At 46.3% G+C, this 230,686-nt stretch carries 167 protein-coding genes and 1 tRNA gene (1 of these 168 cut by a window edge); 68 read left to right on the forward strand and 100 right to left on the reverse strand.

The annotated features are described in order from the left end of the window. From CLV42_RS23755 to CLV42_RS23790, 8 genes are all read right to left on the reverse strand, one after another. The coding region (locus CLV42_RS23755) for an Ig-like domain-containing protein (RefSeq protein WP_170117624.1) at nucleotides 1-3,905 on the reverse strand (3,905 nt) is incomplete at its 3' end. A 369-nt stretch (nucleotides 3,906-4,274) separates the two neighbouring features. Next, nucleotides 4,275-5,765 (reverse strand): calcineurin-like phosphoesterase C-terminal domain-containing protein, encoded by a 1,491-nt coding sequence (locus CLV42_RS23760; RefSeq protein WP_106604427.1) that lies wholly within the window; start codon nucleotides 5,763-5,765, stop codon nucleotides 4,275-4,277. 13 nt (nucleotides 5,766-5,778) lie between these two features. Continuing rightward, a complete protein-coding gene (locus tag CLV42_RS23765; protein WP_106604596.1) occupies nucleotides 5,779-7,293 on the reverse strand; it encodes a DUF5689 domain-containing protein in 1,515 nt (504 codons plus the stop codon). 27 nt (nucleotides 7,294-7,320) lie between these two features. Further along, nucleotides 7,321-8,823, reverse strand: a complete 1,503-nt coding sequence (locus tag CLV42_RS23770; protein ID WP_106604428.1) for a SusD/RagB family nutrient-binding outer membrane lipoprotein — start codon at nucleotides 8,821-8,823, stop codon at nucleotides 7,321-7,323. A gap of 11 nt (nucleotides 8,824-8,834) precedes the next feature. Continuing rightward, complete coding sequence (locus tag CLV42_RS23775; RefSeq protein WP_106604429.1) at nucleotides 8,835-12,329, reverse strand: SusC/RagA family TonB-linked outer membrane protein; 3,495 nt, start codon at nucleotides 12,327-12,329, stop codon at nucleotides 8,835-8,837. 62 nt (nucleotides 12,330-12,391) lie between these two features. Next, the gene (locus tag CLV42_RS23780; protein WP_106604430.1) at nucleotides 12,392-13,384 is read right to left on the reverse strand and encodes a FecR family protein; all 993 of its coding nucleotides are present in this window, start codon (nucleotides 13,382-13,384) and stop codon (nucleotides 12,392-12,394) included. Nucleotides 13,385-13,465: 81 nt separating this feature from the next. Next, complete coding sequence (locus tag CLV42_RS23785; RefSeq protein ID WP_106604431.1) at nucleotides 13,466-14,008, reverse strand: RNA polymerase sigma factor; 543 nt, start codon at nucleotides 14,006-14,008, stop codon at nucleotides 13,466-13,468. Between the two features lie 219 nt (nucleotides 14,009-14,227). Continuing rightward, a complete protein-coding gene (locus tag CLV42_RS23790; protein ID WP_106604432.1) occupies nucleotides 14,228-14,635 on the reverse strand; it encodes a winged helix-turn-helix transcriptional regulator in 408 nt (135 codons plus the stop codon). A 79-nt stretch (nucleotides 14,636-14,714) separates the two neighbouring features. Here CLV42_RS23790 and CLV42_RS23795 point away from each other — a divergent pair, with 79 nt between their 5' ends. Further along, a complete protein-coding gene (locus CLV42_RS23795) occupies nucleotides 14,715-15,605 on the forward strand; it encodes an NAD(P)H-binding protein (protein WP_106604433.1) in 891 nt (296 codons plus the stop codon). 48 nt (nucleotides 15,606-15,653) lie between these two features. On the opposite strand, the gene CLV42_RS23800 is transcribed toward CLV42_RS23795, so the two are convergent. From CLV42_RS23800 to CLV42_RS23845, 10 genes are all read right to left on the reverse strand, one after another. Continuing rightward, nucleotides 15,654-16,670: an MlaD family protein gene (locus tag CLV42_RS23800; protein WP_106604434.1), complete on the reverse strand. Its 1,017-nt coding sequence runs from the start codon at nucleotides 16,668-16,670 to the stop codon at nucleotides 15,654-15,656. Nucleotides 16,671-16,673: 3 nt separating this feature from the next. Beyond that, nucleotides 16,674-17,447 (reverse strand): ABC transporter ATP-binding protein, encoded by a 774-nt coding sequence (locus CLV42_RS23805; protein ID WP_245901723.1) that lies wholly within the window; start codon nucleotides 17,445-17,447, stop codon nucleotides 16,674-16,676. A gap of 3 nt (nucleotides 17,448-17,450) precedes the next feature. Then, nucleotides 17,451-18,245 carry an MlaE family ABC transporter permease gene (locus tag CLV42_RS23810; protein WP_106604435.1) on the reverse strand — a complete coding sequence of 265 codons (795 nt, stop codon included), beginning with the start codon at nucleotides 18,243-18,245 and terminating at the stop codon, nucleotides 17,451-17,453. A gap of 313 nt (nucleotides 18,246-18,558) precedes the next feature. Further along, a complete protein-coding gene (locus CLV42_RS23815) occupies nucleotides 18,559-20,070 on the reverse strand; it encodes an FAD-binding protein (protein ID WP_106604436.1) in 1,512 nt (503 codons plus the stop codon). 36 nt (nucleotides 20,071-20,106) lie between these two features. Beyond that, entirely contained in the window at nucleotides 20,107-20,430 is a 324-nt protein-coding gene (locus CLV42_RS23820; protein WP_146154466.1) for a Bor family protein, read from the reverse strand. A gap of 134 nt (nucleotides 20,431-20,564) precedes the next feature. Next, complete coding sequence (locus CLV42_RS23825) at nucleotides 20,565-22,946, reverse strand: TonB-dependent receptor domain-containing protein (RefSeq protein ID WP_106604437.1); 2,382 nt, start codon at nucleotides 22,944-22,946, stop codon at nucleotides 20,565-20,567. 240 nt (nucleotides 22,947-23,186) lie between these two features. Beyond that, nucleotides 23,187-23,435, reverse strand: coding sequence for a hypothetical protein (locus CLV42_RS23830; RefSeq protein WP_106604438.1), 249 nt, complete (start codon nucleotides 23,433-23,435; stop codon nucleotides 23,187-23,189). A gap of 12 nt (nucleotides 23,436-23,447) precedes the next feature. Next, a complete protein-coding gene (locus CLV42_RS23835; RefSeq protein ID WP_106604439.1) occupies nucleotides 23,448-24,095 on the reverse strand; it encodes a hypothetical protein in 648 nt (215 codons plus the stop codon). A gap of 122 nt (nucleotides 24,096-24,217) precedes the next feature. Next, entirely contained in the window at nucleotides 24,218-24,919 is a 702-nt protein-coding gene (locus CLV42_RS23840; protein WP_106604440.1) for a LytR/AlgR family response regulator transcription factor, read from the reverse strand. Beyond that, nucleotides 24,916-25,944, reverse strand: coding sequence for a sensor histidine kinase (locus CLV42_RS23845; protein WP_106604441.1), 1,029 nt, complete (start codon nucleotides 25,942-25,944; stop codon nucleotides 24,916-24,918). Before CLV42_RS23845 ends, CLV42_RS23840 begins: the two co-directional genes overlap by 4 nt. Before the next feature lie 124 nt (nucleotides 25,945-26,068). Here CLV42_RS23845 and CLV42_RS23850 point away from each other — a divergent pair, with 124 nt between their 5' ends. Next, entirely contained in the window at nucleotides 26,069-26,902 is an 834-nt protein-coding gene (locus CLV42_RS23850) for a hypothetical protein (protein ID WP_106604442.1), read from the forward strand. Between the two features lie 87 nt (nucleotides 26,903-26,989). Then, nucleotides 26,990-29,806, forward strand: a complete 2,817-nt coding sequence (locus tag CLV42_RS23855; RefSeq protein WP_106604443.1) for an outer membrane beta-barrel protein — start codon at nucleotides 26,990-26,992, stop codon at nucleotides 29,804-29,806. A gap of 106 nt (nucleotides 29,807-29,912) precedes the next feature. Here the strand turns inward: CLV42_RS23855 and CLV42_RS23860 are convergent, their stop codons facing one another. After that, entirely contained in the window at nucleotides 29,913-30,965 is a 1,053-nt protein-coding gene (locus CLV42_RS23860; protein ID WP_106604599.1) for an alpha/beta fold hydrolase, read from the reverse strand. Nucleotides 30,966-31,229: 264 nt separating this feature from the next. Further along, nucleotides 31,230-32,024, reverse strand: a complete 795-nt coding sequence (locus CLV42_RS23865) for a GLPGLI family protein (protein ID WP_106604444.1) — start codon at nucleotides 32,022-32,024, stop codon at nucleotides 31,230-31,232. Nucleotides 32,025-32,192: 168 nt separating this feature from the next. Here CLV42_RS23865 and CLV42_RS23870 point away from each other — a divergent pair, with 168 nt between their 5' ends. The 4 genes from CLV42_RS23870 (at nucleotide 32,193) to CLV42_RS23885 (ending at nucleotide 36,514) form a co-directional block, all read left to right on the forward strand. Then, a complete protein-coding gene (locus tag CLV42_RS23870) occupies nucleotides 32,193-33,677 on the forward strand; it encodes a sensor histidine kinase (protein WP_170117625.1) in 1,485 nt (494 codons plus the stop codon). Nucleotide 33,678: 1 nt separating this feature from the next. Continuing rightward, nucleotides 33,679-34,362, forward strand: coding sequence for a response regulator transcription factor (locus CLV42_RS23875; protein ID WP_106604446.1), 684 nt, complete (start codon nucleotides 33,679-33,681; stop codon nucleotides 34,360-34,362). A gap of 147 nt (nucleotides 34,363-34,509) precedes the next feature. Then, nucleotides 34,510-35,502 carry a hypothetical protein gene (locus CLV42_RS23880; RefSeq protein WP_106604447.1) on the forward strand — a complete coding sequence of 331 codons (993 nt, stop codon included), beginning with the start codon at nucleotides 34,510-34,512 and terminating at the stop codon, nucleotides 35,500-35,502. 16 nt (nucleotides 35,503-35,518) lie between these two features. Next, nucleotides 35,519-36,514 carry a hypothetical protein gene (locus tag CLV42_RS23885; protein ID WP_106604448.1) on the forward strand — a complete coding sequence of 332 codons (996 nt, stop codon included), beginning with the start codon at nucleotides 35,519-35,521 and terminating at the stop codon, nucleotides 36,512-36,514. A gap of 76 nt (nucleotides 36,515-36,590) precedes the next feature. On the opposite strand, the gene CLV42_RS23890 is transcribed toward CLV42_RS23885, so the two are convergent. The 7 genes from CLV42_RS23890 to CLV42_RS23920 form a co-directional block, all read right to left on the reverse strand. Further along, the gene (locus CLV42_RS23890; RefSeq protein ID WP_106604449.1) at nucleotides 36,591-39,809 is read right to left on the reverse strand and encodes a GH92 family glycosyl hydrolase; all 3,219 of its coding nucleotides are present in this window, start codon (nucleotides 39,807-39,809) and stop codon (nucleotides 36,591-36,593) included. A gap of 70 nt (nucleotides 39,810-39,879) precedes the next feature. Next, nucleotides 39,880-41,835: a hypothetical protein gene (locus CLV42_RS23895; RefSeq protein ID WP_146154467.1), complete on the reverse strand. Its 1,956-nt coding sequence runs from the start codon at nucleotides 41,833-41,835 to the stop codon at nucleotides 39,880-39,882. Nucleotides 41,836-41,857: 22 nt separating this feature from the next. Further along, nucleotides 41,858-44,134: an FAD-dependent oxidoreductase gene (locus CLV42_RS23900; RefSeq protein ID WP_106604451.1), complete on the reverse strand. Its 2,277-nt coding sequence runs from the start codon at nucleotides 44,132-44,134 to the stop codon at nucleotides 41,858-41,860. Between the two features lie 23 nt (nucleotides 44,135-44,157). Beyond that, nucleotides 44,158-45,903: a sodium:solute symporter family protein gene (locus CLV42_RS23905; RefSeq protein WP_106604452.1), complete on the reverse strand. Its 1,746-nt coding sequence runs from the start codon at nucleotides 45,901-45,903 to the stop codon at nucleotides 44,158-44,160. After that, entirely contained in the window at nucleotides 45,900-48,467 is a 2,568-nt protein-coding gene (locus tag CLV42_RS23910; RefSeq protein ID WP_106604453.1) for a glycerophosphoryl diester phosphodiesterase, read from the reverse strand. Before CLV42_RS23910 ends, CLV42_RS23905 begins: the two co-directional genes overlap by 4 nt. A 13-nt stretch (nucleotides 48,468-48,480) precedes the next feature. After that, a complete protein-coding gene (locus CLV42_RS23915; RefSeq protein WP_106604454.1) occupies nucleotides 48,481-49,980 on the reverse strand; it encodes a RagB/SusD family nutrient uptake outer membrane protein in 1,500 nt (499 codons plus the stop codon). A gap of 25 nt (nucleotides 49,981-50,005) precedes the next feature. Then, complete coding sequence (locus CLV42_RS23920) at nucleotides 50,006-53,026, reverse strand: SusC/RagA family TonB-linked outer membrane protein (protein WP_106604600.1); 3,021 nt, start codon at nucleotides 53,024-53,026, stop codon at nucleotides 50,006-50,008. A 225-nt stretch (nucleotides 53,027-53,251) separates the two neighbouring features. Here CLV42_RS23920 and CLV42_RS23925 point away from each other — a divergent pair, with 225 nt between their 5' ends. After that, on the forward strand, nucleotides 53,252-54,304 hold the full coding sequence (locus CLV42_RS23925; RefSeq protein WP_106604455.1) for a LacI family DNA-binding transcriptional regulator: 1,053 nt from the start codon (nucleotides 53,252-53,254) through the stop codon (nucleotides 54,302-54,304). A 3-nt stretch (nucleotides 54,305-54,307) separates the two neighbouring features. On the opposite strand, the gene CLV42_RS23930 is transcribed toward CLV42_RS23925, so the two are convergent. Beyond that, nucleotides 54,308-54,955: a hypothetical protein gene (locus tag CLV42_RS23930; RefSeq protein ID WP_106604456.1), complete on the reverse strand. Its 648-nt coding sequence runs from the start codon at nucleotides 54,953-54,955 to the stop codon at nucleotides 54,308-54,310. Between the two features lie 108 nt (nucleotides 54,956-55,063). Here CLV42_RS23930 and CLV42_RS23935 point away from each other — a divergent pair, with 108 nt between their 5' ends. The 9 genes from CLV42_RS23935 to CLV42_RS23980 all read left to right on the forward strand — a co-directional run bounded on the left by CLV42_RS23935 (nucleotide 55,064) and on the right by CLV42_RS23980 (nucleotide 69,736). Then, on the forward strand, nucleotides 55,064-55,741 hold the full coding sequence (locus CLV42_RS23935; protein ID WP_106604457.1) for a hypothetical protein: 678 nt from the start codon (nucleotides 55,064-55,066) through the stop codon (nucleotides 55,739-55,741). A 3-nt stretch (nucleotides 55,742-55,744) separates the two neighbouring features. Beyond that, complete coding sequence (locus CLV42_RS23940; protein ID WP_106604458.1) at nucleotides 55,745-57,661, forward strand: hypothetical protein; 1,917 nt, start codon at nucleotides 55,745-55,747, stop codon at nucleotides 57,659-57,661. Between the two features lie 502 nt (nucleotides 57,662-58,163). Next, nucleotides 58,164-58,754 (forward strand): RNA polymerase sigma factor, encoded by a 591-nt coding sequence (locus tag CLV42_RS23950; RefSeq protein WP_170117626.1) that lies wholly within the window; start codon nucleotides 58,164-58,166, stop codon nucleotides 58,752-58,754. 135 nt (nucleotides 58,755-58,889) lie between these two features. Continuing rightward, nucleotides 58,890-60,068, forward strand: a complete 1,179-nt coding sequence (locus tag CLV42_RS23955; RefSeq protein WP_106604461.1) for a FecR family protein — start codon at nucleotides 58,890-58,892, stop codon at nucleotides 60,066-60,068. A 260-nt stretch (nucleotides 60,069-60,328) separates the two neighbouring features. After that, nucleotides 60,329-63,601 carry a TonB-dependent receptor gene (locus CLV42_RS23960; RefSeq protein WP_170117627.1) on the forward strand — a complete coding sequence of 1,091 codons (3,273 nt, stop codon included), beginning with the start codon at nucleotides 60,329-60,331 and terminating at the stop codon, nucleotides 63,599-63,601. 10 nt (nucleotides 63,602-63,611) lie between these two features. Then, nucleotides 63,612-65,075: a RagB/SusD family nutrient uptake outer membrane protein gene (locus CLV42_RS23965; protein ID WP_211303524.1), complete on the forward strand. Its 1,464-nt coding sequence runs from the start codon at nucleotides 63,612-63,614 to the stop codon at nucleotides 65,073-65,075. A 30-nt stretch (nucleotides 65,076-65,105) separates the two neighbouring features. Continuing rightward, nucleotides 65,106-67,622 (forward strand): family 16 glycosylhydrolase, encoded by a 2,517-nt coding sequence (locus tag CLV42_RS23970; RefSeq protein ID WP_106604464.1) that lies wholly within the window; start codon nucleotides 65,106-65,108, stop codon nucleotides 67,620-67,622. 153 nt (nucleotides 67,623-67,775) lie between these two features. Then, nucleotides 67,776-68,387 (forward strand): TetR/AcrR family transcriptional regulator, encoded by a 612-nt coding sequence (locus CLV42_RS23975; protein WP_106604465.1) that lies wholly within the window; start codon nucleotides 67,776-67,778, stop codon nucleotides 68,385-68,387. Nucleotides 68,388-68,458: 71 nt separating this feature from the next. Then, nucleotides 68,459-69,736: an MFS transporter gene (locus CLV42_RS23980; protein ID WP_106604466.1), complete on the forward strand. Its 1,278-nt coding sequence runs from the start codon at nucleotides 68,459-68,461 to the stop codon at nucleotides 69,734-69,736. Nucleotides 69,737-70,244: 508 nt separating this feature from the next. On the opposite strand, the gene CLV42_RS23985 is transcribed toward CLV42_RS23980, so the two are convergent. From CLV42_RS23985 to CLV42_RS24000, 4 genes are all read right to left on the reverse strand, one after another. Next, nucleotides 70,245-71,495 carry a PQQ-dependent sugar dehydrogenase gene (locus CLV42_RS23985; protein WP_106604467.1) on the reverse strand — a complete coding sequence of 417 codons (1,251 nt, stop codon included), beginning with the start codon at nucleotides 71,493-71,495 and terminating at the stop codon, nucleotides 70,245-70,247. Between the two features lie 79 nt (nucleotides 71,496-71,574). Further along, complete coding sequence (locus tag CLV42_RS23990; protein WP_106604468.1) at nucleotides 71,575-73,752, reverse strand: PAS domain-containing protein; 2,178 nt, start codon at nucleotides 73,750-73,752, stop codon at nucleotides 71,575-71,577. Between the two features lie 46 nt (nucleotides 73,753-73,798). Next, nucleotides 73,799-74,206 (reverse strand): response regulator, encoded by a 408-nt coding sequence (locus CLV42_RS23995; protein ID WP_106604469.1) that lies wholly within the window; start codon nucleotides 74,204-74,206, stop codon nucleotides 73,799-73,801. A 10-nt stretch (nucleotides 74,207-74,216) separates the two neighbouring features. Next, the gene (locus CLV42_RS24000) at nucleotides 74,217-76,391 is read right to left on the reverse strand and encodes a PAS domain-containing sensor histidine kinase (protein WP_106604470.1); all 2,175 of its coding nucleotides are present in this window, start codon (nucleotides 76,389-76,391) and stop codon (nucleotides 74,217-74,219) included. A 295-nt stretch (nucleotides 76,392-76,686) separates the two neighbouring features. On the opposite strand from CLV42_RS24000, the gene zwf reads away from it, so the two are divergent. After that, nucleotides 76,687-78,216, forward strand: coding sequence for a glucose-6-phosphate dehydrogenase (gene zwf / locus CLV42_RS24005; protein ID WP_106604471.1), 1,530 nt, complete (start codon nucleotides 76,687-76,689; stop codon nucleotides 78,214-78,216). A gap of 20 nt (nucleotides 78,217-78,236) precedes the next feature. Here the strand turns inward: zwf and CLV42_RS24010 are convergent, their stop codons facing one another. Beyond that, the gene (locus CLV42_RS24010; protein WP_106604472.1) at nucleotides 78,237-79,421 is read right to left on the reverse strand and encodes an acyltransferase family protein; all 1,185 of its coding nucleotides are present in this window, start codon (nucleotides 79,419-79,421) and stop codon (nucleotides 78,237-78,239) included. Between the two features lie 269 nt (nucleotides 79,422-79,690). On the opposite strand from CLV42_RS24010, the gene CLV42_RS24015 reads away from it, so the two are divergent. From CLV42_RS24015 to CLV42_RS24040, 6 genes are all read left to right on the forward strand, one after another. Then, the gene (locus tag CLV42_RS24015; RefSeq protein ID WP_106604473.1) at nucleotides 79,691-80,263 is read left to right on the forward strand and encodes an RNA polymerase sigma-70 factor; all 573 of its coding nucleotides are present in this window, start codon (nucleotides 79,691-79,693) and stop codon (nucleotides 80,261-80,263) included. A 75-nt stretch (nucleotides 80,264-80,338) separates the two neighbouring features. Further along, nucleotides 80,339-81,358 (forward strand): FecR family protein, encoded by a 1,020-nt coding sequence (locus CLV42_RS24020; protein WP_146154468.1) that lies wholly within the window; start codon nucleotides 80,339-80,341, stop codon nucleotides 81,356-81,358. A 236-nt stretch (nucleotides 81,359-81,594) separates the two neighbouring features. After that, entirely contained in the window at nucleotides 81,595-84,897 is a 3,303-nt protein-coding gene (locus tag CLV42_RS24025; protein ID WP_170117628.1) for a TonB-dependent receptor, read from the forward strand. An 11-nt stretch (nucleotides 84,898-84,908) separates the two neighbouring features. Next, the gene (locus CLV42_RS24030) at nucleotides 84,909-86,285 is read left to right on the forward strand and encodes a RagB/SusD family nutrient uptake outer membrane protein (RefSeq protein WP_106604476.1); all 1,377 of its coding nucleotides are present in this window, start codon (nucleotides 84,909-84,911) and stop codon (nucleotides 86,283-86,285) included. A 27-nt stretch (nucleotides 86,286-86,312) separates the two neighbouring features. Beyond that, on the forward strand, nucleotides 86,313-87,656 hold the full coding sequence (locus CLV42_RS24035; RefSeq protein ID WP_106604477.1) for a redoxin domain-containing protein: 1,344 nt from the start codon (nucleotides 86,313-86,315) through the stop codon (nucleotides 87,654-87,656). A 148-nt stretch (nucleotides 87,657-87,804) separates the two neighbouring features. Then, nucleotides 87,805-88,692 (forward strand): alpha/beta fold hydrolase, encoded by an 888-nt coding sequence (locus tag CLV42_RS24040; protein ID WP_211303525.1) that lies wholly within the window; start codon nucleotides 87,805-87,807, stop codon nucleotides 88,690-88,692. Nucleotides 88,693-88,727: 35 nt separating this feature from the next. Here CLV42_RS24040 and CLV42_RS24045 read toward each other — a convergent pair whose 3' ends face one another. Continuing rightward, a complete protein-coding gene (locus CLV42_RS24045) occupies nucleotides 88,728-89,822 on the reverse strand; it encodes an acyltransferase family protein (RefSeq protein WP_106604478.1) in 1,095 nt (364 codons plus the stop codon). Between the two features lie 190 nt (nucleotides 89,823-90,012). Here CLV42_RS24045 and CLV42_RS24050 point away from each other — a divergent pair, with 190 nt between their 5' ends. After that, a complete protein-coding gene (locus CLV42_RS24050) occupies nucleotides 90,013-90,681 on the forward strand; it encodes a dihydrofolate reductase family protein (protein WP_106604479.1) in 669 nt (222 codons plus the stop codon). 20 nt (nucleotides 90,682-90,701) lie between these two features. Here the strand turns inward: CLV42_RS24050 and CLV42_RS24055 are convergent, their stop codons facing one another. Beyond that, complete coding sequence (locus CLV42_RS24055) at nucleotides 90,702-91,646, reverse strand: Ppx/GppA phosphatase family protein (protein WP_245901724.1); 945 nt, start codon at nucleotides 91,644-91,646, stop codon at nucleotides 90,702-90,704. Between the two features lie 1,112 nt (nucleotides 91,647-92,758). Between CLV42_RS24055 and CLV42_RS24065 the strand changes: the two genes are divergently transcribed. Together CLV42_RS24065 and CLV42_RS24070 are read left to right on the forward strand one after the other, a co-directional pair. Beyond that, a complete protein-coding gene (locus tag CLV42_RS24065) occupies nucleotides 92,759-94,639 on the forward strand; it encodes a GDSL-type esterase/lipase family protein (RefSeq protein ID WP_170117629.1) in 1,881 nt (626 codons plus the stop codon). A 219-nt stretch (nucleotides 94,640-94,858) separates the two neighbouring features. Continuing rightward, on the forward strand, nucleotides 94,859-96,367 hold the full coding sequence (locus CLV42_RS24070; protein WP_170117630.1) for a S41 family peptidase: 1,509 nt from the start codon (nucleotides 94,859-94,861) through the stop codon (nucleotides 96,365-96,367). Between the two features lie 7 nt (nucleotides 96,368-96,374). Here CLV42_RS24070 and CLV42_RS24075 read toward each other — a convergent pair whose 3' ends face one another. Then, a complete protein-coding gene (locus CLV42_RS24075) occupies nucleotides 96,375-97,136 on the reverse strand; it encodes a hypothetical protein (protein WP_106604484.1) in 762 nt (253 codons plus the stop codon). A gap of 443 nt (nucleotides 97,137-97,579) precedes the next feature. Here CLV42_RS24075 and CLV42_RS24080 point away from each other — a divergent pair, with 443 nt between their 5' ends. Then, complete coding sequence (locus tag CLV42_RS24080; RefSeq protein WP_106604485.1) at nucleotides 97,580-98,554, forward strand: hypothetical protein; 975 nt, start codon at nucleotides 97,580-97,582, stop codon at nucleotides 98,552-98,554. A 235-nt stretch (nucleotides 98,555-98,789) separates the two neighbouring features. Here the strand turns inward: CLV42_RS24080 and CLV42_RS24085 are convergent, their stop codons facing one another. Both CLV42_RS24085 and CLV42_RS24090 read right to left on the reverse strand, forming a co-directional pair. Beyond that, nucleotides 98,790-99,686: a DUF6263 family protein gene (locus CLV42_RS24085; protein WP_106604486.1), complete on the reverse strand. Its 897-nt coding sequence runs from the start codon at nucleotides 99,684-99,686 to the stop codon at nucleotides 98,790-98,792. Between the two features lie 86 nt (nucleotides 99,687-99,772). Further along, on the reverse strand, nucleotides 99,773-100,075 hold the full coding sequence (locus CLV42_RS24090) for a hypothetical protein (protein WP_106604487.1): 303 nt from the start codon (nucleotides 100,073-100,075) through the stop codon (nucleotides 99,773-99,775). 182 nt (nucleotides 100,076-100,257) lie between these two features. On the opposite strand from CLV42_RS24090, the gene CLV42_RS24095 reads away from it, so the two are divergent. After that, a complete protein-coding gene (locus CLV42_RS24095; protein WP_106604488.1) occupies nucleotides 100,258-100,605 on the forward strand; it encodes a DUF488 domain-containing protein in 348 nt (115 codons plus the stop codon). Between the two features lie 139 nt (nucleotides 100,606-100,744). Here the strand turns inward: CLV42_RS24095 and CLV42_RS24100 are convergent, their stop codons facing one another. The 6 genes from CLV42_RS24100 to CLV42_RS24140 form a co-directional block, all read right to left on the reverse strand. Further along, on the reverse strand, nucleotides 100,745-101,110 hold the full coding sequence (locus CLV42_RS24100; RefSeq protein ID WP_106604489.1) for a hypothetical protein: 366 nt from the start codon (nucleotides 101,108-101,110) through the stop codon (nucleotides 100,745-100,747). A 633-nt stretch (nucleotides 101,111-101,743) separates the two neighbouring features. After that, nucleotides 101,744-102,157: a hypothetical protein gene (locus tag CLV42_RS24110; protein WP_146154470.1), complete on the reverse strand. Its 414-nt coding sequence runs from the start codon at nucleotides 102,155-102,157 to the stop codon at nucleotides 101,744-101,746. 108 nt (nucleotides 102,158-102,265) lie between these two features. Then, nucleotides 102,266-102,820, reverse strand: coding sequence for a hypothetical protein (locus CLV42_RS24115; protein WP_106604492.1), 555 nt, complete (start codon nucleotides 102,818-102,820; stop codon nucleotides 102,266-102,268). Between the two features lie 190 nt (nucleotides 102,821-103,010). Further along, complete coding sequence (locus tag CLV42_RS24120; RefSeq protein WP_106604493.1) at nucleotides 103,011-103,418, reverse strand: hypothetical protein; 408 nt, start codon at nucleotides 103,416-103,418, stop codon at nucleotides 103,011-103,013. 1,408 nt (nucleotides 103,419-104,826) lie between these two features. Next, a complete protein-coding gene (locus tag CLV42_RS24135; protein ID WP_106604496.1) occupies nucleotides 104,827-109,236 on the reverse strand; it encodes a DUF6443 domain-containing protein in 4,410 nt (1,469 codons plus the stop codon). 23 nt (nucleotides 109,237-109,259) lie between these two features. After that, nucleotides 109,260-113,501 (reverse strand): DUF5977 domain-containing protein, encoded by a 4,242-nt coding sequence (locus CLV42_RS24140; protein WP_106604497.1) that lies wholly within the window; start codon nucleotides 113,499-113,501, stop codon nucleotides 109,260-109,262. 549 nt (nucleotides 113,502-114,050) lie between these two features. Between CLV42_RS24140 and CLV42_RS24145 the strand changes: the two genes are divergently transcribed. Continuing rightward, nucleotides 114,051-114,812 carry a hypothetical protein gene (locus CLV42_RS24145; RefSeq protein WP_106604498.1) on the forward strand — a complete coding sequence of 254 codons (762 nt, stop codon included), beginning with the start codon at nucleotides 114,051-114,053 and terminating at the stop codon, nucleotides 114,810-114,812. 65 nt (nucleotides 114,813-114,877) lie between these two features. Here the strand turns inward: CLV42_RS24145 and CLV42_RS24150 are convergent, their stop codons facing one another. Then, nucleotides 114,878-115,825 (reverse strand): hypothetical protein, encoded by a 948-nt coding sequence (locus CLV42_RS24150; protein ID WP_106604499.1) that lies wholly within the window; start codon nucleotides 115,823-115,825, stop codon nucleotides 114,878-114,880. 453 nt (nucleotides 115,826-116,278) lie between these two features. Between CLV42_RS24150 and CLV42_RS24155 the strand changes: the two genes are divergently transcribed. Both CLV42_RS24155 and CLV42_RS24160 read left to right on the forward strand, forming a co-directional pair. Then, nucleotides 116,279-117,298 (forward strand): endo alpha-1,4 polygalactosaminidase, encoded by a 1,020-nt coding sequence (locus tag CLV42_RS24155; protein WP_211303526.1) that lies wholly within the window; start codon nucleotides 116,279-116,281, stop codon nucleotides 117,296-117,298. A gap of 212 nt (nucleotides 117,299-117,510) precedes the next feature. Next, nucleotides 117,511-118,242 (forward strand): AAA family ATPase, encoded by a 732-nt coding sequence (locus tag CLV42_RS24160; RefSeq protein ID WP_106604500.1) that lies wholly within the window; start codon nucleotides 117,511-117,513, stop codon nucleotides 118,240-118,242. 2 nt (nucleotides 118,243-118,244) lie between these two features. Here CLV42_RS24160 and CLV42_RS24165 read toward each other — a convergent pair whose 3' ends face one another. Beyond that, on the reverse strand, nucleotides 118,245-120,029 hold the full coding sequence (locus tag CLV42_RS24165) for a c-type cytochrome (RefSeq protein WP_106604501.1): 1,785 nt from the start codon (nucleotides 120,027-120,029) through the stop codon (nucleotides 118,245-118,247). Between the two features lie 270 nt (nucleotides 120,030-120,299). On the opposite strand from CLV42_RS24165, the gene CLV42_RS24170 reads away from it, so the two are divergent. Then, a complete protein-coding gene (locus CLV42_RS24170) occupies nucleotides 120,300-122,552 on the forward strand; it encodes an ATP-binding cassette domain-containing protein (protein ID WP_106604502.1) in 2,253 nt (750 codons plus the stop codon). Between the two features lie 103 nt (nucleotides 122,553-122,655). Here CLV42_RS24170 and CLV42_RS24175 read toward each other — a convergent pair whose 3' ends face one another. Together CLV42_RS24175 and CLV42_RS24180 are read right to left on the reverse strand one after the other, a co-directional pair. Then, nucleotides 122,656-123,327 (reverse strand): hypothetical protein, encoded by a 672-nt coding sequence (locus tag CLV42_RS24175; protein ID WP_106604503.1) that lies wholly within the window; start codon nucleotides 123,325-123,327, stop codon nucleotides 122,656-122,658. A 459-nt stretch (nucleotides 123,328-123,786) separates the two neighbouring features. Then, nucleotides 123,787-124,386, reverse strand: coding sequence for a short chain dehydrogenase (locus tag CLV42_RS24180; protein ID WP_106604504.1), 600 nt, complete (start codon nucleotides 124,384-124,386; stop codon nucleotides 123,787-123,789). A gap of 107 nt (nucleotides 124,387-124,493) precedes the next feature. On the opposite strand from CLV42_RS24180, the gene CLV42_RS24185 reads away from it, so the two are divergent. Both CLV42_RS24185 and CLV42_RS24190 read left to right on the forward strand, forming a co-directional pair. Next, nucleotides 124,494-124,850, forward strand: a complete 357-nt coding sequence (locus CLV42_RS24185; protein WP_106604505.1) for a winged helix-turn-helix transcriptional regulator — start codon at nucleotides 124,494-124,496, stop codon at nucleotides 124,848-124,850. A gap of 264 nt (nucleotides 124,851-125,114) precedes the next feature. Then, nucleotides 125,115-125,714, forward strand: coding sequence for a hypothetical protein (locus tag CLV42_RS24190; RefSeq protein WP_106604506.1), 600 nt, complete (start codon nucleotides 125,115-125,117; stop codon nucleotides 125,712-125,714). Between the two features lie 85 nt (nucleotides 125,715-125,799). Here the strand turns inward: CLV42_RS24190 and CLV42_RS24195 are convergent, their stop codons facing one another. The 11 genes from CLV42_RS24195 to CLV42_RS24245 all read right to left on the reverse strand — a co-directional run bounded on the left by CLV42_RS24195 (nucleotide 125,800) and on the right by CLV42_RS24245 (nucleotide 136,784). Further along, nucleotides 125,800-126,570 (reverse strand): DJ-1/PfpI family protein, encoded by a 771-nt coding sequence (locus CLV42_RS24195; RefSeq protein ID WP_106604507.1) that lies wholly within the window; start codon nucleotides 126,568-126,570, stop codon nucleotides 125,800-125,802. 65 nt (nucleotides 126,571-126,635) lie between these two features. Beyond that, on the reverse strand, nucleotides 126,636-127,568 hold the full coding sequence (locus CLV42_RS24200) for a GlxA family transcriptional regulator (RefSeq protein ID WP_106604508.1): 933 nt from the start codon (nucleotides 127,566-127,568) through the stop codon (nucleotides 126,636-126,638). Nucleotides 127,569-127,659: 91 nt separating this feature from the next. Then, the gene (locus CLV42_RS24205) at nucleotides 127,660-128,493 is read right to left on the reverse strand and encodes a polysaccharide deacetylase family protein (RefSeq protein WP_211303527.1); all 834 of its coding nucleotides are present in this window, start codon (nucleotides 128,491-128,493) and stop codon (nucleotides 127,660-127,662) included. Between the two features lie 158 nt (nucleotides 128,494-128,651). After that, on the reverse strand, nucleotides 128,652-129,686 hold the full coding sequence (locus CLV42_RS24210; RefSeq protein ID WP_106604510.1) for a hypothetical protein: 1,035 nt from the start codon (nucleotides 129,684-129,686) through the stop codon (nucleotides 128,652-128,654). Between the two features lie 12 nt (nucleotides 129,687-129,698). Further along, a complete protein-coding gene (locus CLV42_RS24215) occupies nucleotides 129,699-130,415 on the reverse strand; it encodes an SDR family NAD(P)-dependent oxidoreductase (protein ID WP_106604511.1) in 717 nt (238 codons plus the stop codon). Further along, entirely contained in the window at nucleotides 130,412-130,804 is a 393-nt protein-coding gene (locus tag CLV42_RS24220; RefSeq protein ID WP_106604512.1) for a MaoC/PaaZ C-terminal domain-containing protein, read from the reverse strand. The genes CLV42_RS24215 and CLV42_RS24220 overlap by 4 nt, the downstream gene beginning before the upstream one ends. Further along, nucleotides 130,804-131,040: an acyl carrier protein gene (locus CLV42_RS24225; protein ID WP_106604513.1), complete on the reverse strand. Its 237-nt coding sequence runs from the start codon at nucleotides 131,038-131,040 to the stop codon at nucleotides 130,804-130,806. The genes CLV42_RS24220 and CLV42_RS24225 overlap by 1 nt, the downstream gene beginning before the upstream one ends. A 6-nt stretch (nucleotides 131,041-131,046) precedes the next feature. Then, nucleotides 131,047-132,771 carry an HAD-IIIC family phosphatase gene (locus tag CLV42_RS24230; RefSeq protein WP_106604514.1) on the reverse strand — a complete coding sequence of 575 codons (1,725 nt, stop codon included), beginning with the start codon at nucleotides 132,769-132,771 and terminating at the stop codon, nucleotides 131,047-131,049. A 282-nt stretch (nucleotides 132,772-133,053) separates the two neighbouring features. Further along, nucleotides 133,054-133,126 (reverse strand) — tRNA-Lys (locus tag CLV42_RS24235). Nucleotides 133,127-133,199: 73 nt separating this feature from the next. Continuing rightward, nucleotides 133,200-135,623, reverse strand: coding sequence for a penicillin acylase family protein (locus CLV42_RS24240; RefSeq protein ID WP_106604515.1), 2,424 nt, complete (start codon nucleotides 135,621-135,623; stop codon nucleotides 133,200-133,202). 51 nt (nucleotides 135,624-135,674) lie between these two features. Then, entirely contained in the window at nucleotides 135,675-136,784 is a 1,110-nt protein-coding gene (locus CLV42_RS24245; protein ID WP_106604516.1) for an aminotransferase class I/II-fold pyridoxal phosphate-dependent enzyme, read from the reverse strand. A 26-nt stretch (nucleotides 136,785-136,810) separates the two neighbouring features. On the opposite strand from CLV42_RS24245, the gene miaE reads away from it, so the two are divergent. Further along, the gene (gene miaE / locus CLV42_RS24250) at nucleotides 136,811-137,407 is read left to right on the forward strand and encodes a tRNA-(ms[2]io[6]A)-hydroxylase (RefSeq protein WP_106604517.1); all 597 of its coding nucleotides are present in this window, start codon (nucleotides 136,811-136,813) and stop codon (nucleotides 137,405-137,407) included. On the opposite strand, the gene CLV42_RS24255 is transcribed toward miaE, so the two are convergent. After that, complete coding sequence (locus CLV42_RS24255) at nucleotides 137,404-139,644, reverse strand: patatin-like phospholipase family protein (protein WP_106604518.1); 2,241 nt, start codon at nucleotides 139,642-139,644, stop codon at nucleotides 137,404-137,406. The two genes, miaE and CLV42_RS24255, sit on opposite strands and share 4 nt — an antisense overlap. Nucleotides 139,645-139,810: 166 nt before the next feature. On the opposite strand from CLV42_RS24255, the gene CLV42_RS24260 reads away from it, so the two are divergent. After that, complete coding sequence (locus CLV42_RS24260) at nucleotides 139,811-141,295, forward strand: MFS transporter (protein WP_106604519.1); 1,485 nt, start codon at nucleotides 139,811-139,813, stop codon at nucleotides 141,293-141,295. An 80-nt stretch (nucleotides 141,296-141,375) separates the two neighbouring features. Here CLV42_RS24260 and CLV42_RS24265 read toward each other — a convergent pair whose 3' ends face one another. The 10 genes from CLV42_RS24265 to CLV42_RS24310 all read right to left on the reverse strand — a co-directional run bounded on the left by CLV42_RS24265 (nucleotide 141,376) and on the right by CLV42_RS24310 (nucleotide 151,199). Continuing rightward, nucleotides 141,376-142,356: a GSCFA domain-containing protein gene (locus CLV42_RS24265; RefSeq protein WP_106604520.1), complete on the reverse strand. Its 981-nt coding sequence runs from the start codon at nucleotides 142,354-142,356 to the stop codon at nucleotides 141,376-141,378. A 3-nt stretch (nucleotides 142,357-142,359) separates the two neighbouring features. Then, nucleotides 142,360-143,205 carry a hydroxymethylglutaryl-CoA lyase gene (locus CLV42_RS24270; protein WP_106604521.1) on the reverse strand — a complete coding sequence of 282 codons (846 nt, stop codon included), beginning with the start codon at nucleotides 143,203-143,205 and terminating at the stop codon, nucleotides 142,360-142,362. A gap of 13 nt (nucleotides 143,206-143,218) precedes the next feature. After that, nucleotides 143,219-144,010: a 23S rRNA (guanosine(2251)-2'-O)-methyltransferase RlmB gene (gene rlmB / locus CLV42_RS24275; protein WP_106604603.1), complete on the reverse strand. Its 792-nt coding sequence runs from the start codon at nucleotides 144,008-144,010 to the stop codon at nucleotides 143,219-143,221. Nucleotides 144,011-144,048: 38 nt separating this feature from the next. Next, nucleotides 144,049-144,606: an NUDIX domain-containing protein gene (locus CLV42_RS24280; protein WP_106604522.1), complete on the reverse strand. Its 558-nt coding sequence runs from the start codon at nucleotides 144,604-144,606 to the stop codon at nucleotides 144,049-144,051. A gap of 108 nt (nucleotides 144,607-144,714) precedes the next feature. Further along, nucleotides 144,715-145,650: a GNAT family N-acetyltransferase gene (locus CLV42_RS24285; RefSeq protein ID WP_106604523.1), complete on the reverse strand. Its 936-nt coding sequence runs from the start codon at nucleotides 145,648-145,650 to the stop codon at nucleotides 144,715-144,717. After that, entirely contained in the window at nucleotides 145,631-146,548 is a 918-nt protein-coding gene (locus CLV42_RS24290; RefSeq protein WP_106604524.1) for an EamA family transporter, read from the reverse strand. Before CLV42_RS24290 ends, CLV42_RS24285 begins: the two co-directional genes overlap by 20 nt. A 41-nt stretch (nucleotides 146,549-146,589) precedes the next feature. Beyond that, nucleotides 146,590-147,996: a pyridoxal phosphate-dependent decarboxylase family protein gene (locus CLV42_RS24295; protein WP_106604525.1), complete on the reverse strand. Its 1,407-nt coding sequence runs from the start codon at nucleotides 147,994-147,996 to the stop codon at nucleotides 146,590-146,592. A 709-nt stretch (nucleotides 147,997-148,705) separates the two neighbouring features. After that, nucleotides 148,706-149,242 carry a methylated-DNA--[protein]-cysteine S-methyltransferase gene (locus CLV42_RS24300; RefSeq protein WP_106604526.1) on the reverse strand — a complete coding sequence of 179 codons (537 nt, stop codon included), beginning with the start codon at nucleotides 149,240-149,242 and terminating at the stop codon, nucleotides 148,706-148,708. A gap of 179 nt (nucleotides 149,243-149,421) precedes the next feature. Further along, nucleotides 149,422-150,417, reverse strand: coding sequence for a DNA-3-methyladenine glycosylase family protein (locus CLV42_RS24305; RefSeq protein WP_106604527.1), 996 nt, complete (start codon nucleotides 150,415-150,417; stop codon nucleotides 149,422-149,424). A gap of 251 nt (nucleotides 150,418-150,668) precedes the next feature. Then, nucleotides 150,669-151,199, reverse strand: a complete 531-nt coding sequence (locus CLV42_RS24310; protein WP_170117631.1) for an ArsR/SmtB family transcription factor — start codon at nucleotides 151,197-151,199, stop codon at nucleotides 150,669-150,671. Nucleotides 151,200-151,844: 645 nt separating this feature from the next. Between CLV42_RS24310 and CLV42_RS24315 the strand changes: the two genes are divergently transcribed. Beyond that, nucleotides 151,845-153,272 carry an aminotransferase-like domain-containing protein gene (locus CLV42_RS24315; protein WP_106604529.1) on the forward strand — a complete coding sequence of 476 codons (1,428 nt, stop codon included), beginning with the start codon at nucleotides 151,845-151,847 and terminating at the stop codon, nucleotides 153,270-153,272. A 72-nt stretch (nucleotides 153,273-153,344) separates the two neighbouring features. On the opposite strand, the gene CLV42_RS24320 is transcribed toward CLV42_RS24315, so the two are convergent. The 8 genes from CLV42_RS24320 to CLV42_RS24355 form a co-directional block, all read right to left on the reverse strand. Further along, complete coding sequence (locus tag CLV42_RS24320) at nucleotides 153,345-154,460, reverse strand: ABC transporter permease (protein WP_106604530.1); 1,116 nt, start codon at nucleotides 154,458-154,460, stop codon at nucleotides 153,345-153,347. Beyond that, entirely contained in the window at nucleotides 154,457-155,563 is a 1,107-nt protein-coding gene (locus tag CLV42_RS24325) for an ABC transporter permease (RefSeq protein WP_106604531.1), read from the reverse strand. The genes CLV42_RS24320 and CLV42_RS24325 overlap by 4 nt, the downstream gene beginning before the upstream one ends. An 11-nt stretch (nucleotides 155,564-155,574) precedes the next feature. After that, nucleotides 155,575-156,318 (reverse strand): ABC transporter ATP-binding protein, encoded by a 744-nt coding sequence (locus CLV42_RS24330; RefSeq protein WP_106604532.1) that lies wholly within the window; start codon nucleotides 156,316-156,318, stop codon nucleotides 155,575-155,577. After that, nucleotides 156,311-157,234, reverse strand: a complete 924-nt coding sequence (locus CLV42_RS24335; RefSeq protein ID WP_106604533.1) for an ABC transporter ATP-binding protein — start codon at nucleotides 157,232-157,234, stop codon at nucleotides 156,311-156,313. Before CLV42_RS24335 ends, CLV42_RS24330 begins: the two co-directional genes overlap by 8 nt. Nucleotides 157,235-157,236: 2 nt before the next feature. Beyond that, nucleotides 157,237-158,169 (reverse strand): HlyD family secretion protein, encoded by a 933-nt coding sequence (locus CLV42_RS24340; RefSeq protein WP_106604534.1) that lies wholly within the window; start codon nucleotides 158,167-158,169, stop codon nucleotides 157,237-157,239. A gap of 18 nt (nucleotides 158,170-158,187) precedes the next feature. Further along, nucleotides 158,188-159,429: a TolC family protein gene (locus tag CLV42_RS24345; protein ID WP_245901725.1), complete on the reverse strand. Its 1,242-nt coding sequence runs from the start codon at nucleotides 159,427-159,429 to the stop codon at nucleotides 158,188-158,190. Between the two features lie 52 nt (nucleotides 159,430-159,481). Then, nucleotides 159,482-160,090 carry a TetR/AcrR family transcriptional regulator gene (locus CLV42_RS24350; protein WP_106604535.1) on the reverse strand — a complete coding sequence of 203 codons (609 nt, stop codon included), beginning with the start codon at nucleotides 160,088-160,090 and terminating at the stop codon, nucleotides 159,482-159,484. A 75-nt stretch (nucleotides 160,091-160,165) separates the two neighbouring features. Next, nucleotides 160,166-160,435 carry an ArsR/SmtB family transcription factor gene (locus CLV42_RS24355; protein WP_106604536.1) on the reverse strand — a complete coding sequence of 90 codons (270 nt, stop codon included), beginning with the start codon at nucleotides 160,433-160,435 and terminating at the stop codon, nucleotides 160,166-160,168. Between the two features lie 146 nt (nucleotides 160,436-160,581). On the opposite strand from CLV42_RS24355, the gene CLV42_RS24360 reads away from it, so the two are divergent. Next, a complete protein-coding gene (locus CLV42_RS24360) occupies nucleotides 160,582-162,039 on the forward strand; it encodes an aminotransferase-like domain-containing protein (RefSeq protein WP_106604537.1) in 1,458 nt (485 codons plus the stop codon). 44 nt (nucleotides 162,040-162,083) lie between these two features. On the opposite strand, the gene CLV42_RS24365 is transcribed toward CLV42_RS24360, so the two are convergent. Further along, complete coding sequence (locus CLV42_RS24365; RefSeq protein ID WP_106604538.1) at nucleotides 162,084-162,692, reverse strand: MarR family winged helix-turn-helix transcriptional regulator; 609 nt, start codon at nucleotides 162,690-162,692, stop codon at nucleotides 162,084-162,086. Between the two features lie 282 nt (nucleotides 162,693-162,974). Between CLV42_RS24365 and CLV42_RS24370 the strand changes: the two genes are divergently transcribed. The 15 genes from CLV42_RS24370 (at nucleotide 162,975) to CLV42_RS24440 (ending at nucleotide 175,928) form a co-directional block, all read left to right on the forward strand. Further along, complete coding sequence (locus tag CLV42_RS24370; RefSeq protein ID WP_106604539.1) at nucleotides 162,975-163,484, forward strand: hypothetical protein; 510 nt, start codon at nucleotides 162,975-162,977, stop codon at nucleotides 163,482-163,484. A 23-nt stretch (nucleotides 163,485-163,507) separates the two neighbouring features. Next, nucleotides 163,508-164,170, forward strand: a complete 663-nt coding sequence (locus CLV42_RS24375; protein ID WP_106604540.1) for a hypothetical protein — start codon at nucleotides 163,508-163,510, stop codon at nucleotides 164,168-164,170. Between the two features lie 38 nt (nucleotides 164,171-164,208). Beyond that, the gene (locus CLV42_RS24380; RefSeq protein WP_106604541.1) at nucleotides 164,209-164,949 is read left to right on the forward strand and encodes a sensor histidine kinase; all 741 of its coding nucleotides are present in this window, start codon (nucleotides 164,209-164,211) and stop codon (nucleotides 164,947-164,949) included. Between the two features lie 58 nt (nucleotides 164,950-165,007). Further along, a complete protein-coding gene (locus CLV42_RS24385) occupies nucleotides 165,008-165,676 on the forward strand; it encodes a response regulator transcription factor (protein ID WP_106604542.1) in 669 nt (222 codons plus the stop codon). 59 nt (nucleotides 165,677-165,735) lie between these two features. Further along, entirely contained in the window at nucleotides 165,736-166,317 is a 582-nt protein-coding gene (locus CLV42_RS24390; protein ID WP_106604543.1) for a histidine phosphatase family protein, read from the forward strand. Nucleotides 166,318-166,670: 353 nt separating this feature from the next. Then, complete coding sequence (locus CLV42_RS24395; protein ID WP_106604544.1) at nucleotides 166,671-167,543, forward strand: sensor histidine kinase; 873 nt, start codon at nucleotides 166,671-166,673, stop codon at nucleotides 167,541-167,543. Next, entirely contained in the window at nucleotides 167,527-168,153 is a 627-nt protein-coding gene (locus tag CLV42_RS24400) for a response regulator transcription factor (protein ID WP_106604545.1), read from the forward strand. Before CLV42_RS24395 ends, CLV42_RS24400 begins: the two co-directional genes overlap by 17 nt. Nucleotides 168,154-168,237: 84 nt before the next feature. Further along, nucleotides 168,238-169,659: a tRNA (N6-isopentenyl adenosine(37)-C2)-methylthiotransferase MiaB gene (gene miaB, locus CLV42_RS24405; RefSeq protein WP_106604546.1), complete on the forward strand. Its 1,422-nt coding sequence runs from the start codon at nucleotides 168,238-168,240 to the stop codon at nucleotides 169,657-169,659. 67 nt (nucleotides 169,660-169,726) lie between these two features. After that, complete coding sequence (locus CLV42_RS24410; protein WP_106604547.1) at nucleotides 169,727-170,980, forward strand: sigma-54 interaction domain-containing protein; 1,254 nt, start codon at nucleotides 169,727-169,729, stop codon at nucleotides 170,978-170,980. A 55-nt stretch (nucleotides 170,981-171,035) separates the two neighbouring features. After that, the gene (lptE, locus tag CLV42_RS24415) at nucleotides 171,036-171,551 is read left to right on the forward strand and encodes an LPS assembly lipoprotein LptE (protein WP_170117632.1); all 516 of its coding nucleotides are present in this window, start codon (nucleotides 171,036-171,038) and stop codon (nucleotides 171,549-171,551) included. A gap of 47 nt (nucleotides 171,552-171,598) precedes the next feature. After that, nucleotides 171,599-172,726 carry a hypothetical protein gene (locus CLV42_RS24420; protein ID WP_106604549.1) on the forward strand — a complete coding sequence of 376 codons (1,128 nt, stop codon included), beginning with the start codon at nucleotides 171,599-171,601 and terminating at the stop codon, nucleotides 172,724-172,726. 11 nt (nucleotides 172,727-172,737) lie between these two features. Beyond that, entirely contained in the window at nucleotides 172,738-173,091 is a 354-nt protein-coding gene (gene secG, locus CLV42_RS24425) for a preprotein translocase subunit SecG (RefSeq protein ID WP_106604550.1), read from the forward strand. 69 nt (nucleotides 173,092-173,160) lie between these two features. Beyond that, nucleotides 173,161-174,219 carry an endolytic transglycosylase MltG gene (mltG, locus tag CLV42_RS24430; protein WP_106604551.1) on the forward strand — a complete coding sequence of 353 codons (1,059 nt, stop codon included), beginning with the start codon at nucleotides 173,161-173,163 and terminating at the stop codon, nucleotides 174,217-174,219. An 11-nt stretch (nucleotides 174,220-174,230) separates the two neighbouring features. Next, a complete protein-coding gene (locus CLV42_RS24435) occupies nucleotides 174,231-175,202 on the forward strand; it encodes a YihY/virulence factor BrkB family protein (protein WP_106604552.1) in 972 nt (323 codons plus the stop codon). Nucleotides 175,203-175,325: 123 nt separating this feature from the next. After that, a complete protein-coding gene (locus CLV42_RS24440; RefSeq protein WP_245901726.1) occupies nucleotides 175,326-175,928 on the forward strand; it encodes a redoxin domain-containing protein in 603 nt (200 codons plus the stop codon). Between the two features lie 14 nt (nucleotides 175,929-175,942). Here the strand turns inward: CLV42_RS24440 and CLV42_RS24445 are convergent, their stop codons facing one another. The 3 genes from CLV42_RS24445 to CLV42_RS24455 form a co-directional block, all read right to left on the reverse strand. Continuing rightward, nucleotides 175,943-178,456 (reverse strand): M14 metallopeptidase family protein, encoded by a 2,514-nt coding sequence (locus tag CLV42_RS24445; RefSeq protein WP_106604554.1) that lies wholly within the window; start codon nucleotides 178,454-178,456, stop codon nucleotides 175,943-175,945. Between the two features lie 50 nt (nucleotides 178,457-178,506). Further along, a complete protein-coding gene (locus CLV42_RS24450) occupies nucleotides 178,507-178,929 on the reverse strand; it encodes a toxin-antitoxin system YwqK family antitoxin (protein WP_106604555.1) in 423 nt (140 codons plus the stop codon). A gap of 143 nt (nucleotides 178,930-179,072) precedes the next feature. After that, entirely contained in the window at nucleotides 179,073-181,850 is a 2,778-nt protein-coding gene (locus CLV42_RS24455) for a TonB-dependent receptor (protein WP_106604556.1), read from the reverse strand. A 161-nt stretch (nucleotides 181,851-182,011) separates the two neighbouring features. Between CLV42_RS24455 and ggt the strand changes: the two genes are divergently transcribed. The 6 genes from ggt (at nucleotide 182,012) to CLV42_RS24485 (ending at nucleotide 191,887) form a co-directional block, all read left to right on the forward strand. After that, on the forward strand, nucleotides 182,012-183,709 hold the full coding sequence (gene ggt / locus CLV42_RS24460) for a gamma-glutamyltransferase (protein WP_106604557.1): 1,698 nt from the start codon (nucleotides 182,012-182,014) through the stop codon (nucleotides 183,707-183,709). Nucleotides 183,710-183,729: 20 nt separating this feature from the next. Beyond that, nucleotides 183,730-184,260: a DUF1572 family protein gene (locus tag CLV42_RS24465; RefSeq protein WP_106604558.1), complete on the forward strand. Its 531-nt coding sequence runs from the start codon at nucleotides 183,730-183,732 to the stop codon at nucleotides 184,258-184,260. 9 nt (nucleotides 184,261-184,269) lie between these two features. Continuing rightward, nucleotides 184,270-184,698: a hypothetical protein gene (locus CLV42_RS24470; protein ID WP_106604559.1), complete on the forward strand. Its 429-nt coding sequence runs from the start codon at nucleotides 184,270-184,272 to the stop codon at nucleotides 184,696-184,698. A 337-nt stretch (nucleotides 184,699-185,035) separates the two neighbouring features. Further along, nucleotides 185,036-186,082 carry an aminotransferase class I/II-fold pyridoxal phosphate-dependent enzyme gene (locus CLV42_RS24475; RefSeq protein ID WP_170117633.1) on the forward strand — a complete coding sequence of 349 codons (1,047 nt, stop codon included), beginning with the start codon at nucleotides 185,036-185,038 and terminating at the stop codon, nucleotides 186,080-186,082. 2 nt (nucleotides 186,083-186,084) lie between these two features. Next, a complete protein-coding gene (locus CLV42_RS24480; RefSeq protein WP_106604561.1) occupies nucleotides 186,085-186,963 on the forward strand; it encodes a TraB/GumN family protein in 879 nt (292 codons plus the stop codon). Nucleotides 186,964-187,153: 190 nt separating this feature from the next. After that, nucleotides 187,154-191,887, forward strand: a complete 4,734-nt coding sequence (locus CLV42_RS24485; protein ID WP_106604562.1) for a translocation/assembly module TamB domain-containing protein — start codon at nucleotides 187,154-187,156, stop codon at nucleotides 191,885-191,887. A gap of 76 nt (nucleotides 191,888-191,963) precedes the next feature. On the opposite strand, the gene CLV42_RS24490 is transcribed toward CLV42_RS24485, so the two are convergent. Further along, entirely contained in the window at nucleotides 191,964-193,166 is a 1,203-nt protein-coding gene (locus CLV42_RS24490; protein WP_106604563.1) for a bifunctional 3,4-dihydroxy-2-butanone-4-phosphate synthase/GTP cyclohydrolase II, read from the reverse strand. A 368-nt stretch (nucleotides 193,167-193,534) separates the two neighbouring features. Here CLV42_RS24490 and CLV42_RS24495 point away from each other — a divergent pair, with 368 nt between their 5' ends. From CLV42_RS24495 to CLV42_RS24520, 6 genes are all read left to right on the forward strand, one after another. Further along, entirely contained in the window at nucleotides 193,535-196,831 is a 3,297-nt protein-coding gene (locus tag CLV42_RS24495) for a TonB-dependent receptor (RefSeq protein ID WP_106604564.1), read from the forward strand. Between the two features lie 132 nt (nucleotides 196,832-196,963). Then, entirely contained in the window at nucleotides 196,964-197,671 is a 708-nt protein-coding gene (locus CLV42_RS24500) for an alpha/beta hydrolase-fold protein (RefSeq protein WP_106604565.1), read from the forward strand. Between the two features lie 114 nt (nucleotides 197,672-197,785). Then, nucleotides 197,786-198,892, forward strand: coding sequence for an ATP-grasp domain-containing protein (locus tag CLV42_RS24505; protein WP_106604566.1), 1,107 nt, complete (start codon nucleotides 197,786-197,788; stop codon nucleotides 198,890-198,892). A gap of 77 nt (nucleotides 198,893-198,969) precedes the next feature. Continuing rightward, nucleotides 198,970-200,070, forward strand: a complete 1,101-nt coding sequence (locus CLV42_RS24510) for a carboxylate-amine ligase (RefSeq protein WP_106604567.1) — start codon at nucleotides 198,970-198,972, stop codon at nucleotides 200,068-200,070. Nucleotides 200,071-200,086: 16 nt separating this feature from the next. Beyond that, entirely contained in the window at nucleotides 200,087-200,920 is an 834-nt protein-coding gene (locus CLV42_RS24515) for a type 1 glutamine amidotransferase (protein WP_106604568.1), read from the forward strand. Next, entirely contained in the window at nucleotides 200,917-202,116 is a 1,200-nt protein-coding gene (locus CLV42_RS24520; protein ID WP_106604569.1) for a hypothetical protein, read from the forward strand. The genes CLV42_RS24515 and CLV42_RS24520 overlap by 4 nt, the downstream gene beginning before the upstream one ends. A gap of 58 nt (nucleotides 202,117-202,174) precedes the next feature. Here CLV42_RS24520 and CLV42_RS24525 read toward each other — a convergent pair whose 3' ends face one another. The 14 genes from CLV42_RS24525 to CLV42_RS24590 all read right to left on the reverse strand — a co-directional run bounded on the left by CLV42_RS24525 (nucleotide 202,175) and on the right by CLV42_RS24590 (nucleotide 221,557). Then, complete coding sequence (locus CLV42_RS24525) at nucleotides 202,175-203,503, reverse strand: histidine-type phosphatase (RefSeq protein WP_106604570.1); 1,329 nt, start codon at nucleotides 203,501-203,503, stop codon at nucleotides 202,175-202,177. Between the two features lie 52 nt (nucleotides 203,504-203,555). Then, entirely contained in the window at nucleotides 203,556-204,911 is a 1,356-nt protein-coding gene (locus CLV42_RS24530) for a right-handed parallel beta-helix repeat-containing protein (RefSeq protein WP_106604571.1), read from the reverse strand. 18 nt (nucleotides 204,912-204,929) lie between these two features. Next, entirely contained in the window at nucleotides 204,930-207,695 is a 2,766-nt protein-coding gene (locus CLV42_RS24535; RefSeq protein WP_170117634.1) for a TonB-dependent receptor, read from the reverse strand. A 215-nt stretch (nucleotides 207,696-207,910) separates the two neighbouring features. After that, nucleotides 207,911-209,533, reverse strand: coding sequence for a tetratricopeptide repeat protein (locus CLV42_RS24540; RefSeq protein WP_106604573.1), 1,623 nt, complete (start codon nucleotides 209,531-209,533; stop codon nucleotides 207,911-207,913). Between the two features lie 96 nt (nucleotides 209,534-209,629). Continuing rightward, nucleotides 209,630-211,261, reverse strand: coding sequence for an FAD-dependent oxidoreductase (locus tag CLV42_RS24545; protein WP_106604574.1), 1,632 nt, complete (start codon nucleotides 211,259-211,261; stop codon nucleotides 209,630-209,632). A gap of 21 nt (nucleotides 211,262-211,282) precedes the next feature. Then, the gene (locus tag CLV42_RS24550) at nucleotides 211,283-212,035 is read right to left on the reverse strand and encodes an SGNH/GDSL hydrolase family protein (RefSeq protein WP_106604575.1); all 753 of its coding nucleotides are present in this window, start codon (nucleotides 212,033-212,035) and stop codon (nucleotides 211,283-211,285) included. 16 nt (nucleotides 212,036-212,051) lie between these two features. Next, nucleotides 212,052-213,476 (reverse strand): RagB/SusD family nutrient uptake outer membrane protein, encoded by a 1,425-nt coding sequence (locus CLV42_RS24555; protein WP_106604576.1) that lies wholly within the window; start codon nucleotides 213,474-213,476, stop codon nucleotides 212,052-212,054. Between the two features lie 17 nt (nucleotides 213,477-213,493). Beyond that, nucleotides 213,494-216,829: a TonB-dependent receptor gene (locus CLV42_RS24560; protein ID WP_106604577.1), complete on the reverse strand. Its 3,336-nt coding sequence runs from the start codon at nucleotides 216,827-216,829 to the stop codon at nucleotides 213,494-213,496. Nucleotides 216,830-216,876: 47 nt separating this feature from the next. After that, a complete protein-coding gene (locus CLV42_RS24565) occupies nucleotides 216,877-218,040 on the reverse strand; it encodes a FecR family protein (protein ID WP_106604578.1) in 1,164 nt (387 codons plus the stop codon). 98 nt (nucleotides 218,041-218,138) lie between these two features. Next, nucleotides 218,139-218,696 carry an RNA polymerase sigma factor gene (locus CLV42_RS24570; RefSeq protein WP_106604579.1) on the reverse strand — a complete coding sequence of 186 codons (558 nt, stop codon included), beginning with the start codon at nucleotides 218,694-218,696 and terminating at the stop codon, nucleotides 218,139-218,141. Between the two features lie 102 nt (nucleotides 218,697-218,798). After that, entirely contained in the window at nucleotides 218,799-219,107 is a 309-nt protein-coding gene (locus tag CLV42_RS24575; protein ID WP_106604580.1) for a rhodanese-like domain-containing protein, read from the reverse strand. Between the two features lie 67 nt (nucleotides 219,108-219,174). Continuing rightward, nucleotides 219,175-220,002 (reverse strand): PASTA domain-containing protein, encoded by an 828-nt coding sequence (locus tag CLV42_RS24580; RefSeq protein ID WP_106604581.1) that lies wholly within the window; start codon nucleotides 220,000-220,002, stop codon nucleotides 219,175-219,177. 37 nt (nucleotides 220,003-220,039) lie between these two features. Beyond that, nucleotides 220,040-221,029, reverse strand: a complete 990-nt coding sequence (locus CLV42_RS24585) for a D-alanine--D-alanine ligase (RefSeq protein WP_106604582.1) — start codon at nucleotides 221,027-221,029, stop codon at nucleotides 220,040-220,042. Nucleotides 221,030-221,209: 180 nt separating this feature from the next. Next, nucleotides 221,210-221,557 carry a 4Fe-4S dicluster domain-containing protein gene (locus CLV42_RS24590; protein WP_106604583.1) on the reverse strand — a complete coding sequence of 116 codons (348 nt, stop codon included), beginning with the start codon at nucleotides 221,555-221,557 and terminating at the stop codon, nucleotides 221,210-221,212. Nucleotides 221,558-221,649: 92 nt separating this feature from the next. Here CLV42_RS24590 and CLV42_RS24595 point away from each other — a divergent pair, with 92 nt between their 5' ends. Continuing rightward, nucleotides 221,650-222,642 (forward strand): acyl-CoA reductase, encoded by a 993-nt coding sequence (locus CLV42_RS24595; RefSeq protein ID WP_106604584.1) that lies wholly within the window; start codon nucleotides 221,650-221,652, stop codon nucleotides 222,640-222,642. Between the two features lie 227 nt (nucleotides 222,643-222,869). Beyond that, nucleotides 222,870-224,408: a trypsin-like peptidase domain-containing protein gene (locus tag CLV42_RS24600; RefSeq protein ID WP_106604585.1), complete on the forward strand. Its 1,539-nt coding sequence runs from the start codon at nucleotides 222,870-222,872 to the stop codon at nucleotides 224,406-224,408. A gap of 1,095 nt (nucleotides 224,409-225,503) precedes the next feature. Here CLV42_RS24600 and CLV42_RS24605 read toward each other — a convergent pair. The 3 genes from CLV42_RS24605 to proS form a co-directional block, all read right to left on the reverse strand. Next, nucleotides 225,504-226,265, reverse strand: a complete 762-nt coding sequence (locus tag CLV42_RS24605; RefSeq protein ID WP_012793534.1) for a LytR/AlgR family response regulator transcription factor — start codon at nucleotides 226,263-226,265, stop codon at nucleotides 225,504-225,506. After that, complete coding sequence (locus CLV42_RS24610) at nucleotides 226,262-229,189, reverse strand: sensor histidine kinase (protein ID WP_106604586.1); 2,928 nt, start codon at nucleotides 229,187-229,189, stop codon at nucleotides 226,262-226,264. Before CLV42_RS24610 ends, CLV42_RS24605 begins: the two co-directional genes overlap by 4 nt. 76 nt (nucleotides 229,190-229,265) lie before the next feature. After that, on the reverse strand, nucleotides 229,266-230,686 hold the 3' portion of the coding sequence (proS, locus tag CLV42_RS24615) for a proline--tRNA ligase (protein WP_106604587.1). 55 nt of this gene lie beyond the right edge of the window; only the last 1,421 of its 1,476 coding nucleotides appear in the window; its start codon lies off the right edge, out of view; the stop codon is at nucleotides 229,266-229,268.

The following is a 230,686-nucleotide window of genomic DNA, read 5'->3' on the forward strand; positions in this document are numbered from 1 at the left end:
TACGTATAAGTTCCATCCGCATTTACCACTACTGAGCCATGAGCCGGATCAGTAGCTTTCGTGAAGGTCAATGCGTCTCCATCAGGATCTGTACCAGACACTGAACCATTTACCGGAGTATCCTGGATAGTAGTCTTACTATCACCGGTACCAGTTGGCGGATTGTTTGGAGGTGGATTTACGGTGATGTTTACAGTAACGGTTGTAGTTCCGCCCTGTCCGTCGCTGATGGTAATAGTGAAACTATCTGTACCCTCATAACCCGTGGCTGGCGTATAGGTATAAGTACCATCTGTATTTACCACTACGGAACCATGAGCAGGATCAGTAGCTTTTGTAAAGGTCAATGCATCTCCATCAGGATCGGTACCAGATACCGAACCATTTACCGGCACATCCCGGGTAGTAACCTTGGTATCGCCGGTACCGGTCGGAGGAGTATTTACAGCTGTGATCAGTATCGGGAATGTCTTCGTATCCTGCAATGCTCCACCTGTACCGGTATTACCATTATCAGAAACATTTACTGTTGCTGTAACAGAAGCTGGTGGGTTATGTACTGAGGTATAGTTGAGATTATTGCCCGAAATAAATGCATTGATAGCTGTTAATGTACCCTGCAACACCAATGCATCAGGTGTACCACTCACGGTTACACCACCACCGGAGGTAGCGCTGAAACCACCTGATGGCACACTAATGGTAACAGTGATGTTACCCGTTCCTGCGTCAATATCAGCAACAGATATACCCGGAATAGGTGTCGCCGTTTCTTCTGTAACAGTAGCACCTGCTGGCACCGTCAATACTGGCGCATCGTTCACCGGATTAATATTGATCGTCATAGTGGCCGGTGTAGCCGCATATCCTGTGCCGTCACTCGCTACCCAGTCAAAACCGGTGCTGCCATTCCAGTCTGCATCCGGTACAAACGTAATGTTGCCCAGATCAGCAGCAGCTATTTCCTGTCCGACAGTCACTGCAGAGCCATTCAGCATCAGTGTACCATGCAGTGGCAGGGAAACGATCTTTATCTTATCCAGCGGAGATGCATCTGCATCGGTATAATGGCTGGTGAAATCAGTATTCTTGAAAGCCAGTGTATTATCCTCATCCCCCGATACGCTATTATCAGTCACCGTTGGCAGTCGGTTTGTGCCGACAGAAACAACAAATGTATAATTAGCTTTATCAGCGTCTGCATCGCTATTTTTAATAGTGATAGTAGCATTATAGATACCTGCTGAGTGAGATGCCGGATTGAAAGTAATTTCAAAAGTCGTATTGGCGCCACCATTCAGTGAGCTGGTAGCTGGTTGCGCGGTCACCGTAAAACCGGGATCTCCGCTAATGCTTACCAGCGGGGTACCTGTCAACGTCAGGATACCAGTACCACTATTCTGAATAGTGAAACTGTGTGCGATGGTAGCGCCGGTGGTCTGACCAAAGTCAGTGCCGTCAGCAGTGTTGGAAGTAGTACTATTATCCGGGATTGTAATGGTATTACCTGTTACATTAATACCCGGATTGGTCAGTATCTTAATCGTAGTCGTCGCAACCTGCCCGCTTTCAGTACCATCGTTGAGGGTCGTTGTGATAATGCGGTCAGTAGTATTAGGAGTACTATTCGTGTTTTTATACCCGAGCATCTTTATGGCGGCGATATAATCAGCCTGTGATGCCCGTCCTGACAGGGTTACTACACCTGTACCATCACCGGAAATAGTGATGCCTGCTGGTAATGTTCCTGTCAGATAGATACCTTCCTGCCCTGCGTCCAGTATATTAGTCAGTGTAATAGTAGCCCCATAAATATCGCTGGCGTCAGGAGATATGATAGTCAGGTCAGCATCTGCGATCTTCGCAGGTGTAGCGCTGCCTGCTGTAAAAGAGTTCAGGTAAGTATACTTACCGGTGGCACCTGAACTCTTATCCGGATCAGGATCTATAACAGGACAATTGTTTACATTAATTGTCTTTTTAAAGATATTATTATCGTAATAACACTCTCTGTAATAAGGATTCCGGGTATCCAGCGCCGACAGGGCGAATGGCGTACCTACCGCATGTCCGACACTACCCGGTACAAAAGTACCTTCATCGTTAAGGATCATGGTCAGGTCCAGCGTCGGAGTACTGATACTACTGAGGTCTAAGTCAAAAGTGAAATTCTTACATTCGCCCGACTTTATCGGTTGTTCAAGTGTATCGATGTGAATGAGTACTGCAGCCGGATTCACCGTTGGATCTCCGTTGTAAAAGGAAATCGGCATTCCACCGGTAGCATTACCTGCACCCGGATTACAAACGTTCACGGTCACTTTTAACTGGTTGCAGGTGGCTCCCTTTGAAAAAGTAATATTGGATGGATTAAAGGCCAGATCCGGACGCTGACCAAAGAAGTCGGCCGACAACAGGAACTGGTAAGTCTGATTGGCCAATCGCGTCTGGTTGGTTACAATCAGCTCGCTTTTGTCTTTAGACAGGGTGAACCTCAGATCATAAGAACTGCCTACCGGTGCATTTGCCCTAAACCCGACGGTATTAATATGATCATGCGTACTTGTGCTGTCCAGCGGCACATCTTTAAAAGCATAGTTGTCCTCACGTCTTCCGGTACCTGAATTAGATCCCACCATCTGGTAATAATATCCGGTGGCGGTTTCGTTCAACAGGTCTATATATCCATATGCAGCCAGCGAGTTCTCATTGCTCTCTACACTCAGATTGATCGCATTCGCCGTTTCATTGAAATAAATGAAGTGCGTACCGCTAGGTATTTTAAATGTCCTGGTCACACCTGCGGCAGGATATGAGTTGGCGGGAACAGATCTGATATCATTATCAATAAATTCGGCGCTCATTCCCTGCCCTACCCTTTTATAAAATTCGATGGTGTATGCATCATCAAAATCCCGGGCATAGGCCGCATCTCTTTTGATAATGAGATTAGATCCGGAAACATAGATCTGCGGATTATACAATCCTACAGCGCCAGCACTGGTATTCTTAGCTGTATAATCTCCCATGATGGCACCAGAGCTCACCATATCACTCGTAGAGGTGCTGCTAAGATTGCTGACCACATATGTAGATCTCCTGTCAACCGTACCTCCGTTTGCCAGGGTAACAAATCCATTTGTTAAGCCTGCATCCAGATCGATCGTGATATGCAGATTAGAATATCCTTCCTCTGTACCATTAGTACTGTTAAGGTCCGCGTTACTGGAGTTAATGCCTTTTGACGAAAGCGTAATGAGACTGGCTCCTGCTGGTATGGGCACCACGAGATCGGTGTTAAGAGATGTTGCACCATGCAAAAGCGCCCGGATCTCCGTAGGTAAAGGATCAAAGGAATTCGTAGCAGGTGAAAGATATTCTACATAATAGGAAGAATGGGTACCTGTTGCATTCTCAGCAATCTTCAATGTCGAACCAGAAATAGAAAAATTTACGTTATTGAGATCCGGCGTCTTATCTCCCAGCTTACTGCCATCAGGGATTTGGCCGCCCAGGATAACATCTCTCCAGCCATATACGTTCGTACCCGAACCATTTGTGAACGTGTTCTTTGCATAGTTCAGAAAACCGGAAGATGTGGATGAGGGTATATCAATAATAGCATTGATCGTGATAAAATCCTCGTCCCCCCTTTCAGGCTCAATCCCCGTTGACAGATCCCCCGTTTCAGAAGATACAAATACCACAATTGATTTGGTACCTGCAGGAATAGTAAAGGTCGGGGCTCCTCCACCGGGAGCTCTGTATTTAGTTTCCACTCCTAATATATTCGCCTTTTTTCCTCCCATCGGGCTACAAGGGCTGTAGGGCAACTGACTGAATACAAGGAAAGGAAAGAGCACCATGTTAATACTTAACAGCACTCTGATGAGATGTGGTTTCATAGGTACAACAAAGTTTACAGCTGCAGCAAGCTGCATGTTCACAGATAGAAAGGGATCACGCAATCATTACTTAAATGAGTAATCAAATGCCAATTATAATTTACCGAACAACGTCCAATTAACGTCCCATTAAAATAAAAAATGTCGAAAGTGAACAACTCACACATTCGACAGCACGAAATCCGGGACAAATATAGCTATATATAATAATATATTGGGAAAAAGAAAAGACAAGCCGCTTTCACGACTTGTCCGTAACTAAAATTTAATATCTGTGCTTGTTCTCTCCGTCTTCTCTGCTTCTTCTCTGCTTGTTCTCTCCTTCTTCTCTCCTGACCCCGAATGAGTTCAGATAGCCCTTACTGGAGTCTACAACGATTCCTCGTATACATTACCAAATCTGTCGGTTGCCTTTACAGTGATCTTCTTCGCATCCGGAGAAGGTTTAGCAAAGAACATATGGTCCGTCAGCGTAGGCTCTACGAACTTATGTTTCTTTGGCAACTGCGGACCAAGATACAGTTCCACCGCCCAGGGGTCATACGCCACACGGCGCTCCATCTGGCCTTTCAGCACACCGTCTTCATACCATTCCACCTTCCACTTATTATCCCAGTTCCATACGTTGGCTGAAATCTCATCCGGCGACTCCTGCACTTTTCCTTTTGGATAGACACGGAGCTGCTTTTCTTTGGGCATACCGGTGGATTTATAGTGCCACTTGATATCAGAGCCATCCACATCATACACACCATAGCCACCGGGCGTACCGTCGCCGCAGATAGGGCCCGTCCACCAGGCGCCACAAACAGTACCGTGGTTGTGCTCCATGATATTTCCTTCCTCCCAGTTGTCATTGAAGTGCGTATGCCCACTCATAATGTGCACTTTATAAGGCGCCAACATCTTATAAAGCTGTTTCCTGTTGGCTACAGTTCCTCCACCGATTTCCTCCGGCTTTCCTGCCCTTCTCTGTGCACCTGTAAATGTCGGGATGTGCAGGCTTAACACAATCGTACTGCCGGGTTTTACCATTGCCAGGTCCTGTTCCAGCCATTGCAGCTGATTTTCAGTGATATAGCCAATATAACTTTTAGCAGCGCCCACAAAGAACACATCATCCAGCACTATGTAGTGGATCTCTCCCCTGTTATAGGAATAATAGGTGGGACCAAACTGTTTTTTGAATGTATTCGAAGAGCCCTCATCCGCACGCGCCTCGATATCCATATCATGGTTACCGATCACATTGAAGAATGGAATACCGGAGAGGGCAACCGCCTGCTTATAGTCAGCGAATAATTCGAACTCGTCCCATACCAGATCGCCACAGCCAATACCATGTATCAGCGCATCTTTAGGATAAGATTTCACTACTGCCTGCAGATCAGGTACAGATTCGCTCATTAACAGCTCCACATCCTTCTTTGATTTCATCTGGGGATCCGCCCATACCACAAAGCTATGTTTACGGTCGTCCACCGCCAGTTTCTCCAGGCTGAAATCATTTTTAAATGAGCTGCTGTCTTTGGTAATCGGCCTGAAAAAGGTAGCGATCCCTTTTTCTTCCGGAAAAGCATATCCTGCGGGGACACTGATATAGACAAATTCCGCCGTTGCATTACTCTGCAGTTCATACTGTCCGTTCTTGTCTGTCAGCACGATGTTGATACCATCAGTTACCTGTACGCCCGGAATGCCTTTCCCTTTATTATGTACCTTTCCCTTCAGGGTAATATTGGAAAGATCAATATTACCGCGTCTGAATAATGGCTTTGCGTTCAGCATTGCCGAAGGCAGCGTGAGCAGCGATCCGGTAACACCTAAGTTCTTTAAGAATTTTCGTCTGTTAAGCGTCATAAACTATAAACTGTTATTCGTTTGTTTTGAGTACGGTAGATCCTTCTCCTTCAATCTCAGTGATAGCGGAGGTTTTGGTCAGCAGTACATTCTTCTGTACTCTTCCTTTTACCCATTTCCCCAGGCCTGGATTATAAACGCCACCCAACATATTGAAATAGCCCATGTCAGCGGTATTATAACTAAGGCTGCGTGTATTGGTTCCTTGTCTGTAGAACGGCTGCGATACCTTCGTACGCGGGTTGATTACTTTATAGAAGTCGTTTTTAGCGATACGGTACCCTTTTCCGCCAGAGTATAAGCTACCACCTGTGGCAATAAAGATCGCATCCACAGGCTTTGAATCTACTGTAACGGTAGAATCTTTGAATACCGCGATGCCGAATGCGTTACCACTGTTTGCCAGTAAGCCACCTGTTTTCAAACCGAACCCGTCACCATCATTCTTGGTATAATCAAAAGCCCGCACCCAGTTGCTGTTGCTCATGCTGGTAGAACCGGAACCATTGATCGTTTTACCGGAACCTCCCACATAGAAGAAGGTTCCCCTGGCTGCCTTGCCCTTGCTCAGGCTAAACTTGTAGGTACGCATCTCACCAGTTGCCCAACCTTTGGTCGGATAACCTGTCGGCGTTGATGCATTGGCATTATTAGTAATAACTACTGCAAAAGGCGTAGCCGCAAAATCGATATCAGTTATCGCCATCATCTGCACGTATTCATAGTTACCATCCCCACCCTTTACATCACTCATAAAACCGGTAATGACCGCAGGCGCTACTTCAATCGTAGAGCTGAGTGGCTCCACATCTGCTGCTGTACGTATCCTGAACTGTGGGGCCGTTCCGCCTGTATTAAAGAGAATACCAATGTAGTTAGCGTTAGCGATGGCTTTCTGCTGGGCAAAAGCAGCGTCGGATGCTGTATGCAGGATAATGTTATCATTGCCGTCATTCAGTACCTTATCGCCGGCCAATACATCATCAGGACCGGGCAGCGGATCAAAGCTTCCTTCTACGATCACCGACAATACACTTTCATAAGCGTCCGGATCCGCAAGCATTTCGTTTGATGCGGCCTCCATTGCAACAACAGCATTTCCTGAAGACACTTTTTTAATATCACTGTTTTTGATACCTGTAAGCTGCAGGATACCGTCCACTTTTTTCAGCACCGCTCCTTCCACATGAATGATAACAGAATCGCCAGGTACATAGCTCGCTGCATCTGCTCCCAGAGGAATCGCAATACCTCTGAGCAGCGATAAACGGCGGGCATCCTGTACAATCAGCAGGCCTGCAGGCAGGTTACCACCGGAATGGTCTGACACGACCATCGCTGCGATGCTGGTGCCTCCGCGCATGTTATCTATATTCAGTGTTACATCGCCATGTCCATTATAAAGGTTCCTGACATCATAGATGGCTATATAGGGGCTGATTTCCCCACCAGGATAGGTATCTTTTTTACATCCCCATAAAGAGATCAGAGACGATAAAAAGAAGGCGTATATTAAGATCTTTTTCATGACAGTATTTTTCATAATTAATATCAATTATGGTTTTTGCCACCAAACCTGTGTATAGATCTGATCAGGTCCCTGGCCGGCAACAGCTATTTTATAATTTGTAGGATTGGTAGATTGTACATATACCGGATACACCATTCTCGCCGGCATGACGCCATTGTTCTTCAAACCTGCACCTTTAGGCAATACCGGATGACCGGTACGGCGGTATTCAAACCACTGCTGCAGGTCTACCAGGAACAGCGCATAGTATTTCTGCAAATGGATCCTTTCCATCTTCTCATCAAAGGTTAAGCTGTCCATCCACTGAATATCTGCCTCTGTCAGGAAGTCTGTGATCTTCTTCGGCCATGAAGGCAGCCAGAGGGTAATACTTGCCAGCGCACCATCATTATAAAAAGTTTCCGCAGAACCACTTATCCAACCCTTTAATGCCGCTTCCGCCAGGATGAACTTCAGCTCAGCATAATTCATCATCAGACCTGTCAGTGGTTCTGTCATCAGGGAAGAAGAGGAGGTATTCGAATAGAAATAACATTTCTTTACCGGGTTCTCTCCCGGTGCATAACCGCTTGGTATACCCTGGTAGCTGCCGGAATAGGGAGCGATCCCCCACCTGTTAATACCACCAACACCATAGGTCGGGATATCAATACGAGGGTCATTCCAGTCTGATAGGTGGTCTATGAAGAAACTGGCCAGTCCCGGTTGTCTGAAGTCCTGTTCCCTTACGCTTAATAATGGAGAAGAATATGGCCCCACACCTGTCCATCTCAGGATCGCTGATTCATCATTGCTCGCCATGATAGGAAAGGTTTCCACGATCTGTTTGATCTTGGCCTTGCAGAATTCTGCCATTTCAGCTTTAGCCGATACTCTCATCAGCAGACGCAGATACAGCGAGTTTCCAAACTTGCGCCAGTTAGTCACATTACCACCGTACACAGGATCGCTGGAGGGCAGGATGCCTGTACCTGCCGATAATAGTACGTTTGCAGTATCCAGCCTACTGAAGATATCCGCATAGATATCTTTCTGCGTATCAAACTTCGGTTCGTAGATAGCACTGTCCTTTGCCAGGTTAGATTGAAAGTATGGAATATCACCATAGGTATCGGTCAGTATAGAATAGATCCATGACTGGCAGATCAGCGAAATACCCATATAGGACTTATTGTAGTTCAGCTCCTGGCTTGCTACCTTATAGATGTCCTTAAAGTTGGTCAATTCAGAATACAGGCCGTTATATAACGCATCCGATACACCAGGACGGTAGTCATATCTGAATACCCTTCCTTCCGCATCACTGGGATCTACGGTTACCTGCATCAACTCGTTGTTAAAGCTGCGGTTACGCAACATGGTATTTGTCAGGGCACCTACCAGTGCGGGCGCCAGCAGCTGCTGCGGCAGGGCCGTAGGCGTACCATTCGGATCTGTGTTGATCTCAGTGAAATTTTTCGTACAGGATGAGAGCATGATGCTACTCACCAATACAAGACTTGTTATTGTGTATATAATCTTCTTCATGCTTTCAAAAATTAGAGTACAAGTACCAGGTTGAATCCAATTGTACGGGTGGATGGGAACTGACCTATTTCAAAGCCCTGCATGATATCAGAGCCATTCAGCGTACCAAACTCAGGATCGAATATTGGCCAGTCTGTCCATATGAACAGGTTACGACCATACACACCGAATGTTGCACGCTGGAAACCGATGCGCTTAGCCAGTTTAGGATTCAGTGTATAGTCCAGGCGTGCCTCTCTGAATTTAACGAAGTCAGTACGGAAGGTGCTTCCTTCTGCATTGTCAACACCATAATGAGAGCGGTAATATTCGTCGATGTCAGTCGCTATTACGTCGTTCTTCCTGAATTTACCGTCGCCGTTCCCTACTACACCATTACCAATGATACCGTTATATCTTCCAGGCAATGTATTGGTTGTTTTACCCTGTTCTGCCAGTTTATAGTGTGTCAGTGAATGCGCCACACCACCATATTGTGCATCGAACAGGAGGTTCAGATGAAATTGCTTGAAGTAGAAGTCATTGCTGAAGCCCAGTTTCCATTTAGGATTGGTGTTACCCAGGTATTTCACGCCTTCTGTGATCAATGCCACACCGGTGACACCGTCATAGATCACCTGTCCGTCAGGAGCACGCTGATAACCTCTTCCATACAGGTCACCCATGCTGCCGCCTACCTTCGCTACCAGCTGACCGCCGCCTACCGGGCCATTCTGCAGTACCAGGGAGCTGTCAAGCAGCTTTTCGATCCTGTTACGGTTAGAAGAGAACACTACGTTGGTGTTCCATTTAAATCCACTCTTGGTGGTAACGGGCGTACCGTTCACGGCCAGCTCAATACCTCTGTTGCTTACTTCACCGGCATTGATCAGGATAGTGGTATAACCGGAAGCACGGTCAACGATACGCCTCAGGTGTTGGTCTTTACTGAGACCTCTGTATACGGCCAGATCAAAACCTACACGATTATTAAAGAATTTGGCGGCGGCACCAGCCTCGTAAGAAACTGTTCTCAGTGGCCGCAGATCCGGGTTAGCCAGCAGACTTGGATTTTCCAGGCCACCGGTATAGAGGCTGCCTGCTGATACATAGCTGTAAGCTGTCTGGTAAGCAGTAGTACCACCACTACCTACTCCGGCTGCTGACAGTCTGAGTTTGGCATAGTTCACCGCCTTAGGCAGTTTGAATACTTCTGAAGCAATAAAACTCAGGTTAGCTGATGGATAAAAGAAACCGGCATTGGTTGTACGGCTGGGAGTAGCCAGCGTACTGGTCCAGTCATTACGGCCTGTGAGGTCGAGGAAGAGGTATTCCCTATAACTCATTGCCAGCAAGCCGTAGAAGCTATTAATAGTATAAGTGCTTTTTGCAGGAATGGTTACTAGTGGACCTGCAGCATTTGCCATCGTATAAATGCCCGGATATGTCAGGGAGTCGGCACGTACCTCATCCTTGTTATAGTTGTTCTTCAGGTTACTGCCACCTGCAGTGATAGAGAACTCGAAATCTTTTGACACCTTTTTCTGGTATTTCAGCAGGAAGTCGCTGCTGGCTTCCATTGCGAAGATGCTCTGTGTACGGTAGCTACCTTTAGGCAGTTTGGCACCTGCATCATAAGGGCGTTCCTGTGAACGCTGCTCATAGGCAAAGTCTACGGAAGTTCTTACCTGGAGACTTAATTCTTTAGTGAAATTATAAGTAGCCTGTACGTTACCGGTAATACCATGACGGTTAGTCCGGTTAATGAACTCATAAGAAACCGCATAAGGGTTTTCAGGGAAGGAGCTGAAAGGATATTTGATCACTTTATTCTCCTGACCATTTGCCCAATAGTTTCTCAGCCAGTCCAGGTTTGCGTTCGGCTGCCAGAAAATGTACCAGTACATCAATGACTGGTTACCATAACCTGAACCCGGCAGGTTATCACTCCATTTGTTGGTATAGTTTACTTTGGATGCGATCTGCAGTTTATCGTTTACTTTAGAGTTAACAGACATGGATACGGTGTTACGTTTGTAACCGGTATTAGGTACGATCCAGTCGTTGTACACATTGGTAAAAGAAAAACGGGCAGTTGTTTTATCAGTACCACCATCCAGGCTGATGGTATTGGTAACGGTATTGCCGCTATTGAAGAACTTCTCCATCTGGTGAGGATAAGCCACCCATGGTGTCTTTTCTTTTCCTTGCGCCTGCGTTACAGGATCGTATTGGTAGAACATCTGTCCTTCGAAACGGGGACCGTAAGCGGAGCTTGTACCGCTGGTACTTGCCTTACCATCAGGAGAAGTACCATAGGAGTAATAGGTAGCACCATCCAGACCTTGTCCGTACTCATACTGCAGGGAAGGCCAGCGGTTGACTGTCTCTTTGGATGCATTCGAGTTGAAGGTAACACCAAAACCTTTCCTTTTGTGGCTACCGGACTTTGTTGTAATGATCAAAGCACCGTTCGCACCACGACCACCATACAATGCAGCTGCACCGGGGCCTTTTAATATAGTAATAGACTCAATATCTTCTGGGTTGATATCATTCAGACCGCTACCGTAGTCGGCCGGCATGTTATCACTGCTGGTACCATAGGAAGACTCTCCCGTTACGGCACTACGGCGACCGCTGCTCTGGTTGATCACCACACCATCTACCACGATCAGCGCTTCGTTATCACCACTCAGGTTACTCTCACCGCGCAGAATGATCTTATTGGAACCGGTAGGACCCGCATTGGACCTTACGAGGTTCAGACCAGCCACCTTACCAGACAGCGCGTCTGTCCAGTTGCCTGATATCGCGTCTGTCAGCTGCTCATTCTTTATTACAGACGCAGCATAACCCAGCGCTTTCTCATCACGTTTAATACCCAGCGCGGTAGTTACCACTACTTCGTTCAGGGCTTTGGCATCAGGGATCATCTGCACATTCAGCGACTGTGTTTCTGACACAGGAATACCACGGTTGGTATAACCTAGAAAGGAGAATACCAATGTAGTACCCGGAGAAGGTATTGCAAGCGTGTACTGACCGTAATTGTTGGTAACAGTACCCCTGCCACCATTTTTCGGACGTACGTTCACGCCGATCAATGGATCTCCTTTTTCATCTGTCACTTTACCACTAATAACAAGATCCGGTTGTTTACGCATGATTACAAAAGTGTTCCCATTGCGTACAAACTGATATTCGGTATTGCGCAGCGCTGTCCTCAATATTTCAGGAACAGTAGCGCCTTTCATATTTACGGACACCTTCACATTAGTGTTCACTTCATCCTCGCTATGATTAACGAGGTAGGGGGTGTTCTTCTGAATAAACACGAACACGCTTTTGAGTGGCTGGTTTTCAATTGAAATGTCCAGCTTAGGTTCATTTGATTGTGCGTTGACAGATGGCGCAAATGCTGCTAAAAATAAGAGTACTAACAGCCCCGCAGATCTGATTATTCCTTTCAGTTGCGGACAGCAATTCCCTAGCGGGGCTCCCCGCCTATTTGTACTTTTGTCCATGCATTAAAAAATTTAGCTTTGGTACCGAATTTTTACACCCCGCGTACGGTAGGGTAGTTTTTTTATTGTATTAATATTAGGTTGTCTGTAATAGTGTAGTCAATGTTACTCATCTGCTTCAGCTGCTGCATGATGTTCTGGATACTGTTGTTCCTGAAAGTAGCCGTATACCTGTGCTTCAGCAATGTTGAATCCTTCACATCGAAGCGTACTGCATACTTGTGTTGCAGTACCTGCAATACCTGCTGCAAAGCAGCATCCTGGAAAGCTAACTCTCCCCTTATCCAGGCTGTCGTAGTTGTAGTGTCTATGTCCTGTTTTGTAATTGTCCCTTTATATTTATCTATTACCGAGCCATTGCCTGCTGTGAGTTCGAGCCAGGGCGTTACTGTCAGCAGGTTTTCCAGGGCTATTTTACCGCTGTTAACAGATACGGATGCATGCCTTTCGTCCCTGTAATCTCTGATGGAAAAGGAGGTACCCAATACCCTTACTCTTACCTGTGGCGTTTTGACAATAAATGGATGCGCCACATCTTTTGCTACATCAAAATAAGCCTCCCCCTCTTTGAGGTATACCAGGCGTTCTGTCCCTTCAAAATTCTCAGGATAACGTAATTCACTCCCACCATTGATGGTAATGCGTGTACCGTCTTTTAATATCAGTGTACCCTGGTTGCCATCTGGCACCCTCATTACACGGAAAGCTTGCCCTGCCTTCCTGTTAAAAAGACCCGTCGTCTTTCTCAGGAGAAAAGTGCTGCCTGCTACCAGGACAAGAATCGCAGCATACCGGCTGATCTTTTTCCAGTTAGTCAGCCACATTACCTTACCGGCAGGTTTTACCGTCTGCTTTAAGCGGCTCAGTGCTGCGTTCACTTCTTCTTCAGGCAGCTGGAACTTACCCTTCTGTAAATAGTCCTCTACAGGAAATAACGCCGCATGCTCCTCTTCAGTGAGAGTCGCCAATACATGCTGTAACTCCTCTTTCTCAGCGGAGGTCAATTTACCTGATCTGAAATCTTCCAATCTTTTCCGGATGTCCTGTAGGTCCATTTAGCTGACTTTGTTTTGTGCGTTTATTATAAGAACCACAAAACAATCGTGTTACCGTCAGCTAATCAGGTTAAGGAATTGTTACCAAAGAAAAAAGAAGCTGGCAAGGCGGGTGCGGAGGGTACGGAGCACTCTGCCAATGTAGCGCTCCACGGTTTTTTCAGAGACGCCTTCCAGCAGCGCGATCTCTTTATAGGTAAGGCCTTCTTCCCTGTTCAGCAGATAGAAACGTCGGGCGGCTTCTTCCTGGGTATTAATGGTATGGTCGATAATCTGCTGCTGTTCCTTGACTTCCATATGATTCACAACAGCACTGGTTTCAATAAATACAGTGGCGTAGGCGTCCTGCTGTTTCTTTTCTTTCAGTACCAGTTTAAGATGGTCCAGGAAACAGTTCCGCGATATGATCAATATATAACGCAGCCTTTCCTCCTCCCCTTCGGGCAGCAGGTCCAGTTTCTGCCAGACCTTCAGATAGGCTTCCTGTGCAAGGTCCTGGGCAAGTTCTTTATTATTGCTGATTTTCTCCAGGTATGCGACAATATTAGGATAGGTATCTTTGAATAACCTGTCAAAATACATCTCAGGGTCTGATAAAGCGCTATGTTTGGTATTCGATCGCATCTTATTTAACCTGGTATTTACGAGCAAAATTAAACCGCCATTGTAAAGGCAATGTTAAGACTAGAGAAACACGAGACCCTTTAGCCGGCATGATAGATTCAATATGTTGACAATCTTGACAATACACTAATACCCTGACGGGTACTATTTTTCAGGGCGCTAAAATATAAGAGGAATGTTAAGTTTGTATTAAGTCATTATTAACTTTAGGGCATATTTTTACGCTTCTTCCGATCCCGGAAAGTGTTGCAGGTTCCTGCGGAAAGTAGCGCCATGCTCCACACTATCTTCCACTGCCCATACCGCCATGGCATATAATACCTGCTTTAATCCCATTCCGGCTTTAGTAAGACTATACGTAACGTGTGGGGGTACTACGGGTTTTGCTTCCCTGATGAGCAGGTTTTCCGCTTCCAACTGTTTTAACTGCTGGATCAATACTTTCTCTGTAATGTCAGGAATGCCCTTTTTCAGGTCGCTGTAGCGCTTCGGACCAGATAATAACTGGAACAGGATGATCGGCTTCCAATAGCCGCCAATCTTCTCCATAACATATGTTACAGGGCATTCTTCAAAGGCGGATCGCTTATTGGCCTGTATCGTCGAGTTTTCTTTGATCGTTGTCATAGTTATACATACTATAGGGTAAGTACTTGTACAAAAGTAAGTACAAATCTACTTTTGTCAAACGAAAAATATAAATGACATGAAAATCACTATTACAGGCTCTCTGGGTAACATCGGACAAAGGCTTACCCAACAACTGACCGCCAAAGGACACGAAGTAACCGTCATCAGTCACACCCCTGAAAGGGCCGCTGCTATTACTGCCTTGCAGGCTATTCCGGCTATCGGCCAGGTAAATGACCCTACGTTTCTGCAGCGCGCATTTGCCGATGCAGATGCTGTATTTACCATGATCCCACCTCACTACACAGATGTGATCAATTATATGAAAACAGTAGGCGATCATTATGCGGCCGCTATTGCTGCTGCCGGCGTAAAGTATGTGGTGAACCTGAGCGCCATCGGCGCCCACCTGCCGGATGGCCCCGGCCCTACAAAAGCGAACTATTATGTTGAGCAACTGCTGAATGCATTGCCTGATGTACATGTTTTACATCTGCGTCCCGGTATGTTCTATACTAACTTCTATGGCGCCATTCCCATGATCATGCACCAGCATATTATCGGCAATAATTTCGGTGCCGATGTGAAGATGGTACTCTCCCACCCGCGGGACATTGCAGATGCCGCTGCTGATGCATTGGACACACTTTCGTTTAGTGGCAAGCGTATCCGTTATGTGGCAGGCGACGAGAAGAATGGTGCAGAGATTGCAGGCATTCTGGGCAAGGCCATTGATCAACCGGCATTATCATGGATAGCCTTTCCTGACGAAGCCCTTCTCCAGGGTATGATACAAAGCGGGATGAGTGAGGAGATGGCTACAGTGTATATGATCGAGATCGGGGTTGCACTGAGAGAAGGAAAACTGTTCGACGATTACCGTCGTCATGCAAATGATGCTTATGGCAATACCAGACTGGAGGAGTTTGCCGGTGAGTTTGCGGCGGCTTATGCATCACATCAGTGACCATAAACAAACAAGCCGCGTAATTGATCACGCGGCTTGTTATTCCAATTATTTCTGAGCGTTCTTGATACTGTCCTGTCTGGCCTTTTCTTCGCGTTTGGCCTTTTTCTTGAAGTATCCTCTCAGCAGGAAATTATGTTGCGCTGCCTCCAGGTCTTCGTTCAATTTACCAGTGCTGACGTTCAGATTCTTCAGCATCTGTTTTAGTTCTTCACCTGATTGCTTATCGTTCAGCAATACGCCTACCGGTGAATTGGCACTGTTCAGGTTTTCGTTCAGTCCCTGGGTAGTACTTTTCAGGTTGGCTACTACCTCGTTGGCATTGTTAGCCACAGCATTCATCTGTGTCACCGCCGAACGAAGGTTTCTGAATATAGTCGTATCTGTCACCAGGTCATTGGCAAGTGTACCTTCCTTACGTAGGCTGGCAGCATAAGCAGCCAGATTCTGGGTAAGGCGCTCGGTATTGTTGGCAGACTTCTGCAGGGAAGCAACAGCCAGGGACATATTGCTATACAAGCTTTCATCATTTACCAGCTTGCCAATGGAACCTTCACCATTTAAGATCTTTTTGCTGAGGGCATTCAGATTACCGGTAATGCCCAATAAGTTCTTGTTGTTTTCCTGCAGGGTGGACATAATTTCATCAGGACTGATATTTACAGCTACTTTCAGCTGATCGCCATCCTGGATACCAGGCATATTGTCTGAACCGCCAGACAATGCAATGATCTTGTTACCAACAAGACCATCTGAACCTACTTTCGCTACTACGTCCTTATGTATGAATTTCGCTGAGCTTTCTTCTATATTCAGCGCTACTTCTATCTTATCATGTTCGAGGAAAGTGATCCTCTTCACGTTCCCTACTTTTACGCCGGAGTACCATACATTGTTACCTGTCTGCACACCTCCGATGTCCTTGAAGATGGCCGTAACACGCACCGCCTTTACAAATGCCTTTTTTTGTCCGCCAAGTGTAAGTACGCCTGCTATAACGATCAGCAATCCTATAACTATAAAAAGGCCTACGATAACGGAGCGTCTGTTGCTTGATTCTTTCATATCTTACTGTATAAAATTATAATCATAAAATTCCTTGATGAGGTCATCCTGTGTGCTGAATACCTCTTCAAAATTACCCTGCTTTACAAACTTCCCTTCTTTCATTACCACGATCTTATCGCCCGTCTGTTTAGCACAGGCAAGATCATGCGTAATGATGATGGAACTGGTGTGAAAGCGGCGTTGCACCTCATTGATCAGGTTATTTATTTCAGTGCAGGTAATGGGGTCCAATCCTGCAGTAGGCTCGTCATATAACATAATATCCGGACGCAGGATCAGTGTACGGGCAATGCCGATACGCTTACGCTGTCCGCCCGACAGTTCTGAAGGCATCTGGTCAATGGTCTTTGCCAGACCAACTGCTTCCAGTACCACACTCACCATTCTTTTCACCTGCTCCTGCTTGATATTCGGCGTATTTCTCTTGAGAGGAAAAGCCAGGTTCTCTCCAACGGTCATACTGTCATACAGCGCACCATGCTGGAAGCAGAATCCTACTTTAAGACGCAACTCCCGCAAGGCCACACTATCCAGTTTGTCTACCTCCTGGCCCAGCACATTCACCGTACCAGCGTCAGGTTGCAGTAAACCGGCGATGATCTTGATCAATACTGATTTTCCGGTACCTGAACGTCCCAGTACTACCACATTCTCCCCTTTGTGCACGTCAATGTCAATACCACGCAGCACATGATTGCTTCCAAATGACTTATACAGGTCATGGATGTCAATCACCTTCTCATTCATATTTATTTCCGGCGTAAATGACTTCATATTCTAACGGATAGAGTTGGCTATTTGAACAATAAATACCTCTTCAAGGAAGATCAGGAACATAGATACCACCACAGAGATGTTAGCAGCCTTACCCACTCCCTGTGTACCCTGGGTAGCATTATACCCCTGATAACAGCTTACAACACCAATTGTAAAACCAAATACCACCGCTTTAACGCCTGTGGTAATAAAGTCGAGGAAGTAAATATTCTTCCAGGCTTCCTGAAAGAAGCTGGTGAAAGAGGTCTGTTCATTCAGATGAATATCCAGGAAAGAGCCCAGGAGGCCCACAAGGCCCGTATAGGCTACCAGGATGGGAATAGATATGGTGGTGGCCATTACCCTCGTTACTACCAGGAACTTAAATGGATTGATCGCAGACACTTCCATGGCGTCTATCTGTTCAGTTACCCGCATGGATGCCAGCTCAGCACCTATACCTGATCCTACCTTACCGGCGCAGATCAGAGCCGTTACCAGCGGTGCCAGCGCTCTGATCACAGCGATCGCTATCAGGGAAGGCAACCAGGAAGTAGCCCCAAATTCTGAGAGTGAAGGCCTGGACTGTTTGGTGAATACAAGACCGGTTATAAATCCCGTCATCGTGATCAGGGCGAGGGATTTATATCCCACCTGATAACACTGACGGATTATTTCGCGCGCTTCTATGGGGCGTTTAAAGGCTTCCTTAAAAATCCTGATCAGGAATAAGAAAATGTTGTAAATGTCTTTGAAAAAGCCATCAATACCCTTTGAGATAACTGGTTTCTCCGGTTGTTCAATATTTGAGTCCATTCGCTGTTTTTAAAGAAATTGCTAATATAAGTAGCCCGGTAGCTGTTTACTAAATACAATTTTAGTTCTCGTTTGTTAAACCGGCGCAAAGGTATCAACAATTCACGGTAAAATTCCAAGATACGGACTTATCTGCAATGGGATTGCATATATGACTATTTAATAATAAAAATTTAAATGCAGATGTCATGTAAAGGCAGGGGAAAAGGTAGGATATGTAGTCAAAGTTGCACAATGCAAGTCGTTTTGTGCAACTTTGACTACGGCAGGGATATTGCTTTATCATATTGACAATCAGGAACAATGATACAGATCAGGCCAGCTGATCTATCCCCCATTGCTTCATGATATTATTGCTGAAAATCTTTGCTACAGCGGGTTCAATGATCCTCGACCTGGCTAAGAGGAACTTATCAAGGCTGTTACCATACATCCTGCGAAGCCGGTCGGGGCCAATGGTGCTCATTTTACCCCAGTGGAACGTATAAGGAATGTTCAGCTGTTCCAGTTTATTCCATACCGCATCATAGAAACCCTGTGTCTCCGGAGAGAGGACGGCATCCAATTCCAGCACACAGGTAACCGGTGCAAAGCGGGTGAACGCCATCGTAGCAGGAGACGATTTTACAAAGCGGAAAGCAAATAGTCCTACAAATGGACCTGCCGATTCATTCATCTCCATCAGTACATTCACTACCTGCTCTACAGCCGGCAACGGTAACCCGATAGCGGCGCTGGCCAGTTTGCCATGTAAAGTGGTATTGTTAAAGATCTCACTCAGCCTGCCGAACTGTTTCTCATGCAGGTTGAGGCTTCCTGCCAGTACCTTATTCACCATCACCGGCACCAGTCCGGGTATTACCCCTGCCAGTTTTCCTATGAAGCAGGGCGCATCATCTCCCGGGCCTATTCCCGCCGCATTGGCTGTTGGCGGCGTATAATCACTGCGGTACGGACGTTTATACATGGCGGTCATGTAGGCCCCGTTTTTCATGTCGTACGGATTGATCAGGACCTGCATATGAAAGGGCCTCACACCCGGATAAGGCAGCATGGGATTGCTGAAGTCCAGTGTTTTCATCTGCCGGATCAATGCATCGTCATAGGGCACACGGCGCTGGTAAGATTCCAGCAGAAAATCATCTTCCGCCTCTATCAACGCACCATGTATGAAGCCCATGGCACCGATACCTACCAGCGCAGCATTAAATACCTCATCATCACGTAATAAGGTAGCACCCAGTTTGTCCGGGAAGGTATCTGCCATAACAGGGTAAGACGAGCGCTCCAGCCAGATATGGCTATCCGGACCCGTAATGATGTGCAACGCCACTACGCTTTCCTGTATGGCACCAAAGTCCAGCGCGGCACCATGAGTGCCTGTGGCAATGGCGCCCGCAATGGTTTGTCCGTTACTGGCGCCGCTGGCAGAAAGGGACTGCCCACGGTCGTGCAGGTGTTTACTCAGCTCCCATACCCTGTTGCCACACTGTGCCATACATAGATATTTGGGGTCACGGGTATATTTTGGAGACACACTTTCTGCCGATACCGTAAAACGGATGTTCAGTGGCTTTGTATTAAGAATGATACCATTAGTGGCTGCTATCGGGCTAAACGACCAGCTGCCGCCCAATGCCCGCAACGGGGTATTGGTCTGTATTGCATCTTTGATGATCTGCTGTATGCCCTTGGTGGTATCGTTATAGATATCCAGTCCATTACCAGTTGTCTCATTGGCAAGATCATAGAGATCTTTTATGGGCTGGGAGAACGTACTATGCTCGTTTTGCCAGTTAAAGGCGCCGTTTTTAATAATTTTCATAGTGGATCAGTGTTGGGGTAAAAGAAAGCTTACAAATTACAGCGGATTTGTCTGAGGCTGACATGGTGTAGCACACTTCCATTCCAGCGATAGCGGGCAATAGATCCCAAGTGTGCAGACCGTTAAGAGGGCATTTCCAAAGTTGTTCTTTATACGGACTTCCGCCATACCGTTTACGCCCAGCGAATCGCATATGGGCGTATGAATGATCTGCGGTTTATTAAGTAATCCCCAGAACAGGCTGTAAGTCCTGATCTTATTCATGGGAGTAACACCGGTGGAAGGAAGCGCATGAGTAGCAACGCGATAGGAATAACAGCTACTGGCGCATAATACCATGACGGTCAATATACCAGTCATGGCAAGATTTTGGAATTTGGGGCAACGCATAGCAATATTTTCTACTAAAATAAGAAATAAAGGGGGGGAAAAGAACATATACAACGCGGCCGTTTCAGTTTCCCTGAAACGGCCGCTTCTATGGTATAAATACCTTAAAACTTCAATGCCACACTACCCATAAAACGTGCAGGCGCCTGCGGTGTCAGCCTTACTGACCAGGCCTGCTCACTGGTCAGGTTATCTACCTTAAAACTAACCCTGAACTTAGGCTGATCATAGAAGACACTCGCATCAAACATCGCATATGATGGTATGATCACTTTTGCCGTCTTCGTATTGGTCTGATAAGAGGAACTACCAGTATTGCCACCAGCACCCAGCCCCAGGCCCTTCATCTTCCCGGTCGGAATACGGTAACTGATCCAGAAATTGAACATCTTATCCGGTCCGGATAATGCCGGTCGCAGTCCCTGTACGGTAGAATCAGCCTTTGTATACTTACTGTCGTTGTAAGCAAAGCCTGCAACGATATTCAGTCCCGGTAAGGGATTGGCAGTGATATCCACTTCCACTCCTTTGCTCAGCTGCGTGCCATCCTGAATGGAATAATTGATATCGTTCGGGTCCAGGCGTAAAACATTGGACACCTGGATATCATAATAACTAATAGTACCCACCAGCTTGTGATCCCATACATCTCCCTTCACACCAAATTCAAGCTGTTCGGCATGCTCCGGTTTAAATGGCGTACCATCTGCCGCACTACCACTTTTATTGAAAAAGCCGCTCATGTAATTACCAAATAATGAAACACGGTCTTTCACTACTTCATACACCAACCCTGACTTATGTGATAAGGCGGTCTGTGAATAAGGTCCTGCCTGTACGCCGCCAGCACCCAGACCGCCGGAGGTCTGTCCTGTTGTAATGTTATAAACACCTTTATACTTATAGTGATCTACCCGCAGGCTTGCCATTACCAATAAACGGTCTGTGATATTGAATACATCAGATGCATAGGCGGCATAAGTATCATCTCCATTGGTTTCCTTACGCAGCGTTCCTCCAGTGGTAAGAGAGTCTATCTTAAAACGGCTGATGCGGTAACTGGCGGGCGGATTAATAAAATTGATGGTGGGCGTGTTATTCACCGTCACCCTGTCGAAATCATTGTAATTATTATAATAATCCAATCCCACTACCATACGGTTGCGGAAATCGCCTATTTTAAAGTCCCCGATAAAATTCTGCTGTATATCCGTTGCAATAAAATTAGTATACCCTGCAATCACCTGCGCACGAAGCGTAGTATCTGAACGTCCGTTCAGTGCGGTGATATAACCATTGATAGATGAACGCGCTCTTGAAACGATGGTCTGGGAAGTCCATTTATCAGAGATTTTATAGTTCATCTGAGCGAAGATATTCAACATCTGGGTCTGGTATGCCAGATCATTACTCAGGAACGTCTTCTTATAGGGGAACTTCATATCTACAATAGACTGGGTCTTATTGCTGCCGGTATAAGGATTGAAGCGTACTACAGAGGTACCTTTTGCCTGGCCGAATTCCACATCCAGGAGCAAGGAGAGCCTGTCTGTGATCTGATAGGAGAAACTGGGTGCAAGACTGATGTTATTCGTAAAGCCTACGTCCTGGAAACTCTTCTCAAAAGTGGTAGCTGCATTTAAACGGAATAAGGCTGTTTTATCCGCATTCACCGGGGTGTTCAGATCCACCGTAAGGCGATTGAAATTCCAACTGCCCCCGGAGTAAGACACTTCTCCTCCAAAAGCATTATAAGGTTTCTTGGTAACACGGTTATATAATCCACCATAGCTACTTGAAATACTGGTACCGAACAAAGTGGTAGATGGACCCTTGATCACCTCGATACGCTCCAGGTTCACCGGGTCGATCGATGAAAAAGCTGCGCCGGCTACCCCATTTCTGGCATTAGGTTCTGTTTCGAAACCACGGGAACGGAAGGTAACACGCCCCTGGTTCGCCAGCATGGGAATACCTGCTCCCGGTACATTCTTGGAAATACTTCCCAGGTCCACCGCCATCTGCTCCTTGAACAGCTCTTTAGGAACAGTGGTATATACCTGTGGATTCTCCAGGTTTTTTAATGGCAGACGGGCAATATGTACACTCTCTTTCTGAGAGAACCTGTTCACAGTTCCGGATATGGTCACCTCCTGCAGGGAAAGGATATTCTCCTCTGTTAACCTGAAATTGACAGTCACTGTTTCATTGGCCTTTACATCCACAGCAATATCCTGCTCCTTCAGCCCCAGCATCTGGATGCGGACGGTATAATGACCAGGAATGATATTGCCCATCTCAAAATCTCCCTTCGTATCTGTAAGTGTATTCTTATGCAGTTCTACCAGGGAGACAGACACCCTTTCAATCGGCTCATTTGCTACAGAAGTAATACGACCGGCAACAACACCAGTGTTACTTTGAGCAATGACATGCCCGAAACCGGCAGATAGCACTAAAATAAAAAACAGTAACCTTTTTAACATAAAGTATAGTTTATGAAGCTATTAGATTGCACAACATGACAATATTCCCTACGCTACATGGTTGTTTGCATTCCTTTGAAATTGTCCCTTGCTATTTTTTGCCCCGCAAAGTTGACATTAAGGTTTGAAAAAGGATACTCGAATCGGGAAAAAGATTTCACAGATATGGAATAATATATAGCACAAAAAGAGCAGCCGGACAATATATCGCCCGGCTGCATACACCAGTCCCTTTGGCAACTACCTTCCATATCTTTCTATCTGCTCCTGATGCTCACGGTCTCTGAAACATCCCCGTCCATCCCGGAAGGCAACACGCATGGCCAGCATATTCGCTGCAATGAACAACACGATCACCAATATAGCAGCTACCTTACTCAAACTTGTCAGTAACGGCTTCTTCGAAAATCCTCCGAAAATATACCCGATAATGAACACCATACAGGTAACAAACAGTATCCGTATGATGATAAAAAATGCGACTCCCATATGTTTACAGTTTTATTTGTAATGACTTAATAGTTCCAGATTCTCCGCCTTCCCCCAGTGAGGTGCAGTACCTGCAGTAACGTGCTGTAGCTTTGCAAGACTCTCACTGGCCAGTTGTTTAGCCAGGTTTTTATCTCCGCCCCACATCCCGGGTGTGTAGTACTTTATCAATGCCTCTACATACATTGCTCTTGGGTTTTGCGGATTCAGTTCTTTTGCTTTCTGCAGATACTGTCCTGATAACATTCCAAACTTTCTCCCATATCTCATAGGACTGATGAATATACGGGTACGATACACCATGCTTATCACCGTATACAATTCCGAAAGCTCCCTTTGCTGAGTAACAGTATCCAGCAGCGATCTGGCTTTCAACGCCTGTTCTTCACCTCGCTTACTGTAAGGTTCAATGCGCTCTCCACTATCCCGGTAAAGGAACCCGATCTTTGCGTTACAGTAGGCGGCATAATAGTAAGGCAGCCAATCTGCCTTCCGGGCAGCAATCCCGGAGAATTCCCTTTCCAGCGCCTCATAATCTGCCACGCTGGAGGCCTTATCCAGTCTGATGACTGCGTTTTGTAGTTCGTTGCCGGCAGACTGTGAGAAGCTGGTGTAATAACACAATAGCAGCACCAGCATGGATAACATTATTTTCTTCATGTTCTTTCTTTTTTGGTTACCTGTAGTATTTACAAGCAAAGCTAGGTGCTTATGCAGCGCGGCGTTTTATAGCGTAGATAATAAGGGAAAGTGTTACGACAAAACGGGAAAATGGGTGTGGGTTAGCCTTTGGATAAATTAAGTATGCGGGTTACATTCTCTTTATAGAACTCACTGACAGGTATTTCCTTGTCACCGATCACAACAAGATCTCTTTTAACAGCAGTGATCTTCTTCGCCGCCACAAGGAAAGATTTATGCGTGCGTATAAATGCCGGCGGGGGCAGTTTCTCCTCCATGGCTTTCATGGTCATGCGGGTGAGCACAGGCTTCGTGGAAGATGAAAGGTAAATTTTAATATAGTCCTTCAACCCTTCTATATACTCAATATCTGCTACAACAATCTTCACCTGTACATACTCCACATACACAAAGAAGTCTTTAGGCGTTTCAGCTACTTTATGTTGCAGGCGGAATAATTCATACGCATGATTACAGGCCTTCAGAAAACGTTCAAAGCTAAAGGGCTTTAACAGGTAATCTACCACCCGCAGTTCAAAACCCTCCAGGGCGTACTGTTCGTAGGCCGTCACCAGTATGACCATCGGCGGTTGTGACAGCGATCTTAAAAACTGTAGCCCCGTGAGTTTGGGCATCTGTATATCCAGGAAGATGAGATCTACCGGTTCCTGCTGCATTACCTCCATTGCCTCTATAGCGTTCTTACATGTTTTTACAAGCTGCAGGAAAGGCACCTGCCGGATGCTGTCTTCCAGCAATTCCCGCACCAGCAGTTCATCATCTATGGCAATACAACGCATCATGTAAGCACCAAAGTTAAAGTAATATGGAATATACCATTTTCGTCCCGGATCAGCAATGTATGCTTATGCCTGTAGAGCAGGTCCAGCCGCGTTCTTACATTGGATAAGCCGATACCGGAATTCTCATCCTTCCCTGTGACAGTGTCGGCATCAAACCTGTTCATTACATCAAAAGTAAGCTGCCCCTCCTTTACCGATAGCTGAATATCTATCTGCGGATCTGACAGGTAATTCACACCATGCTTAAATGCATTTTCCACAAAGGGGATCAGCAACATGGGCTCTATGGTATAGTACTCCGTTTCGGCTTCCGTTTCCATCATCACAGTCACCACTACTTCACTACCAAAACGTAATTTCTGTAACTCTATATAACTCTTCAGGTATTCAATTTCTTTGACTACGGATACCTTCCGGCCCTGCGTATCATACAGCATATAACGCATCAGCTCTGACAACATAATAAGGGAAGATTCCAGCTGATCTGATTTCTTCCTGGCCAATGAAACCAGGTTGGTCAGCACGTTAAACAGGAAATGAGGACTGATCTGCGAACGAAGGAATTTCAACTCTGTAGACAGCTGTTCCGTCCGTCTTTTCTCCTTTTCTTTCTCGAACCGGATCTTATCTGCCACCCTGCGGTAAATGACGCTGACAAAGAATATTCCTACGGAAGGCCCAAAGATGAATTTGTAGGCCGTCATATCCTTCAATACATCCGGGAACCAGAAAGCCAGTATATGATACTTCAGCTGGAACGACGCGAACAGGAGCAGCATGGCAGCAGGAATGTACAGCCACCAGTATTGCCGGTTCCACAGCCGGGGATAAAAAAAGAACGCATTACTGTAAAAAATGCCCATATGTATAAACCCGGATATCGTGAAGAACAAACCGGGTATGGGACCTAACTTATAGTCGTTGGCGGAAGTAGAAACGAGATAGGGCAAAAACAGTAACATGGCCCAGATAAGGGCATGAATTCCACCTTCTGTCAATGCATATTTATTACGTATTACCTTCATTGCTAATAGTAACAAAAGTAGCCATTTTAACAGCTATTTAACGAAGGCGTAGACAAAACGGGGATATGTGTAGACTAAGATTACCTGCTATCCCGTATCTTCGCGTCATAATCATCCATTAGCAATGAAGCACCTGCTTTATATATTCATCGCCGTTTGTATCTGCTCCTGCTCACCCAAATTATCCACCCTTACGGGAGATAATCATATTGCACCGCTTCCGGACACTGCTTTTGTAGTAGTCCTTAGTCCGGACGACCGCTACAACGGTAATGGCAAAATAGCTGTTATCAATTCCTCTGACGCCAACATTACCCCAGCCTGCACCTACGATGAGATCATTGCCAGGTTTAAGCAGGTAGCCAGGGCACAGGGCGCCAATCTCGTAAAAATAACCAGCTATAAGAAACCGGCGTTTAAAGGGGACTGTGATAAGATGACCGCAAGGCTATATAAAGTTGATAACGTAAAGGCCTATGAGCAGAAATTTGACTGGAGCGCCGACCGTAAACTGAGCTGGGAAGATTACAAAGGAACACCCGCACCTGACAGGGACACCAACGTAGCTGCCAGAACATCCTGCCGCTTCGGTATACGGATCGACACTATGTATGCATCAGGCATCCGCGTAGTGGTGACCAATGAATTCATCTGTCACCAGAGCAGTGTAAGACCCGGACGGAAAACACCGGCATTGCTGGCACATGAACAATTGCATTTTGACCTGTGTGAAGTATATGCAAGAATGCTGCGGAAACAACTGGCCAATACTGAACTGACCCCAGCCAATATTAACAAAGTATCAACGGATACCTTCCTCGAAACATACAAGATATACAAGGAAAGCCAGTGGGCTTACGATGAAGAAACCCTACATGGGCTGAAGCCCCAGGCCCAGGCGCACTGGAAGGAACGTATAGAGAAAGAACTGGCCGCCCTGGACGAGTATAAATATTAACCTTGTTTAACATTAAAGCAAGGCATATTAACCTGCTTTTGCAGATGGTGGATCTACCTTCATATTATTCACGAAGTACCTACCATCATGCAAAAAAACTACTTACTATTACTTATCGCCTGCTGTTTTACATTCGCTGCTTATGGCCAACGGAACGGCAGCATTAAAGGCACGGTATCCGATACCATTTCCGAACAGCCGGTAGCATCTGCCACCATTACGCTGTTCAGAAAAGCAGATTCTTCCCTGGTCAGCTTTACCATGACCGACAATAAAGGCGCCTTTCGACTGACGGACATTCCCAATGGCAATTACCGCCTGCTGATCACCCATATAAAATACCATAATGCCATCCTGCCTGTTAATATCAATGCCAGCAATCCTCACATTAGCCTCAACAATATCCTGTTGCATGACCTGAGCAGAACACTCAGTGAAGTCGAGGTAAATGCTGAAGCGCCACCTGTTACGCTCCTCGGCGATACCGTTCAATATAACGCAGGATCGTTTAAAACACCGCCTAATGCGAGCGTAGAACAACTGCTAAAGAAAATGCCCGGTATACAGGTGGACAAAGATGGTATCGTAAAAGCCCAGGGACAGAAAGTCAACCGGGTGCTGGTGGATGGCAAGGAATTTTTCGGTACCGATCCTAAAGTGGCTACCAAAAACCTGCCTGCAGATGCTATTGATAAGGTGCAGGTATATGACCGCCTGAGTGATGCTGCCCAGTTAACCGGCTTTGATGATGGCAACAGCGAAAAGACCATTAACCTTAAACTTAAACAGGATAAGAGGAAAGGCATGTTCGGTAAGGCAAATGCAGGTGGGGGTACCAACGACAGGTACGAAGGGCGTTTTAATATCAACTCCTTCAAAGGCGCCAGACAGCTTTCTGTTATTGGCCTGGGCAATAATACCAATGCGGAAGGCTTTTCTTTTATGGACCTTATGAACTTCAGCGGAGAACTGGACCGCATGCGTCAGGGAGGTGGGAATGCCAGCTTCGCTATTAACGCGGATAATCCTGTCAGCGCCTTAACAGGAACAGGCAGCAATAACGGCATCAAAACCATCTGGGGAGGTGGGATCAATTACAATAACATCATCGGTAATAAAACCGACCTTACCGGCAGTTACTTTTACAACCGTTACAATCCTTACAGGGAGAGCAGTGTGCAACGCCAGTATTTTCTGCCCGATTCTTCCTATTTCTATAACCAATATTCTACCAGCGATAACCTGAACAATAGTCACCGTGTGAACCTTGGGGCCGACATCGCCATAGACTCCTTCCATTCACTCAAAATATCGTCTTCCGCCGGTTACCAGGAAGCCCGGAATAAAAGCCACAGCACCTATGAAACGCTTTGGGGAGACAAACAACCGGCGAACCAGGGATTCAGTGATAACTCATCTGCCGGACATGGCACCAACTTCCGTAACGACATACTATTCCGGAAAAGATTTCCGCTACAAGGCAGGACCTTTTCACTGGGGCTGCAAACTAGCCTGAACAACAGCGAAAATAAGGGCAGCCTGTTTTCAGCCAATCATTTCTATAATCATGGTGCCTCTCAGCCGGATTATGACTCTATCAACCAGATCAACAACACGCAAAGCGATCTTAAAAGTTATGCACTCCGCGCAGTCTACACAGAACCGCTTTTCAAACGCTCCCTGCTGGAATTAAGCCTTAGCCGTAGTAATACCAGCAGCAGCTCAGATAAAACAACCTATGACTATAATAGTCAGACGGGGAAATTTGACCGCTTGAATGAAGACCTGACCAATAACTTCGAAAACACGTATGGCTATACCAACGCAGGCATCCGCTTCCGCACGAAACAGAATAAGTTCAGCCTCGCCGCAGGACTTAACTGGCAGTATGCGACCCTGGAAGGAAACATCATCGCAGGTATAAAAGATTCGGTTATCCGTAAGACCTTCACCAACATACTGCCATCACTCCGGTTCAAATACGATTTCACCCGTTACCGGCATCTTGGCATCAACTATGCCGCCCTCACCAATCAGCCAAGTGTATCGCAGTTACAACCCGTTCCTGATATTTCGGACCCCTTGAATATCCGCGATGGTAATCCCTACCTGAAACAGGAATTTACGCATGCGGTACAGCTGAACTATATGTCGGTCGATCCATTCAGGAACAAAAACCTCTTTGCCTTCTTCAACCTGCAGGAAACGCAGAACAAGATAGTGGATGCACATATGGTGGATTCTTCGGGTGTCAAACATACCATGCCGGTGAACGTAAACGGCGCATACAATATGACCGGCTCCATTAATTGGGGATTCCCGCTGCGTGCATTAAAAGGCACCATCAATTTCAACAACAATATGGGATATAGTAAAACGGAACAGTTCATCAATACGGTATCTAACACCATCCGCACCTTTACGCTAGGCCCCGCGATGCGTATGGACCTCTCCCCGACTGACAAACTGGACATCTCCTTCAACGCGGGATTCAATTACTACAACACTGTCTATTCCCTTCAATCTGCCCTCAATACCAACTATTTTTCCCAGCAGTACGAAGGCGAGGTATACTGGCAGCTACCGGCCAATTTTCAGCTGAGTACAAACTTTACGTACACACTCAACAGCCATCGTGCAGCTGGCTTCAACACCAATATTCCATTGTGGAATGCCTCCTTTAGCCGCCAGTTCCCGCGTTTTAACCGGGGAGAACTAAAACTGAGTGTCAATGACCTGCTGAACAGGAACATCGGCGTCAATCGCAGCAGCAACCAGAACTATATTGAAGACAGCCGGACAAAGACCCTGCAACGGTTCTTCCTGCTGAGCTTTACTTACAACCTCACTAAAACATCTACCGCCAGGACAGCACGAGACGGTATACTGATGATGCGGCGCTAGGAATACACTTCCTATACACCAAAAAGGGCTGACCAAAAGGTCAGCCCCCGCCTGTTGAAAGTCCGCCAACTTTCAGGCCAATTCACTGCTCACGCTGTATATCGTACTATTTAGCGAAGTTGTTCACCTCAATAATGGCATCTGCGAATGCCTGCGGCGCTTCCTGCGGAAGATTATGACCTATACCGCCAGTGATGGTATGATGTGCGTATTTGCCTTTAAATTTAGCCGCATATGCAGCAGGATCAGGATGAGGAGCACCATTGGCATCCCCCTCAAGGGTCACACTTGGTATTGTAATAGCAGGACCGGTAGCCAGTTTCTTTTCCAGTTCATCATACTTTGCTTCTCCTTTGGTCAGGCCCAGCCTCCAGCGGTAATTGTCAATAACGATCTGTACATGGTCAGGATTATCAAACGCAGTGGCTGACTGATTGTAAGTGCTATCACTGAAGTGCCATGTTGGGGATGCCAGCTGCCAGATCAGCTTATTAAAATCGCGGGTATTAGCGGCATATCCGGCACGACCACGTTCTGTTGCGAAGTAGAACTGATACCACCATAACAGTTCCGCCTTAGGAGGCAGCGGTGCCTTGTTAGCCTGTTGGCTGCCGATCAGATAACCACTTACAGATACCAGGCCTTTTACGCGTTCAGGCCACAAGGCCGCCATGATATCTGCAGTACGGGCGCCCCAATCGAATCCCCCTACCACTGCTTTCTTAATCTTCAATGCATCCATAAAGGCAATGATATCTACTGCCACTACGGATTGTTGTCCGTTACGGGGTGTTGCTGCAGAAAGGAAACGTGTGGTACCATAACCGCGCAGATAAGGGATTAATACCCTGAAGCCTTTGGCAGCCAGTATGTCTGATACTTCTTTATAGCTATAGATATCATATGGCCAGCCATGGAGAAGGATAACAGGCTCGCCGTCAGCAGGCCCTGCCTCTACATAACCGACGTCAAGTACACCTGCCTTAATTTGTCTGATATGATCAAATGATGTGTTGCTAGCTGTAGTTGCAGTACTGCTCTCAATAGCAGATGCCTGTCTGTGCTGTGCCTGTGCTGTATTTAAATTGCTCAGTCCTAATGCTGCGAAGATCAAAATCGCTCCTAAAAAACGACGGCCAAAGTTTGTTCTCTTGTTCATAGTATTTTCAATTAACGTTGTCAAGTTGTTTACCATTCTACCCATTTGCTTGCCCTGCATAACAAAAGTAGATGGACGCAGGTTCAACGCAAATCACAGATACCGTAAACCAGACATAATCGTCCGTGAATTAGACAAGGCTGGGACCGAAAATTGACTAAAACCAACATATGGGGTCGGAAGTCGGGAGGAACAGGAAATGGGGCTACACAAAAAAAAGCCCCATTTCCTCGCGGAAACGGGGCCGGTTTAATCACCTTTGATTTAGTGATCAAATTCCATTCTTCTCACTCTGCCGCCGTTATTACGTTGCATTTCTGCAAATATTTTATCCCGCTCCCCTTCAAATTCCTTCTCAGTAACCTTTTTACCTTTGGATGGTGGCTTGATGGCTGTCAGCTCCACCTTTTCGGATATTTCCTCCGCTTTATACACAATGCGGCCGTTTTTGATGTCCATACCCAGTATAAGGCCCGGTAACTGTCCGGGGTGTTCGGGACCAGCGGATACCGGAACAGACAGCGTGAACCAGGCAACAATCTCCGACGTATCGGCTTCATCTTTCATTTTCATCTCTCCGTTTTCCAACCTCATCGAGGACCGTTTACCGATCAATTGGGCCACCGCCTGCTGACAAGGATAATTGAGGATAGTAGTCGTTTTTCCGGTCAGTTTCCAGTTCAGTTTATGGACACTATCTGCCACAATATAGTTCTTCGCCCCAAACTCGCGCTGCGCTACTACCTGGCCGGTCATGAGATTCACATAGGTCAGATCGTCTGTCCCTGCTTCCATTGTAACAATCCGCATGCCGCCACCTTCCTCGACCTCTGGCCTGTCTTCCTCCACACTACGGCGCAGGCACTGATCATTCCCGAATAGTACTTCCAGTTTGCTGGTATGTGTACGTGGAAGCAACTGCTGTTCGGGTTCTGATGACGTAAGAATGTCCATCATTATCTGTGTTGTGCGCGTATACAATACCTTACCCTGCTTTTGCTGACCGTTGACTGCTATAACCGCCAGACCCAGGGAGATCGTAAAAATTATCTTTTTCATGCTATGTACTTTTATGGAAATAAAGCTATCCAGATCTTCCCGCAACACAGGTTAACATGACTTGATTTAATGTTAATTTAAGTTAATGTTTCTAACGCGACGGCAAAGGAAATGATACATTTGTTCCATGGTGAGCATCCACTATTCCGTATAACAGCTATATATATCATGCGATATAAACTTTCCATACCAGTCACTATCTTCCTGATCGCACTGACGATACTGGTAATCACGGTATTTCAGGTATACTGGCTGAACAAGAACTACCAGGAAGAGAAAAACTTATTCTCCACCCGTACCAATATACTTTTCCGGGAAACGCTTTTTCACCTGCAGGCCTCCAAGCTCAAGCTCGACTCCGGTATTCGTATCACGGTAGATGACCGGCAGGGAGTCACACGCATCACCAACGTATTGCAGGAACGCCTGAGAGATTCTGCCGGCGTTGCCCGGGCGTCAAATCAGAAAGTACTTATGGCCGTAAAGAGCAATCGCGTTTTTCACGATTCACTCAATGCGACGTACGATGACCGGAGGGTTGTTCCCCGTGTCAGGGTTGTCGACTTTCTGGCCGGCGTAGATTCGCTCCGCGATTCTATTACAGTAAAAGAGATCAGTAACCTTTACAGCCAGACACTGAAGAGAGAGAAAATAAACATGCCATTCACCATTTATACAGTTCCTTTCGATACTCTCCGGGATGAAGTAATGCCCTTTCCGAACGATCCCGATGGTAATATAGTAACCATTGGTTTCACAAAACCAATTAGCTATAAGCTACTTTTTGGTAATAACACCTGGTACCTGCTGCAACGTATCAGCCAGCCTATCCTTATTTCTGTACTCTTACTGGGCATAACAATCCTCTCCTTCCTTTTGCTCTACAGGAACCTGAAGCAGCAACGGAAGCTGGCGCAACTAAAGAATGATTTTATCAGCAATATTACCCATGAACTGAAAACACCCATTGCCACCGTGAGTGTAGCTATCGAAGCTTTAAGGAGCTTTGACGCACTGGAGGACAGGGCAACCACCCACGAATATCTCGAGATATCCGCTAATGAAATGCAGCGCCTGGGATTACTCGTAGATAAAGTGCTGAAACTATCCATGTTCGAAAACCAGGAGATCACTTTAAATAAAGAACAATTTGATCTCAGAACACTGGCTAAAAGTGTCATGGAATCCATGAGACTACAGTTTGAGAAACACCACGCACATACCAGCATCAAAACAAGCGGGCATAATTTCATTATTACGGCAGATAAACTGCACATCACAAGTGTATTATACAACCTGCTGGACAATGCTCTCAAATACAGCGTCAACGATCCGGAGATACTTGTTCATATTCTTGATCATGGCCAATACCTGGAAATATGCATAACAGACAATGGGGTGGGCATTGCAAAAGAGTACAAAGGAAAAATATTTGAGAAGTTCTTCCGTATTCCCAACGGGAACCGGCATAACATTAAAGGTTATGGCCTGGGATTGAGTTATGTATCACATATTGTGCAAAGACATATGGGCTTCATAGAAGTAGAAAGTGAACTGAGTAAGGGTAGCACCTTCTCTGTAAAACTTCCCTTTGTAGAAGCGCCTGTCATTTATTACGATAAAAACCGCCAGATCAGGCGTAAAATGCTCTAAGGTGAAAACAAAGATTCTATACGTTGAAGATGAACCATCGCTAGGCAAGATTGTAAAAGAAAGCCTCCAGCGGAGAGGATTTGAAGTAGTCATGGAAAGTGACGGGGCGAATGTATTGGCTGTATTCAAACAGAGCAATCCCGCCGTATGCGTGCTCGATATCATGCTGCCTAACAAAGACGGGTTTGAAGTTGCAGAAGAGATCCGGGCCATTGACCCGGGCGTTCCTATCCTGTTCCTGACAGCTAAAACGCAGACAGAAGATCTTGTAAAAGGTTTTACGCTGGGCGGTAATGATTATATCCGTAAACCTTTCAGTATGGAAGAACTGATCGTGCGTATTGACAATGTGTTGCGTAAACCTGCAGGAACAACTTCTTCTCCCACTGATCATATTGCTATCGGAAGGTTCCGCTTCTATGCCAATCGCCAGATACTTGCCAGTGGTCGCGAAGAAAAAAAACTGTCGTATAAGGAAAGTGAGCTGCTGAAACTGTTATACGAAAAACGCAATGGCATCATTGACAGGAAAGACATACTGGACCTGCTCTGGGGACATGATTCTTTCTTTAACAGCCGGAATCTGGATGTATATATTACCCGGTTACGGGTGCATCTGAAAGAGGATGAAAATCTACAGATCCTGACGATAAAAGGGGTGGGATACAGGTTTGTATTAGCGTAAATAAATTGACGCTGTTACCAAAAACTTTTTTTCATCAAAAACACAGTATAATCACTCATATATACCAAACGGCTCTACTGAAAGTTGGCCGTTTCAAAAATCCTGTATAGATTAGCGTCGTTAAAATTTAACCCACAAACCTATACAATGAAATGTAGACCCGCACTAATTGTTTGTTGCCTGGCAACTACAATTATTTCCTATTCCTGCAACAAAGCAGCCCTTGATCAAGCCCCGGTGCAGCCCGCACCACTTCCGGCAGGTAAAAAAATTGTCAGCGTCGTCCTCGGTGGAGAACTCAAGACCAGTGAGTCTACCTTACCCGGTGGCAGGCAACTGCACAACTATGTACTGGCTAAAACATTGCGAGATAGTACTATCTATGCGATAGATGTCCGCACGCCCGATTTAACGCCATACGCCTCCGGAATATTTAACAACCCGGATAATATAAAGATCGAATTGCCGACAGATTCGAGCTTTATAATAACAGCCGCCGCATTCAAGAGAGGAACCGGCTTCGGATTGTATTATACCCTGGCCGACGGTTATGGCCAGATCTTCGACAAACCATTATACAGGAGCCTGCAAAACAAAATGAGGCCTGCAACGAATGTGAACTTCCTGGCAGACCTGACCCGCACTGCTCTCTTCGGCGAAGACACTGTCTCAATAACCAGCGCATTCTTTCCAGAGATGGACACTTACATAGGCACAGCCAATGTAAAAGCAGATACTTCCCAACTGCTAACCCTCCCGTTAAAAAGAGCGGTATTTGGTATCAGGTTTAACGCTATTAACTTCACTGATGGTAAACTGATCGTGGCATATGAGAACTCAATGCGAACGCAGACTTTTACACCTGAAGATATCAGCAGCAGCCTGCGCATCTATACTGCTGATGATTTCCGCAGAGGTGATCTGGTTACTTCATGGGAACGGATCTTGTTTGTACTCAAGTGGCAAAGAGCAGATGGCACTGTTATTACCCTGGGTGAAAAGGAATTGCTTCCACCAGCCAGAAACCACATGGTAACGGTAAATGTCACATTACCGACAACCATCAATACAGTCAACAATGGCCTGAATATAACACTCACAGACACTGACTGGACCAGCTCAGAAACCATCAACTTATAACAGGAAACCTTTACCCATGAACTTAAGAAACAAATCAATTATACTTATATGCAGCCTGGCTATCAGCCTGTGCTATTCCTGTAAAAAATCACAGGATACTACCCCTACCCCATCATCACCTGTAGAAACTGTAAAGTTAAGCATACACCTCGGTGGTATCAGTACCGTAGAAACCCCGATGAACGGCAGGAAAGCGGGTATCAATACGGCGACAAGAGATATGTATGACAGCACCATTTATGTGGTAGATGTACGCAATGGTTCAACACCTTATGCACAGGGACTATTCGACAGATTAGGTACAATTACCTTGCAGGTACCTAAAAATTCTACCCAGACCATCAATGTTGCGGTAATGAAAAGAGGAACCGGTCTTGGCCTGTATACAGCTGGCATGGCTGGCGGCTACCAGTACTTTTATTCTCCTTTCAACAGAAGGCTGATGAATGATCTTGAATACGGCGATCAGGTTGCCAATTCACCCTGGGTACTGGACCCCGCTTTTATGTCAGCTATGTCTAATATCACTCTTCGTCGTGATCTCTTTTCAGGAGATCAGGAGAACTACTACTATTCAGAGCTTGACAGTTATTTCTCCACTACGACTCTAACAGTAGGCGATACTGCGACAGCTGTAGATATCCCGATGAAAAGGATCAGTTTCGGTATTCAATACCAGTCAACGAACTTTAAGGAAGGGATGCTGATCGCGGAATATGACAGCCTGATGAAGTCGCAGTATTTCTTCCCTGAAAACATTTCAAGCGGTATGCATGTCTATACGGCTAATGCTTTCAGATTTGGTGATGATCTGGGCAACGAAAAAATACATCTTACCCTGAAGTGGCAGAAGATAAATGGTAGCATCGTTACGCTAGGTGAAAAGTATTTAACACCTAAGCGTAATTCCCTGACCACTATTAATGTCACAATGCCTGAACCAACAATCATAAAACCGCTGATAGAACTGACGGATACTACCTTTGTTGGCAATGAAGACGTTTATTTCTAACGATGGCAGATATTATAATACAAAAGCAGGAAGCCCCGTATTTATACGAGGCTTCCTGCTTTTATGATCAGGGTGATTACTTCTTCCTGTAGGCACTTCCATGATATATCTCCTTTATATCTTCGCCGGATAGTGGTGTAGCAAACACTTTCGCTTCATCCATATACCCATTGAATATCCTTTGAAAAGGAAACTCCTCATTCCTGCCCAGCGTCCATTTATTTGACACAGATAAATTTGCATGCCCTTCAGGTATTGTAAACCCTTTCAGCTCTCCATCGATATATATCTTCAGGCTGTCTCCATCACAAACGCCAGCAATATGATGCCAATGGTCTTTCCAGTTATCAGGCAATGGTACCGTAACATCACCTCTTCCCCAACCGCCTGCAAAGAAGGTCAGTGTTCTGCCATCAGCAACCTGCAGTACATGTGTATCCCCCTTGGTAAAGATATCTACCAGTCCATAAGTTGTAGTTGTAGGATATACCCATGCCATCATGGTAATAGTCGTTCCCATCACATCCAGGCTGCGGGCATTAGACACCTCTACATAACAGTCCTTTCCCAGCAATAATTTACCGGACTCCTTATGACCGCCGTCTCCCAAAATATGTCCGTGATTCCCCAGACCAGAACTATCTGACAAAAGATGGCCAGACAGCCCGGCTGTTGACAGATCCAGCAGGACAGCATCTTTATTTACTGTATATACCTTACATCTTTGCGCTACATCCGCAATACTTACAGTATGCCAGCCTTCCTTCGCCATAGGAAACTCCCGGGAAAGCGTTTTCTCCTGTCCCGGCTCCAGGGTGATCTTTTCCGTCATCAGCACCTGCTTGTCCAGTTTTAGCGGCACCAGGAAAGTACGGGGCATCCAGCCGGTATTCTGTACAGTAAACGCCACCTGCTGCTTGTCTCCTTTCCTGACAAGCGCCTGCAGCATCAGGTCTTTTATCTCAGGACCAGCAGGTAACGCGTGATCAGGCTTGTTCACCTGTACGGTCATCGCATGCTCTCCATTCAATGTAATATGTGCATTGCCCAAACGGTAAAGGCGGCAAGGGATCGAATCAGTTACTGTTTCCCCCTGTCCTGCCATGCAATTCTTAGCCCCATATACTTTTCCATCCACCAGCAGCTCCACCCTTTTAGTGCCGAGACTACCCTTATTCTGCACAGAGAACCGCACATAGAAAGGATCATTCGGTTCCACCTTGCTGACAGCAACTGAGGGATGAAGGATCTCAAAATATGACCGTCCACTGGTATCCCGCACCAGCCACTTATTTGCAGGAGACGCATCCATGTCAAATACCATCTCACCACCCTGCGCGATCAGTGCATGCGGTATGCTAATCTTGCTGTAAGGACGATGATTGATGGTCAGCGATTTTATATAAGGATACTGCACATGTGTACGTTTTATGACGAAGTCCCTGCCGTGCTGCAGGTGAATACGCAGGGTATCAAAAGCAGGCACACCAACGGTATATTCCGGCCATCCGGGACAGACAGGATAAATACCCATGGCACTCAGCACATACCAGCTGGAAGTAGATCCCAGGTCATCATTCCCCGGTAATCCACCAGGTGTTGCCTTAAATCTCGTCTGCATAATATTCCTCACCCATTGCTGTGTTTTATGGGGCGCATTGGCAGCATTAAACAGATAAGGTACATGAAACACCGTCTCGTTGTCAAATGTAATATGACCATGGCTCATGGCTGTATCCAGGCGTTCAGTGAAAAGTTTATCGCCACCCATCAGGTTCACCAGGTCTCTTGTATGCTGCGGTGCAAAATAGGAATACACCCATTTGTCGCCTTCCTTATAACCGGTATTGCCCGGTTCCGTTTTAAACTCATTTCCCTGGCGTGGTAACGTGAACATGTCCTGCGGATGAAATAGATTCCGGTACTGGTAACTCCTCTTCATCAGCAATTGCTGATCATGGTCATTATGCATGATCTGTCCTGCAAACTCCGCCAGCGCCCAGTCGTCATAGGCATATTCCACCGTACGTGTAACAGATTCAGGATAAGAGAAAGGGATATATCCGTTTTGCTGGAACACAGCCAGATCATTTTGTATAAATGGCGTATCCACAATACTCTTCTTCATAGCAGCATATGCCAGCGCACTGTCAATACCAGGTACTCCTTTCAGGTAGGAATCCACGATGATGGGCACCGCATGGTTACCTGTCATGCTCTCTATAGGCAGATAACCTGTCTGCTGATAAATGTCCAGCATAGACAACACCATATCCCGCTGCTTTTCCGGGTACAACAGACTCAATAAAGGATGCAGGGAACGGAAAGTATCCCATGGAGAGAAGCCGCCATATGCCGCACGACCGCTTACCATATGCACCTTTCCATCCCTTTCTCTGTAATTACCATCTACATCAGAGATGATCCATGGCATTAACATGGCATGGTATAAGGCAGTATAGAAGATGGTCTTATTAGCTTCGTTCTTATCAACTATATCCACAACAGACAAGACCTTCGCCCATTTCTGACGGGTATCCTGTCTTAACTGGTCAAAACTAACCGCCCCTTCTGCAGCAATATTCCTTTCTGCACTTTCTTTACTTACATTCGAAACACTTACATGCAGGATGATCTGCTTAGTCTTTTCACCTGCCGCAAACTTCACCAGGTATCCACCGGTTACGGGCTGCTTCTCCAGATAGGGTTCACTAAAATGGAAAGCAGCATTGAACGGATCACCGTCATTTATAAATATTTGTGGTACACTATGCGCAGCGAACGTAAAACGGAACATACCCGTACGCTCACTGGCCGTAACTTCCACAAGGGTATTATTATCCCTGAACAGTACACTATAATATCCCGGGGAAGCCTTTTCATCTGCATGCGAAAATGCCCGTTGATAATCCACCAGCCGGAATGCAGTACCATTGGCAACTGGCATCACCTGCAGTACTCCTGTAGACCCACCGGGGAAACCACTGTTATGCCCCAGACAAGTGAAAAAGCTAATCGCCTTTCTACTGTAATCATACCCTCCGACGTTTCCACTCCGGGTTTCAGGCGTCAGCTGAATATATCCCCAGGGCGCTACTGCACCGGGATAAGTCCCGCCCTCACTTCCCCATTTGGTAAACACACTGCTTTTTGCAGTGCCGATAAAAGGATCTACATAATCAACAGGCGCTTTTTTCTGCGCAGACACCTGACCGCCTGCAAAAAGACTGAATATGATTGTCCACCCGGTAAATACATTGATACGCCTGACGTTGGCAGAGAAGATTACATTCACGATTGTATGACTTGCTTCTCTTAAAAGTAGACATATTTTCCTGTTAAAGAAATATATTTATCCGCAACTATTACCATTTCAATGCCATCTGCCGCTCCAGGAAGCCATAGCCATAACCCACTGTGATACGGTCATCTTTGTGGACAGGCACTGTTCCGCTATCGAGTACCAGCCCTTCCTGGTTTGTACGCAGCTTCCCTTTAAAGGTCATACTATTGTTTTCCGCTACCGCGGATACGATGCCTTTCTTTACGCCGTTCACATACACGGTCAGCGGTAAGGTATTACTGTTCGTCACCGGTGCCTGCCAGCTGATATACAGACCGTCTTTTTTCTTTTCGAAAGACTGCGGGCGATTGTCATACCAGCTCAATACAGCCAGGCTCATATTCCAGGCAGTATTGTGATTCACCCACCCTTCCAGGTGCCTGTCATTCGCCAATGGATTGAAGGGATACATTTCTGTTCCCGGCAGGCAGCTGATAGAACCACGGGAGAGCTCCAGTCTGGCGCAGGCGTCCTCCATATAACCTCTGGGATACCCTTTGGATATACCACTGAATCCATTTTCCGGGTGATGGGCAGCATGTGCGTTCAGCGGATTGCGGCCATACAGATTGTCAAAATGCGCAAAACCTATCTGCTCCAGCCGTTGCTTCTTCGGCATATCTTTAATGATGGCAGCGGCCAGCAGTGCCGATGCAGGAAAACCAGCCACATTCCCTACTTCATTAAATTCCGGCACTGTCCAGTTACTGTCCAGATCATATCTCCTGAAATCCCAGGCATTATTGGACCTGCTGATTACAATGTCCGCCCACTCAGCAATTTTCTTCCGGAGCCCTGCAGGCGCCTGGTCTCCATATTGTAATTGGTACATGGCTATTCCCGACATCAGCATATGTTCACTCATACGCTGTCCCTTTGTTACCAGGGGGTCCTGCAAGGAAAGAGAATCAACCATCCAGGTAGTTTGTTTGTTAGCAGCCTTCTTATAATCCTCCGCTTCCGGCCAATGCTCCCGCTCTGCCACCTCGTACATCAGCAGGTTAGGCAGCACAGAGAAACCCGGTGCATGCCGACCTTTGGAGGTTCCTATTTCCCGTTGAATATCCAGTAATCCTACCTGCGTCCAGTGCTGTCGTACAAATTGAGACACGTTCTCATAAAAGCTATGGGAGAACCATTTATCCAGGTAAGGATAAGCATACAGGAAGAAGGCCAGCTGTGCCAGCGTCTGCGGATGTAACTGGCGAGGCAGCGGGTCCTTACTGGGATCCCTCGTTTCAGGATTCACCATGTAATAACCTACTCCCCAGTGCAGGTCCATGATCACATCTGGTATATGATCGCCGATAGGCTTTTCAATGGTAGTAAAATACTTCCTGGCTGCATCCATCGCTGTTTCATCATTGGGCGATTTCACCAGCTTATAGTCAGGACTCATCACTATTGTCTTCAGACTATCATATGAGATGGTGGCAGGCATCGCATCGTATACTGCCGGATTGGAGAGATACATCCAGATCAGGGAGGGAATCTCATAAGAGTAGTAAGTCCCATCTCTCCACGGACAACCACCATAGGCAGAATGATGCGTTCCTGTAATACTCCTGGTATCGTTCATAAACCAGACGGAAGGATGCAATCCCTCTTTCTCAATCAGGTAAGGCGCTATCTTAAAAGGATAGGACACGCCTTCCGGCAAGGTCCCCCCTTTCACATGCACTACATATGACTGGTGAATATCAGCTGGCTTGAAACCAGTAAAATCTCCCACGCCTTTCACCATTTTCCCTTTGTATAACGGTGTGTTACTTCCTTCGGCTGTAATATAAAAATCAGCCGTTCCCTGCATGGCTGTCGGCGCTGTAAATCTTTTGGGCGCATTACTGTTATAGCCGGTCTGGCTGACGCATACCCAATGTTTGTCGGGATGAAAAGTAGTCTCCTGCGAATAGACAGCTGTTACAGTCAGCAGCTGTATGGTCATTACTCCAAAAACTGATTTGAATAACTTAAGCATAAATATCCGTTAACATGATTCGTTAATAACATCTTACTGCAAACATACCCGCCGGTGTTCCGCCGTGTGTGCCTTTTACATGCACGGTCAGCTTATCTGTTTCCAGTGGCTCTTTTAATACGATGCGTTGTAAAGACTGATGATTGTCTGTCACCTTCACCACCGGTTCATTCCTGTCATTACAGATCACAAAAGTGTCCACACAGAAAGGCATCGCTCTTTCAGGATGATGATAAATGACGTTCTCCATCGGATGATCAAAGTCGGTATCAAACACCAGTTCTATTGTCCGGATGGTTTTCTTTTCCGGCCAGCTAAGGGTCAGCTTAGGATCCGTATCGTTCTTATCGGCCAGCCAGATATTAGGCTGATATGTAGGACGATTGATACCATTCCGCACATTCTCTGCTCCAAACAAAGCAATACCTGCAGGAACATCCATGGCGAGGTTCTTACCCGCAGGGCGCCGTTCCGGGCACCAGAATTCAAATGCTTCCACACCAATATCTTCAGTAGGTGTCTGCGCTCCATAGTTGGACACCGCAGGGTTTGTTTTATTGAATACCGAAAGAAGGCCACTGATCCGTTCACTGCTGCTCCCCAGACTAACAGCTTCATTCTTCATAAAACAGAGAAAGATATAATTGTCATCTGGCAACACCGCATCAAAGGATAATGTCACTGCCTGCGCTCCTTTCTTCAAAGGGATCACCAGTTCCTGCAGAATAAGATCCGGTGTATGATGCACTGGCCTGCTACTGGTGCGAAGGGATACCTGTAAGACAGTGTCTTCTCTTGCATCTGCATACACCGTCATAGAAGGGATATTCCCTGCTTTTAAAGGTAACATCTGCCCCATCGCAGCATGCAAATGAATACTGTCCCCATCAGGATGAAGCTGACGTAATACATACTCACTGCTGGCTGTTATAAGCGCATCCCTTACCAGGTCATGCTGATCGTGAGAAATAACTTCCGGAATATGCTGCCCCGTCCTGATCAGTCTTGATTGCAATTCATGTAGCCATTCCTCGTTTAACAGCTGCCTGGGTTGTATATCATATTGCCGGCACAACACTGCCGCCATTCCCACCGCCTGCGCTCCACAGGCGCCTGTACCCATTACCCTGCTGGACCCAAATGCTACATGCGAAGCACTGATAATGCGCCCTGCCAGGAACAGATTACTGATATTATGACTATAAAAACAACGGTAAGGTATCTGGTAAATGCCTTTACTATGCCACTGATTACAGGAAGGTTTTTCGCTGAACACACCATCCGCAGGATGCAGGTCGATAGACCATCCTCCATACGCCACTGCATCGTAATGCGTACGCTGTTCAATGATGTCCTGCTGCCGCAACATATAATCCCCTTCAAAACGGCGGCTCTCCCGCTTGCCTGGTATCTGCCCCACCCATTCCAGGGTCATGGTTTCCGCTTCCGGAAAATGCCCCGAGTTCTTAATATAATTCCAGATACCATACACTACTTTCCAGAGCTCCCATTTAATGGTCTCCGTTTCATGTATGGTGTCCAACCGTCCGCCATATTCTATCCACCACAGCTGACAACCATGGTCCTGACTATTGATACGTTTATACTTAGGGATGGCTGTAATATCTTTCAGTGCATAGGCAGGAGGAACAAAGACCGTAGGACGTCCCGTATCTTTTGTATAAAAGTATAAGGAATGCCCCAGCAGCTCTCCATATTCGGCACTCGGCGCGAATTTCTCACCGAATTCCTTTTCTCTTTCCGCCCCCATCCGAAAGGCGGCTCCTGCCAGAAAACCAATAATTCCATCGCCGGAAGCATCACAGAAAAGAGGGGCTTTCAGTTCGTATAGGGTGCTATTCTGACTACAGAATGCTCTCACATGATCGATGATAGCAGCATTCTTTTTTGCCACTTCAAATACGGCTGTATTCAGCAATAACCTGATATTCGGTTCACTGGTCACCTTCTCCAGCAGAATGGTATCATAGATCAGCGGATTGCCATCCGGGTTCCGCCACATATTCTCTGTCATGATCTCATCTGCCACACCTCCTTCCCTTGCCCAGCGATTGTTGTTGCCCATATGTGAAGTAGCACCCAGCACCCATAGTCTAACTTCGCTCGAAGAGTTGCCTCCCAGCACGGGCCTGTCCTGTACCAGCACTACACGAATACCTTCCCGGGCAGCCGTAATAGCACAGCATACGCCGGCCAGTCCGCCACCCGTGACTATCAGATCTGCATCATACCGATCTGTTCTTAATTGCCTGCCTTCGCTGGCTTGTTCTTTCATCATACATTTCTTTTTTGATTCCCGGTTTAGCGGGATGACGCCACATCATTGCTTTCTATCGCGTGCGTCCTTTTGAGGATATGTTTTTCCCGGTTATTGAGTTTTCTTATAGCTATTATTGGGATCACAGCTGCAAGCAACACGACCGTTGCGATGCTTCCCACCAGCATTTTTCCGCTGGCCGCCAGTACACACAGGATGTACAGCAGCAGGGCTGTAAATGCCAGCGCAAAAGCGATCACCCGCAATCCAAATAAATTCTGTTTACGGATAGCCGTCACTTCCTCCACCGACTGTTGTGCAGCTTGCTCCTTCTGCTGACGGCGGAAGCCCTGGTACTGCAAATAATCATCCGCAGGTGCCTTACCAGCACACAGTATAAATTCATATACTACCAGCATGATAAAAGGCAGCACAACACCCAGCAGCATTTCCTGCGAACGGCTTAACTTCCCCGTAGTCACAAAAGGCACTACAAACTTGAACAAAAGGTTCACTACCAGGCAAACGACGGATATGATATACGCAGCCTTACCCGTCAGTTTTTTGGAGATCAAAGCCCAGAGCGGTGGCAGTAACGTGGGACCGCCGGTAATGGCGGCAATACTCAGCACCACTTCTATCATCCCACCCGCCGCAGGTACCAGCAGTGCAATGACGATCATGCCCAAACCCAGCAACAACCCTGACATACGCGCCATCCTGATCAGCTGCTTGTCAGAAGCCTGCGGATTGATCACGCCCTTATAAATGTCATTGGTGATCACTGCAGAGGTAACATTCAATGTTGTATTCGCGGTAGCAGAAGTAGAAAAATACATCCCCGTCAGCATCAGTCCCATCAAGCCCGGAGGCAATACCAGCCGGCATACTTCCAGGTACGCATTCTCTGTATTCAGACCACTCAGCGCAGGATTAATACTCTTATAGATCATGGGCGGCAACATCCATATCACAGGACTCACCAGGTAAAGCGCAGCGAATAAAAATGCTACCTTCTTTGCTGCCCTGGGCGATTCCACACTGGTATACCGCTGTACAAACGTCCAGTTTCCGCCGATATAACTAATATGATACAAGGCAAAAGCGGCGATAAACCCAATCGTATATTCCCCGTTGATAACAGAGAAGAAATCTGCCGGTACATTGTGCGTAAACCGTTCCCAACCTCCCGCAGCATCCAGTGATAAGGGCAGCACGATCAATACAGCGGCTGTCAGTATCACGAACTGCAGGATATCCGTTACCATGACCGCCCATAAGCCGCCGATAGCAGTATAAGCGATCATCATCAGTCCCAGCAAGATGGTACAGGCAGTTAAAGGAAAGCCCAGCGATACACTCACCAGCTTTGCGACCGGGTATAACACAGCACCTTTATTGACCAGTGATACGATCAGGAAAGTATAGACATAAAATTTCTGTACCGGTGCGCCCAGTCGCTGGCGGATAAATTCTGCTGCTGTCAGCGCGCCTGTCTTTTTCCATCGCGGCGCGAGTAAGAAAGCCGTAATCAGCCCTCCCAGGCACATCGTCCACTGGATGGTAACAGATACAAACCCGTATTTATAAGCAATACTTCCCCAGGCCACAAACGTGCCTGCAGAAAAGAAACTCATAAAGAGGGACAGCCCCCCGATGAACCAGGGCACTGCTTCCCCTCCTGCAAAAAAGGACTTCATGTTCCTTCCTGTGCGGGCAAACAACAATCCGATAAACAGCACAAAAGCTGAGAAAACGAATATGACGGTAGTATCTATGGTCGACTTCATAATAAACTGATCTCAAGTATTTTTAAGCCAAATGGCGGGATCTGCACCTGCCATTGTGAGCCAGTAAGCGCTGTTGTTTCCGTATTACCCGTTTCATCCAGGATGCTGGCAGTAACATGTTGTACGCTCTTCACCTTAGCGGCGTCAAACTGTACCGCCGTCTGCTGCGCATCATCATCATCATTCAGCAACATGATATATATTTTGTCATTTGTTGTACCTAATGCACTGATATAGTCTACCTGCGGATTCTTTACTCTCAGCATACCGTCCGGCATATACAGGCGGACTGCCTTACCGAATATCTTTCCAGGTGCAAATCCGTAACAGGTATGCGGACCTACCTTGGGCGTAATAAAACCATGAGGAAAGCTGATCCCTCCTTTACTGCGGAGGTTTGTTTCCGATACCAGGTAATCCGTCAGCAATCCCACCTGCCACCATGCATGATGCGGGTAGGGACCTGCGCCGGCGTTCATGGTCGTCCAGTAATAAGAAGCCACACTCGTCGTTTTGTCTATAAAAGCATCACGTCCCCAGATAGCAGCACGCGCCATATTGATAAACAGGGAGTCATGCGTGAGCGCAAACAGGCGTACAAACATACCTGCATGACTGGCCAGCATAATAGGCCCATGCGTATTAGCGGAACCCAGGCTACCACCATGTTCAAAACTCAGCCCTGCCTGGCTGATCTGCCAGTCTTCCCATTCCTGTCCCCTTACCATCTTTTTCGCCCTTGAAGGAATAGGGTGTGTATACACAGATGCGGTGTATATCCGCGCAGCAGCAATAGCGGCGTTTTTATAGCTTTCTTCACCACAGATGTCATACAGGTCCAACAAAGCCTGTACGGTCTGTCCCGTGGCAAAATCAGCCACAAAACGGGCATCTCCGCATACGCCAAGGAAAGCTCCCTTGTCAACACCTTCATGTACCAGCCAGTCTGCCCCCTTGCGGGCCGCTGCCAGGTACTTTTCATCTTTTAGTATGCGATATGCCACCAGGAGCCCATAGAAGGTTGGACGCAGATCGGGAATATCTTTAAAGACAGCCTTCGTTGTAGCGTCGTCATAAGCCACATCCCAATGACCATCCTCATGCTGCCATTGCAGTAGCTTATCCGCGCCCAGTCGTAAGCGTTGCTGTAAAAGCTTATTTTCAGGCTCAAACAGCAGTATATTCCCCATGTCGAGCATGGTATAATAGGTCAATGCGATAGGCTCTACATACGTGCCCCATTCCTCTGTAAAACGTTGCTTTTTCCACAGATAGTACTGCCCTACAGCAGCGCCCTGGAAAAAGCCTGGTTCTGCCTGTTGCTGCGCCAGTTTAAAATTCAACGCTGCCGGCAAACGCTTGTTCAGCAACACACTATCCCCTGTGATATTAGCCAGCATCCACATCGCACCATAATCAGAATTTTTCATAGCATCTTTTCCGGAGCCTACTACACCGCCCAGGTATGCCTGTGCGCCTATTTCCAGTCCCTTATATTTGAACGTATGCCACATAGAAGTACTGTCATTATCCAGGTAATGCAGCATGGCGAAGATCCTGTCAGAAACAGACTGCTTCGTTGTTTTCAGTTTCAGCTGATCCGGGAAACGGTATACATCATTTACTGCGTGATTGTACACCGTGTACCAGTCTGCCGGCTGCGCCGTATACCGGAAGGAGAAAGTGCGTTGCTCTCCCGCCTGCATGTATGAATCTGTTTGTCCCAATACCGGATGATAAGCCACCGGTGTATAATTGCCCGCCCTGTTCATCACCGACAGTCCCAGTTTCCAGACGTTGTGCGTATTCCCGTCTTTCTCCCAGGGATCACGTCCTGTGCCCGGTTCAGGTATCACAGCCATTGTAATACCGTCTTTCGTTACCAGCGGACTTAAAGTACTGGCGGTACGTTCCCGGAAAATGACCGGTTGATCAGGGATGCCCTGCCCATAAGCATAACTCAGTACAAGATCATGTTGTATGGTATTGCTCTGAAAGTAACCGGGTACCATAGCAAAATCAGGCTTATTATCTTTCACCGTTGAAAGTGTAGGTGTGGCAATGGCATAATAACCCGGACGTTTTACTGTTAGTGTAATAGTCACTTTTATATCATGATGGAATTGTTCATCCAGTTGCCACTTCGCGTTCATATCCCAGTCTTTGGCTGTTGCTGAAAACACCAGACCATCTGCTTTCTTTTCTACTTTATCCGGATAAAATTGAATAGGTGTACCAGCGGTATTCATGCTCACAGGCCTCAGATTACTTTCCCAGTTACGCACCAGGTAATTGTATTCCTTTAGCGAAAAGCCACCGGGATGAGTATCTGCATAACGCAGGTCCGGCGTACTGTCGGGCTTACCTGCGCTATACAACAACAGGTACTCGCCCGACAGATTGCCTAATTTTCTGCCATCTATACTCAACCCATTAAGCCGGTATCCATCTTTTGTATGCGACCACTCCAGCAACAACTTGCCATTCTGCAAGCGTTGTTGCGCAGATACACGCTGTCCGCAAAAGAATATGATCACGCTATACAATAGTACTATCCATCTCATGCCTGCTCCATTTTTATTTCCATGCGGAATTCTGTTCCAGCAAATTGTTTGCATTCACTTCCGTTTGCGGAATAGGGAAATACTGATGCTTTGCCTGCGGATTTCTCACACGGAATACATCATTTACAGCCCCTGGAATGACCTGCATAAAGGTATTAGTCCTTGTCAGGTCATACCAGCGGTCGCCTTCTGCAAACAGCTCCCAGCTACGCTCCTGTAATACTGCTGCAATGAAAGCATCCTTGCCAAGTCCTTCAGTCAGTCCGTCAAGCCCTGCACGGGTCCTGACCCTGTTGATGTACAGGTAGGCGTTGGAAGTAGCACCATTCACCCTTGCTTCCGCTTCCGCAGCAATGAGATATACATCTGCCACTCTTAAAATAGGAATATTCGTGCTATGCAACCCGCCTACAGAATTACGGTCCGCATATTTTTTCACCAGCACTCCATGTGTGGTAATCGGTGTAATAGCCGACTGGCGTACCGTTACTCCTTGCTTGTTGACATAATTGGTATCCATCAGCTGTCTCCGTTTATCTTTCGGATCGAATGAATCAAAGAAGGCCTGATAGGCAAACGCTGATCCATAGGAAGTAGCGCCATATGCCGGAGCAGCACTTCCCGGAGGGCCATATAAACTCATGATCTGCGAACTACGTCCATTGGTGACAGACTCCGCCTCGAATGCCCACAGGTTCTCTCTCCTCGCAGCGTCTTCACGGGCAGCATCGTATACATCCATGACATTATCCATCAGTCCAATCCCATTAGCACTATTCAACACCTTCTGCGCTTCACGCAATGATACTGCCCAGTTCTCATTATAAAGCGCGGCCTTGGCATATAAGGCAGCTGCAGCTTCCTTACAGGGACGGCCTTTTATAAGTGATCCGCTATAGTCAGGCAGGTTCGCTTCTGCGGAATCAAGATCTTCGAAGATCTGTTTATATACATCTGCTTTAGCGCTTTTGCCAACATAAGCATCATCTATCGACTGACTGGCTTTAATACGTATCACCACATCACCAAAGTTCTTCGTCAGGAACCAGTGGAAGAATGCCCGCAAAAAGTACGCCTCTCCCAGGATGGCTTTCTTACGCGCTTCATTACTCATTTTGGTATTGGGTACCTTCAGCAATACCCAGTTGGCGTTTTCAATACCCGTGTAACAGTTATTCCATATATCAATGGGTGATTCATTGGCACGGCTATAGCTCACTACCGCACTATACTGTGGATCAAAACTAAAAAGTGTGTACGTATCCCTTCCCACCACCGGACGCGGATACACCTGGTCTGCACTGAAATCGGGCACCAGCAGTGCCGAAGGACCTGAATACAGATCCGCCAGCTCATTATATACCGCCGCCAGTGCTGCCTCTGCATCTTCCGCAGTCTGGTAAAAATTCTCTGTATAAATGGATGAATAAGGCGTCTCTTCCAGCTTGCTACAGGAAAAGCAACATAAGGTGAACAGAGAAACAATACTATATCTGAAAAATATCTTTTGCATGTTGGAAACAGTTTAAAATGAGATATCAGAAACCTACCTGCAATCCCAGCAGGAATGAACGGGCAGTAGGATACACGAGATTGTCCACTCCTATCTGTTTATTGGAGTTGCCAAACGTATTTACTTCCGGATCAAAACCTGTATAGTCAGTGATGGTGAACAGGTTGTTCGCGCTGACATATACCCTTGCAGAACTGATATTTTTGATCTTTGGTAAACGGTATCCCAACGTGATATTCTTGCAACGCAGGAAGGAGCCATCTTCCATGAAACGATCCGTCAGCGGGATACGTCCTCCCTGGAAACCGTTTACATACTCGTTACTGGGGTTGGTAGGCGACCAGCGATTCACCAATTCCTTATACATGTTCCTGCTGCCAAGGGGGTTCTCAAAAGAATAACGGATCAGATTATAAACCTTATTCCCTTGCGTACCGGAAAAGAAAGCACTGAGATCAAAACGTTTGAAGCTCAGATTCGTGGAGAATCCATAGATGAAAGAAGGATTGGCATTACCGACAATTTCCTGGTCGCTGGCACTGATCACCTTATCCTTGTTGAGATCTCTTACCTTCACGCCACCCGTGCGGCTACCGGATCCTTCCAGCACGGTTTCACCTGTCTGATAGATGCCATCGAACACATAGGTTTTGAACAATCCCAGGGGCTCCCCCACTCTCATCACCTGGTAATTGCTCACCGCATACTCTGTGAGGCCCCCGTCAAGTCCCGTCAGTTTATTCCGGTTCAGGGAGATGTTTCCTGCCACAGACCATCTTACAGCTTTATCCAGGATGATTGCATCGGCCGACAGCTCTATCCCCCTGTTTTCCAGGCTTGCAAAGTTGCCGGTCACTTCGGTGTATCCGGAGGAACCAGGCAGTGTCTTCACAAACAGCAGATCGTCAGTTTTCTTATGATAGATATCTGCCGTAACGTTTACGCGATCTTTCCATAGTCCCAGATCAAAGCCGAAATCAGCCTGAAGTGAACGTTCCCATTTCAGGTCCTCATTCGCGATACCAGTAGGCCTGATACCTGTCATTGCTGAGTGATTAAAATAATACATACCCGTAGTACCCTGTAAAGAGAGCGACTTATACGCATCGATAGCGCCCGCATTACCTGTCAAACCATAACTGAACCGGAACTTCAGGTTACTGATGGTGTTGCTGTTTTTCATAAAGGCTTCTTCTGACGCACGCCATGCTATAGCAGCCGCGGGGAAGAAACCATATTTATTATTCTTACCGAACTTCGTAGAGCCGTCCACACGGGCAATCAGGTCAAGCAGGTATTTATCCCGGATACCGTAGTTGATACGTCCCATATAGGAGTCCAGCCTATCCCTTGAACGGCCGCTGCTGACAGTCCTTTCAGTAGCCAGTTGCACCGCTTCATTAAGGGTAGCATCATTGGGAAATTTACTGGCACTGATCGTATTCGAATTGCTGCTGTTGGCTTGTGTAGCGAACAGGCCTGTCACTTTCAATGAATGTTCTTTCGCAATGCGCGTTTCGTATGTAATGATGCTTTCATGCAATAAAACAATGGTGTTTGCATTTGTCTTTCCCGCAGTACCGCCACCGGCAGCCAGATCGCCGCTGTTCATGATAGCACGGGGAGAATAATAATCGTTCAGCGATCCTGACAGCACAGGGTTGAAATTAGCGCGATAGGTCAATCCTTTCAGAGGACTGATCTCTGCATAGATATTTCCCAGTGTCCTGTTGATCTTATCCCTGTTGAGGATCATGGACAATCCGATGGGGTTCGTCACCTCGCGGTAACGGCCATTCTCCTGATCACCGAAAGGCCATATTTTACCGTCTTCCCTGTATGGCTTTAAAGTAGGCGGCGCACCCATAGCAGCACCCAGGATGCTCTGTGTAACCGCTCCGGCATCAATACTGGTGGAACCTGTAGGAATCGCGTTATTCACCACATAACTGGTCAGGATACTCGCCCCTACCCTCAGCAAATCATTGACCCTGTGATCAAAGTTGAGGCGGAAAGAATAACGGGTAAAATCAGAATTGATCACCACACCATCCTGTTTGAAATAGTTGCCAGACAAGGTAAACTGTGTTTTCTCGGAACCTCCCGCTACCGTTACCTGGTGATTTTGCATAGGCGCATTGCGGAAAATAAGGTCCTGCCAGTTCACGCCTTCTCCCAGTGCAGCAGGATTATCATAGATATTTGTTTTGAACACTTCATTTTCCAATGCGGCAAATTCAGCCGCGTTCATCATCTCCATTTTCCGGGTGGTTTTCTGTACGCCGTAATAGCCATCATAGCTCACCACCGTTTTTCCTGCCTTACCGCGTTTAGTGGTGATCAGCACCACACCATTTGCGGCTCTTGCGCCATAAATAGCTGTAGCGGATGCATCTTTCAGCACAGCGACAGATTCAATATCATTCGGATTGATGATGGACAGAGAGCTGATATCGCCCACACCACCCGAGTTAGACAGCTGTACACCATCCACTACATAGAGCGGCTCTGAAGTACCGTTAATAGAGTTCACACCCCTGATACGCATACTGATACTACCTCCCGGGGCAGCAGAGTTCTGTGTGATCTGCACGCCGGATACACGGCCCTGTAATCCCTGTACCACATTGGAAATAGGCGTTTGCTTCAGATCAGCGGTTTTGACGGACGCAATGGCGCCTGCTACATTTGCCTTCTGTTGTGTACCATAACCTACCACCACTACTTCATCGAGGTCTTTTTTACTGGTCTGCAGTACTACATCCAGCTGGCTTTTACCTGCCACTGGCACTTCCTGTGTGACGAAACCTGTGAAAGTGAAGATCAATGAAAGATCTGATTGTTTAAGTGACAGCGAATAGGCGCCATCCGGACCGGAAACCGTTCCTGTAGTTGTCCCCTTTACCCTGACGGTAACTCCTGGCAACGCCTCTCCGTTTTCAGCGCCCGTTACCCTCCCTTTCACAGTCAATTGCTGCGAAAAGGCCATCATTGGGAGCAGTAAAATTGGGAAAATTCCCAGGAAGTGAATAACATGTTTTTTCATAACTGTGGTTCTAGGTTGTGAAGCCGGCATAAAATGAATAAGTACCAGAATGCCGTATTTACCGGCATTTTCTACGTAACATGGAATTAATTGGTTCAAATTTTCACAAACAATTTGATGGATCAAAATATTTTCGTCAGTTTTTTCTGTGGGAACGGTCCCATTTTTTTGGGATAGTTCCCAAAAGTGTACTTTTATATCCTGGTTCACTAAAATCGTCCACGTATGAAGTCGAAGTACACGACCATTATCGATATTGCACGCCAGCTGAACATCTCCAAATCCACAGTTTCCCGTGCACTCACAGGTCATCCCAACGTAAAAGAACCTACCCGTAAAGCGGTGCTTGAACTGGCGGCTTCCATGGAATACCAGCGTAACTCACTGGCATTAGGCTTCAGCAAACACACGACCAATACCATTGGTATCATGGTACCGGAGTTCATGTCTACGTACTTCCCGTCTGTTATTGTAGGTGTGCAGGATGTGATGCAGGCGGCAGGTTATAATGTGGTGATCTGTCAGCAGAATGAATCGTATGAATCAGAAGTATCTAATATGAAGCTCTTGCTGTCTTATCGTGTGGATGGTATTATTGTATCGCATACCAAGGAGACACGCAATTTCGATCACTTTACGCTGGCACAGCGGAGAGGTGTACCACTGGTGTTTTTCAACCGTGTACCGGATGACATGAATGTACCGAATGTAGTGGTCAATGATTATGAAGCAGCCTTCCAGGCAGTGGAACACCTTATTGCTATAGGACGTAAGCGTATTGCCCATCTCGCCGGCCCGGAATCTCTCGTGAATACACGCTTGCGCAGGCAGGGATATCTTGATGCATTGAAGAAACATAACATTCCTTATAATCCTGATCTCGTGCTGTCATATGACCTCACAACAGAAAAGGTGAAGATCTATATGAAACACTTCCTCGATCTGGCTACCCCACCGGACGCCTTGTTCGCCATCAATGATCCTACTGCTATCGCGGCTATGGAAGTGGTAAAAGCGAAGGGATTGAGAATACCGGAAGACATTGCCATTGTCGGCTTCAGTAATGATTTCTCGGCGCAGCTGGTGTATCCCGGTCTTACAACAGTAGCACAACCCACAGCTGATATTGGCCGTACTGCTGCTGAGATGCTGCTGCAGGAATTGAAAGCGAAGGTTAAAAATGATTATAGTATTAAGAAGGCGCCTACGGTGCAATTGCCGACGAAGCTGATCATCAGGGAATCTACGATGGTGAAGGAGAAGATGAAGAAGCGGTAAGGACTACTTATCAATGCCGTATGTAATTCCCGCTTGTTTGAATAGCGCCTTCAGCATATCCAGCTTCCGATCGCACGGCTCTCCTAAAGAAATATCTTCGCTGCTTTGCCTTGTATTTCCGCACCTAAAACATATTTCAATGAATGCTATTACTTTGCCATTGTTGTCGCGAAATAATATCGCATTCCGGGGTATATAACATCCGGATACGCTCTCGATCCAGATATTTCCCCCATGGCCATAATTATATAAAATATCAGTTAATGTATCAATCTGGGCAAGCGTCATTGTCCTGATCTCCCTCATTCCCACAGGAACAGTCTGAATTGTATCAGGATCGCCCGAAAACAGGCCACCATCAATGATCTGCTCCTCTCCCGGGGAGAAACTAAATTCACCATTGTCAGTAATCTTCACTAACCCATTAAAGGATATAAGCTGGATCTGGGAAGACAGGTTAAAAGGATAATGCTTTATTCTTGATGCGAATGAAAGACGGGTTTTCTTTATGCAGCCCTCTACATAGATGTGAGGCGGAGGTAGTGGTTTCTTCTGCGCATACAGCGATGGTGCAATGAAAAGTAATACTGCATATGCAGATAGCTTTAATAGTCTTAAACGAATGCTGGGATAATGGGTTACTTCTTTCATAGTTGAGGGGTAGGTTGAATAATAAATATACTCAATAACCTACAAGAAAAGCAAAAAATACCCAAATACCAGTATACTAATTCTCCCGGCATTAACTAACTTTGCCATATGTTTAAGAACGTGCGTTTTATTATCCCCTTGTTTATTATCTCCGTTTTGTTGTCATCATGTTTCGAGATCATTGAAGATGTAACAGTGAAAAAAGACGGTAGCGGTAGCATGAAGTTGACCCTCAATTTCAGTCAGAGCAAAACAAAGATCGGGGCAATTATGCTGATGGACAGCATTAACGGCTATAAGGTACCCAGTCGCAATGAAATAGAGGACCAGATCGAACAGGCAGCAGCAAAGATCAGAACAATGAAAGGTATCTCCAATGTAAGCCAGACGGTCGACTTCACGAATTTCATTGCCAGCATCAACTTTTCTTTCAGAAATGTAGCAGACGTGAACAATCTTGCCAAGGAACTATTAGCCGAAGCGAACGTCAAGACCAGCATACCCCTTACCTACCGGTACAACAGGGAAGAAGCCCGCTTTTCAAAGGACTATACCTTCTCTCCGGACGTAAAGGAACAGTATAACAAGCTGAAAGAAAGGGACAAGGAAGTTTTCCGTGCTGCTTCTTATATCAGCATCTTACGCTTCGAAAGCACCATTAGCAGCTTTAGTAACCAGGGGGCAAAGATGTCTAAAAATCAGCTGGCCATTATGCAACGCCTTCCGGTGTCAGACCTGGTGAGTGGCAAAGCCGACATATCTAATCAAATACAATTATCACGATAGCACATGAAACGATTATTACAATTGGTAACCCTGGTAACCTGTGCCAGCTATACCGCCACAGCACAGGATCTTGCCTATAAGATCCCTGAAAAAGCATTCAGTGTACTTTCTGTAAAAAGCGATCAGCTGTTCAAGCTGTACCCCGCCGCCGAATTCAATAACAGCACGCTGGGAAAGAAGCTGCTGTCGCAATTGTCCAAAACCACCGAAAAAGATTACAAAAGCATAGAGGACCTGGGCATGAACCTGTCGTCCAATGCGTACTACTATTACCTGACAACAGATAGCCTCAAAATTCACAGTCTGCTGATACCACTTTCCGACAGCAGGAAGGTGGACGCGCTGTTTGCCAAACATGCAGACAGTATCCAAAAAGTGAATGGTGTGAATATACTGCCACGGCCGAATGAGAAAACAGTGATCGCCTGGAATGAGCAGTTCCTGTATCTGACCTATGGCTCCGTAGCTACTTACTTCTTCACTGATTCTGCTAACGCGGCCAGGTATAGTATACCGGTAATGTCCAGCGACGACTATTACCAATACAACGACGAACACACGGACGCTGTTACTGAACCCGCAATAGATTCGGTTGCTATAGAAAATATTCCCCAGGAAGGCGTTCAGGATACAGGCGTTTACCCGGATAGCGTGGTAGTGGAAGCACCTCCTGTTGCATCAGACCCACCTGTAGATGACGCTGCTACTGCTGCTGACGAGACACCTGTTGAGGATGCGCAGCCCTATCTGGAAAGGAAGAGAATGATAGATAGCGTAGCTACCATCTGGCTCACCTCTTCTGCACAACAGATATTCGAAAAACGTAGTTCAGCACCCTCCATTCTGAGCAACCGCGGTTATCAACGCAGCGCCGACAACAACGCTGTTGCTACCTTCTGGATGGCCGGCCTGCAGGACCTTTATGCGTCCTTCCTCCCCTATAAGCTGTTGAGATACGGCAACATCATGCGCGGCTACGGAGACGTCAACGCGAGGCTGTACATGGGGAAAGAAAATATCCGCCTCACCGGCGAAATGGGTCTGGATGCAGAAAAATCAGCCAGCTATGAAAAGATATGTGATCATAAGATCAACAAGAACTTCCTGAAATATATCAAGAGCGACAGCCTGATCGGATTTATGAGCTACTCCTTCAATACGGAGGCTTACATGAACGAAATGCCAAAACTGCTTCTGCAGTCTTACGGTAGTAACAGCTACTCAGAGGAAATGGCGATGGCCGCCGATTTAGTGTCTGTTATGCTGGATGAAAAAGCGATCGCCCAGGTGATCAAAGGTGATGCCTTGTTCCTGCTGACGAACCTCAGCGAGAAACAGGTGACCTACCAGTCTTATAACTACAACGAGGAGACATTTGAATACAAGGACACTGTCATGACCAAAACAGAAACACTGCCCGATTTTCTGTTTATGCTCTCTTCTGACGATACCCACCTGTTTGAAAGACTGTTGAACTATGGTATCAAAAAACAGCGCATCACGCTCAATAACGGTATTTATTCCATTGAACAGTCGAAGAAGAATCCGTTCAGCCTGCATGTGCTCATCAAAGACGGTATCGTATTCCTCGGTACCTCGCTACAGGACCTCACCCAGATCCATGACGGCTCTTTCAAAGGTAGCCTTGACAAACAGCACAAAGAACTGCTGACAAAGAACAACATCGCCCTGTTCTTTAGTCCGAAGAGCCTCAGCGCCAAAATGCCAGCACGCGAGCTGGAAAAGACAAACGAAAAGATCAGCAAACTGCTGGCCGGTTCCGGAAATGTATATCTCACTTCCTCCGGATTGAAAGACGGATATATCTCCGGCGATATAACCATCGATGTGCCGAAAGGAGAGGAAAATGCACTGAAATACTTCCTTAACCTCATTGAGGAGATGGATAGGATTAAATAGTGCAGTTTTGAGATAACCGATAAATCCAATTCACTTCGGTTGAATTTGAGTTGAGGTCTAGCAATTATAAAAATTCATTTCTTAATGCCTTTGGGAAAGTAGTTTCTCAAAGGCATTTTTCTTGCTGAATTTTGTCCTTAACAAAAAAAAAGCGCAGTTATACGTTATGAAATTCTCGTATATTTTTACTTTGAGTGTGCTTTGAATCTCCACCGAATCTCTACTAGAAGGTTTGAATAGGATATGATCAGCATATGACTTGCATATGACTTGCATCTTCCTCCGTTCTTCCTCCGTTTTTAACGGAGGAAGAACGGAGGAAGATGCAAGTCATATGCTGGTTACATCCTGGTTTGATCCATGGATATCTAATCTCAGCACCAGGTAATCCCAGGTCTTGTACTTTACAGACACTCGTAGCCCCATCTACATGCAGATATGTTCTTCTCCTGAATTAAATCCAAAACTTTTGTATTTTCCCCTTCCAGGGGAACTACTTAGCATGCACGCTCATTCATACAGCGATAAAGAATTATTCCGTTTAATCTCGGAAGGCGACGAAAATGCCTTCCGGCAGCTGTTCCATCAATACGTCCCTCAGCTGGAACCTCTGGCCCGGCATATTACCAAAACAGATGCTGTTGCTGAAGACATTATCCAGGAAACATTCCTCAAATTATGGATCAGCCGGGATAAACTCCCTGCCATAGAAAATCCCCGCTCCTGGCTGCTGAAAATCGTTTTTCACCAGTCATTCAGTTATCTGAGGCGGCAGGCTGTGCATGACAAAGCAATAGACAAGTTAAGTGCGACAGAAGAACAGGAATTATTCACCCCTGAAACGAACCTCGCCTACACGACCATGGTGAAGCTGATCGGGGAGGCGGTAGCGCAGTTACCGCCGCAGGCTAAACGCATCTACCTCCTGAGCAGGGAAAAAGGGATGAAAATCCCGGAGATCGCGAAAGAGCTGTCACTATCCCCTAATACGGTAAAAAACTCGCTTGTACGGTCCCTGCAGGCCATCAGGAACTACCTGCAACAGGCAGGACACCTGCTCCCTTTGTTGTTGTTATGGTTGCTGGGGCTGTGACCTGAAATTTTTTTCCACCCCAATAGGTCCTTTTTCCCTACTTACGCGTCTGTTGAAACGAAGGCCAGTTGTTCCGGGGGGAACATACTACCACGTTCATGAGAAAAAACCACGTTTAAAACTGATTATCAGTACATGACCGACCGTTTATCATACCTGGTAAAACAGGTGCTAAAGGATGCTGCTACAGCGGAGGAGCTGCAGGAGCTTTCCGATCTGCTGGAGGCTGATGGAGATGGTACCATTTCACGGCAAATAGAGCTATTATTAAGGCAGGATATCGGAATGGATATGCCCTATGATCATCGTCGCTGGGACAATATAGCCAGCAGCATCCTGGCGGCAGACAGGCCCGCTCCGGCACCATTAGTGCCCATCCATGGCAATGGCAGATGGCGCTTGGGGGTGGCTGCGTGTATAGCCTTATTATTAATGTCAGGCGGTGTCTGGTATATGTTACAGCATAAAGCTGCAAAGCCTGTTGCGAATACTGCACAACGCCCAACAAGACAGGAAGATATTCTACCCGGCGCCGACAGGGCTACGCTTACACTGGCTGACGGTACCGAGATATCCTTAGACAACGCAGCACACAATACACTGGCACAGCAGGGCAATACTACTATCAGTAAGCCCGGCAAAGGCCAGCTGGCATATCAGTCAGGGTCTGTCCTATCCCATGAAATCCCGCAATACAACATCCTGCGTACGCCCAAAGGCGGACAATTCCAGGTGCAACTACCTGACGGCAGCAAGGTATGGCTGAACGCCTCCAGCAGCCTGCGTTATCCTGTGGCTTTTACCGGCAATAGCAGAACGGTGGAACTGAACGGGGAAGCCTACTTCGAGATCGCACCCAATGCCACACAGCCGTTTATGGTGAAAGCAGCACAAACCAATGTACAGGTACTCGGTACACAGTTCAATGTGATGGCCTATGAAGATGAAGCCAGTATCAAAACCACACTGCTTACAGGTGCCGTGAAAGTGAACGATAAACGACTGTATCCCGGTCAGGGCGCAAGCATCGACAGGCAGAACGGTACTCTATCTATGCAGGAACATGTAAATACAGAAGCCGTCATTGCCTGGAAGAATGGTTTATTACAGCTGGAAGGAGAAGACATTCACGCCGTGATGCGGCTGATCACCCGCTGGTATGATGTGAGCGTAACATACAATGCACCTGTTAATGCACACTTCAGAGGTATTATTCCGAGAAATGTACCATTGTCGCAGGTATTAAAAATGCTGGAAATGACAGGAGAAGTACACTTTACAGTAACAGATAAACGGATCATTGTTTCACCATAAATTCCACTTTATAAACAACCTATAGATCGTATGCGTACCTGATATCCTTTTACCACAGATTGTCTGAGAACAAGGAACCGGAAGCGTCTGGACCACCTCCGGTTATGTCCGGGTTCTGCAATACAATCGTTTACAGCAATTATTCTTACTTACCCAAACCATACAAAAGTATGCAATTGATGCCTTTCTCCGAAAGCAATATGTGTTGCTTTGCCCGGAGCCGAACAATTCCACGATTACCAGTAAAACTTTTACCGGCTATGAAACTAAAGCTGCTTTGTATCATGATGATTTTGTTGCAGATACCAGCATGGGCAAATGCACAAACGGTCAGCCTGTCGCTGCGGAATGCGTCATTGAACAAGGTTTTCGACGAGATACGAAAACAAACAGGATACACTTTCCTGTATACAGACGAGCAGTTATTCCAGGGACGTGAAGTCACCATTGATGTGAAAAACGTATCCCTGCAACAAGCGCTGGATGCCTCTTTCAAAAACCAGCCACTCTCCTACACCATCTCCGACAAGACGATCATTGTAAAAAGAAAAACAGTGCAGTCCGCACCTGCCGCACCTGCGCCCGACAAGGAAGTAAAAGGTACTGTTACCAATGAAAAAGGGGAACAAATCCCCGGCGCTACCGTACAGGTGAAAGGTACCGGTAAAGGAGTGATCACCAACGAACGGGGTGAGTTCAGCATCAGTGTACCAAATGATAATGCTGTATTGGTCATCTCTTCACTGGGTTACAACAAAATGGAAATACCCGTACAGGGGAAAACATCGCTGCCCGTTACACTGATCGCATCCTCTTCAAGTATCAACGAACTAGTAGTAGTCGGTTACGGCGAACAGCGAAGAGCTACCATGACTCATTCCATCACTACTGTATCGGCGGCGTCCTTCCAGGATCAGCCGGTGAACCGCCTGGACCAGGTATTACAGGGAAGAGCGGCGGGTGTACAGGTGACCAATGCTGCCGGCTCTCCCGGAGGCGCCGTAAGAATACGTATCAGGGGAGCTAACTCTATCAACGGAGATAACGGTCCGCTGTATGTAGTAGATGGCTTTGTAGGTGCGGAATTCTTCGCTATCAATCCTGATGATATTGAATCTGTACAGGTGTTGAAAGATGCTTCGGCAACTGCCATCTTCGGTAGCAGAGGCGCGAACGGCGTCATTATCATCACTACTAAAAAAGGAAGTAAAGGTGGATTGAAAGTGAACTTCACTACACGTCTTTCTACTGCTACTGTTATCAAAAAAATGGACCTGCTGAATGCAGGCGACTTTGCGGAAACCGCCAATGCACACGCACAGGCAGTAGGCACTGCCCAGCCCTTCACAGCACAACAGATCAGCGATTTCCGTGCGAAAGGAGGCACCAACTGGCAGGATGAAATATTCAGAAGTGCACCGGCACAGGAGTACCTATTAAGTCTTGCCGGTGGCAGCGATAAAACGAGCTACTTCATATCCGGTAATTATCTCGACCAGGATGGGGTGATCAATAATTCCTTTTATAAACGCTATACCTTAAGATCTAATATCAGTTCAACACTGTCTTCCAAAGTCACTGCCTTCCTCAATATCACAGGCTCCTACAGTGAGGCGCAGAATACGGACATCCCTCCCGATGGCCCCAGCAGCCCGCTGGGACAGGCCATCACCTGGTCGCCTACCGTGCCTGTCAGGAAGGGGGATGGTAGCTTCACGCTGACAGATCCTGTAGGTTCTATTTTCTATAACCCGGTAGCGCTGACAGTAGACAGGCTGGCGGTAACAGACAGGATGCTGGCCAATGCTATAGGTGGTTTCAAATTTGATCTGCTGCGTGGACTGACCTTCAATACACAATACGGTGTCAACTACCTGGAATACGAGAACAAGAGTTTTGGCGGTAAAGCCACCAATTCCGGCAGCGCTACCAGCAGTCTTCGATCCAACAAAGAGATAAGATTACAAAGCACCAATACGCTGAATTATCACCGGGTATTCAACAATACCCACAACCTGGATATCACGGCAGTATCAGAGTATCAGCAAACTGCCTACAACTATCTTTCTGCAGGCGCTTCTAACCTGACATATGAATCGTTCCTATGGAATAACCTTGCTTTAGGCACGCCCGGCAGTCCTTCTTCCGGATATTCCAAGTCAGCTTTATTTTCATTAGTAGGTCGTGTGAACTATGGATATAAAGATAAATACCTGCTCTCCGCAGCACTCAGAAGAGACGGCGCCTCTAAATTCCTGGGCAATAACAAGTACAGTTATTTCCCGTCTGTATCTGTCGGCTGGGTCATCACCAATGAACCCTTCATGCAGCAGGCGCGTTTCATCAGCAACCTGAAACTGCGCGGCAGCTGGGGTTCTACTGGTAGTCAGAGCGTCAATGCCTATAGCACCTTTTCTTCTTATTCCAGGATGATCGCGTCGTTTACCAATGCCACTTTCCTCAATGGGATCGTAATGGGTAATATCGGTAATCCTGATCTGAAATGGGAAACCACTGAACAAAAAGACATCGGCCTGGATGTAGGTATCCTTGATGACAGGATCAATATTACTGCGGATTATTTTGTAAAAGATACCCGCGACCTGCTATTGAACGAAAACCTGCCTATGTATCTTGGCGGTAATGCCATTACCCGGAATGTCGGCGCTGTACAGAATAAAGGCTTCGAATTTTCAATAGAAGGTGCTGTCATCAACAAAGGCCCCATCACCTGGACTACCAGCCTGAATGCCTCCTTTATCAAAAACAGGATACAGACACTCGGCGCGGGCAAAAAACTGATCTTTGACCCGACCGATAGAAAGATTGGCGGTGGTATGTCTCCGCAATCAGAATTTGTGATCATGCCAGGACAACCCCTGGGGGCCATCTGGGGACTCACCTACCTGGGTACCTGGAAACCCGGCGATAGTAAAGCACAGGAATTTGGCGCTGTACCAGGCGACTCCCGGTATCTTGACAGGGATAACAACGGCGTGATAGACGCAAACGATTATGGTGTGATCGGCACGGGTATTCCCCGTATATCTGCCGGATGGAACAATACCATCAGTTATAAAGCATTTACCTTGAACCTGCTCTGGCAGGGACTCTTCGGTTTCGATAAACTGAACTATAACAAAGCTGCCGCCATGTATTACGGTGGTGATGCCCGCGAAGCTACTTCCGTAGATATCAAAAACCGTTATATACCTGGTGTGAACGAGACATCAGACATTCCCGGGTTCAGCAGCACCAACAGGAACTTTACACAAAGTACCCGCTTCCTGGAAAAAGCAGACTTCGTGCGACTGAAAAACGTCAGCCTGTCTTATGACATCAGGAAGCAACAACTAAAGAATATGGTAGCGGTAAAGCTGTTCCTGAGCGCCACCAATCTTTTCACCATTACCAGTTATAGCGGTATAGATCCGGAGGCCAACTCCTCTGCCGGCGATATCAGACAGGGTATTGATTTCGGTTCCTATCCCAACGCAAAGACCATCACCGGTGGTGTTACACTGAGCTTTTAAAGAATAATTTATGAAAAGACAATTCCACATGAAAAAAATATACATGGTCATTTGCCTGCTGCTGACAGCAGGATGCAGCAAACAGCTGACAGAAGATCCCCGTGGACTGGTAGGTGGTTCACAGGCTTTAAGCAGCGTAGCGGGGCTGGAATCAGCCCTTACGGGCGCTTATGGCAGCCTGATGGTACCCTGGAACAGCGGCTTCACTACGGTGTCGCAAATCGCTATGACGATGGGCGCTGATGACCTGACCACACATCCCGGCTCCAACAAGGAAGAGTTCAGGGAGTTTGACCGCTTCAACGTATCATCACTCAACAGCAGGATGAACCCCATCTGGCTGGGATGTTACAAAACCATACAATCCACTACCAATATCATCAACAACTACCAGCAGGTGCAGGATGGTACTACCGCTACAGTGAATGCCATCGTAGGTGAAGCCAGCTTCCTGCGGGCGCTGTGTTATTACTGGCTGACAAGGCTATGGGGAGAAGTGCCCATTATTCCTACGGAAAAGTATTCAACCGATCTGCTAAACCTGACTAAAAGCGCTCCTGCTGCTGTTTATAAGCTCATTGAAGAAGATCTGGCCAGAGCAGAGGAAATGATGCCGGATAAGAAACGCGATCCGGGAAGGCCCAATAAAGGCGCTGTAAAGGCATTACTGGCAGATGTATACCTGACAGAAGCCGGCTGGCCTTTGAAAGATCAGTCAAAATATGCACTGGCAGCCGCCAAAGCGAAAGAAGTAATAGACAACAAAGCAGCTTACAGTTTTGATCTCTACCAGGGCGATTATCTGAAGATCTTTGCAGGTGGCACCACAGAAGATGTCTTTACTTTATTCACCCGTGGACAATGGTCTACCTACAACTCATTTTATGGCCTGTCTACCATGCCTGAAAATGAAGGTGGCTGGAGCGATTTCTTTACTGAACTGAAATTCTTCCGTGACTTCCCTGCAGGCAGCAGGAAAGATGCAACCTTCTCCACGGAGTTCGTGGTCAATGGCGATACCATCCCCTGGCAGGAAACAACGACAAAACACCCGTACTATAAGAAGTTCACCATTCAGTCGGGCGCTAAGAATGTCTACATGTCCAACAACCCTGTGATCATGATCCGTTATGCCCATGTATTACTGATCTATGCAGAAGCACAGGCACGTGCTACCGGCACACCTGATGCACAAGCCTATGCCGCGGTAAATGCCGTACGGCAGAGAGCCGGCCTGAGTCCATTGCCCGAAGGTTTGTCAGGAAACGATTTTGCAACAGCAGTAGTACAGGAACGCGCCTGGGAATTTGCCGGGGAATGGAACCGCTGGTTTGATCTCGTAAGACTGGAACAGGTAGCAGCTGCCAATGCTGATAAAGACCCCGGCGACCTGGCGCCTGCGGGAACGATCACCCAAAAACAATACTGGATGCCTGTGCCAGGTGCCGACGCGATCATTAATCCGAATTTATAGAGTATATAACCCACACTTAAAATTTCCGTTATGAAAAACATCTCAACACTGCTCGTGTTGCTGGGGTTACTGCTATGCAATAAACTCAGTGCACAATTTATGTTACTCGACGACATGGAGGGTAATGGTCCCTGTTCAGGCAGATGGACCTATTACGCCGGCAACACCACTACCGGTAAGGTGCAGTTCGGCGTGCCTAACCCTGCCCCCTCCACACTTAATCCCAGTCCACTGGTGGCAAAGTTCATCAAGGATACCAGCTGCTTTGAGTATATGACCGCTGCTTGCTCCCTGACGGATTCCTTTGACCTCAGCACCAACAGCGTGTTTAAAATGCTGGTATACGCCAGCACCAAAGACGAGATCATGTTTAAACTGCAGCCAGGCAGTAACTACGGCAAAGCCGTCTATTTTACCTACAAGGTGAGCCAGGTGAACCACTGGGAAGAAGCCACCTTCAACTTCCAGAGCGTAAAAAACAGAACTGATCTGAACCGCGTGGAAGTACATTTCATTGATGGTAAAAAGGCGAACGGTATTCTGTATTTCGATCTTGTACAGGCGCCTAATCCGACGAATATCATCATCTCCGGCCCCAACATACCCATGGGACAGGAAGATGGAAAAGTCATCACCGCAAAGGTGAACGGCACCACCTTTAAACCTACACTGACACTCACCAACTGGACGGCTGCGAATCTGCCCGTCGGTGTATCTATTGGCAGTGTACAACGCCTCACTGACTCCACCGCCGCTATTACATTGAGTGGTAACTCACCTGACAACTATTCTACCAAAACACTGAAGCTGACCATCGCAGGACAGGAGCTCGCCGTCGCCAATGCCGCTACTTACCCTGCCAAAGGAACCGTTACATTCGACGGTAATCCCGGCTGGACGATGATCTATGCGGACGAATTCGATGTGGCCGGCAAACCCGATGTAACCAAATGGACAGTAGATGCGAAGCCTAAAGGATGGATCAACGGAGAACAGCAGGTCTATACCGATACCACATACGACAATGCGAAGGTCAGGAATGGAGAACTGGTCATCACCGGGAAGAGAGACTACCCTACCGGCGACAGCACAGCGCCCTGGTCGTCTGCCCGTTTGATCTCACAAAACAAAATGGACTTCAGATATGGTAAAGTAGAAGTAAGAGCTAAACTACCCCGTGCACGCGGTTCCTGGCCTGCCATCTGGCTCATGCCTACTACCAGCGCTTATGGCGCATGGCCGAAAAGCGGAGAGCTGGACATCATGGAACATGTCGGGAATAATTTCGGTACCGTCCTCTCCACCGTACATACACAGAATAACAACTGGACCAATGGCAGTCATCTTTCTGCTACGAAAAAGATCATGGATGTAGATACGGTATTCCATGTATATGCACTGGAATGGACTCCGGACTCTTTACGTTTTACGTATGACAGCGTGAAGTGTTATACCTATGTTAATCCGCATACAGACTGGAAAGACTGGCCATTCGATCAGCAATTCCATATCATACTCAATGTCGCTATTGGCGGCGGTATGGGTGGCGCTATTACAGCCGCCGACTTCCCGGACAGCATGACGGTAGATTATGTGCGCGTATACCAGAAAGGACTCGGCACACCGATATTGGATACCATTATGCTCACCCCTGCCGACATAAGATTTATAGCCGGCAAACAACAACAGTATACGGCGAAGGCATATGACCAGAACGGACAGCCGATGACCATCGCACCCACCTGGAGCATTACCGGCAATGGTAATAGTATTACTTCCGGAGGATTAGCCACACTGGACACATCAGGTATTATCACCGTTTCGGCAACAATAAACGGTGTGACAAAATCAACCAGCACCTATGCTAACCTGCGTATACCGAACTATAAGCCCATACCGGTAAAAATAGAAGCAGAGCGCTTTGACAATTCCAACTCCTGTTGTACTGAACCTACGTCCGACACTGGTGGCGGCCAGAACATCAGCTTCATCGGCGGAGGTACCTGGTTTGAATATGACATTGCGGTACCACCAGATAGCGCGGCCTACAGGATAGACTTCAGGGTAGCAGTAAGCACGGCATGCAGCCTGAAGATCCAGATCAACGACAGCACCTTGCAAACAGTTAACCTTCCTGTAAGCGGCGGCTGGCAGAACTGGAGCACTGTCAGCTCCGCGCCTGTCACACTCAGTCCCGGCAACCAGACCATCCGTATCTATTCAAATGCTTCCGGCTGGAACTTCAACTGGCTGAACATTGTACGCGACAGTTCAGCAGCACGTATAGCATATGCGCCGCCTGCTGTTATCCTGAAGGATGAAAAACTGCGTATCTATCCGAATCCTACTTCGGGTCAGTTGACAATAGATATACAGGGAAAGACTTATAAAACACTTACGCTATTGGATATACAAGGTAATGTGATCAGGCAATGGGGTATAAGGGCAGGTGAAAAACAGATCACCCGCGACCTTGGCTTCCTGCCGGCAGGCACTTACTTCCTGCGGTTTGACAGGCAAAAAACACTCAAGTTCATGAAACTCTGATGTCCGACTGTTAATACCTATGAGCAACGAAGGGTGTCCGCGAAAGCGCGACGCCCTTCCTCATTTATGACAACAGTTAAATAGAACTTTTCGACATTTTTTGTTCACGTGTCGAAAATACTATTACCTTTGAATAGCAACTGTACCGTTTTAATGCCAACAAATACTGCACTGAAAGAAGATATTATCCAGCAACAGATCCTGCAGGCCGCCCAGCAGCTATTTCAAAAACATGGTTATCAGAAGGTAACGATGGACGATGTAGCCAAAGCCATCGGCAAGGGCAGGAGTTCCCTCTATTACTACTACAAGAACAAAGACGAAGTATTTGACGCCGTAATGGATGCGGAGATCAGCGACATCATGGCCGGGATCACCCGCGCAGTAACCCAGGCCACTACTGTTGAGCAGCAACTGCGGACGTTTGGTATTACCAAGACAAAGATCTCCGCCAAAAAGAAGGCCTTCTTCGAAGCCCTGGAAACCGGCATGAATGCTGAAGAAATATCACGATATACTAAAAAGAAACAGGCTATTCAAAAGAAGATGAGGAAAGAAGAAGCCACCTTACTGCACCACATCCTGAACGAGGGCGCGTTGAAAGGTGAAATCAAAGTACTGGACCCCGCGGAACAGGATACGCTCATTTTTGTTTTTGCGACCAGCCTCCGCGGATTGAAACGGGAGTTATTGTTTTATAATAACCGTATAGAACCTGCTATCGATATGTTGGTCCGTATGACAATGCAGACTATTAAGCGATAATTTTTTTACCTTATTTTCGACACTTTATCAAAAAATGTCGAATTGTAAAAGAACAGACGATAGATATTCTTATGATACAAACAGAAAAAGGAAATGCCTTCAGGGCATTCCGTAACAGGAACTACGCATTATTCTTCTGTGGGCAATCCATTTCGCAGATCGGCACCTGGATGCAACGTACTGCCGTCAGCTGGGTCATCTACTCCATCACCCATTCCGCCTACATGCTGGGCCTGGCCGTATTTGCACAGCAGTTCCCTTCTTTTTTGTTTTCGCTCTTAGGAGGCATTGTCTCCGACAGATATGATCGTCGCAAAATATTACTGATCACCCAAACCGCTTCGCTGATACAATCGGTATTACTGGCAATACTCACCTTCACCGGTCATTATATTATCTGGGAAATATTAGCACTAAGTATGCTGCTGGGCATTGTGAATGCATTCGACACACCGGCCAGGCAGCCCATGGTACATGACCTGGTCAATAACAAGGAAGATATTACCAATGCCATGGCCCTGAATTCCGCCATGGTAAATATCGCCCGCTTGGTTGGTCCAGCCCTGTCAGGGATTGTATTACAATCCTTCGGGGCCTACACCTGTTTTGCATTGAACGCCTTGAGTTTTCTGGCCGTGATCGCCTCTTTGTTATTAATGCAGCTTCCCCCATTCACCCCACCAGCCATCAAAAAGAAAGTGATGGCAGAATTATCAGAAGGGTTCAGGTATTTACAACAAACACCGCGCATAGCGGTCATCATTCTCCTGATGATGTTTATGAGCCTGCTCGTGTTACCCTACGACACGCTAACGCCAATATTTGCAAAAGTTATTTTCAAAGGCGATGCCCGCACCTTTGGATATATCGCCAGTGCCGCAGGGCTGGGAGCCATAACAGCAAGTTTGTTTCTCGCATCTTTAAAAAAGAATGCCAATCTTATACCCATCCTGCTAATCAGCATCGGTATTCTGGGCCTCGGACTAATAGGGTTTTCCTACTGCACCTCCTTTTACTGGTCTATCCCTTTCGCTGTTATCATCGGACTGACTTCTTTAACTCCCATGACAGTAGGTATTACTATTATACAAATGGAATCAGCCGCACATATGCGCGGTCGGGTAATGAGTTATATGGCCATGGCATACTTTGGTATGATACCATTAGGAAGCTTATTAATTGGTGCTGTATCCCAGAAAATATCAGCACCGCGGGCAATGTTACTGGAAGGCTGTATAGCAATCGTCACTGCATTAATATTCCCCCGCTACCTCAAACACGAACGATTGAATAAAAAGAATATGAAGGACATGCAGGAAGCTGAAAACACTATAGTCAATAAAGTATAATACCTACAATACAATATGGTACTATCATGCATAAATGAAAATTAACGCACTGATACAGGTAAGCTATTATAGCTATTATAGCCATTATAATCCATTATAACTCCTGTCAAAAAACACTCCCGATAGGCAGAACGCACAATACCATTGTAAGACAGCGGAAGTAGCACTGGTTTCAGATGGGAATGGCGGGCCTTCGGCTCTCCGGTGACACGACAGATGCCGCCCAATCGATATCCAAATCCCTATTCGCTTGATAATGTCCAATAGCATTCCAGAGAGGCGCCGACCGCCATCTCCATCTGAAACCAAAGCTACTTAGCGTATAAAAAAAACTATTCGCCTGACAATGTCCAATAGCATTCCAGAGAGGCGCCGACCGCCATCCCATACTGAAACCAAAGCTACTTAGCGTATAAACCCATTCGCCTGACAACGCTCAACCGGAGCCACAAAAAAACAGGGTGTGCCAAAAATATGACACACCCTGTTTCATAAATCGAATGGCGTACTACTTCTTATGAATACTATACAACCTACCATTATCAGTCACCGCATACAACGCCCCATCATTCCCCTCGGTAATATCCCGGAACCGCTGTTCTTCCTTCTCCAGCAGCATCTCCTCACCCACTACTTTATTATTCTCTATCACTAACCGGGCTATATGAATACTACTCAAACCACCAATAAACAGGTTCCCTTTCCATTCAGGAATACCTTTACCAGAATAGAAAGTTATACCACTGGGCGATAACACAGGATCCCAGTAATAAACAGGCTGTTCAAGCCCTTCTTTTTGTTGAATACCTTCTCCTACTTTATCACCTTTATACTCTATACCATAAGTAATGATAGGCCAGCCATAGTTCTTACCAGGCAGGATGCGGTTCAGCTCATCGCCGCCTCTCGGTCCGAACTCTGTTTCCCAGAGGTCGCCTGTGGCAGGATTAAAAGCCAGTCCCTGTACATTACGGTGACCGTAGCTATAGATCTCAGCGCGTTTATCATTCTGACCAATGAACGGATTGCCAGCAGCTGGTTTGCCGTCTTTTGTGATACGCAGTACCTTTCCAAGCGCAGAGTTCAGGAATTGTGCCTGTGGTCTTGTTTCCAGGTCCGAACGTTCACCGGTGCTGATCACGAGATTGCCTTCCTTATCAAAGACAATCCTTCCACCGTAATGCAATGTTCCCTTATATGCAGGAGTCGCACGGTAAATCACCGTGGCACCCTCTATTTTCTTTTCATCTGCGGATAATTTCCCTTTCGCTACAGCAGTTAAATTGCCATCAGGACGTGGTTCGGAAAATACCCAGTATACAATCCTGTTACTACTAAAGTCAGGATCCACACGTACACCCAGCAAGCCACCCTGTCCCTCAGGATTAACCTTCGGAAGACCGGTAATAGGCTCACTCAGTTGTCCGGTAGTAGTGGCGATACGCATAACGCCTTTCTTCTCTGTAATGAGCAGCCGTCCGTCCGGCAGGTTGGTAATACCCCATGGACTTTCCAGTTTATCAGTCAATACGGTTCCCTCATAGGGTGTTTTCGTTTTCACACCTGCAATACGTGTCTGTCCCGGGAATGCGGGTTTATAGCTTGTATTCGGCGCTTTCGTCTCTACAGGAGCCGTTGAGCTGTCAGTGGAAGTTGCGGCGGAATCTGTTCCGTTTTTTTTAGGTTGACCAGATGGTGCGCTACAGGAGGCGAGGGCCAACGTAGCCCCGGTAATAATTGCCTGAATGTATGTTCTCATACGTTCAATTTAATTTAAAAAGTTGATTTATCGTTCGGTGATATGTTGGATGGTTGTTACAGGGATCCGGCGGCAGCTATCAGGGATTGGGGATGTATATCTTAAACTCAGTGCCTACTCCCGGTGTAGAAGTAAACTGAATATCCCCGTTCAGTTTCTCGACGGTTTCCTTCACAAGATAAAGGCCTAATCCCGAGCCTTTTGATTTTTCGGATACCCTGTAGAACATATTGAAAATATACTGGTGATAATCTTTGTGAATACCGATACCATTGTCTTTGACACTTATCAGTGCCCCATCAGCCCGGGCAACAACAGTCACTTCCACATAGGATGCCGGTTTCGCAGGATCAGCATAACGTACGGCATTGGATACAAGGTTATTGAGGATAATGATGATCCGGCTTCTGTCAGAACAGAAAGTGCCATCTTCTTCTATGTTGATCCGGATCTCCACATTGGAGTTGCCGGTACTGATAAATTTCAGGCTGTTCCTGATGTCGGTTAACAGGCTGGAAAAACTGATAGGTGTTCTTTTCACTTCCAGCCTTGCATTCCGGGAATAGTCAAGAATATCGAGGATAAAAATATCCAGCTTCCTGATGCTGTCTTTCATCATCGACAGGTTCTGTTTTATATCCTCGTCATCTGTCTCAGATTCGGTAAATTCGATCAGTCCCAGGATGGAAGCCAGCGGCGCCCTGAGATCGTGAGATACACTGTAAACAAACCTGTCAAGTTCGGTATTTGTTTTCTTCAGTTTATCGTTCGCATCTTCCAGTTCTTTGCGGTAGGCAATCTCGTCGGTAACATCCCTGAAATTGACAATATGTCCGTTTATCACGGCCTCATTCATATAGTTGGTAGCCACACCTTCCAGCCACACCCAGTGACCATCCTTTGCACGGAAACGTACTTCAAACGGCAGTGGCTCCCGGGGCTTCGCATTGAGAGAAAAAAGCGAGTGTGCGATGAAACCCTGGTCTTCTTCATGAATATAATTCAGCATAGAAGTACCTACAAATTCTTCTGTAGCATATCCTATGATACGCCCGATAGACTCTGTTGCAAAAGTATAATCAAGGTGTTCATTGATGATAACGATCGCATCGTTGGAGTTCTCGAGCAGGCTGCGTAGCTTCAGTTCACTGTTGGTCAATGCCAGTTCAGCTTCTTTTCTTTCTGTAATATCAGAGCTGATACCATCAATGCGGATAAGCTTACCAGATACGTTCAATGTTGGCCGCATCCTGACGGACAACCATTTTATCTGACCATTCCTATGACGGATCCTGTACTCTACCTGGGTGTCTTCTCCCTGGCTCAGCTGCAGGTTACTTTCATGCGCCTTCTTCTTGTCTTCATCAATTATTAAGGAGAACCACAAATAAGGATCTTTCATGAACATTTCCGGTGCATAACCATACAGACGCTCGCATGCCGGTGATATCTGCAAGGTCCTGTCCTGTTCAACATTGACAGAAAAGAAGACCTCATTCATGTTATTGAACAGGGTACGCAGTTCTGCATTCGCTTCAACAATAGCTTTTTCAGCCTGTTTGATATCTGTAATGTCCATCGTAACGCCTATCAGGCTTAAGGGTTCTCCGGTCACTTCGTCTTTGATCACCTCAGCTATCTCCCGCACCGTCCGTGGATGTGCTATATCTCCACCGCGGATGATGCGATATTCCGTATCATATCGTCCTGTCTCCGTATAGGCCCGGCTCACCTCTTCCATCATAAATCCCCTGTCTTCGGGATGTACCAGCGCGATATATTGTTCATAAGTTATTTTGTTCGCCGAGGGATCTATTCCCAGCAGGTGGAATAATTCATCAGACCAGTAATTCTGTACGGCAGACAGATCATACGTTGCCGGTACATCCCAGCTACCTGCCTTGGCCACGCCCTGGATTGTTTTCAGATGTACTGTCTCCCGGAGTGTTTGCTGTTCAATGGCGACGATATTCCTGCATCCGGTATACAACATGTCTGCAGCATTGACGATTGAATGCAATGTCTCATCGCCATCCATCATAGGTGATGCCTCGGTGCCCAGTAAATTCAATGTTTCCCATAAAATATGATAGAGTTCTTCCGGTGTTCCTGTTGCGGGGCTCTCCTTGCCTGTCTCCGGCAGGGTAGCCGCAGCTCCGTTCAGTAAGATGTCCAGCTCATGAAACAGATCGGGATGGAAAGGGACATCGTTGCCGGCAAAATGTTTATTTAATAATTGCTCTAGTATAACATTCATATGACTGCTTGTACCGCGGTAGAAATAGATTATTCAGAAATGTCCGTCAGGGATTGGCAACGTCCTTCAGCTTATCCGCCGTCAGCGGTTTATTGAGGAACTGGCAGACATAAGGATTGTTCATGGCCAGTTCCCGGTCTTCAGGAAGCAGGGACGATGAAAGCATCACGATAATGCATTTCTTCTTGACTGATTCCGGCAACTTCTTATATTCTTCCAGGAAGTCGAACCCATTCATCTTAGGCATATTGATATCCAGGAATATGAGATCAGGTAACGCCTCTTTATTCTCCTGGTTTTCGGATAGATAACTGAGCGCATTCATAGCTGACTCCTGTGGCAGTACTTCTTTAGCAAAGGCATGTTTAGTGAGCACTTTTTTTGCAAGAAAACGGTCTATCTCCGCATCATCGACTATCATTACCTTCTCAAAATTAAAGTTGTTAGGATCCATAAGCTACAATTTAAACTAAGCTGGGTAAAAATATATTGAATGTCGTTCCTTCCCCAGGTACCGACTGAAGACTGATCCGGCCTTTCAGTTTATCTATTGTCTCCTTCACCAGATATAATCCCAGACCTGATCCGGTCGATTTTTCAGAGATCCGGTAAAACATGTCGAAGATCTTCTCATGATATTCCGCCGGGATCCCGATGCCGTTATCTCTGACGGCGATATCTGCGCCCTTGGGACCAGACACTATATTCACTTCAACAAAAGGATCTGGCTTTTCCGGATCTGCATAACGCATCGCATTTGATACCAGGTTGTTCAGCAATATAGAGATCCTTCTTTCATCAGAACCGAAGTCGCCGTTCTCCTGGATGTTTACGTCAAACCGCAGCGTTGATCTACCAGTGTGCAGGAATCTAAGATGGTCCTTTATATCTGCCAGTAATTGGTGAAAGTTCACTACATGTACCTTCAATTCCAGCCTTGCATTCCTGGAATAATCCAGGATATCCAGGATGAACCTGTCCAGCTTCTCTATGCTGCCCTTCATCATTCCCAGGTCCTGTAATACTTCTCCATCGTCTGTCTCCGACATGGTATATTCCAGCAGTCCCAGTACGGATGCCAGCGGCGCTCTCAGGTCGTGCGATACACTATATACAAAGCGGTCAAGTTCATTGTTTGTTTTCTTCAGCCTGTTATTAGATGCTTCCAGCGCCTTCCTATATCTGATCTTATAGGTAACATCTCTGAAGTTGCCGATGTACCCCTTTACCACATCGCCATTTAAATGGTTAACAACTGAACCTTCGCACCATATCCACCCCCCATCCTTTACGCGGAATCTTACCTCAAAATGGACCGGCGTATCCGGCTTGTTTGCCATTGCGTCAACAAGACCGTTCACGGTAGCATGGTCATCCGGATGAATCAGATCAAATACCGAAGTACCAACAATCTCTTCCGCCGAGTAACCGATCATATGGCTCAGGGATTGGGTAACAAAAAGGAATTTCAGCTCTTCACTTGTTACAGTGATGGCATCATTTGAATTTTCCAGAAGTGACCGGAATTTCAGTTCACTGTTCGCCAGGGCCAGTTCAGCCTCTCTTCTTTTAGTGACATCGTTGATAATACCATCTAATCTCAGGAGCAGTCCATCCGGTCCTAATGTCGGTGTGATCCTCATTTCTACCCAGCGTAACTCACCGTCTTTGCGACGGATCCTGTATTCCACCTGACTGCCCTCCCCCCTGCTCAGACGCTTGTTATTTTCCAGCACCACCTCCTTATCCTCATCGAGGATCAGCTCAAACCATAGGTCCGGATCCTCAAAAAACTCTTCCATACTGTACCCGTATAATTTCCCGCAGGAGGGCGACATTTGCAATACTCTCTGATCTTCCACGTTGATAGAAAAGAACACATCTTCCATCACATCAAACAGCTTTCTCAGCTCAATATTGGCTTTCACCAACGCCCGCTCTGTATTCCTGATATTGCTGACATCGAAAGTCACACCTATCAGGCGAAGCGCTTTTCCCGTAACCTCATCCCTGACCAGTTCGCCGATTTCCCTTACGTTGCATTCCTGTTTCGGATCTCCTCCACGTTGTATCCGGTATTCAATATCATACCGTCCGGTTTCCCTGATTGCTTTGCTTACCTCGGCACTCACGTATCCACGGTCATCAGGATGTATATAATTTCTATACGACTGTGAGGTAGGTGCTATCGTTCCCGGGCTTATGCCCAATACAGTAAAAAGCTCATCTGACCAGTAACCCGACTGACATAACTCATCGTTTGTTACCGGCAGTTCCCAGCTACCCGCGTTAGTAAGGCTTTGTATTGTTTTCAGATGTTTCATCTCCCGCAGCTGCTTCTGTTGCCGGATAATCCTGTCCGCACATTCCTTCTTTACCCGTTTGGCAACTTGTATCAGGGAAGGAATATCCGTTCCACACTCATCCACATCCTGACTGCTCCCGAATACAGACAGACTATTCTGCAACTTTTGACAGATTGCCTGCAGATCTGCATTTGCCATCGGTGGTGAGGAGCGTTTAGGTGTTGATCTGATTTCGAGTAACTGACTGACTTCATCAAATAATCCGACATACGCCTGAGGGAGATGATCTTCATCAAAATATTTGCTGATCAGATGCTTTACTTCCTTATTCATTGTATCGATAAAATGTCTTAACAGAGGATGATGCTATGCACGCTGTATAATCAAAACATGGAAATCTTTATATATCAGTGCAAATCCCACGCCGGAAAACTACTGTTACCTATAATTTTTTTCTGATATTATCACTGTTATGGTTACATGTTGTAGTAGCAACCTGATACGATAAACAATACCCCGAACATCATATTATCTGATTTAACCGTAAAAAATCCAAGAGAAACAGTGAAATTGGAACCTGACGAATGACTTATTTTGCCTAAATTAATGCTTTAAAGCTCAGCAATATATGAAACAAGTAAAAAAGTACCCCGCGGCTATTACCATCTTCGGGGCGAAAGGCGACCTGACGAAACGAAAGCTCATACCCGCACTGTACAATCTTTTTATAGATAACCATCTGCCAACGGCATTTAACATCATCTGCGTGGATTTCCTTGAAGTAAACCAGGACGAGTTCAGACAGGATATGTTATCAGGCGTAAATGAATTCAGCCGGAACGGCGCTGCGGAAATCGAGAAATGGAATGAATTTGCAGCCAGACTTTTCTACTTGCAGGGCGATTTTCTCAAAAATGAAACTTACGGCAATCTCAATGAAAAGATAAAATCTTTTGAAAAGGAAGCAGGACAGACCATTTCAAGGGTCTTCTACTTTGCCGTTGCGCCCCGCTTCATCGAGACTATCTCAGACGCATTATACCAGCACAACCTATGTAACAAGGAGAACCTGGACCGTATTGTGGTAGAAAAGCCATTCGGTACCGACCTGGAAACTGCCAAAAAACTGAACCGCTTCCTCGGGAAACGATTCTCAGAGAAACAGATCTATCGCATTGACCACTACCTGGGTAAAGAAGCCGTACAGAATATCATGGCTTTCCGTTTTGCGAATTATGTGTTTGAACCACTCTGGAATAAGAAATATATTGACCACATCCAGATCAGTGTTTCGGAACAGGTAGGTGTGGGCAAACGCGGTGGCTATTACGATAGCAGTGGCGCCTTACGTGACATGATCCAGAATCACCTGCTGCAGCTGCTTTGTATCGTAGGAATGGAATGCCCCGGCGCTTATAAATCAGAACAGATCAGGGATGCGAAAACGAAAGTGATGAAGAGTGTAAGACCTTACACCAATGCAGAGGTCTTTAAGAATGTGGTACGCGGCCAGTATACGGCCGGTATGATCAACGACGATCTCAGACCCGCTTACCGCCAGGAAGAACATGTTTCATCTTCCTCTCTCACCGAAACATTTGTAGCTGCGAAACTATTCATCGATAACAAACGCTGGGAAGGAGTACCTTTCTTTCTGCGCACCGGTAAGTCCATGCCTGCACAATCGTCTGTGGTGGTAGTCCAGTTCAAAGACAGCCCACATAAGATATTCAGGGATGATATTGTGCCCAACCGCCTGATCATCAGCATACAACCGGAACTGGAAATCAGCCTGTTGTTTGAAAGCAAGGTACCTGGCCTGCAGATGAAACTGAAACCAGTGGAGATGGACTTCACCTACAAGGAATCATATACAGAAACCATCCCTGAGGCATATGAAGCACTGCTGCTCGATGTATTACATGGCGATGCTACCCTGTTCATGCGTGCAGACCAGATAGAGGCTGCCTGGAAAGTAGTGATGCCAATCCTCGATGCCTGGAAGAAATATCCTCAAAAGGACCTGAATATGTACAAGGCAGGTAGCTGCGGACCCGATGCCGCGCAGAAACTCCTGAAGCCTTATGCGAAGGAATGGTTTGAATTGCCTTTCAGTAAGACAGTAAAAGCGCTGCCTGACCTGAAAAGCGTACAATAATTAGATGAACAGCGGGTCCCTCACACATGTGAAGGCATCCGCTGTTTATTTTCAACCTTCACTGCTTTTTTAAGCAGGAACGGACGTTCAAATAATAAGAAGAATAAGTAAGCAATCCCCACAATCAACGCAGTTCCTCCAAATATTAAAACAACAGTTGCGGTGAACCCGGTTAAGTGAAGCGGAGCAATCACATACAACGCAATCATATGCAGCAAGGGAGCATGAATAAGGTATATGCTATAAGCAAATATCCCCATGGAGGCAAGCGGCTTAAATGAAAACACCTTACCTATAAAAGCCAGCCGGGAGTGTTTATATTTTTCCTTTGAGCAGATAACAAGCAGGCAAAAGCAAATGATCCCGAACAATACGTCTACAATTTCATTTTCTATGTTCCCGTTAACATCGGAGTAAAAACTAACCCTGCTTTTATAAAAAACAAAAGCAATGCCTGCAGCAATCAGCAACAATCCCCATGGCAGCCTGTCAGCAAATCCCGAAAGCTTTGAGTCTGAAAAGGAAATATCCGCAGCAAGCATTCCCATTGTAAATAATATGATATAGGGATTTACGCCCGCTGTAGCCATATCAATACCCGGATAGTCCTGCCTGAGGATCCTCAGTGTTATGAACAACACAACAGCAATACCTATCGATGTAAGTATCGATGCGCCAGGTCCGTACTTTCTCCATACGTACAGTAAAAAAGGGAAGAAAATATAGATCCTGCACTCTACCGGAATAGACCAGAAGGCGTGATTGATCTTATATACCTCTGAAATAAATAAGTCGTTTATTAAAAATATATGGGTGAGAATGCTCTTTGAAGTAACAGGGATACATTGGTCCCATAAGGAACCGGTCTTCTCATCCAGCAAAAAATAAATCGCCAGTAAAGAGAAAGCCATCGCAATATAGTAGGGAGGCAAGATCCTGACGATACGCCTTTTATAAAAGTCCCATACCCCTGTCACCTCGTAATTGCGTCTGATGGCCGGCAGCATCAGAGAAAATCCGGAAATGACAATGAACAGATCTACCGCATAATGCCCCGATTTAAACAAGGAAAGAAATATTTTCTGTAAAGCGCCCTTCGGACTCACCTTATATTCCAGCATCGCATGATGCATTACGACATACAAGGCGGCAATAGCCCTTAACCCATCTATATGCAGCAAATGGGTTTTGTTTTGTGTTTTCATAGGTAAATATGGTCTTATTTCGGCTTACCAGATAGTAGCAAGTCAAAGATACACGGAAAGTTTTATATTTTATATAAACATCATGTATAGGATATCCTTGCTTTAGTCTTCCAGCTTGACTAACTTTAAACCAGGAAAGGAATACTCTACAACTTTAGTAGATTTTATGTAATATTGCGCTCCATATCAATCAGGGGAACAGGGACGATACGGTATAAAGTCATACCAGTAGCTAGCTTGATCATATTTATCATTTTATCAATCAGCAGATGGACAGGAGTTATTTCAGTGAAGAGGAGTTATTGATCTCTATGGCAACAGGAGACCAGGCAGCCTTTACTGAGATATACAACCGTTACTGGCGCAGGCTGTTGGCCATCGCTTACCATCATACCCAGGATGAATCGGCCGCCAAGGAAATTGTACAGGAGGTGCTGATCAACCTGTGGGATCGCCGGGCAGAACTGGAGATCAGGCAGTTGTCCCAATACCTCGCTACCGCCATCAAATTCTCCGTATTTAAGGCTATTACCCGCGAGAAGCGAAGGAATACCATTGCAGCGGATGTTTTCGGGGAAACAACCTCCCAGGACGATGAGCAGATCTATGCCCGCTTCCTCCATGATTACATCAACGGTATTGTAGAACAGCTGCCAGAGAAATGTAAGCAGGTATTTAAAAGTAGCCGCATGGAAGGCAAAGGCACCGCGCAGATAGCCCGGGAACTGAATATTTCGGAAAAAACAGTAGAAGCCCATATCACCAAAGCATTGAAACATATCCGGTTCGGTATCCGGAACGCAGGCCTTTTCTTAGTACTGTTACTCTCCTTCTTTAAATAGTCTCCCCTCTTTCAAAAAAACTTTTATGCCGGCTAAGGGGTACACCCTATGTTATGGTACTTACTATTATAGCGGTTGAAAAGATCTGCTTATACCAGGTCGCCACCATTCAGCACTATCCGGCATATGGACAAAAACAGGTTACATACACTTATTCAGAAATATATTGATCAAACGGCGACTCCTGCCGAGCAGGAAGAGCTGAACAACTGGTACCGGCAACACAATGAGGAAGCTGAATGGAAATACCTATCTGCCGAAGCGGAAGAGCAGGCGGGTAAGGAGATCCTGCAGCACCTGAACCGGCATATCGGCCAAACGGCGCAACCGCCTGTACGCCGGATGCGTCTTTATGCCGGGTTGGCCGCCGCCTGTATAGTGGCAGTAGCCATCACGGCCTGGTGGCTTACGTCCACTGACGCCAGGCATATCAATCGGCCGGTAGCTGACCTGAATATCACCACCTCTGCACAAACGGAAGAGAACAAATTCGTGGTATTGCCGGACAGCAGTACAGTGATCCTGCGTCCTGGCAGCCACATTGTGTATCATGATACCCACAAAACGAGAGAACTGACGCTGGAGGGAGAAGCGTATTTTGATATCCGGCATCGGGCAGCACAGCCCTTTGTGATCCATGCCGGCAAGGTGCAAACCACGGTAATGGGAACAACCTTCAACATCAAGGCGTATTCCTCTGATAGCGTTACCGTATCGGTGATCAGCGGCAGCGTAAAAGTAAGCGACGCACAAAATCATACTGCTGTGCTGCATTCCAGGCAGGAAGCAGTGTACGATATTACAACCAACCTTAGAAAACAAGAACAGCCACTGGCGGAAGGTACTATTGCCTGGACGAAGGCCGACATGCAATTCCAGGACATGCCCTATGCACAACTGGCAGAGCGTCTAAGCAGGAGATATGACGTGACCATTTCGTTTAAAAATCCAGCCCTCGAAAAATGCCCGATCACGGGACGATTCAGCGGAACAGAAACGCTGCGGGAAGTGCTGGATATCTTATCGCAGACAATGGGTACCACCTATACCATGCAGGACCGTCAGGTAGAACTGGATGGCAGTGGCTGTTTCTAACACAACATTTATCAACTTAAATCAGGTACATGAACGCCAGCAAGAGATGAACAATCAACCAAAAACATTGCAGTAGACTGCAAAAAAAACTCCCCAGGCCCTGGTAAGCAGTGAGGAGTTCCGAGTAAAAACTTTTATCATTTTTAAACGTCTGTAAAGTTATGCCAAAAGTCCTGCTTTTGCAAAAGGGGGCGTATTGTCCCATTCGTAAACAGAGAGTCCAACTATTGTTTCTTATGCGTTTAAGTCTGTGTGTGTGTGCATTGTTCGCTTTGAGTCTGAACTTATTTGCAACTGGTCTTGTTTCCGGACAAAGCATCACCAGTAGTATTATCACCTTTGAAGTGCACAATGAAAATCTGAAAGCATCTATCGAAAAGCTGCAACAGGAGTCCGGCTTCAGTATCTTCTATTCCTCTACCCTGCTCAATACAGACAGGAAAGTGACCCTGGAAAAGGCCTCCAGGACCGTAGCACGGACCCTGGACCTGTTACTGCAGGGCACTGACCTGACCTATATTGAAAAAGGCAATAAAGTGATCCTGCAGGAGAAAAAACAGTCCGCTCCCGTTCTGGCACCTGTGTATGCTGCTGATAAGAGACTATCCGGTATTGTTACTGATGAACAGGGCAACCCTATTCCCGGGGTAACCATACGGTTAAAAAATAACAGCAAACATACCGCCACTGATCAGAACGGGCATTATTCCATCGAAGTGGCGGAAAATGATGTCCTCCTGTTCAGCTATATCGGCTATACTACCGAAGAAGTTTTTGCAGGCGATAAAACATCCCTCGTAGTAAGGCTAAAACCGACCTACAGCAACCTGAATGAAGTACAGGTGATCGGTTATGGCAGTACCACCAAAAGAAGCAATACAGGGGCGGTAAGTTCTATTACTGCACAGGAAATATCCCGGCAGACGGTTACCAACCCATTAACAGCCTTACAGGGCCATATCGCAGGTATGCAGATCACCCAGGACAATGGTCTGCCCGGCGGTGGCATCCGTGTACAGATACGGGGTTTAAACACGGCTTCTGCGGGCTTCGTGCCCCTCTACGTAGTAGATGGTGTGCCCTTCACGCTCTTCAATGGCGGCCAGCCTACTTCCGATGCCCTAAACGCATACGGTATCTCCGGTGCCAACGGCAACATCAGCCCTTTCAGCGTGATCAATCCGGAAGATATTGAGCGTATCGATGTACTGAAAGATGCAGACGCTACTGCGATCTACGGTTCAAGAGGCGCCAACGGCGTTGTACTGATCACCACTAAAAGGGGCAGTCAGCGCAAAACACAGCTAAATGTCAATGTCTATCACAGCCTGGGTACTGTGAATCACTATATACCTATGATGAATACGCAGGAGTATCTGCAAATGCGCCGGGACGCTTTCGCTAATTCCGGCGTCACTCCCACTGCCAGCAATGCTAAAGACCTGACCGTATGGGACCAGAACGCTTATACCGACTGGCAGAAATGGGCACTGGGCGGTACTGCGCATACGACTAATGCGACGGCTTCCATTTCCGGCGGTAATGCACAGAACAGCTTCCTGTTTAGCTCTACCTATCGTAAGGAAGGTGCAGTGTTCCCCGGCAACTTTGGTGCGAATAATTACTCCGGAAGATTGAATGCTACCCATAGCAGCCTGAATGGTAAGTTCAGCATCGGCTTCTCCGGAAACTATGCTTACATGGGCAGTAATATGCCTGTAGCAGACATTTCCAGCATCTACAATCTTCCTCCTAACTTACCGCTGTATAACAGTGATGGTAAACTGAACTGGGATATAGGCAGTAATCCGATGGCTTTCCTGATACAAAAGAATAACGCGTCAACCACCAATTTCCTCACTAACCTGAACCTGGGTTATAAACTGACGAAGGAGCTGACGCTGAAAGCGAACCTGGGATACAGTCTGACGAGACTACAACAGACCAATGCCACTCCGGCAAGATCCATCAACTCTACCAGAAGTACCGATAACAAACTGAATTATGCCGACAACCAGAATGGTAACTATATCATCGAGCCATTTGCAGAGTATAATAAAATGATCAGTAAGGGTAAGCTGCTGGTGGTGGCAGGTGCTACTTTCCAACAGAATAAATCCACCGGTATATCCCTCGCAGGCAGCAATTACAGTAACGAGTCGCTGTTAAATTCTATCGGTAGCGCAGGTACCGTAACGGTCTCATACAACAACTATTCCCTGTATAAATACTCTGCCGTATTCGGCAGGGTGAATTATAGCTGGCAGGAGAAATACCTGCTGGACGCTACTTTCAGAAGAGATGGTTCCTCCCGCTTTGGTCCCTCCCACCGCTTCGGTAACTTCGGCGCAATAGGCGCCGCCTGGATCTTTACCCAGGAAGATTTTATGCATGCACTGCCTGTGCTGAGCTTTGGTAAGCTGCGTGCCAGCTACGGTGTAACCGGTAATGACCAGATCAGCAATTACCAGTACAATGCATTGTATAGTGGCGGCGGCTCTTTTTATGCTTACATGGGAACGTCTACCCTGGTACCAAGTACCATCGCCAATCCTAACCTGCACTGGGAAAGTACCCGTAAAACAGACCTCGCGCTGGAACTGGGCTTCTTCAAAGACAGGATACTGCTGAAAACAGATTTCTACAACAACCGTTCTACCGACCTGCTGGTGTACGTAGCAACAGCCGGTCAGACGGGTACTACTTCTTACACCGGCAACCTGCCTGCCGTAGTACAGAACAGGGGCTGGGAATTTGAACTGAACACCATCAATATCAGTACGCGTGATTTCCGGTGGACAAGCTCATTCAACCTCACACTGAATAAGAATAAACTGAAATCATTCCCTGACCTGGCATCTTCCACCTATGCTTCCAGTTATGTGATCGGTGCGCCGATAGACGTAACAAAGCGTTTTCATTTCCAGGGAGTAGATCCGGCAACAGGATTACCTGTTATCCAGGACCAGGATAAAGATGGCACCATTTCCTTTACTACGGATATGATACCGATGAAAACCGGTACGCCTTATTATGGCGGCTTCTCCAATAGCCTTAGCTATAAAGGCTTCAGCCTGGATTTCACCTTCCAGTTCAATCATCGTTATGGCTATATCAACAATACCTTAACCTCTGTTTATAGTCCTTACGGTTCCGGGTATACTAATCAGAGTAAAGCGATACTGGACCGCTGGAAACAGGCAGGTGATAATGCACCGTTCCCGGCAGCAGCTACAACGAATAACAGCGCTTATTCTTACCTGGCCTCTTCTGATTACAACTGGGGCAATGCTTCCTTCATCAAGTTCAAGACCTTAAGTCTTACCTATGCGTTGCCTGCAGATTGGCTGAAGCTGGCGAGGATCTCTTCTGCCTCCATATATGCAAGAGCGCAGAACCTGTTCACATGGGCGAAACAAAAGTATACGCTTGATCCGGAAACCACATTACCTGGCACAGGCTCTAACCTTGGAACAGGCCAGTATATTGCTTTCCCACAGTTACGCACCATTGCAGTCGGACTTAATTTAACATTCTAAAAGAAGCGGACATGAGCGATAAAACAAACACTTTAAAATATATCACGCTGGCATTGCTGCTGAGCAATAGCCTGCTGTTTTCATCCTGCGAAAAATTTGTGGACATAGACAAAGCGCCTAACCAGCTGCCCGCAGGAGATGCTTTTAAGGAAGACGGTACTGCTACCGGCGCCGTACTGGCGATGTATACCTACTACACTACAACCGGTAGCCTGCCCTACTATACATTTGCAGGTGGTGTTGAAGCGGATGATATACAGTATAGTTACACCAGTAGTACGCCTGCTATCAATGAGTTGCAGCAGTCGGCCGTCAGTACCACCAACAGTACTGTGACCAATTATCTCTGGATATACCCATACGCTGTGATCAGGCAGGCCAACCTGGCTATTGAAGGCCTGAAAGCCAGTACTACATTGACATCTTCCGTACAGGCACAGTTGCTTGGAGAGGCTTATTTCTTCCGTGCATTTAATTATTTCTATCTCGTGAATTACTTCGGAGCAGTACCTCTGGTATTGAGTGCTAACGTAATGGAAACAGGTAGCCTGCCACGTACCGGTACTGATTCCGTGTGGACACAGATCATCAGCGACCTGAAAGCAGCAGAAGCATCGCTTCCTGCCGCTTATACCGGCACTTTAAGGACCAGGGTCAACAAGTATGCCGCCAGCGCACTGCTGGCCCGTGCCTACCTGTACAGGGAAGACTGGCAGAATGCAATTACCTATAGCACGGAAGTGATTGGAGCCGGTACTTACAGCCTGCCAACACCCGACAGTGCATTTGTCAATGTCAGCAATGAAGTGATCTTACAATATGGCACGACCACCGGCTATTCCTTCCTGGGTAATAACTACCGCACCAGCAGCAGTGCAGGTATTCCCAACTATTACCTGTACCCGGCTACTGCCAATGCTTTTGAGACCGGCGATAAAAGGAGAACAGCATGGGTAGACAGCGTAATAGCAGGCGGTACGACCACCTATCGTATCAATAAGTATAAACTCGCTACCGCTACTGCGGGTAACGAATACAATGTGATATTACGTCTGGCGGAACAATACCTGATCCGTGCAGAAGCCAACGCACAACTGAAAAACCTGGACGCCGCTGCGGCTGATCTGAATGCAGTACGTACCCGCGCAGGACTGAGCAACACCACTGCCGCTACACAATACGCCCTGCTGGCAGCTATCGCCAAAGAAAGACGCCTTGAGCTGTTTGGAGAATTTGCGCATCGCTGGTTTGATCTTAAACGTACCGGTAAGGTGAATGAAGTGATCGGTGCGATCAAATCCAACTGGGCATCTACCGCAGCACTGTTGCCTATACCAGCTACTGAAATAGCGAAGAACAAGGCGCTCAGACAAAATGATGGTTACTAATCTATTCACTTTCATCTAAACTGTTTTATGCAACTCACTTACAGACTACTATTTACCGGCGCATTATCGCTGTCGGCCGTACTTGCTACGGCGCAGGAGAAAAATGCAATGACAACCGAAAAGGATTACCAGGAAGCCATCAGGGCTGCTTACAAAAACAATAACTCCAATGCAGTAGATTCATTGGTTGAAGTAGCTATTGCCCGTTTTCCCAAAGGCGCCTTTGCCCGCAACGACTTTTACAATAAACAGGTCAACATACAGTTGCCTTCCGCAGAAAAGTTGAAAGCCTATAACAAATGGATCAAGGCATTTCCGGAACCGAAAGACAGTGCTGACATAGTATACGACTATGCCCGTTCAGGCATCTCCTGGGCGTATGCAGAAGAGAACAATCCGAAGCAGAACCAGCTATGGATCAAAAGGATTAAATCGCAGGAATACCGCGCTATCGTAGAAGTGCTCGACGGATCACGCTTCCTGGGCCACAAGGACACTGTTACGGCAGAAAAGCTGATCAGGGCAGGCGTGGCAGATGCGGAGAAGTCCTATCCTGTCAGCAAAAACCCCATGGCGAAGAACGATTATTATCATGCGTTGAATGCGCTCTCTTCTCTTTTGTATAAACGGGGTAAATATGCAGAAGCATTACAATACGCTACCATGATCTACAATAGTGGTAACAAGAACAATGCTGATGTTAAAAAGAACTATGCACTGCTCCTGGCAGCCAATAATAAGCCAGACAGCGCCCTCGCACTATTGTCAGAACTGATCAGCAGCGGCCAGGCAGATAGTGAGGCAAGAGCTAAACTCCCGGCTATCTACGCAGCGGCTAAAGGCAGTGATGCCGGTTATACCGCTTTTGCGGCTGAATTGGAAGCTGCCATGCGCAAACATATACAGGAGCAGGTAAAGAAGGATATCCTCTCCGAAACAGCCCCTGTATTTACCCTGAAGGACCTCGATGGTAACACCGTATCTACGGCAGACCTGAAAGGAAAGATCCTGGTACTCGACTTCTGGGCTACCTGGTGTGGTCCCTGCAAACGCTCCTTCCCTGCCATGCAGAAAACGGTGAATAAGTATAAGAACGATCCGAATGTGAAGTTCCTGTTCATCGATACATGGGAAAGAGTACCCGATCCGTCAACAGGCGTGAGGAAGTTTATCCAGGATAATCACTATACCTTCCAGGTGTTACTGGATGATAAAAGTACCGGTGTAGTAAGTCAGTTCAACGTGCGCGGTATTCCGGCGAAATTTATCATTGACGGCGCAGGCAATACCCGTTTTAAATTAACTGGTTTCAGTGGTGGAGATGATGCAGCAGTAGAAGAGTTATCTGCAATGATAGAGATGATCCGGTAGACAACGTTAAACCTACACATATCTGTCGAAAGGCCGTCCCGTTTATACAGGATGGCCTTTTGCCGTAATACCCCCCCTGTTAGTCTAATTCCCCCACCTTGTCTTTTTATATCCGGGGCTATGTTTGCAATATCAAAAAGATATTCAAATGAAAACAATACACCCTGCCAAAGCTCTTTTGCTGGCCATCCTCATCCTTACCACATTCGTTATGAAAGCCGGCGCACAGCAGGCAAAGGCAACAAGTCCGGCAACCTTGAAATCATCTGGTTATGCGCCTGTTAATGGCCTTAAACTATATTATGAGATACATGGAGAAGGACAGCCGCTGGTGCTGCTGCATGGGGCTTATATGACCATAGATCTTAACTGGTCACAACTCATACCGGAACTGGCAAAGACACACAAGGTAATTGCACTGGAAATGCAGGGACATGGCCACACGGCCGATATTGACCGTCCCATTACCTTCAACGCCCTCGCAGATGATGTAGCCGGCCTGTTGCAATACCTGAAGATAGATAGTGCCGATATACTGGGCTACAGCCTGGGCGGAACGGTTGCTTATGCATTCGCCATACAACACCCTGCTATGGTGAAGAAGCTGGTACTCGTGTCAACAGTATACAGATACCATGGCTGGCTGAAAGAGATAACTGATGTTTTCCAGACTTTCAAACCAGAGATCTTTGATCAGACGCCATTGAAAACTGCTTATGAAAAAGTAGCGCCTGATCCGGGACACTGGAAAGCCTTCCTCACCAAATATATGGAGTATGGTAAACAGGACTTTGACTTTGGCGCAGATAAAGTGAAAGCGATCAAATCACCCACCCTGCTCATCATGGGCGACAACGACGGCGTATCGCTTGAGCATAAAGCGGAAATGTACCGCGCAGCTGGTGGCGGTGTTTCCGGAGATATGGCCGGTTTACCTAAGTCGCAACTAGCCATCTTACCCGGTACTACACATATGAGCCTGATGATGGAAACAGCGAAGCTGCTGGCGATCATCAATCCATTCCTGAGTAAATAATAGTAGCAGGTAAATAGTCCATCGGTAACCGTGGACTATTTCCATTTCGCGGATAAATACTTCCTTACCGGTGTATCAAACAATACCATTACAACGTAGGCAAAAGCCACCAGCACAATAAGACCACCAGTCACTATCCAGGCAATAGTCGTGATATCCGGTTTATATTGCTGGTTATAATTTGAAAACGCCCACATGACAGTATAGTGGGTCATGTACAGCGGATAGGAGATCTTACCCGAAAAATTACATATCCCCTCCATCCGCTGACTCAGTGTTGAACCAGCACCCAGTGCTATCAGCAGGGGAAAGTAAAACACCACAACCAGCACCTCTGCGAGCCAGTTCAGCTTGAACCAGGGCATGAGTAATGCCGCCAGCAGCAGGATAGTAAGTCCTGTAAAACCCAACTTATTTTTAATAATGAAATTGTAACGGTATACCAGCATCCCCGCCAGGAAAGAAAATGAAATACGTGCCGCACCATCCAAGAAACTATCCCTGCCCCAGCCTCCCATTACATTGCCGGCCCTGCTACCTACATAAGCCAGCCATGCCGCGGCCGCTATGGCCATCACCAACAGCATACGTTTATCCAGTTTCCATAAAATGAAGCCGTACACAATATTGGCAACATATTCCCAGAACAGGCTCCATGCAGGAGCGTTTAGGCCAAACAGGTTAAAAAACCTGTCTCCCATTACAGGAAAAGGTATCACCAGTATAGACATCAGAAATATCAGTATGATTTTACCAGCGGAATAAGCGGGCGCTGCTGCCGCAAAAGGATCAAAGAAGAACGATAGTAGCCCGAGCACAGATCCCAGGACCACCAGGGGATGTAAGCGGATAAGCCTTGCACGCAGGAATTTTCCGATGCCCATCTTTTCGATGCGATCATCATAAGCATAGGCAATCACAAAACCGCTCAGGCAAAAGAAGAAGTCTACCGCCAGGAATCCATGCCCTGCAAAGTTCTTACTGTAGTCGGTATATACTATCTCGAGAAAATGAAATATCACTACTACAATAGCAGCAATACCTCTCAGACCATCCAGTAGCTCAAAATGCTGTTTTGTTTTTAATTGTGCTGTCCCTGTTTTCGGTGCCTCGACTGTTGCCGTTTCCATATTGTGAAATTAGTAAGCGGGGAAAATAATCATCAGAAACTATATATACAAGCCATTTTTGTTGGCTGGTAGCATGGGCTGATAATAATGATGACGCCGGTCGTAAAATGCCTGTTTCTTGTCTTAATCACACCTCGCTGGAAACACCACTATCTTTTAGCTTTGTAGTATCACAACAAACAAACACATTATGAGAAAGATCATTGTTTGCACATTTATGACGATGGATGGCGTATTACAGGCGCCGGGCGGACCGGAGGAAGATACTTCCGGCGGATTCAAATGGGGCGGTTGGATGGCTTCTTATACGGACGATCTGACAGATAAAAAGCTGGGACAGATTATGTCCGGACCATTCGATCTCTTGCTGGGCAGGCGCACATATGAAATATTTGCTGCGTACTGGCCCTACCAGAATAGCGACCATCCGATCGCATCATTATTCAACCGTATCAGGAAGTATGTAGTAGCCAGTACACCTGTCAATCTTTCCTGGGAAAATTCAGCGCAGATCACCGGCGATACGGTCAGTGAATTAAAAAAACTAAAAACACAGGATGGACCCGATCTATTGGTACACGGTAGTAGTGTGCTGATACAAACCCTGCTGGCCAATAACCTGATAGATGAATTACATATCTGGACATTTCCTATTACACTGGGTGAAGGAAGGAAGCTGTTTCAGCATGGTACACAAGCGGCTCAATGGAAAGTGACGGATACAGTGATAGCTACCACCGGCGCAATTATTGTCAGCTACGTGCCAAATGGAGATGTTAAACTGGGATCGTTTATATCGGGCGACCCAAGCGAAGCAGAGATAGCCAGAAGAGAGAAATTTGCCAAAGAATCTTATTGAATATCGGTACCAGCAAAGCACTATCCTGCTTTGCTGGTGATCTGCTCTTTGGTGGCATGTAATACGCCCATCTTCAGGTCATACATGGACAAGCTCAATGCATGCAGACCGATATTATCCAGGATATAATTGGTGAGTATAGCTGCTATCACGATCATATCCACACGCAAAGAGATCAGCCCTTTCATTTTCGTCCGCTCTTCATGCGTAGAAGTAAGCAGACGTTCCGCTAATTTTTCATACGCCTTAATATCAAGGCTCATGGACGCGATATCTCCGATATCTTCTCCATTATTCAGCAGTATCGCAAATGACTCAAACGCGCCTGCTGAACCAATAAGCATTTCAGGCTTATATTGCATACAAGCAGCTTTTAAGTCGCCTAACGTTTTATCCAGTACTTCAATAATGGTATTACGCTCAGCATCGCTGATAGGATCAGCATGAAAGTATGCCTGCATTAAACGGGCAGCACCGATATCGTAACTCTTTTTCCAGATAAGACCATCTTCATTGCAGATGATAAATTCCGTGCTACCGCCGCCTATATCCATGATCAGTGAGGTGCGTTGAATAATGCCCAATGCGCTTACTCCCTTAAAAATAAACGCAGCTTCTTCATCTCCTGTGATCAGCTGGATATCGATCCCCATGGCTTGCGCAGCATCAACAAATTCCTGCCCGTTTATAGCACTTCTGACGGCAGACGTTGCGACTGCTCTCACTACCTCCACCTGATGCTCATCTATAATACTTTTGAACGCTTTTAGTGTACGTATGCCTCTTTCAAAAGCCTCGGGAATGATCATGTTCTCGTTGATGCGTCCCTGCCCCAGTAATACGGGTACAGTTGTCTTATAGAGGATCTTCGGATCTTTGTCGGCAAGATCTCCTATGATCAGGTGAAATGTATTTGTGCCAAGGTCTATAACTGCCGCTCTCATGGTATTGGTCGATTTCTGCAAAGCTATCAAATTAGCCGGATCTCTTCAATAACCGCGTCGCGTATTCTTTAAATCTTCCCGGCCATTTCTTAAACCGGTATTCAAATTAACTGTATTGCTTATTCTTAACCCGCTTTGGCCATATCGATTGCAAAAACTTTTTTTGGTTTTCCTGTAAAACAGTTTGACATTTGCATTTGGAATCAGTCCCCGTTATTGTCGAGGACCTCCAAAATGACCAACTTGCTTCTTCACAATTTTTCCAGCTACGTTCTATTAAGATAATCTGTCTGGATGCTATCAAGGAATACGGGAGTGCTTTAAGCGATAAAAACCATCATTACAAACTGTCATTGTGCAAGTGCTTCTATATTTTTAACATGTTATACCTATTTAACCGAAATCAGCTACGATACGCGTTGAAATATGTATTGACGGGAGCTTCGGAGGTTCTATCCACCAACGAAGGCGAAGCCAACTGCAATACATATTGAAACAGCTATTGGAGGAAATGCTGTCCACTAACCAACCTTACTTTAATGCATGCTATACGTTTACTTTTTTGCATTTCGCGGGGTGTTCTATAAAGATCGTAAGCGCCTACTACGCTGGTCTTCCCACTACCGTTATTCTTACAACTAACGGCGTACACTTACTGTTTATTTCGTTAACACCTGGCGAGATGAACTATCTGAAGTCAGTCATTAAAGCCAATATGACTGGCCTGTACCGGAAGTGTACGACATAGTAACCATTTAACCGTTTTCTATAACCCTTAGTAAGAGTGTTTCGGTTCCCGGGCACTCTTTTTCTTGCTCAGCCTGACGGCATTTCCTTCGCAGGAAAACCGGGCTGATGAAGCCTGAAGACTCACCACAGCATTGAGAAACAATGCCGCCTATATGTTTATTATCCTGACCAATTATTTATCGTATTTCTGACCTTTTTTCATTAACTTTAATACAAACCTAATTACTCCGAATACCCCAAAACGTTAGTTCTAGTCTTTCCTTTTCCGGATACCCTGCATACAGCCTTTTCCTTAACGAATACTCTACTTCAGGACGGAGCGTGCCCACCAGTAATTAATGGCCAACCGACATTATTTTTGTTCATCGTTTAACTCCTTAGCTATGCGAACACTATTTTTACTCACATTTCTAACCATTTACAGCAATTTTATCTATCCACAAACCTGCAGCACACCCTACCGTATTGTAGTCCTGGGTTCTTCTACGGCTGCCGGTATGGGCGCCACGCCCAATCACAGCTGGGTCTACCTTTATACGCAATATCTCAAAGGCATCAACACGGGTTACCAGGTATATAACCTGGCAGTAGGCGGTTATACGACCTACGATATTAATCCGACCGGCTATGTTCCACCACCAGACCGCCCATCTCCTGATACAGCCCACAACATCACGAAAGCGCTATCCTTGCAGCCTGATGCTATTATCATCAATCTGCCTACCAACGACGTTGGCCGGGGATATACCATTGCAGAGCAGCAAGCCAACTACCAACGCGTTATCAGTTTAGCTACTGCACAAAATGTGAAAGTCTGGGTATGCTCCACGCAACCACGTAACGATTATTCAGCACAGATGGTTGCCAATCTCAAGACAATGCGTGACTGGACCTTTTCCTACTTCGGCGACAAGTCCATCGATTTCTGGACAGGCATGAACCAACCTAATGATTCTATCAAGTGGGCGTACAGTTATGGCGATGGCATTCACTTCAATGACTCCGGCCACTATGTATTATACACCCGGGCAGTTGCCCGAAACATTCCGCAGGCGCTCTGTAACGGTAATCCGCCGCCACCAACCGTACCCGTCGTACTGAACAGCTTTACTGTTACAAACAGCACCAATAAACTACAGCTGAACTGGAGTACCGCTTATGAAAAGAATGTAAAGCGTTTCCTGGTGCAACGAAGTACAGACTCAGTGAACTTCAGTGCCCTGGCTACAGTTACTGCTACAGGCAATGACAGTACCGCTCGCTCATATACTTATCTGGATACCGTGCTCCGCAAGGTGAAACAGCTCTACAGGCTGGACGTTATCGTAGCAGATACGCATTATATCTACAGCAGCATTAAGTCCGGCATACCGGATACGGCTTACGGCGCCAACACTTACTTCAACATTACCAATCTCCAGGTACAACCAAATAAAGATAAACTGCAGATACTATGGTATAGTAACAACGAAAAGAGCACCAAACAGTTTATCATAGAACACAGCAGCGACTCGCTGCACTGGAACACGGTAGGTACGCTGGCTGCGGCAGGCAACTATTCCGGTTCCCGCTTCTACAATTTCACAGATACCACCACCTATTACCGCCTGCAATATTACCGGCTGAACATGGTCACTACTACCAACCTTCATTTCTTCAGCGCTGTGGTGAAAGGCATGCCTGATACTATGTATACGCAGCCATTCCGGATCGCTACTTTTACAGTCACCTTGCAGCAGTCTAAAGCACAACTCAACTGGACCACAAGCGCAGAAAAGAACACGATGAACTTTAGTATTGAACGCAGCAGAGATACGCTGACATGGCTCGCCATCGGCACTGTCAACGCAGCCGGCAATTCTACCACTACCCGCTCCTACAGCTTCCGGGATACAGCTACACAAACGGGTACCGTTTATTACCGACTCAACATGCTGACACACGATAACAGGCGCTTCTTCAGTAAAGTCGTGAAATTCACTTTCCCGGCGGCGCGTATTAAATCTTCCCCGCAGGCGCCGGTTGTCTCTGATGCAAAGGACGGCCTACTGCTGGCACCTAATCCCATACAGGAAAGCACGCAACTGCTTGGCTTGTCTCCGGGTAATCATGCCGTCAGGATCTTTGACTTTTCCGGCCGGGAGATCTATTTTAATCCGCAATTCCAGCAAGGTAAAAAAATAGATGCCCACCACTGGACAAGAGGTGTGTATATAGTAGTAGTAGATGAGGGGAAATACCGGTTGAAAGTAGTGAAGCAATAATTAAAAGTGATTATAATCTTCCTTTCTGATTATTATGTCCATGTCCGGGAGAGGCGTTCGGGATGAACGCCTCTCCTTTTTTGCGGCGCGGCATAGTATACTTTACCCCTCCTGTCATTCTCTCGCTGGTATATACTCAATTGGAAGATTAATTTGTTGAAATCTGATAAAATCAGCCTATTTTATATCCCGTATCCTAACGTTACCATGCTTTACCTAATGAGAAAGTACACTTTTCACTTTATCCTTGCCTTCATCTTCTTGTCTTGTAAACAAACTTCAAAGCAGGAGAATGCGTTCGCCTCAGCTGCATTTACATCCCTGGCTAAATACCCGGCCAAAGCGCTTCAGGGTGACTTTGATCTGCTGGTTAGCAGTCTGAAAGAGGGACATACCGGCATATACTGTTATACTACCGCCCAATCGTTTGACAGCCTGGTGGCTGCTCAGCGGGCGATGATACAGGATAGTATGAACGGATTCCAGTTCTATAACATCGTCTCCCCGATAGTAGCTGCTACCAAAGAAGATCACTGCGACATCAATCTGTCTGATGAGCTGAAAGGTTTTCTGCGGCAACAAGGAAAGTTTATGCCTCTGTCTGTACTCAATTCCGGTGATGATACTTTTATATTAAATGATACTATCTCGGGGCAGTCTTTCAAGGGAGCCCGTATCATAGCCATCAACGGAATGCCTATTCAGGCCATCAAAGAAAAGATCTATCGGACGTTTGGATCAGACGGTGATATTCTAAGTTCAAAGATCGCCTTCCTGGAAGGGATAAAATTGGCAATTGAATATGCGAAAGTGATTGGGCAGCCGGAAAGCTTTGACATGACGGTAATGAATCCTTCAAACGGCAGTCAGCAAACAGTTTCAGTGAAGTCTGTAACATTCGATGCGCTGAAGACTATTGAAACGAGAGTGGATAGCACCTATCATACAGATACAAATAAGCCACCCGCATCATTTGAGTATCTTGACGGCAATACTGCGCGGTTGACCTTTAATACTTTCAGCAACAGCAGATTTCGCAAGCAGCATATGAATTTCCAGGAGTTTACAGACTCCTGTTTTAATGTCCTGTTAAAAGATAAACCAGAGATCCTGATCATCGATATGCGCGAAAATGGCGGTGGCTCTGAAGGGAATGAGGATTATCTCTTTTCCTGGCTCACAGATCAGCCGTATATCAAATACGATAGTGTAGAACTATCCAGGTTTGAATTCAGTTTCATCAATCATACAGATTATGCTGCAGATAGCGACCGGATAGCATTATATAAGGAGCTTCGTGAAGAAAACGAATTGACTGGTCATGGAAAAATACTCCGCAAGAAAGGGATCTATACTCCTACACCGCCAAGAGCCCATCCTTTCAAAGGCTTCCTGTATATCCTTACGAGTGGCTGGACCTATTCCGGTGGAGCAGAATTCTGTAGTCTCGTACGCGAACATACGAACGCAGTCTTTGTCGGACAGGAAACCGGTGGCGGCTATTATGGCAATACCAGCGGCACTATGCTGGAGCTGACATTGCCGGTTACAAAGCTCAGCATCTCCATTCCTATACTTAAATTTAACCTGGCTGTACATAAGGGTATTCCCGGGCATGGTGTCATCCCGGACTTTGAAGTCAAGCCTTCATTTGAATCTTTTAGCAAAGGAATTGATCAGGAATTAGACAAGGCGCTTTCTGTAACACCTGCAGTAGAAGCCAGATGAATTTTTATCAATCCGCTATGGTAGCAGGTTGAGATAAAATCTCCTTCTCTCCTTTGTAAATGGTCAGCTCCGCGGGTGCATCATCATATTTCCCACCGAGAACTGTAACGGAACAGTTATACACGTAGCCGTTGGTTTTGAATTCATATCGGTGGTTACCACCGCTACCTTCAGGTATATATTGGCCGTTCTCTATGATGAGGTCAGGTTTATCGCTCTGTTTATTTTTCAGCCCCCAGGAAGCGTAGCGGTAATTTCCATTACCCATATCATCGATCCTGATCCTGAACTTACCTGTTTCCAGCAGGGCGACAGGCCGTTTGAATTCTTTCAGGGACGAGTGTACCAGGCTCCTTTCCTTTTCTACCAGGAGGGCTCTTTTTTTGCTTTCAACAGCTGACTGATAATTCACCGCTATCAGCTTGCCTTCTTCATTCAGCCATAACTGTCCGTGACGCAACATCAATCCGCGCCATCCCATTTTAGACCAGTCTTTATCGGGAGCAGAGGTGGTGATCATCTCAACCAATGTGTCATTGAAGATCTCATTATACCTGTTTAAAAACTCCTGTTTATTTTTTATCGCCGGAAGCGGGTATTCCCTTCTTAAAGGGAAAACGATCTTCTTAGATAAGGCTACTTTATCCTGTTGTTTTACACAGGTAATGAAATCGGAAATAACCTTTTGGTATTCATCATTTTCATCCTGACTAAAAGCAGGAAGAAAAGATAACGTTAACAACAGTATGGCAATGAATGACTTTTTCATAATTTAATTAAGCACGTTTAACTGCAAAGATACCAAAACGCTAATGTCTTTACACCGCGGATATTTCTTTCTATTTTATGGCCCCAAAGTCCCTGTAATGCGCATCGAAGCTTAGGGATGGTATGAAACAGCCTTTTAAAAGACGAATAAGAAATTGTACGGCTATTCAAAGAAGAAGGCCTGGGATAGTTTGTCGTAGCTTGGCGATATTGTCTGATTAAGTCCAACTTAAGTCCTATACAACTCCTATTGAAGTTTAGTGATAACAGTTCTTTAAAGGCTGATTATAAGTGCATTACAATACCCTATAGGGATATACAGGTGTACTTTTAATACCCTCATTATGCACGGAAAGAATAAAAGAATATCGCTGACAATAGACTAACTATCAACTTGTTAAAATGCAGGTTTTTCTGTAAATTGAAGAATAAACGATTACATCCATGGCCCAAAACCGAAATATTATTACACAGGGACTCTCCGGCCACGTCGGAGATCTCATCTTTTACGAACGGAACGGCAAGAAATTCTGCCGTAAAATGCCCGAGTATGGCCCGGACAGTATGTCTGTCGCCAGTAAACAAAGTAGCCGCGAGTTCGCCAAGGCCAGTAAGGCCGCAAAATCGATCCGTGCTGCGCTGAATGGTATCTGGCAGCCGGCGAAAGACGAAACGACCGTATACAGGCTAAATAAGGCCGTTTATGCGGCTTTGAGGGAAGACACCCTGCATACCCGTGGTAAACGTGTATTCAGTCCCGCTGCCTTACATCAGCATCTCAAAGATTTCCGCTATAACAAAAAGGCCGTCATGACCATTGGCGGCATTGATACCATACGTCAGGAGGACGGCAGCATTAAGGTACAGCTGCCCGTTAACTGGCAACACTGGCTGAAACCTCCTAAGGATGCACGTTATATACAGCTTCAGGCAGTATCGCTGGACATGGATCTTGAACAGAATAGCTGCCTTGGCACCACGACCGCAGCGAGTTGCGTCCGGCTGGGAGAAAGAGAGCATTCCCTGATGTTACCTGTTGTACCTGTCAGGGCCACGGCTACGATCGTTCTTTTACAGATCCGCTTCCTGCATACTGATACAGGTATTCAATCCACCGGCACCGCCAGTAGCGAGCAGGCATTTGTGACAGCAGTGCTGGAGCCGGTATTACCATTGATAGAAAAGGCCAAAGATCCGCAGCAGCCAGCCAAAACACCCCGGATTGCGAAGAAAAGCCGCTCCGCAGCGGATATGCTGTATGCTGTCAACCAGGAAGGCAGATCAACTACACATTTTAGCGGGGAAGCAATCAGCGAACGGTCAATCCCGAAAAAATCGATCCTCATTGCAGATGTGCCGGAAAAAAGCCCTCCGCTAACGGTCTTCCATCAGTATGACTGTGACCAGTTTCTGGTCTGATCAACTCATATTTTACTTTGACGATACTTACTGATTGTTACATGGCGTAGCAATCCGGGAATGTTATGACATGCACTAATAAGTAAAGCCGCCCATAGAGCGGCCTTACAATCTTTTTGTGACCCCACCGAAAGTATTAGATTCCCCGGTATCCGCTATAACAGCGGTTTTAATATTCCCATAACATGGTCCCGAATATGCAAGTTAACAACATCGCACCCCCATAATACATCTGCTACTTCTTTTGCATCTCATTCTTTACCGTTCTTACCACCAACCTTGTAATATTGCCGGCTCTTGGCTTCATATCATCCTTCACAGAAGATCTCAGTAACAATCCTGTTTTAACATCCACAGTGATCGTTCCCTTCCTGGAATAAGATGCCTGGATATCGTTGTTGATAGAAGTAGCAGATGACACAGCGATCTCCATCTCATTCGCTTCTTCAGACTTCACAATATACTCTGCTCTTAATGGTCCTACGTGGTGATTATCATCTTTGTACCATTTGTCTCCTACCGCTACCTCTTCTTCCGGGACATAAGAGAAGGCGCCGTCAAAGATCTTCCTGATCTCTTCATTATTAACAGTACCCCTGGTTGCCTTACCGAAGCTCTGTGCAACAGCTTGATTTTGTTCTTCCATACCGTCGAGCGCAATGTTGATCAGGGAATCTACGCCGGTTACCTCGTCTACTCTCCAATCAGGGTTGATGTAAACAGTAAATGATTTCCCCAGCATCCCCTCGCCCAGTTTACGCAGCTGGTCATTCTTCGTGTGTAACTCATCGCCTACGCTCTTTACGACGAACTCTTTGAAATCGTCCGAGTTAAAGCCGGTAAGGTCATGCGTAAACAGGTGTTCTGTCCGCTGGTTGATCTTCATGTAAGTAGCCCTGATCATCAGCTTTCCCTGCGCTGTCTTCCCTACTACCCGCAGGACCCAGCTGGTCGAAAAACTCTGATTAATGGCACGTACACCGTCATCATGAATGTCGGAAATGGTAGTATTCTTGAAAATGTATTGCTCTCCTGGAGTCAATACCGGGATAATTGCCCTCTTTACCTGTGCAGATAAGATTGATGAAAAGAAGATAAGGCCCGTCAACAGGACAGTACTCTTAGTGGTCATAGGTATATGCGATTAGTTTAAGAAACAAATATATTAAAATGAATATATAAAGTAAAGGAGCTTGTGACCACCGGTAATTCCGGTCCTTATGAGATCAGGTTAAAAGATACCAGCACAATGGTAACACTTACACAGATCAGCGCCACCAGGAAGACATAATCTGCCACCTTCTCCAGTCGCTCGCTTCTCCGCTCATCTTCGGCCCGCATAGACAGGAATGACAGAAAACAACTGGCCATTAAAAGCAGTGAGGCAATCCCGGTACTGTCATCGATGAGCGTACTATTGTTGAAATGCATGACTTTGATGGAGGTCAGCACAATTAAACAAAATCCCAGCAGGTTGGTAGATGTATTGAGGATGTGTGGTGATTTGCTTCCGTTTGCCATATGCTGTGCTGATTTAAGGTCAAAAGTTAAGTAAAAGCTTGTTTTTAATAGATTTATGGGGAAATTTATAAGGGAAATTTAACAAAGTGGATGAGTGTTAGTACTTCCTGCTCCCTTTAAATGGCGCACTTATTGTGCCCCTTCCGCTTGTAGCTTTATCTTCCAACATCAACAACATCGATATGCAAGTTGCGATTAAAAGAGCTTATGACGCCCCTGATACAAAGGACGGCTACCGCATACTGGTTGATCGCCTATGGCCACGGGGGATTAAAAAAGAGGCTGCCGAAATTGATCAATGGCTGAAGGAAGTGGCTCCTTCTACGAAGTTGAGAACCTGGTTCGGGCATGACCCGGCAAAGTGGAAGGAATTTAAAAAGAGGTACCGGGAGGAGCTAAAGGATAATGAAGCCTGGGATGATCTGCAGGCACTGGCAAAGGCAAAGACGAAGATTACGCTGGTATATGGTGCGAAGGATGAGAAGCATAACCAGGCAGTGGTGTTGGAAGAGTTGTTGGGGGGAGAGTAGTGTTATTTCCATATCATCAAAATAAAACATTAACGACACCAGACATTCTGTGAAAGATCGTTCCATGTCACTCCAGAGCACCCAATGACAGATTTCCCTTGATGGCAGCGAAGGATATCGCAGCGAAACGAAATTGCCCCTATACTTTCATAATTTCTACACCTTCTGCAAGGATTCTTATTTCGCTTCCGGTAGATGATGTTTTTATAACATAGCAGTACAACTTTATGTGATCAAAGGTACCTCCCCATTTTTTATAAAAACCTATTAAATCTTCATCATCCGGTGGCGCTATGTAAGCATCATCAATTGACTCATTGGCAATAATTCCAAAATTCATCGTTGCCTTGAACAAGTAAGATTTCTTGAACACGAGTTTAGATGTTGACTTATCTTCATACCATTTAACAATAATTTCTATGCTGTCATTATTTCCCGGGTCAGTTCGATTAATAGAAATATTTTCGAGTATAGAATCATGCCAGTAATACTCATCAAAATTCATAGTACAATTTTTCATTTCTCCAGCATTTAAATACCATGATCCTTAATTTCTCAGCGTTTATGCATGCATCAACCCCGGAATGGCGTCCAACTATTGAATTTATATCGTCTTCAGGATAAAACTTAAACTTCGCAAAGGAAATTTGATACATCACATACTGATGTATTGAGATCCGCTACGAACACAATTGGCAGCATTACCTATTTATTCAAATCTATCTTACCAAGATAGCAATTCCCTTTAATACTCTCAGTACTGTATAAATCGTAAATTCCTTCTCTAGGTTCAATACAGAATTCCGTCACTTCGTCATACTGATAACATTGAATATCCAAACTATTCATTGGTCGTATTGGTATGCCATTTAAACTTGGCGGATCTTTTTTTCTTGAATGAAGAATCAATTTGTAATATTTCCCAATATTCACTTTTTCTCTGCAGGAAAGGGTATCAGTATTCTCTTTCTGAACTATTATTTTATATACACTATCCTTCTTTGTAGCATAAATGACATACCAGTTGTTTACTGATTTGACCTTTCTAATTAAATAGATATTTCCTTTATAATCACTTAGTTTACTTGAACTTCTACAAGCAGCCAGGCATACAAAAAGCAATAGGTACAGGAAAATATTACGGTAACTTCTCAACAAGATATAATCCTTTTAGGTTTTCTGCGTAAAGTAAATCGAAGATACCTTTATTTCTTTCCAGGCATATCACATCGGCAGTATTGTCAAAATTAAAGCACTTAACTCCGTAAGCAAACATTGCCCCGTAAATCATAGAGTGTAACTTTAAATTATATTTCTCATGCTTTCCAATCTTCATGCCTTCAGCATCGATTTCTTTATGCGACAATATTTTATACCGATATGCTTCATGTTTTACATAAATCAAATTCCATGAACCAATAGAATCAATTTTATATACTTTGTAAACCCAGGTAGGATCATAATCTTTTTTCCGTCCTGTGTCCAAATACGATCTAGAAGCACAAGAGGTTATTAATGTCAATACTAACGATGCTAAAATTAGCCTTTTCATTAATCGAGATAACAGTTTAACTTGTCCCTTCTCTTGTCGCCTCTAAGACACAATAGTTAAAAACCAACTATTAAGATATAAAAGCCCGCTTGTCCAAATTATGAGCATTCAATTTTCACTACATTTTAGTATTGGGGGATTGAAATAACCGACACCCCTATTGGTAATAACGCGTTTATAAATCGCTAAGTTATTTTTACAAAAAAAATAAACGGCCGCTTTCTGAGAATCGTCACGCGAATATTCAGGATATTTCATTTTTAAGCTGTCCATTTCAATTAAATTATATCTTTGAAATGCCCCCAGCGCTTCTCTATTTATAGGATAATTATTATCTCGCCAAAGGAACAATTTTCCATCTCTCTCGTAAAACCTGTTCTCTGATTTCCCCATACTTCCAATTGTATCTTCCGGCTCCAATATTATTTTTCTTCTCAATCCTAATATAGATACAATTAAAAAATCCTTGTGCTGGTTATAATTCCATACCTTAATACGAAAAATACTATCTTCTTGGTAAAGCTTACACTTCTCAGCAAAATCCTCAATCGCAATCTGAATAGCATCCTTGGGAGGATCTCCTTGCTGCACAGTGGTTTTAGAAGTACTACAACTATAACAAGCTATGGCGAAGAATACTGTAAATAAAATATGATTCTTCATAAAAAACTGATTATTAATCTCAATTAGTTAACTATCAACCACTCTCGTATCTTAAACAGGAGGCGTGTATTCACCAAACAGCTACGCTGCAAACAATCCGCTTATACATAACCAGACTATTCTATGAAATGATAGCAGTATTCTACGTCTCCCATATTACCCCAATCCTTTTGGGAAACCCGGGCATTCCCTAATAATAGATCTTACGTTGACACATATTCAATGCCTTATATGGCAATTCCCCTCTTTCCAGCAATTCTCGTCCGTTATAAGCAAATCCTCCTAGTGGTAAAAACATGTTGCTCCCCAATGCGCCTTTTATAATAGAAGTTTTCTTTATCACAAAAGAGTAAGCTTTACCAACTTTTATCTTATAACTATGTCCATTCCCATTCATCAGTGGACTCTTTATACCTAATGGGGACAAAATTGTAAACTTTTCAGCATTATCACCTTTAGCCTTAACAACTATATAATTGTCGATAGGATAAATCTCCGTTACTATTGCTTTTACAACCAGGGTATCACCTATTTTTGCCTGAGTAGATTTGATAAAAAATAAAGGACTCCATAGCAATAAAAATAAAAATCTAATCATTTAGGAATCAATTTTTAAACCGTCTTGTATAAACACTGGCAGATGGATTTATCATATAATATACATTAGGGATAGCGATCGAAAAAGCAGGCATACTATCAATAATAAAAACCTCTCTATCATAATTTCCCTCTAATTTGTTTGGTTACCTTTCACTTTCAGACGCTTATAGGACTCCGCGGTGATATTAAATCTACAATTTGAACCGCCGACTTCATATCCAACGTAGCCAATCCAATTCTCAAAATAAAGAATGGTATATTGCCCATTTGCAATCTTAGACTGAATACCCTTTCTAATTAAATAGACATTTCCTTTATAATCACTTAGTTTATTTGAACTTCTACAAGCAGCCGGGCATACAAAAAGCAATAGGTACAGGAAATTCTACATCTTACGGCAACTTTTCAATAAGATATAATCCTTTTAGGTTTTCTGCATAAAGTAAATCGAAGATACCTTTATTTCTTTCTAGGCATACTACCGTACTAGTATTATCCAAATTAAAGCAACTAACGCCAGAACCAGCTCGTGGCCCGTAAATTCTAGAATGTAATATTAAATTGTATCTCCCGTGCTTTCTGATCATAATACCCCCACCAGCAATTTCTTTATGCGACAATATTTTATATCGACATCCTTCATGTTTCACGTAAATTAAATTCCATGAACCAATAGAATCAACTTTATACACCTTGTAAACCCAGGTAGGATCATAATCTTTTTCCCTCCCAGTGTCCAAATACGTTCTAGAAGCACAAGAGGTTATTAATGTCAATACTAACAATACTAAAACCAGTTCTTTTATTTTATCATGATAACGGTTTAATCTACACATTTTCCATCGGTAAGAATATACAATAGCTACAGGTTAATTAACCTTACTCGATACGTGCAGCAGGGTCACTACTAAAGACAACATAAAAACGAATCGCTACAAATAGTATCGTTAGGATGGAAAAAACTATTAGATGCAAAATAAATACCCTCCGATAAGAATACTTTTCAATCCTCAATAGCCGCTTTCCAAAAATCATAAACAACGCTTGTAGGAGAGAAAAAATCATTGACAAACCAATCCCCAGACCTGACCTCATTACAAAATAATAAATCGGTCTATCATGGAGCATATCATACTCTGTATGTAGAGAAATGTTTCCAAAATTTAATATTACAAACAATAGGCTCGCAAATAAAATCTCCACTACCGAATAAATTAACAAAGCAATTGTTCTTGTTATTCCCTTATTAACTACCATAATAATATTTAAATTAACCAAATGAACATTGAAGAATAATCTATCACCTACGAATCATCAATGAAAAACTAAGCCTTAAGCTAAGACGCAACCAAATTTTTAGAACTAGCATAAATTGAAACTGTAAGAATAAATAATAGTATAACACTTTAATTCCTTTTATAAACCACTCCTTTATCAGTCTCAACTTTTTTCACATCATTAGATTGAATAAATAGGGAGACTATATTTTGTAATTTACGTATCGCATCTGCGGTAACAGTTCCTCCGTGTGAATTGGAGAATCCCATTCCATCCAATTTGAAATAATACTTCACGCCCTGAACTGGCATGGCTGGAGAAACCGGGTCATCAGTGTAGTGTATTTGATAAGAAGTAATATTATCCGGACTCACGAATTCATCCGCTTCATCAGGTGACAGGTATAGTAATGCTTCAACAGGATGATTTTTCGATTCTCTTTCTCCGAATTTCTCACTCAAGTACGACGCAATACCTGCCGCAAAGGCAGCACCTTCACTATGGCCCACTACTTTGAATGTTTCATTTTCTTTCATTCCGCCAACCAACTCTTCATAATGCTCTTCTGCATATCTTCGTCCAAGTGCATAACGGTCCCCGCCGCTTTGATCTCCTCCATATAAAGAAGAGCCGTCAACAAAATGATTTCCTTCAGAACTTGATGCACCCAAAAAGGAGCGCGCAGCGGGTATAAATTTCTTACTAAAAAAGTCCCAATAAGACTGCTTTGGTGCTCCCGGACTTAATCCAACGGAATGAACAATTCTATTCCAATGCCCATTTACAAATATGACCAACTTACCATCAGGGTCGATACTATTTATCGGATTGTTTAGCGTATAATTATAGCTGGAATATCCTTCATACTTTTCAGCCCTTGCATCATGAATTGACCATCTTCCTATTTGTTGGTTATACATTCTAGCCCCATAATCATACCACTCCAACCCACTTCCATCTCCAAATTCCCTACTCTGCAATTCCTTTCCATTATATTTTATCCTATTCTCAGCATAATTCACACCTTTCAACGCATTCGTAGATATCCCCGCCATTGTCAACCCATACGGATAATAATGCGTCTCCTCCAACAACGGCCCGCTATTCACCCCTAAGACCACATTATCAAAGAACACATCCTGTTGACTCTCATTACTCGTATAAACATACAAAAATCCGCTTTCTTCCACCGCCATCTTCTCAACTCCTAGTTCCTGCAGCTCATCCGGGCTCTCCTTCACCCGCCTCACCCCACTATTATCCTCCACTAATTTAAAATCATCATTGAATAAAACAAAGTTCAAATAGGCCTTCGGACGATTTGATTGCCCATTATCCTCATTCTTCTCCTTTAAACGTTGATAATTATTATTATAGAAGTCCGCATTAAAAGGTGTGTTATTAGAAATCACCTCAGAAGCATGTGATCCATTTCCACTTGTAGCGCCTCCAAATGCCTGTACCAAACCTGCGATCAGATCCTCCACCGGGGCCTTTCCATTATTATCATCCGGCCCCTGGGACTTATAAAATGCTTTTGCCTTAATTTGAACCGTATCTCCAGCCATTACCCGTAATACCAAAGAAGGACCGATCTTCTTCCCACCTGCCTTCGCATTCAACTTCGCAGCAAACTTGTTCTCTTCAGTAGTCTGGTCGGCAGGATAACCAGAAGGTATCTCTGCACGGGTCTCCTCCACATTGCTGAACAATGCCACTTCCTGAGCCGCCACCTCCGTTTCCATAGTAGCAGCATACATTGTAAAGTCTGTCTGATCAGTCAATACCGTTCTCACGTTACCCAGGTGATCCTTCTCAAAATAATCATACGCATATTGAATAGGCTGTCCGCTTTTATAAATAGGACGGATACGGCCCTCTTCATGACTAATCAGTTCAAGGCTGTCCTGTTTATATACAAATGGCCCCGCATAGTCAGTTACAGTTGTCTTAGAAGGACTACCGGTATTATCCAGCACCGTCTTGCTCAGCTTATTCCCCATAGCGTCATACTGGTAAGTAATTGTACCCTTACCCACAACAGTAATCACAGAAGGTAGATTCAGATGGTTGTATACAATTGAACTGATATGCTTATTGGAATCAGCGACCATGTTACCATTTCCATCATAGAAATAATCATTGCCGCTATTAGTGCCGTCAATAAAATCTCCCAGTTTGGCAGACGCAGTCTTAGCTGGATTAGGATCAGCTACCGCTGCCAGCTTGTTACTATTAGTTAAGTACGTATAGCTTAAACGGTCAATGGTATCGATGCTTGTTCCGATCATCCCCTTCTGCCACATGGATTTGATATTGCCATTAGCATCATAAGTCAGATTACTCACCGTGAAATCCTTCTTATCCTGTGCCCAGCTGCCACCATTCTTCTGAGTGAAGTATGCACCCGTCAACCGGTTGGCCTTATCGTAGCTATAACCATACGCCCATGCACTATCAGCACGGGTCTTCCACTTCACACCAGTTATATTGCCATTGTACAAACTGGAATCAAATCCATAGTCATAGCTGAGCTCTTGCCCAAACCAGTTCGACGTACTGGTCCCGCTGTTTACAAAGTTCTTGTTGATGCCCTGTAACCAGCCCCGGATATTATAAGTATAGTTCAAGCTATCAATCACACTACCAGAAGAGGCCATTCCTAAACGTTTCAACTTCAACTGTCCCAGTTCATCGTAACTATTTGTCGCTATCACCTTCTCCTGACTTACATCATCATTCAACCGTTTCCTCACTGTAAGCAACCGGCCAGCATTATCATAGGTCATACTTGTCAGCAAGGAACTTTGCAGTGTAATGCTTTGGGGATTCTGATGACGAAGATAACTTGCCAGTACGGCTCCTTTGAAATTGTAAAGTGTTGACAATACATCCTTCCCTCCCAGGTTATTTTCACTTATCACCTGAATAGCACGACCCTTATCATTGTAATAAGTAGTTGTCATCAGCCACGTATTAGTCCCCAGTACCCTTACTTTGGTGCCGGTCACTAATCCTGTAGTCATATTACTTACTGGCAGTTTCTCCGGATATAAAGTATCCGCTGCCAATAATTTGCCAGTATCAGTACCAACAAAAGCCAGTTTACCGGTAAAGTTATAGTTATCGTAAAATGTATAGGTCAGCGGTGTTAATGCCGATGTTGATAGATTAGGTAATGGATTCGTAGCAGTAATTATTGTCGTATCACCGGCAGCAGCAGGATCAATTTTTGCTTCAGTTGCGCCACCAGCACCGGAATCAAACCCATCGAGGATACTAATGCTGTTAGTGGCTGTATACAAAGGACTACCGTCATGCATATACAGTGACAGATCCGCTTTTGCAGGCGCCACATAAGAAATGGATTGAGATGTGGGAGCAGCATTCATGCTCGTCTGTAAAGCCTCCCTGGTAGAAGTTCCCGCATAGATAGCTGTCATAGTTGGACGATTCAGATCGTCATAGAAAGTAACCAGCCATTCCATTGGGGACTTCGTCCGTTGAACAGAGTCCTGTGTGAATACGAGCCTATCCCGCACATCGTACACCATAAATACCCTTCCGGCACCTGGGACCTTTTTCACTACCATACGTTGTCTTGCATCATATTGATACTGGAAGCACAACTCATCAGCAATAGTAGTGCTTATTGTCCAGGTACCTTTTATAGCTTCCACAGCCAATGGCGGTATAACAAAACGAAGGCTTCCCACGTCATCATACACATAATACGTACATAACCAGCCTATATGCCCTGTACCGGGAGTAGCTGCAATCTGTACCTTTTTTAGTACTACCTGACCTTGCTTGTCCTTATACTCAACCACCTGGCTGCCTTGCTCATCTATAGTCACATTCTCTTGTAACTGTCCGGCCGTATAATTGGCTACACTGGTAGGTATCCCTGTCCCGATATTCCATAATCGCACTGAATCAGCCACCGAATTCACCTGATACCGGATTTCTACAGGATGATTCACCCAACTATTGCCCGGTGCATAAGATTTAAGTGGTCTGTTAAGCGGCGACTGCTCAAACTCCTGTTGACTATAGTAAATATTCTCTCCAGCAACACCCGGATTAAGTACTCCATTCTGATAAAATGCTTTCTGTCCATTGAACGGATCAGTCTTAAATTTCCCGTCATTCAGATTACCAGATTGTTGCACATAGGGAAGATATTTGTATTGCTCTCTTCCATAACTATCATATATTACCGGCGCTACCAGATCCTTCCCTTCACTGCTGATCCCCTTTGAAACTGTTTGTATCGGTCTTCCAAGACCATCAAAGTATTGAGTGGATTGTTTTACCTCCCTCACCAGCCTGCTGCCAGATGTAACTGCAGCAGTATCTGTAAAAGGCTTATCCGACTCCCAGGTTCGGACATAGTTGATCGAGGTAGTATTGTACGCAGCCGGAACGGCTACGGCCGTTGCCGTATTACGCGTTCCGCCGGGCTTGTTCTGGGCTGACAAGACGCCCGGAATAATGAATAGTAACACCCAGCAAAATATACGCTGAAATTTCTTCATAAAAAGCAAACTTATATATTCGACTATTTATAGACTTCAATGATAATCGGTGTAGATACATTCCAGGATTTTACGCCCGTCACAACCTGATCAACACCATTTACAACCGCATTAAAAGACTGCTGCCCTTGTATCTTCACCACATAACTGTTACCCGTAGGCAGCAACTCTTTATATGGCAATACAGGATCACCAACTCCTTTAAACTCATACTGATAAAGCACCACTCCGTTGATATTCGTAATAGTCACAGAAAATGTGGATACTCCTGCATTAGGACGTTCACCTACAAAGAAGCTGGCAGTATTATCAGGAATACATGATCCATGTGAGTTAACATAGCTTTGTCCAAACAGGTCTATCTCACGCTGCGCAAGAGAATCGGCAGCCTTCTGACTGCTTTGAACTATGTATTGTCCGGCAGGTACTACATAATTGTAAGGACTACCAACATACCCTAAACTACAGCCAATAGGAGTAAAGACCTTGCTTTTCTGTACGTTATAGAAATTACAGGTTCCATTAGTGTTGGCGTAGTTCTGGCCATTTGCATTGATTTCCGCGTCTGCAAAGCCATCAGCATCCGCCTGACTAACATATGATTTATATTTCTCGGCAGGAACAACGTATGTAAGTACTGACCCATCGCCGATAGTACAATCGTTCTTTTTAAAGGTCGCTACCTTTTGTACATTAAAGAAAATAGAGGTCGTCGGCTGACTTACAGGTCGCACATAGCTATATTCATACCTTTTTAGAATATCACCATATTGATCTTTCACCTGCAACAAACGGTTAAAGCCATCATAGTCGAAATAGGAGATTGTATTATTGGCATCACTCTGAGCCGTCATCCCTATTAATGGGTCATGAACAAAAGTCTGCATTACCGCATTTTGTGGCAGCAGGCGCAGTTCATCAATTACTACAGTACCCTTTACTGTAACAGTTGTTGTTCCGGCAGTCAATTTATGCTGATAGAATGTCCATCCATTAATTGTTCTTCCTGCTACACCCGATTGCCCATTTACAGTAGCTGACGCCCCTTTCGCCCAGTATGAAACCATGTATGTTTTAGCGCCGTCAAGTCCCGTTTTGACAATATCTCCGCTTGACAAAGTATAGGAAGCTTTTCCAGTCAGCGATGTCGTGGTATTTCTTACTGTTGCCATCTGCCAGTTTCCTGTAGAGGATGATTCAAAACCGCTATAGGCAATATCGGTCAGCACCGCATTGGCTGCCTTGGCCACTACCAGACTATTGTTATAATCATATATTAAAGATGTATACAGGCCATTTCTTTCACGATACTGTGTCATGTTACCAAAAGCATCATAAAGCTGAATACTGGCCTTCTCTTCCAGCGGATTACCAAAGACAGATGATTCCAGCTTGGATGGTGCAATTAACGCACTTGTAAATGCTGCATAGTTAATTCGCTCCTTGCTTATCTCCGCAGTATCATTTTTTACGGTCCGTTGTTCTACGACGTTGCCGATCATATTGCGGGAGATCATATCCGAATAAGGTACAGTAGTTCCACCACTCACCATTTCATCAGGATATTTGGTATAGGTAGTAAAAGTCTGATTTTTACTATCGGTCGTTACTGTTCTGGTAACACCGAGGTGCTTATTATTATCATAATAATACCTTGTCAAAGATGTTAACGCTGTCCCATCATCAGGGTTATACATCGTTTCCTCTGTTGAGGTTTTCTGTACCCAGGATGTAACCAGGTTATATATTCCATATCCATAGTCGTTTTTATATTCGTCTGTAGCCGGAATAAAATAACCGTCCTGCTCATTACCACATGGATACAACACAGTTCTCAGCTTTTTAACACGCAACGCTTTCAATCTACGATAAAGATGAGCGGTGTCTCCGTCGTTAAACGCATATTGGTCTTTAACATAACTAACAGGAGTATAACTACCAGCCTTCTTCGCATACACAGTCTTTTCAGACAGGAGTCCCCTTTTATAATCATAGTTATTGACAGGAATAGAATTATTAGCCGCAGCAATATCCAGGTCAGGCCAGTATGTGTGATCGAAGTAGTAGTTATTTGCAGAATCGGCCGTAAACAAATAATTATATTTCGTATAACCATTATCTACCCCACTATTATCTACACTATATTCCCTTACTTCCTGGTATCCGACTGCGGCGCCCTGTGTTACACCAAGTATCACCTGGCTGCTGCTGGTCTCTTCAATGTAATTGGCAAAATTCGTATGACACATATCGTATCCCTGTTCAGAAGCCCCCCACATGTCAACAGCATAATAGTGGATATAAGCAGGATAGGTCAGCAAGACGCCCGGAGAATACTCAAACTTCTTTATTTCTACAGGAGTTGTAACTATATTATCATAGTTCTTTATGCTTCTGATTCTTAAACCACCTGCAATAGGAGGAGGAGGAGTTGGCGCAGTGGAGGTTACCTGCGTCCGGAATGTAATACCAGCCAGGATATGTCCCTTTTGCCATTCCTCCCCACAGTCAAAATAACTACACGTATTATCGACGGTTATTCTATAAGACCCTGCAGGAAGATTAAATGTGGTTTTAGGCACTATAACATTGTAAGAGCCGTCAGGGTTAGCCGGAATATTTCCTCCCGGGAACAGATCAAAAGCATTCCAGTAGTTTGTCTGCACGTAAGTTGAGCCACTCAGCCGTTCCAGCTTAACATATGGTAGCCAGGCACGATCCTTTGTTATTGGCTTGAAATAGTCTGTGAATTCTATCTCTATTGTAGCGTCACTCTGATTTTCAGTCACGACGAAGGTAGCCGTACTATCAAATCCACGGGGCATTTTTGGATTATAATTGCTAAGCCAGATCGTATTTGCCCCAACAACTGTGGTAGGTGCACCAGGAGTAACACTTGCCTGATATTCATGTGCTTCATAGTCAAAATCCGTATATCCTCCTGTAGGATATTTTATCCGCCATAGTGTCCCGGCTTTCATTGCTGATTCGTTTGGCTCTCTGTTTGCAGACAACACTGCCTGCAATTTGCTACTGTTCGGCAATAGGTTATTATTGGCGGCGCCATTAAAATACCCCCAGTGATCCTGTGAATTAGAAAACCTGGATGGCAGACCCGGGTAATAGTAAAAGCTATGCACCATCTTATCTGTACGGGTTTTGTTATACTCAGAAACAGAATCCAGATAATAGCGATCGCCGGTATAGGAATATTGAAGGAGGAATTTTTTCACCAGATTACCTGCGCCGCCAGCAACAACTTCTATACTATCTAATAAAGTTCCGGACAACATATCCTGCCTGGCAGTATTTGACTTAAATCTGACCTCTCCCTGTGACCATTTTATAGAAGACAGGCCACCTTTACCCGTCGTCAACTGGCGGGTATTCATAGGATCGCTATTAGGCGTTCCATTATACAAAAGAACTGAGGTATGAAGGATACTGGGCCAGGCAGAAGCCCCAGCTGGCTGGTAAGTCATTCCGCTTGTCAATTCTTTCAGCGACTGGGTTGACTTGAGCGTATAAGATTCGCTCTTTGTTACATATTGCAATGATATCGTATCGCTTTTATCACTCGAAACGATACTTGTCAGATACCAGGCATTATCGAAGAATTCAAAGTTGCCGGGAGATCCATCTGCAATCCTTGTTTGCTCCACGCCACCGGAAACTCCATCCGTTGATCCAAAAGTGTAAATCGTTCCGCTTTCATCCACAATCTCCCAAATATTCGCAGCGCTGCTGGACATGAAAGGATGCTTAGTCAGTTTAAGCGCATTTTCAGGAATACTATGAAAGTTACCCTTCTCATCAAAGAAGAACTTTCCAGACCGGCCATTGAAGTTATAAAAATAGGCATCCGGCTCTGTATCAATATCGCCATCAGTTACCTTATTAAAATACAGGAAGGTGCTTACGCTGTTCAAAGCATAATTGTCCTGCAAGACTACGCCTGATTTCAACCTGCTCAAATAACCATTAGGATCATTATCCGGCAATCCAATTATCGTACGTGTAATAGCACCACCAGCATTTAAAGTCCAACCAACTCCGGTACCAGCACTCATTTCCTCCACCTTTACCCCGGAACCATGATAGCTCAATGACACCGGTAATGAAAGTTTTCCTTCCTTTACATCATAAATAGAAACACTAACGTTTGCAACGCCTGTATAATAACTAACAGGCCATGCCCCGAATTTACCAAGGGATGCGGCTGTAGGCGATGGTGGTATCACTTCCGGAATAAAACCATTACTCAAACTACCAGCTTTCGATTGAGACTTTGCAATGTGGGTCCCCAACAAACACATTATAAATGGTACGTAAAGCATTAAACGTACAGAAAACTTGCTCATCATTAAAAATTTTAGGTATAGCGTCCTGAATCATTAGATACAGCGTCTGCGAAACGCATTAATTCTCGTCAAATTATAGCTGGATTTTTGTCACCTGGCATCTTGCCTTCCAGATTGACTGCTTATGACAATCCAATCTTTCATATGGACTAAGAAATGTGACTATGCTCGAACAAAGTATAGGAAACCTGACAAGGGTACAGGGCAACATCAAATTTCAATTAGGCGCAAAGGTGATAAAAGCACATGACAAAATACATAACACATTAGTTGTATGCATATTATAAACTATTTTAGCTGAAGTATTATCACAAAGAAAATTACCTATGACGCATTGTATGTGCGTTGAGAACCTGTGACATGAAATATCCGGTGCATGAGCCCCTTAGCTGCACTATAACAGTTTTTAAGCTTTTTTGCATATTTTCACTATAATTTGAAACAGAACACTATATGAGAACATACGCAATACTTATTTTCTTATTACTTGCCGGAACAGCTTATTCCCAAAAAACCATCAACAATTATAAATACATACTCGTACCAGACAGGTACGACTTCTTCAAGATGGATAATCAGTATGGCCTGAATACGCTGACTAAATTCCTGTTGCAGGAAAAGGGATTTACTGCCGTGATGAGCAGCGAGCAAATGCCTGCTGAAATGGCGGCTAATCCCTGTAATGCGCTCAGAACTGAAGTTGTACAGAAAAAGGGGTTATTCGTTACAAACCTAACCTTACTATTGAAAGACTGCCAGGGCAATATCATCTTCAAAAGCAAGGAAGGCAAAAGCAGGGAGAAAGAATATCAGGTTGCCTATGAGTTTGCTTTAAGAGATGCCTTCTCATCACTGAACGACATACCTTATAAATATGACAGCGTCTCATTAGCACCACCACAACCAGTGGCAGCAGTACAGCCAGCTTCACCTGCTACGGCCGTTCCTGCTCCTCCACCTCCTCCGGCGCCTGCAACAGCTGCGATTACCGAAACGACTGGTATCTTATATGCACAGGCAACCGCCAATGGATATCAGCTGATTGATATTACGCCGAAAAAAGTATTAACACTGCTCAAAACATCTATGCCTGATTATTTTATAACCGAGGGAGGAGCATATAACGGCGTTGTATTCAAAAACAATGGTGAGTGGTTTTACGAGTACTATAAGGATAACAAACTTGTTTCTCAGAAACTGCAGATCAAATTCTGATGGCTATATTCCTGATCCTTCAGGAAATAAAACTGAAACCGGGGCCTGTAACCCCGGTTTTCTTATTATGCTTCTTCCGTTACTCTCGATGTTTTCGTCAATGGAGGTGACACAAATACTGCCATTTTCGGGATCAGATAGCTCAGACAAACGCCGATATTAAACGCAGCAGTAAAATTCTGCGCTTCTGTTTTTATGTTGCCATTTCCATCTGTTCCATCTACATCATCCGCAAAGTGCCCCACACGGTCGGTTATACCGGATATAAAAAGGAATGGTGCATCACACAACAAACGTATAACACCATGCGTAGTTTCCACTGAGCCTACCGGCAGTTTGTTACCGGTCTCAGCGAGAGCCTTCAACCCACTCTCGTCAGAATACTGGTAATCCGCATAGTTAGTGATATTCACCACGCTCACACCGATATAGTCTTTATCAGACATGACGCAGATCTTGTCAGAAGGATTCAGATAAGGCTTCAATAAACGCTGTTCTACCAATTTGATGGTATCAGCATCCAGGCGGTTGAAAATATTCGCATTGACTGCGGAGAAAAGCACTTTTTCGAAATGTGCAGGGTCATCCCACTGACTTTGGGCATTCTCTCCATTTGGGTGATAGTTGTGAATGAAGATATTGCTGCCAAACACAACACAGCCATTATTATTGCCACCGTCAAGGCCTAGTGCGGCAGTTCCTAAGGCTACCACCAGGTCCGGCTTTTCAGAGCGGTACTCGAGTATCTTCGGCAGACATTCATGTTTGCCCTGCGAACTCGAGGGATTCCATTTGGGGTCCATGATATCCTGTACGCACCACAACTCAATCGTGATTTGCTCATATGTGTCCCATACGGCGCGGGGCTTTGCTGTGCCTTGTGAAAAAGTCCATGGGTAATTCAGTGTTGTAGGGTCTTTCAACTCCTTTGGACGGATCCTGACGTTTAACAGTGCATTTAAAATAGGTTCTACTTCCCAGGATTTGTTGCCTATTAATACAATCCTCTTCATAATGTGGGTTTAAAGTGTGAATAAATGTGTGGTATTTGTTTTGTTGCCGGACAGTCTTTGAGGTCTTCAACTGGCTCTATAATGATTATTTGCGTGTTTCGGCTACTGGTTAATAACACTGAACCGGGAAAAAGGTTAATTTTTTTGAACCCATAAGCAAGGAAAATCGAAGGCCCGATCCCTTTAGTAAATACTGCTGCATCTACACGCAATATTCCATCATGGAAACCTGTATCTGGTCAATGTGTCACTATCAGTATTTTCAAAATAACTTATATTATGACTCAATGCCTTATCGACTGGCATTTACGCTTGCCGGTATTTTAAAATGTGTCATCGACATTTATGTCTTTCAAAACAATACCTTCACTGTGAAAATGCGAAGCGTCCTCTCTCCCTCAAAATGAACCGGATGGATGTTTCGTTATCCTGATTATACCATATTGAACACCAATGAAAACCAGAAACAAAGTACTGTTTGCATTGCCCATGCTATTGAGCATCATGTCCTGCTCAAAAACCGACAACACCAGTCCCTCACAATCAAAGGAACAGGAACAACAGCAGAAAGTTGCTGCAACTGATTACCGGCAGGAAATGCGGAACTTTGTAATTGGCATCAGCCAGTATGCCAAGGCACAGAATTCGCAATTCGCCATTATTCCACAAAACGGAATTGAACTGATCACTACCAACGGAGAATCCGACGGTACCCTCGCGCAGGCTTACCTGAATGCCATTGACGGCGTAGGACAGGAAGACCTGTTCTTCGGTTATGACGGCGATAACAAGCCTACTCCTTCCAGCGATAACCAGTATCTGCGGGAATTCCTCAACAGGATCAAAACCACCAAAAAGGTAATGGTAACAGATTACTGCTCAGGTAAGACAAACATGGATAAGTCTTACAGCTCCAACAACACCAACGGCTATATCTCATTTGCCGCTGACAAAAGAGAGCTGTACAACATCCCTTCTTACCCTGCGCAGCCTTATGGCGTGAACAGCAATAACATCACCAGCCTGTCACAGGCAAAGAATTTCCTGTACCTGATCAACCCGGAGAAATTCTCTTCCAAGAAACAGTTCATCGATTCTGTAAAGACGAAGAACTATGACGTAATCCTGATGGACCTGTTCCTGAATGATGTCGCCTTTACTGCAGCAGAGATTGATCAGCTGAAAACAAAGGCTAACGGTGGTAAACGCCTGGTAATTGCTTATATGTCTATCGGTGAAGCCGAAGATTACCGCTACTACTGGCAGAGCTCCTGGAAAGTAGGTAACCCGCCGTTTATCGTAGCAGAGAACCCTGACTGGCCGGGCAACTATAAAGTACAGTACTGGAACACTGACTGGGAAAAAGTTATTTTCGGAAATGATGCTTCCTACACAAAGAAGCTGTTGAACAGTCACTTTGATGGCGCATATCTCGATATCATCGATGGGTTCGAGTATTTTGAGAATCGCTAAGACACCTTACTTTTCCACTGGCATAACATAAAAAAGATGCAGTACGCGAAGTTGTACTGCATCTTTTTTTTGCCGCGCCTATTACCATCGGACTACCTATATTTCTTTAAATTGGCCTATACAGGAAAGCCACACATTAGGTATATTTGCCTGCCTTATGGCAACATGGTCTATTAGGACGATGAAAAGGCTTACAGATATATAATATTCTAATGAACGTATTTGATCTTCTGATTAATGACAAGGAACAGGTATCATTCAACGATATATTCCTTGAAGAAACAAACAAAGCAAAAATTATACAACTCATCAAGGAGCATACTTATATTGAGGAATTGCACCAATACGGGTTGCCGGTAAATAACAAAATACTGCTTCACGGCAGTTCTGGCTGTGGCAAAACCATGACAGCCAAAGCCATTGCACAGGCCCTTGGCAAGAATATCCTGATACTTAACCTAAGCAATATCATTTGCGCACGTATCGGCGAAACATCACAGAATATTAAGCAGGTTTTTGACAAAGCAGGCAGGGAAAAAGCGGTTCTTTTCCTGGACGAATTTGACCAGATAGGGAAAGCAAGAGAAAACGATGAAAATGACGTGGGCGAAATGCGAAGACTGGTAAACACACTCATCCAGCTGATGGACTATTATCCTGAAAAAGCCCTGCTGCTATGCGCCACCAACCACGCTGACATTATTGATACTGCACTATTAAGACGATTTCAGTTAAGAGTGGATTTCCAAATGCCCTCGCAGGGGATGTTAGATGAGTATTATGATAAATTATTGTCCCGGTTCCCAAAGAACGTACAGCATATAGAACGTAAATACAATATCTCATTTGCAGAAGCAAGAGATTACTCCTTTACAATTGTCAAAAGCAAATTGATCGCAGAACTGGAAGCCAGGCAAGAGGTTCATACGTCAAATCTGAGCTAACATTATCTGGCACCACGCACCTTTTTGATCTCTTCATTCGTAAACACACTATCCTTCTGGTTAAAACGCTTGTTGATAAAAGTGAGTATAGAGGCCACGGCATAATCATCCAGGAAATCACCATGTGCAGGCATTACGCCATTGTAAGTCTTGCCGCTCACCTTGACCTCTCCCTGCAAACCATGTAACACTATCCCTATTAGCCGCTCCCGGCTGCCACTTACCCATTCCGACCCTACCAGCGGCGGATAACGGTTATTATCTCCCCTGCCATCCCACTGATGACAGCTCCTGCAATAGACGTTATACAGCATAGCCCCATGCATCTCACCTCCTTTCCCCAGGTTATCCTTTACTTCATCCGGCGTCTTTATATAGGAGCGCGATTTACGGGCTTCCATAGCGGCCAGCTGAGCTTCGCCAAATTGTGCTTTGTTGCCTTTATACATCACCCGCCATATCCTGCCTTTATTGGATTCTGAAATATATAGCGAGCCGTCTGGTCCTTCGGCAAGTCCCATAGGACGGTATAATGCGTCGCTCGTATTCACTACTGTATCCACGCCGGTAAAACCGTCTGCAAACACTTCCCATTTACCAGTGGGCTTTCCCTTCTCAAAAGGAACAAAACATACGATGTATCCTGACTGAGGATAAGGCGCCCGGTCTGTTGAGCCATGGAATGCAATAAAAGCGCCCTTCTTATACCGCTCAGGAAATTGATTGCCCCGGTAGAACATTATTTCCATAGGCGCCCAGTGACCGGGAAAGCCCATCACGGGCACGTCAAACTTAGCCGCTCTGCCAACAATCTTTCCATCACCACCATATCCCGGTTGCAGCATGTTCTTACCCAGCATATGATCGAAGTAGGCATAAGGCCATCCAAAGTCAGATCCGTCTGTGACCTTCAACAACGGCTCTGATGGTAGTACAGCTGCCTGCCAGGAGGTAAACAATGCAGGATAACGGGTATGCAGATTATCTATCCCATTCATGACGGCATACAGACAGTCGTCGTCCTGGTTCCAGGCCATGCCCAATATACTCCGGATACCAGTCGAATATTTATAGCCGTCCTGCTGTGTCTGACCTTCCTTATCTGCATCAAAGCGCCATATACCTCCATGCCACTGAAGGTCGGGAGCAGGATCTAGTCCTTTACCACCAGGCATTCCTCCCGGGCCAGCTTTCTCAACATCCTGAGCGGCATCTGTAGGAGCGCCAAAAGGCACATACATATGACCGTGGTTGTCAAATGCCATAGGTTTGGCTGTATGCCAGTGACGTTCGATATTCTCATCCTTATCAGTAAGGATGATCTCTGTTTTACTATCGGGAATAAGCTGCCCTGCTCTGAGCTTATTCCTGAGCACCTGCCGCAGCGTAGAGGTGTACAAATAACCATTATGAACCACCATACCTACCGGCAGTCCTCCCTCATCTTTATAATCGCCGAAATAGGCAATAATGTCGGCCTTTCCGTCATTATCGGCGTCCCGAAGACCTACAGTGCCTCCTCTCCCTCCCATAATGTCGTTATAAACCAATTTTACATAGATATCACCGTTGTTATTTACTGCTATATGTCTGGCCCTGCCAAGACTATCGGCCACTACCACTGCTTCAAAATTACCCGGCAGTATCAGTCCGCCATTGTCCGGATCGCCGGGAGGCAGTACTGAGTGTGTTTTACTTTTACATTGGAATACAATGATTGCTATGCAACAAAGCAAACTCCATTTAATCAGATGACGACGGAATATTCCAAAGGGGGACCTGTACATGACATTCTCGTTTTGGTATAAAAAATGGGGGCTTTCCTGTCTATACTAATATACGGAATATGACGGCTCTTTTGTGAATATCTAATTAATTAGTGATCTGAAAGGATGTCAGCGAAAGATTGACAGAAAACATTAAGTGAACCTATTTTTTATTGGATGAACATGAAAAGATAGACCACAATAACTCAATCTGATCAGATTTTAAATAATAATTTTGTCGGCTCGTCCGGAGTACCTGCACTCCATTTAATATAAACCCAATTCAACACTATGACCCAGGAATACATCGAAATACGTGGTGCACGGGAGAATAACTTAAAAAATATAGATGTTCGTTTACCCAAGAGGAAAATTAACATCTTCACCGGCGTATCCGGTTCCGGAAAATCTTCCATTGTATTTGACACCATTGCCAATGAAGCGCAAAGGCAATTGTACGAAAACTTCAGCCTGTTTATCCGGAACCTGCTTCCCCGCTATCCTCAACCCAATGCAGACGCCATAGAAAAATTAAGCATGGCTATTATTGTTGATCAGAAACGGTTAGGAGGGGGCTCTCATTCTACAATGGGTACTGTCACCGACATCTCACCAGTATTACGTTTGCTCTTCTCCCGAATTGGAAAACCTTTTGTAGGGTATTCAAATGTATTTTCTTTTAATGATGCCCAAGGTATGTGTCCAGAGTGTAATGGATTAGGACAAAAGCTGGGATTTGACGGTACGAAATTTTATGATCCTGATAAATCCTTAAAGGAAGGAGCGCTACAAGTACCTGGTTTTGTAGGGTGGGAAAAGGAAATGTATGCGAACACCGGTTATTTCGATGTAGATAAAAAGCTGCGTGATTATACAGAGGAAGAAATGAATCTGCTGTTATACAGCCCTCCTACAAAGTTTAAGCTACAAATAGGGAATGGTACGATGAATGCCACCTATATGGGTATCATAGAAAAATTCAACCGTTCTTATATTAAACGTGACCTTAAAACATTATCAGAACGCACGCAGAAGATGGTGTCTGCTTACCTGCATTATGGGCAATGTCCCTTATGCAAGGGTGCCCGCCTCAACCAGGAGGTATTAAATTGTAAAATAAACGGATATAACATCGCAACATTGTCGGCAATGGAAGTAGAGGAACTGATCCCCTTCCTGCAGAAAGTAAACGAGCCCATAGCGCAGCCAATGATAGAAACGCTTACAGAGCGTTTACAGCACCTGGTTGACATGGGATTGGGATACCTGAGCCTTGACAGGGCAACAGACACACTATCCGGAGGAGAATCCCAAAGGGTAAAGATGGTAAAACATCTTGGCAGCAGCCTGATCGACGTATTGTATATCTTTGACGAACCCAGTGTGGGATTACATCCCCGGGATGTTTACCGGCTCAACTCTCTGCTTACCAAGTTAAGAGATAAAGGTAATACAGTGATAGTAGTAGAACATGATCCTGACGTGATCAGAATTGCAGATCATATAGTGGACGTTGGCCCGATGGCAGGAGCAAAAGGCGGGAATATCATGTATGAAGGTAGTCTTGCGGGTTTACTTAAATCCGACACCCTTACCGGAAAATATATGAACCATACCTTCGCTATAAAGGAACAATACCGGAAGGCTACTGGACATTTTTCTATCACCCATGCCACCAACAATAACCTGCAGAATGTATCTGTTAATATTCCCACAGGGATATTGACCGTAGTCACAGGCGTTGCCGGCTCAGGTAAAAGCTCTCTGATACATCATGCATTTCTGTCCAAACATCCCGAGGCAGTTGTAGTAGATCAGTCAGCAGTGGGTACTTCTTCCAGATCTAATCCGGCTACCTATACAGGAGTGATGGACCTGATCAGAAAGGCTTTTGCCAATGCCAACAATGTAGATGCATCACTTTTCTCTTTTAACTCAAAGGGTGCTTGTGAGAATTGTCAGGGTACAGGTGTCATTTATACTGATCTTGCCTTTTTAGAAGGCGTGAAAACACCTTGCGAGATATGCCAGGGCAAAAGGTATAAAGAAGAAGTGCTTGCCTTTAAATTGAATGGCAAGAATATTTCTGAGATCCTGGAGATGACCGTTAAAGATGCTAATGAATTCTTCTCCATCAGGGAACTTTCAAAGAAACTGCAAACATTGATCGAAGTAGGCCTGGAATACCTGACGCTGGGACAACCATTGAGTACACTTTCCGGTGGTGAATGTCAGCGCATCAAGCTGGCCAGCGAGCTACATAAAAAAGGCAGTATCTATGTCATGGATGAACCGACTACTGGACTGCATATGTCTGATACCGGCAAGCTGATATCGCTGATGGATCGACTGGTGGATGGTGGGAATACAGTCATTGTAATTGAGCATAATCTGGATGTTATTAAAAATGCAGACTGGATAATCGATATGGGGCCTGAAGGCGGGCATAAAGGAGGACAGGTGATTTTTGAAGGGACGCCAAAGGAGTTATGTAAACAGGCGGGCTCGCATACGGGGTATTATTTAAAACGAGCATTAGGGTGAGGTCAATCTAATAAAGAATAATTAAACACTAATCTAATAAAACCAGAGAAGCTTCAAGTCTTTACACTTGAAGCTTCTCTTTTACTATCCTAACAGAAATTCCCTACCTGGACGTTTGTATCCCATTATCATATGAAATCAACTTCCCATTATCCTGATAATAAGCTATAGGATATTCAGACGGATAAACGCTGTTGAGAGGCGTAATCCGCCATGCCTTCACCAACACTTCCGGTGCATAACTTACTCCGATATTCAGGTTATAATAACCAAATTCTGCTTTTAAACAAACGTCTTTAAATTTATCTGCAGCCTTATCAAACTGTTGAACACTGGCCAGGAATAAGCCTCTTAGCTGGGGTAAAGTCAACTGATGCAATGTATCCAAAGAAGTACCTTTCGTAATTTCACCGCTTCTCAAATGAAAACGCTGATCCCAAAAACTGTATGAAAGATCGCGTACAAATATGCGCAGACCGTTTGTGTATTGATTGACCTCTACTATTTGCTGATCGTATTTTGTATAGGGTGAATATAAGGTCTGAAATATATCACGGGAATACTTATAGTACCTTAAATTACCATTCGCAATTTGATTATTACTAAAAAGGCCATTTATTGTGGTTACATCGGCACTACTCACTGAATGTGCGGTAACAGGTAGATAGATCCTTTCAATACAGCCATTGTCTTCTGGCAGTACATTGTTTTCGTGTTTAGAACAGGCACTAAATATCATTATGCAGATAATGGCCGTCCGAAATGCATTTTTCATAACGTTGCTATTGGTTTAACATGGGGAAAGAATTATGCTACTAACAATATCCTGTCAGCACTCAGCCTCGTGCGTTAGCTATTATTTCGGTAGAACGGGGAACACACCATGAAGGTAACATCAACCGTGTGAAATTACAATTACATGACAGTTAGCATAGGTCGAGAATTATAAATAAAAAAGGAGGCAGTGATCGCCTCCTTTTCTCCTGTCTAACGCCCGACAATCCATTACGGGCGAATATCTTTCTGGGACGCAAACTTACTTTTCTTAATGATATCGCGTTGTTATTGCCTTGTTAACGGGGCCACTTAAACGTAGCGCCAAACTGTACTATTGCATAACTTGAAATACGGTGAATGCTTCCGACCAGGCCGATAACAACAGTAATCTGTTGACTACTCCACTGGAATAGCCAACAGATCACTATTGAAAAATCAGATTCCGGTCTGTCTGGCACTACCCAAAGACATAGTACGTTTTACCGGTGTGCGCACCGAGTACGCTTTTAATATACGCCAATGTCACCCGATGCATGGAAACAGGTTCATGACCGTGAAAGAAGGGGAAATATCCAGGCGATTCCTCCACAACATCCGGGCCCACCGCATTGATGCGAACCCCATTTTTAAGCTCAATAGCAGCTCCACGCACAAATCCATCTATAGCACCATTAACGGCGCTTAGCGATGCTCCCAGTACTACAGGATCGTCAGCCAGACTTCCTGAAGTCAGCGTGAAGGAACCATTAGGATTAATGTAACGTTGCCCGATTAATACAAGATTTACCTGTCCCATTAATTTACTGTTTACACTAATCCGGAAATCTGCGTCGGTCATTTTTTCCAGGGGTCCAAAATGACCATCTCCCGCTACACAAATCAGCGCATCGAAAGGACCGGCCTTCTCATACATGGCTTTTATGGAATCAGGATCACTAATATTGACCTGTAAATCTCCGCTTCGGGATCCAACAGCAATAACCTCATGTTCTTTTTGCAAGGCCTTCGTTACATGTTTGCCAATAGTACCTGTGGCACCAACAATAATAATCTTCATGTATATAAATTTTACGTCGAAATTATTCCATTACTGTACTTTTGTCAAGTAGTTACCATTTCGTCAAGTAATTACCAAAAGGTTGTAATTATCAACAGCATTGAATTATGGAAACAAAAAAAATTGAGAAAAAATTTCATAGCGCAGAAGATTGTCCCATAACAGCCACTATTGACGTGATTGGCGGCAAGTGGAAACCACCTATTATCTGGCTTTTATTGAAAGGCCCGATACGTTTTGGCGAATTCAACAGAATAATGCCCAACATCGCACTTAAAGTGCTGTCAAGATGTTTAAAAGAACTGGAGGCCGATGGCATCATCATTCGCAAAGCCTACCCTGAAATTCCTCCAAGAGTGGAATATTCATTGAGCGAAAAAGGAGAATCTTTACGGGAGGTAATGTTTTCTTTATCGGACTGGAGCCGTAAAAACATCATGAACGAAAGCGAATCTGCTTTGTAATGTTATTGCATAAAAAAGGCAGGATGAACCAGGCTTTATTCATCCTGCCAATACCCTCGTAATAGAGTGCTGTTGTTCGTCTCCTGATATCAAACACGCTATCCTGAAAATTGTTGTGCTGTCCTAACCAGCACTCCCCGACCAAATCAGCCCCTGTCCCCATTATTGATCTAACCATAGAAGTGCTCAAAAAATCAGCTATTGCCAATCCAGTAAAGATTATATATTCAAAATAATATATATTTGAGCCTTATTCAAACTCCTATGGACTCTTTAGACATCGTAAAGATTTTAGGTACAGGAATCGCCGGATTTGGCTTTCTGCTGATGTACCTCGCGTATAAACTCATTGCTAGCCTGGTTATACTTCCAAAAGTGAACCCTGCCATTCTTAAAATGATCAACCGATACATGCTGGTTTGTTTCATCATGACTGTAACAGTGGGTGTGTTTACTTTTATGTCAACCTCTTACAAAAATGATCTGATCGCTAACCAGGAAACCGTAATTAAAAGCAAGGATACGGCGCTGAACATCCTGACTACCTCCCAGAAAAATAAACTGCTTGTTGATAGCATATCAAAGGCGACAGACAGCCAGACTATTGCCGAAGTGCATTCCAGGCAGAGTGACTATCTCGACACACTGCAGAAGTACATCGAGAGCCAGCACAATCCGATCCAGCGTGACAGATTTAACCATTACAAGAATTCACTTTCCACTATCACGGACTCATTGACTATGTCAAACGTTGATCATAAGAGAAGGGAATTCCTGAAAGAGAAGTATGTAACGCTCAATGATTCGATTACCAGGTTATCATTGAAAGTGGCAGCTAACAAACAACCTGCCGATAAAGAATAAACTATCAACACCAATAGATAAAGCCTGCTGCACAGCGATGCAGCAGGCTTTATTCATACTATCTTTTAAAAGCGGAACGGTCTTCTCAATGCTTTACTACCAGCCCCTGCTCAGGCACATACTTGTCATATTCCATGTGTTTGGCAATACGTTCCGCTTCCGCTTCTCCTTTCAATTTCGCTACCAGGTGCAGCGCACCGTCTATGCCTGCGGAAATACCAGCAGTAGTAATGATACGCCCATTATCTACATAACGTACATTGGCCAGCACTTTGGCGGAAGGCACGGCCTTCTGCAATGATTGGATACTATTGTGAAAGGTTGTCACTGTAAGGCTGTCCAGCAAACCGGCCCGTCCCAGTACAAATGCGCCCGTGCAGACAGAAAAGTACCCTTTCGTACCGGCATCCCGGCTTTTAATCCAACTAATCACTTCCGGATCACCAGCAGCAACATCGTCATCTCCACCGAAGATAGCAAAGATATCTGCCGGTGGTGCATCCTGTATACTGTAGTCAGGGTTCACTTTTAATATACCCTGTACGGTTACAGGCGCCTTCGTTTTACCTACAGTAAATATTTTAAACCCTGCATAGGAAAATACTTCCAGAGGCCCCGCAAAATCAAGCACTTCTGTGCCATCATACAGGTAGAAGCAGATACTATATGGTTGTTGCCCTGTAGTCCCGGTGGTGTCACGGAGCACCAGCGTCATACCGCAATGCGGGCATACGCCCGGCTTATGATATACAATAGAGTCGCATTGACCACAAGGTGGGCAGACATAGTCGGGCCCCTTTTGTTGCGCCATTCCCCATAAAGGCATGCACAACAGTAAGATAAACAGCTGTTTCATATACTATTATTGTACACGCAAATTACGACGGGGTATTGTGCAAAAAAGGACAAGCAGGCAGCTAATCAGGCCATTTTAGCCATTGTACCAGCCTTCTTCGCCAGCTGACTTAGTTGCCGGGTGCTGCTAATGCCACAGGCTTTAGCGACCCATGCCAGCTTCTGGCCCTCCTTCAGCAACTGCATAGCCTTTTCTTCGCGCAGGTGACGGATGTAATCTCCAATAGTAATACCTGTAGTAGATTTGAACAGACGGGTGAGATTCCGTGACGACATAAACACCATTGTCGCCAGTTCGTTGATTGTCAGTTTTGTGTGCAGATGATAGGTAATATAATCCTGTATTTCGTGTATCTGGTGATTGATATGCTGCCGGTGCTGCAGATGGATACTATGTTGGGCAGCCTCTCCATCGCGACGGATATATACCACCATGTCCTTCGCCACCGTATACGCGAAAGTAGGGCCATAATGTTCTTCCACCAGGAACAGTGCCAGGTCTATACCTGTAGAAATGCCTGCACTGGTGTAAATATTGTCACTTTTTACGAACAACCTGTTTTCTATCACCTGCAACCTGGGAAAGTGCTGCTGCAAAGCGGCAGTATAGCCCCAATGTGTAGTACAGCTACGGCCATCAAGTAGCCCGGCTACTGCCAGCGCAAATGCAGCTGTGCAAACAGAACATATGGTAGCGCCCTCCGCAGCGGCATGTTGCAGCCAGGGGATCCACACGCTGTCGTTTGTATGGTCCCACTTCGAAAGGTCCATTCCAGCTACCATCACTATATCGTCAGATTGAATGCTGATGACATCCAGCGGTTCTACATTAGTAAACCCTAACCCTGAAGAAGTGCCAGGCGCAGTATAGGGCGACACATACCGCAATTCATATGGATGTCCGCAACATCCCGCTTCGTAAAAAACCGTGACAGCACCCGCCAGATCCAACAGATGCACATGGTCAAACAGAAAAAATACGACACGCTTCTTTTCCATAATACTAAGATAGGAAACGAATCTATTTAAGATGAGGTATCTTGCAGTACTATAAATCGCTCACAGCGACCTTTCCGTTCAAAGCACAATCTCAGGATTTCCCATACCAATCATTCACCTGTGCATTTCCATCTTTGGGAATATCATTCGTATCTAACCTGGCCAGCTCAAACCTCCTGGCATCTGAAACCTTTGCGACGTCTACTTCAGTAGTAAGAGCAACCTTACATTTCAACTCTTTCAACAGGTCAATGGTATCACTGTTATAGTTTCCGTACGGATAACACATCGTCCAGTAATCCAGATTCCCACCTACCCTTTCTACCAATTTTACTGATTCCGTCAGTTCAATACGTTGGAGTTCTTTGCTTAACGAGCCTAACCAATAATGGTTATTGCCATGTCCACCAATATGCATTCCATTTCTTTGCATGCATTCCACCTGCTCCATGCTCATATAAAGCTCCCTGCTGAAGGCCGTTTCATCTGCACTTACAAATTTGCGGAAAAGCACATCTGTGATGGCATTCCTGACAACTTCCGGCAGTTCAACCTGAAGTATACGTTTAATAAAAATGATGCTCGCTGAATCATACCTGTTAGCCACTGCCAGCTTTTTGAAATAGAATTCATCAGATTGCAACTTGTAGGTTTCCCTATATTCATTCAGCTGCTGGAAAATTTCCTGGACAAGCAACTCTTTATTAGCAACACTGGCTAGTATAAAGTGAATCTTATTTACATCCAGTATCTTATTCTCAAGTGCAGTTTTTACCGGCAAAAAAAAGGAGCCCTGCAATTTTTTCTTCTCGAGAATTGGAAATACATTGGTGTAGTGATCAATGTATCCATCATCAAAGGTGAGCAGGCAGGCATTAGAAGGTAATTCAGCATCCTGATCGATCGCATCAATTAATTCCTCCATTTTAATAATGGAATAATTTTTTTGAAGGTATGCTATTTGTTCATAGAATAAGGGCAGATCCAACCCCTTGATCTCAGGATATCGTGTATGCTTAAGATCCCGAACATAATGATACATGACGATCGTACATTTCTTGCTCATGCTGATACAATTAATTATTATGCATTAATCCTGCTCGGACGGTCCTGATCACCATCAGCCTTAAAAATATAATACGGTTCGCTGGCAGTAGTAAAGAAATTAATTTTAATATTGGTCTGGCTGAACGGTTCAAAATAGTTGGGGATGATCAGGTCTTCATAATCATCTCTCAACTGAAAACCAGCTGCCTTCATAGTATCATGATCAATGCCATACTGAAGGAAATCAATATATTCATACCCGTTCCCGTATAAAAGTGCCTTTAAGGAAGTACCAAGGCCTGCTAAATCAGCTTCATTACCAATAAAATCAACCACCCTTAATACTTTTGCGCCATTCTGGGCGACTTCCCTTGTCACCAGAATACTGTTGACTTCCCCCCTAACATCAGCAATGCCTAACACCTTATAGACATAAATGGGATGGTTGAAATAGCGCTTATCAATGTACTGCGGAGACTTATAGGGAATGCGTTCTTTATATTTTTCCGGATTGAAATATGCAGTCAGCTTATTATAAGATTCAAAAGCTACCAATTGCTTACCTGCGTCCGGTATTGATGTATTATCGGCCTTTACCTTTTGGGTATTACTACAGATAGTAAACGCCGTGAGTTGATCATTCAATATAAAATAATGTTGTAGCTGCCCCGTTTTATAACCCATAAATTCATATAAAGGCAGGGTTTTAGCGTTGGCACCAACAGTAGAAACAATTCTGAAACCAAATCCGGAGATCAGTTTTTCCAACAGCGTCATACCCAACATCGGATCTCCATTTTTGGGCCTTGCCTTCCACAATACCGTAAAAACATCGCTGTTTTTGTATTCCTGACCATATAGGATAAACCCCAGGATGCCATCAATCTGACCATCCTGGTTTATCGCCAGCAAAAAATTCAGATTGTCTTCATACCGGAAGTCATAATCAAAGAAAGGGTCGCTTTTCAGGTATATATGCTCGGGATTCCATTGCTCCGCAAGAAATGTCCGTAATGCTTGCCTGTCGTCTACTGTAGCTATCCTGAAATAATGCAGTTCGTTGGGAGTCATAATAATTGAAAATTAAATGTCCATTGCGGCATTCATAACAATGTTCTGACCATTGATATGTTGTGAACAGGTAGTAAGAAAGGCAACTACATCCGCAACTTCCGCAGGCAGTATGAGCTTGCCCAGCGGGTGCGACGAAATAATCTCTTCAACCAGGCGCTCGTCTACATCCTGATTAAAATCAGTCAACATGAAGGAAGGTGAAACACAATTCGAGGTGATATTAAACCGGTTATTCTCTGTTGCCCATGACTTTGACAATGACAGCAAATAGTTTTTACCGGCAATATACTCCGACCATCCCACCGCAGGTTTGCCTACGATCGCCGAAGACAGGATCGTTATTATCTTTCCAGACTTCTTTTTCCTGAAAGCACTGATAGCAGCTTGCGTAACCGTAATGGTACTTACTATATTAGTCTTGAAATCCCTGATGAGGGATGCTTCATCTAATTTATGGAAATGTTTTTTTTGCGGGTTAACAGCAGCGTTATTAATCAGCACATCAATATTCCACTGGCCTATTTTATCGACCAATGACGACAACGATTTTTCATCGCTGAAGTCACATTGTACTTTTGATACATTAGGGTACTTTACCTCCAGTTCAGATGCAGCGGCTTCGGAATTAAGGTAAGTAAAATAGATGTGGTCCTCAGCCTTCTCAGCCAGCTTATTGACAATAGCGTTTCCAACGCCCTTACTTCCACCAGTTACTAAAATGTTCATATCAATCCGATTAATAGCTTTCCTTTAGCTACTTTTCTGTTATCTGTCTTGTTTATAAATTCAAACTTAAATTCTACAGCATTTACAGATTCAAATATGGCACTTTGTGTAGCCGAAAAAGAAAGCGTATCGGCTAAAAAAACCGGAGAATGGAATTTAATCTCCTGCTGTATAATCATGACATCTTTGGTAGGGAGCAGCTCTCCGACAAAATAAGACACGAACCCATTTAATATGTTTCCATGCATCACCACATCTTTAAAGCCCTTGGCGTTAGCAAATGACTTTTCTGTATGAAGGGGGTTCCTGTCATTAAAAATCCCCAGAAACCCATTATAGATTTCGCTGGAAACTTCAAATTCATGCTGATATTTGTCGCCCACCTGCATTATGCACTCAATTTTAGCGCGATAGCATCACACATTTCCCCAACATTTTTCCAGTTTCTTATTTCATTCGCAGAAAACTTCAGCTTGAAATGTTTTTCTATGGAAACGACCAGTTGTATATGATTCAGCGAATCCCATTCCTCTACATCAGCAGAAGTAGTTTCGCGGGTAATTACTAAATCATCATTTTCCAATACGTCTATGAAGATGGTATTCACATCCTTCAAAATGTCCATAACAATCTAATTAATATAGTGAATAAGAGGTTTGAAATTTTGTACATCCAGGTGCCAGAGCCCGTCCTTCTCTGCAAATCCCAGGCTGGGGTAATGTTCCCTCACCAGATCATTCTTAGCAGTCGCAATGTATTCACCCACAAGCCGACGGAAACCATTATTTTTTGCCAGTGCGATACAATAGTTCACCACAGCGTTTTCCACACCTCTTTTAAGCACCCGGCAACTCATCACCCAGGTATCGATAAACAAACTTTCGTCACTAAGACGCTTCAGAATAAGCACCGATATAAGACCATAGTCACCAAATTTATCCTTCAATTTAACCGAACAGGTAAAATAGTTGGAACTATCAGCTGCCATATCTCTGATCTCCACCTCGGAATACCTGACAGTTCTCAGGTTAAACTGGTTAGACCGTTGTGTAAGCTGCGCTATCCTGGGAATATCGATGGGATTAAAAGGTTCAATTACAATTTCCATTTGCAGACTTTTTAAATAGTCCTCAATGTTGGTTACAGTAAATTGAAGTTGCTGCCTTTGGGCTTCCTCCTGATATTGTTTAGTACGATCTTTATCTCCCGCTGAAAACGATGCTGTTTCGAAAAGATGCAATGATTTCAGGTAATCCAGGTATAAGGCCGGATCTTCCGGTAGTTCCGGTACACACACCGCCGGCAGGTTCTGGCGAATGATCGATCTTTCTGCCGGGTTGTCATCAAGGAATACCATGGAATCAAAGCCAATATTTAATATTTGCTGAATAGCCCTGATATTGTCAGCTTTGTTCTCCCAATTGGCAATGAAAACAGCAATATCATCCAGTTTCAGCACCATTTCAGGATGCTTTTCAAATGGCTCCTTCGCAACGGATTCCGTATTCTTGGAACAAACAGCCACAATAATGCCTCGTTCTTTCAGCTGTTTGATCCATTTCTGTAGTTCTGTATAAGATTTTCCAATCCCCAGTGATCCGATCTGTATTCCCTGTAAACCATCATCTCCGATAATTCCACCCCACATCGTGTTGTCAAGGTCAACGATCACACATTTTTTGATGGCCCCTAAGAATGCACCAATAAAAGCTACCAGCTTTTCAGAAATAGCTGCGTGAAAGTCCAGGGAATAATGGAGGTCAGCATTTACATATTGGCTCCAGTCCCTGATATGGCGGGTACCATAATATTGTATCAACCCGTTCAGGTCAAATAAATACAGATTATCAAATGTCCTTGCCAGTTGCAGCAATCCGGCATTCAGATCATAGACATTACTTGTAAATGATTGGTCTACCTTGGCATAGAAATTCCCAAAAACCTCATCATTGAGAATTTCCAGATTGTTAATGATAATTTTTGTCTTTATGCGGCTGTTTAAGACATTGATCAGATTCGTCAGATCAGTGATATAGTCACGGCAAAAAGTCGCTTTCTGTTCTGCTGACAGCGCGTAAAATTTGCTTTGTAATTTCAATGAAGAAATCGTGATAAAAACAAAATCAGCGTTAAAATTATATAACCCGGAATTTAAATCGTATATCTCAGATTCAATCTGATCGTATTCAGCATTGTATATTTCAAATTCAACTGAATGCTTCAAACCTGAGTACTCAATTGACTTTGCCAGAAACTGTGTTGTATAGTTTCCGAGAATAGCAATTTTGGCCTTTTTGAAATTATTCTTTTGAATGCCTTTCGCTTGACTTTTTAAGGTTTGAAAGTCTATTAACATTATTACTTAAAGTTAAAATGTATTTTAGTTAACAAGAATAACTAAGTGCCTGCTGCACATCGGCGCAAGGTAGTAAAAAATCGTTAATTAGTTTACAAATAGCGGTTTTTGATTCCCGGGAAATAGTCATGTAAAAGTCGCGACTACCTTGAATATCGGAACATTCCTAAGGCAGGCTCACTTGTATGAAAAATGAAAATAGGAGCGCTTTGAGAGAACACACACGTCCTGAAAAAACAAAACCTGCACAGTGTGCAGGTTTCAATTTGTTTAATCTTTCTGTGATCCCGCTGGGACTCGAACCCAGGACCCATACATTAAAAGTGTATTGCTCTACCAACTGAGCTACGGAATCATTCCCTTTTTGTGATTGGGAGTGCAAAGATAGGAATTATATATTCCCTTCCAAATATTTCTTAGAAAAATTTTCAACCCTTACTAAACCGCACCTTAAACTTCACTGCCGGGTCTGTACTTTCCTTCGGATCAAACACATGCAGCAAATAGTATTTTCCCTGTACCCAATCCTGTACCGCGTTGTCATAAAACGGGCTACCCGGATTACCGCTTTGTCCACCCGGATAGATGCCGTATGCCTCTGTCTTCTCACTCAGCTGCACCACCATTTTCCAGGAAGGTCCATGCACTTGTTTGGTCGCATTTACAATATGGCGACCTCCTCCGGTATGCAGGTTCATAGCGCTGAACGGAATAATGGACCGCGTCAGGTGGCGGATATTCGTACCACGGAAACGGCCAAACTCTAATTTATGCTCCTTGTCCAATGCCTTGGCGCTGTCTGCCGCAAAAGCGAAAGCAGTCAATATAGTCTGAGAAAGTGTTTCCTTTTCCGGCGTATGAATATTGTCGATGAATTTCATGGAAGAATCACGGATGAGCCAGAGCAGGGTGGTCTTTTCCCATGGCTGTTGCAACGGCGTCTTCTCACGGACGATATCATCATCCCAGATGGCAGATTGCAGCTTATCCCAGAAAATGTTGAAGATAGTAGCTGCTTTACTATCCGCACTACTCTGCAGGTTCCATTTATCCAGCAGCTCCCAGTAAGTACGCTGATCGGCGGTGAGCAGAGAAACAGGCAGATGTTTTCTGATCATCGGCAGGGCCGCACGGGCAAAAGGGTTCAGCACATCATTCTGCAGGTCCATCATTTGCTGTACAGTGATCTGGCTATCTGCTGCCAGCACTTCGTTGATGCGTTTCCCCCTGAAGAGATCAAAATCAGCCACATAGCGGTAAGGATAGGTACTATCAGTCGGATGCTGGTTGGCAGAACTCACAAACCCGCGTGCCGGGTTGAGTATATGCGGATTCTCTTCCTGCGGCACATATCCCTGCCATGCAAAGGTGCTGTCACTCCCCGGCATAATCCATTTACCCTGGTCCTTAAAACGCAAAGGGAATTGTCCGTTATGCCAGAGCGCTATTTCGCCCGTTTTAGCGGCGAATGCGAAGTTCTGGGCAGGACAGGTGTAATATTTTAAAGCGGCTAAATAATCCTTGTAATTATGGGCTTTATTCAGCTCCAGGAATGTCCTGATCTCAGCTGAAGGGTCCAGTGCTTTCCAGCGCATTGCGAGGAACTGGTGATTGGTGGTTGTATCGGGGAATACATTGTCGTATACCACAGGTCCCCATACCGTATAGGCTACCGTATCATAATACGGCGGCTCCCCTTTCACATTGATCTTCTCTATATGCAGGTCTGCATTACGGTACGCGCCGTTAAACAGGTACTGTTGTTTACCATTACGGAACTGCATCAGGTAAAAGTCTTTCACATCCTCTGCGCCATTGGTCACTCCCCAGGCGATATGATCATTGAAGCCAATGATAACACCCGGAGCGCCAGGTAGTGAAGCGCCGTAAACATTCATCTCAGGTGTATGGATCTGTACTTCATACCAGAGCGAAGGCAGGCTCAGACCCAGGTGAGGATCATTCGCAAGGATAGGCGCACCGGAACGTGTTTTAGACCCGGCTACCGCCCAGTTATTACTACCATTGTCAGGATCAGGTTTATCCTCCTTGAAATGCAGCATTACACCGGCTGCTTTCAGGATACTGTCTGCCGGTGTAATTACTTTTACGCTGGGCGCTGGATATGGTGTTCCCCGGGGAATGATAGGATCAATACTATCTCCGAAATCAGGGTACATTTTAGCAAAGTCTTCTTTGCTGAAAAGCTGACGTGCATTGGTATAAACGAGATCATTAGCCCCTCCTGCCAGATCCGCTGCCATCATCTTCAGCAACAGGGCAGAGTTTAAAGGCGTCCATTTCTCGGGCGTATAGTTCAGCAGTTTATATTCAAGTGGGAGTGTTGCTTTAGTGAGTGTACTGATATAAGCATTGATACCATCAGAATAAGCATTGATAGCGGGTCCGGCTACCGGGTCATCCTCCATTGCTTTCAGCGCCTGCTCAGCGCCATATAACATACCCAGCCGGCGCTGCTGGCGGTCATAGTTGAGCATTTTATTTCCCAGGATCTCTGACAGACGGCCGGCGGCAGCAAACGACTGCAGCTCCATCTGCCACAAACGGTCACGGGCATGCATATATCCTTCTACGTAGTAAGCATCTGTACTATTTTCTGCAAAGATGTGAGGCACCATTCTATCGTCCAGCCAAACCTCTACCTTCCCTTTCAACCCGGGAACATGCAGGTCTTCATTATAGTCTTTGCTGATAGATGTAGCGTTCTGCCAGAAACCCTCCTGCGGACTTAACAACCTTCCCAACGGTGGTAATGAGCCCCAGGAACGATCCAGACATACTATCAAAGCAATGGTTATCACCGCGCTAACGGTAAAGGGAACAAATCTCATACGTGCTAGGTTATCTGCTAATATACGTAAAATATAGCGGCGATATTGCCACTACTGCACCAATGCATTTATCAACCGGTCCACTTCCTCCATCGTATTGAAACTATGCAATACGATTCTCAAACGTTCTTTCCCCTTTGGCACCGTAGGATGTAGGATAGGCCTTACATCCAGGCCGGCCGATTGCAAACTGGAAGCGAGGTCGCGCGTCGTCTGATTACCCGGTGTCAATATTACCTGGATAGGTGTCTCACTGTACAATGTACTCAGACTGGCCACTCCTTTCCTGAAGTGATTTATTAGCACTGCCAGGTGCTCACGGGCGGTATGCATATACGGGAACAGCTCATAACTGGCCACAATAGCCGCAATGGCTGTCGGTGGCAATGCCGTGGTATAAATGAATGATCTGGAAAAATTAATAAGGAAATCCCGCAGGTGTGGACTCCCCAATACAACAGCTCCATGACAACCCACTGCCTTACCAAAAGTATGCACACGCGCAAAACATGCATGCTGCAATTGCAGGTGCTGCACCAGTCCCTCTCCCTTCTCCCCTACTACACCGGTGGCATGCGCTTCATCCACAATCAGATGGACGCCGTACTGTTCACACATAGCCGCAATCTCCTTTAACGGCGCCATATCACCATCCATAGAGTAGACAGATTCGACCGCTACGAATACATCGCCTGTAGCATGCTGCAGCTTCTTCTCCAGGTCATCCAGGCTATTATGCAAAAATGAAAACGCCTGTGCCTTCGACAAACGAATACCGTCCCTGATAGAGGCATGGATCAGCTGATCATAAATGATGGTATCTCCCTTCTGTGGTACAGCAGAAAACAAACCCAGATTCGCATCATAACCGGAATTATAGATCAGGCCCGCCCCACTCTGATGAAAAGTAGCCAGCATACTTTCCGCTTCCTCTATCCAGCTATAATTCCCCGCCAGTAAACGGGATCCTGTACTACCATGCATATACGGCCTTGCCTGCAATAAAGTATGTACACCTTCCTGCATCGCGGCACTGTTCGCCAGCCCCAGGTAATCATTGGAACAGAAGTCCACAGCCCCTGGCTTCGGGAGCCTCAGCTGCCGGAATGCATGCTGCTCCTGGCGCTGCGCCAATTGCTTTAAAAGAAAATCTTCTTTCATCTCCCAAAGCTAAGTAACTTTGCCCTATGAGTAAAGTTTCCATTCTGGGTCTGCATCTTCCTACTGATCCCCGCTGGGTAAACCTGGCAGCTATTTCCCTGGAAGAAGTCCTGACAGACCATGCCTTCTGCGAACAAAAAGCCGCGACATCCTGCATATCACTGATACAGCGCTATCCCGAAAAGGACAGGCTGGTACAGGAATTAGCGCCTATTGTAACAGAAGAATGGGGACACTTCCGCCAGGTGCTGGCAGAAATGCGCAAACGCGGTTATACATTGGGAAGACAACGGAAAGATACCTATGTCAATGCCCTGATGACACATCAGAATAAAGGAGGCGATCCACAATCCGTACTACTGGACAGACTGCTCATCTTTGCGCTCATCGAAGCCCGTAGCTGCGAGCGTTTCCGTTTACTGAGCGAAGGACTGGAAGACGAATACCTGCGCGAATTCTATCGTAAATTCATGATTTCTGAAGCGGGCCACTACCGCCTGTTTATAGACCTGGCCAATGAGTACCTGCCGGAAGACCAGGTAAAGACACGCTGGCAGGAATGGCTGACCATAGAAGCAGACATCATCAACAACCTGGAAGTACGGGGCGACCGCATGCACTAAAAATTGAAGCCGATGTTTACATACATCCGTAAACGTCCATCCTGATCACAATACATCAGGGACGCTTCTATAGGGCCGAGGAAAGAAGAATAGCCACCCGTCACGCCATAACCACTCATATATTTGTATTTCGCGGAAACATCTCCCAGGAAATCGTACAACGCCACACCCGCACGGGGAATAGCATAAGTATTACGCATCAGCTCATACTGGTAAGACAACTGGAAGGTGGCCGCGCTGGATGTCGTGATCTCCCCTTCCCTGATGCCTACGATAGGCAGCTGATTGCGGATCACATTGTTCAACCCTCCCAGTAAGAATGCATTGATGGGACCCTGCCGGTGATTAAAGTTAGCACCGCCCCCCAGCTGTACCTGTAAGGTACCATTACGGTTGAAAGGAATATTGTACTTCATCTGCATGATCGCCCGCTGGTAATCATTGAAGCTATAGTTGTAATCTCCCGGTGATACTTCCACACCATTTTTATACAAACGATACCCTTCCTGCTGACGGTATACCCAGCCTGATTCAAGCTGCAGATCCACCCCTCGGCGGGGAAAGATCTTCCGGTCCAGAGAGTTGATGCCGAAGTATAAATAACTGTTCATCTGGTTCCCATTTCCCTTCAGGACTTCTTCAGATTCATACCGGGGACTGATATTCAATAATTCGTACCGGTTGCCAACACCCACAGCCATCATGCGGTTCAGTGTATACTGGAAATGGATATCGCCATTCAGGTATTTCAGGTGATATTCCATCTGCCGCTTGAAATCTTTGTATAAGGTGAGCGCATTATCTTCAAAATAGGCGCCCAACCCGAATCCGAAATTCCTTTTGGGCCCCAGGTATTTGAAGTACTCTGCCAATATCCTTGGGTTCTCACCTATCGCCAGGCTCACAAAGGCACGGGAGTTCGGTACAATGAAGTTGCGCTGCGTAATGTTCACAATAGCACTGGCATTCGTGAAACTATTGTATTGCAGAGCGAATTTTACATACGTCAGTGGATTCTCCTCCACAGAAATATCCATTTCACTTTTACCATCCCCTTTAGGCTCCAGCTGGTAGGTGATCATTTTATAAAAGCGTGTACCAAATACATTCAGCACTGCTTCTTTGATATCGTTGGGCGTATAACACCCATCTTTTACCAACCCCAATCTTCCGAGGAAAAAGCCTACATCAGAATGCAACAGTCCTGTTACTTTGATGTCTACCAATTCTATGTCGGGTGTAAAGGGCAAACGGTTCTTATGAAAGGGTGTTTCCGGTGGATATAATGCATTCAGGGAATCGGCCATCCTTTTGAATACCGGATACATTTCCGCTCCTTTTTCTTTTCCGAGCTCAAGCAACGAATCCACACTACCAAAGCTGGCAGCACTATAATTGTCCAGGTGATGCTGGATGTAAATATCCGTTACCTTCTTGGCCTGTTTAAAATCGTCAGCATCCTTATAAAAGCCCAGCTGGTAAATAATATCCAGTGGTGTGACCAGTTGGTCTGCTTTTCTCAATCCGCCGCTTACATTGGAGCCGATCACAAGGTCTGCTCCCATTTCTTTTGCCGTGATCACAGGAAAGTTACGCACCACACCACCATCCACCAGCTTTTTATCGCCGATCTTTATAGCCGTAAATACAGAAGGAATGGCCATACTCGCACGGATAGCAGTCACGATATCGCCGGTATCCAGGGTAACGATATCACCGGTAGTAACGTCGGTTGCAATACATTTAAAGGGGATGTTAAACTTTGAGAAATCTTTCTCACCATTTACCGGCCAGCATAAACGCGCCAGTTCAAGCCATAATTGTTCGCCGGCAATTACGCCGGACGCCAGTTTAGGCTTCCCGTATTCAAAAGGTATTTCTATCAGGTATTTGTTGTATTCTCTTTTTTCTTCGTAGGAGATATCCGTCAGTACTGGCTGATTGGAGAACAGGTTGTCCCAGTCCATCTCATGCGCCATTTTTTCTATTGCATCTCCGGAATATCCCATGGCATAGAGCGCACCGATGATGCTCCCCATGCTGGTACCAGTAACATAGTCCACTTTGAGACCAGCACTGTCAATTGCCTGGAGAATACCTATGTGCGCCAGACCTTTAGCACCACCACCACTCAGGGTAAGGCCGATTTTGGGCCTTTTTCCTCCCTCCTGCGCAAAAACTACTGCGGGTAAAAGGAGTATTATGATGAAATAAACTAAAGCCTGGCGTTTACGCATATTTGATCTTGTGTGGTGCAATTCCTGAAGTCCCAATAAAGTTAATAGAAATACTTCTAATATCAGACGCGTTATTCCGCCTTTTCCCCCATAGAAATATGTAAATTCTATAACATTTACAACAATTTTCCTATATTATACATTCGTATTAACCATGTAACCACGTATGAACAACAGCAAAATTACACAATCCATCTGGCAGGTAATACTGGCCTCTTCCGCAGGAACATTGATTGAATGGTACGATTTCTACATTTTCGGTAGTCTCTCGGCCATCATTTCCCAGAAGTTTTTTCCGCCAAGCAATCCTGACCTGGCCTACATTGCCACATTGGCCACCTTTGCTGTGGGATTCATTGTGAGGCCTTTCGGCGCCCTTGTATTTGGCAGGCTGGGAGACCTTGTCGGACGTAAGTATACCTTCCTCCTCACCTTAATGATCATGGGTGGTTCCACCTTTGCGATCGGCCTGATTCCCAGCTATGAAAGTATAGGCATTTTTGCGCCTATTATCGTATTGGTATTAAGGCTATTACAGGGCCTGGCTCTGGGAGGTGAATACGGCGGCGCAGCTACTTATGTTGCCGAACATGCCCCGGATCATCAACGGGGATACTATACCAGTTTTATCCAGACAACGGCCACACTGGGCCTGTTTGTTTCCCTTGCCGTGATACTGATCACCCGTTCCAGCCTTACAACAGAAGATTTCAACAGCTGGGGATGGCGTATCCCATTCTGGCTGTCCGTTGTACTGGTGATCATGTCATATTATATCCGGATACGTCTGCACGAATCACCTCTTTTCCTGCAGCTCAAATCAGAAGGCAAAACCTCCACCAATCCCATTAAGGAGAGCTTCGGTAAAAAGGAGAATCTCCGCCTGGTATTGCTGGCGCTTTTTGGCGCGGCTATGGGTCAGGGCGTGATCTGGTATACCGGTCAGTTTTATGCCCTCTCCTTCCTGCAGAAAACCATGCAGGTGGAGTTCGTACAGTCCAATATCATTATCGCGGTAGCGCTTGTGCTGGGTACACCATTCTTCATCTATTTTGGCAAATTATCTGATAAAATAGGTCGTAAGAAGATCATGATGACAGGTATGCTGGTCGCTGCGCTGGCCTATTATCCCATCTATGCCGGTATGGACCGCGTGGCGGATCTTAGCAGGAAAACAGAAGATACCACTAAATACAGCATTGAGAATTCCATTTCCCGGAACAGTAAAATGCAGAACATTGAGAAATCTGTGAAGGTCAGGGTGTTTACTGACGGGTCAAAAGCGCGTGAGACTGTCACCGTTACGGATGGTAAATCTGAAACAGTAAAAGAGATCATTGTTAGTAATGCGCAGCTCTGGTGGCTGATACTACTGGTATTTATACAGGTTATTTTCGTTACCATGGTGTATGGTCCGATAGCGGCCTTCCTGGTAGAGCTTTTCCCTACCCGTATCCGGTATACATCCATGTCATTCCCTTATCATATCGGGAATGGGGTTTTCGGAGGATTATTACCTACTGTATCGACCTTACTCGTAACGCAAACGCATCATCACCTGGCAGGGTTGCTTTATCCGATTAGTATTGCGCTGATATGTTTTGTAGTGGGTGTAGTGGGGATTAAAGGGAATATGATTCACCAGGATTAGTGTTTTGCAATCAATAAATAAAGAAGAGGGATTTACAAGTATTACGTAAATCCCTCTTCCTTTATTTATCATTTCTTCAATTATTTTCCTTCAAAATATGCCAGTGCTTCCTCCAGTCGCAGAAATGGATATTCCTTCATTAACTGCTTCGTTTTCTTTGCATAAGTTTGCAGAAATTGCTTATGCTGGTTGCTTTCCGGGTTGAATGGCCGGTGCTGCATTGCACGATTGATATCTTCTACAAGCGGCAATAGATTACGTCCTTCTTCCGATACACAGCTCGCAGTAAAATGCTCCCATACGTAATTGACAGCCAGTTCATTCGGATGCACCAGGTCCTCTTTATAAAAACGGTAATCCCGCAGGTCGTCTATCACCAGTTCGTAAGCAGGGAAATAGAAAAGCCGGTCAAATTTATTCACCAGGTGATGTACGGTTTGTATCAGTACCGCTTTACTGAGATTATTTTCCACTACGCCATCCCTGGCATAACGTACAGGACTTATGGTGAACAGGATCTTTACTTTCTTATTCCGGAAGAAAAGACGGTGCATCAGATTATCCAACGCAGCAATAGCATCTGGTGGAGAAAGTAATTTCTTATGAAAATGGGAAGACGGTACTTTATGGCAATTGCCCACTACCTGATTGTCGGAGGCAAGTGTATACGTATATGCAGAGCCAAGGGTAATGATCAGCCAATCAGCCTCTTCCAGACGCTGAACCGCTGCTTCCTGCGCTGCATTGATCCTTGCCAGCACGGCATCCATCTGCAGACCGGAAAAGCGACTATGATGGTCCCAGCTATGCCATAAATCCCCATGAGAAAATAAATCATCCGCAGTATACTGATCCCTGTCGAGATAAGTGTGCAGTGCCTGGGTAATACTGATTGGGTTATATAAGATGCCGTGGGGATTTACCAGGGCATCAAAATGATGTTGTTGTAACCGCGCTCCTATCTCTTCCGCAAAACAGGACCCCATCAGCAGTATTTTATCGTCATACCGGACAGGTGTCGCAATGGGTGAAACAGGAAACGTCAGGCGAAAATTTGTCATATCCTAATAAAAAATACGGTCCGCAATTTCCTGAGCAGCCTGGAGTGCCTTCATATCTATCCCCAGCTGTTCATGATGCTGTATGCTGAACTCCAGCAAACGCTCAGTGGCCAGGTTTCCAACCAGTTCGTTATGCGCCATCGGACAGCCACCAATGCCCTTGATCGCACTATCAAAACGCCGGCACCCCTGGTTATAGGCTGCCGTCACTTTTTCTTCCCAGTTATGAGGTGCAGAATGAAAATGAGCGCCAAATTCCACCGCCGGGTAAGCTGGTATCAATGTTGAAAACAGCTTGCTGATGATCTCCGGATTGGCGACACCCACGGTATCTGCCAGGGAGATAATCTGAATATCCCGCTGCACCAGCTCATCCACCCACCGGAGGGCAATGGACGCATCATAATGATCTCCGTAAGGATTACCGAATCCCATAGAGATGTAGACCACCAGTTGCTTATTGTTCTTAATGCACAATTCCTGGAAGGTGTCTACCAGCTCCATTGAGGCCAGAATGGTCTTGTTGGTATTGCGTAGCTGAAACGTTTCTGATATGGAAAAAGGATATCCCAGGTAAGCGATCTCATCGAACACCACGGCTTCTTCAGCACCCCGCTGATTGGCTACAATAGCCAGCAGTTTACTTTTTGTACCGGTCATATCCAGGCGGGGTATCACCTCAGCGGTATCTGCCATCTGGGGGATGGTTTTAGGCGATACAAAGCTGCCACAATCGAGGGTATTAAATCCCACTTTCAGCAGTGCATTCAGATATGCTACCTTTTCATCCGTGCTTATAAGTCTGTGCCAGCCTTGCATGGCATCACGCGGACATTCGATCAGTTTCATTTACTGGTGATTTTTATGCGCCTCTTTGCTTCATGGCTTCATACAGGATGATGCCTGCAGCAACAGATACATTGAAGGATTCGAAGTTTCCGGCCATAGGAATGTGAAACAAGGTATCTGACGCCTTCAGGAGAGCCGGGTATACACCTTTGTCTTCCGATCCCATAATCACGGCTACCGGTTCCTGCAACTGGCAATCATAGAGTTTGGTTTCCGCCTCCATTTCGCTGGCAATGACCTTGATACCGTTCAGGTGAAGGGTATCGATGGCTTTCAGCAGGCTGTTCACCCGGCATACGGAGATACTTTCCAGTGCGCCGGCCGAAGACTTAATAGCCTCCTCGTTCAGCGCCGCTATTCCCCTGTCAGGAATAATGATCGCCTGGGCGCCGCAACAAACGGCACTACGGGCAATAGCTCCAATATTACGCACATCGGTGATCCCATCGAGAATGAGGAACAAAGGTGTTTCTCCCTGTTCGGTCACATGCGATATCACATCCTGCAGGTCAAGGTAGTTGATCTGCCCTGTAATGGCAATAACACCCTGATGATTGAATGAGGTTAATCCATTCAGTTTTTCCACCGGAACGAGGTTCACCGGGATATTATACTGATCAGCTAACTGCTTGATCTGGGGGATGATATCCCCGGTTGCGCCGCGCAACATGTAAATACGTTCTATTGCCTTTCCTGCATTGATCGCTTCCACTACCGGCTGCCGGCCAATTACCATTGACGATGCCTTTGGTCTGGGGGCATGCTGGCGAAATCCACCAGGCTTTTTAAATCTTCTTTGTTCCATTATCTGCAAAGAACGGAATTTAATGCCAATTGGGGAATTCATATCTCTCCTTCCAGCATCATCAGTTTTATCTTCTGAATGGCGGCGATAGACAGGGAGTCAGTGATCTCATAGTTTTTGACCATCTGGTAGGCCGTCTCAAAAGGTATCCTTTTTATGTACAGCTGCTCCGTTTCTTCCGGTTCTGCCGTCCTTTGCTCCAGTCCACGGGCCAGGTACACCACCCCTGCTTCATCACATACTGAGTTCGACAGGTGCATCTTCACAATGGGCGTCCAGTCGCTGGCAACCAGACCGGTTTCTTCCAGCAATTCCCTTTTTGCGCCTTCCAGCGGGTCTTTCCCCAGCGAACCTCCCCCTTCAGGGATCTCCCAGGAGAACTGTTCCAATGCAAAGCGGTATTGTCCCACCAGGTAGATATGGTTTTCTTCATCGAGGGCTACCACGCCGATGGCGGCATTTTTAAAATGTACGATGCCGTAAATACCCGGGCCTCCGGAAGGGTTTAGTACCTGGTGTTCTGTTACCCTTATCCAGGGGTTATCATATTTCATTTCACTGGATAAGATGGTCCAGGGATTTGTTTGTGTATCCATATAACAAAGAAAGCAAAAAAAAACCGCCTCGTTAAAAACGAGACGGTGTCAACCAGATGTCGGCGGTAAATACCTTTTGAACATCATACCTAAATCTAAATCGTATCTTTATAATATTATTTTCACCTGAGTGAGGTGGTGTTTTAAATGCTCTAAATAATCTATCACCACATATTCCAGTGTGACAGGTTCGTTCTCATTAATTTTTATCAGATGTTGCAGTGCCTTCGCGGGTATGGCGCGTATAGTCAACGCCAGATGCTTATTCATTCCCGCCCATAAATCAATCAGTTCCTGCCAGCTGCTGAACTGCCAGGCTTGTCCTCTTACCCAAAAATCCTGCGCATATCCAGGAATCTCCAACAAAGATATCTGTTGGGATCGTATAAAACGAACATTATTATTAATTGCTGAATCAATCAGATGTCCGATTATTTCTTTTGGGCTCCACTTACCTCTGCTAACCCGCTCTGCTGCTGTGGTTTCAGGGATTTGTTTTAAAAGTGGCACTGCTGTATTTATTGCATTAATTAATCCGTCGGCTATTGCATACAGTCTGTTTTCCTCACCAAATACTATTTCCATCTTGATGGTGCTCCGTTCGTAGCGCCCTTCTTCTACTGGTATTTCCCGGAATCCCAGCTTCTGATACATGTTCAGCGCCACTGCCAGTTTCGTATTAGAGTACAAGACAACTTTTTTCAATCCCTTCCTTCTGGCCACTTCCAAAATCCCCTCTGCCAGTTTCCAGCCTATCCGGTGTCCCTGATAAGCTTCATCAACAGCCATCTTCGTCATTTCTGCCGTTTCTGCATCTATAGATTTTAACGCTACAGTACCTGCAATTGTTTCACCTACCATTGCAAAAATGATATCTCCTCCCTTTGCGATAATATGTTGCTCCGGTTTACCAAGCACATCTTCGTCAACAGGTTCTACTGTAAAGTATTTTTCTATCCACCACTTGTTCAGTCGCTCGAAATGCGGCTGATAAGCTGGTATATAGTCAACCAGTTTTACTTCATTATTTTGTAGTGGTGCCATATTGTTGTTTGTTTTTATTAACAGCCTTGTTAACCATATATACACCTCCCAGCGTTACCAGGCAGGAAAGACCTGTTACCCAGTTCAGGTGCTCCTGCAGGATCAGCCACCCCAGTAATACTGCTACTATCGGATTGATATAAGCATATACAGAGGCCAGCGAAGGCGGCAGATTATTCAACACGAACACATAAGATGAATAACCCAGTATTGATCCTATAAAGATCAGGTACAACAGACTGCCCCACAATTCTATATTGAATCCGTCTAACGGTAACGACTGTCCCATCATCGTTGCAACAATCGTCATCACAATACCGCTGAATAACATCTGGAAACCCGCGCCATAAAGAAAGTTAATCTTCAGTGCCCAACGTGCTGTCAGCACAGATCCTATCGCCCAGCTGATACAGGCTATCAATGTCAGAAAGATCCCAAAGCGGAAATCCGGATTCGTCAGACTGGACAAATAATCATAGAAGATCCCTCCTACGCCCAGCAATCCGATCAGCATGCCTGCTATCAGCATTATCGTAAACTTCGTGCGTTGTACCAGGAAGTAACTGAATATAGTTATCCAGATAGGCACTGTTGCTACGATGATGGCGCAAAGTCCGCTGGGTATATATTGCATCGCCCATGTGATCAGACCATTGCTCAGACAGAGCATCATCACACCGATCACAAAGAGTCGCGACAAGACAAATTTTTCCGGAACCTTATATCCCTTCAGCAAAAAGAAACTTGTTAAAAGTATACCGGCAATTGTCTGCCTGATTCCCGCTAGCATAAGACCATGCATATGGCGAACACCGATCCTGGAGGCCAGGTAAGTGGTACCCCAGAAAATACTGACTACCACCAATGCCATATAGGCATTCGTGTTTGACTTTTTCATACTCCGAAGTTGTTATGGTTGTGAATGATATCTATGGAAGCCTATTTTACCATTAATGTTGCTACCTGCTGTTTTATTTCTTCCCACACAATAGCAAGGTCCTGTGCTGTTGTACGCCAGTTCACCAACGCCGCGCGGATAGCCGGCACTCCCTGGTAAACTGTTGATGTCAACATTACTTTTCCACCATCGTCCAGGACTTTCAGCAAGGCATCAGTAGCTGCCTGCTTCTCTTCATCGGCCACATTTAATGTAAAACAGACAACACATAGTCTGACAGGCGCCAGTAAACGGAATGCGTCATTCTCTTCTATCAGTGTTCCCAGCTGACGCGCCAACTGTATATTATTATTCACAATATCGGCGTATACATCTGCACCGTAGGCTACCAGCGAATACCAGGCGGGCAATGCGCGCAGGCGTCGCGAGTTTTCGGGTGTGTAGTTGCTATATTTAAAGTCCTTCGCGGGATCTCCCAGGTAGGCGGCTCCTGCATTCTTAAACGTATCCAGTTGCAGTTGCGGATGACGCGTGAAGATCATCGCAGCATCATAAGGAACGTTCAGCCATTTATGTGCGTCGATGGTGATACTGTCTGCCGCTTCCCAGCCGTTCAGCAAATGTCTATATGCAGGCACACAGGCTGCGAAGGCACCGAATGCGGCATCTATATGTAACCAAAAGCCATATGTTTCTTTTAGTCTGGCGATGGCTGCGAGGTCGTCAAAGTCTACCGTATTGACAGTGCCTGCGCTGGCTACGACGATCAATGGTGTTCCTTTGTGTGCTTTCAGATATGCTTCCAGTACGTCAATATCAATCGCTTCTCTTTCCGGCAGACTGGATAACTTCAGTATGGCATTTCTTCCGAATCCCAGCATGGCGAGTGACTTTACCGTACTGGAATGTGGTATGCAGGAGATGATCCTCGCATTTGCCAGTGCCGCCATTCCTTCCTGTGCTACGTCTACGCCCAGTTGATTTCCGAGCCATTGTCGTGCGATGGCGAGCCCCGCGAAATTAGCCATAGTAGCGCCTGTCACAAAGCATCCGGAAAATGCATCCGGCAACCCGAACAGTTGCCGGAGCATTGCAATTGTTTCCGTTTCTATCTGTAATGGTGCCGTATCCTTATCCGCGGCATTCATATCGAAAACTGCTGTTAGCCAGTCGCCGGCTATTGCCGGTACTGTTGCACCACCTGTTACAAATCCCCAGTTTCGTGGGCCGCTGTTGCCGGCGAGGTGTCGTCCGTAACGTTCTCTGAATTGTAACAGGGCGTTCTTTGCTCCCATTCCCTTTCGTGGTAGTTCTAAACGCTCGAATGTAGCGCTGGCGGCTTTCACCGGCAGTGCGTCTAATCCTGATAAAAAAGATACGCTGTAGTCTTTTACTTCTTGAAGGAAGGCGTCTACTTTGTTTAGATCCTGGCGTAATAACTGATTCATCTGAGGTTGATTTAACGATTAGGGAACGAGACTTCAAAATTGGAATAATTTCGGGATATAAAACAGATTCAGTTTTGTAATTTTTGACCAGATCAGATTGGGATTTTGGCAGCTTGATTAGTTGATGGTTTCGGAATGTTTTGATTTGTTTTTTTTAGGAGTTTTGTTTGGTTACGGTTTGTTTTTGGTGGTGCGGCGCCGGTTGACCGTGCCGCGTCGACCGTGCCGCGTTGACCGTGCCGCTTGGGTTTTCAGATGAGAGATTCCGGGCTGTACCCCTTTTCGATCCTTGCTATTGAGCTTTATCAAGCGTGGTTGGCTTTGGGATTTTTATTAAACCCCAGTTAGGTCGTCTCAGCATCTCAAAGGGCTAAGGCCCTGCATCTCCATCTGAAAACCTGTCGCTTCACTACGTTCTTCTTATAAAAAGAGCGCCAATAATATTGCTTATTATTGCCTGTTCAACAAGCTATAATCAGTGATACTCAATTCATTCAGCCGTTGTAGTGCTATCCTTTATATTTAGTGCTCCTAATCTCTATTCTGATTTTAATTCTCATCTTCAATGTTGTTTAATCCCGGTCCTACAATACTTCTGTTTGATTACCCCTCTCTGTTATTTATTTATCCTCCACCATCTCTTATCAGAATACCTTATCAGAATACTATATCAGAATAACATACCAGAATACCATACCATAATAACATATCAGAATAGTTCCAATGACCCAAACTTTTGCTTTATCTCATGTTCCAATAACCACTTCTTACGCCAGATTCCTCCTGCATAACCCGTAAGCGAGCCATCACTACCTATTACCCTATGGCATGGTACGACAATCGCTATTCTGTTCTTGCCATTTGTAGTGCCTACTGCCCGGATGCTTTTCGGATTATTGATCCGCTTTGCCAATTGCATATAAGATATGGTCTGACCGTATGGGATCATTGTCAGTTGTTGCCACACTGTTTGTTGAAACTCCGTTCCAGGTTGTGCAATAGGAAAAGTGAATTGCTGCAGACTTCCGGCGAAGTAGGCTTCCAGCTCTGCTACGCATTGTAACAATGTATCCGGTAATGGATCATGTGTAACGGACATTCCCTCTTTGAAAGTCAAGGTATTGATGGCATAAACATCACCGATAATAGTAAGTGGTCCTACCGGTGTGATAATTGTATGTATATATGATGACAGCTCTGCTCCTGTATCTGATGGTATATTTGGTGGTATGTGAGATGTAATCATATTATTCAGTATTATCTGGATGATGATAGTTAATTATATAGTCGCTTATACAGTCTTTATACAGTCTTTATACAGTCTTTATACAGTCTTTATACAGTCTTTATACAGTCTTTATAGAGTCTTTATACAGTTCATTATATAGCCTATTAAATAGCCTTTATTATTGACGCTATACAGTTTCAGTAAAGCGACCGCCATAAATAAAATGTGGCATATGCTGCATGTTCTTTCCAATGCTGTGTATATGCTTTTACATCTGCCAATGATGGTTTTGAAGACAATTGTAGTTGATGTTTCAATGCGTTATGTAAGCCCGCATCTTCCAACGGTAATGCCTGGTGATGGCGGTGGTGTTTCATCAATACATAGTTAGCTGACCAGTTCCCGATCCCCCGGAAGGATATCAGATGTTCTCTGGCTTGCTGATAATCCATATGTTGCAGCTGACCTGCCGTCAGATGTCCGTCTGTCATGGATTGGGCCAACCGGATAATATAATCTGCCTTACTGCGCGAGAATTGCATACTGATCAGGGATGCCGGCTCTAATGCAGCAATTACGGAAGGATGAGGATACACATAATGGTCTTTCCCATCAATAACGGCATGATGCCCAAATGCCTGAATAAACCGTTGACGCAAGGTATAAGCAAAACCCAATGTGATCTGTTGTCCGGTAATACTCCATGTCAGCGCCTCAAACAGATCCGGGATACCGATCAATCTCAATCCTTTATAGCGCTCTGCCAGAGAAGCCAATACACTATCCTTTGCCGCAAAGTCATAGAATGGCCGCAGATCTGCATCCAAATGCAACCAATGACTGATATACCGTCGTATATATTCCTCATCTATGCTTGTTCCCACATCTGATCGATTCAGGGCATCCAAACCATCAAATCGCAATCGTTTCAATGTTTTCAATCCATTCAGGCCCTGTAACTCGTCGCCTTTGTTTGCACTCCTAACAAGCGCACGCAATCCCTTCGATGCAGCGTCATCACTGATCTCTACCAGTACCGGCTGACCATTCGATACGATCATCTTCTGCACTACCCCATTCTCCACATAATGAAGACACTCCTTTTCCGAACGGCCCAAAAAGACCAGGCATTCCGCAAAAGAAAAATTATCGTGATTAGTAACCGGTATATTGACAACTATCTGTTGACCCATGAATGTTCTTTAATAATTAGATAATCAGCGCTGATCTTAGTGACCCATACTATACTTTATACTACTACCTATGTTATGCTCTTCTGCTATTAGCTTATATTATGCGCTATACAATACACTTATATTATGCAGTTATATTATGCAGTTATATTATGCACTTATACACTGCGCTTATGCTATGTACTTATATTTTGCATGTACTGTGCATGTATTGTTGGCATCACGCTACACTATTCATACCGTGCATTATCCTATGGCTTACAACGTTTACAGGCCCGATAACCATTCTTTAGAGCTTCATCTCTCGTAAGATAAAAAGTCACATTATCGGGCTTTGGATTTGCAGAACAGGACGGCTTACAAAAGATCCCGGTTGTGCGTACTGCATTATAGAACAGGCCGTCGAATTCCTTATCCTTACTCAGCATGGCCTGCAACATCACAGGATGTGTCAGGGGAGCACCTTTCTCATAAGCCGTTGGTTCAAGAAAGACGCCATGATCATTCTCTAATGATTGTTCTCCCCATTGGAGATAGGCATCCAGCCATTCTTTCAGGGAATAGAATGCTGTCTTATTAAGATATCCGTACCGTTCTCTACCTGCCTGATAGATCTTTATCCAACCGCTCTCTTCCAGCAATTGCAGATGCTTGGATACTGCCTGCCGGCTGATATCACCAAAATGCTCATTGATCTGATTCACATTCAATGGCTGCAAACGTAACAGGGAAAGGATCTCCCTGCGTACCGGATCGGCTACGCCTTTAAACAGTTCCTCCATTATGCAATTTTTTAGTTGCATAAATTTATGCAATTTTCCAGTTGCGCAAAATATTTCCCCACTCGATTTCAAAACTCCGCAAGAAAACGTAGTTGTTCGGACCGCCCTCCTCCTATCGTAACCTCCAAGTCGCGGACGGTTCCAGGGGGAGACCAAAGGGCCTTAGCCCTTTGAGATGCTGATGCGATAAACCAGGGGTTTAATAAAATTCTAAAAGCCAAACACGCCTTGATAAAGCCCAATAGCAAGGATCGAAAAGGGGTACAGCCCGTGGTCTCACCTGGAACCGCGAGCTACTCCCCTACATTACAAATCTGAGGATGACGGCAATTACAACGGACCGCTTTCCTCCTATCTCACCCTCCAAGTCGCGGACGGTTTCAGGTGGAGACCAAAGGGCCTTAGCCCTTTGAGATGCTGATGCGATAAACCAGGGGTTTAATAAAATTCTAAAAGCCAAACACGCCTTGATAAAGCCCAATAGCAAGGATCGAAAAGGGGTACAGCCCGTGGTCCCACCTGGAACCGCGAGCTACTCCCCAAACAAACCCCATCCCCATAATTATTAGAACACTCCTTCACCGCAACAACAGCCAAAACCATATCAGATTAATTTTCCTTACCTTCGAACCATATCAGATCGCCATGCTAAAAACAGCCGAACATCTCTACCTCCAGATCGCCGACAAACTGGAACAACTCATCTCCAAAGATGTACTAAAGATCGGGGACAAACTCCCCTCCGTCCGCACCATGAGTGAAGAACAAGGCGTGAGTATGAGCACCGCCTTCCAGGCTTACTACCACCTGGAAGCAAAAGGACTGATAGAATCCCGCCCGAAATCAGGCTATTACGTAATCTTCAGTCCCCGCAAGATGCCGGAAATGCCCAAAGCATGTGAAGCCGTAAAAAAGCCCTCAGAAGTGACACTGCATGAAATGATCACGCAGGTATCCCAGGATATGAGCCTACAGAATATCACACGGTTCGCTTCTGCAGCCCCACCAGAAGCATTATTGCCCGCAGCGAAGATATCCAAGGCGCTGATACAGGCATTGCGTAAATCCCCCAGCGCAGGCATCGCATATGAGCCTGTACAGGGTAACGCAGACCTCCGCCGGCAAATAGCCCGCAACTCCATTCTCTGGGGCGGCGCTATCAGCGAAGAGGATATCGTCACCACCAACGGCTGCATGGACGCTCTGACCCTCTGCCTCTCCGCCGTCACACAACCCGGCGACACGATCGCACTGGAAAGCCCGGCATATTACGGTTCCCTGCAACTGGCAGAAAGCCTGGGATTAAAAGTACTGGAAGTGCCTACGCACGCCGCTACCGGCGTAGACCTGGAATACCTGGATAAAGCGATCCCTAAATTTAAAATTAAGGCATGCCTGTTCGTTACTAACTTCACGAACCCACTGGGCGCCTGTATGCCTGACTGCAATAAACAGGAACTTGTCAGACTGCTGGAAAAACACAATATCCCCCTGATCGAAGATGATATCTACGGAGATATGTACTTCGGCAAGGAACGCCCCGGGGTATGTAAGACATTTGACACCAGCGGACTGGTACTGCTGTGCAACTCATTCTCCAAATCACTCGCTCCGGGATACCGCGTAGGATGGACCGCCCCGGGTAAGTTTAAAGAGAAAGTACTGAACCTGAAAAGACACCACTCTATCTCCTCTCCTTCCCTGCCCAGCGCCGCTATTGCCTGCTTCCTGGAGAATGACCGGTATGAGCATCACCTCAGGGGCATGAGAAAGAACCTGCATACGCAATATATGCGCCACCTGCAGGCGGTCAGGGAATACTTCCCGGAAGACTGCTGCGTATCCCGCCCGCAGGGAGGTTTTGTGTTGTGGGTAGAACTCCATCCAAAGGTAAATACCTATGAACTATATGAACAAGCGATAAAACATAAAGTCTCTTTTGCACCCGGCAGGATCTTCTCTCTGCAGGAACGCTACAACAACTGTATGCGTATCAGCTTCAGCAATCCCTGGAGCAAACAGATTGACGAAGGTTTAAAAACATTAGGAAAACTGATCCGGAAAATGTCGTAAATGGCAAGGCCGGGACAAGACTATCCCGGCCACCTGTTTAAACCTACAACTGTATATACTGTATAAAAAAACTTATGCTGTTTTACGATAGTTCAGGATCGCCCAGCCATTTAACACCACCGCAAATGCAATCTCATACAGGAACTGCATCTTAATATCACTGAAACGACTGCCTTTCAGTACGATCATCCTCACCACATCAATGAAGTGCGTAACAGGCGTCAGCTTCGCGATCACCTTCGCCCATGATGGCATATTATCCACTGAAACGAATAAGCCACTCATCAGCATGAAGATCATGATGAAGAAGAATGCTACGAACATCGCCTGTAACTGATTATCACTGTACGTAGAGATCAACAGACCAAAACCCAGCAACGCCACCAGGTATATCGCGAGGAAGCTATACAACAGTAAGAGACTGCCTACAGGAATCACTCCATATACATATCTCGCCAACAGCAGACCGATGGTAAAATCCACCATACCGATCACCCAGAAGGGGATCATCTTTCCGATGATAAACTGCCACTTCTTGATAGGCGTTACATTGATCTGTTCTATAGTGCCGATCTCTTTTTCCTTTACGATGTTCAGTGCAGCGACAAAACCTCCCACCATAGTCACCAGCAGCACCAGGATACCCGGCACCATATAGAGATGATAGTTCATCTCCGGATTGAACCAGTTGGAATAAGTCACATCTACAGTACCTGCTGCAGCCATCTTCGCTGGCAACCATTTCATGCGGATCTCATTGTTGAAGTCACCCAGGATGGTATTAAGATAAGCACTTCCCAGTCCCGCCTTGGTGCCATTGATAGCATCAGCGGCAACGTAGACAGATGCTTTGCTTTCTCTTACAAGGTCCGTTTCGAAATGTGCAGGTATCTCCAGAATGATGTCTGCTTTTTCCCTTTCTATCTGATGCAAGGCCGGAGCATAGTCCGTGTAATACCCGGTAATGCGGAAGTATCCGGAAGAAGCGATCTTCGATACCATCTGCTGTGTATAGGTAGAATGATCCCTGTCTACTACAGCCAGGTTGATATTCTTCACATCGAAATTCGCTGCCAGCGGCATGATCAACAGCTGTACCATCGGCATGATAAAGATGATAGGTAAAAGCCCTTTATCGCGGAATATCTGCCTGAATTCCTTCTCCAGTAATAGTCGCAGTGTTCTCATGACAAACGTGTTTTAAAGCTCTTAATACTGATCACCAGCAGCGCAGTGGTCATCCCCGCCAATACCAGTGTTTCCTTCCATATCACGCCTATTCCCAGTCCTTTCAGCATCACCGCCTTGATGATCACATAGAACCAGCGCGAAGGCACCAGGTTAGAGATGAGCTGTAAAGGCAGCGGCATATTCTCCAGCGGGAAGATGAAGCCGGTAAACAAGATGGTCGGCAGCATCATACCCATCATAGACACCATCATCGCAATCTGTTGTGTACGGGTAACGCTGGAAATGAGCAGTCCCAACGAAAGACAACAAATGATGAACAATGTGCTTTCGAGGAAGAGCAGTATGATATTCCCCCTGATAGGCATATCCAGTAAGAATACGCTCAGCAGCAGGATGATGATAAGATCGATCATGGATAATGCCAGGTAAGGCACTGCTTTGGCCAACACCACATAGGTAGGCTTAAAGGGTGATACCAACAGTATTTCCATGGTGCCCATCTCCTTCTCCCGCACAATAGATACGGATGTCAGTGTAGTACAAATGATCATCAGTACCAGCGCCATTACGCCAGGCACGAAATTCATAGAACCATTCAGTTCAGGATTGTACAGCATGCGGGTAACAGGCTCTATACGCATGGGAATAGCGGCTGTGGGATTGATCTGCTGCTGATAATCGGCAATGATAGCCGTGAGGTAATTGGTCAATGTTTTCGCTGTATTCGGATCAGCAGCATCTGCAATGAGCTGTATCTGGGCCGTCTGTCCATGCAGCAGATCATTGCCGAAGCCTATCGGGAATACCACGGCACATTTTACCTTTCCTTTTTTGAAAGACTTATAAATATCTTCGTCAGATAGGACGCTGGCGCTGATATCAAAATACTTACTGGCAGCAATCATTGTGGTAAGCTGTTGTGAAGCCACATCACCGGCATGATCTACAATGATGATCTCCGCATTCTTTATTTCCGTTGTCAGCGCATACCCGAACAACAGGATCTGCATGACCGGCAATCCGAACAGGATCAGCAAGGTGCGCCTGTCCCTGAATACGTGGTAAAATTCTTTTCTGACAAATACCATGAACTGTTTCATGTATATCCTGTTTAATCGGCAGAACGTTTTGCGGTCCTGGCCAGTGCATAAAATACCTCATTCATAGAGGCAGCATCATACTGTTTCTTGAGATTGGCTGGTGAATCAAGTGCATCGATACGTCCGTCTACCATGATGGAAATACGGTTACAGTATTCTGCTTCATCCATGTAGTGTGTGGTGACAAACACCGTGATACCATTAGCGGCTGCATCATATATCAGGTCCCAGAACTGCCGGCGCGTTACCGGATCTACACCACCGGTCGGCTCGTCCAGGAATACGATCCTGGGCTGATGAATAATAGCTACAGAGAATGCCAGTTTCTGCTTCCATCCCAGCGGAAGACTCCCCACCATCATCTTTGCTTCTTTTTCCAATCCCAGTTTGGTGATCAGCTCATCTCCCTTTTCTTTTAATTGTTTATCCGACAGCCCGTAGACACCGCCATAAAAACGGATATTCTCTCTTACCGTGAGACTCTCATATAAAGAGAATTTCTGGCTCATATAACCGATGTTACGTTTGATGGCTTCCTGCTGTTTGAACACATTATAACCGGCTACTGTAGCCTCTCCGGAAGTCGGATAAGACAAGCCGCACAACATACGCATAGCTGTCGTTTTCCCCGCGCCGTTTGCGCCAAGGAAGCCAAAGATCTCCCCCTTGTCAACATCAAAAGAAATATGATTCACCGCAACGAAATCGCCGAAACGTTTTGTCAGGTCTTTACAGACGATTGCCTTTTCACTCATGAGTCGATGTTTTAGCAATAAAACAATCTTCTATATCTGGCGTGATCTCTTCAATGCGAACACCCTGATGTCCTTTACTTTCCAGCCAGGATAATAATCCTGCCGGATGCTCCTTTCCTTCCTCTTTAAACGACAGATGCAACTTATCTCCCGCGGCATAACATAAGCTGATGCCTGCATACTGCCTTGTATCCTTTAAGAGCAGGTGTACTTTCGGCGCTGTCAGCGCATACAACTTACCCGGATAAGCTTCGATGATTTTAGCCGGTGTGTTAATAGACAATATCTGACCGTTCTGTATCAGCGCAATCCTTTCACAGAGGCTGGCCTCATCCATGTAAGGCGTAGATACCACTATCGTGATGCCTTCTGCCTTCAGGCGTTGCAGCATCTCCCAGAATTCCTTGCGGGACACGGCATCCACACCGGTAGTAGGTTCATCGAGGAATAGTACTTCCGGCCGGTGTATGAGTGCACAGCAAAGCGCCAGCTTCTGTTTCATACCACCCGACAATTTCCCTGCACGCCTGTTTTTGAAAGGAGCGATCTGCTCATAAATATCTTTGATCAGCGCATAGTTGGCCGCTACGGTAGTACCAAACAGCGTGGCAAAGAAATGCAGGTTCTCTTCTATCGTTAAGTCCTGGTAGAGCGAGAACTTTCCCGGCATATATCCCACGCAGCTGCGGATCTCATGGTAGTTTTTTACCACATCATATCCTGCTACGGTAGCACTTCCTTTATCTGACAACAGTAAGGTGGTCAGGATGCGGAAGATGGTGGATTTGCCCGCACCATCAGGACCTATCAATCCGAACAGCTCTCCTTTTTTTACTGAAAAGGATACATCCTGTAAAGCAGGTGGTCCTTCTTTGACATACGACTTACTGATATGCTGCAGTATGACTGTATCCATGATCAATGGAATTGAGTGATAGCGAACATGCCTATTTTAAGATAACCATCATTGGGAACACGGATCTTGATGGCATACACCAGGTTCGCGCGTTCTTCTTTTGTCTGGATGGTTTTAGGCGTAAACTCTGACTTACTGGATACATAAGAGATCACGCCGGGATAGGTTTTATACTTCTTCTCCCCAGCATCGATCAATACCTTTACAGATTGTCCCAGTTTGATCTCCGGCAATTGTGTACCGGTGATATATGCTTTCAGCAGCAGCGTGTCTGTATCTGCTATTTTATACAACGCTTTCCCTATTACCGCCATCTCGCCCTGTAACGCATATCTTGCCAGCACGGTGCCTTTCACCGGATTCACAATCACTCCCTTCCTGATCTCATCATCATAGCGGTCCAGCGATTTCTGCAAGGGACCTTTTTCACTCAGCACACTCCTGTTCCTGTCAGCAACACTGGTTTCATTGACGGTTAATTGCTGTCGTGTAACAACCAGCTGTTTCTGTAACTGGTCTACTGCTGCGTTGATATCATCCAGTTGCTTGGGTGTGGCCGCATCTGCCTTTACCAGGTTCTCTGTACGTTGTTGTTCATGCAGTAACTGCTTCAGCTGGGACTCCTGCACAGCCAGTTGTTTGCGTACCAATGCCAGTTGTGGCTGCGGATCTGTGGTCTTTTCCCTTAAAGCAGAGATAGTAGCTTCTGCCTGTTCTTTCTGGATGGTAAGTCCGTTGACGTCTATCTGTCCCACTACGGCGCCTTCACGCAGGGTGTCTCCTTCCTGTGCAGTAAATGACAGCAGCTGTCCGTTCTGCTGTGCAGACACGATCACTTCATCTGCTTCAAAGTTGCCCGAAGCATCTGCTTCCGTTTCCCTGCCGGAGCAGGCAGCCAGGAAGAAAAAGATCAGGGGAATTGATAAGTATTTCATATATCAAACGACGATTTATTAGTTACCGGATGTGTTTCTGTTATTGTATTGTACCTGCAACAGCTGGATCTCATGCAGGATAAGGTTTTGTCTGGCCTGGCTTTCAGCGTTCACATGACTGATATAATCATGCGAAGTGATCACCCCATTTTCCAGTTGTGCGACAGCAGCCTTCTTTACGGAAGTACGCAATGCGATGATCTCTTCATCCTGATGAATAAGGTCACTATACTGGGCGGCTTCGATCTGCTGACGGGTCATGGTAAGTTTTGTATCGAACAGGAATGTCTCTTTGCGTACATCCACGTCCTGCTTACTGATGTGCAACAGCTGTTTGCTGTTCTTATTCGTATAAAGGCTGCCCAGTCCCCAGCTGAAGCGGATACCTCCCAGCGCATAGAAGCCGAATTCGTTACTTACAAAGTTCAGCGTAGGCCGTCCGTAACTACCCTGTACAAAGGCGCTGACCTTAGGCAGGTAGTTTACCTTCAGCTGCTTCTCCTGTACCTCATAACTGCGCTGCTGGTAGTCGTACAGGAGCAATTCCGGGCGACGGATCTCTGCAGGCATGGTGGTCGGCGCAGGTCTTGTGAGCAGGGCCTGATCATCCAGTGGCTGATTGATGAACAGCGCCAGTACCTGCAGGTAACCTTGTCTGCTGGCTCTTAGCTGCACACGCAGCTGCTCAGTATTCAATAATTCCGCCTTCAGTTCATCCAGGTTACTACGAAGAGCCGTACCATTGTTAACCGCTCCTTCGGTTTTGTGTATCCCGCTCCGGATGTCTTCCATCCGCAACTCGTTCTGCCGCAGTTGCTCGTCAATCAGCAGGATGCCGAAAAAGAGCTGACTTACCCTGTCCTTTATGTTGTACAGGTTCACCTCCAGTTGTTGCTGCTGAATGGCGGTATTGGCCTTACTCAGCTCTTTCTGATAATGGATATTCCCTCCATCGAAGAGGGTCTGCGATACTTCCGCCTGTACTTTATACTGGTCCTTACTTAATTGAGGAGCACCCGGGAAGGGGATCTCTACTACCTGCGACTGATACGTAGCCTGCCCGGAGAAGTTAAGCTGCGGCAGATATCCTTTGGCGGCATTCGCCACCGTATAATTGCCGGTCCGGCTGATCAGCTCCCGCTGTTTGATCAGCGGATAGTTCTTTTGCGCCAGCTGGTAGCAATCCTCCAGTGTGAGGACTGTCTGCGCCATAAGGGGCGTAGTGCATAACAGCATGGCCCATACGAGATACTTCATCATTTGCTAACTATTTATTTTAACCATTTGGTTAATTACAGTTCAAAAAAAAGCCCTAAGGCTTTAACCAGGCGATGATGACATCACCCACCAGTTTTTTACGTTCTTCCATCAGCAGATTAAACTGTACATTATCCTGCTGGAATACGCCCTGTATAAGGGGCCGCGCTACAAAGGGGAAGATGCACATGGAAACTATATTCATGAATAACTGCACCGGACTAACCTCCCTGATGAGCCCCTTTTTACCTGCTTCAATGATCTCTTTCATAAAGAGCATAATGTCTGGAAAGGCAGGCTGTGAGCTGATCCTCTTTACCATCATCTCCGGTTGCTGATTGATTTCATTCAGCACAAAGATGGGCAGATACGGCGTTTCAGCAATGTTGGCGATATAATTTTCCACCAACGTCCTGATCTTCTCTTCTAATGGCATAGGTCTGTTCAGGATAGCGCCCAACCGGCCTATTACTTTTGAGAATGCCTCATTAAATACAATTTCAAACAGCTTTTCCTTACTCCGGTAGTAATAATGCAACATGGCTTTGTTGATCCCCGCTTCATCTGCAATATCCTGCATACGGGCGCCGGCCAGGCCACGCTGTACAAAAATCTTCTTGGCTGCTTCTATGATCAATTCCTCTGTATTTCTTTCTTGTGCCATTTAAACTACTTGATTTAACCATTTGGTTAAACAAAGGTAATGGGTGCAGAACAATCAGCCAAATAAAAAATAAAATCAGCTTAGCTGCCCGAAAAAGGAAGAGAGGTGTTTCATCATCTCTTTATTAATGGTTAACTGAACATTCCGGCCGGTCTTGTCATAAATGAGGAGCCCACTATCTACCAGGATCTTAATGTGGTGAGACACAGTGGGTTGAGACAAACCAGTAAGCTCTGTAATGTCACAGCATTGAATGGCGGATTGCCGGGACGCTGCCAGTATAATGGATAACCGGTGCTTATCAGCAATAGCATTCGCTGCTTTCTCTATCGTAACTGCATCCATTCTGTAAAAATAGATATTTTTCGATGTCTGCGAAAATCCCGACAGCCCTTAGCGGGCTCATACTAATATTTATTTTTTCCATTAACAAAAATTAACAACCGTCTGGTGTAGCCTTGCGTATATCAAAGGATACCTTATTGCCAGCTATGAAGAGTTACAGACATGTGCAGATCCAGCTGTTGTTTAACAGCAAAGAGCCTATATATCAACAGATCAAAGCGTATATCATCAATGAAATAATGCGGGGAAGGCTGCTACCAGGGGCTTTACTGCCAGGCTCACGTGTGCTGGCCCAGCAATTGAAAGTGAACAGGAATACGATTATTCTTGCCTATGACCAGCTTACCGCCGCAGGGTGGCTTACCTCTCATTATAAGAGCGGCACCCGGGTAAGCGATAGTATGCCGGCAGGACAGAAAGGACCACCGGGCCAGGAAACTCCTCCGAAGCCCTCCTTGCATATCCCTTTCCGTCATGTGAACATCTCCCTTTCTCCATCCAATCCCAGCGGTAATTACGATATCATATTTGACGATGGCCGTCCCGACCTGAACCTCATCCCTGTTGCCGAGATCAGCCGGGAATGCAAGCGACTGTTCCAGCAGGACAATCAGCGACAGATCTTCACGAATAATACCGACAGGGGAAATGAGCTGCTCTTGCAGGAAGTGAACACCATGCTGAATAATGACCGGGGACTGGCGGTGACTACGGAGAATATCTGCATTACCCATGGCATGCAGATGGCCTTATACCTGACAGCACAGACCCTGCTATCGCGGGGTGATCATGTTGCCGTTGAGCATCCTGGTTACCAACCTGCCTGGCAGGCCTTTAACATAGCCGGGGCACAACTGCATTACATCCCTTCCGGTCCGGAGGGGATCAATATTGAGAAACTGGAAGCATGCTGCCGCAGCACTCCTTTAAAGGCGCTGTATATTACACCACATCACCAGTACCCTACTACTACCACGTTATCAGCAGAAAAGCGTGCGGATTTACTGGCATTAAGTAAACGATACAAGTTCGTGATTATTGAAGATGATTATGATCATGAGTATCATTTCCATACACATCATATTCCGCTGGCGGGTATGGAGCATGTGGATAATATTATTTACATCGGATCGGTGATGCATACACTGCCGATCAGTTTTGTATGCGGACCGGCAGCCTTTATCAGCTCCCTGTCTGCATACCGTAGTGTAGTAAATCATGAAGGCGATCCTATCTTTCAACAAGCTATTGCCAATCTCATGGCGGCAGGCGATATCCGCAGGCATATCCATAATACCAGGTACGTATATATGAAAAGGCTGGAACTGGCCAACAGTATTATACATTCCATCTTTGCCGGACAGGCGCATTATACTCGTCCGCAGGGAGGACTGGCCATCTGGCTGCAATTACATAAACAGGTGGAAGCTGAACAGCTGCTCCGGAAAGTACAGTCTGCCGGTATGAACATGGTCAATCCCCTCAGTTATTATACATCACAGCACAGCCACATCAGCGGTCTGAGACTGGGTTATGCTTCATTGGAAGAACCCATGATCATTAAGGGTTTGGGAAAACTGGCAAAAGTGATACAACAGTTATAAATATCCTCTATCGGATATTGATATGATATAGCTCTTTTCAATGGCTATGATAACGTAGAATGATACAGACAATCTATCTGCAGTTCTGCTGATTCCAGCTTTCTTTGTAACAGGCGGCATCCGTGTTGTCTTTTCTTATTTCCTTCATAGTGGGCGCAGTTGTAGCACATACGCTGCATACCTCCTTTCTCATTACTCAGTCCGGCGATGATCGTATAAACAGACTGATAGAGATGCATTTTCTCCCGTGCAGGTTTTTTCCCTACAATAGCGTACAGTTCTTCTGTATACTTTTCAGCCTGCTCCAGCACTTCCTGGCCGGTATCGGTCAGGAGGAAGGAATAGCTACGCCTGTCTTTCAGGTCTTTCTCAATACGCAACAGCCCTTTGCTGACCAGCGCAGCAGCGGCATCACTGATAGTAGGACGGCTTAGTTGCAGTTCCATTGCGATGTAGGCTACTTTATTAACTGCGTCAGTATGATGCCCGGTGAAAAGCAATATCTGTAATTGTAAGGGTGTGATTCCCAGGATCCTTGCCTGTTCCCACTGGATAGCTTTTAGCATGTCGCTGAGCCTTTGTAAGGATAATAACAACCGCGCATCCAGCGAGGTTAGTTGCTGCTCAGGACTAAACCCTGATGTTTTTTTCATTGTCAATGTAAAAAGGAGCGCAAAAATAGCGCGCCTTCATTACTTGTATAAGTACCAGATATTAGTTTTTTTTCAATATTCTGGCCCGGTTCCTCCGGTACGCTTTTTTGATTTATCTTTAGCGCATCAGCAACACCCCATTACATCACGATGATTTCACGCACTGTCACGAGCACGAGTATATATCAGGTATTTATACGTTTTATTTTCAGCAATTCTACCCGGCCCATTTCCGGTCCTATCTGGTAGCTTACATATTCAATCATCATAAAACCGCTATTTATGGAGCATCGTAATTTTCTACGTTTCTTTTCTGCTGCCGTCCTCATAGCAGCACTTACAAAATGTACCCCTCATCATGAGCAGCAGAGAGACATTCCACTGGACAAGGCCAGGGCACTTGTACATGTGATTTCGATCGATGAAGCCCGCAGCCTGCGTCAGGGTTTCCTTGTCGGCAGAAAAGAACTCCAGCGTAAATTACCCGGCAACTATCTTGATAGTGCATTCAATATTCCGGAGGGGGAAACTTTTAACCGGGATGCCATTGCCGCTATACTTAATGCAAAAGGTGCACAAGGCCTCCGTATCTATATGGGTAAGGATGAAAAAGGCCAGGTAAGAATGGTATTGCTGCCGGTGGATTCTTCCGGTACCGACATTCTCACCACACTGGTATCCCGCGATAAAGCAGCCATTATACCGGGCATTCAGCCAGCCAGAGCGTCATCTCTTGAACAGGCCATGGAAAGCGGTCAACGTTGTCCGCCACTCTGCAAAGCCAAACTATAATAACTGTTATCATCCTGTTCCTGATGAATAATTTAGGCGCTTTTCTGGTGAGCCAGCTGGTGATAATTCCTTTAGTGATAGGGCTGATACGCTTTAACAGGACCGTTCCAAGCTTTCAGCCCTTTCTCCTGCTCCTCTCGCTGGCTTTCCTTTCAGAAACGATCAGTTTCATTTGTATCAGCGTACTGGAAACCAGCAATGCAGTTCCGTCGAACCTCTACGGACTGGCAGAGTCCATTGTGATCGTCTACCAGTTCTTTGTATGGGGCACCCTAAAACGAAAGCGGCTGCTTTTTATCGGATTGCTGTTCGGTTTTGCCGCTGTCTGGATCACTGAAAATATCATCTTCAATAAACTGGAAGCCTTCAGTCCCTATTTCCGCGTCACCTATGCTTTTGCCACCGTGCTGCTCAGCATCAATGAGATCAACTACCTCATCGTAAAAGACAACAAATCCCTCTTCCGGAATGCACGATTCCTCGTCTGCCTGGGCTTTATCATCATCTTCATCTACCAGATCATCTATGAGGCATCGCTGTTCATCGGGTCAGACACTGTGCTGTCGTTACGGATCATTTTTATGTTTAATTATATCAACGCTTTTGTAAATTTGATCTATGCTATAGCAGTTTTATGCATACCTGTTAAATCATCCTACTACTTTAACAAACATTTTGATGCATAGCATACCGGCAACCTGATGCCTCAAAATGATAATACCCCATGGACGATAAAATATTCTATATCACGATATTTATTTCAGTGCTGATAGCGGTCATTATCCTCTTCTTCGTGGTATCTATCGTATTATATCACCGCCGTTACATACAGCTGCAGCGGGAGCGTATTACAGCTGAGATCACCATCCTGGAGAATGAGCGGAAAAGGATCGCAGCAGACCTGCACGACAGTATGGGGCCCTTACTGTCAACCATCAAACTGAACATTCATAGTATTGCCGTTGCCGATGAACGGGACCAGCAGGTCATCGCAAAATCGTCCAGATACATTGATGAAGTGATCCGTGGTCTCCGGCAGATCTCGCACAATCTCCTGCCCGCCACACTGGAACGCAAAGGACTGACGGAAGCACTGCGTGAATTCATCAGACAGTTATCCGATAAACAGCCCCTGGAAATAAAGTTCCATACCTCCGGAAAGATCGATATTCGGCCCGAAAAAGAGATCCATATTTTCCGCATCATCCAGGAGATCGCCCACAACACGCTGAAGCATGCAAAAGCCACACAGCTGCAGATCGCACTCACCAGGGAACATGGCTTTTACCTGATATTGATCAAAGAGAACGGGATCGGATTTGATGTCAAAAAAGCCAGAACTGAATCGTCCGGACTGGGAATGAAAAGCCTGGACATCCGTACAGACATCCTGGGCGGCTCCTTATCCATTGATTCCGTGCCGGGCCAGGGCACCAACTATTTCGTAAAAATTCCCGAGGGATAATGTAACTTTATTGCTGAAATCTCAGAGAGACAACTCCATACCCCAATTCTTACATTCAATGAATCACGACATTAGACTAGTGATAGCTGACGATCATGAAATTTTCCGTGACGGACTTGCACTCATGCTTTCGAGGCAACCCGACATTACCCTTGTGGGACAAGCCAACAACGGGAGAGAATTACTGGAACTACTTGAAACTGTCGAAGCAGATGTAGTCATGACAGATCTGAAGATGCCTTTAATGGACGGTATCACGGCCACCCGCACCCTCTTGCAACGGTTACCCCATATCCGGATCATCGCCCTGTCCATGTTCGATGAAGAAGAACTGATCGTCGAAATGCTGGAAGCCGGCGCCAAAGGTTACCTGTTAAAAAATGCCGACAAACAGGAGATCATTGAAGCGATCAACAGCGTATACGAAGACAACATCTTCTACTGTAAACAAACCTCTGCCAAGCTGGCTTCTATGATCGTCAGAAGCCGTTTTAATCCTTCCCGCGACAATGCCCCTGTTACATTCACCGACCGTGAAAAAGAGATCATCCGTCTCATCTGCCAGCAGTTTACCGCCCAGGAAATAGGTGAAAAGATCTTCCTCAGCAAGCGCACCGTGGAAGGACACCGCACCCGCATACTGGAAAAAATGAATGTGAAAAATACAGCCGGCGTCGTGGTATTTGCGTTGAAAAATAACCTGATCAGCGAAGCGGAACTGCTTTGAAGCTTTCATTACTGGCTTTCTGTGCGTATATTTGCGGCAACCAACACATAAGAGTGCCTATGACACGTATAGCCCTGATCCGGCACGGAAGTACTGCATGGAACAAAGAAGGGAAAATGCAGGGCAGCACAGATATTCCTCTGGACCCCGAAGGACTTGAACAGGCCCGTAAACTGGCTATCCGCCTTTCTGACGAACATTGGGACCTGGTCTACTCCAGTCATTTATCACGCGCAAGACAAACCGGCGAGATCATTGCCGCAGGACTAGGCATTACCGATGTACGCCAGGATAAACGCCTCATGGAAGTATCCGGCGGACAAACCGAGGGTACTACCGAGGCTGACAGGATTGCCCGCTGGGGCGCAGGCTGGCGACAGCTGGAACTGGGCATGGAAACAGAACAATCCGTATTAGGCCGAGGCATGGGTTTCCTGGACGAGCTACTGCAGGAACATGCCGGAAAACATATCCTCCTCGTAAGCCATGGCAGCTTTATCCGTCATCTGCTTCGTAAACTGGCACCTACGCTTACACAGGATTCCAACCTTAAAAATACTTCTGTTACACGATTTACGGTGACCGATGACCGATGGGAATGTGAGCTGTATAATTGTACAGCGCATCTGACGGAGGCGTAAGGAGGTGTGGCCGACCTGTCTCCGATATAATCCCGTACAAACAATGTTTCACCTATGTTCATCTTACGTTCATCTTACGTTCCGGAACGTAGGATGAACGTAAGATGAACATAGGTGAAACATTGTTTGTACGGGATCAATACCTGTTCAAATACCGATCAAGGCTTCCTTAAGGTGCGCCTCCTCTCCCACTTGTTAATTTTTTTAACAAACTCTCCCACTTTCACTGTAGCAACACTTTTTTTTTGTAGACTTGTATAAAGATTCAGGGACAACTTTTTCAGCACTACCCCAATAGATATAGATAATCTGTCAGTTATAAGATTCATACCCCTTCATTCTCTGTACGACATATGAGCGAGGAACTGTTCATGCATTTAATTCCCTCTGCGCCGGCCATTTTAGGACCGGTACATAGTTATTCCCTAGGGTTTACCTATTCCGTTACCACTTATCTTGTGTCTTCGGGTATTTTGCCCCTTACCTGCATATGGAGTGTAGCAGTCTGGATACTGGTGATGATGCGCAGGTTGGATAATTATAAGAGAAAACAGAAGGAGCTCTTGCTGAAGTTACAGCAGCAGCAGGCGATGATGACTACCCATGAGCTGGAAATCCAGGAGGCGGAGCGCAAGCGCATTGCGGCGGATATTCATGATGAGATAGGCGGCAACCTGGCTGCCATCCGGATGAACCTGCAAAACCTGCGCTACAGAACGAAACAGGATGAGGTGAAAGCCACCAACCTGTTACGACTGGTGGACCAGACCAGCCAGAACGTGCGCCGGGCCGCTCATAACCTGGTTCCTCCCCTTTTTGGTAATATTCCACTTACTGATATACTGCAATCTTACTTTTCACTGCTCAATTCCTCCAATATCCTGTTCCATTTCTGCAGCAATAAATACCAATCCTGCTTCGATCCCCGGCAGGAGCTGATACTCTACCGCATTATCATGGAACTGACCAGTAATATCATCAGACATGCAAAAGCCTCTGCCGCCACTATCCAACTGCTGTATTACCCGGATTACCTGGAAATAATCGTGGAAGATGATGGGGTCGGATTCCCTGCCTCTGCCGGCAGGGCACAGGGTATAGGACTACCGGGCGTACGGAGCCGGGTAAGAACATTGGGAGGTAAACTACACGTCGATTCAGGCATTTCCGGCACCACCTTCATCATTCACATTCCCGTAATTCCACAACATGCAGCTACCTGTTAATATCATCCTTGCTGACGACCACACGCTTTTTGCCGATGGTATCCATTCCATCCTCCAACAGGTTCCCAATGTGACCGTCCTGGCCATTGCCGCCAATGGCCAGGAACTGATGAATCTCCTCTCCCGCCACAAACCAGATATTGTCATCCTGGACATTAATATGCCTGTATTGAACGGACTGGAAGCGACAAAACTCATCCGCCAGGATTTCTCCTATATCCGGACCATTATCCTCTCCAGCTATAATGACCCGCATCTGATCTCCCTGGCCATCAGTTACGGGGCGGATGGCTACCTGCTGAAAACCTGCAATAAGGAAGAACTGCTGCAAGCCATCCGGCAGGTCAGCAAAGGAAAGCAATGCTTCCCCACTATACCCCGTATGTACCAGCAGGAGACGGAAAATCCGCCTTTCAGGGAGTTTAACCTGACCCGGCGGGAAACGGAGATCCTCCAGCTGATCAATCAGCAGCTGACCAACCAACAGATAGCGGCACATCTATACCTGAGCATTTACACGGTGGAGACCCACCGGAAAAACATTATGCAGAAACTCCAGCTCAAAAGTCCCGCTGCCCTTACCCGTTTCCTATTGGAGAAAGGGCTGTAAACACCAGCTATATTACCTATCATGCCATTCTGTCATTTTCGGATTTATTATGTACTTTTGCTTTCCTAAAATTAGTTGCAAAGGATGTTGGAACAGGTTACAAAAGTGCATGACGAAAGTCGCCAGGGTGAAGCTTACGCACCTCTGGAAGGAGAAACACAGACTTATACCAAGAAATTCTATATAGAGAGCTATGGTTGCCAGATGAACTTTAACGACAGTGAGATCGTGGCGTCCATACTTAAAGAAGACGGTTTTGGCCCCACCCGCAATGTGGAAGAGGCCAGCCTGATACTGCTCAATACCTGCTCGATCAGGGAGAAAGCGGAAACGACCGTACGCAGACGTTTATTAGAATTCCGTCATATAAAACAACGTAACCCAGAGCTGCTGGTAGGCGTGCTCGGGTGTATGGCTGAGCGTTTGAAAGCCAAGCTGCTGGAAGAGGAAAAACTGGTGGATATGGTGGTAGGTCCTGATGCCTACAGAACCCTACCGGCGCTCATTGAAGAGGCTGAAACCGGTCAGAAGGCAGTGAACGTATTGCTCAGCCGTGAAGAAACCTATGGCGACATCAGCCCGGTAAGGCTGGACACTAACGGTGTGACCGCTTTTGTGTCCATCATGCGGGGTTGTAACAACATGTGCTCCTTCTGCGTAGTACCGTTTACACGCGGTCGTGAGCGCAGCAGGGACGTAGCGTCTATCCTGCAGGAAGCCACCGATATGTTCAACCGGGGCTACCGTGAGGTGACCCTCCTGGGCCAGAACGTGGATTCCTATTATTGGGTTGACCCGCAGGATGCAGCTATTGTCACCACCTTTGCCAATCTGCTGGAGAAAGTAGCCCTTATCAGCCCATTGCTCAGGGTTCGTTTCAGCACCTCCCATCCGAAAGATATTACCGATGATGTACTGTTTACCATGGCGAAGTACGAGAACATCTGCAAATACATTCACCTGCCTATGCAAAGCGGCAGCACCCGTATACTGCAGCTGATGAACCGTACCTATACCCGGGAATGGTACATTAAAAAAGTTGACCGCATCCGTGAAATACTTCCCGACTGTGCCCTGTCCACGGATGTTATTACCGGCTTCTGTACAGAAACAGAAGAAGATCATCAGGATACTATGACCCTGATGGACTATGCCAGGTACGACCTCGCCTACATGTTCTTCTACTCCGAACGCCCGGGTACACTGGCAGCACGCCGTTACCAGGACGATGTACCGGAAGAAGTGAAAAAACGGAGGCTGTCGGAAGTAGTAGAGCTGCACCGCGGACAATCACTCAGAAGCATGCAGCAGGATGTAGGTAAAATGTTTAAAGTACTGATCGAAGGCACCTCCAAACGCTCTGAAGATCACCTTTTTGGCAGAACAGATCATAATAAGGTGGTCATTTTCCCTAAGGAAGATTTCCGCAAAGGTGAATATGTATGGGTGAAGGTGAACGATTGTACTGCCGGCACTTTATTGGGAGTTTCGACAGGGAGAGCATAAAAGACAAATTATTGGATCACAGCACCTTTTACAGGCTATACAGCCGGTAAAAGGGTAAATTGAGGATATGGATAACGTACAGTCCATTAAAAACAGGTTTGGCATTATCGGAAACTCACCTGCACTGAACTATGCTTTGCAGGTGGCAGCACAGGTGTCCAACACGGATCTAACCGTGTTGATAGTCGGAGAAAGCGGCGTTGGTAAGGAAGTGTTTTCCAATATTATCCATTCACTTAGTGCCCGTAAACACAATCCTTTCATTGCCGTAAACTGCGGCGCTATTCCGGAAGGGACGATAGATTCAGAACTTTTCGGCCATGAAAAAGGCTCATTTACCGGCGCGGTAGATAGTCGTAAGGGATATTTTGAAACCGTTAACGGCGGTACCATTTTCCTCGACGAGATCGGGGAAATGCCACTGGGTACCCAGGCCCGCCTGTTGCGTGTACTGGAAACCGGCGAATTTATCAGGGTAGGTTCTTCCAAAGTGCAGAAGACAGATGTGCGGGTGATCACAGCGACCAACAGGGACCTGCTCGATCATACCCAGCAGGGAAAATTCAGGGAAGACCTTTACTACCGTTTGAATACCGTTCCCATCAGGGTACCTTCCCTGCGGGACAGAAAAGAGGATATTCCATTATTGTTCCGTAAATTCTGTGTGGATTTCTCAGAACGTTATAAAACCCCGAGCATCCAGCTGGATGACGAGGCCCGTAACATCCTGGTGAATTATCCGTGGAGAGGTAATGTGCGTGAATTGAAGAATATGGCGGAGCAGATCTCTGTACTGGCGCAGGACAAACTGGTCAACGCACATGAGCTGAGGCGTTTCCTGCCTGAGGTGAACGAGCCTTCCAGGCTGCCGATGATCGCTGCGCCACAGGCCAAGCCGAACGGTGACTTTGCTAACGAAAGGGATATACTGTATAAATTGTTCTTCGATATGAAGAAGGATGTAACAGAACTGAAAAAGATGTTCTTCGACATCCTGCAGAACCCTAATATTGCCCATGCCAGCAATTTCCAGGATAGTCACCTGATGCACAACTTCCACCCGCAACCGGAAGTGAGTGTAAGTGCCAGCCCTGTTCCAACAACCATTTCTTCCCCACAGCCGATCATCTTACAGGATAACAGCAAGATCGATCATCACGAAGAAGTAGAGGAAACCTTGTCCATTGCCGACAAAGAAAAAGAACTGATCGTTAAGGCCCTGAAAAAACATAAGGGCAAAAGGAAGGATGCAGCGCTTGACCTGGGCATTTCTGAGAGAACATTATATAGAAAACTGAAAGAATACAACATTAACGAATAGCAGGCACCTGCCGGGGATGACTCCACACCCGGCAGGCAGCCTTAACACATTTAAGATGATCAGATTACTTCAGGGGATAATGACCGTCAGCTTACTGCTGCTATTGGGCGGCTGTTCCATTCATTATTCCGCTACAGGCGCCAGTATTGAACCAGGTGCAAAAACCGTGAATGTGCGTTTTATTGAAAACAGGGCGCCTATCAACAATCCGACGCTGAGCCAGAACCTGACCGAAAGACTGCGTAACAAAGTACAGTCGCAGACAAAGCTGGTACAGATCAATGAAGAAGGGGCTGATTATGAATTTAAAGGCGCGGTAACTGGTTACTCCTTCAGCAACGCCGCGGTAACAAATGTGGACCAGGCAGCTACTTCGAGGCTGACCGTTACCATTAATATTACGTTCGTAAAAAGAATAGGCGATAAAAAAGGGTATACGCAGTCGTTCACCCGCTCTGCCGACTTCTCTGCCTCCCAGTTACCAAGTACGGTGGAAAATGGCCTGTTGGAAAACACGATTCTGCCACAGATAGTGGATGATATTTTTAATAAAGCGTTCGCTAACTGGTAAGTATTACAAAAGCTTTCGTATTTAATTTTTTTTCATACTTTAGCAGCATGACCGCAAACAGGATCATTCAACATATCTTCCAACAACCTGATATTAAACAGGTTGATGAAGCAGCTCTGGAACGGCTGGTAACGTCATATCCCTACTTTACGGCCGCCCGCCTGCTGCTGGCGCGCAAGCAATACAGTGTGCAAAAGAACCTGCTGGCACCGGCAGTAAAGAAGGCACAGCAGTACAGTACCAATATGCATTACTTCTACCGCTTTGTGACCACCGATGAGAAAAGCATAGCGCCTGAGGTAGCTGAGGTAGAGGCACCGGTAGAAGTAGAAGCAGCACCAGCACCTGTTCCTGCTCCCGTTCAGGAAGCCCCTGTCAATGTATTCCCGGACGAACCGGTAACAGCGGCTCCTGCGCCACAGCCGGTACAGGATACCAAGATCCATGTAACCGTACCTAAAGCACCGACAGAAGCACCACCTGCTATACCTGATACGAAGTTTACAGCTCCGGTATACAATACAGAAGAAGAACTGACAGTTACTGCCAATGATGTGGTAGCAACGCCAGTAGCAAGCGCAGCTCCCGAGCCGGTTCCGGCAACAGCCGCCCCTACCCGGGAAATACCACCGGCAGCACCGGCACCTGAGCCGGCAGCATCAACGGAAAAGCTTCCGCTCAATGTCCTGAATGTAGAGTCAGAGCCTATTAAAATATTCCCGCTGGATACTTCTGACACCGAAGAAACCTCGCTGACCTATCAACCTTTGTATACCGATGATTATTTCGCTTACAAACGTATGAAAGAACCAGAGCAGGCAGAGGAACTCAATGAAAAAGGAGCGGCAGAAATGAAGAGCTTTACTTCCTGGCTCAGGGAGATGAAGCATACCTTTGCTGAAAAGGCCAGCAAACAATGGTACCATCAGCAGATGCACCGCAGTTACGAAGATGCTGATCCTGAAGTATCTGAAGCAGTGGAAAAGATGGCCATGGAGTCTATCACCCTGAATGATGACATCGTTTCGGAGACGCTTGCTGAGATCTGGGCACGCCAGCACCAGTATCAGACGGCTATCCACATATATCAAAAATTAAGTTTGCTTAATCCCAACAAAAGCGCTTATTTTGCGCAAAAGATCAAAGAACTTAAGTTACTAACAGAAAAAAGTTAATTTATTATACTATGTTGTTGATTTTCGGCATATTAATCATCCTGGCCTGTGTGTTATTGGGCTTTTTCGTACTGGTACAGAACCCTAAAGGTGGTGGTTTATCCGGTAGTTTCGGTGGTTTTGGCAACCAGGTGATGGGCGTACGTCAGACTACAGATGTCCTTGAGAAAGGTACCTGGATCCTGTCTGCTATCATTGCCGTACTGTGCCTGACCTCTTCTTTGTTTGTTGGCAAAGGCACCACTGCTCCTGAAACAAGAAAAGCTGTTATGGAACAGAATGTGACCGTGCCTACAGCTCCGGCTCAGGCGCCAGCTACACCGGTAAATCCGACGCCAGCGCCTCAGGCTCCAAAAAGACAATAATATTCAAGCTATTAAAGCTATTTCAGAACCTCGCCGTTACAAGCGAGGTTTTTTATTGAATACCATCCTATGGCAAAGAAAAGTAAAGCAAAAAAAAGTCAAACGAAGAATGTGTGGATTAAACGTATGCTGGTAGCTATCTGCGCGATCCTGGCAGGGCTGCTCGTATACATAGGGTATCGTGTATTTGGCCCCAATACCAAAGCGTTTGGGGATAGTAAATTTTTCTACGTACATACCGGCAGCACCTATAAGGATGTGCTGGATGGCCTGGAAGAACAGGAGATCATCCGTAGCCGCACCAGCTTCGATTGGGTAGCCCGGGAACTGGGATATGCCAACCGGGTAAAAGCCGGTAAGTACAAGATAAACCGTGGTATGAGCAACTTCGATATCGTGAAGCTGCTGCGCGCCGGCCGACAAACACCGGTAACTGTGACCATCACCAAACTGCGCACCAAACAGGACCTCGTCAGGAAGATCTGCAACAACCTGGAAGCCGATTCTGCTACCTTTCGTGCCCTGCTCAGCGACCAGGTATACCTCCGCCAGTTCGGACTGGATACCAATACCGTGATGTGCGCCTTCATTCCGAACAGCTACCAGTTCTACTGGAATACCACCGCAGAAGCCGCCTTCAAGAAGATCGAAAAGGAAACAGCCGCTTTCTGGACAGACGAACGTAAAGCAGCTACCCGCCGTCTCAACCTGAATACGACACAGGTGATGATCATCGCCTCTATCGTGGAAGAGGAAACCAATAAAAACGACGAGAAACCACTGATTGCCAGTGTATATATCAACCGCTTCCGTAAAGGCATGCGCCTGCAGGCAGACCCTACGGTGAAATTCGCGATACAGGACTTCTCCATCCGCAGGATCAGGGAAGGACATATCGCGTTTCAGTCGCCCTACAACACTTATCAGAATGCCGGTCTGCCACCAGGCCCTATCTGTACCCCTTCCATCAAAACCATCGAAGCGGTGCTGAATACGCCGGACACTGATTATATCTATTTTTGCGCTAAAGCTGACTTCTCCGGATATCATGCTTTTGCCGCTACCTACGCCGAGCACATGAAAAATGCACAGGCATTCCATGCTGCATTGAATGCGCGCGGGATTTAACATAAACAGTAATGCCGTTCAGACCAGAAAAGATCATTCTTGCATCCAGACCTTTCCGTAAACTGGTAAACATCAGCAAAACACTGGTGTTGCCCGGTTTTGAGGGAGTGCCCCTGTACGATGTGACCAAGTTCTTTCTGAAGGAAATGGGTAACCGGAGTCTCGGGGAACGGGCAGCTGCGATCTCTTTCAACTTCCTGCTGGCCATTCCCCCTTTCTTCATCTTCCTGTTCACCCTCGTACCCTACATTCCCATGAAAAATGTGGAGGCTACCCTGTACGAGCTGGCAGAAGATGTGACGCCCAACTACAATACCTATATTATTTTACGGGACATGATCCATGACTTCCTGTATACCCACCGTAATGGCTTGCTGTCTATTGCGTTCCTGACGGGATTTTTTGCTTCCTCCAATGCGGTAATGGGACTGGCCCGTTCTTTCAATAAAAAGTCGCCCGGCTTCCGCCGCAGAAAATGGTGGCAGAAAAGGCTCATGGCCCTGAAGCTGACACTCATACTGATCTTTCTACTACTGCTGACCATCATCCTGATCATTGCACAGGGTACTGTACTGAGTTTCATTTTCAAATACCTGGGCATCACCGATCCCCGCATACTGTCTATGGCCGATATGACCCGCTGGATACTGATCGCTTTACTCTTCTTCTCCATGCTTTCTGTGATCTACCGCTTCGTGCCGGCTACGACCAAACGCTGGAAGTTCATTACTGCGGGGTCCACCTTCGCCACTATCATGATGATCGTGGTGACCATCCTCTTTTCCCTGTTTGTCAACAACTTCGCCAACTACAACAAAATATACGGCTCCGTGGGTACTATCCTCATCCTCATGCTGTCCATCTACCTCTATTCCTTCATCCTGCTGATCGGTTTTGAGCTGAATGCCAGCATCCGTATCCTGAAGGAAACGGCCGAAACCCGTAAGGAAAACCTCCCTGAGGAGGTACGCGGCCTCTCCTGATAAATTAGATAAAAATCACACATATTCGTATCTTTATAACCGGAACCAGCCGTCGGTTCCTTCATTGTACACCCCTGAATAAAAGATAAGGAGGGGGTTAGTGTTAACCTGAAACCTATATTTATGAGAAACGTATACTGTCTATTGATCCTATGCTTGTGGTTGGTGGCGATGCAGCCCCCTGGAACGCTTCCATTGGAAATAGGAGCGCCTTTACCTAAAGCAGATGTTGTATTGCAGGATTTTTCCGGTAAAGAGATCACGCTCAATAAAGCAAGATTAAGTAACGGATTACTCGTGATGTTCTCTGGTAATGCCTGTCCTTATATTGAAAGAAACCAGGCACGCACGCAGGAGATCTGCAAATATGCACTCAGCAATAATATCGGAGTAGTGCTGGTCAATTCAAACACCGCCGGTACTGATGAAAAATCCATGCTGGCAGCCATGAAAACCTATGCCGCCGGTCAGCAGTTCAACTGGTACTATGTAGCAGATAAAAAAACGGAATTAGCAGACGCTTTTGAGGCGAATCATATGCCGGAGTGTTACCTGTTCAACCAACAGGCAAAACTCGTTTATAAGGGCGCTATTGACGATAACCCGGGTAATGCGGAAGCTGTCAGAATGCGGCACCTGAGTAATGCCATCAATGATATGCTGGCAGGTAAGGCTGTGCGGGTAAACTCCACACAGGCACTGGGATGTAATATCAAGAGATTCTAAATTTTACCAACGGACTACCAGACCATAAACAGCGCATTGCCGAACATCAGTTTCCCGTTTTCCCAGAAGCTGCGGAACAGCGGGTCGTCTGCCATCAGTACGATCTTACCTTCCCCTATTTCCTTTACACCGAAGAGTAAACCGTCTCTGAGTTTCTTACGTGTTTCCATACCTACGAAACCACTGAGATAATTGTCTTTCTTGAGTATACCCACATTCCAGCCGCCTTCTTCCAGGTAGTCGTATATCCTGCTGTCCTGCTTCAGGGTATAATAAACTGCCGGAAATCCGAAGGCCAGCGGGTGTGTAGTGTCCAGCTGCACTTTGTAAATGGCGCCGGGAATGAGTTGTTTGACGCCTTCCCGCTCCCGGTTGGCGTAAGACTTCAGCAGGGAGTAGTCATCTTTCTTTTCATCCCTTTCTTCATCCTCTTTTTTCTGGTGAATACCCCAGTCGAGGCCAGCCACCTGTGCGAGCGCTCCCTGTAGGGCGATCAGCTTACCACCACCGCTGATCCAATCTTTCAGCTTATTGCTGTTTTCTTTATCTGCCAGGAATTTATAATTGCCATCAGGGAGTATCAGCACATCGAGGGTTTTCCAGTTCACCCAGGGCAGTTGTTTTTCATCTACGATAGTGAGCGGGTAACCGATCTGCTGTTCGAAGAAATGCCACACTTCTCCCGCGGCGAGAGAGGAGGCGCCTTCCCCCATTACAACAGCCACCCTGATAGGTTTGATAAACCGTACTTTCTCTGATCCGAAGTCGACACCTTTCTCCACAAAACCGGTATTCACCGCATCCAGTCCTGTTTTATAAGTATTGGCCAGTGCAATGACCTGTTCGTCAAATTGAGCGCCTGCAGCCTCATTGCCCGAGCGGGTAATGATCAGCGTACCTGCAGGAAAGGATTTGCCACCTGCAATAAAAGCGCCTTCCGCATACCTTACACGAATGTGTTTCTGCAGCAATGCCGAAAGGAACCGCACATCTTTGATACTGTTCCAGCGGGCCAGGTAAGCGTAAGGTCTGGCGGCCGCCAGATAATTATTCATATTATTCTGCAGACTGTCTTTTGCCGGCGTCAGCTGCTGGCGCACCCCATAGGTTTGCAGGCCGTAAGCGTAAGGCAGGGACCAGGCAGTGATATCATACGTGACGGAATCGGCTAAACGGGAATCCGGCTCGAACAGTACTTTCAGCAGGTTGGACCTGGCCTGTGCAGCACTGATCACCATGTCTTCCTTTTCTATGCTGAAGTTCTCCGTTTTACCATTGAAGTAGTTAAACCCGACGGCTTTATTTACAGCTGAGCCATATCCGAAACGAATACCATTCCTGTTGAGCAAAGTGCCGAGGGAGGCCAGTTTCTCATAATTACCAGCAGCCTTTACCACATAAGAAATATAAGGGCCTTCCGGCGCCCGGATGGCTTCCAGGAAATAGTGGGCGAATTCTTTCAGCAGCAGTGGGGCCTGTTGTGAAGAGATCTCTATGGTAGAAAGTCCCGTGGTACGGTGATGGGCAATACGTTCAGTAAGCGTCAGGGTATCGCCATCCTGTTTCAATCCGGCCAATCCTGCACGTCCGCCGCCCCCCTGTTCATAAGTCATACCGATGGCACCATTGTAAGTAGGATAGGTATCTCCATAGCTGGGGTAAAACATATCGAAGAATTCCTTGGTAAAATACAGCCAGCCTTCTTTATCAAAGTAACGTGCATTGTTCTTGCCGATCAACATCTGCATGCTGCGTTGCCAGGGCTTGATAATATCATGAAAAGGCTCTGCTGCAGGCGCGAAGTAATAAGGCGCATCGATGGACTGCTCATGAAAATCCACATGTACCTGTGGCATCCAGCGATTGTATTGAAGCGCCCGATCCTGCGATTCCACCTGTGTTTGCCAGGCCCAGTCACGGTTCAGGTCAAAGTAATAATGGTTGGCCCTACCACCCGGCCAGGGTTCATTATGCTCTCTGGCAAACAATAAAGGATCTGCATAACGGGTATGCACCTGGTTGTAGAAGTTCACGTAGCGTTCCCGTCCGTCGGGATTGAGACAGGGATCAATGATCACAACCGTATTCTTCAGCCATTCCTGCTGTGTTTTATTCTCTTTATTGGCCAGCATGTACAGTGTAACCATAGCCGCTTCCGTAGATACCGCTTCATTACCGTGTACATTATAACTCAGCCAGACAATCACAGGATCGCCGGTGGCGGGCTTGCCATTCCCACTGGCCATTTCCAGGTTGTGTTGTCTTATCTGTTCGATTTTACTAATGTTCTCAGCGGAAGATATGATGGCCAGCATCAGGGGGCGGCCTTCATAGGTTGTACCATATTGTGTCAGCCGCATATTGGGCGTAAGCGCTGCTACGGCTCTGAAATAGTCAAGCACGCGATAATGAGGCGTGAACTGGGTTCCGGGCGCATAACCGAGAAACTGATCTGGCGTAGGCAGGATCTGTGAAAACCCTGTCTGCATCATGAGTAATATTAGGGACGATAACAGGAATTTGCGCATATTGAGCCTTCAATTTATTTACCTAAGATAAACAATTGAAAGGGTTTTTCTTACTCCACACTTTCACCTATCAGGCCGAAGTATTGCACACATTCAAGATGGCCGTCCTGCCGGTAGTAGCGGAACTCCCCCACCCTGTTATCTTCATGCCAGATGCCGGTTTCCGAGAGTTTACCATTATCGAAGAAAACAGTCCTGACGCCTTCCATTCTCCCCGCCTTCCGGTAATACACTTCTTTCAATTTACCATTGTCATAATAGATCTCTACTTTCTCTTTGCAGGGATCGTCGGTAAAGCCATATACTTTCCACTGGATATGCCCGTTCTCCTCCCGCATTACCTGACGCAGGCGTTCACTGCTATGTTGTTCATCCCTGGCAATACAACCTGATCCACTGATGGCAAACAGTGACAGAAGTAATCCTGGAAGCAATGCGCTGTATGTATTTATAGAAGTTCGTTCACCGGACATGCTGATGCGGATAAATAACTTGAAAAGCTACACTCAATATAGTAAAATATAATAATATAAATAACAGGAAAAGTGAGTATATCAATGGAATGAATGCACGAAATCACTCATTCCATTGATATTTATTCAGTTATAGTAAATGATTACAGGTTCAGTTCCAGCCTTGCAAACAGGAAACGGCCGTTATAACCGAACTGTGTGGCCCTTCTGCTGTACCTGAACTGGTTATTGGTGGTATTGGCAGGGTTGGCTACCAGGTCAGGATATATGTCAAACACATTATTGGAACCGATACTCAGTTTCAGGGCTGGCGTCAGTTTATACCCCACGGCCACATCAGTCACGACCTTGGCAGAGTAAGTCTGGAAGAAAGCAGGATCATTAGTGGCTTCTTCTACAGTACCGAAGTGAACGCTACGCAGGAAGGCATTGAACTTACCGATGTTGTAAGACAGGGTCAGGTTCACTTTCTCACGGGGTACGGTCCTTTCCAGGTAGATCCTGCTGGCCCGGCTGAAGTAGATATTCTCTTTGCCTTTCAGTTTTTCAGAAGCCTTGATCGGCCCAACCCTTTGGGTATAGCTGTAAGTACCGGAGAGGTCGGCGCGGAGCGTACCTCTACCCAGCTTTGTGCTGTAGGTCAGTACCAGGTCAACGCCTTTCGTCTCTGAATTGATCGCATTCGCAAAGAACGCGGCCCTGTTGGCATTCGCGAGCGACAGCAGCTGGTATATTTCCTTGTCAACAGCAGACGCGGTATCAGCATTGCTTCCGGAGAACTGGTCCGTATATACGATACGATCATCGATATGTGTAAAGTAGCCATCCAGCGTCAGGTTAAACTTACCAAAGGTGCTGGTGAAACCGGCGCTGATGCTTTTGGATTTCTCCGGTTTCAGCTGCGGGATGCCCAGCAATTGCGCCGGCCGGCTGTCGTTGGTGAAGGTGCCCACTTCATAAGGCACGCCATCCACAAACAAAGTAGAGGTAGAAGAATAAAAGCGTTGGTGCAGGGAGGGTGCTCTGAACCCGGTACTGGCCGATCCCCTGATGGCAGTGTGCTCACTCAGTTTATAACGGGCTGTCAGTTTACCATTCAGCGTGCTACCGAAATCGTTATAGTTCTCAAAGCGTAGGGCGCCTCCCAGCAGGAATGCGGCTGAGAAGTTAGCTTCTACATCCACATAAGCGGAAATAGCACTGCGGGTAGCCCTGATCGCATTCTCCGGACGGAAGCCGGGGAACACTTGTGCACCACCAGCCCTGGGTGTACCATCAGGTCCGAAAACGGTATTGACAGATCCTTGCGGGTCTGGTATCAGGATGTCATGACCATTGGCGTCTACGCCGATCTTCCTGGCACGGCCATAATCTGTATAAGAGTTCTGAGCACCTGCTACCAGCTGATACTGCTCAAAGCGATGCTCCGTACCAAAGGCTACATCCAGTCCTTCGAGCACATCAAAGCGGCGGGAGAAATCGAGGTTAGTGGTATTCTGGGTGAAGATAGGTCCGCCGCAGGTAAAGCTTGTGGGAGATGCTTTACCCAGCGATGCGTTCAGCGAATTTTCCACTTTGAAGCCAAACTCATTACGGCCATAGGCATTGCTGAAGTCCACCTTCCACTCGCCCAGGCTACCACGTATCCCTCCTGCAAAAGAACGGTCATAAATATCACTGTGTATTTCCGGCAGGAAGCCCAGGGGATAGATCTCCAGTACATTTCTGCTGTCGTGTGGCAGACGGTATACACCCGCCGCATTTCCGTTACGGTAACCAATGCCTCCGAAGAAATAAATTTCCGCATTGTTTTCCAGTGGTATGCTGGCATTTACAAACAACTGTGCACTGCGCAGTTTCGACTGTCCTGCGCGCATGCGGATGTCGTTACGGGTAATGTTGTTGGCCACCAGGAAAGAATCCGTTTTATCAACGCCGCCGGGATAGGTGCGATAGATGGCCCCTACCCATGGTCCGGAACGGTTGGTATAATTACGGTAATCATAAGAGCCTCCGATATTGATATATCCTCCTTTTGTACCCAGCGGAATACCATAGTTCACACCGGTCTGCACGGTCTGACCGTCCATATTATCATCTGCCTGAGAAGTGACATTAGCGCCGGTGGTTACGTTTACGTTCAGGCGGTTCACGGTACTTTTCAGGATAATGTTGATCACGCCGGCGATGGCATCGGACCCATACTGGGCAGCAGCACCATCACGCAGTATCTCGATACGGTCAATGGCAGCTGTGGGAATAGCATTCATGTCAGTACCTACCGCACCGCGACCGAAGCTACCGTTCACATTCACCAGGGCGGTATTGTACCGGCGTTTCCCGTTCACCAGCACCAACACCTGGTCAGGGCCGAGACCACGCAGGGAAGCGGGGTCGATATGGTCTGTACCGTCTGCCACAGTTTGCGTACCAGAGCTGAACGACGGCGCCACATAGTTCAGGATCTGGTTGATGGACACCTGCGGGGCATCGGCCACAATACGTCTGATATCGATCACATCTACCGGAACAGGTGTTTCCGTCTGTGTACGCGGCCGGTTACGGGAACCTAATACCACCAGTTCATTGATGGTAGTACTTTCTTCTTTCATGACTACATCCAGCGTGGTGGTTTGTCCGGCGATAACGGTCACCGTTCTACGCTGCGGCGGATAGCCCAGAAAACTGATCAACACGGTATGATTGCCAGGGACTACCTCCAGGGAAAAGCGTCCCTGCGCATCGGTATATGCGCCTCTATTGGTATTTTCAATACGCAGCGTAACGCCGGGCATCGGTGTTTTACCATCAGTAACAGTGCCCTTAATGACGCCTGTCTGGCCATACGAGGATGCTGATATACATAAAGTAAGAATGACAAGAAGCGCAAGGCTCCTCAGATGGGTTACCAGGTGTAACATAAGATTCGATTTAGATTTGGGTTTTTAGATTTTGAGTTGTTCTTTTGGTTATGGTAATTGCTACAAGAACGAATTGATCTGTCTATTACCTAAAATACTAATTTGACAGCGTATTTGGAACAACTTGTCAAGATTCAACTCAGGATTAAACTCATAAACGCATGCGTACGATAACGGTTTTACTGGCTATAACCCTTGCCAGCACAGCTTATGCCCAGCAGCCATCTACTATTAATGCCTATCATTATCAAGTTAAAAAAAGTGTCACGGCCAGTCACGGCGCCGTTGTATCAGCCCATCCGCTGGCCAGTCAGGCCGGCCTGCTGGTCTTACAACAGGGCGGTAATGCCGTAGACGCGGCCATTGCCACCCAGCTGGCGCTGGCAGTAGTATACCCCGCAGCGGGTAACCTGGGAGGCGGCGGCTTCCTGGTGGCACACCTGAAAAACGGGAAGGACCTGGCTATCGACTACCGGGAAAAAGCGCCTGCGGCAGCTTCCCGCAATATGTACCTGGACGCTTCCGGTAATGCCAATACAAAACTCAGCCAGGACGGTCACCTGGCAGCAGGCGTACCTGGTACCGTTGCTGGTATCTTTGCCTCCCTGCCTTATGCAAAACTGACCATCCAACAGCTCATCGCTCCCGCCATTACATTGGCGGAGAAAGGGTTTGCCATTACAGAAAGGGAAGCCAACAGCCTGAATGCAACACAGGAACTCTTCAATAAGCTCAATACACAAGCCAGCGCTTTTGTGAGAAAAAGACCCTGGAAAGCCGGGGACACCCTGGTACAGAAAGACCTTGCCGCCACCCTGAAAAGGATCAGCGTCAATGGCCGGGCAGGCTTTTATGAAGGGGAAACCGCGGCGCTCATCATTGGAGAAATGAAACGCGGTAAAGGGCTGATCACCGAAGCTGACCTGAAGGCTTATGAGGCCAAAGAGCGGACGGCTGTTTCCTTCTTCTATAAAGAATACCGTATCGTTACCATGCCCCTCCCTTCCAGCGGTGGCGTAGCCCTGCAGCAGATGATGGGGATGGTGGAAAAATATCCGCTGAATGCCTGGGGCTTTCATTCTGTCAACGCCATGCAGCTCATGATCGAAGCTGAACGCCGCGCCTATGCTGACCGCGCGCAATACCTGGGTGATCCTGACTTTGTGAAAGTACCGGTAAAACAACTCACTTCTGCCGCTTACCTGCGTGAACGCATGAAAGATTATAATCCCCGCCACGCCGGATCCAGCAAACAAACCGGCGCAGGAGTGGCTTATGAGAGTGAGGAGACCACACACCTCTCCGTGATGGACACCGAAGGTAATGCCGTATCTGTAACCACCACCCTGAATGGCGGCTACGGTTCCAAAGTAGTAGTAGGCGGCGCCGGCTTTTTCCTGAACAACGAAATGGACGACTTCAGCGTAAAACCCGGTGTGCCGAATATGTACGGTCTTGTGGGAGCAGAAGCAAATGCAGTGGCTCCCGGCAAACGTATGTTAAGCTCTATGACACCTACCATCGTACTGAAGAAGGATAAACCCTATATTGTAGCGGGTACTCCCGGAGGTTCCACCATCATCACTTCCGTGTTCCAGACCCTACTCAACATCCTCGAATTCAACCTGCCTACACAACAGGCAGTAGATGCTCCCAAGTTCCATCATCAGTGGCTGCCCGACCAGGTGGATGTAGAGGAAGACTTTGACGAGACCCCTTTACAGGGACTCAGGCAAATGGGATATAAGGTAGTACCCCATACTCCTATAGGTCGTACGGAGGTTATTAAAGTAAATGCCCAAGGGCAACTGGAAGCGGTAGGCGATAAAAGAGGCGATGACAGCGCCGCCGGTTATTGATCGTTACTAAACTACTTTTTATGATAGAACAGATCTTCCTCGATAGTGTACTGAAAAGATTCGCATACTATAAATCCCTTGGGGATAAAACACTCGCTGAACTGACCGGCGAACAGCTACACTGGCAGCCGGAAGGGGAACCTAACAGTATCTGCCTCATCGTGAAACATGTGAGCGGTAATATGCTTTCCCGCTGGACGGATTTCCTGCACTCCGACGGAGAAAAGCCCTGGCGTAACCGGGATGTGGAGTTTGAAGAGGATAAAACATCCGCAGAAGAAATTATCAGACTATGGGAAACCGGCTGGAAATGTATGATGGATGCCATCAGCGCCTTGCAGCCCGACGACCTGGAAAAGACCGTTTACATCCGCAGTGAGCCGCATATCGTGCTGGATGCTATCAACAGGCAGCTAAGCCACATCCCCTACCATGTAGGACAAATTGTGTACATTGGTAAAATGATCAAAAAAGCTGACTGGAAAAGCCTCTCTATCCCTAAAGGACAGTCGCAGGCATTTAACCAGGACATGTTCGGAAAAAAGCAATAATAACATACCATGAAGATCAGATTACAGGCCATCCTATCCGCAGCTATACTGGCCATTATGTTCAGCGCATGCAGCAGCGGCCGTACAAACGACCTGCTCGTGCACAAGAAATGGCGAGTGTATGATGTGGTCATTCCACCGGGATCGGCTTACGATATTACACAGATCAACCAGGCGACAGAACTGAAGAGAGGCTATTACACCAATGTGTTCTACCAGTTCCTTGACAATAACCTGTTCATCGCTACCATTGATAATAAACCGGATTCCGGCAAGTATAAATTGCTGAGTGATGGTAAGGTTATTTCTGTTACAGCAGCCAATGGCCTGCGGTCTGCAGAAAACCTGGTGACGGTGGTGAATCTTGATGAGACGCATTTTGATATGAAGGTGAAATCAGGGGATTATTATTTCATATTGAAGACGAAATCGGAATAAATGTGTTGTGGTGGGGATCCTCCGTCCCGGGGGCGCGATAACCGGGGGTTTTCAACCCCGGGCTACAAACAAAACGACCCCTAAAGGGGTCGATTGACGGGAATGGATGCGTTGTGCCGTCCCCCGTGGCATCCGACAACCCGGGGTTAAAACCCCGGGCTACAAACAAAACGACCCCTAAAGGGGTCGATTGACGGGAATGAATGCGTTATGCCGTCCCCCGTGGCATCCGACAACCCGGGGTTAAAACCCCGGGCTACAAACAAAACGACCCCTAAAGGGGTCGATTAGAGCGAATGAATTTGTTATGAATGCTGGAATTAAAAAGACTCATGACATGCAGACACAATTCACACATACAACGCCTACCGGCAAAACGAATATCTCCGGAAAAGAATATCTCTTCTTTTCCGGATTTTCTTATCTGGGCTTACACGCGCTTCCTGCCTTTAAGGAGCTGCTGAAACAGGGCATTGATGAATATGGGACTACTTTTATTTCCTCCCGTATCGCCAATACAAGACTGCACCTGTATGATGAGCTGGAGCATGCCCTGGCCGTATTGCAGCAACAACAGGCATCAGCCACCTTTTCTTCCGGCTTCCTCGCATCCCAGGCGGCCGTACAATATGCGGCTACACAGGGAGAACTGTTGTATGCACCATCCGCTCATCCTGCTTTATGGAAAGGGCAACCCGTCATTCCTGTACAGGAATGGTCTGCCTGGGCCGCAGCAACAGTGGAGAAGGTCAATGCACATCCGGACCATAGTTTCGTGATTGTGGCAGACAGTGTGAACCCACTCACCAGTACCATCAATGATTTTTCCTGGCTGCAGACATTGCAACGGCAGGTGCTGGTACTGATTGATGATGCGCATGGCATTGGTGTGATCGGCACAGATGGCAATGGTATCATAGATCGCCTGCCACAACATCCGCCCGTACATTATCTGCTGGCAGCTTCCCTTACCAAGGCTTACAGCGCCCAGGGAGGTGTAGTATCGGGCCATGCATCAGCCATTGCCGCTATTAAAAAGCTGCCCCTGTTTACCGGCGCTACGCCGATGATGCCGGCCAATGCCTGGGCATTCCTGCAAAGCTTTTCATTACACAGCGAACAACGGCAACTGTTGCAGCAGCGGATCAGTTATTTTGCATCCCTGACGGGAAATGTCGGATATTTGTATAACCCCTTCCACCTGCCGGTATTCCTGCTGAAAGACAGTGCCGGTATCGAAAAATACCTGCTGGAGCATGATATTATGATCTCCTCATTTGGTTATCCACATCCGGATAGCCCGCCTGTGAACAGGATCATTGTTTCTCCCCGGCATTCGGAAGAGGACCTGTATATACTCCATCAGTTACTCGTAAACAGATAGACATGTTATTCAAAAAGATACCCTTGCTGCTTTCCTGCAGCCTGTTGTTATTGACAGCCAAAGCCCAGCAGCAAACGGACGCGAAGTCTTCCCTGCTCTGGGAAATATCCGGTAAAGGCCTGCAAAGCCCTTCCTGGCTCTATGGTACTATTCATGCTATCTGTCCGCAAGACCATCAGTTCTCCCCTGCCACTCTCAATGCGCTGCAGCAATCCAAGGCATTGTACCTGGAAGTGAACATCGACGATATCCGGGAGACCAGCCGTTTACGGGAAGCCGTGCTGATGCCGGAACCCTACTCTTTTAAAGCCCTGTTTGCAGCGGATGACTATGTGAAATTGTCTGCCTGGTTCCATGACTCCCTGAACATACAACTGGCGCAGCTGGACAGGCTGAAGCCACTGGTCATCTATTCCCTCATGATCCAGAAGTTCTTCGCCACGACCTGCGAACAGCCGGCATCTACAGAGGCAGAATTCATCAAACTGGCCAAGGCACAGCAACTGCCGGTCAAAGGACTGGAAACCGTCATGGACCAGCTGGCCATTTTTGACAGCATACCAGATACGGAAGAAGCCGCAATGATGCTTAAAACGATTACCGATACGGCGAAATCCAGGGATGTGTACATCAAGATGATGGCGGCATACAAGCGGGGCGACATACAGGCATTGTACAACCAGATCATTGAAACAGAAGATATGCTCCAATATAAGGACCTGCTGCTGGACAGGCGTAACCGTAACTGGATCAGTATCATCAGCAGTGAAGCCGGCAAAGCATCTACATTCTTCGCCGTAGGCGCCGGCCACCTGGGTGGTAACATGGGGGTGATCGCATTGTTGCGGAAAGAAGGATATACTGTTAAACCTGTGTTATAACGCAATACTCATACAATACTCACAGACGATGACCGGTACTTCTGCGTTCTCTTATAGTTCTATCAAGTAATTCAACTATTTTTGCCGGATTAAATATCGCCGTCTGAAAAAAGTACGTAAAATATTATCTGTTATCTTCCTGAGTTTACTGGGCCTGATCATCCTGCTCGGCGTACTGGTAAACATCCCGGTGGTACAGAACTTCCTGGTGCATCAAGCCACCCAACGCCTGTCGGCACAACTGAGAACAAAAGTAGAGATAGACCATGTCACCCTGCGCCTGTTTAATAGCTTTCGCCTGGAAGGCACGCTGATAGAAGATCGCCACAAGGATACCCTGCTCTATGCCCGCGTACTGCAACTGCGCATTACAGACTGGTTCTTTTTCCAGGACAAACCCGTTATCAAGTTTATCGGACTGGAAGATGCCGATGTGAACCTGATACGCCACCGGAACGATTCTGTGTGGAATTACCAGTTCATCATAGACGAATTCAGCACACCGCCGGATACCACCCTGAAGCCCCGTAAAGGCAGCGGCGGTATTTCCCTGGACCTCCGTAAGACAGACCTGCGCAATGTGCGCATTAACCAGATAGATGCCTGGATAGGCGAAGACATGCGTGTGGCGGCTAAACGCATTTATCTGGATGCCAAAAATATCGACCTTACCCTGCACAACATTGATATACAGGAGCTGACACTGGATAAACCTACGTTTATCATTTCCCGGTACCCGGCTTCTCCCCTCCGTAAGAAACGCCCTGCGCCACCGGCAGCACCGCTGACGGATACAGCCGCTATTCCCGCCCTTCGCTGGAACAGCGCCAACTGGAAGCTGCTGGTGAAAGAAATCTCTATTAAAGACGGTACGCTAGGGGTAGATGACCTGGAAGATAACACCCCGGTAAAAGGAGGTTATTTTGCGCCCAATCATATCCGCTTCAACAAGATCGACCTGTCGCTGACCAATACCAGCCTGGTAAAAGACAGCCTATTCGGAGATCTGACCATGAGCACAAAGGAACGCAGCGGTTTCGAGGTGAAAAAGCTGACCGCACGGTTTAAGATGTCGCCGGTAGAGATGGAATTTTCCCACATGGACCTGTTCACGAACCGCAGCCACCTGCGGGATTACTATACCATGCAGTATGCTGATATCAGTGACATGAACCACTATGTGGACGAAGTATATATGCGGGCACATATTGTAAACAGCACCCTGCATTCTGACGATATCGCCTACTTTGCACCCGAACTATCCGACTGGAAAAAGGAGATCTCCCTGAGCGGAGACGCCCGTGGCCCAGTCAGTAATCTGAAAGCATCCAACATCCAATTGCAAGCCGGTACCACTACCCGCCTGAAAGGAGGACTGGAAATGCGTGGCCTTCCCGATATCAATAACACCTATATTGACTTTCACGCAGAGGAACTGGTCACTACCGGCAATGATATTATCAGCATTGCCCCCGAACTGCGGAATGTGGATCCCCTGCAACTGGACAGGCTGACCAATATCCTGTTTGCAGGTACTTTTACAGGATTCGTCAACGACTTTGTAGCATACGGTAAATTCCAGACCAACCTGGGTAACCTGAATTCCGATCTGAACTTCAAAACGAACAGGGATGTACCGGTATATTCAGGAAGCCTGACCACAGATGCCTTTAACGTAGGCGCCCTGCTAAACGTGCCTGAGATATCCACCGTCTCCCTCAACGCAAAACTGAATGGGGAAGGTTTCAACATCAGGACCCTGAAGGCAGCCGTAGATGCTGACATACAACATATCACACTGAACGGTTACGATTATAGCAATATCAAGACCAAAGGGGAAATGAACCGTAAATTCTTCAACGGTTCCCTGACGGTCAATGATCCTAACCTGGACATGGATTTTGCTGGTACCATAGACTTCAATGGTGATGTACCGGTATTCGATTTTGATTCCGACATCCGCCATGGCAACCTGAGAGCTTTAAAACTGACGAACGATTCCATCGTGCTGCAGGCCAAACTGGCACTCAACTTTGCCGGCGATAACATAGATAACTTCAAAGGTTCTGCCAGGGTATACAATGTATCGCTGTTCAAAGACCAGCGCAGGCTGGAGTTTGACTCCCTCAACGTATCCACTCACCTGGAAAATAATGTGAAAGTGCTGGCCATCCAGGGTAGTGAGATCGGCGGATATGTAAAAGGGAATTACAGTTTCATGCAGCTGCCGGATGCTTTCCGCCTCCTGCTGAACAGATATTACCCCAGCTACTTCCCTGAGGCGCCTAAAGGCAATATCCAGCAGGATTTCTCTTTCGCCTTCCAGCTGGGGCAGGTAGACAAACTAATACGTGGCTTTTCAAAAGATATCTCCGGCTTCGACAACTCCACTATAGAAGGTAACCTGAATACCATCAGGGGTAACCTGGCGCTGAATGTCAACGTGCCGCTGGCCTCTTACCGGAATTATCATTTTGAAGGACTGCAGCTAAAAAGTACTGGTACCTTCGACAAGATAGATATCAGCACCAGTATTGGAAAAGTACTTTCTGGCGATAAATTACTACTACAACATCCGCTCATCCTGGCCAATTCCGGCAGGGATACTTCCTATATCAAAGTGGACCTGCAGGCGATAGATTCCTCCACACTGGATGGTTTCTACGCCAGGGTGATTACCGTGGAAGACGGCGTGAAGGTGAGCTTCCTCAACAGCGCCTTTACCGTCAATGAACGGCAATGGAATGTTACCCCGGGTAATGAGATCTATTGGAGCAAGGATTTCCTGACCATTCACAACCTGCAGGTAACGAGGAACGAACAGAGTATCACCGTAGAGACCAACGAATTCAACCCGGACGAGTCTAAATTTATCGTGAACCTGAAAAACCTGAACCTGTCAGATGTGATCCCCTCCCAGCTGACCAGCATGAGGATAGAAGGTTTTGCGAATGGTACCATCAATATTTCAGATCCTACCCATAACCTGGATGTTGATGCCCTGATCACGACCAGTGAGCTGCGTATTGACAACGACTCCATTGGCCTCGTGGCCTTTGAAGGTGGTTACAAACAGGAAACCGGCGATGTTACCTTCTCTGTCAGATCAGAAAACAAGGGTAAGAACTTCTTTGCGGAAGGCCTGGCAGGGGTTTCTTCTACGAACAACAGACTGCAGGCAAATGTGGAACTGAATGGGACCTCCCTCAGTGTAATGGACCGCTTTGTAAATGAATATGTGACGGACCTGAAAGGAATGGCTTCCGGTAAGCTGTCCATAACGGGTACCACCCAGCAGCCATCGGTACATGGTAACCTCCGTGTAGACAGTGCAGGCCTGAAGGTGTTATACCTGGGCACCTATTACACCATCCCCCGCCTCAATGTAAACATAGATGATAACCTGATCGAATTCGGTAACTTCTTCATAGTAGATAAGAACAACAGCAAGGCTACTGCCAGCGGTTATATTTCACATGATCATTTCAATAACCTGAACTTTGACTTTGACGTAACCGCCCGCAACTTCATCTTCCTGAATACAGGAGCGGCAGACAGTGACCTGTTCTATGGGAATGTCATTGCAGATGGTAAGGTCTATTTCTCTGGTCCGCTGAATGACCTGCAGCTGCGCATACAGGCAAGGCCGGGCAGGACCACCCATTTCTATCTGCCATTGTCAGACAGTAAGGACATCGGCCGTTCAGATTACATCACGTTCAAATCTTACGGAACGGAGATGAAGGAAGAGAAGAAAAAGAAGAAAGACAACGTCAAACTGAGTGTAAAGCTGGACATCTCTGCTACACCAGACGCCCAGATCGATGTGATCATGGATGCCGCCTCCGGTGATATGATCTCCGCGAACGGTACCGGTAACCTGCAGATCAACGTGAATACAGAAGGCGATTTCACCATGTTCGGTAACTACGAGATCAATAACGGTTCCTACAACTTCACCCTGCAAAGGCTGACCAGTTGGAAGTTTGACATAGATAAGAGCAGTTCCATCACCTGGAATGGCGATCCTACTGAAGCCAAAGTGGACATCCACGCTAAATATACCCTGCCTAAAGTAAGTCTTTATAACCTGGTGGGTAGCTCCTCCACTGCGGGCGACAAGCTGGCCACCCGTACCGAAAGGGTGGATATCCTCATCAATCTCCGGAATGAGCTGATGAAACCGGACATTACGTACGAGATCAGTCTGCCGGAAGTAGGTTCCGTGGCTTACGAAAGTGGTGTAGCTGCTAAACTGAGGGAAGTCAACCAGGACCAGAACAAGGCCCTGCAACAGATGGCCGGTCTCCTGCTGTTCAACCAGTTCCTGCCGGATGATCCTAACTCAGCCGGAGGCGCCAGCGTGGCTACTACCGGTAAGAATAGTGTGGGACAGGCATTGAGTGCGCAGGCATCTGCCATTCTGAACAATATTACCGGCACCCTGCTGAAGAACAGCGGTATCGGTATCAATGTAAACTACAGGGCTTATAATATTGGTAGTCAGGATAATGCATCCCTGGACCGTAACCAGGTGAGTGCCGGGGTGACCAGTAACCTCTATAATAACAGGATCAGGCTATATGTGGGTGGTGATTATGATTGGGGTAAGGCCAGTACCTCTGCCAATGCCAACCGCTTTGCGGGCGACTTCCGGGCTGAATACCTGCTGACACCGGAGGGCCGTATCCGTATCAATGCCTTCAGTAAATCGGATTATGATGTATATAACCTGGTGAACCGTAATAAGGCGGGTCTGGGTATTTCCTATATAAGGGAGTATAATAAGTTCTCAGAGTTGTTTAATGAGCGGAACAGGCAAAGGCGTATTGACTCGTTTAGAAGAGCCGAAGCTATCCGGCAGGAAGAGATTGAAAAACAGCGTGAAAAGGAGGATAGTTTAAAGAAGAAGGGAGTTAACTAGAAGGGCATATGTTTGTACATTAAAAAAGGAATCAGTGTTGAGCTGATTCCTTTTTTAATTGACGGAGGTCTGCATATTAGCCTCTCAGGATCTCATGACCCAGCTTGTCGCGTTTAGTCTTGAGATAGAATTCGTTATGTGGATTCGGGTGTACTTCGATCGGTACATTTTCCACTACTTCGAGGCCATATCCTTTTAATCCCGCTCTTTTACGGGGATTATTGGAGATCAGGCGCATTTTGGTAATATTCAGGTGGCGCAGGATCTGTGCTCCTACCCCATAGTCGCGTTCATCCATTTTGAAGCCCAGTTCCAGGTTTGCCTGTACGGTATCCCTGCCTTCTTCCTGCAGCTTGTAGGCTTTCAGTTTGTTCAGCAGTCCGATGCCACGGCCTTCCTGGTTCATATAGAGTATCAGGCCTTTACCTTCGCGTTCTACCATTTCCATGGCCTTGTGCAGCTGTTCGCCGCAATCGCAGCGGAGGGAGTGCAGCACATCGCCGGTGGCGCAGGAGGAGTGGATACGTACCAGTACCGGTTCGTCCTTTTCCCAGGTACCTTTTTTCAGGGCCATGTGGAGCTCGCCGGAGTTCAGCTGTTTGAAAGCCACCAGTTCGAAGTCGCCATATGCGGTAGGCATATGTACGGTTACCTGTTCTTCGATCAGGGTTTCTTTTTCGAGGCGGTATTCGATCAGGTCTTTGATGGAAATGAGCTTCAGGTCGAACCGGTCGGCTATTTCCTTCAGTTCCGGCAGCCTGGCCATGGTACCGTCTTCGTTCATGATCTCAACCAGTACGCCGGCAGGTTCAAAACCAGCCAGTCTGGCCAGGTCGACGGTTGCTTCGGTATGGCCGGTACGGCGTAGTACGCCGCCGCTTTTTGCCTTCAGGGGGAAGATATGTCCTGGTTTTCCAAGTTCTTCAGGGCGGGTATTTGGGTCTATCAAGGCCTGTACGGTCTTGGCGCGGTCATGTGCTGATATGCCTGTGGTGCATCCGTGGCCGAGGAGGTCCACCGATACGGTAAAGGGTGTTTGGTGCAGGGCGGTGTTGTCACGCACCATCATTTCCAGTTTCAGTTCATCACAACGCTCTTCTACGAGCGGTGCACATATTAAACCACGGCCATAACGGCTCATAAAGTTGATGATCTCTGGCGTTACGTTCCTTGCTGCTGTGACGAAATCTCCCTCATTTTCCCTGTCCTCGTCGTCTACGACTATTACCAGCTTACCATTCCTGATATCTTCTATGGCTGATTCTATTGTATCTAGCATAGCGCTTTATTAAAGTTAATTTGCAAAGTTATGCTAAAAAAAGCACCATATGCTATTCCATCCACTTACCTAAAGATCACTGCACATATATAGCAATAAACCATATAAGCATCCGGGCGCATAGGTAAGTATATTCATGCCACACACTGCAATATTTCCGGCATTTCAAAGATACTGATTTGAGTTTTTAGAATTTATGGGGCGAATTCTTGAACAAACTCGATGAAATGCCTGTTTAAAATAGTAGCTATCCAAAATTATATCCTCTAAAACTAATCAGGTCAAGGCCTTAACAATTTGTTAATTTATAGTTAAAATCTGTAAAATTTTATTCACCACCTTTGCGTCATAAATCAAATCGCTCGTTTATGGGATTTAAAAGACTACTCTCTACATTCATTGTACTGTTTATCGCATTTCACTCCTACGCCCAGGTTACTACCAGTAGCATGATCGGTAAAATTACCGGGCCTGCTAACGAGGCATTACCTGGTGCAACCGTTGTTGTTATCCATGTACCTTCCGGTACAAAATATGGCACAACCACCGACGTTGAAGGCTATTACAGGCTTCCTAACATGAATGTTGGCGGACCATACAAAGTAACCGCCTCTTATATCGGCTACACAGAATTCAGCCAGGGAGACATTTTCCTCGCCCTTGGCCAGCCCTTCAGACTGAACATGAAACTGGGAGAAAAAGCCCAGGATATTAAAGAAGTACAGGTAGTAGGTCAGAGAAGCGGTGGCGTATTTAACTCCAGCCGTAAAGGTGCTCAGACTGTGCTGAACCGTTCTCAGATAGACGCCCTGCCTACTGTGGGCAGAAACCTGACAGACTTCGTACGTCTGACCCCTCAGGCCAAACTGACCAAAGATGGTAGTGGTAACCAGACTATCTCCATTGCCGGTACCAACAACAAGTACAACGCTACTTTCGTGGATGGTGCTGTACAGAACGACGTATTCGGTCTGGCAGAAAACGGTACCAACGGTGGTCAGATCGGTATCTCTCCTTTCAGCATCGACATCATCGACCAGTTTAACATCAACGTATCTCCGTTCGACGTAAAACAGGGTGGTTTTGCCGGTGGCGCTATCAACGCGGTAACCAGAAGGGGTACTAACGATATCGAAGGTTCTGCTTACTACTTTGTACGTAATGAGAGCCTGGCAGGTAAAACGCCTAACAAGGATGAAAGCAAGAGAGCTAAACTTGCTGACTTCTCTTCTAAAACTTATGGTGCACGTTTAGGCGGCGCCATCATCAAGAACAAACTGTTCTACTTCGTGAACGCTGAATGGCAGAAAGAAACCCGCCCACAGCCGTTCACTTATTCGACATATGCAAACGGTCCTGGTAGCGCTCACGCTACACAGCAACAGCTGGCTGATCTCAGCGCTAAACTGAAAGCATCAGGTTACGATCCCGGAGGTTATGAAACGGTGGAAAACTCACTGGATGGCCGTAAATTCTTCGCAAGACTCGACTGGAACATCAGCGATGCGCACAAGTTCACTATCCGTCACAGTTATGTACATGGTGAAAGTGTAAGCCCGGGTAAATCCAGCGCCAATACGATCACTTTTGCCAATAAAGGTATCCTCTTCCCTTCTACTACCAACGCTACCACCGCCGAGCTGAAAAGCCAGTTCGGTAACAGGGCTTCCAACTCCCTGCTGGTAGGCGCCAACATCGTAAGGGATGACCGTGGCATCACAGGTTCACCATATACTTCCGTATTCATTACCAAAGAGTCTGTTAGCTTCGGTACAGAGGAATTCTCTGTGGCCAACCTGCTGAAACAGGATGTATTCACCCTGACTGACAACCTGGAACTGTACAGAGGTAAACATACGATCTCCCTGGGTACAAGCAATGAGTTCTATAATATGACGAATGTATTTATCCGTCAGAACTATGGTTCTTATACTTTCGCAAGCCTGGATGACTTCATGAACAATGCTTCTCCTGTTCAATACCAGCGTTCATTCTCTGCTGTAGATAAAACTACCGGAGATAACACAAAGGGAGCTGCCAAGTTCAAAGCACTGCAGCTGGGTATCTACGCACAGGACGACTACCAGGTAAATGACCGTTTACGCGTGTCACTCGGTATCCGTGCTGACCTGCCAGTGTTGCTGACCGATCCTGCTACGAACAATGACTTTAATAATACCGTATTACCAGCTGTTGTAGCTGCAGGTAAATGGGATATCAAAGGCGCTAAAACAGGTACTAAACCTGATGCCAAGATCCTGCTGTCTCCCCGTATTGCCTTCAACTGGGACGTGAAAGGTGACCAGACCACACAGATCCGTGGTGGTGCAGGTATCTTCACCAGCCGTATTCCATTCGTATGGTTGGGTGGTATGTACAACAACAACGGTGTTACCCTGGGTGGTATGACCTTAAAATATGATCCTAAACAACCAGAAGGTCCAAACAACCAGAAGATCCCTTTCATTACCGATCCATTCAGCCAGCCTAGCATTACGGTAGCGCCATCAGGACAGATCGACCTGTTTGCGAAGGACTTCAAATTCCCACAGGTATTCAGGACCAGCCTGGCTATAGATCAGCGTTTACCATGGGGTATGATCGGTAGCCTGGAAGGTATCTATACCAAAAACATCAATAACGTAGTTTACTACAACCTGTCATACATCCAAAGTGGCACAACGGTAACCGGCAACGGTAACGACAACCGCCCGATCTGGAAGAACGTAGGTTCTGCTGTACGTGGTAACTATACTGATATCATGTATGCCCAGAATACCAGCAAAGGTTATTCCTATAACATCACTGCACAGTTACAGAAATCATTCACTAATGGTTTCAGTGGTACTGCCTCTTATACCTTTGGCCGTTCCAAATCTATCAACGACGGTCAGTCTTCCCAGAACTCTTCTCAGTGGAGGGTACCTAACGTAAGAGGCCGTAACGATGTAGACCTGGGTTATTCTATCTTCGACGTAGGTTCAAGGATCGTTGCTTCCGTTACCTACAAAAAAGAGTACATCAAACACCTGGCTACGCAGGTTTCCCTGTACTACACTGGTCAGTCTGGCGACAGATATTCTTACGGATACATAGATCCGTCTACCAATATCGTGAAAGACTACACCACCAGCAGCGACAGGGGTCTGAACCTGATCTATGTGCCAAGAACAGCAGCAGAGATCAACCTGGTAGCGTATAATGATGCCGCAGGTAATGCAGTTACACCTGAACAGCAGTGGGCTGCACTGGATGCATTCATCAACAACGATAAATACCTGAGCAAACGCAGAGGACAGTATGCTGAAAAGAATGGCGCCCGTGTTCCATTCACCAACATCTTCGACCTGCACATCGCACAGGATATCTTCGTAGGACAGAAGAACGGTAAACGTCACACAGTACAGGTATCCTTCGATATCTTCAACCTGGGTAACATGATCAATAACAACTGGGGCCGCATCTACTCTACCCGTACAGGTATGAACTATAACAACTATGGTTTGATCAACCTGGTAGGTTTTGCAGCTGATGGTACTACACCACAGTTCAACTTCAAGAACCCTGTTAAGAACGACGGCAAGACTGTTGCCACCATCGATGATTTCGGTGTACAGTCAGCTCGTTGGCAGGCGCAGCTGGGCTTCCGTTATACTTTCAAATAACAAGCGCACTTTTCATAGAAAAAAGGGGTGTCCGCCAAAAGCGGGCACCTTTTTTTTATGCCCGTCATTTACTACTCATTACTTAATTATTCCTTCACAGGCTGTTAGACTTTTTTCTTTATATTTATAATGATGCAGGAACAACATTACAAATGGCATTCGCCACATCTGGGCCGTGAATTTGAAATGCTGGTGTACGGAGAAGAGGGCTATCCGCTGATACTCTTTCCGACATCTCTGGGCCGGCATCATGAACATAGGGACAAAGGACTGATCCAGGCCCTGGAATGGTTTGTTGATAATCAGCTGATCAGGATCTATTGTCCGGATGGTATAGACAGCGATAGCTGGTATAATCCCCATATATCTCCGGCACAGCGAGCCCTCAATCATATCAGGTATGACAACATGCTTCGTCATGAAGTACTGGAAAAAGTGACAATGGAAACAGGCCTTCACCGTGTGGCGGTAGCTGGTTGCAGTTTTGGGGGATATCATGCCGCCAATTTCGCTTTCCGCTATCCCGAGAGGGTATCCTACCTATTTAGTCTTAGCGGCGTATTTGACTTAAAATCAAGGCTTAACGGCCATTATGACGACAACGTGTATTTTCATAACCCGGTAGACTTTATGCCGGATAATCCTCATGAAGCCCTGTGGCGGATGGGGATCATATTAGGCGTAGCCGAAAAAGACATCACCCGCAGTCAGAATGAAACCATGTCGGGCATTCTTGCTAACAAAGGCATTATGCACTGGCTGGACGTAAGGCCCAACAGGACACACGACTGGCCTACCTGGCTGGAAATGTTGCCCTACTATCTTTCCCTGATAAAATAGTGATGACAGCGCCACCTTACAGGGGAACAGATGAAGGGCCTGTTGGCGCGAATATTGATTCTCAAACGCTGCTTTGTAAACGACGGATAACCAACGCAATAAAACTCACTACAAATGAAAAAAATAGGACTCCTCTTCGGCCAGGAAAATGGTTTTCCCCAGGCATTTATTGATCGTGTGAATGAAAAAAAGATAGACGATATTACTGCGGAAGCAGTATCTATAGATAAAGCGATACAGGGTACTCCTTCCGGGTATGCTGTGTTGCTTGACCGTATTTCGCAGGATGTTCCTTTCTATCGCGCCTGGCTTAAACAGGCAGCCCTGGAAGGTACCGCTGTTATCAACAATCCGTTCTGGTGGAGTGCTGACGATAAATTCGTCGACAATGAACTGGCCCAGAGAACCGGTGTACAGGTGCCTAAAACCGCCCTTATTCCTTCCAGGGAACTTCCGTTGAACACCAGCGACCAGTCGTTCAGGAACCTGGTATACCCTTTCGACTGGGATGCCATCTTTGACCATGTCGGTTTCCCCGCCTACATGAAACCCTTCAACGGCGGCGGATGGAAACATGTGTATAAAATACATGACCGTGAGGAGTTCTTTGCACAACATGCCCGCACCGGACAGTTAGTGATGATGCTCCAGGAAGAGATCAAATACGAAGCCTATTACCGCTGTTACTGCATTGGCGGCCGGTATGTGAGGGTGATCCCTTATGACCCTTATCAGCCTGAAAACCAGCGTTACCTCGCAGAAGATAATGGCGATAGTTCGCTGCTGAACACCATTGCCGACCAGGTAGCGCGGTTGAACCAGTACCTGGGGTATGATTTCAATTCTGTGGAAATTGCCGTTCGCAATAACGTACCTTACCTGATAGATTGCTGGAACCCGGCGCCGGAAACCAATGAAAAGGTAATTGGTGCGGAGCATTTCGAGTGGGTAGTAGAAACAGCTGCCACTTATGCCATCCAGCGCGCCCAGCAGCAAATACCGGGTACTGATAACCTGACCTGGGGCAATTTCCTGCAGCACGCCATTAATGGTCAGCAAACGGTGATCGTACCCGGCGCCAAAAAGGCCGTTGCTAAGAAGCCTGCCGCTATGACGGCCGCTAAGTTGTCTAAAGATGGCAAGGACCTGAAAGAAGCTGTACTGGAAAAAGAAACACCTGCCAAAAAAACACCCGCCAAAAAGACTAAAAAGAAAGAATAACTTTGGTGTCTGAAATGACGGATCACCGTCCGTGATCCGTCATTCGCCATTTGTAACAGATTGTACACCAACACCACATGCTCAAGAACTTCACCCTCGGTATTGAAGAGGAATATATGGTCATGGACCCGGTGACCCGTGAACTCCGGTCCCATGAACAAAAGATCGTAGAACAGGCACACAGGGTGCTCCGTGATAAGGTAAAGGCTGAATTTCACCAGGCGGTGGTTGAAGTAGGCACCCAGGTATGCGCAAACATAGACGAAGCCTGTGAAGACGTTTCCATGCTGCGCCGTACCATTGCCCAGATAGCAGGCGACCTGGGTTTCAGTATCGGCGCTTCCGGCACACACCCTTTCTCCAACTGGGAATTACAGCTGATCACTGATCATCCCCGCTATTTCGAGATCGTGACCGAAATGCAGGATGCCGCCCGCTCCAATCTCATTTTCGGACTCCATGTACATGTAGGGATGGAAAACAGGGAAATGGCCCTGCATATTGCCAATTCCGTGCGTTATTTCCTGCCGCACGTATTTGCCCTCAGCACCAACTCCCCCTTCTGGGAAGGCCGTAATACCGGCTTTAAATCTTACCGTACAAAGGTGTTCGATAAGTTTCCCCGAACCGGTATTCCCGACTATTTTGCCAGCATTGAAGAATATGACAGGTACATCCAGCTGCTGGTGAAGACCAATTGCATAGACAATGCGAAAAAGGTATGGTGGGACCTGCGGGTGCATCCCTTCTTTGACACCGTCGAATTCCGCATCTGCGACGTACCACTTACCGTAAAGGAAACCTGTACCATTGCTGCGCTTTTCCAGGCCGTATGCGCCAAGATCTACAAGCTGCGCATGCAGAACCTGAACTTCATCATTTACAACCGCGCCCTGGTCAATGAGAACAAATGGCGCGCTTCCCGCTATGGCATAGACGGTAGACTGATCGATTTCGGGAAGGAAGAAGAAGTGAATGCGCGGGCGCTTATCCAGGAACTGCTTGACTTTGTGGATGATGTGGTAGATGACCTGGGCAGCCGTCACTATATAGAACATACCCGTCATATCCTTGAAAACGGTACGGGCGCCGACCAGCAGCTGAAGGTCTATGCAGAGACCCAAAACCTGGTGTCAGTAACAGACTTCATCACTAATCAGTTCCTGAAAGACTGCTAAATTGTAACTTTGCAGTATGAATCCTAAAAAGCAGCACTGGAAAGTAGCCGTTCTGGATATGTATGAACAGGTCCCTAATGAAGGCATGCGCTGCATCAGGGAAATATTGACCAGCTATGCTAAAAGACATGCGCTGCAGCTGTCATTTCATGAATATGAGATAAGGGTGCAGCAGCAGGTGCCAGATCTATCCTACGACATATATATCTCCACCGGTGGTCCCGGTAGTCCGCTGGACAGCGAAGGCAGTGAATGGGAACAACATTACTTCCGCCTCATGGAAGACATCAGGGAATGGAATGACACCGCTATTGATAAAAAACAGGTATTACTGATCTGCCATAGTTTTCAGCTGATGTGCCGTTATCTTGGATTGGGCAACGTCTGCCGCCGCAGGTCTCCGGCATTTGGCGTCTTTCCTGTACATAAAACAGCTGCCGGTGAGCAGGAACTGGTCTTCGGCGAATTGCCCGAGCCTTACTATATCGTTGATAGCCGTAACTGGCAGGTTATTGAGCTGAATCATCAGAAAATGGAAGCGATCGGTGCAGAAGTACTGGCTATTGAAAAAGAACGGCCACATGTACCACTGGAACGCGCTACCATGGCCATCCGTTTCAGCGACTACTGCCTGGGTACACAGTTCCATCCTGAAGCGGATGCTGCAGGCATGCGTATGTACCTGCTGCAACAGGAAAAGAAGAACCAGGTGATCACCAACTACGGCGCAGAAAAATACTTTAGCATGCTGGAGCATCTTTCTGATCCGGACAAGATCATGCTGACGCATGATGCATTTATACCGGCTTTCCTTGATAACGCTATTTTTAAACGCTCTTTACAACAATGATCCCCTCAATACGTAGCACATACAATCATCAGTTCACACACCGCCAATACGAGGATTTCCTTTCAGGTATTGCGGCGGAGGCAGGCGAAGCACCCGCCTTTAAAGTGGCTGAAACACCCGTATTTATTCCTGCGCAACTAACCGCCAGGATACAACAGGCCTGTGATGAAATTGTTGCTGTCATCCTCCATCCTGACTTCAAACAGCAAACCAGGGATGCCATTCCCCATGAGCTGAAAGTACCGCATGAAAATGATCATCCTCACTTCATGGTCATTGATTTTGCCGTATGCCGCGATGAAGCCGGCGACCTGACACCCAAACTGATAGAACTCCAGGGATTCCCCTCTTTATATGCCTTCCAGGAACTGATGGCGCGTCAGTTCAGGACACATTTTACCATTCCTGATACGCTCTGCAACTTCTTTAACGGACTGAATGCAACATCCTATTTTGCCTTGCTGAAAGAGGTGATCATCGGCCCCTGTGAGCCGGAAGAAGTGGTGCTGCTGGAGGTTAAACCACACGAACAGAAAACAAGGATAGACTTCTATTATACCGAACATAAACTGGGTATAAAAGCGGTCTGTATTACAGAACTGATCCAGGAAGGTAAGAAACTGTACTATGAGCTGGATGGTAAACGTATCCAGATCAAACGGATCTATAACCGCGTCATATTCGATGACCTGCACCGCCAGCAGGAATTGCTGGGTAAACATGTACATCTCTTCCAGGAGCTGGAAGTGGAATGGATCACACATCCTAACTGGTTCTACCGCATCAGTAAGTACATATTGCCATTCATTCATAGTGAATATGCGCCTAAAAGCTGGTTCCTGCACGAACTGCCGGTAATACCTGCCGACCTGGAAAACTATGTGCTGAAGCCACTTTTCTCCTTCGCCGGACAAGGCGTGCTGATAGATGTCACACAGGAAGACCTGGATAAGATCTCTGACCCGGAGAACTGGATCCTGCAACATAAAGTGCAGTATGCGCCTGCTATAGAAACGCCGGAAGGTCCTGCCTATTGTGAGATCCGTATGATGTACGTATGGCCTGACAGCAGTCCTTCGCCTTTATTGGTGCATAATCTTGCCCGCATCAGCAAGAGTAAAATGATCGGTGTATCACAAGGCAAGCCGCAGAACTGGACCGGTGGTAGCTGTGCCTTCTTTGAACAGGCCTTATGATCATCATAAAAAAGCGCCTCCAATAACTGGAGACGCCTTCTGACTAAGCAAAGAATCGCTACTGTAACCCCAGCAAGTACCGGTGCATGTCTGCATCCGGTGCTGTTCCTATCTTGCGTAATTTGTCCACATAGTATTGTTGTACATCCTCCCATTGATAATAAGGAAAGTGTGCTGTTTTAACAGGCAGGCGCACCTCGCGTTCGTTCAGTAATACTTTCACCAGATAATGTCCTCCATTCGCGTATACGATCCACTGAATATTTGCGCTGAGCGGGATAATACCTGATGCCTGCCAATGCTCCGCATATTGACGAACAGCAACAGCGGGATGGCTGGCCGCCCGAATACCTAACAAGGTGGCAAAAGGAGAAATAGCTTCTGCATGCGTAAAGCGCAGTATCGCATCTTTCTGCAGGTGGCCATTGATTGCCGCAGCGGTACTGTTCAGGAAGTCGGCCAGCAAAGGTGCCGCCACAGTCACCTGAATGCCCAGTGTATCCAGCCCCGGCCCCTTTTCATAGAAGTCGGTGGCGTCGTTGATAAAGCTTAACCATGCCAGTGAAGACGCGTCAAATGCGATCCCGAAATTGATGCTGTCAGGCTGATAGCCTTTTGCTTTCATTTCAAGCGGAATAGAAAACTGTACGCTGTATAAGTCATACAGGCCTTGAGCAAAGGTCAGCGCCTTCTCCCGCTGCAAAGCGAAAGATGGTGTAAAGACCTTTTTCCATAATGCCTGTACCACCTTTGCCGTACGTGCATCACGCTCCAGCGAATCGGCACGTTCCCTTACTGCAGGCGTCTCTTTGAATGCCAGGTAAGCAGGCGACAGATCGTAGAAGCGTAATACATTTTCAGCGGTATCTGCCGGCGCAGCATGGATCGTTTTATCACCGGGGTAATTTTTAAATGCAGTGAGGAAAGCGGCTGCACTCTGCCGGGTACGTACTTTATGCGTTACTTCCACATCCAGGCCACGGCCCTTAAAGGCCGGGCCATTATTTTTCAGGATACGTTCTCCTATTCCCGCCTGCTCGGCAGCACCCAACAGGCTAATGTTCTCATAGTTGTTTTGCTCAATCGTTAAAAAGCGGTTCGTCATAGCCAGCAACTGCACACCCAATGGCGTCAATGCAGCGCTTCGCTGCGCCTCTTGCAACAGGGCCTGTACCTTTATGTCAACGCCTGCCTTGGTGAGAAAACGGGCGCCATGACGACCCACATAATTTACAAATACCGGCGTAAAACCAGCCGGTGGTGGCGTATATGTTGCCGCCTTAAACGGATAAGGCGTTTTAGTGCCCAGGAATTTCTTCTCCTGCGCATGGGCACGGGAAAAGAAGACCAGCGACAGAATAACCAGTAAGCTGTTTCTGTAATGCATCGTCTGTTATTGATAGCAGCCGTTCGCCACAAGCAGAACGGCTGCAGCACATTTATTTGGATAATAAACTGGAGGTAATATGCTGGTTGCCGGAACCATTGGAAGGATAAGCACCCCTATCAACAGAAGGTGGCAGCGTAGTAGCGCCATATAAACCACCCTGTGGCACTGTTTTCTGTGCCTGCACCACATCAGCATTGGCCGATTTCAGCGCAGGTGAACCCGGCAGCAGGCTAAAGTCATACTGCTGCGTAGTGATGATGGTAAACGGCATCGCAGAGATATCCAGCGGCGCTTTGTTTTTCGCGAAATCAAACTGGTTCACGTCGTAGTTAGCGAACATCGGTGGATTGCTTTCAGGCGTGACAGTCATGATATCGTTCGACTGTTTACGGCCTACGCCATCTGCTGTATAGAACTGATCGATCTGCGTCTGCGCATTGGAATAAAAGAACTGGTTATTGTAAGACGTATGTGTAGTATCTGCATCAGGCGTAATACGCACACCATAACGGCAGTCAACAATGATGTTGTTATAGATCTTACCCTGTGCACCCTTTTCAAAGTTGATAGAACCGCCACGACCTGATTTTACCTGGCGCATACCACAGTTCAGGATCGTATTGTTGTACAGGTACACTTTGGTTTGTACCGGACCACCACCGCTGTTGGATACTTTGAATGCGTTGGTAGCCGCACCGATCACCACGTTGTACGCTATATCGCCTACAGAACCGGCTTTCAGGTTGAGCGCTTCACCGCCAGCCTTACCATTGGCTTCAAAAGTATTACGCATCACGCTCACATTACCATGCAGAACGCGGATACCATCGTCTGTGCTGCCATAGAGCCAGGAATCTTCCAGGATGAAGTGCCCATTATAGTTGGTATAACTGATCAGGTTACGGGGATCTCCGGCAGCAAATACAGCCGGATCAGCAGAAGGACCTGCCGGACCACCTGCAAACTCCAGGTGCGTCCATTTAATGATCAGATCACCACTGGCCGAACCACACTGAATACCACCCCAGTAGCCTTTACCAATGTTCTCCGGCTTACGGAGGCTATCGGCCACCGTAATAAAGTTATTGGCGTCTGCAGTACCCAGGCTGATGAAAGTACCATTGCAGGTGATCTGTGGACTGGTAGCCGTGGTCTTACCATCGCCAATGGCAATCAGTCTGGAACCTGCCTGCATCAGCAGGGTATCGCCCTGGTTGATGGTGATATCTGTACGGAAATAATAGGTTTTGCCTGCAGCCAACGTCCCTTTTATAGTACCGCTAAGGGTATCTGACGTGATGGTCTGACCGGCAGAAATATGTGCGTCGGAGATGTGTACCGTTTCTTCTTTATGACAGGCACTGATGATCAGTGTAGCAGCGATTAATATATGTCTGGTTTGCATGAGTGGTCTTTTGAATAATTAGAGTTTGAATTTCACGCCCAACAGGTAGTTCACGCCGTAAGTATCTTTTCTCACGAAAGTGTTCTTGCCCAATTCCTGGAAAGGCACGGCACCTACTACACCACTGCCGGTGTAAGGCTGGTGGATCTCCAGCTGGTAAGGCGTGTTCAGGATGTTGTTCACTTTCCCATACACATACCAGCGTTTTGCCAGGCGTTTTTCCACAGAGAAGTCCATCTGTGCAAAACCTTTCTGCCAGATGTCGTTATCCAGGAACTGGCTCACCGTGTTAATGCGACGGCTGGTATAACCCATGGCCAGCTGTGCATTCAGGCCCACTTTATTATCATCCTTGAACAACAGTGACAGGTTAGCCACATGTGCAGACTGTCCCTGCAGTGGGCGGGTCTGGTCCACCTGTTTATCGGAAGTACCGGTAGCTGTGCTGTAATACAAGATCTTTGAAGTGGTGATGGCTGAGTGCGTGAAGGTGTAGTTTGCACGTATACCGAACCAGCGGAAATACTTCGTCATGTCCAGTTCCACACCATAGTTGCTGGCTTTACCAAAGTTGTCGGGCACATAGTATGTGTTGGTGCCTACATCTTCCAGCGCATATTCGATCGGGTTGTTCAGGTGTTTGTAGAACACACCTGCCAGCACATAATCCAGCGCTTTCGGGAAGTATTCATAACGCAGGTCAAAGTTATTGGCGGTGGTCCTTTTCAGGTTCGGGTTGCCGATTTCCTGGTAGTCAGCATCCGGATCACCACCATTGTGAGGGATCACCTCATAGAAGTTAGGACGGCTGATAGCGGAATAATAAGAGAGGCGCAGGGCCTGTTTTTTATCCAGGGAGTATTTCAGCAATGCGCTGGGCAATACGTCGTAATAAGTGATACCGCCGGTTTTACCTTTCACCGTTTGCGGTACAGCACTCTGCCAGTTAAGGTCTGTATTCTCAAAACGGGCGCCGCCGGTCAGTTCAAATTTCTTCATTTCAATTTTCACCATAGCATACGCGGCACCTACATTTTCAGTAGCGTCGTAGTTCAGCGCATTGTCTGAAGTGCCTTCGCCATTAAACACCGCAAACGTGTTGTGGGAGATATCGCCGTCGTATACCTGGTTGCTTGGGTTGGTCGGACGCAGATTGTAGTTATCATAAGTGCTGGTACGGCTCTTATGACGGTACATACCACCTACGCTCCAGTCTACATCTGCCTTGCCGATCTCCGATTTATAGGTGAAGTTCAGGTACGCGCTTTTATCCTCGTCGCTGTTACGCTGGAACTCACGGGTTGACTGATCCAGGTTCAAGGGCGCCTGTACCGCTGCTCCGGTAGCGGGATCTTTGGAAACACCGGTCACCAGGTGCAGGCTGGCTTCATCCGGGCGGTTATCTGTTGCTTTGGAATACACCAGGCTCCAGTCCATATGCAGGTGATGCACCAGTTCATTCTGACCATTCAGGGTCGTGTTGAAGATCTGTTGCTGATCGTGGTAAGTACGGTAGCTGTTGCTGATACGGCCAAAACCAGGACCAGGACGGCCCAGTTGCAGGCTGGTATCTGTAGAAAAGCGGAACTCATTTTTGTTGAGGTTCATGTAAGCTACGTACAGGTTGATCTTATGATCGTCGTTGAACTTATAATCCAGTTTGGCGTGCAGACCGCTACGTTGCTGCTGGATAGAATAGTTACGTGATTCGATGCTGGTTACTTTTGCATTACCATTGTTCATATCAGTTTCCGTACCGAAGAACACAGACTTCACATCCCGGTAGTTATTCTGATAACTACCCGCTAGCATCACACCCAGCTTGTTGTTCAGCAGGCGACCACCCAATGACAGTCCAAAGAGGGAAGCAATGGGATGACTTTTATCTGAACGGGAAAAGGCGCTATTCGGGAAATCTGTCATCGTTGCCTGGTAACCAACAGGATTGGTAGCACGTGGCGAACGATCCAGGCTGGCACCATGGTCAAAAGTGGTAAAGTTGCTGGTATTGGCAGCCAGGCCTGCAGCCGCATTGGCTTTTACACTGAACTGGCTGGGGGCATCCTTCATCACCATATTTACGGCACCGCCAATGGCATCACCTTCCCTATTGGGGGTCAGTGACTTGATCACTTCCAGTCGGTCCAGCAGGTCGGCCGGAAAGATATCCAGGGGTACATAACGGTTCTTGTTGTCCGGGCTCGGGATCTTGATCCCATTCACCAGGGTATAGATATAACGCTTGTCCATACCGCGGATGATGGCATACTGGCCTTCACCGTTGGTACTTCTTTCCAGTGTAACACCGGAAATACGTTGTACTACGTTCGCCACGGAAAGATCAGGAGAGACTTCAATGTTACGGGCTGATACGGAGTTCATGACCACATTAGCCTTGCGATCGTTCTGCAGGGCATAGGCATCACTGCCATGATCACGTTTACCGGCCACATTCACTTCGGCCAGGTCTTTTTTCTTTTGCTCCAGCTCTATTGTAAGGGTAGTCTGGTTGTTTACCGTTACTTCCGCTTCATATTTTTGATAGCCGATATACTTCGCTTCTATTTTACAGGTACCGTTCTGCAGCCCCTTAATAAGGAATTCCCCGTTCAGACCGGAAGTCAGGTAACGTTTCTTCCCGGCCATTTCAATCTGTATGGTCGTACCGGGAAGTGGTTCCCCGGATCGCTTGTCCACCACCAGGCCACCTAAACCGGCCTTTTGTGCATAAGCGGAGTACGTAATTCCTGACAGCAGGATAAACAGTAATACTAGTTGCTTCATGAGTAGCATTTTTTTGTGGGTGCAAGTTGAAAAAAGCAGCTAAAGCATCACAAAAAGCACCATAAGCAAAACGTAACATCGTGAACAGGGGCGTATACAAAATAGCAACAACCTGTAAACAGCGAACTATAACTACCTGATATATAACATATAGCAAAGACAGCCAATGTTCATTAACAAATTGTTACCGTAACACCCGGTGTAACCGACAGGTATTACAATGCATGAATAAATGCCGTCAGGCTCTCCCCCTCATCAAGGTTCAATTTCTTTTTGAGGCGGTATCGCGATACCCTTAAACTGTCGAGAGAGATGGCCAGCAGGGTCGCCATATCCTGTGAAGTGAGGTTTAATTTGATAAAAGCGGCCAGTCTGAAGTCATTATAGGTAAGATCCTCACGACGGTTTTTCAGCTTTAGGAAGAAGTCTCCGTGTACCTGTTCAAAGATCTCCCGGAACTCATTCCAGTACTGGTCATGGTTAAAATCGAGGTTAATCTGCTGGATCAGTTGCTGGATCTGTTTCTTCTGATCCCTTTTTTCGTCTTTGGCCATGGCTTCCAGACGGTTGCGCAGGTCTTCCAGCAGCTGGTTTTTCTGGATCACGTGCAGGGTATGTGAGGTGAGGGCCTTGCCTTTCAGTTCCAGTTCCTGCACCAGTTTGTCTTCCTTCAGCTGTTTGTTTTGGAGGGCGGCCTGCATCAGCTCCTGCTGGGTTTCATGCATTTCCTGCTGCTGGCGCGCCAGCTGACCGGCATTGCGGATGTTGAGCCGCTGCCGGCTGATGATCACCCAGCCTAATATTAACAGGAGTACTATCACAACAGCCGTGGCGATACCTATGATGATATTGATATCCCGCTCATGCTCCAGGTTCATGATCTCCACATTCTTCTTATTGATATCAAACAGGACGCTAAGGAAAGCCGTCTGACGGTTATTGTCTGCCGAATAGATATCAATGGCCGCCCGCCGGGATAATTCCATATAGTGATAGGCACTGTCGTTCTGGTTCAGGAGACTGAAGGCTTTACCCAGGTCATGCCAGGCAGCCCCTTTGTCATGGAGGTTGTTCATTTTCTCCGCCTGATACAGGGCATTACGGGTTTCGGCCAGGGCTTCTTTATAGTGCCCGGTTTTGCGGTAGATGTCGCCCAGGTTATTCAGCACCTCGGTGATCGCCACTTCTTCATTGGCTTCTTTATAGAGATCGTAGGAATGCAGGAAATAATAGGAAGCAGAGTCGAATTGCTCCAGGTCTTCATAAATGCTGCCCATATTCTCGTAGATCTTGCCCATACCCGTTTTCTCGGAGATCTTACTGTATTCATGTAGGGCCAGTCGTTCGAAATAGAAGGCGCTGTCGTATTTAGCCTGCTTTTCGTACAGGTGACCGATCTTCCCATAGGTATTGGCCAGCCCCTTGTCGTTTTTGAGCTCCCGGTAGATGGACAGGGCTTCATCGTACTGTTTGCGCGCCATGGGTAGCTGGCGGTTATAATAATAAAGGATGCCCATGTCGTCCAGGTTATCTGCCACCAGGTCCTTACGTTGCTGACCGCGGAAAATGCTGTCGGCTTTGTGGTGAAAGTCGAGCGCCTGCGGATAACTGCCCAGGTAATAACAGATATTCCCCATGTGCTGGAGGGAAATGCCGGTAGTAAGCGGATCTTTCTTTTCTACAGATTTACTATATACTTCTTTTAAGAGGGCAAAGGCAGAATCCGGGAAGCGTCTGCTGAGTTGTTCTGTATAGGTAAGTTCTGTGTGCTCCTGGTTTTGGCTCTGTGCAGCGAGGCCACACAATAATAATAAACAAAGTATAAAAGATCTGATCATGGCAATTGTTCCCCCAAACTGTGCCGCAAAGAAACAAGTTTAATATTAAGAAATAGTTAAGCGTTGCCGGCAGCAGTTGGGGGAACAAAGGGTATCCTACAATTGCTGTTTATCTTTCAGCAGCTGCGCTTTCAATTGGTCATAGCTAATATCCTGTATGGCTTTCTTTCCATCAATCGCCTGGATGGCCGCTGTAGCCGCGCTCTGGCCCAATATCATGAACACCGGTTCCATTCTGATACTGCCATAGGCGATGTGTGTAGACGACACACATACCGGCACCAGCAGGTTCTCACATTCTTCTTTCTTTGGTACAATAGACCCGTAACTGATACGGTAAGGCTCAGGCACACGTACCTCCACATCTCCTTCATTCTGCACAGTACCATCTTCCTGCACATACCGTTGTGTGTTATGCGAATCCAGGGTATAAGAGCCCATGCCAACAGGATTCACAACCTGTTTCTTACCCAGCACTTCATGTTCCGTCATTGTTTCCATACCAGTCATACGACGGGCTTCACGGATATATAACTGGTGCGGCCAGTTGCCGTTATCTTTGAATTCATCCCTTGACAATCCCCATTTATTCATATGTGTACGGATATCATCGGGTACCCGTGGATCAGTGGCCATAAAGTATAACAGCCCTTTCTGATAAGTAGCATGTGCAGCAATGATCTCTTTCCTTTTTTTATAAGAAGCCTCCGGATAATCATAGTTCATCCCGATATAATCTGTGCTGAAAGGCCCGTGGTTGTTGACATCTGTCTTATGGTTAGGAATAGGATCGTATTTATTGAATGCTTCTTCCCAGCCATTACTAAACACTCTTACCAGCAATTCATACTGCGTGGAATCATATCCCGCCGGACGTACAAAAGGAATACGGTTTGCAGGAAGATCGGTCAGGCACATACGGAAGCAATAAGCCTGTACGCGCTTGTCGGCACTCCCTTTCTCTCCCGGTGGCTGTGGAGAGATAAGCGGTAGTAAACCACTTTTAGCATCCCCTGGTACTTTATAGGCACTCACCGGTTTCTTAAAATAATGACCATGGTGGAGCACACCTATCTGTACACCATTCCAGTTCTCATTATACTCGCTGTTAGCCTCTCTTCCTACACGATAGGATACTTTAGCAGCCGCCATCAGATCTCCTTCATAGGTAGCGTCGATAAACATCTTACCACGGAATGTTTTACCGCTCAGTGTTTTGATCGCAACGATCTTCTGCCCTTTTTTGGTAACACCTTTCTCACGGTCCAGCCATTCGTTGCGGTATATTTTAATATTGTTCTCTTTCACAAAATCTTCAAACACCTGCTCTGCTACATGTGGTTCGAAGATCCACATGGTACGTTCTGCGCCATCCATAGCAGGCGTGCCTTGACCCTTGTTACCGTATTCAGCCTGTGGCTGCCAGTTCCATGCGGAAGGCTGCTGATAATGAAGGTATACGCGGTGATAGAATTCACGTGCCAGTCCGCCGATCACTGATTTATTCCCGGTATCGGTAAAACCGAGTCCGCCGGAAGATAAACCGCCCAGGTGTTTATCCGGCGATACGATCACGACAGATCGGTTCATTTTCTTCACCTGCACCGCCGCTGTAATAGCGGCGGAAGTACCGCCATAGATCACGACATCGGCTTCCACAGGCGTCTGTGCATGAACCTGTGTAAAGCATAACAAACAAAAGAGTAACACTGTAACTAGATGCTTCATAACTGTGGTTTTATATCTGTTTTATGGAACCAGTAACTTTTTAAGATATGCCGGATAGCTATGTCCTTCTGTACCACCATCACCATGCGTGATGCTGTCTCCGAAGCATACGATTCTTTTATGCGGTAGTTGCCGCTGCATGATACAATCGTATACCACCACGCCCATCAGACGGTAGCCTTCGGGCGTAGGATGCACACCGTCTGTTTTTCCGCTGTTCAGTTCATTCTCGATGAGACTATCCTTTTCTATACCGATATTACCGGCACGTTCAAAGATGTGTCCCATATCCAGCAATGTCTGGCCGGTGTCCGCAGCTATTGTAGCGATCACCTCATTCACTGCTTTCCTTCTGGCCACATACCCTTCCGGATCATAAAACTCCTTCGGATGACGGGTGTACAGATAAGGTTCATAAGCCGGCAGGATGGTCATCAACAATACCTTACTGCCCGTACTGCTGATCATCTTCACCATGTCACGCATGTTCTTTTCATAGTCTTTCAGGGGTACATGTTTCCGGCTGTTCATATCATTGGTACCAGCCATGAATACAGTAAGATCCGGGTGGTGCGACAGGCAATCCTTCTCTATCCTTGCCAGCATCTCTACGGTGTTATTGCCGCCGATACCGGCGTTGATCACCAGTGGTGGTTCATCATTTCCTGCCAACCGCAATGCGGACTGCAGAGGATGGGCAGCAAGCGCATATTTCCCCGGGAGAGAAAAAGAAGTGGCTAATAATCCTGCCTGTAAAAATGTTCGTCTTTGCATATAATCGTGGTTATGCTCAATAATCAGGGTTTTGTTTCAGCTTCGCATTAACATCGATCTCTGTCTGGGGGATCGGGTACAAATAATGTCTTTCACTCACAACGATGGATGGGTTTTGTGCTTTCATGGCGCTGATCAACCGTTTTGTGCGCACCAGGTCATACCAGCGGTGTCCTTCAAAGGCCAGTTCCAGTCTTCTTTCCAGCAGCACGCTATCGCGGAACTGTGCCTGTCCTAATGTTTGCTCCAGCTCCGGAATACCAGCACGCCTGCGAAGGCGGTTGATGGCGTTAAACGCATCCGTATTACCAGCAGCTTGTTCATTCAGTGCTTCCGCATACATCAGTAAAACATCTGCATAGCGGATAACAGGATAATTGTTACTGCCTTCTCCATTGGCGGTCGCAGCAGGGTCCCTGTACTTATATACGTATGCCGGGAACGTAATACTGGCCGGAGCCGGAGGTGTAGAAGTCGCGGTATACAACCTGATCGTCACATCGCGACGTTTATCCGTAGCACGGTAGGTATCATACAGGTTCTTTGTAACCGGATCGTCTCCAAAGCCGGCGATACCATTCACCTTGTCGAAGTTGGGACGCATATATCCCTGCATATAACTCCCCTCTCCCAAACCGCCTCCCAGCGCCTGCACTTCAAATACGGACTCCTTTCCATTCTTATTACCGATCAGGAATGCATCCTCAAATTTATCCCAGATATCATATACGCCGAGGTCCATGACCTCCTTACACTTTGCTACTGCGTTGGGCCAGTCTTCACGGGTCAGGTATACTTTGGCCAGGAAAGCAATGGCAGCGCCCCTGGTAGCCCGGCCCAGGTTAGCGCCGGTATAAGCAACAGGCAGTACAGTGGCGGCTTCAGAAAAGTCTTTTATGACCTGTTGGTATACTTCATCTGCGGTGGCTCTGGCTACTTCCAGGTTATCAAGGGAAGTAGTTTCCTGCAGGATCATGGGCACGCCACCGAACATGCGCACTAGTGTAAAATAATAAAACCCTCTTAAAAATTTAGCTTCCGCCAAGTACTGGTTTTTCAGGTTTGCATCCATAGTAATGGCCGGCACACGCGCCAGCACAGCATTTGCTTTGTTGATGCCGGAGTAGGCGGCCGTCCATATTGATTGAAAAGTAGTAGTAGCCGGGGTAAAGGAATACTTATCTACATCATTTTTAGCCTGGTTGGCGGTAGAGCGGCCTCCGCCCCATTCTGCATCATCCGTCGCCTGATCCTGCAATACCCACATGGCCTGGTCATACATATTCTGCCCTTTCATCTGATCATAGGCAGCGCTGAGGGCAGCTTTGGCATCGTCGGCATTCTTATAGAAATTGTCCGGCGTGAAACTGGATTCCAGTTGCTGGTCCAGCAGGTTACAGGACATCTGTGTACAGATCAGTAGAAAAAATAGCTTTTTCATATACGTGCTGTTAATACTTACAAGGTGATATTTAATCCGAAGAGCAATGTTTTAGCGGCAGGATAACTGGCATAGTCAAATCCCTGGCTGCGGCTATCCTGTCCGAAGCGGTTCACTTCCGGATCGTACCCGCTGTACTTTGTCCAGGTGATGAGGTTCTGTGCCGTCAGGTAAAGGCGTACGGAATGGATCTTTGCTGCCTTCAGCCAGGCATCGGGCAGGTTATAACCCAGCTGCACGTTCTTCAGCCGCAGGTAAGAACCATCTTCTATCTGCCGGGTGGAGATGCGGTTAGCCGGCCTGGTCGTAGCTGCACGGGGAATATCAGTATTGGTATGCGTAGGCGTCCACCTGTCCAGCATATCCCTGTCCTGGTTCGTAGTACCATTCAGGTATTCCAGTTCAAAACGGTTGGCGTTCAGGATCTTGTTGCCATATACGCCCTGCAGGAAAATGGTGAGGTCAATGCCTTTGTAAGAGAAGGTATTGCTGATACCACCGCTGAATTTCGGTTGTGCACTACCGATGATTGTCCTGTCCTTATCATCGATCTTTTTGTCGCCGTTAAGGTCCATATATTTTCTATCCCCCACCTTCTTTGCACTGGCGTCTGCCAGTCCGGCCAGTTCTGCTTCTGACTGGTACAGGCCATTGGTCACATAACCGTAGAAGGTACCCAGGGGCTCTCCTACACGGATGATACCGGAGTTCACGTTCTGTGCGATATTGGCTACCTGGCCGGCGAAGATCTGTGGTGTCTTTCCTATGTTCAGTACCTTATTACGATTGGCTACATAGTTGACATCTGTCGTCCATCTGAAAGCACCGTCTATATTGACAGTAGACAGGCTCAGCTCAATGCCCTTGTTCTGGACCTTGCCGAGGTTTCTGATAGCACTGGAATAACCGGAAGAACCAGGGATCGTTACATTCAGCAGCAGGTCGCTTGTCTTTTTCAGATAGGCATCTGCCGTGATCATGATACGGTTGTTGAACAAGCCGAGATCAACTCCCGCATCGCCCTGTGCCGTTTTCTCCCATGACAGGTCAGGATTGGCAATTTGACTGGGACCGAGGCCGGTAGAGATATTGTTGCCCAGTACATAATTCTGTGTGCCCAGTAAAGCGTACGCAGGATAATTACCAATACCATCCTGGTTACCGGTGGTACCATAGGTCACACGCAGTTTCAGGTCGCTGATCATCTTGTTATTTTGCAGGAAAGGCTCTTCCGATGCTTTCCATGCCACTGCACCGGAAGGGAAGTAACCAAAACGGTTATTAGCCCCAAAACGGGAAGATCCATCAGCACGGAAAGAAGCCGTCAGCAGGTATTTATTACGATAACCATAATTGATCCTTCCCAGGTAAGACACCAGTCCCCAGCCACCAATACCTGAACCCGGGGTAGTAGCCACAGCGCCTGTTCCCAGATTGCCGGTACCAAGAATATCATTCACGAAACTCCTGGAAGAGGCATAATCATTCTCCGTATGATTTTCCTGTTGTGTGTATCCGATCAGTGCTGAAAAACTATGCACCTTGTTGAAAGTACGGGTGTAGGTAAGCAGGTTTTCATTCAGCCAGGTAACAGACTGCTCGTTGTAAATAGATCCTACACCTCCTTGTGCGAGGCCGCTGGCCACACTTCTGGGCAGATAGCTGTCCTGTTTCTGCAAGATACCGTCTACACCGAACAGCACTTTTAATGTCAGTCCTTCGATGATCTGGTATTCACCGAAAATGTTCCCGAAAAAGCGGTAGGCAGTGTTCTTGTTCTTACTATCTAATGCCAGGGCTACCGGATTATCTGCAGTAAAGTTCAGCGCAGGGTCCGTCATCAGGTAAGAGCCATCCGCATTATGCACCTTCAGCAAGGGAGGGAACTGTAATGCCGCCATGGTAACTAATCCGGCGCTACCCAGAGCGCCATCAGTGCGCGACTGATTAGTAGCAGTACGATTGATGGTAAGGCTATTACCTACTTTGATCTTATTGCTGATCTTCCTGTCCAGGTTCACACGGAAAGAGTATCGGTTGAAATCAGAATTCTCCACGATGCCTTTCTGTGTAAAATAACCAGCAGATACAGCATACTGTGTTTTCTCATCGCCACCGCTCATAGACAGCTGGTAATTGGCAATAGGCGCCGTGCGGAAGATCTCATCCTGCCAGTCAGTACCTGCGCCAAAAGCTTCCACCTGTTGTGGTGTATAAACAGCCGGCAAACCGTCGTTGGTATTGGCTTCATTGACAAAAGCAGCATATTCTTTTGCGTTCAGCACGGGGTACTTGCGACGCACATTTTGTGTACCATAGTACGTATCAAAACTGATGACCGTTTTGCCTGCCTTGCCCCGTTTGGTAGTGATGATCACTACACCGTTGGAACCACGGGAACCATATATAGCGGTGGAGGAAGCGTCTTTCAGGATGGTCATCGACTCAATATCTCCCGGGTTCAGGGTACTGAGCACATTGAAGCTGGAACCACTTTCAGCACCTCCATTCTTGAAGGGCACGCCGTCTATTACGTATAGTGGTTCATTATCGCCCTGGATAGAGTTACCACCACGGATACGGATAGTGGTAGAACCACCGGGCGAACCGGAGTTCTGCGTTACCTGTACACCCGCCACACGTCCTTGTATGGCCTGGTCCAGTGAGGTTACCGCTACTTTTTTGATCTCTCCTACCGGCACAGTAGCCACAGCACCGGTCAGGTCGCTCTTCTTTACCTGTCCGTATCCTACCACTACTACTTCACTCAATGCTTCAGTGCCACTTTCCAATGTTACTGTCAGCGGCCCTGTAACACCTGCCACCGGTACTTCTCTTGCTTTCAGTCCGAGGGCAGAGATAAGCAGCACCGTATTGTCCGGAACATTTCGCAAGGTAAATACGCCATTCTCATTGGCCGTCGTACCACGTTTGCTCCCTTTGATCAGTATAGTCGCGCCGGGCTGTGGTTCTCCTTTGCTGTTCACGACCTTACCCTGTATACTGGTATCGGCGGGAGGAGATGCTTCTTCATTAATAGTTGGGGACCGAAGGTTTTTCTTTCTGCTGATGACAATGGTATTACCCTGTATCACATACTGCAGCTGTTGCCCTTTCAGCACAGCGTCCAGCGCAGCTTCCAGGGAGGTTTTGTTAAATGAAACAGTGACCGGCCTGACATCAGCAATGTCTTCATTACGGTAAAAAAATACATATCCTGTTTGTTCTTTAATCACGGAAAAGATCTTTTTCAGCGGAACATCTTTCCCTGCATAGGTGATCTGCGTGGATGTGTCGGCGGCATTCACTTTCAGACATAGCAATGCCAGTAGAAGTAGTAAGGTCTGCTTCATAACATGGAAGTTTTTATATAACGGGACTATAAAAGAATGCTAATTACTCAGGGCAGTATAACAATGTGTCTGCCTTCTTCTATTTTAAAATTTACGTTAGTCTGTTCCAATATTTTTAATGCTTCAGCGAGTGTCAGCCCCCTTCCCATTTCGCCGGAAAACGTGCCTTTCGGTACGCCTGCGGGATAAGATACCGTTACGTCATACCAGCGTTCCAGCTGTCGCATGACGGCGGAAATATCGGCGTCTTTGAAGGAGAAATAACCGTTCTTCCAGGCAATGACCTCGTCGGTATTTACTGCATTCACTCCAATATCGGCATTGGCGTTCACAACGGCCTGCTGTCCTGGTCGTAATAGCCGGCTTTCTTTTCCTGACGCTACTTTCACTGCGCCACTGATCAATGTGGTATGGGTGTTCTTTTCATCTTTATAGGCCATGATATCGAAGCTGGTACCCAGCACCTGTACTTCGAATTCTCCTGCTTTTACTTTAAATGGTTGATGCGCATCTTTCACGGTTTCAAAATAGGCTTCCCCTTCCAGCTCTACCAAACGTTCACTACCTGTAAATGCTACCGGGTATTTCAGGCGGGAAGCGGCGTTCAGCCATACTTTCGTACCATCTGGCAGTACCACCTGGTATTGCCCTCCTTTGGGCGTAGCCAGTATATTGTAACTCGGCTTTACTGTGGCAGGTTGACCACTATACGATAGTTGTCCGTTGTTACGCTGTACGATGGTATTGCCCTGTCTGATGGTCTGGTGACCGGTGCTGTCCAGCGCTACTGTCGTGCCGTCTTCCAGGATCAAGGTAGCCTTGTTACTGCCCGGCAGGATCACAGCTGGCGTAGTTGGTGCTGTTTGTGCCAGTTGCGGCGTGGGCGCTTTATGCGACCAGTAGACGTACCCACCAATACCAGCAGCCAATACAACGGCGGCAGCCACCCGCCAGTAAGGGAAGCGGAAGCGCACTATTTTGCCAGTGGTAACAGGCGTCCTGTCTACATCCAGTACACGCGATAATACCGGTTCGAGGCGCTCATCAAAAGCGGCCTGCTCTTCCACTTCGGTCATGTGACTGACGATCGTGACGAAGGTCTCCCTGTTGGCCGGATCTTTCAGAAAATCGTCCAGTTCAGCCTTTTCAGCTGCAGAGAGGTTTCCTTCCAGAAAACCGTTGATGAGATAGTGAATACGTTGTTGGTCCATTTGTCTGGCGGAGTACCTGGTGTGTCGCCAAAGTATCTTCCATATATAAGACTACGGGAAAAGTGTGGGTGTACCTATCGGGGAGAAAAAAAATTTAACTACAGCTTGCCAGCCTGTTGTAACTGTTCCCTGATAAACTGCAGGGCAGCGCTGATGGTATTCCTGACATAACTGGGGGAAAGCTGGAGGGTATTAGCTATTTCGGTGGCATTGAGCCCTTCCTGGCGACTCAGTTCATAGATCTGCCGGCGTTGGGTGGGCAGGGCGTTTACAGCGGCGGCAACGATGCGCTGGGTTTCACGGTAAGAGAGTTCGGCTTCTGTTTGATTGACAGTAGTCTGGCCTGCGTTCCTGATATCTGCCAGTCTTTGTTGCAGGAGTGCCTGACGGTTCAGCCAGGTAAAACATTCGTTCAGGGCCATTTTTTTCAGGTAGGCTTTCAGCTGCTCAATGGCAGGCAGTTTATCGCGGTGCAGCCATAACTTGATAAAGAACTCCTGTAGTACTTCATGAACAGCATCCTCCTGTTTTACGACCTTTCTGACTACATTACCTATCCCCGGGGAAATAGCCTTAAAGAACTGTGCGAACGCACGCTCATCGCCATCAGCAATACGGGTCAGCATAGCTTTCTCTGTATATAGATCATCATGCATTTCAGGCAACGGGAATGCTATTAAAAACGCCTTCCGGGCAGTGGGATGCCAGAGACATCCTACACGCCGGAAGGCATTTATTAAAGAATGATATATTGGTAATTACTTGCCAACCTGATCCTGCCAGGCCAGCATACCGCCGGTCAGGTTCTTTACGTTCTGGAAACCCATTGTTTCCAGGATCATGGCTGCCTGTCCGCTACGGCCACCGCTGCGGCAGTACACGATCACTTCCTGGTCTTTCAGGTCTTCCAGCTCATCTACCTGCATCGCACGGATATCTCCCAGTGGCACCAGGATACCTCCGATATTGAATTCCGCATGCTCATGCGGCTCCCGTACATCTACGATGTTCAGGTCTTCCCCATTGTCCATGCGCTTTTTCAGTTCTATTGGGCTTATATTTTCCATGACTGTTAATTTACATTGTTTGTGAAATCTATGGCAATATTACAGCATTGCCTGATTTTGGCGATGATTATTCTGGTTGCTCGGGTTCCGCTGGCGGCGCAGGTGTACCACCACTATCCTTTGTTGGACGGTTACCTGACAGCCAGAGATCAATCGTTTCTCCTGCTCTCACCATGTTCAGCTCATTCAGGCTGTTACGGCGCGGAGGTGTTTGTTTAACCACAAAGGCATTGGCGGTATCAGTCACAGAGGGATCAATCAGCACGGTGCCCAGCCCCAGGTTGCTTGCGCTCAGCGTTTCCTTTGCTTCCAGGAATGTGAGCCCTATCAGGTCTGGTGCAGGGTTTTCGGTGTTACCGGTACCACTGCTCAGTACCAGGGTGATGTTACTACCTTCAGGAATTTCCCTTCCTGGTTTCACTACTTTACCGTTCAGCAACTGCTGTAATACGGTATTAGTCGCAAAATCCGGTTTATAGATGGTATCTCCTACGTTCAGCCTGAGACTGTGCAGGGTCATTTCCGCACTGCGGAAGGTCAGCCCGTTGAGGTCCGGCATTTGTACCATAGGAGGTATTACTTTATTGATAGTCAGGTAGATGGTACGTCCTACCTTCACGATGGAGCCTTTGGCGGGTGTTTGTTCCCATACGGCCAGGCCAGGCAGGCTGTCTACGTAGATCGAGTCCCTTACGTCCACGCTGAACCCTTCTTTTTCCAGGATCATGGTGGCTTCCTGTATATTTTTCTTATATACGTCGGGAACAGTCAGGGTGTCCCCATGTTTGGTGATAATGCCCAGTAATGAAAAGAAAAGCAGCCCCAGAACGGCCAGAATTCCTACAACAACCAGCAGGTTAAAGCCGAAAGAGCGGTTCGTTATTTTATTGAACACAGATTATATTTTAACGTTAAGATGAACTCGGATCTGTTTACTTCCTCAGGCATTCTTCAATTAATGTGCCGTAAAACTCCTGCAGGGTTTTACCCGCAGCCCTTACCTGCTGAGGTACAAGACTATTTTCTGATTGTCCCGGCATGGTGTTCACTTCCAGGAAGAACAGGCGGTTGTTCGCTTCTTCCCAGATGAAATCCATCCTTACTATCCCCCTGCAATTCAGTTTGTCATACAGTTTCCTGGCGGTTGCCTGTATCAGGTTGGTCACTTCTGAAGGCGCCTCTGCCGGGGTCACTTCCCGGGTAACGCCTGGGGTATATTTCGCTTCGTAATCAAAGAATTCCTTACTGCTGATGATCTCAGTTACCGGCAGTACGGTGAATTGTCCATTCGCTTTATATAAACCGCAGGTGATCTCCCTGCCTTTGATGAATTCTTCTATCAGGATCTGTGCATCCTCCTTAAAGGCTTTTTCAATGGCTGGCATCAGCTCTTCGGCGGTATTCACTTTAGACATACCGATGCTGCTGCCCCCTTCTGCCGGTTTTACGAACACCGGCAATTTCAGTTCCCGGAGGATATCTTTGGTATCAAAAGGCTGATCACGGAAGATATGCACTGATTTTGATACGTTTACGATACCAAAAGACGATACTACCTTGTTACAGTAGCTCTTGTTGAAGGTGAGCGCAGAGGTGACCATTCCGCAGCTGGTAAAAGGAATACCCAGCATTTCAAAATAGCCCTGTAAGCGACCGTCTTCACCTGGCGTACCGTGTATACCGATAAAAACTGCGTCGAAGTTTATCTTATTACCATTGATTGTCAATGAAAAATCGTTCCTGTCTACTGCAATTGACTGGCCTTCAGCACCAATATAATTCCAACCATCACGGGTAACAGAGATCTTATAGACGTTATACTTGCTGCTGTCAATGTTTTTTTCAATCACTGCGGCACTCTGTACGGAAATCACATACTCACCAGAGTACCCGCCGGCAACCAGGGCGATGTTCTTTTTCATATATAATTTAATAATAAGCGGATAAAGTTAATAGAAAATTAGTGGATGTAGATTTTTTTTACTGTAAAAGAAAAGGGAAGAAAAGTTTACGCCTTTCTTCCCTTTCTGCTCCGGTATGCGTTCCGATGATATTCGGCGACCAGTTACCGGGTAGTTCCTTATGCTTCCTATATAGTAATATTAGATGTGCAATTTTTCTTTCTTAGCGAGCAATTCGTCTACTGTTTCCTGGTACATTTCATCAGGAACGCAGCAATCAACCGGACAAACTGCCGCACACTGAGGCTCTTCATGGAAGCCCTGGCATTCTGTACACTTGTTAGGGACGATATAATAAGTGTCTACACTAATTGGCGCATTACGCTGATCAGCATCCATGGTTGCTCCATCCATCAGTACGTATGGACCCTTAACGGTAGTACCATCTGCCATTGCCCATTCAACACCACCCTCATAAATAGCGTTGTTTGGACACTCAGGTTCACATGCACCACAATTAATACATTCGTCTGTTATCTTTATTGCCATAGTATAAACTTTTTGTTTAAGTAGTAAGCCATTAATTTTGCAGACAAAAATAGAATATCTAGGTTTAAAAAGTTAATTATTTATACAGATTCATGAGCAGTTCAGCAAAAGTAACAGCCCTGGTACGTTTAGGACAATACCTGTCAGGCAATGATCCGGAACTTCAAATAGTGAAGGAGAGGGCCTTTCAGGCCAACGGATGGTTCACTCCCGAGTTTATAGATCTTTCTCTGCAAAACATTTGCCGTTATTACCTGGACGAATCCCTTTTAAACAAGTGGCTGGCTGGTTATGCTGCTCCTGCGTCTTCCCCCCGTCAGGTAGGTATCGTGGCTGCGGGTAATATTCCGCTGGTAGGCTTCCATGACTGGCTCTGCGGCTTTCTCAGTGGTCATCAGGTACGCCTGAAGCTCTCTTCCAAAGATACGATACTTATGCAGCATGTCATTGACAAAGTCAAGGAATGGTACCCTGCTTATGCTGAGCAGACCCTGGTACAGGACATGCTGAAACATTGCGATGCTTATATCGCTACCGGCAGCAACAATTCTGCCCGTTATTTTGAATACTATTTTGCCAAATATCCACATGTCATCCGCAGGAACAGGACTTCCGTAGCCATACTCGATGGAACAGAAACAGCTGCCGAACTGGAGGCACTGGCAGATGACGTGATGCTTTACTTTGGGTTGGGTTGCAGGAATGTGACCAAGATCTTCGTTCCGGAAAACTATGATTTTGAGGCGCTGCTGAAAGCCCTCCGCAAATACTCCTATCTGGCAGACCATCATAAGTATAAGAACAACTACGACTATAACCTGGCACTGGTGCTACTGAGTAATACAGCTTACATTGCAAACGACAATATCATTTTACAGGAATCTGCTGCTGCTTTTTCTCCTATCAGTGTCCTGCATTACGGCTACTATACCGATGCCACTGCACTTGGTGAAGAACTGAAGGGAAACAATGACTTGCAATGCATTGTTGGCCGTGGCTTCACGCCCTTTGGAATGGCACAGCAGCCCTCCCTGGCCGATTATGCGGATGGTGTAGATACCATGCAATTCCTGACAGGATTATAATAACTGCAACTATGTCTGTCCTGGGCATGCAAATGCCCACAATCTTGTCATGAAAAACAACAATCTGTCAGTACCGGCGTTAAGATCATATTAACTATTCATATAAAAATGTGTTAAAGTAACAGGAGTGGTTGATGTTCACCCGCGTGCCCCCTTAAATTTGTATCACAAGGCATGCAAATTGATGTCCATACCTTATAACAGTTAAACTTTAAACAACGAAACATATGAAATTTCGGCAAATTGCGGCAACTGTACTAATCAGCGCGGCAACTGCTGTTGCCAGCATCTACGCGTACAACAGGTACCAACCCCGGCAGGCAGGCCCCTATCAAAATGGATCAGAAAACATTCCGGTAAATTACGCCAGATACATGCCTGGCGCCGAAGTAAAGAATGCAACGCCTCCTACTGATTTTAGCCAGGCTGCTAAAATAGCGGTTCCTGGAGTAGTACATATCAAAACAAAGATCAATCCCCGTCAGGTGACCAACAATCTCCAGAGAAGGAGAAGTGTTTTACAAGACCTCTTCGGTGACGACTTCTTCGGTGACGAATTCCAGGGTGAAGGCGGCGGACGTAAATACTACGTTCCCGGCCAGATGGCCTCCGGCTCCGGCGTCATGATCTCTGACGATGGTTATATCATCACCAACAACCACGTAGTGGATGATGCAGATGAAATAGCCGTAACACTCAACAACTACAAAACTTACAAGGCAAAAGTAATTGGTACCGATCCGAATACCGACCTGGCAGTGATCAAGATTGATGCAAAAAATCTTCCTTACCTGCTGTACGGTAACTCCGACGATGTGGAAATAGGACAATGGGTACTGGCCGTTGGTTATCCTTTAAACCTGGAAACCACCGTCACCGCTGGTATCGTAAGTGCCAAAGCACGTACTATCGGTATCAATAAACAGGTAAGAAGAAATGCCATTGAATCATTCATCCAGACAGATGCTGCGGTGAACCAGGGTAACAGTGGTGGTGCATTGATCAATACTGCCGGTGAACTGATCGGCATCAACTCTGCCATCGCCTCTCCTACCGGTGCATATGCTGGTTACTCCTACGCTATCCCGGTGAACCTGGTGAAGAAAGTAGTGAATGACCTGATGAAGTACGGTAACGTACAACGTGCATACCTCGGTATCTACTACCAGGACCCCACCAGTATTCCTGAAGAAAGATGGGCTGAAGCTGGCATCAGAAGAGACATCAATGGTGTGACTGTAACGGGTGTACAAGAATCCGGTTCCGCTGCTGCTGCTGGCATCAAAAAGGGTGACATCATCACTGGTATCAATGGTATAGAAACACCTTCTATTCCTCAGATGACGGAACAGATCGCCCGTTACAAACCAGGCGACAAGATCAGCATCGCTTACACACGTAACGACAAGCAGTATACTACCAGCACCATACTCAAAAATGCTGACGGTAATACTGACATTGTTAAGACCAATATACTGGATGCTTTAGGCGCTGACCTGATCACACTCGACAAGGCAGATGCTTCTAAACTGGGTATCCGTGGTGGTGTGTATGTAGATAATATCGGTGGTGGTGTGCTGAAGAAACAGACCAACATGAAACAGTCTTTCATTATTCTGAAAGCGGGCGGTCTGCCGGTGAATTCAGTGGAAGACCTGAGAAAGATATTGGAAAAACAAAAGAAAGTACAGGTAGAAGGGGTATACCCTGAACTCAATGGGGTGTATTACTATAACATCGACCTGGCGAATGGAACAGAGTTTTAGCGATTTTCATATAGGTTTATAGGTTAAGGAGAAAGGGTCCCGGGATGTTTCCGGGATCCTTTTTTTATGCCCGAGAATGCTTCTTAGGCTGATAGCGATTATTGCGCCGGCCTTCTTGGCTCACGGTGCAGGATGGGATCACTGGCTGTAGTTCTTTGAAGTTCCTTGATATTGGGCTTTTGAATGGCGGTTTGGCTTTGGGATGTTTATTAAACCCCTGGTAGGGCGCGTGGGCACTTCAAATAACTAAGGCCAGCGATTCCCACCTGCCCGCTCGCCTGCGTACGGCCTCCCCGACTATATGAAGACGGCTATATGAAAGAGTAAAGTAATGAATACAAGGCCGGGGGTAATAAAACCGGAAACAAAACATCAATCGACCCCGTAGGGGTCGCGTTGTTTGTAGCGCGGGGTTTCAACCCCGGGTAGGGTTTCAACCCCGGGATGTTGTTCATAACAATTGATGAATACAACGCCGGGGGTATAAAACCGGGAAACAAAACATCAATCGACCCCGTAGGGGGCGTGTTGTTTGTAGCGCTGGGTTTCAACCCCGGGTAGGGTTTCAACCCCGGGATGTTTGTTCATAACAATTAATGAATACAACGCCGGGGGTATAAAACCGGGAAACAAAACATCAATCGACCCCGTAGGGGGCGTGTTGTTTGTAGCGCGGGGTTTAAACCCCGGGTAGGGTTTCAACCCCGGGACGTTTGTTCATAACAATTAATGAATACAACGCCGGGGGTATAAAACCGGGAAACAAAACATCAATCGACCCCGTAGGGGTCGTGTTGTTTGTAGCGCGGGGTTTAAACCCCGGGTAGGGTTTCAACCCCGGGATGTTTGTTCATAACAATTGATGAATACAACGCCGGGGGTATAAAACCGGGAAACAAAACATCAATCGACCCCGTAGGGGTCGTGTTGTTTGTAGCGCGGGGTTTCAACCCCGGGTAGGGTTTCAACCGGGTAGGGTTCAACCCCGGGATAACCCCGGAATCCGGTAGCCATAGCAAACGTCAATCAACCCAGGCTATAAACACCAAAAGCCCCCTTGCGGCGGCAGCAGTTCTTTTGATAAATGATAATCGCTTACAAATTGATCACCCCTTTCAGTTGGGCGAAGAACTCATCTTTCTTACGGGAAGAAATCGGGATGTTTTTCTGGTCGCTCATGACAACAGCGGTACCCAGACCTTTTATGATCTTGACGATATGGTGAATGTTGATCAGGAAGGATTTATGTACACGATAGAAACCCTTGTCGGACAACATCTCTTCATACTCCTTCAGTGATTTGGAGATCAGATGTGATACGTTGTTGATCAGCTGTATTTTGGTATAGCTGTCAAATGCTTCACAGTAAATGATGTCTTTCAGATCGATTACGTTGTAACCGTCATTAACAGGAATGACTATCTTGGAGAAAGCATTATCATTGTTCTTAACGTAGTCCTTCAGGATAGAAGCCAGTTCATTCAGGCGGCCTTTTTTGCTCTTCTTCACTTTTTCCAAAGCATCTTCTACCTCACTCACCTTGATAGGTTTGAGCAGATAATCCAACGCAGCAAATTTGATCGCCTGCAATGCATATTCCTGAAAGGCTGTAATGAATATCACTTCGAAGTTCAACACAGGGAACATTTCCAGTAGCTGGAAGCCATTATGGGGCGGCATTTCAATATCCAGAAACAAAACGTCTATCTGGGTATTCTTGATCATTTCCGCCGCGTCATGAATGTTCTGCGCCTCACCCGCTACCGTAACATCTTTACAGTAATTCTCCAGAATATTTCGCAAAATATGGATGTTGCGGACTTCATCGTCTACGATCGCAGCTTTAATATTACTCATAACATCTTAACAATGGGAATCAGTATTTCAACCAGGGTACCCTCCTTATTGCCGAAACCAGACTTAAATTTATCAATAATTTCTAACTTTCCAACATTTCCATTAAAAGATTTTATAATCTGCAACCTTTCCCGAATCACGCTCAGAGCAGTGGATTCATGCTTTACCAGTCGCCCGCTTTTGATCTCATTGGCACGGTCCCACCCTATCCCGTCATCGTCTACGGAGCAGTATAACATATCCTCCCGGAGTACCAGTTTTACTTCCAGTCTGCCACTCCCATTCTTGGGAGCCAGTCCGTGTTTAATGGCATTTTCTACTATCGGCTGTATAATCATAGGCGGTATATAGATCGTATAATCTTTCAGGTCATCCTGCTGCAGGAAGTGATACGTGAACACATTCGCAAAACGGATCTTCTCCAGCTCAATATACCGTGTCAGGAAGGCGATCTCCTCTTCCAGCGAAATAAATGACTTCCGTGAGTTGTTTAGCATCTGGCGCATCAGGGTGGCAAAATCTGCCAGGAAGTTCAGCGCCTGCTTCTCCTCTTTTTCCATGATCAGGTGCTGTACGGAGTTCAGCGAGTTGAAAATGAAGTGAGGATTCATCTGGTTTGTCAACGCTTTGGCCTCCAGCTCTGCTATCCGCCGGTTATACTCGGTCTTCCGCATTTCCGCCCGCTGTATTCTTCTGATGACATCCCGCAAAACGAAAGCCACCAGTATTAATCCCAGCAGTATCACAATACCCCGTGCCCACCATTGCTGATACCAGCGCGGCAGGATGGTAACGTTAATGACGACCGGCTGACTCCAGTTACTCTTATATTTCCTGGCCCTGATCTGCAGTTGATAGCTGTCCGGTTGCAGGTCAGGGAAAGGTACGATATTAGACATTGTCGTGATCCATCCACTTGATGTATCACTGGAAAAGTTGTACTGGTACTCTACCAGCTCTGGCAGGTCATAGGCGATGGCGCCAAATTCTACCTCGAATGATGCCTTCCGCTGATACATCAGCACAAACTCTTTGCCAGGCAGATAGGTGCTGTCGCCATACCGCACATGATTCAGGTAAATAGCCGGCGGTACAGTATCTACCGGCATCTTCGCGTCATTGAAATAACTCAGGCCGTTGGAAGTAGCGATATATAAGGTACCATGCTGGTAATATACTCCGCGGGCATCATCACTCATCAGACCGTCGTTGGAAGTAATATTACGGATAAGGTTCTCTGTGTTTACATCTATAACGGAAACGCCTTTATTGGTGGCAACATATAAGCGGCCAATACCATCATAATAGAGTTGCTGGCAGATATCACTGACCAGTTTGTCGGCCGTGCTCAGGTGCCTTTCCAGGCTATTATCGCCCCTAAATACATATAATCCGTGATCAGCTGTCCCCACCCAGAGTTTGCCATTGATCCATTTCAGGTCTTTGATGCTTAAATGCAAAGCAGGTCTGGTGGTCCGTACCTTTAATGTACGTGAGCCATCACTGCCATAAAACAAGCCGGCATTAGTACCCACATAGTAAGCAGAGTCGTTGATACATGCAATAGAAGTGATCAGCTCATCTTCCTTATTAATTATATAATCGTCACAGATTACCTGGTTTTTAGCTGCAATCCGTATTTTGCCGCCGGGGCTGATATCAACGTCCTTCAGTGTTTTCACACGTTTCAGCAACGATGGCCTCTGCGAGGCTGTATTAAATGAGTACAAGCCGTTGTCAGCACCGATCAGCATTTCATTTGGCTTGTACGGAAGAATAGCGAGGATACTGTTTCGTCCACTGCTCGTATCCAGGTTGAAGCGCTGGTACCTGTTATTGCTGTCTATGGTATTCAATACGCCGGCATTCTGTCCTATCAGCAGCAGACCGGTCTTGGGGTCTTTGCCGATGCTGAAGATGGAGTGTGAAAACAGGCCATTTGTATTATCGAGATAGTTAAAGTAAAAATTCTTGTAGGGGATGTTGTAAACACCGTCTCCAAATGTGGTGATCCAGATATTACCATCTCTGTCTTTCAGCAGCGAGGTGATATAGTGGTTCTCCAACAATTTGACGGGCTTCTTTTCACCACGAAGAAATCCTTTGAGATAATAAAGCGTTCTCGGGGTACCTATCCAGAGGTTATCATTATCAACGCAAATATTGCTGATCTCATCCCTGATACCCCAGTCGCTTCCCCTGAGAAAACAAATAGCCTCCTTGTTGTTGTAGATATACAGATTATTGTCCACAACGATCACCGGTTGTTTTCGCACGCGCTGAGCAGTGGTCTGATCGAGAGGAAAAGTACAGGCAGTTATTATTTTCTGATCAGGGTTATTGGCATCTTCCAGGTTTGGCAGGTTAAAATAAGACTGCCGTGGTTTAAAAATGGTATCGTTACGGAGAAAGTAAAACAGGTTGGTACGAAGGGCGCCCAGTTTGTCGTAAGTGGTCTTTTTCCCACTGTACTGTATGATACGGTTATCCGTATTCAGGAACCAGATGAAGCCGGCGTAGTCTTCGAACATGTATTGCATGTATTGTCCGCGGGCGTCCACATACAGGGAAGAATCATTCTGACTGGTGTGAATGGTATAATTCCAAAAGAAAGAAGGTAAACCGTTGAGGGTAAAGAACCAGACGCGTCCTTTTGAATCGGCAGCAAGTTTTACGACATCGTTATCTGTAAGCCCGTCTTTTTGAGAATAGTTCCGGAAGCGTTTGCCGTCGAATTTGCTGACGCCGGTGGGAGTAGAAAACCAGATAAATCCTTCTTTATCCTGCACGGCATCGTAGACCGTAGCGTTTGCGAGACCGTCCTTTACGTTATAATTACGGATCATCAGCCCCTGAGCAAGGGTGTTACCAGTGCTCAGAACCATTAGTATCCACCATAAAAATATATAACGGACCTTAGGCATCAGGACGATTCGGATTTTGACAATAAAACCGGCAGTACCAGCTTTTTCTGGCTGGCACTACCGGCAAATCTTATGATTAATATGCACGTGCAAATAATACCCTTTGCGTCGAAGGCTTGCCTGTAAGGATACAGGTACCTGCCTCTTGTTTGTTGTTTAAAGGTATGCAACGTATAGTTGCTTTGGTGCGTTCTTTGATTTTTTCTTCTGTATCAGTGGTGCCATCCCAGTGAGCATAAATGAATCCGCCTTTCTCTTCGAGCAGGCGTTCAAATTCTTCCATGGTATCAGCAGGCGTGATGTGCTCATCGCGGTAAGCCAGCGCCTTGTTGTACATCTGCTGTTGAATATCTTCCAGCAGTGTACCGATACGTGCAGCCAGGCCATCGAGTGGCAGGCTTTCCTTTGTTTTGGCGTCACGACGGGCTACCTCAGCCACGTTGTTCTCCAGGTCGCGGGCACCCAGTGCGATACGCACAGGTACGCCTTTCATTTCATATTCTGCAAATTTCCATCCCGGACGGGCGTTGTCATTATCGTCATATTTTACACGGATACCGGCTTTTTTCAGATCAGCCATGATCTCGTGTACTTTCGCGTCGATCTTTGCCTTCTGGTCATCACCTTTATAGATAGGCACTATCACCACCTGTAAAGGAGCGATACGTGGAGGCAGCACCAGACCATCGTCATCGCTGTGCGCCATTACCAGGGCACCGATCAGACGGGTGGATACGCCCCAGGAAGTAGCCCAGACATATTCCAGTTTGTTCTCCTTGTTCGAGAACTGTACATCAAAGGCCTTGGCGAAGTTTTGTCCCAGGAAGTGGGATGTACCAGCCTGCAGCGCTTTACCGTCCTGCATCAGCGCCTCGATACAGTAAGTGTCGATAGCACCCGCAAAACGCTCAGCAGGCGATTTAACCCCTCTTACTACCGGCATTGCCATATAGTTCTCAGCAAAGTCGGCATATACTTCCAGCATCTGCTCGGTCTCTGCAATCGCTTCTTCAGCCGTAGCATGCGCCGTATGACCCTCCTGCCAGAGGAATTCAGCCGTACGCAGGAACAGGCGGGTACGCATTTCCCAGCGTACTACGTTTGCCCACTGGTTGATCAGCAGCGGCAGGTCGCGGTAAGACTGGATCCAGTCTTTATATGTATTCCAGATGATCGTTTCGGAAGTAGGACGAACGATCAGTTCTTCCTCCAGTTTGGCGGTAGGGTCTACCACTACACCTTTACCGTTCGGATTCTTCATCAGGCGGTGGTGTGTTACAACGGCGCATTCTTTTGCGAACCCTTCGATATGATCTTCCTCTTTACTCAGGAAGCTTTTAGGAATGAATAAGGGGAAGTAAGCGTTCTGGTGTCCGGTGTCTTTGAATTTTTTGTCCAGCACATCTCTCATGCCTTCCCAAAGTGCAAAACCGTATGGCTTGATCACCATACATCCCTTCACCGCAGAATAATCTGCCAATCCTCCTTTCAGAACCA

This window comes from Chitinophaga ginsengisoli, from assembly GCF_003014595.1.
Taxonomy (GTDB): Bacteria; Bacteroidota; Bacteroidia; order Chitinophagales; family Chitinophagaceae; genus Chitinophaga; species Chitinophaga ginsengisoli.

Bases quoted from the DNA above. Each gene is read 5' to 3' on its own strand.
- CLV42_RS24500 (WP_106604565.1), top strand. From the start codon at position 196,964: ATGCAGGAACAACATTACAAATGGCATTCGCCACATCTGGGCCGTGAA.
- CLV42_RS24255 (WP_106604518.1), bottom strand. From the start codon at position 139,644: ATGCGTAAACGCCAGGCTTTAGTTTATTTCATCATAATACTCCTTTTA.
- secG (WP_106604550.1), top strand. From the start codon at position 172,738: ATGTTGTTGATTTTCGGCATATTAATCATCCTGGCCTGTGTGTTATTG.
- CLV42_RS23765 (WP_106604596.1), bottom strand. From the start codon at position 7,293: ATGAAAAAGATCTTAATATACGCCTTCTTTTTATCGTCTCTGATCTCT.
- CLV42_RS24515 (WP_106604568.1), top strand. From the start codon at position 200,087: ATGAATCCTAAAAAGCAGCACTGGAAAGTAGCCGTTCTGGATATGTAT.
- CLV42_RS23885 (WP_106604448.1), top strand. From the start codon at position 35,519: ATGAACTTAAGAAACAAATCAATTATACTTATATGCAGCCTGGCTATC.
- CLV42_RS24440 (WP_245901726.1), top strand. From the start codon at position 175,326: ATGAGAAACGTATACTGTCTATTGATCCTATGCTTGTGGTTGGTGGCG.
- CLV42_RS24610 (WP_106604586.1), bottom strand. From the start codon at position 229,189: ATGCCTAAGGTCCGTTATATATTTTTATGGTGGATACTAATGGTTCTG.
- CLV42_RS24385 (WP_106604542.1), top strand. From the start codon at position 165,008: ATGAATCACGACATTAGACTAGTGATAGCTGACGATCATGAAATTTTC.
- CLV42_RS24495 (WP_106604564.1), top strand. From the start codon at position 193,535: ATGGGATTTAAAAGACTACTCTCTACATTCATTGTACTGTTTATCGCA.
- CLV42_RS23760 (WP_106604427.1), bottom strand. From the start codon at position 5,765: ATGACGCTTAACAGACGAAAATTCTTAAAGAACTTAGGTGTTACCGGA.
- CLV42_RS24225 (WP_106604513.1), bottom strand. From the start codon at position 131,040: ATGGACATTTTGAAGGATGTGAATACCATCTTCATAGACGTATTGGAA.
- CLV42_RS24085 (WP_106604486.1), bottom strand. From the start codon at position 99,686: ATGACCACTAAGAGTACTGTCCTGTTGACGGGCCTTATCTTCTTTTCA.
- CLV42_RS24195 (WP_106604507.1), bottom strand. From the start codon at position 126,570: ATGAAACAGCTGTTTATCTTACTGTTGTGCATGCCTTTATGGGGAATG.
- CLV42_RS23860 (WP_106604599.1), bottom strand. From the start codon at position 30,965: ATGAACAAGAGAACAAACTTTGGCCGTCGTTTTTTAGGAGCGATTTTG.
- CLV42_RS24285 (WP_106604523.1), bottom strand. From the start codon at position 145,650: ATGGCACCACTACAAAATAATGAAGTAAAACTGGTTGACTATATACCA.
- CLV42_RS24345 (WP_245901725.1), bottom strand. From the start codon at position 159,429: ATGATGAAGTATCTCGTATGGGCCATGCTGTTATGCACTACGCCCCTT.
- CLV42_RS24390 (WP_106604543.1), top strand. From the start codon at position 165,736: ATGACACGTATAGCCCTGATCCGGCACGGAAGTACTGCATGGAACAAA.
- CLV42_RS23825 (WP_106604437.1), bottom strand. From the start codon at position 22,946: ATGTTAAAAAGGTTACTGTTTTTTATTTTAGTGCTATCTGCCGGTTTC.
- CLV42_RS24265 (WP_106604520.1), bottom strand. From the start codon at position 142,356: ATGACAAATTTTCGCCTGACGTTTCCTGTTTCACCCATTGCGACACCT.
- CLV42_RS24150 (WP_106604499.1), bottom strand. From the start codon at position 115,825: ATGAAGAGGATTGTATTAATAGGCAACAAATCCTGGGAAGTAGAACCT.
- CLV42_RS24115 (WP_106604492.1), bottom strand. From the start codon at position 102,820: ATGAAGAATCATATTTTATTTACAGTATTCTTCGCCATAGCTTGTTAT.
- CLV42_RS23910 (WP_106604453.1), bottom strand. From the start codon at position 48,467: ATGAGATGGATAGTACTATTGTATAGCGTGATCATATTCTTTTGCGGA.
- CLV42_RS24010 (WP_106604472.1), bottom strand. From the start codon at position 79,421: ATGAAAACACAAAACAAAACCCATTTGCTGCATATAGATGGGTTAAGG.
- CLV42_RS24185 (WP_106604505.1), top strand. From the start codon at position 124,494: ATGGAAACAAAAAAAATTGAGAAAAAATTTCATAGCGCAGAAGATTGT.
- CLV42_RS24035 (WP_106604477.1), top strand. From the start codon at position 86,313: ATGCAACTCACTTACAGACTACTATTTACCGGCGCATTATCGCTGTCG.
- CLV42_RS24410 (WP_106604547.1), top strand. From the start codon at position 169,727: ATGGATAACGTACAGTCCATTAAAAACAGGTTTGGCATTATCGGAAAC.
- CLV42_RS24450 (WP_106604555.1), bottom strand. From the start codon at position 178,929: ATGTCCGGTGAACGAACTTCTATAAATACATACAGCGCATTGCTTCCA.
- CLV42_RS24445 (WP_106604554.1), bottom strand. From the start codon at position 178,456: ATGCGCAAATTCCTGTTATCGTCCCTAATATTACTCATGATGCAGACA.
- CLV42_RS24505 (WP_106604566.1), top strand. From the start codon at position 197,786: ATGAAAAAAATAGGACTCCTCTTCGGCCAGGAAAATGGTTTTCCCCAG.
- CLV42_RS24310 (WP_170117631.1), bottom strand. From the start codon at position 151,199: ATGGAGGAACTGTTTAAAGGCGTAGCCGATCCGGTACGCAGGGAGATC.
- CLV42_RS24370 (WP_106604539.1), top strand. From the start codon at position 162,975: ATGGAGCATCGTAATTTTCTACGTTTCTTTTCTGCTGCCGTCCTCATA.
- CLV42_RS24555 (WP_106604576.1), bottom strand. From the start codon at position 213,476: ATGAAAAAGCTATTTTTTCTACTGATCTGTACACAGATGTCCTGTAAC.
- CLV42_RS23895 (WP_146154467.1), bottom strand. From the start codon at position 41,835: ATGCTTAAGTTATTCAAATCAGTTTTTGGAGTAATGACCATACAGCTG.
- CLV42_RS24475 (WP_170117633.1), top strand. From the start codon at position 185,036: ATGCAGACACAATTCACACATACAACGCCTACCGGCAAAACGAATATC.
- CLV42_RS23850 (WP_106604442.1), top strand. From the start codon at position 26,069: ATGAAGCACCTGCTTTATATATTCATCGCCGTTTGTATCTGCTCCTGC.
- CLV42_RS23880 (WP_106604447.1), top strand. From the start codon at position 34,510: ATGAAATGTAGACCCGCACTAATTGTTTGTTGCCTGGCAACTACAATT.
- CLV42_RS23905 (WP_106604452.1), bottom strand. From the start codon at position 45,903: ATGAAGTCGACCATAGATACTACCGTCATATTCGTTTTCTCAGCTTTT.
- CLV42_RS24245 (WP_106604516.1), bottom strand. From the start codon at position 136,784: ATGAAAGAAGATTTTCTTTTAAAGCAATTGGCGCAGCGCCAGGAGCAG.
- CLV42_RS24040 (WP_211303525.1), top strand. From the start codon at position 87,805: ATGAAAACAATACACCCTGCCAAAGCTCTTTTGCTGGCCATCCTCATC.
- CLV42_RS24270 (WP_106604521.1), bottom strand. From the start codon at position 143,205: ATGAAACTGATCGAATGTCCGCGTGATGCCATGCAAGGCTGGCACAGA.
- CLV42_RS23975 (WP_106604465.1), top strand. From the start codon at position 67,776: ATGCCAACAAATACTGCACTGAAAGAAGATATTATCCAGCAACAGATC.
- CLV42_RS24180 (WP_106604504.1), bottom strand. From the start codon at position 124,386: ATGAAGATTATTATTGTTGGTGCCACAGGTACTATTGGCAAACATGTA.
- CLV42_RS23930 (WP_106604456.1), bottom strand. From the start codon at position 54,955: ATGAAAGAAGTAACCCATTATCCCAGCATTCGTTTAAGACTATTAAAG.
- CLV42_RS24365 (WP_106604538.1), bottom strand. From the start codon at position 162,692: ATGAAAAAAACATCAGGGTTTAGTCCTGAGCAGCAACTAACCTCGCTG.
- ggt (WP_106604557.1), top strand. From the start codon at position 182,012: ATGCGTACGATAACGGTTTTACTGGCTATAACCCTTGCCAGCACAGCT.
- CLV42_RS23835 (WP_106604439.1), bottom strand. From the start codon at position 24,095: ATGAAGAAAATAATGTTATCCATGCTGGTGCTGCTATTGTGTTATTAC.
- CLV42_RS24120 (WP_106604493.1), bottom strand. From the start codon at position 103,418: ATGATTAGATTTTTATTTTTATTGCTATGGAGTCCTTTATTTTTTATC.
- rlmB (WP_106604603.1), bottom strand. From the start codon at position 144,010: ATGGAACAAAGAAGATTTAAAAAGCCTGGTGGATTTCGCCAGCATGCC.
- CLV42_RS24075 (WP_106604484.1), bottom strand. From the start codon at position 97,136: ATGAAAAAGTCATTCATTGCCATACTGTTGTTAACGTTATCTTTTCTT.
- CLV42_RS23815 (WP_106604436.1), bottom strand. From the start codon at position 20,070: ATGAAAATTATTAAAAACGGCGCCTTTAACTGGCAAAACGAGCATAGT.
- CLV42_RS24170 (WP_106604502.1), top strand. From the start codon at position 120,300: ATGACCCAGGAATACATCGAAATACGTGGTGCACGGGAGAATAACTTA.
- CLV42_RS23990 (WP_106604468.1), bottom strand. From the start codon at position 73,752: ATGAATGTTATACTAGAGCAATTATTAAATAAACATTTTGCCGGCAAC.
- CLV42_RS24595 (WP_106604584.1), top strand. From the start codon at position 221,650: ATGAGCAGTTCAGCAAAAGTAACAGCCCTGGTACGTTTAGGACAATAC.
- CLV42_RS24145 (WP_106604498.1), top strand. From the start codon at position 114,051: ATGAGAACATACGCAATACTTATTTTCTTATTACTTGCCGGAACAGCT.
- CLV42_RS23785 (WP_106604431.1), bottom strand. From the start codon at position 14,008: ATGCGATCGAATACCAAACATAGCGCTTTATCAGACCCTGAGATGTAT.
- CLV42_RS24155 (WP_211303526.1), top strand. From the start codon at position 116,279: ATGAAAACCAGAAACAAAGTACTGTTTGCATTGCCCATGCTATTGAGC.
- CLV42_RS23820 (WP_146154466.1), bottom strand. From the start codon at position 20,430: ATGACTGGTATATTGACCGTCATGGTATTATGCGCCAGTAGCTGTTAT.
- CLV42_RS24000 (WP_106604470.1), bottom strand. From the start codon at position 76,391: ATGAATAAGGAAGTAAAGCATCTGATCAGCAAATATTTTGATGAAGAT.
- CLV42_RS24320 (WP_106604530.1), bottom strand. From the start codon at position 154,460: ATGAGAACACTGCGACTATTACTGGAGAAGGAATTCAGGCAGATATTC.
- CLV42_RS23900 (WP_106604451.1), bottom strand. From the start codon at position 44,134: ATGATGAAAGAACAAGCCAGCGAAGGCAGGCAATTAAGAACAGATCGG.
- CLV42_RS23925 (WP_106604455.1), top strand. From the start codon at position 53,252: ATGAAGTCGAAGTACACGACCATTATCGATATTGCACGCCAGCTGAAC.
- CLV42_RS23950 (WP_170117626.1), top strand. From the start codon at position 58,164: ATGCACGCTCATTCATACAGCGATAAAGAATTATTCCGTTTAATCTCG.
- CLV42_RS23965 (WP_211303524.1), top strand. From the start codon at position 63,612: ATGAAAAGACAATTCCACATGAAAAAAATATACATGGTCATTTGCCTG.
- CLV42_RS23800 (WP_106604434.1), bottom strand. From the start codon at position 16,670: ATGAAAGAATCAAGCAACAGACGCTCCGTTATCGTAGGCCTTTTTATA.
- CLV42_RS24350 (WP_106604535.1), bottom strand. From the start codon at position 160,090: ATGGCACAAGAAAGAAATACAGAGGAATTGATCATAGAAGCAGCCAAG.
- CLV42_RS24100 (WP_106604489.1), bottom strand. From the start codon at position 101,110: ATGAATTTTGATGAGTATTACTGGCATGATTCTATACTCGAAAATATT.
- CLV42_RS24575 (WP_106604580.1), bottom strand. From the start codon at position 219,107: ATGGAAAATATAAGCCCAATAGAACTGAAAAAGCGCATGGACAATGGG.
- CLV42_RS23810 (WP_106604435.1), bottom strand. From the start codon at position 18,245: ATGGACTCAAATATTGAACAACCGGAGAAACCAGTTATCTCAAAGGGT.
- CLV42_RS23865 (WP_106604444.1), bottom strand. From the start codon at position 32,024: ATGAAAAAGATAATTTTTACGATCTCCCTGGGTCTGGCGGTTATAGCA.
- CLV42_RS24305 (WP_106604527.1), bottom strand. From the start codon at position 150,417: ATGGGTCAACAGATAGTTGTCAATATACCGGTTACTAATCACGATAAT.
- CLV42_RS24570 (WP_106604579.1), bottom strand. From the start codon at position 218,696: ATGCATGATGATCTATATACAGAGAAAGCTATGCTGACCCGTATTGCT.
- CLV42_RS24520 (WP_106604569.1), top strand. From the start codon at position 200,917: ATGATCCCCTCAATACGTAGCACATACAATCATCAGTTCACACACCGC.
- CLV42_RS23920 (WP_106604600.1), bottom strand. From the start codon at position 53,026: ATGAAAAAACATGTTATTCACTTCCTGGGAATTTTCCCAATTTTACTG.
- CLV42_RS24200 (WP_106604508.1), bottom strand. From the start codon at position 127,568: ATGGAAAAGAAGCGTGTCGTATTTTTTCTGTTTGACCATGTGCATCTG.
- CLV42_RS24565 (WP_106604578.1), bottom strand. From the start codon at position 218,040: ATGGACCAACAACGTATTCACTATCTCATCAACGGTTTTCTGGAAGGA.
- CLV42_RS23855 (WP_106604443.1), top strand. From the start codon at position 26,990: ATGCAAAAAAACTACTTACTATTACTTATCGCCTGCTGTTTTACATTC.
- CLV42_RS24340 (WP_106604534.1), bottom strand. From the start codon at position 158,169: ATGAAATACTTATCAATTCCCCTGATCTTTTTCTTCCTGGCTGCCTGC.
- CLV42_RS24050 (WP_106604479.1), top strand. From the start codon at position 90,013: ATGAGAAAGATCATTGTTTGCACATTTATGACGATGGATGGCGTATTA.
- CLV42_RS24135 (WP_106604496.1), bottom strand. From the start codon at position 109,236: ATGAAGAAATTTCAGCGTATATTTTGCTGGGTGTTACTATTCATTATT.
- CLV42_RS24160 (WP_106604500.1), top strand. From the start codon at position 117,511: ATGAACGTATTTGATCTTCTGATTAATGACAAGGAACAGGTATCATTC.
- CLV42_RS24015 (WP_106604473.1), top strand. From the start codon at position 79,691: ATGGACAGGAGTTATTTCAGTGAAGAGGAGTTATTGATCTCTATGGCA.
- CLV42_RS24510 (WP_106604567.1), top strand. From the start codon at position 198,970: ATGCTCAAGAACTTCACCCTCGGTATTGAAGAGGAATATATGGTCATG.
- CLV42_RS23780 (WP_106604430.1), bottom strand. From the start codon at position 13,384: ATGGACCTACAGGACATCCGGAAAAGATTGGAAGATTTCAGATCAGGT.
- CLV42_RS24315 (WP_106604529.1), top strand. From the start codon at position 151,845: ATGCTAAAAACAGCCGAACATCTCTACCTCCAGATCGCCGACAAACTG.
- CLV42_RS23805 (WP_245901723.1), bottom strand. From the start codon at position 17,447: ATGAAGTCATTTACGCCGGAAATAAATATGAATGAGAAGGTGATTGAC.
- zwf (WP_106604471.1), top strand. From the start codon at position 76,687: ATGAAACAAGTAAAAAAGTACCCCGCGGCTATTACCATCTTCGGGGCG.
- CLV42_RS23935 (WP_106604457.1), top strand. From the start codon at position 55,064: ATGTTTAAGAACGTGCGTTTTATTATCCCCTTGTTTATTATCTCCGTT.
- CLV42_RS23830 (WP_106604438.1), bottom strand. From the start codon at position 23,435: ATGGGAGTCGCATTTTTTATCATCATACGGATACTGTTTGTTACCTGT.
- CLV42_RS24455 (WP_106604556.1), bottom strand. From the start codon at position 181,850: ATGTTACACCTGGTAACCCATCTGAGGAGCCTTGCGCTTCTTGTCATT.
- CLV42_RS24360 (WP_106604537.1), top strand. From the start codon at position 160,582: ATGAAGAGTTACAGACATGTGCAGATCCAGCTGTTGTTTAACAGCAAA.
- CLV42_RS24260 (WP_106604519.1), top strand. From the start codon at position 139,811: ATGAACAACAGCAAAATTACACAATCCATCTGGCAGGTAATACTGGCC.
- lptE (WP_170117632.1), top strand. From the start codon at position 171,036: ATGATCAGATTACTTCAGGGGATAATGACCGTCAGCTTACTGCTGCTA.
- CLV42_RS24190 (WP_106604506.1), top strand. From the start codon at position 125,115: ATGGACTCTTTAGACATCGTAAAGATTTTAGGTACAGGAATCGCCGGA.
- CLV42_RS23770 (WP_106604428.1), bottom strand. From the start codon at position 8,823: ATGAAGAAGATTATATACACAATAACAAGTCTTGTATTGGTGAGTAGC.
- CLV42_RS24045 (WP_106604478.1), bottom strand. From the start codon at position 89,822: ATGGAAACGGCAACAGTCGAGGCACCGAAAACAGGGACAGCACAATTA.
- CLV42_RS24535 (WP_170117634.1), bottom strand. From the start codon at position 207,695: ATGAAGCAACTAGTATTACTGTTTATCCTGCTGTCAGGAATTACGTAC.
- CLV42_RS24205 (WP_211303527.1), bottom strand. From the start codon at position 128,493: ATGGAGGAATTAATTGATGCGATCGATCAGGATGCTGAATTACCTTCT.
- CLV42_RS24210 (WP_106604510.1), bottom strand. From the start codon at position 129,686: ATGACTCCCAACGAACTGCATTATTTCAGGATAGCTACAGTAGACGAC.
- miaE (WP_106604517.1), top strand. From the start codon at position 136,811: ATGAGTAAAGTTTCCATTCTGGGTCTGCATCTTCCTACTGATCCCCGC.
- CLV42_RS24330 (WP_106604532.1), bottom strand. From the start codon at position 156,318: ATGAGTGAAAAGGCAATCGTCTGTAAAGACCTGACAAAACGTTTCGGC.
- CLV42_RS24080 (WP_106604485.1), top strand. From the start codon at position 97,580: ATGGCCCAAAACCGAAATATTATTACACAGGGACTCTCCGGCCACGTC.
- CLV42_RS24095 (WP_106604488.1), top strand. From the start codon at position 100,258: ATGCAAGTTGCGATTAAAAGAGCTTATGACGCCCCTGATACAAAGGAC.
- CLV42_RS23985 (WP_106604467.1), bottom strand. From the start codon at position 71,495: ATGAGAACATACATTCAGGCAATTATTACCGGGGCTACGTTGGCCCTC.
- CLV42_RS24295 (WP_106604525.1), bottom strand. From the start codon at position 147,996: ATGAATCAGTTATTACGCCAGGATCTAAACAAAGTAGACGCCTTCCTT.
- CLV42_RS24550 (WP_106604575.1), bottom strand. From the start codon at position 212,035: ATGCAAAGACGAACATTTTTACAGGCAGGATTATTAGCCACTTCTTTT.
- CLV42_RS23955 (WP_106604461.1), top strand. From the start codon at position 58,890: ATGACCGACCGTTTATCATACCTGGTAAAACAGGTGCTAAAGGATGCT.
- CLV42_RS24530 (WP_106604571.1), bottom strand. From the start codon at position 204,911: ATGCAAACCAGACATATATTAATCGCTGCTACACTGATCATCAGTGCC.
- CLV42_RS24110 (WP_146154470.1), bottom strand. From the start codon at position 102,157: ATGAAAAGGCTAATTTTAGCATCGTTAGTATTGACATTAATAACCTCT.
- CLV42_RS24400 (WP_106604545.1), top strand. From the start codon at position 167,527: ATGCAGCTACCTGTTAATATCATCCTTGCTGACGACCACACGCTTTTT.
- CLV42_RS24525 (WP_106604570.1), bottom strand. From the start codon at position 203,503: ATGCATTACAGAAACAGCTTACTGGTTATTCTGTCGCTGGTCTTCTTT.
- CLV42_RS23970 (WP_106604464.1), top strand. From the start codon at position 65,106: ATGAAAAACATCTCAACACTGCTCGTGTTGCTGGGGTTACTGCTATGC.
- CLV42_RS24090 (WP_106604487.1), bottom strand. From the start codon at position 100,075: ATGGCAAACGGAAGCAAATCACCACACATCCTCAATACATCTACCAAC.
- CLV42_RS24230 (WP_106604514.1), bottom strand. From the start codon at position 132,771: ATGTTAATAGACTTTCAAACCTTAAAAAGTCAAGCGAAAGGCATTCAA.
- CLV42_RS23790 (WP_106604432.1), bottom strand. From the start codon at position 14,635: ATGACAACGATCAAAGAAAACTCGACGATACAGGCCAATAAGCGATCC.
- CLV42_RS24070 (WP_170117630.1), top strand. From the start codon at position 94,859: ATGAGAAAGTACACTTTTCACTTTATCCTTGCCTTCATCTTCTTGTCT.
- CLV42_RS24545 (WP_106604574.1), bottom strand. From the start codon at position 211,261: ATGAAGCATCTAGTTACAGTGTTACTCTTTTGTTTGTTATGCTTTACA.
- CLV42_RS23795 (WP_106604433.1), top strand. From the start codon at position 14,715: ATGAAAATCACTATTACAGGCTCTCTGGGTAACATCGGACAAAGGCTT.
- CLV42_RS24470 (WP_106604559.1), top strand. From the start codon at position 184,270: ATGAAGATCAGATTACAGGCCATCCTATCCGCAGCTATACTGGCCATT.
- CLV42_RS24025 (WP_170117628.1), top strand. From the start codon at position 81,595: ATGCGTTTAAGTCTGTGTGTGTGTGCATTGTTCGCTTTGAGTCTGAAC.
- CLV42_RS24375 (WP_106604540.1), top strand. From the start codon at position 163,508: ATGAATAATTTAGGCGCTTTTCTGGTGAGCCAGCTGGTGATAATTCCT.
- CLV42_RS24355 (WP_106604536.1), bottom strand. From the start codon at position 160,435: ATGGATGCAGTTACGATAGAGAAAGCAGCGAATGCTATTGCTGATAAG.
- CLV42_RS24605 (WP_012793534.1), bottom strand. From the start codon at position 226,265: ATGAGTAATATTAAAGCTGCGATCGTAGACGATGAAGTCCGCAACATC.
- CLV42_RS24540 (WP_106604573.1), bottom strand. From the start codon at position 209,533: ATGATCAGATCTTTTATACTTTGTTTATTATTATTGTGTGGCCTCGCT.
- CLV42_RS24420 (WP_106604549.1), top strand. From the start codon at position 171,599: ATGACCGCAAACAGGATCATTCAACATATCTTCCAACAACCTGATATT.
- CLV42_RS23915 (WP_106604454.1), bottom strand. From the start codon at position 49,980: ATGCAAAAGATATTTTTCAGATATAGTATTGTTTCTCTGTTCACCTTA.
- CLV42_RS24300 (WP_106604526.1), bottom strand. From the start codon at position 149,242: ATGATTACATCTCACATACCACCAAATATACCATCAGATACAGGAGCA.
- CLV42_RS24395 (WP_106604544.1), top strand. From the start codon at position 166,671: ATGAGCGAGGAACTGTTCATGCATTTAATTCCCTCTGCGCCGGCCATT.
- miaB (WP_106604546.1), top strand. From the start codon at position 168,238: ATGTTGGAACAGGTTACAAAAGTGCATGACGAAAGTCGCCAGGGTGAA.
- CLV42_RS23980 (WP_106604466.1), top strand. From the start codon at position 68,459: ATGATACAAACAGAAAAAGGAAATGCCTTCAGGGCATTCCGTAACAGG.
- CLV42_RS24290 (WP_106604524.1), bottom strand. From the start codon at position 146,548: ATGAAAAAGTCAAACACGAATGCCTATATGGCATTGGTGGTAGTCAGT.
- CLV42_RS24380 (WP_106604541.1), top strand. From the start codon at position 164,209: ATGGACGATAAAATATTCTATATCACGATATTTATTTCAGTGCTGATA.
- CLV42_RS24030 (WP_106604476.1), top strand. From the start codon at position 84,909: ATGAGCGATAAAACAAACACTTTAAAATATATCACGCTGGCATTGCTG.
- CLV42_RS24335 (WP_106604533.1), bottom strand. From the start codon at position 157,234: ATGGATACAGTCATACTGCAGCATATCAGTAAGTCGTATGTCAAAGAA.
- CLV42_RS23995 (WP_106604469.1), bottom strand. From the start codon at position 74,206: ATGGATCCTAACAACTTTAATTTTGAGAAGGTAATGATAGTCGATGAT.
- CLV42_RS24175 (WP_106604503.1), bottom strand. From the start codon at position 123,327: ATGAAAAATGCATTTCGGACGGCCATTATCTGCATAATGATATTTAGT.
- CLV42_RS23870 (WP_170117625.1), top strand. From the start codon at position 32,193: ATGCGATATAAACTTTCCATACCAGTCACTATCTTCCTGATCGCACTG.
- CLV42_RS24165 (WP_106604501.1), bottom strand. From the start codon at position 120,029: ATGTACAGGTCCCCCTTTGGAATATTCCGTCGTCATCTGATTAAATGG.
- CLV42_RS24465 (WP_106604558.1), top strand. From the start codon at position 183,730: ATGATAGAACAGATCTTCCTCGATAGTGTACTGAAAAGATTCGCATAC.
- CLV42_RS24600 (WP_106604585.1), top strand. From the start codon at position 222,870: ATGAAATTTCGGCAAATTGCGGCAACTGTACTAATCAGCGCGGCAACT.
- CLV42_RS24590 (WP_106604583.1), bottom strand. From the start codon at position 221,557: ATGGCAATAAAGATAACAGACGAATGTATTAATTGTGGTGCATGTGAA.
- CLV42_RS23775 (WP_106604429.1), bottom strand. From the start codon at position 12,329: ATGGACAAAAGTACAAATAGGCGGGGAGCCCCGCTAGGGAATTGCTGT.
- CLV42_RS24065 (WP_170117629.1), top strand. From the start codon at position 92,759: ATGCGAACACTATTTTTACTCACATTTCTAACCATTTACAGCAATTTT.
- CLV42_RS24215 (WP_106604511.1), bottom strand. From the start codon at position 130,415: ATGAACATTTTAGTAACTGGTGGAAGTAAGGGCGTTGGAAACGCTATT.
- CLV42_RS24435 (WP_106604552.1), top strand. From the start codon at position 174,231: ATGCCGTTCAGACCAGAAAAGATCATTCTTGCATCCAGACCTTTCCGT.
- CLV42_RS24480 (WP_106604561.1), top strand. From the start codon at position 186,085: ATGTTATTCAAAAAGATACCCTTGCTGCTTTCCTGCAGCCTGTTGTTA.
- CLV42_RS24280 (WP_106604522.1), bottom strand. From the start codon at position 144,606: ATGGATACACAAACAAATCCCTGGACCATCTTATCCAGTGAAATGAAA.
- CLV42_RS24585 (WP_106604582.1), bottom strand. From the start codon at position 221,029: ATGAAAAAGAACATCGCCCTGGTTGCCGGCGGGTACTCTGGTGAGTAT.
- CLV42_RS24560 (WP_106604577.1), bottom strand. From the start codon at position 216,829: ATGAAGCAGACCTTACTACTTCTACTGGCATTGCTATGTCTGAAAGTG.
- CLV42_RS23960 (WP_170117627.1), top strand. From the start codon at position 60,329: ATGAAACTAAAGCTGCTTTGTATCATGATGATTTTGTTGCAGATACCA.
- CLV42_RS23940 (WP_106604458.1), top strand. From the start codon at position 55,745: ATGAAACGATTATTACAATTGGTAACCCTGGTAACCTGTGCCAGCTAT.
- CLV42_RS24240 (WP_106604515.1), bottom strand. From the start codon at position 135,623: ATGAGATTTGTTCCCTTTACCGTTAGCGCGGTGATAACCATTGCTTTG.
- CLV42_RS24490 (WP_106604563.1), bottom strand. From the start codon at position 193,166: ATGCTAGATACAATAGAATCAGCCATAGAAGATATCAGGAATGGTAAG.
- CLV42_RS23845 (WP_106604441.1), bottom strand. From the start codon at position 25,944: ATGAAGGTAATACGTAATAAATATGCATTGACAGAAGGTGGAATTCAT.
- mltG (WP_106604551.1), top strand. From the start codon at position 173,161: ATGGCAAAGAAAAGTAAAGCAAAAAAAAGTCAAACGAAGAATGTGTGG.
- CLV42_RS23840 (WP_106604440.1), bottom strand. From the start codon at position 24,919: ATGATGCGTTGTATTGCCATAGATGATGAACTGCTGGTGCGGGAATTG.
- CLV42_RS24220 (WP_106604512.1), bottom strand. From the start codon at position 130,804: ATGCAGGTGGGCGACAAATATCAGCATGAATTTGAAGTTTCCAGCGAA.
- CLV42_RS24325 (WP_106604531.1), bottom strand. From the start codon at position 155,563: ATGAAACAGTTCATGGTATTTGTCAGAAAAGAATTTTACCACGTATTC.